The sequence below is a fragment of the Labrys okinawensis genome (assembly GCF_047345005.1).
Lineage (GTDB): Bacteria > Pseudomonadota > Alphaproteobacteria > Rhizobiales > Labraceae > Labrys > Labrys okinawensis.
Genome location: NZ_CP178864.1, coordinates 3,738,516 through 3,967,624 on the forward strand (window position 1 = coordinate 3,738,516; position 229,109 = coordinate 3,967,624).

At 62.4% G+C, this 229,109-nt stretch carries 204 protein-coding genes, 5 tRNA genes and 2 pseudogenes; 103 read left to right on the forward strand and 108 right to left on the reverse strand.

Annotated features, from left to right (window positions below):
• Positions 1-254: 254 nt before the first annotated feature.
• The 6 genes from ACMDCR_RS17560 to ACMDCR_RS17585 form a co-directional block, all read right to left on the reverse strand.
• Complete coding sequence (locus ACMDCR_RS17560) at positions 255-1,112, reverse strand: 2-aminoethylphosphonate ABC transporter permease subunit (protein ID WP_413987843.1); 858 nt, start codon at positions 1,110-1,112, stop codon at positions 255-257.
• The gene (locus ACMDCR_RS17565; RefSeq protein ID WP_413987844.1) at positions 1,105-2,247 is read right to left on the reverse strand and encodes an ABC transporter ATP-binding protein; all 1,143 of its coding nucleotides are present in this window, start codon (positions 2,245-2,247) and stop codon (positions 1,105-1,107) included. Before ACMDCR_RS17565 ends, ACMDCR_RS17560 begins: the two co-directional genes overlap by 8 nt.
• Before the next feature lie 2 nt (positions 2,248-2,249).
• On the reverse strand, positions 2,250-3,266 hold the full coding sequence (locus tag ACMDCR_RS17570; protein WP_413987845.1) for a 2-aminoethylphosphonate ABC transporter substrate-binding protein: 1,017 nt from the start codon (positions 3,264-3,266) through the stop codon (positions 2,250-2,252).
• A gap of 102 nt (positions 3,267-3,368) precedes the next feature.
• Entirely contained in the window at positions 3,369-4,709 is a 1,341-nt protein-coding gene (locus ACMDCR_RS17575) for an aspartate aminotransferase family protein (protein WP_413993655.1), read from the reverse strand.
• Positions 4,709-5,512: a phosphonoacetaldehyde hydrolase gene (gene phnX / locus ACMDCR_RS17580; protein WP_413987846.1), complete on the reverse strand. Its 804-nt coding sequence runs from the start codon at positions 5,510-5,512 to the stop codon at positions 4,709-4,711. The genes ACMDCR_RS17575 and phnX overlap by 1 nt, the downstream gene beginning before the upstream one ends.
• Before the next feature lie 15 nt (positions 5,513-5,527).
• Positions 5,528-6,661 (reverse strand): TIGR03364 family FAD-dependent oxidoreductase, encoded by a 1,134-nt coding sequence (locus tag ACMDCR_RS17585; RefSeq protein ID WP_413987847.1) that lies wholly within the window; start codon positions 6,659-6,661, stop codon positions 5,528-5,530.
• Positions 6,662-6,837: 176 nt separating this feature from the next.
• Here ACMDCR_RS17585 and ACMDCR_RS17590 point away from each other — a divergent pair, with 176 nt between their 5' ends.
• The 14 genes and pseudogenes from ACMDCR_RS17590 to ACMDCR_RS17655 form a co-directional block, all read left to right on the forward strand.
• Positions 6,838-8,049 carry a deoxyguanosinetriphosphate triphosphohydrolase gene (locus ACMDCR_RS17590; RefSeq protein ID WP_413993656.1) on the forward strand — a complete coding sequence of 404 codons (1,212 nt, stop codon included), beginning with the start codon at positions 6,838-6,840 and terminating at the stop codon, positions 8,047-8,049.
• 124 nt (positions 8,050-8,173) lie between these two features.
• A complete protein-coding gene (locus ACMDCR_RS17595) occupies positions 8,174-9,277 on the forward strand; it encodes a DALR anticodon-binding domain-containing protein (RefSeq protein ID WP_413987848.1) in 1,104 nt (367 codons plus the stop codon).
• Positions 9,278-9,341: 64 nt separating this feature from the next.
• The gene (locus ACMDCR_RS17600; protein WP_413987849.1) at positions 9,342-11,153 is read left to right on the forward strand and encodes an SPOR domain-containing protein; all 1,812 of its coding nucleotides are present in this window, start codon (positions 9,342-9,344) and stop codon (positions 11,151-11,153) included.
• A 73-nt stretch (positions 11,154-11,226) separates the two neighbouring features.
• Positions 11,227-12,249, forward strand: coding sequence for a beta-N-acetylhexosaminidase (gene nagZ / locus ACMDCR_RS17605; protein ID WP_413987850.1), 1,023 nt, complete (start codon positions 11,227-11,229; stop codon positions 12,247-12,249).
• Entirely contained in the window at positions 12,250-13,038 is a 789-nt protein-coding gene (locus ACMDCR_RS17610; RefSeq protein WP_413987851.1) for a segregation and condensation protein A, read from the forward strand.
• Positions 13,022-13,744 (forward strand): SMC-Scp complex subunit ScpB, encoded by a 723-nt coding sequence (scpB, locus tag ACMDCR_RS17615; RefSeq protein ID WP_413987852.1) that lies wholly within the window; start codon positions 13,022-13,024, stop codon positions 13,742-13,744. Before ACMDCR_RS17610 ends, scpB begins: the two co-directional genes overlap by 17 nt.
• Positions 13,745-13,867: 123 nt before the next feature.
• On the forward strand, positions 13,868-14,095 hold the full coding sequence (locus tag ACMDCR_RS17620; RefSeq protein ID WP_413987853.1) for a twin-arginine translocase TatA/TatE family subunit: 228 nt from the start codon (positions 13,868-13,870) through the stop codon (positions 14,093-14,095).
• Positions 14,096-14,177: 82 nt separating this feature from the next.
• Positions 14,178-14,660, forward strand: a complete 483-nt coding sequence (tatB, locus tag ACMDCR_RS17625; RefSeq protein ID WP_413987854.1) for a Sec-independent protein translocase protein TatB — start codon at positions 14,178-14,180, stop codon at positions 14,658-14,660.
• Between the two features lie 12 nt (positions 14,661-14,672).
• Positions 14,673-15,467 (forward strand): twin-arginine translocase subunit TatC, encoded by a 795-nt coding sequence (gene tatC / locus ACMDCR_RS17630; RefSeq protein WP_413987855.1) that lies wholly within the window; start codon positions 14,673-14,675, stop codon positions 15,465-15,467.
• A gap of 36 nt (positions 15,468-15,503) precedes the next feature.
• Positions 15,504-16,787 carry a serine--tRNA ligase gene (gene serS / locus ACMDCR_RS17635; protein WP_413987856.1) on the forward strand — a complete coding sequence of 428 codons (1,284 nt, stop codon included), beginning with the start codon at positions 15,504-15,506 and terminating at the stop codon, positions 16,785-16,787.
• 197 nt (positions 16,788-16,984) lie between these two features.
• Positions 16,985-17,755, forward strand: a complete 771-nt coding sequence (gene surE, locus ACMDCR_RS17640; RefSeq protein WP_413987857.1) for a 5'/3'-nucleotidase SurE — start codon at positions 16,985-16,987, stop codon at positions 17,753-17,755.
• Entirely contained in the window at positions 17,752-18,426 is a 675-nt protein-coding gene (locus ACMDCR_RS17645; RefSeq protein ID WP_413987858.1) for a protein-L-isoaspartate(D-aspartate) O-methyltransferase, read from the forward strand. Before surE ends, ACMDCR_RS17645 begins: the two co-directional genes overlap by 4 nt.
• A 389-nt stretch (positions 18,427-18,815) precedes the next feature.
• On the forward strand, positions 18,816-20,654 hold the full coding sequence (locus ACMDCR_RS17650; protein ID WP_413987859.1) for a peptidoglycan DD-metalloendopeptidase family protein: 1,839 nt from the start codon (positions 18,816-18,818) through the stop codon (positions 20,652-20,654).
• Between the two features lie 184 nt (positions 20,655-20,838).
• Positions 20,839-21,110: pseudogene (locus ACMDCR_RS17655) on the forward strand (DDE-type integrase/transposase/recombinase); the annotation flags it as partial.
• A 10-nt stretch (positions 21,111-21,120) separates the two neighbouring features.
• Here the strand turns inward: ACMDCR_RS17655 and ACMDCR_RS17660 are convergent.
• Entirely contained in the window at positions 21,121-22,185 is a 1,065-nt protein-coding gene (locus ACMDCR_RS17660; RefSeq protein WP_413987860.1) for a tetratricopeptide repeat protein, read from the reverse strand.
• 488 nt (positions 22,186-22,673) lie between these two features.
• Here ACMDCR_RS17660 and ACMDCR_RS17665 point away from each other — a divergent pair, with 488 nt between their 5' ends.
• On the forward strand, positions 22,674-22,868 hold the full coding sequence (locus ACMDCR_RS17665; RefSeq protein ID WP_413987861.1) for a hypothetical protein: 195 nt from the start codon (positions 22,674-22,676) through the stop codon (positions 22,866-22,868).
• Between the two features lie 307 nt (positions 22,869-23,175).
• Here the strand turns inward: ACMDCR_RS17665 and ACMDCR_RS17670 are convergent, their stop codons facing one another.
• The 3 genes from ACMDCR_RS17670 to ACMDCR_RS17680 form a co-directional block, all read right to left on the reverse strand.
• Positions 23,176-23,958: an ATP-binding cassette domain-containing protein gene (locus tag ACMDCR_RS17670; protein ID WP_413987862.1), complete on the reverse strand. Its 783-nt coding sequence runs from the start codon at positions 23,956-23,958 to the stop codon at positions 23,176-23,178.
• Entirely contained in the window at positions 23,958-25,040 is a 1,083-nt protein-coding gene (locus ACMDCR_RS17675) for an ABC transporter permease (protein WP_413987863.1), read from the reverse strand. The genes ACMDCR_RS17670 and ACMDCR_RS17675 overlap by 1 nt, the downstream gene beginning before the upstream one ends.
• 99 nt (positions 25,041-25,139) lie before the next feature.
• Complete coding sequence (locus ACMDCR_RS17680; RefSeq protein WP_413987864.1) at positions 25,140-26,174, reverse strand: sugar ABC transporter substrate-binding protein; 1,035 nt, start codon at positions 26,172-26,174, stop codon at positions 25,140-25,142.
• Between the two features lie 208 nt (positions 26,175-26,382).
• On the opposite strand from ACMDCR_RS17680, the gene ACMDCR_RS17685 reads away from it, so the two are divergent.
• The gene (locus tag ACMDCR_RS17685) at positions 26,383-27,594 is read left to right on the forward strand and encodes an ROK family transcriptional regulator (protein ID WP_413987865.1); all 1,212 of its coding nucleotides are present in this window, start codon (positions 26,383-26,385) and stop codon (positions 27,592-27,594) included.
• A 57-nt stretch (positions 27,595-27,651) separates the two neighbouring features.
• Here the strand turns inward: ACMDCR_RS17685 and ACMDCR_RS17690 are convergent, their stop codons facing one another.
• Positions 27,652-28,518: an ATP-binding protein gene (locus tag ACMDCR_RS17690; RefSeq protein WP_413987866.1), complete on the reverse strand. Its 867-nt coding sequence runs from the start codon at positions 28,516-28,518 to the stop codon at positions 27,652-27,654.
• A 145-nt stretch (positions 28,519-28,663) separates the two neighbouring features.
• Between ACMDCR_RS17690 and ACMDCR_RS17695 the strand changes: the two genes are divergently transcribed.
• The 6 genes from ACMDCR_RS17695 (at position 28,664) to ACMDCR_RS17720 (ending at position 33,303) form a co-directional block, all read left to right on the forward strand.
• Positions 28,664-28,933, forward strand: coding sequence for a hypothetical protein (locus ACMDCR_RS17695; RefSeq protein WP_413987867.1), 270 nt, complete (start codon positions 28,664-28,666; stop codon positions 28,931-28,933).
• Positions 28,934-28,945: 12 nt separating this feature from the next.
• Positions 28,946-29,296, forward strand: coding sequence for a preprotein translocase subunit YajC (gene yajC / locus ACMDCR_RS17700; RefSeq protein WP_413987868.1), 351 nt, complete (start codon positions 28,946-28,948; stop codon positions 29,294-29,296).
• A gap of 137 nt (positions 29,297-29,433) precedes the next feature.
• On the forward strand, positions 29,434-31,032 hold the full coding sequence (gene secD, locus ACMDCR_RS17705; protein ID WP_413987869.1) for a protein translocase subunit SecD: 1,599 nt from the start codon (positions 29,434-29,436) through the stop codon (positions 31,030-31,032).
• Between the two features lie 21 nt (positions 31,033-31,053).
• Positions 31,054-32,025 (forward strand): protein translocase subunit SecF, encoded by a 972-nt coding sequence (secF, locus tag ACMDCR_RS17710; protein ID WP_413987870.1) that lies wholly within the window; start codon positions 31,054-31,056, stop codon positions 32,023-32,025.
• A 5-nt stretch (positions 32,026-32,030) separates the two neighbouring features.
• Positions 32,031-32,411 carry an Mth938-like domain-containing protein gene (locus ACMDCR_RS17715; RefSeq protein ID WP_413987871.1) on the forward strand — a complete coding sequence of 127 codons (381 nt, stop codon included), beginning with the start codon at positions 32,031-32,033 and terminating at the stop codon, positions 32,409-32,411.
• Positions 32,412-32,436: 25 nt separating this feature from the next.
• On the forward strand, positions 32,437-33,303 hold the full coding sequence (locus ACMDCR_RS17720; protein ID WP_413987872.1) for a phytoene/squalene synthase family protein: 867 nt from the start codon (positions 32,437-32,439) through the stop codon (positions 33,301-33,303).
• A 16-nt stretch (positions 33,304-33,319) separates the two neighbouring features.
• Here ACMDCR_RS17720 and ACMDCR_RS17725 read toward each other — a convergent pair whose 3' ends face one another.
• Positions 33,320-33,769: a tetratricopeptide repeat protein gene (locus tag ACMDCR_RS17725; protein ID WP_413987873.1), complete on the reverse strand. Its 450-nt coding sequence runs from the start codon at positions 33,767-33,769 to the stop codon at positions 33,320-33,322.
• Positions 33,770-34,023: 254 nt separating this feature from the next.
• Between ACMDCR_RS17725 and ACMDCR_RS17730 the strand changes: the two genes are divergently transcribed.
• Positions 34,024-34,479: a GNAT family N-acetyltransferase gene (locus ACMDCR_RS17730; RefSeq protein WP_413987874.1), complete on the forward strand. Its 456-nt coding sequence runs from the start codon at positions 34,024-34,026 to the stop codon at positions 34,477-34,479.
• Between the two features lie 11 nt (positions 34,480-34,490).
• On the opposite strand, the gene trmFO is transcribed toward ACMDCR_RS17730, so the two are convergent.
• Both trmFO and ACMDCR_RS17740 read right to left on the reverse strand, forming a co-directional pair.
• Positions 34,491-35,909, reverse strand: a complete 1,419-nt coding sequence (gene trmFO / locus ACMDCR_RS17735; RefSeq protein WP_413987875.1) for a methylenetetrahydrofolate--tRNA-(uracil(54)-C(5))-methyltransferase (FADH(2)-oxidizing) TrmFO — start codon at positions 35,907-35,909, stop codon at positions 34,491-34,493.
• A 294-nt stretch (positions 35,910-36,203) separates the two neighbouring features.
• Positions 36,204-36,359, reverse strand: a complete 156-nt coding sequence (locus ACMDCR_RS17740) for a DUF1127 domain-containing protein (RefSeq protein WP_284312003.1) — start codon at positions 36,357-36,359, stop codon at positions 36,204-36,206.
• Positions 36,360-37,725: 1,366 nt separating this feature from the next.
• Here ACMDCR_RS17740 and ACMDCR_RS17745 point away from each other — a divergent pair.
• The gene (locus ACMDCR_RS17745) at positions 37,726-38,859 is read left to right on the forward strand and encodes a sterol desaturase family protein (RefSeq protein ID WP_413987876.1); all 1,134 of its coding nucleotides are present in this window, start codon (positions 37,726-37,728) and stop codon (positions 38,857-38,859) included.
• A 186-nt stretch (positions 38,860-39,045) separates the two neighbouring features.
• On the forward strand, positions 39,046-39,972 hold the full coding sequence (locus ACMDCR_RS17750; RefSeq protein WP_413987877.1) for a hypothetical protein: 927 nt from the start codon (positions 39,046-39,048) through the stop codon (positions 39,970-39,972).
• 181 nt (positions 39,973-40,153) lie between these two features.
• Here the strand turns inward: ACMDCR_RS17750 and ACMDCR_RS17755 are convergent, their stop codons facing one another.
• Entirely contained in the window at positions 40,154-40,309 is a 156-nt protein-coding gene (locus ACMDCR_RS17755) for a DUF1127 domain-containing protein (RefSeq protein ID WP_413987878.1), read from the reverse strand.
• 305 nt (positions 40,310-40,614) lie between these two features.
• Positions 40,615-43,539 (reverse strand): excinuclease ABC subunit UvrA, encoded by a 2,925-nt coding sequence (uvrA, locus tag ACMDCR_RS17760; protein WP_413987879.1) that lies wholly within the window; start codon positions 43,537-43,539, stop codon positions 40,615-40,617.
• 126 nt (positions 43,540-43,665) lie between these two features.
• Between uvrA and arfB the strand changes: the two genes are divergently transcribed.
• Complete coding sequence (arfB, locus tag ACMDCR_RS17765; protein WP_413987880.1) at positions 43,666-44,109, forward strand: alternative ribosome rescue aminoacyl-tRNA hydrolase ArfB; 444 nt, start codon at positions 43,666-43,668, stop codon at positions 44,107-44,109.
• 172 nt (positions 44,110-44,281) lie between these two features.
• Here the strand turns inward: arfB and ACMDCR_RS17770 are convergent, their stop codons facing one another.
• Positions 44,282-44,938, reverse strand: coding sequence for an HAD family hydrolase (locus ACMDCR_RS17770; RefSeq protein ID WP_413987881.1), 657 nt, complete (start codon positions 44,936-44,938; stop codon positions 44,282-44,284).
• 152 nt (positions 44,939-45,090) lie between these two features.
• Positions 45,091-45,558 carry a cupin domain-containing protein gene (locus tag ACMDCR_RS17775; RefSeq protein ID WP_413987882.1) on the reverse strand — a complete coding sequence of 156 codons (468 nt, stop codon included), beginning with the start codon at positions 45,556-45,558 and terminating at the stop codon, positions 45,091-45,093.
• A gap of 85 nt (positions 45,559-45,643) precedes the next feature.
• Here ACMDCR_RS17775 and ACMDCR_RS17780 point away from each other — a divergent pair, with 85 nt between their 5' ends.
• The gene (locus tag ACMDCR_RS17780; RefSeq protein WP_413987883.1) at positions 45,644-46,174 is read left to right on the forward strand and encodes a regulatory protein RecX; all 531 of its coding nucleotides are present in this window, start codon (positions 45,644-45,646) and stop codon (positions 46,172-46,174) included.
• Positions 46,175-46,253: 79 nt separating this feature from the next.
• The gene (locus tag ACMDCR_RS17785; RefSeq protein ID WP_413987884.1) at positions 46,254-46,733 is read left to right on the forward strand and encodes a DUF2938 domain-containing protein; all 480 of its coding nucleotides are present in this window, start codon (positions 46,254-46,256) and stop codon (positions 46,731-46,733) included.
• On the opposite strand, the gene ACMDCR_RS17790 is transcribed toward ACMDCR_RS17785, so the two are convergent.
• Entirely contained in the window at positions 46,723-47,193 is a 471-nt protein-coding gene (locus ACMDCR_RS17790) for an MEKHLA domain-containing protein (protein WP_413987885.1), read from the reverse strand. The two genes, ACMDCR_RS17785 and ACMDCR_RS17790, sit on opposite strands and share 11 nt — an antisense overlap.
• A 74-nt stretch (positions 47,194-47,267) precedes the next feature.
• Positions 47,268-47,561: an ArsR/SmtB family transcription factor gene (locus ACMDCR_RS17795; protein WP_413987886.1), complete on the reverse strand. Its 294-nt coding sequence runs from the start codon at positions 47,559-47,561 to the stop codon at positions 47,268-47,270.
• 166 nt (positions 47,562-47,727) lie between these two features.
• On the opposite strand from ACMDCR_RS17795, the gene ACMDCR_RS17800 reads away from it, so the two are divergent.
• The 5 genes from ACMDCR_RS17800 to ACMDCR_RS17820 all read left to right on the forward strand — a co-directional run bounded on the left by ACMDCR_RS17800 (position 47,728) and on the right by ACMDCR_RS17820 (position 52,413).
• Positions 47,728-48,615: a dihydrodipicolinate synthase family protein gene (locus tag ACMDCR_RS17800; protein WP_413987887.1), complete on the forward strand. Its 888-nt coding sequence runs from the start codon at positions 47,728-47,730 to the stop codon at positions 48,613-48,615.
• 14 nt (positions 48,616-48,629) lie between these two features.
• Positions 48,630-49,289 (forward strand): GntR family transcriptional regulator, encoded by a 660-nt coding sequence (locus ACMDCR_RS17805; protein WP_413987888.1) that lies wholly within the window; start codon positions 48,630-48,632, stop codon positions 49,287-49,289.
• 101 nt (positions 49,290-49,390) lie between these two features.
• Complete coding sequence (locus tag ACMDCR_RS17810) at positions 49,391-50,668, forward strand: ABC transporter substrate-binding protein (RefSeq protein WP_413993657.1); 1,278 nt, start codon at positions 49,391-49,393, stop codon at positions 50,666-50,668.
• 26 nt (positions 50,669-50,694) lie between these two features.
• Entirely contained in the window at positions 50,695-51,582 is an 888-nt protein-coding gene (locus ACMDCR_RS17815) for a carbohydrate ABC transporter permease (protein ID WP_413993658.1), read from the forward strand.
• Between the two features lie 12 nt (positions 51,583-51,594).
• Positions 51,595-52,413, forward strand: a complete 819-nt coding sequence (locus tag ACMDCR_RS17820) for a carbohydrate ABC transporter permease (RefSeq protein ID WP_413987889.1) — start codon at positions 51,595-51,597, stop codon at positions 52,411-52,413.
• A 454-nt stretch (positions 52,414-52,867) separates the two neighbouring features.
• On the opposite strand, the gene ACMDCR_RS17825 is transcribed toward ACMDCR_RS17820, so the two are convergent.
• On the reverse strand, positions 52,868-53,779 hold the full coding sequence (locus ACMDCR_RS17825; RefSeq protein WP_413987890.1) for a LysR substrate-binding domain-containing protein: 912 nt from the start codon (positions 53,777-53,779) through the stop codon (positions 52,868-52,870).
• A 140-nt stretch (positions 53,780-53,919) separates the two neighbouring features.
• Between ACMDCR_RS17825 and ACMDCR_RS17830 the strand changes: the two genes are divergently transcribed.
• The 4 genes from ACMDCR_RS17830 (at position 53,920) to ACMDCR_RS17845 (ending at position 58,059) form a co-directional block, all read left to right on the forward strand.
• A complete protein-coding gene (locus ACMDCR_RS17830) occupies positions 53,920-54,522 on the forward strand; it encodes an NADPH-dependent FMN reductase (protein ID WP_413987891.1) in 603 nt (200 codons plus the stop codon).
• A 226-nt stretch (positions 54,523-54,748) separates the two neighbouring features.
• Positions 54,749-55,621 carry an NmrA/HSCARG family protein gene (locus ACMDCR_RS17835; RefSeq protein WP_413987892.1) on the forward strand — a complete coding sequence of 291 codons (873 nt, stop codon included), beginning with the start codon at positions 54,749-54,751 and terminating at the stop codon, positions 55,619-55,621.
• A gap of 32 nt (positions 55,622-55,653) precedes the next feature.
• A complete protein-coding gene (locus ACMDCR_RS17840) occupies positions 55,654-56,202 on the forward strand; it encodes a hypothetical protein (protein ID WP_413987893.1) in 549 nt (182 codons plus the stop codon).
• A gap of 273 nt (positions 56,203-56,475) precedes the next feature.
• Complete coding sequence (locus ACMDCR_RS17845; RefSeq protein WP_413987894.1) at positions 56,476-58,059, forward strand: Na+/H+ antiporter; 1,584 nt, start codon at positions 56,476-56,478, stop codon at positions 58,057-58,059.
• A gap of 235 nt (positions 58,060-58,294) precedes the next feature.
• Here the strand turns inward: ACMDCR_RS17845 and pstS are convergent, their stop codons facing one another.
• The 13 genes from pstS to ACMDCR_RS17910 all read right to left on the reverse strand — a co-directional run bounded on the left by pstS (position 58,295) and on the right by ACMDCR_RS17910 (position 73,003).
• The gene (pstS, locus tag ACMDCR_RS17850; RefSeq protein ID WP_413987895.1) at positions 58,295-59,359 is read right to left on the reverse strand and encodes a phosphate ABC transporter substrate-binding protein PstS; all 1,065 of its coding nucleotides are present in this window, start codon (positions 59,357-59,359) and stop codon (positions 58,295-58,297) included.
• Positions 59,360-59,480: 121 nt separating this feature from the next.
• Positions 59,481-60,938 carry an MFS transporter gene (locus tag ACMDCR_RS17855; RefSeq protein ID WP_413987896.1) on the reverse strand — a complete coding sequence of 486 codons (1,458 nt, stop codon included), beginning with the start codon at positions 60,936-60,938 and terminating at the stop codon, positions 59,481-59,483.
• 296 nt (positions 60,939-61,234) lie between these two features.
• A complete protein-coding gene (locus ACMDCR_RS17860) occupies positions 61,235-62,311 on the reverse strand; it encodes a VWA domain-containing protein (protein ID WP_413987897.1) in 1,077 nt (358 codons plus the stop codon).
• Positions 62,308-63,279, reverse strand: coding sequence for a DUF58 domain-containing protein (locus ACMDCR_RS17865; protein ID WP_413987898.1), 972 nt, complete (start codon positions 63,277-63,279; stop codon positions 62,308-62,310). Before ACMDCR_RS17865 ends, ACMDCR_RS17860 begins: the two co-directional genes overlap by 4 nt.
• The gene (locus ACMDCR_RS17870; RefSeq protein ID WP_413987899.1) at positions 63,254-64,270 is read right to left on the reverse strand and encodes an AAA family ATPase; all 1,017 of its coding nucleotides are present in this window, start codon (positions 64,268-64,270) and stop codon (positions 63,254-63,256) included. The genes ACMDCR_RS17865 and ACMDCR_RS17870 overlap by 26 nt, the downstream gene beginning before the upstream one ends.
• A 23-nt stretch (positions 64,271-64,293) precedes the next feature.
• Positions 64,294-65,316: a S1C family serine protease gene (locus ACMDCR_RS17875; RefSeq protein ID WP_413987900.1), complete on the reverse strand. Its 1,023-nt coding sequence runs from the start codon at positions 65,314-65,316 to the stop codon at positions 64,294-64,296.
• A gap of 438 nt (positions 65,317-65,754) precedes the next feature.
• Entirely contained in the window at positions 65,755-66,612 is an 858-nt protein-coding gene (locus tag ACMDCR_RS17880; protein WP_413987901.1) for a tellurite resistance TerB family protein, read from the reverse strand.
• 142 nt (positions 66,613-66,754) lie between these two features.
• Complete coding sequence (locus ACMDCR_RS17885) at positions 66,755-67,567, reverse strand: MBL fold metallo-hydrolase (RefSeq protein WP_413987902.1); 813 nt, start codon at positions 67,565-67,567, stop codon at positions 66,755-66,757.
• 3 nt (positions 67,568-67,570) lie between these two features.
• Complete coding sequence (locus ACMDCR_RS17890) at positions 67,571-68,371, reverse strand: TatD family hydrolase (protein WP_413993659.1); 801 nt, start codon at positions 68,369-68,371, stop codon at positions 67,571-67,573.
• Positions 68,372-68,373: 2 nt separating this feature from the next.
• A complete protein-coding gene (gene metG, locus ACMDCR_RS17895; RefSeq protein WP_413987903.1) occupies positions 68,374-69,939 on the reverse strand; it encodes a methionine--tRNA ligase in 1,566 nt (521 codons plus the stop codon).
• 219 nt (positions 69,940-70,158) lie between these two features.
• Positions 70,159-71,199 carry a DNA polymerase III subunit delta' gene (locus ACMDCR_RS17900; protein WP_413987904.1) on the reverse strand — a complete coding sequence of 347 codons (1,041 nt, stop codon included), beginning with the start codon at positions 71,197-71,199 and terminating at the stop codon, positions 70,159-70,161.
• Positions 71,196-71,837 carry a dTMP kinase gene (tmk, locus tag ACMDCR_RS17905; RefSeq protein WP_413987905.1) on the reverse strand — a complete coding sequence of 214 codons (642 nt, stop codon included), beginning with the start codon at positions 71,835-71,837 and terminating at the stop codon, positions 71,196-71,198. Before tmk ends, ACMDCR_RS17900 begins: the two co-directional genes overlap by 4 nt.
• Entirely contained in the window at positions 71,834-73,003 is a 1,170-nt protein-coding gene (locus tag ACMDCR_RS17910) for a D-alanyl-D-alanine carboxypeptidase family protein (RefSeq protein WP_413987906.1), read from the reverse strand. The genes tmk and ACMDCR_RS17910 overlap by 4 nt, the downstream gene beginning before the upstream one ends.
• A gap of 56 nt (positions 73,004-73,059) precedes the next feature.
• Between ACMDCR_RS17910 and ACMDCR_RS17915 the strand changes: the two genes are divergently transcribed.
• From ACMDCR_RS17915 to hspQ, 3 genes are all read left to right on the forward strand, one after another.
• The gene (locus ACMDCR_RS17915; RefSeq protein WP_413987907.1) at positions 73,060-74,235 is read left to right on the forward strand and encodes a UbiH/UbiF family hydroxylase; all 1,176 of its coding nucleotides are present in this window, start codon (positions 73,060-73,062) and stop codon (positions 74,233-74,235) included.
• A gap of 65 nt (positions 74,236-74,300) precedes the next feature.
• On the forward strand, positions 74,301-75,197 hold the full coding sequence (locus tag ACMDCR_RS17920) for a lysophospholipid acyltransferase family protein (protein ID WP_413987908.1): 897 nt from the start codon (positions 74,301-74,303) through the stop codon (positions 75,195-75,197).
• 232 nt (positions 75,198-75,429) lie between these two features.
• Entirely contained in the window at positions 75,430-75,762 is a 333-nt protein-coding gene (gene hspQ / locus ACMDCR_RS17925) for a heat shock protein HspQ (protein ID WP_413987909.1), read from the forward strand.
• A gap of 63 nt (positions 75,763-75,825) precedes the next feature.
• On the opposite strand, the gene ACMDCR_RS17930 is transcribed toward hspQ, so the two are convergent.
• The 3 genes from ACMDCR_RS17930 to ACMDCR_RS17940 all read right to left on the reverse strand — a co-directional run bounded on the left by ACMDCR_RS17930 (position 75,826) and on the right by ACMDCR_RS17940 (position 79,042).
• Positions 75,826-76,524: an invasion associated locus B family protein gene (locus ACMDCR_RS17930; protein ID WP_413987910.1), complete on the reverse strand. Its 699-nt coding sequence runs from the start codon at positions 76,522-76,524 to the stop codon at positions 75,826-75,828.
• 28 nt (positions 76,525-76,552) lie between these two features.
• Entirely contained in the window at positions 76,553-77,350 is a 798-nt protein-coding gene (locus ACMDCR_RS17935) for an invasion associated locus B family protein (RefSeq protein WP_413987911.1), read from the reverse strand.
• 345 nt (positions 77,351-77,695) lie between these two features.
• Entirely contained in the window at positions 77,696-79,042 is a 1,347-nt protein-coding gene (locus ACMDCR_RS17940) for an AmpG family muropeptide MFS transporter (RefSeq protein WP_413987912.1), read from the reverse strand.
• A 131-nt stretch (positions 79,043-79,173) separates the two neighbouring features.
• Between ACMDCR_RS17940 and ACMDCR_RS17945 the strand changes: the two genes are divergently transcribed.
• Complete coding sequence (locus tag ACMDCR_RS17945) at positions 79,174-80,994, forward strand: extracellular solute-binding protein (RefSeq protein WP_413987913.1); 1,821 nt, start codon at positions 79,174-79,176, stop codon at positions 80,992-80,994.
• 6 nt (positions 80,995-81,000) lie between these two features.
• Positions 81,001-82,386: an AMP-binding protein gene (locus ACMDCR_RS17950; RefSeq protein ID WP_413987914.1), complete on the forward strand. Its 1,386-nt coding sequence runs from the start codon at positions 81,001-81,003 to the stop codon at positions 82,384-82,386.
• Between the two features lie 264 nt (positions 82,387-82,650).
• On the opposite strand, the gene ACMDCR_RS17955 is transcribed toward ACMDCR_RS17950, so the two are convergent.
• Genes ACMDCR_RS17955 through ACMDCR_RS17965 form a run of 3 tightly spaced genes read right to left on the reverse strand, consistent with a single transcriptional unit; the run spans position 82,651 to position 87,533 of the window.
• Positions 82,651-83,718, reverse strand: coding sequence for a D-TA family PLP-dependent enzyme (locus ACMDCR_RS17955; protein WP_413987915.1), 1,068 nt, complete (start codon positions 83,716-83,718; stop codon positions 82,651-82,653).
• A gap of 12 nt (positions 83,719-83,730) precedes the next feature.
• Positions 83,731-87,240 (reverse strand): transcription-repair coupling factor, encoded by a 3,510-nt coding sequence (gene mfd, locus ACMDCR_RS17960; RefSeq protein ID WP_413987916.1) that lies wholly within the window; start codon positions 87,238-87,240, stop codon positions 83,731-83,733.
• Positions 87,237-87,533 (reverse strand): succinate dehydrogenase assembly factor 2, encoded by a 297-nt coding sequence (locus tag ACMDCR_RS17965; RefSeq protein ID WP_413987917.1) that lies wholly within the window; start codon positions 87,531-87,533, stop codon positions 87,237-87,239. Before ACMDCR_RS17965 ends, mfd begins: the two co-directional genes overlap by 4 nt.
• Before the next feature lie 126 nt (positions 87,534-87,659).
• Between ACMDCR_RS17965 and ACMDCR_RS17970 the strand changes: the two genes are divergently transcribed.
• From ACMDCR_RS17970 to recG, 3 genes are read left to right on the forward strand one after another with little or no spacing between them, the layout of a single operon-like run.
• Positions 87,660-87,956, forward strand: coding sequence for a type II toxin-antitoxin system RelE/ParE family toxin (locus tag ACMDCR_RS17970; RefSeq protein ID WP_413987918.1), 297 nt, complete (start codon positions 87,660-87,662; stop codon positions 87,954-87,956).
• Between the two features lie 8 nt (positions 87,957-87,964).
• Positions 87,965-88,273 (forward strand): HigA family addiction module antitoxin, encoded by a 309-nt coding sequence (locus tag ACMDCR_RS17975; RefSeq protein WP_413987919.1) that lies wholly within the window; start codon positions 87,965-87,967, stop codon positions 88,271-88,273.
• Between the two features lie 55 nt (positions 88,274-88,328).
• Complete coding sequence (gene recG, locus ACMDCR_RS17980; protein ID WP_413987920.1) at positions 88,329-90,425, forward strand: ATP-dependent DNA helicase RecG; 2,097 nt, start codon at positions 88,329-88,331, stop codon at positions 90,423-90,425.
• Positions 90,426-90,537: 112 nt separating this feature from the next.
• On the opposite strand, the gene ACMDCR_RS17985 is transcribed toward recG, so the two are convergent.
• From ACMDCR_RS17985 to ACMDCR_RS18000, 4 genes are all read right to left on the reverse strand, one after another.
• Positions 90,538-91,233, reverse strand: a complete 696-nt coding sequence (locus ACMDCR_RS17985; RefSeq protein WP_413987921.1) for a DUF502 domain-containing protein — start codon at positions 91,231-91,233, stop codon at positions 90,538-90,540.
• A 205-nt stretch (positions 91,234-91,438) separates the two neighbouring features.
• Complete coding sequence (locus ACMDCR_RS17990; protein WP_413987922.1) at positions 91,439-92,506, reverse strand: alpha/beta fold hydrolase; 1,068 nt, start codon at positions 92,504-92,506, stop codon at positions 91,439-91,441.
• A gap of 74 nt (positions 92,507-92,580) precedes the next feature.
• Positions 92,581-93,231, reverse strand: coding sequence for a VOC family protein (locus tag ACMDCR_RS17995; protein ID WP_413987923.1), 651 nt, complete (start codon positions 93,229-93,231; stop codon positions 92,581-92,583).
• 163 nt (positions 93,232-93,394) lie between these two features.
• Entirely contained in the window at positions 93,395-94,696 is a 1,302-nt protein-coding gene (locus tag ACMDCR_RS18000; RefSeq protein WP_413987924.1) for an epoxide hydrolase family protein, read from the reverse strand.
• 282 nt (positions 94,697-94,978) lie between these two features.
• Here ACMDCR_RS18000 and ACMDCR_RS18005 point away from each other — a divergent pair, with 282 nt between their 5' ends.
• From ACMDCR_RS18005 to ACMDCR_RS18025, 5 genes are all read left to right on the forward strand, one after another.
• Complete coding sequence (locus tag ACMDCR_RS18005; protein ID WP_413987925.1) at positions 94,979-97,825, forward strand: ATP-binding protein; 2,847 nt, start codon at positions 94,979-94,981, stop codon at positions 97,823-97,825.
• Between the two features lie 177 nt (positions 97,826-98,002).
• Entirely contained in the window at positions 98,003-98,908 is a 906-nt protein-coding gene (locus ACMDCR_RS18010; protein ID WP_413987926.1) for a LysR family transcriptional regulator, read from the forward strand.
• A 160-nt stretch (positions 98,909-99,068) separates the two neighbouring features.
• Positions 99,069-99,248 (forward strand): hypothetical protein, encoded by a 180-nt coding sequence (locus tag ACMDCR_RS18015; protein WP_413987927.1) that lies wholly within the window; start codon positions 99,069-99,071, stop codon positions 99,246-99,248.
• A 26-nt stretch (positions 99,249-99,274) separates the two neighbouring features.
• On the forward strand, positions 99,275-99,676 hold the full coding sequence (locus ACMDCR_RS18020) for an ester cyclase (protein ID WP_413987928.1): 402 nt from the start codon (positions 99,275-99,277) through the stop codon (positions 99,674-99,676).
• A gap of 35 nt (positions 99,677-99,711) precedes the next feature.
• A complete protein-coding gene (locus tag ACMDCR_RS18025; RefSeq protein ID WP_413987929.1) occupies positions 99,712-100,470 on the forward strand; it encodes an SDR family oxidoreductase in 759 nt (252 codons plus the stop codon).
• 123 nt (positions 100,471-100,593) lie between these two features.
• Here the strand turns inward: ACMDCR_RS18025 and ACMDCR_RS18030 are convergent, their stop codons facing one another.
• From ACMDCR_RS18030 to ACMDCR_RS18055, 6 genes are all read right to left on the reverse strand, one after another.
• Positions 100,594-101,373, reverse strand: a complete 780-nt coding sequence (locus ACMDCR_RS18030; RefSeq protein WP_413987930.1) for a DUF4239 domain-containing protein — start codon at positions 101,371-101,373, stop codon at positions 100,594-100,596.
• Positions 101,374-102,023: 650 nt separating this feature from the next.
• Positions 102,024-103,898 carry a Hint domain-containing protein gene (locus ACMDCR_RS18035; RefSeq protein WP_413987931.1) on the reverse strand — a complete coding sequence of 625 codons (1,875 nt, stop codon included), beginning with the start codon at positions 103,896-103,898 and terminating at the stop codon, positions 102,024-102,026.
• An 839-nt stretch (positions 103,899-104,737) separates the two neighbouring features.
• Positions 104,738-106,564 carry a glutamine--fructose-6-phosphate transaminase (isomerizing) gene (glmS, locus tag ACMDCR_RS18040; protein ID WP_413987932.1) on the reverse strand — a complete coding sequence of 609 codons (1,827 nt, stop codon included), beginning with the start codon at positions 106,562-106,564 and terminating at the stop codon, positions 104,738-104,740.
• Between the two features lie 145 nt (positions 106,565-106,709).
• Positions 106,710-107,099 carry a PopZ family protein gene (locus ACMDCR_RS18045; protein WP_413987933.1) on the reverse strand — a complete coding sequence of 130 codons (390 nt, stop codon included), beginning with the start codon at positions 107,097-107,099 and terminating at the stop codon, positions 106,710-106,712.
• Between the two features lie 236 nt (positions 107,100-107,335).
• Complete coding sequence (locus ACMDCR_RS18050) at positions 107,336-108,733, reverse strand: TolC family outer membrane protein (protein ID WP_413987934.1); 1,398 nt, start codon at positions 108,731-108,733, stop codon at positions 107,336-107,338.
• Positions 108,734-109,185: 452 nt separating this feature from the next.
• Positions 109,186-109,842 carry a protein-L-isoaspartate O-methyltransferase family protein gene (locus tag ACMDCR_RS18055; RefSeq protein ID WP_413987935.1) on the reverse strand — a complete coding sequence of 219 codons (657 nt, stop codon included), beginning with the start codon at positions 109,840-109,842 and terminating at the stop codon, positions 109,186-109,188.
• A gap of 214 nt (positions 109,843-110,056) precedes the next feature.
• Here ACMDCR_RS18055 and ACMDCR_RS18060 point away from each other — a divergent pair.
• Both ACMDCR_RS18060 and ACMDCR_RS18065 read left to right on the forward strand, forming a co-directional pair.
• Positions 110,057-110,130 (forward strand) — tRNA-Cys (locus tag ACMDCR_RS18060).
• 323 nt (positions 110,131-110,453) lie between these two features.
• Entirely contained in the window at positions 110,454-110,681 is a 228-nt protein-coding gene (locus ACMDCR_RS18065) for a hypothetical protein (RefSeq protein ID WP_413987936.1), read from the forward strand.
• 2,033 nt (positions 110,682-112,714) lie between these two features.
• On the opposite strand, the gene ACMDCR_RS18070 is transcribed toward ACMDCR_RS18065, so the two are convergent.
• Positions 112,715-112,996, reverse strand: a complete 282-nt coding sequence (locus ACMDCR_RS18070) for a hypothetical protein (protein ID WP_413987937.1) — start codon at positions 112,994-112,996, stop codon at positions 112,715-112,717.
• A 156-nt stretch (positions 112,997-113,152) separates the two neighbouring features.
• Between ACMDCR_RS18070 and ACMDCR_RS18075 the strand changes: the two genes are divergently transcribed.
• A tRNA-Asn gene (locus tag ACMDCR_RS18075) sits at positions 113,153-113,228 on the forward strand.
• Between the two features lie 82 nt (positions 113,229-113,310).
• Here the strand turns inward: ACMDCR_RS18075 and ybaK are convergent.
• Positions 113,311-113,784, reverse strand: a complete 474-nt coding sequence (ybaK, locus tag ACMDCR_RS18080) for a Cys-tRNA(Pro) deacylase (RefSeq protein ID WP_413987938.1) — start codon at positions 113,782-113,784, stop codon at positions 113,311-113,313.
• A 268-nt stretch (positions 113,785-114,052) separates the two neighbouring features.
• On the opposite strand from ybaK, the gene ACMDCR_RS18085 reads away from it, so the two are divergent.
• Both ACMDCR_RS18085 and ACMDCR_RS18090 read left to right on the forward strand, forming a co-directional pair.
• The gene (locus tag ACMDCR_RS18085; protein WP_413987939.1) at positions 114,053-115,084 is read left to right on the forward strand and encodes a cysteine synthase A; all 1,032 of its coding nucleotides are present in this window, start codon (positions 114,053-114,055) and stop codon (positions 115,082-115,084) included.
• 7 nt (positions 115,085-115,091) lie between these two features.
• Positions 115,092-115,805, forward strand: coding sequence for an alanyl-tRNA editing protein (locus ACMDCR_RS18090; protein WP_413987940.1), 714 nt, complete (start codon positions 115,092-115,094; stop codon positions 115,803-115,805).
• A gap of 56 nt (positions 115,806-115,861) precedes the next feature.
• Here the strand turns inward: ACMDCR_RS18090 and ACMDCR_RS18095 are convergent, their stop codons facing one another.
• From ACMDCR_RS18095 to coaD, 11 genes are all read right to left on the reverse strand, one after another.
• Positions 115,862-116,215 carry a hypothetical protein gene (locus tag ACMDCR_RS18095; protein ID WP_413987941.1) on the reverse strand — a complete coding sequence of 118 codons (354 nt, stop codon included), beginning with the start codon at positions 116,213-116,215 and terminating at the stop codon, positions 115,862-115,864.
• Positions 116,216-116,504: 289 nt separating this feature from the next.
• A complete protein-coding gene (locus ACMDCR_RS18100; RefSeq protein WP_413987942.1) occupies positions 116,505-118,298 on the reverse strand; it encodes an ABC transporter ATP-binding protein in 1,794 nt (597 codons plus the stop codon).
• 380 nt (positions 118,299-118,678) lie between these two features.
• Positions 118,679-119,323 (reverse strand): protein-methionine-sulfoxide reductase heme-binding subunit MsrQ, encoded by a 645-nt coding sequence (gene msrQ / locus ACMDCR_RS18105; protein WP_413987943.1) that lies wholly within the window; start codon positions 119,321-119,323, stop codon positions 118,679-118,681.
• The gene (msrP, locus tag ACMDCR_RS18110) at positions 119,323-120,267 is read right to left on the reverse strand and encodes a protein-methionine-sulfoxide reductase catalytic subunit MsrP (protein ID WP_413993660.1); all 945 of its coding nucleotides are present in this window, start codon (positions 120,265-120,267) and stop codon (positions 119,323-119,325) included. Before msrP ends, msrQ begins: the two co-directional genes overlap by 1 nt.
• A gap of 115 nt (positions 120,268-120,382) precedes the next feature.
• Complete coding sequence (dmeF, locus tag ACMDCR_RS18115; protein ID WP_413987944.1) at positions 120,383-121,612, reverse strand: CDF family Co(II)/Ni(II) efflux transporter DmeF; 1,230 nt, start codon at positions 121,610-121,612, stop codon at positions 120,383-120,385.
• The gene (locus ACMDCR_RS18120) at positions 121,609-121,884 is read right to left on the reverse strand and encodes a metal/formaldehyde-sensitive transcriptional repressor (protein ID WP_413987945.1); all 276 of its coding nucleotides are present in this window, start codon (positions 121,882-121,884) and stop codon (positions 121,609-121,611) included. Before ACMDCR_RS18120 ends, dmeF begins: the two co-directional genes overlap by 4 nt.
• A 172-nt stretch (positions 121,885-122,056) precedes the next feature.
• Positions 122,057-123,205, reverse strand: a complete 1,149-nt coding sequence (gene tgt, locus ACMDCR_RS18125; protein WP_413987946.1) for a tRNA guanosine(34) transglycosylase Tgt — start codon at positions 123,203-123,205, stop codon at positions 122,057-122,059.
• Positions 123,199-124,260: a tRNA preQ1(34) S-adenosylmethionine ribosyltransferase-isomerase QueA gene (queA, locus tag ACMDCR_RS18130; RefSeq protein WP_413993661.1), complete on the reverse strand. Its 1,062-nt coding sequence runs from the start codon at positions 124,258-124,260 to the stop codon at positions 123,199-123,201. The genes tgt and queA overlap by 7 nt, the downstream gene beginning before the upstream one ends.
• A gap of 138 nt (positions 124,261-124,398) precedes the next feature.
• Positions 124,399-124,869, reverse strand: coding sequence for a peptidylprolyl isomerase (locus ACMDCR_RS18135; protein ID WP_413987947.1), 471 nt, complete (start codon positions 124,867-124,869; stop codon positions 124,399-124,401).
• A gap of 51 nt (positions 124,870-124,920) precedes the next feature.
• Positions 124,921-125,487 (reverse strand): peptidylprolyl isomerase, encoded by a 567-nt coding sequence (locus ACMDCR_RS18140; protein ID WP_413987948.1) that lies wholly within the window; start codon positions 125,485-125,487, stop codon positions 124,921-124,923.
• A gap of 49 nt (positions 125,488-125,536) precedes the next feature.
• Positions 125,537-126,055, reverse strand: coding sequence for a pantetheine-phosphate adenylyltransferase (gene coaD / locus ACMDCR_RS18145; RefSeq protein WP_413993662.1), 519 nt, complete (start codon positions 126,053-126,055; stop codon positions 125,537-125,539).
• A 373-nt stretch (positions 126,056-126,428) separates the two neighbouring features.
• On the opposite strand from coaD, the gene ACMDCR_RS18150 reads away from it, so the two are divergent.
• Entirely contained in the window at positions 126,429-126,716 is a 288-nt protein-coding gene (locus ACMDCR_RS18150; protein WP_413987949.1) for a hypothetical protein, read from the forward strand.
• A 338-nt stretch (positions 126,717-127,054) separates the two neighbouring features.
• Here ACMDCR_RS18150 and gyrA read toward each other — a convergent pair whose 3' ends face one another.
• The 4 genes from gyrA to ACMDCR_RS18170 form a co-directional block, all read right to left on the reverse strand.
• Entirely contained in the window at positions 127,055-129,784 is a 2,730-nt protein-coding gene (gyrA, locus tag ACMDCR_RS18155) for a DNA gyrase subunit A (protein WP_413987950.1), read from the reverse strand.
• Between the two features lie 189 nt (positions 129,785-129,973).
• The gene (locus ACMDCR_RS18160) at positions 129,974-130,948 is read right to left on the reverse strand and encodes a quinone oxidoreductase family protein (protein WP_413987951.1); all 975 of its coding nucleotides are present in this window, start codon (positions 130,946-130,948) and stop codon (positions 129,974-129,976) included.
• A 23-nt stretch (positions 130,949-130,971) separates the two neighbouring features.
• Positions 130,972-131,724, reverse strand: coding sequence for a TerC family protein (locus ACMDCR_RS18165; protein ID WP_413987952.1), 753 nt, complete (start codon positions 131,722-131,724; stop codon positions 130,972-130,974).
• Positions 131,705-132,406 carry a CDP-alcohol phosphatidyltransferase family protein gene (locus tag ACMDCR_RS18170; RefSeq protein ID WP_413987953.1) on the reverse strand — a complete coding sequence of 234 codons (702 nt, stop codon included), beginning with the start codon at positions 132,404-132,406 and terminating at the stop codon, positions 131,705-131,707. Before ACMDCR_RS18170 ends, ACMDCR_RS18165 begins: the two co-directional genes overlap by 20 nt.
• Positions 132,407-132,857: 451 nt before the next feature.
• Here ACMDCR_RS18170 and ACMDCR_RS18175 point away from each other — a divergent pair, with 451 nt between their 5' ends.
• The 9 genes from ACMDCR_RS18175 to ACMDCR_RS18215 all read left to right on the forward strand — a co-directional run bounded on the left by ACMDCR_RS18175 (position 132,858) and on the right by ACMDCR_RS18215 (position 140,508).
• The gene (locus ACMDCR_RS18175) at positions 132,858-133,415 is read left to right on the forward strand and encodes a DUF4347 domain-containing protein (RefSeq protein WP_413987954.1); all 558 of its coding nucleotides are present in this window, start codon (positions 132,858-132,860) and stop codon (positions 133,413-133,415) included.
• 135 nt (positions 133,416-133,550) lie between these two features.
• On the forward strand, positions 133,551-134,510 hold the full coding sequence (locus ACMDCR_RS18180; protein ID WP_413987955.1) for a TerC/Alx family metal homeostasis membrane protein: 960 nt from the start codon (positions 133,551-133,553) through the stop codon (positions 134,508-134,510).
• Positions 134,511-134,805: 295 nt separating this feature from the next.
• Entirely contained in the window at positions 134,806-135,276 is a 471-nt protein-coding gene (gene rpsF, locus ACMDCR_RS18185; protein WP_413987956.1) for a 30S ribosomal protein S6, read from the forward strand.
• Between the two features lie 2 nt (positions 135,277-135,278).
• Positions 135,279-135,518 (forward strand): 30S ribosomal protein S18, encoded by a 240-nt coding sequence (gene rpsR, locus ACMDCR_RS18190; protein ID WP_068295067.1) that lies wholly within the window; start codon positions 135,279-135,281, stop codon positions 135,516-135,518.
• 135 nt (positions 135,519-135,653) lie between these two features.
• A complete protein-coding gene (locus ACMDCR_RS18195) occupies positions 135,654-136,619 on the forward strand; it encodes a DUF2232 domain-containing protein (protein ID WP_413987957.1) in 966 nt (321 codons plus the stop codon).
• A 23-nt stretch (positions 136,620-136,642) separates the two neighbouring features.
• The gene (gene rplI / locus ACMDCR_RS18200) at positions 136,643-137,221 is read left to right on the forward strand and encodes a 50S ribosomal protein L9 (RefSeq protein WP_413987958.1); all 579 of its coding nucleotides are present in this window, start codon (positions 136,643-136,645) and stop codon (positions 137,219-137,221) included.
• A gap of 173 nt (positions 137,222-137,394) precedes the next feature.
• Positions 137,395-138,903 (forward strand): replicative DNA helicase, encoded by a 1,509-nt coding sequence (locus ACMDCR_RS18205; protein WP_413987959.1) that lies wholly within the window; start codon positions 137,395-137,397, stop codon positions 138,901-138,903.
• A gap of 100 nt (positions 138,904-139,003) precedes the next feature.
• Positions 139,004-140,122 carry an alanine racemase gene (gene alr, locus ACMDCR_RS18210; protein WP_413987960.1) on the forward strand — a complete coding sequence of 373 codons (1,119 nt, stop codon included), beginning with the start codon at positions 139,004-139,006 and terminating at the stop codon, positions 140,120-140,122.
• The gene (locus tag ACMDCR_RS18215) at positions 140,122-140,508 is read left to right on the forward strand and encodes a VOC family protein (RefSeq protein ID WP_413987961.1); all 387 of its coding nucleotides are present in this window, start codon (positions 140,122-140,124) and stop codon (positions 140,506-140,508) included. Before alr ends, ACMDCR_RS18215 begins: the two co-directional genes overlap by 1 nt.
• A 4-nt stretch (positions 140,509-140,512) precedes the next feature.
• Here the strand turns inward: ACMDCR_RS18215 and ACMDCR_RS18220 are convergent, their stop codons facing one another.
• The 4 genes from ACMDCR_RS18220 to ACMDCR_RS18235 all read right to left on the reverse strand — a co-directional run bounded on the left by ACMDCR_RS18220 (position 140,513) and on the right by ACMDCR_RS18235 (position 144,700).
• Positions 140,513-141,517 (reverse strand): ABC transporter permease, encoded by a 1,005-nt coding sequence (locus tag ACMDCR_RS18220; RefSeq protein WP_413987962.1) that lies wholly within the window; start codon positions 141,515-141,517, stop codon positions 140,513-140,515.
• 11 nt (positions 141,518-141,528) lie between these two features.
• Positions 141,529-143,034, reverse strand: coding sequence for a sugar ABC transporter ATP-binding protein (locus ACMDCR_RS18225; protein WP_413987963.1), 1,506 nt, complete (start codon positions 143,032-143,034; stop codon positions 141,529-141,531).
• A gap of 126 nt (positions 143,035-143,160) precedes the next feature.
• A complete protein-coding gene (locus tag ACMDCR_RS18230) occupies positions 143,161-144,111 on the reverse strand; it encodes a sugar-binding protein (protein WP_413987964.1) in 951 nt (316 codons plus the stop codon).
• Positions 144,112-144,388: 277 nt separating this feature from the next.
• Positions 144,389-144,700: a polyhydroxyalkanoic acid system family protein gene (locus ACMDCR_RS18235; RefSeq protein WP_413987965.1), complete on the reverse strand. Its 312-nt coding sequence runs from the start codon at positions 144,698-144,700 to the stop codon at positions 144,389-144,391.
• Between the two features lie 196 nt (positions 144,701-144,896).
• Here ACMDCR_RS18235 and radA point away from each other — a divergent pair, with 196 nt between their 5' ends.
• The 5 genes from radA (at position 144,897) to ACMDCR_RS18260 (ending at position 150,945) form a co-directional block, all read left to right on the forward strand.
• Positions 144,897-146,306 carry a DNA repair protein RadA gene (gene radA / locus ACMDCR_RS18240; protein ID WP_413987966.1) on the forward strand — a complete coding sequence of 470 codons (1,410 nt, stop codon included), beginning with the start codon at positions 144,897-144,899 and terminating at the stop codon, positions 146,304-146,306.
• A gap of 139 nt (positions 146,307-146,445) precedes the next feature.
• Positions 146,446-147,078, forward strand: a complete 633-nt coding sequence (locus ACMDCR_RS18245; RefSeq protein WP_413987967.1) for a CvpA family protein — start codon at positions 146,446-146,448, stop codon at positions 147,076-147,078.
• Between the two features lie 132 nt (positions 147,079-147,210).
• The gene (gene purF / locus ACMDCR_RS18250) at positions 147,211-148,701 is read left to right on the forward strand and encodes an amidophosphoribosyltransferase (RefSeq protein ID WP_413987968.1); all 1,491 of its coding nucleotides are present in this window, start codon (positions 147,211-147,213) and stop codon (positions 148,699-148,701) included.
• 39 nt (positions 148,702-148,740) lie between these two features.
• Positions 148,741-149,481, forward strand: a complete 741-nt coding sequence (locus tag ACMDCR_RS18255) for an SDR family NAD(P)-dependent oxidoreductase (protein WP_413987969.1) — start codon at positions 148,741-148,743, stop codon at positions 149,479-149,481.
• Positions 149,482-149,580: 99 nt separating this feature from the next.
• Positions 149,581-150,945 (forward strand): CoA transferase, encoded by a 1,365-nt coding sequence (locus ACMDCR_RS18260; RefSeq protein WP_413987970.1) that lies wholly within the window; start codon positions 149,581-149,583, stop codon positions 150,943-150,945.
• Between the two features lie 67 nt (positions 150,946-151,012).
• Here the strand turns inward: ACMDCR_RS18260 and der are convergent, their stop codons facing one another.
• From der to ACMDCR_RS18275, 3 genes are all read right to left on the reverse strand, one after another.
• Positions 151,013-152,416: a ribosome biogenesis GTPase Der gene (der, locus tag ACMDCR_RS18265; RefSeq protein ID WP_413987971.1), complete on the reverse strand. Its 1,404-nt coding sequence runs from the start codon at positions 152,414-152,416 to the stop codon at positions 151,013-151,015.
• Positions 152,417-152,419: 3 nt separating this feature from the next.
• Positions 152,420-153,082: a tetratricopeptide repeat protein gene (locus tag ACMDCR_RS18270; RefSeq protein ID WP_413987972.1), complete on the reverse strand. Its 663-nt coding sequence runs from the start codon at positions 153,080-153,082 to the stop codon at positions 152,420-152,422.
• Positions 153,083-153,239: 157 nt separating this feature from the next.
• Positions 153,240-154,151 (reverse strand): DUF2167 domain-containing protein, encoded by a 912-nt coding sequence (locus ACMDCR_RS18275; RefSeq protein WP_413987973.1) that lies wholly within the window; start codon positions 154,149-154,151, stop codon positions 153,240-153,242.
• 175 nt (positions 154,152-154,326) lie between these two features.
• Here ACMDCR_RS18275 and ACMDCR_RS18280 point away from each other — a divergent pair, with 175 nt between their 5' ends.
• Positions 154,327-155,805, forward strand: a complete 1,479-nt coding sequence (locus ACMDCR_RS18280; RefSeq protein WP_413987974.1) for an AMP nucleosidase — start codon at positions 154,327-154,329, stop codon at positions 155,803-155,805.
• A gap of 141 nt (positions 155,806-155,946) precedes the next feature.
• On the opposite strand, the gene panB is transcribed toward ACMDCR_RS18280, so the two are convergent.
• Positions 155,947-156,768, reverse strand: coding sequence for a 3-methyl-2-oxobutanoate hydroxymethyltransferase (panB, locus tag ACMDCR_RS18285; protein WP_413987975.1), 822 nt, complete (start codon positions 156,766-156,768; stop codon positions 155,947-155,949).
• A gap of 394 nt (positions 156,769-157,162) precedes the next feature.
• Here panB and ACMDCR_RS18290 point away from each other — a divergent pair, with 394 nt between their 5' ends.
• Positions 157,163-158,734 (forward strand): hypothetical protein, encoded by a 1,572-nt coding sequence (locus ACMDCR_RS18290; protein WP_413987976.1) that lies wholly within the window; start codon positions 157,163-157,165, stop codon positions 158,732-158,734.
• Positions 158,735-158,822: 88 nt separating this feature from the next.
• On the opposite strand, the gene ACMDCR_RS18295 is transcribed toward ACMDCR_RS18290, so the two are convergent.
• Complete coding sequence (locus ACMDCR_RS18295; protein WP_413987977.1) at positions 158,823-159,701, reverse strand: LysR substrate-binding domain-containing protein; 879 nt, start codon at positions 159,699-159,701, stop codon at positions 158,823-158,825.
• A gap of 147 nt (positions 159,702-159,848) precedes the next feature.
• On the opposite strand from ACMDCR_RS18295, the gene ACMDCR_RS18300 reads away from it, so the two are divergent.
• Positions 159,849-160,862, forward strand: coding sequence for a zinc-binding alcohol dehydrogenase family protein (locus tag ACMDCR_RS18300; RefSeq protein WP_413987978.1), 1,014 nt, complete (start codon positions 159,849-159,851; stop codon positions 160,860-160,862).
• Positions 160,863-161,002: 140 nt separating this feature from the next.
• On the opposite strand, the gene ACMDCR_RS18305 is transcribed toward ACMDCR_RS18300, so the two are convergent.
• Positions 161,003-162,373: an Nramp family divalent metal transporter gene (locus tag ACMDCR_RS18305; RefSeq protein ID WP_413987979.1), complete on the reverse strand. Its 1,371-nt coding sequence runs from the start codon at positions 162,371-162,373 to the stop codon at positions 161,003-161,005.
• Positions 162,374-162,551: 178 nt separating this feature from the next.
• Here ACMDCR_RS18305 and mntR point away from each other — a divergent pair, with 178 nt between their 5' ends.
• Positions 162,552-163,007, forward strand: coding sequence for a manganese-binding transcriptional regulator MntR (gene mntR, locus ACMDCR_RS18310; protein ID WP_413987980.1), 456 nt, complete (start codon positions 162,552-162,554; stop codon positions 163,005-163,007).
• A gap of 129 nt (positions 163,008-163,136) precedes the next feature.
• Here the strand turns inward: mntR and ACMDCR_RS18315 are convergent, their stop codons facing one another.
• Complete coding sequence (locus ACMDCR_RS18315) at positions 163,137-164,009, reverse strand: NmrA family NAD(P)-binding protein (protein ID WP_413987981.1); 873 nt, start codon at positions 164,007-164,009, stop codon at positions 163,137-163,139.
• Positions 164,010-164,101: 92 nt separating this feature from the next.
• On the opposite strand from ACMDCR_RS18315, the gene ACMDCR_RS18320 reads away from it, so the two are divergent.
• Positions 164,102-165,013 (forward strand): LysR family transcriptional regulator, encoded by a 912-nt coding sequence (locus ACMDCR_RS18320; protein ID WP_413987982.1) that lies wholly within the window; start codon positions 164,102-164,104, stop codon positions 165,011-165,013.
• Positions 165,014-165,164: 151 nt separating this feature from the next.
• Positions 165,165-168,017 (forward strand): phosphoenolpyruvate carboxylase, encoded by a 2,853-nt coding sequence (locus tag ACMDCR_RS18325; protein ID WP_413987983.1) that lies wholly within the window; start codon positions 165,165-165,167, stop codon positions 168,015-168,017.
• Positions 168,018-168,047: 30 nt separating this feature from the next.
• On the opposite strand, the gene ACMDCR_RS18330 is transcribed toward ACMDCR_RS18325, so the two are convergent.
• Positions 168,048-168,123: transfer RNA gene (locus tag ACMDCR_RS18330), tRNA-Lys, on the reverse strand.
• A gap of 216 nt (positions 168,124-168,339) precedes the next feature.
• Between ACMDCR_RS18330 and gnd the strand changes: the two genes are divergently transcribed.
• The 5 genes from gnd (at position 168,340) to sseA (ending at position 173,176) form a co-directional block, all read left to right on the forward strand.
• On the forward strand, positions 168,340-169,332 hold the full coding sequence (gene gnd / locus ACMDCR_RS18335) for a phosphogluconate dehydrogenase (NAD(+)-dependent, decarboxylating) (protein WP_413987984.1): 993 nt from the start codon (positions 168,340-168,342) through the stop codon (positions 169,330-169,332).
• A gap of 3 nt (positions 169,333-169,335) precedes the next feature.
• Positions 169,336-170,856, forward strand: coding sequence for a glucose-6-phosphate dehydrogenase (zwf, locus tag ACMDCR_RS18340; protein ID WP_413987985.1), 1,521 nt, complete (start codon positions 169,336-169,338; stop codon positions 170,854-170,856).
• Positions 170,853-171,578 (forward strand): 6-phosphogluconolactonase, encoded by a 726-nt coding sequence (gene pgl / locus ACMDCR_RS18345; protein WP_413987986.1) that lies wholly within the window; start codon positions 170,853-170,855, stop codon positions 171,576-171,578. The genes zwf and pgl overlap by 4 nt, the downstream gene beginning before the upstream one ends.
• A 184-nt stretch (positions 171,579-171,762) precedes the next feature.
• On the forward strand, positions 171,763-172,218 hold the full coding sequence (locus ACMDCR_RS18350; RefSeq protein WP_413987987.1) for a DUF4864 domain-containing protein: 456 nt from the start codon (positions 171,763-171,765) through the stop codon (positions 172,216-172,218).
• 112 nt (positions 172,219-172,330) lie between these two features.
• Positions 172,331-173,176, forward strand: a complete 846-nt coding sequence (gene sseA, locus ACMDCR_RS18355; protein WP_413987988.1) for a 3-mercaptopyruvate sulfurtransferase — start codon at positions 172,331-172,333, stop codon at positions 173,174-173,176.
• 94 nt (positions 173,177-173,270) lie between these two features.
• On the opposite strand, the gene ACMDCR_RS18360 is transcribed toward sseA, so the two are convergent.
• The gene (locus tag ACMDCR_RS18360; RefSeq protein WP_413987989.1) at positions 173,271-174,386 is read right to left on the reverse strand and encodes a septal ring lytic transglycosylase RlpA family protein; all 1,116 of its coding nucleotides are present in this window, start codon (positions 174,384-174,386) and stop codon (positions 173,271-173,273) included.
• Positions 174,387-175,071: 685 nt separating this feature from the next.
• Between ACMDCR_RS18360 and ACMDCR_RS18365 the strand changes: the two genes are divergently transcribed.
• The 4 genes from ACMDCR_RS18365 (at position 175,072) to ACMDCR_RS18380 (ending at position 184,402) form a co-directional block, all read left to right on the forward strand.
• Entirely contained in the window at positions 175,072-176,514 is a 1,443-nt protein-coding gene (locus ACMDCR_RS18365; protein ID WP_413987990.1) for an efflux transporter outer membrane subunit, read from the forward strand.
• Positions 176,515-176,577: 63 nt separating this feature from the next.
• On the forward strand, positions 176,578-178,107 hold the full coding sequence (locus ACMDCR_RS18370; protein ID WP_413987991.1) for an efflux RND transporter periplasmic adaptor subunit: 1,530 nt from the start codon (positions 176,578-176,580) through the stop codon (positions 178,105-178,107).
• A complete protein-coding gene (locus ACMDCR_RS18375; RefSeq protein ID WP_413987992.1) occupies positions 178,104-181,292 on the forward strand; it encodes an efflux RND transporter permease subunit in 3,189 nt (1,062 codons plus the stop codon). The genes ACMDCR_RS18370 and ACMDCR_RS18375 overlap by 4 nt, the downstream gene beginning before the upstream one ends.
• Positions 181,289-184,402: an efflux RND transporter permease subunit gene (locus tag ACMDCR_RS18380; protein ID WP_413987993.1), complete on the forward strand. Its 3,114-nt coding sequence runs from the start codon at positions 181,289-181,291 to the stop codon at positions 184,400-184,402. The genes ACMDCR_RS18375 and ACMDCR_RS18380 overlap by 4 nt, the downstream gene beginning before the upstream one ends.
• 25 nt (positions 184,403-184,427) lie before the next feature.
• Here the strand turns inward: ACMDCR_RS18380 and ACMDCR_RS18385 are convergent, their stop codons facing one another.
• The 8 genes from ACMDCR_RS18385 to ACMDCR_RS18420 all read right to left on the reverse strand — a co-directional run bounded on the left by ACMDCR_RS18385 (position 184,428) and on the right by ACMDCR_RS18420 (position 193,242).
• Complete coding sequence (locus ACMDCR_RS18385) at positions 184,428-185,648, reverse strand: ROK family transcriptional regulator (RefSeq protein ID WP_413987994.1); 1,221 nt, start codon at positions 185,646-185,648, stop codon at positions 184,428-184,430.
• Between the two features lie 233 nt (positions 185,649-185,881).
• The gene (locus ACMDCR_RS18390) at positions 185,882-186,643 is read right to left on the reverse strand and encodes an SDR family NAD(P)-dependent oxidoreductase (RefSeq protein ID WP_413987995.1); all 762 of its coding nucleotides are present in this window, start codon (positions 186,641-186,643) and stop codon (positions 185,882-185,884) included.
• A gap of 36 nt (positions 186,644-186,679) precedes the next feature.
• The gene (locus tag ACMDCR_RS18395; RefSeq protein WP_413987996.1) at positions 186,680-187,624 is read right to left on the reverse strand and encodes an ABC transporter permease; all 945 of its coding nucleotides are present in this window, start codon (positions 187,622-187,624) and stop codon (positions 186,680-186,682) included.
• Positions 187,625-187,627: 3 nt separating this feature from the next.
• Entirely contained in the window at positions 187,628-189,130 is a 1,503-nt protein-coding gene (locus ACMDCR_RS18400) for a sugar ABC transporter ATP-binding protein (RefSeq protein ID WP_413987997.1), read from the reverse strand.
• Between the two features lie 7 nt (positions 189,131-189,137).
• Positions 189,138-190,097 (reverse strand): ABC transporter permease, encoded by a 960-nt coding sequence (locus tag ACMDCR_RS18405; protein ID WP_413987998.1) that lies wholly within the window; start codon positions 190,095-190,097, stop codon positions 189,138-189,140.
• 248 nt (positions 190,098-190,345) lie between these two features.
• The gene (locus ACMDCR_RS18410) at positions 190,346-191,437 is read right to left on the reverse strand and encodes a sugar ABC transporter substrate-binding protein (RefSeq protein ID WP_413987999.1); all 1,092 of its coding nucleotides are present in this window, start codon (positions 191,435-191,437) and stop codon (positions 190,346-190,348) included.
• Between the two features lie 194 nt (positions 191,438-191,631).
• Positions 191,632-192,357, reverse strand: coding sequence for an outer membrane protein (locus ACMDCR_RS18415; RefSeq protein WP_413988000.1), 726 nt, complete (start codon positions 192,355-192,357; stop codon positions 191,632-191,634).
• A 651-nt stretch (positions 192,358-193,008) separates the two neighbouring features.
• Complete coding sequence (locus ACMDCR_RS18420) at positions 193,009-193,242, reverse strand: hypothetical protein (RefSeq protein WP_413988001.1); 234 nt, start codon at positions 193,240-193,242, stop codon at positions 193,009-193,011.
• Between the two features lie 222 nt (positions 193,243-193,464).
• Here ACMDCR_RS18420 and ACMDCR_RS18425 point away from each other — a divergent pair.
• Positions 193,465-193,554, forward strand: a tRNA-Ser gene (locus tag ACMDCR_RS18425).
• A gap of 58 nt (positions 193,555-193,612) precedes the next feature.
• Complete coding sequence (locus ACMDCR_RS18430) at positions 193,613-193,792, forward strand: hypothetical protein (protein WP_413988002.1); 180 nt, start codon at positions 193,613-193,615, stop codon at positions 193,790-193,792.
• A 28-nt stretch (positions 193,793-193,820) separates the two neighbouring features.
• On the opposite strand, the gene ACMDCR_RS18435 is transcribed toward ACMDCR_RS18430, so the two are convergent.
• Positions 193,821-194,096 (reverse strand): hypothetical protein, encoded by a 276-nt coding sequence (locus ACMDCR_RS18435; protein WP_413988003.1) that lies wholly within the window; start codon positions 194,094-194,096, stop codon positions 193,821-193,823.
• A 425-nt stretch (positions 194,097-194,521) separates the two neighbouring features.
• Between ACMDCR_RS18435 and purU the strand changes: the two genes are divergently transcribed.
• Positions 194,522-195,406, forward strand: coding sequence for a formyltetrahydrofolate deformylase (gene purU / locus ACMDCR_RS18440; protein WP_413988004.1), 885 nt, complete (start codon positions 194,522-194,524; stop codon positions 195,404-195,406).
• 280 nt (positions 195,407-195,686) lie between these two features.
• Positions 195,687-196,061: a hypothetical protein gene (locus ACMDCR_RS18445; RefSeq protein ID WP_413988005.1), complete on the forward strand. Its 375-nt coding sequence runs from the start codon at positions 195,687-195,689 to the stop codon at positions 196,059-196,061.
• A 51-nt stretch (positions 196,062-196,112) separates the two neighbouring features.
• Here the strand turns inward: ACMDCR_RS18445 and ACMDCR_RS18450 are convergent, their stop codons facing one another.
• Positions 196,113-197,003 carry an AraC family transcriptional regulator N-terminal domain-containing protein gene (locus ACMDCR_RS18450; RefSeq protein ID WP_413988006.1) on the reverse strand — a complete coding sequence of 297 codons (891 nt, stop codon included), beginning with the start codon at positions 197,001-197,003 and terminating at the stop codon, positions 196,113-196,115.
• A 138-nt stretch (positions 197,004-197,141) separates the two neighbouring features.
• Between ACMDCR_RS18450 and ACMDCR_RS18455 the strand changes: the two genes are divergently transcribed.
• The gene (locus ACMDCR_RS18455; protein ID WP_413988007.1) at positions 197,142-197,921 is read left to right on the forward strand and encodes an SDR family NAD(P)-dependent oxidoreductase; all 780 of its coding nucleotides are present in this window, start codon (positions 197,142-197,144) and stop codon (positions 197,919-197,921) included.
• 223 nt (positions 197,922-198,144) lie between these two features.
• Here ACMDCR_RS18455 and ACMDCR_RS18460 read toward each other — a convergent pair whose 3' ends face one another.
• Complete coding sequence (locus ACMDCR_RS18460; protein WP_413988008.1) at positions 198,145-198,534, reverse strand: hypothetical protein; 390 nt, start codon at positions 198,532-198,534, stop codon at positions 198,145-198,147.
• Positions 198,535-199,154: 620 nt separating this feature from the next.
• Here ACMDCR_RS18460 and ACMDCR_RS18465 point away from each other — a divergent pair.
• The 5 genes from ACMDCR_RS18465 to ACMDCR_RS18485 all read left to right on the forward strand — a co-directional run bounded on the left by ACMDCR_RS18465 (position 199,155) and on the right by ACMDCR_RS18485 (position 203,836).
• Positions 199,155-200,066 (forward strand): agmatinase, encoded by a 912-nt coding sequence (locus tag ACMDCR_RS18465; protein WP_413988009.1) that lies wholly within the window; start codon positions 199,155-199,157, stop codon positions 200,064-200,066.
• Between the two features lie 70 nt (positions 200,067-200,136).
• On the forward strand, positions 200,137-200,940 hold the full coding sequence (locus ACMDCR_RS18470; protein ID WP_413988010.1) for a dienelactone hydrolase family protein: 804 nt from the start codon (positions 200,137-200,139) through the stop codon (positions 200,938-200,940).
• 209 nt (positions 200,941-201,149) lie between these two features.
• Positions 201,150-201,869, forward strand: coding sequence for a class I SAM-dependent methyltransferase (locus ACMDCR_RS18475; protein WP_413988011.1), 720 nt, complete (start codon positions 201,150-201,152; stop codon positions 201,867-201,869).
• Positions 201,870-202,047: 178 nt separating this feature from the next.
• On the forward strand, positions 202,048-202,374 hold the full coding sequence (locus ACMDCR_RS18480) for a hypothetical protein (RefSeq protein ID WP_413988012.1): 327 nt from the start codon (positions 202,048-202,050) through the stop codon (positions 202,372-202,374).
• A gap of 532 nt (positions 202,375-202,906) precedes the next feature.
• Positions 202,907-203,836 carry a carbohydrate kinase family protein gene (locus tag ACMDCR_RS18485; RefSeq protein WP_413988013.1) on the forward strand — a complete coding sequence of 310 codons (930 nt, stop codon included), beginning with the start codon at positions 202,907-202,909 and terminating at the stop codon, positions 203,834-203,836.
• Between the two features lie 85 nt (positions 203,837-203,921).
• Here ACMDCR_RS18485 and ACMDCR_RS18490 read toward each other — a convergent pair whose 3' ends face one another.
• Positions 203,922-204,317: a hypothetical protein gene (locus ACMDCR_RS18490; RefSeq protein WP_413988014.1), complete on the reverse strand. Its 396-nt coding sequence runs from the start codon at positions 204,315-204,317 to the stop codon at positions 203,922-203,924.
• A 234-nt stretch (positions 204,318-204,551) separates the two neighbouring features.
• Positions 204,552-204,625, reverse strand: a tRNA-Gln gene (locus ACMDCR_RS18495).
• Between the two features lie 341 nt (positions 204,626-204,966).
• Here ACMDCR_RS18495 and ACMDCR_RS18500 point away from each other — a divergent pair.
• Positions 204,967-205,674, forward strand: a complete 708-nt coding sequence (locus ACMDCR_RS18500; protein WP_413988015.1) for a hypothetical protein — start codon at positions 204,967-204,969, stop codon at positions 205,672-205,674.
• A gap of 171 nt (positions 205,675-205,845) precedes the next feature.
• Here ACMDCR_RS18500 and ACMDCR_RS18505 read toward each other — a convergent pair whose 3' ends face one another.
• The 6 genes from ACMDCR_RS18505 to ACMDCR_RS18530 are packed head-to-tail and all read right to left on the reverse strand — an operon-like array spanning position 205,846 to position 212,012.
• Positions 205,846-206,796 (reverse strand): RDD family protein, encoded by a 951-nt coding sequence (locus ACMDCR_RS18505; RefSeq protein ID WP_413988016.1) that lies wholly within the window; start codon positions 206,794-206,796, stop codon positions 205,846-205,848.
• Positions 206,780-207,877, reverse strand: a complete 1,098-nt coding sequence (locus ACMDCR_RS18510; RefSeq protein ID WP_413988017.1) for a stage II sporulation protein M — start codon at positions 207,875-207,877, stop codon at positions 206,780-206,782. Before ACMDCR_RS18510 ends, ACMDCR_RS18505 begins: the two co-directional genes overlap by 17 nt.
• On the reverse strand, positions 207,874-209,184 hold the full coding sequence (locus ACMDCR_RS18515; RefSeq protein ID WP_413988018.1) for a DUF58 domain-containing protein: 1,311 nt from the start codon (positions 209,182-209,184) through the stop codon (positions 207,874-207,876). The genes ACMDCR_RS18510 and ACMDCR_RS18515 overlap by 4 nt, the downstream gene beginning before the upstream one ends.
• Complete coding sequence (locus tag ACMDCR_RS18520; protein ID WP_413988019.1) at positions 209,181-210,137, reverse strand: AAA family ATPase; 957 nt, start codon at positions 210,135-210,137, stop codon at positions 209,181-209,183. Before ACMDCR_RS18520 ends, ACMDCR_RS18515 begins: the two co-directional genes overlap by 4 nt.
• Positions 210,115-211,335 (reverse strand): DUF4350 domain-containing protein, encoded by a 1,221-nt coding sequence (locus tag ACMDCR_RS18525; RefSeq protein WP_413988020.1) that lies wholly within the window; start codon positions 211,333-211,335, stop codon positions 210,115-210,117. Before ACMDCR_RS18525 ends, ACMDCR_RS18520 begins: the two co-directional genes overlap by 23 nt.
• Positions 211,332-212,012, reverse strand: a complete 681-nt coding sequence (locus ACMDCR_RS18530) for a hypothetical protein (RefSeq protein ID WP_413988021.1) — start codon at positions 212,010-212,012, stop codon at positions 211,332-211,334. Before ACMDCR_RS18530 ends, ACMDCR_RS18525 begins: the two co-directional genes overlap by 4 nt.
• 309 nt (positions 212,013-212,321) lie before the next feature.
• Between ACMDCR_RS18530 and ACMDCR_RS18535 the strand changes: the two genes are divergently transcribed.
• Positions 212,322-214,397 carry an ATP-dependent helicase gene (locus ACMDCR_RS18535; RefSeq protein WP_413988022.1) on the forward strand — a complete coding sequence of 692 codons (2,076 nt, stop codon included), beginning with the start codon at positions 212,322-212,324 and terminating at the stop codon, positions 214,395-214,397.
• Positions 214,398-214,537: 140 nt separating this feature from the next.
• Positions 214,538-215,536 (forward strand): NAD(P)H-quinone oxidoreductase, encoded by a 999-nt coding sequence (locus ACMDCR_RS18540; protein WP_413988023.1) that lies wholly within the window; start codon positions 214,538-214,540, stop codon positions 215,534-215,536.
• A 9-nt stretch (positions 215,537-215,545) separates the two neighbouring features.
• On the opposite strand, the gene ACMDCR_RS18545 is transcribed toward ACMDCR_RS18540, so the two are convergent.
• Positions 215,546-215,749, reverse strand: a complete 204-nt coding sequence (locus ACMDCR_RS18545) for a heavy-metal-associated domain-containing protein (RefSeq protein WP_413988024.1) — start codon at positions 215,747-215,749, stop codon at positions 215,546-215,548.
• Positions 215,750-215,866: 117 nt separating this feature from the next.
• Between ACMDCR_RS18545 and ACMDCR_RS18550 the strand changes: the two are divergent.
• From ACMDCR_RS18550 to ACMDCR_RS18570, 5 genes and pseudogenes are all read left to right on the forward strand, one after another.
• Positions 215,867-218,149: pseudogene (locus tag ACMDCR_RS18550) on the forward strand (heavy metal translocating P-type ATPase); the annotation flags it as partial.
• 14 nt (positions 218,150-218,163) lie between these two features.
• On the forward strand, positions 218,164-218,598 hold the full coding sequence (gene cueR / locus ACMDCR_RS18555) for a Cu(I)-responsive transcriptional regulator (protein ID WP_413988025.1): 435 nt from the start codon (positions 218,164-218,166) through the stop codon (positions 218,596-218,598).
• Between the two features lie 165 nt (positions 218,599-218,763).
• Positions 218,764-219,255: a peptide deformylase gene (locus tag ACMDCR_RS18560; protein ID WP_413988026.1), complete on the forward strand. Its 492-nt coding sequence runs from the start codon at positions 218,764-218,766 to the stop codon at positions 219,253-219,255.
• A 108-nt stretch (positions 219,256-219,363) separates the two neighbouring features.
• A complete protein-coding gene (locus ACMDCR_RS18565; protein ID WP_413988027.1) occupies positions 219,364-219,717 on the forward strand; it encodes a DUF1428 domain-containing protein in 354 nt (117 codons plus the stop codon).
• Between the two features lie 132 nt (positions 219,718-219,849).
• Positions 219,850-220,443 carry a YdeI/OmpD-associated family protein gene (locus ACMDCR_RS18570; RefSeq protein WP_413988028.1) on the forward strand — a complete coding sequence of 198 codons (594 nt, stop codon included), beginning with the start codon at positions 219,850-219,852 and terminating at the stop codon, positions 220,441-220,443.
• A 62-nt stretch (positions 220,444-220,505) separates the two neighbouring features.
• Here the strand turns inward: ACMDCR_RS18570 and ACMDCR_RS18575 are convergent, their stop codons facing one another.
• The 8 genes from ACMDCR_RS18575 to ACMDCR_RS18610 all read right to left on the reverse strand — a co-directional run bounded on the left by ACMDCR_RS18575 (position 220,506) and on the right by ACMDCR_RS18610 (position 228,818).
• Positions 220,506-220,859, reverse strand: coding sequence for an ArsC family reductase (locus ACMDCR_RS18575; protein ID WP_413988029.1), 354 nt, complete (start codon positions 220,857-220,859; stop codon positions 220,506-220,508).
• 143 nt (positions 220,860-221,002) lie between these two features.
• Positions 221,003-222,208 (reverse strand): MFS transporter, encoded by a 1,206-nt coding sequence (locus ACMDCR_RS18580; RefSeq protein ID WP_413988030.1) that lies wholly within the window; start codon positions 222,206-222,208, stop codon positions 221,003-221,005.
• Positions 222,209-222,425: 217 nt separating this feature from the next.
• Positions 222,426-223,499 (reverse strand): ABC transporter ATP-binding protein, encoded by a 1,074-nt coding sequence (locus ACMDCR_RS18585; protein WP_413988031.1) that lies wholly within the window; start codon positions 223,497-223,499, stop codon positions 222,426-222,428.
• 13 nt (positions 223,500-223,512) lie between these two features.
• Positions 223,513-224,352, reverse strand: coding sequence for a carbohydrate ABC transporter permease (locus ACMDCR_RS18590; RefSeq protein ID WP_413988032.1), 840 nt, complete (start codon positions 224,350-224,352; stop codon positions 223,513-223,515).
• 2 nt (positions 224,353-224,354) lie between these two features.
• Complete coding sequence (locus ACMDCR_RS18595) at positions 224,355-225,278, reverse strand: carbohydrate ABC transporter permease (protein ID WP_413988033.1); 924 nt, start codon at positions 225,276-225,278, stop codon at positions 224,355-224,357.
• A 201-nt stretch (positions 225,279-225,479) separates the two neighbouring features.
• Positions 225,480-226,742, reverse strand: a complete 1,263-nt coding sequence (locus ACMDCR_RS18600) for an ABC transporter substrate-binding protein (protein WP_413988034.1) — start codon at positions 226,740-226,742, stop codon at positions 225,480-225,482.
• Between the two features lie 193 nt (positions 226,743-226,935).
• Positions 226,936-228,105, reverse strand: a complete 1,170-nt coding sequence (locus ACMDCR_RS18605) for a PLP-dependent transferase (protein WP_413988035.1) — start codon at positions 228,103-228,105, stop codon at positions 226,936-226,938.
• Positions 228,102-228,818, reverse strand: coding sequence for a FadR/GntR family transcriptional regulator (locus tag ACMDCR_RS18610; RefSeq protein ID WP_413988036.1), 717 nt, complete (start codon positions 228,816-228,818; stop codon positions 228,102-228,104). Before ACMDCR_RS18610 ends, ACMDCR_RS18605 begins: the two co-directional genes overlap by 4 nt.
• Positions 228,819-229,109: the final 291 nt, after the last annotated feature.

The window sequence follows — 229,109 nt, forward strand, 5'->3', positions numbered from 1 at the left end:
TCAGGTATGGATTGGATTTGACGGGAGCGATATTGGCCGAGGAGAAGGATTGTGACGACGCAAGCCTTTCGGCTTGCTAGGATACGCGACGCACTCATCGACCAATATCGCCCCGCCGCTTCGCGGTGAGGTGCAAAATGGTCAGTTGCAGCGTCGCGCCGCGTGCCGATACGGATGTATCGGCGTGCGCGACGCTCCTCCCATCTGATCATTTTTGACCTCATCAAATTCCAATCCATACCTGATGGAGGGCCCTAAACTCCGAACCTGCCCGCGACGCAGCGGTAGAGACCGAACAACCCAAGCGAGAGCGCAACATTGACCACGGCGATGATGCAGGCGGTCTGGTAATCCGATTCCTGGATCGCCTTGTCGTAGATGAGGAGCGGCAGGGTGATCACGCCCTTCGCGCCGATGAACAGCACGACGCCGAATTCGTTCACCGTCAGCAGCAGGCAAAGGCTCCCGCCCGCGATAAGGGCGGGCACGGCGGTCGGCAGGATGATCTGGCGCACGATGCGCCAGGGTCGGGCACCGAGAATGCTGGCCGCCTCGATCTGTCCACGGTCGATCAGCGAGAAGGAAGCAAGCAAGGGGCGCAAGATGAAGGGCGTGTAGACCGTGACTTCAGCCAAAATCACACCCCAGGCCGAATAGAGAAAATCGACTGGCGGCGCTCCGAGGCCAAAAGTGTGCATCAGCGCCCCATTCAGCATTCCGGCCGACCCGTATAGGAAGGTGAAGGCCAGTGTGACCAGGAAGGTCGGCAGGGCGATGAAGGTATCGATCAGCCGCGCCACCAGCACGCTGCCGGGGAAGGGCACGAAGGCAAGGATCAAGCCCAGGACCAGGCCGAGGACAAGGCAGCCGGCCGTTGCCGACACCGCTATCTCGATCGTGTTGAGCAAGGCGCTCAGGAAAAAGCGCGAACCCAGCACGTCGAGGAATTGCTGGACATTGAGGAGACCGCTTTCATCGAGGAAGGCTTGTCGCGCGATCAAGGCGAGCGGGTAGAAGAACAGGATTGCAAGGACGATCGCTGGCGGCACGATCCATAAGCCGCCCAGGCTAGGCAAGGCCGAACGCCTGCTGGCAAAAACGGCGTTAGACATGGTCGTCTTCTGGAATCAGGCTGGCGTCCGACGGCGAGAAGTGGATCTTCATCGCGCTGCCCGCCGGCGGCAGGACGGGCGGGCGCGTCACCACCACGCGCACCGGCGTGTCGGCGACATCGAGGACGAGATGGGTAAGCTCGCCCTGCCAATGCACGTCCTTGAGGGTGCCAGTGATGGTGTTGACGTCGCTACCCTCGGGCTGGAGGGCGAGATGCTGCGGACGCACGCAGAGCAGGCACTTGCTGCCGTTCGGTCGGTCGCTCGCCGCGGCAAGCACGCTGGCCGAGCCGACCTGCACCTTGGCAAAGCCGCTGGCGCTGCCATTGTCCTCGACGAAAACAGGCAGAATATTGGCGCGGCCGAGGAATTCGGCTGCGAAGCGGTTGGGCGGTCGGCGATAGAGGTCGGCTGTGGGCCCATGGGCATTGAGCATGCCGTCCTTCATGATCGCGATCTTGTCGGCCAGCGTCAGCGCCTCGCTCTGATCATGGGTGACATAGAGCACGGTGAGATGCGGAAGCGTGCGGTGGAGCTTGGCGAGTTCCTCCACCATGGAGCGGCGGATCTGGGCGTCCAGCGCCGACAGGGGCTCGTCCAGCAGGAGCACCCGGGGGCGAACGGCAAGGGCGCGGGCAATGGCCACGCGCTGCTGCTGGCCGCCGGAAAGCTCGCGCGGATAGCGCTTGGCGTAGGTGGACATGCCGACGATGCGCAGCGAATCCTCGACCCGGTCGGCGATGAGGTTCTTCGGGGCGCCCTGGGCGTTGAGGCCGAAGGCCACGTTTTGGTCCACGCGCATATGGGGGAACAGTGCATAGTTCTGCACCACCATGGCCAGGCCACGCTCATAGGGCGGCATATCCGTCACGTCGGTCTCGCCGATGCGGATGCGCCCGCTGGCAGGCCTCACGAAGCCGGCGACGGCGCGTAGCGCGGTAGTCTTGCCCGAGCCCGAGGGCCCGATCAAGGCGAGGATTTCCCCCGCCTCGACACTGAGCGTCAGCGGCTTCATCACCACAAGCCCACGATAGGCGACGCTCACTCCATCGAAAGAAACGGAGGAGCCTGCCTGATCGGCGGCCCCGGCCGCCGCCCTTTGTGTGCCCGCGGGAGCATATGCCGCCATCGACATTCTCAGCCCTCCGTAGCCTTGTGCCAGCGGGCGACGTCGGCCGAAAGGTCCTTGAGCACGCTGGCCCAATCCGGGGTCCAGATCGTAACGCCGTTGAGCGCTTCCTTCAGCTTGGTGAAGTTGGCATCGGTCGGAGTGACGTCCTTGCGTACGGGCAGGCCGATGGCGACCGAGGAGACAGTCGACTGGGCGTCCTTTGAGAGCAGGAACTCGATGAGCTTCTTGCCGTTGTCCTCATCAGGAGCGCCGGTGACCAGGCCGATATAATAGGGCAGCGGTATCGTCGAGCGTTCGCCATTCGGGCCGGCGGGCCAGAACACGCGGATATTCGGGTTCTGATCCATCTGCGACATGTTCATCTGCAGGTCGCCATTGGCGACGAGCAGCTCGGACTTGTTGACGAGAGCGGTCAGCTTGCCGGTCGAGGCGGAGGGGCCAACATTGTTGTCCTGCAGCTTCTTCAGGAAGTCGAAGCCGGCATCGCGGCTACCGAAGGCATGGATGACCTGCAGCATCACGGCTGTGCCGTCACCAGCCTGGCCCGGAGTCGAATACTGGATCTTGCCCTTGAACTTGGGATCGAGCAGGTCCTCGAAGGACTTCGGAGCATCCTTGAGCGCGGAGGCGTTGTAGATGAAGTTCAGGTAGTTGTTGACCAAAGGCTGGTAAGTATCGCTACCGCCCTCGATTTCAGCCGCGGCGTCGGGCTTGTACTTCTGCAGGAGGCCATCGCCTTCGGCGCGCTGGATGAAGGGCGGCAGGGTGACGAGTACGTCAGCCTGCGGGTTCGACTTCTCCTTGGCAACGCGTTCGACGACGCCACCGGAACCGGCCTCGATGTACTGCACCTTGATGCCCGTCGCCTTGGTGAAGGCATCGAACTGGGTCTCGAACCAGCTTCCCTTGCCATCATGCAAGCCATCGGCAGAATAGATGGTGACGACGTCTGAAGCCGCCCAGACCGGCGTCATGAACATGGCGGCAGCCGTCAGCGCCGCGCCGAAAAGCACAGTTTTCATCCTTGAGCCCATCCTCGTTGGCAGTAACCCAAATTGCGATAGGACCGTTGGATGAACTTGTTGTGACAGTTCGCCATTTGGTTTAGTGGTAAAATATAACCTCTACAAGTGCAGGGCCGACAAGGACTTATCCAGGGTTGCAAAGGCGGAGGCAAATTCCTCCTGCGTGATGGTCAGCGGCGGGCAGAGCGTGACGATGTTGCCGCCGCCGAGCTTGAAGCTGAGGCCGCGCTCGAGGCAGGCATAAAGAAGCTTGTCGGCGCGTGCGCTTGCAGCCTCCTGGCTGTCGCCGCCGATCTCGATACCGAAATAGCAGCCGCACCCCCTGACATCGCGGATCGCGCCATGGCGCGCCTTCAGCTCGGCGAGACGGGCGAGGCCCTCTTCGCCAAGATCCCGCGCCCGCTGCACCAGGCCTTCCTCCTCGATCACGTCCAGTGTCGCCAAAGCCGCGGCGCTGCCGACGGGGCTTTTCTCATGCGTGTAATGGCCGAGAGCCGCCTGTGGCGCGACGTCGAGGCGCGTGTCGGCGATCATGGCGGCCATCGGAATGATCCCGCCTCCCAGGCCCTTGCCGATGACCAGTATGTCTGGCGTGGCACCGGCCTGCTCACATACGAACATGGTGCCGCTACGGGCAAGGCAGCTCGGGATTTCGTCGAAGATCAGCAGCGTGCCGGTGCGGTTGCAACTCTCGCGCACCCGCGGCCAGAAATCCGGGGGTGGAGGCTCGACCGTGGTCCAGCGCATCGGCTCGGCGATCAGCGCCGCCACATCACCCTGCACGGAGAGCGTATAGTCGACATAGTCGGCAAAGCGCTCGAAGGGGCGGTCCGGCCCGAAGAAGCGCTCGGCGAGGTGCAGCGGCGGCAGGTGCTCACTGCCCGGCATCATCGGGCCGAGATTGGCGCGGAACAGCGCCTCCCCGCCCACCGAGATCGTATCGAGGTTGGCGCCGTGGAAGGCATCCCACATCGAAAGGGTCTTGTGGCGGCCTGTGGCATAGCGCGCAAGCTTCAGCGCCATGCCGATCGCCGCAGCGCCGCTGGGCGCAAACAGCACCTTGCCGAGATCGCCGGGTGCCAGCTCGGCCAGCCGGCGGGCGAGCTCGATGGCCGTCCGGTTGGTGTAGCGCCGCGGGCTGAAGGGCAGGCGATCGAGTTCGGCCTTGATGGCGGCGACCACCCTTGGATGCCCATGTCCGAGCTGGTGCACGCTGTTGCCGTGGAAATCGAGGATGCGCCGTCCCTCGATATCGATCAGCGTGGCTCCCTCCGCCCGTTCGATTACATCGAGACAGGGGGTGGAGAGCGACTGGTGCAGGAAGTAGCGCTCGTCCTCGTCGAGCAGCGCGATCGTTTCGTCGCTCAATCCTGCCCGCCAGGCCGCGCGCAAGGGCGACCGATTGACATCGCCTTCACTCAGCGCCGGATCGTCCTTCATCACGGACGTTCACCGCGCTCAAGCCGGCCCTCGATCTCGAACAGCACCGGCAGGAGATCGGCGACGCTGTCGATGACGTAGTGGGCGCCGGCAGCCCTCAGGCGATCGGCCGCCGCCTGTCGCCTGCGCGCGAAATCCGCAGGCCCAAGCGCTTTGGTGTCGGCTTCGGACAGGCCGAAGACATTGCCGCTGACCGCCACGCCCACGGCCCAGCCTCCGGCGTGAATGCCTTCGGAAATGCCTACTTCGGTATCGTCGACCTTCACTGCATTCCATGCCGGCCAGACGCCGAGATCGAGGAAGGTCTTGTAGAGCATGAAGGGCGTCGGACGCCCATCCGGCGTATCGCCGGTGCACACGAGGCTGTCCGGCGCAAAGCCCTGCCGGGCGGCTGCGGGCGTGATCTCGGCCATGATCTCGCGGGTGTAACCGGTGGTCGAGCCGATCTTGAGACCCTCCGCCTTGACGGCTTTCGCCATTTCGGCTGCGCCCGGGATGAGCGTCGCATAGCTCGCCGCCACGGCCTTGTTTTTGGGCACGAACACCTCATAGACGGCATCGATATCGGCCTCCGTGGGTGCATGCCCATGCTTGTGAGCCCAGGCCTGGGCAACTCGCGGCAGCGCCATCAGGGCGGCAATGTGTGGGCGCTTGGCCATGCCCATCGGCCCCCTGGCCTCGTCGATCGAGATCTCGACGCCGAATTCGGCGAAGGTTTCCACAAAGGCCCCCATCGGCGCCAGTGAACCGAAGTCCACGACCGTGCCGGCCCAGTCGAAGATAACCGCTTTAAGGTGCTTCATGCTCTGTCTCCGGAATCAGCCATAGAGTTCGTCGATCACCTCCTCGGCGATGGCAAAGGAAGTGCTGGCGCCCGTGCCGCTGGTGATGAGAACGATACGCAGCGCATCGGTGGGGCGATCGATCAACATCAGCCGGTCGGGCGCCGAGGCATAGGTACCGATCCAGCGCTCGGTCACCTCGGGCGCCGGCCCTTCGAGAACCTGGGCGTATTCGTCGAGGATCAGCGTATCGACGCCCTCCGGTGCGAAGGGATCAGGCGTCGGCGCGTAGTGATGGGAATCGCCGACCACGAGCGAGCCATCGGCGCTGCGTACGACGATGAGATGGACACCGTTGTCGAGATGCTCGCCCTGTTCGGCCTGAAGCTGCTGCTTCAGCGCCTTGGCGGCAGGCCGCTCGGCATAACCAAGATAGCGCACCAGCCCAAGATCGGACATCAGCGCCGGCAGTCTTTCGTCGAAGCGCCTGGGCCTCACCCGCATCATGTGCAGCTTGCAGCGGGTCAGGCCATAGGCGGCGATCCGCTCTGGATGGAGGGTATGGAAATCATCGCCCGGGCAGACCACCACGGTTTCGGCCTCGACCGGGCCCCGGCTGGTTTCCAGCCGGGGCGCCGCCGCCGCATGCACCACCGTCTCTCGCAGGAAGGTAACGTCGAGCTGTTCGGCAAGATAGGTCGCCAGTTTCGGGATCGCCTCGCGCGATTCCACGCGCACCTCGTGCGGGCTGTAGAGTGCGCCGGCGAAGCTCTGGCTCCGGAGCCCGTCGCCATAGGCGCCGAGATTGCCTGGCTGGACGAGCCGGCATTCGCGCCCCATCTCGGTTTCGAGGAACTCCTCCAATACTCTGTGCGCTGCCGGACGGCGAGCAATCGTCAGGAGGCCGCGCTGCAGGATGGGGATGCCGGCCCTGTCAGCGACCTCGACCCAGATGTCGCGCGAGCGCATGGCCCGCTGCCAGCATTCGCCCTCCTGCTGTCCGGTTACCGTAATGAAGCCGAAATTACGGATCGAGGCGCCATTGGCCTGCGCATCGCGATCGACAACCACCACGCGCTTGCCCTTGCGAGCCGCGGCGAGGGCGTGGGCAAGGCCGCAAATGCCGGCGCCCACCACGGCAAGGTCGAAGGGGCGAGAGGACATTGGCATGGGGTCACTCACCGGCAGGGGAGGGAGAGGCGCATACTACCGTCGTTTGAACGGAATGTGACACCCTGTTGAGTGATTGCCCTGGCACATCCCTCTTTCACACGCACACGCAACGGGTTAAGGCCAATGCAATCGAATGGAAGCGTGGAATGTGAAGGCGAGGGCGGATGACGGGGGTGCAGATACCCGATTGCGTAGTGAGGCCGCGCGGCCCCTGGGCGGTAGCACCGCAATCGCGCGGCCGATTGTTCGCCGAACCGCAGTCGCCGACACGCACCGACTTCCAGCGCGACCGCGACCGCATCATCCATTCCACCGCCTTTCGCCGGCTCAAGCACAAGACCCAGGTCTTCGTAGCACATGAAGGGGATCATTACCGCACGCGTCTCACCCATACGATCGAGGTCTCGCAGATCGCCCGCTCGCTTGCCCGCTCGCTGGCGCTGGACGAGGATCTCGCCGAAGCGCTCGCGCTGGCCCATGATCTCGGCCACACGCCCTTCGGTCACACCGGCGAAGATGCCCTCGATGAGGTGATGCGGCCCTATGGCGGATTCGACCACAATGCCCAGTCGCTGCGCATCGTCACGCGGCTCGAACGGCGGTACGCCGATTTCGACGGCCTCAATCTCGCCTGGGAGACGCTGGAGGGCCTGGTCAAACATAACGGGCCGTTACTTGGCGCCCATGACCAGCCGACGGAGCGATACCGCGCTCGCGGCATTCCCATGGCGATCCTCGAATACCAGGCGCAACAGGATCTGGAACTCAAGACCTTTGCCAGCGCGGAGGCCCAGGCGGCGGCGATCGCCGACGATATCGCCTACAATGCCCACGATATCGACGATGGTCTGCGCGCCGGCCTGTTCGAGCTCAGGGATCTGGAACAGGTCCCGCTGGCGGGCGAACTGCTGGCCGATATCGCCACGCGCCATCCGGGGCTCGACCGCAGCCGCACCACGCATGAATTGATGCGGCGCGTCATCACACGGCTGGTGGAGGACGTCATCGTCGAGGGCACCGCAGCCTTCACCTCGGGGCATTACCTCTCCAGCGACGATGTCCGCCATGCGGGCAGGGCGCTGATAGCATTCTCCGAGCGCATCGGTGCGGCCGACAAGGGCATCAAGGGCTTCCTTTATCCGAACATGTATCGCCATGAACGCGTCATGCGCGTGCGGGCGCACGCGGCCGAGGTCGTCAAGCGCCTGTTCCACGGCCTTTTTACCGACATCACGCTGATGCCGGCGGAATGGTGCGAAGGCCTGGAGCAGGCCGGCGAGGACAAGCGCGCCCGCCGTGTGGCCGACTACATCGCCGGCATGACCGACACCTTCGCGCTCAACGAACATCGCCGCCTGTTCGGCTCCGCGCCGGAACTGCGGTGATGCCAGTCGCGGCAGGGATAGTCCTGGGAGCGAGGACGTCCTCGTTCGCCTCTTGGAAACGGGTCGCGTGGAGACCAGGGCAGAGCGGACGAGGACGTCCGCGCTCCCAGCATGCCCGCCTGCCATGGACTTTCTAGCCGATCTGGAAGGCCATCTGCGTGAGGCCGCTGCCGCGCTCCTCGCCGAGGGTGCGATCAGCGCCAAGCCCAAGGAGATCCGGGTTGAACAGTCCCGCGAGGATGGCCGTGGTGACTTCACCTCGGCGATCGCCCTAGCATCAGGCAACGAGACCGGATTGGAGAGGCGCCTGTTTGCCGAAGCGATGGCCGCGAAGCTGCGCGGCAATCTCGATTTCGCCGAGATCGACGTGGCCGGCCCGGGCTTCCTCAACCTTACCATTGCACCGCAGGCCTGGGGAACGATGCTGGCAACCATGCTCGCGGAGGATAGAAATTACGGCCGCGGCCAGTGGGGCGAGGGAAGGGAGGCCGACATCGGCTTCCTGTCTGTCGATGAAGCTGTGCCGCTCCGATCCGGTCATGCGCGTGGCGCGGTGATTGGTGACGCGCTTGCCAACATGCTGGATTTCAGGGGTTTCCGCGCCAGCCGATCCTATCGGTTGAACGGCGGAGGTGTCGTAACGGTCAGGCTGGAGCAGTCGGTGCGGCTCGATCGAGGGGGAAATACGTCCGAGGCCAATCCGTCTCTGGCAGAGCTGAAGTCTGCGATCGGAGAGGATGCCACGCGCCTTGGCATTCTCATGGAACAAAGTTCTGTCCCGGTCACGCTCGATGCAGCCCTCTTGACCGATCTCAGCCACGCCAACCCGATCTTCCATATGCAGTACGCCCATGCCCGCTGCTGCGCGATACGCCAGAAGGGCGATACGGCCCTTCCCGGTCTCACCGAGCCGGCGTCCTGGGACCCTCGCGCCTTCGCCGACGAGGGCGCCCGGTTGATTCTTCGCCTTCTCACCCTATATCCGAGGAAGATCGATCATGCAGCGCGCAGGGGCGAAGCTCATTGGCTCGCCCGATACCTGTACGATCTCGCTAGCGTATTGCATGCACAATATTATCGAAGCCTCACGGCGCCGCATTTACGCTTCATTAGGGTTGATGATCGATTGTTAATGGGCGCCCGCTTGGCATTGGTGCGCGGAGTCGAGGCGGTGCTTAAGTCTGGGCTCGCCTTGCTCGGCGCCTGTGCGCCGGACGAAATCCGCTGAACGAGATCGGTCATCCTGACCGCTGATCGCCTCAGCGATCGGCCAGCCTGGTCAGGAACGAGTCATGATTGAAACCGAGAACCGCCGCGTGTCCAGCAGCACCCGAGAAAATCAGGATGAGTGGCTCGCCGACCTTGCAAGAACGGCCAGCAATCGCATTTATGCTGAAAAGCGCGACGTAAACGCCTATGGTGCGGCCGGCGTTGAGCGGTCGCGGGAGGCGGACATGGCAGATCGCTACGACAAAAACAGCTATGGATCCCGCGACAATCACTACGGGACCACGGCAAAACCTGTCCCACCGTCGCAGGACGCCGATTATTACGACGACTATCACGACAACACTGCGACAAAGCAGGCCGCCCATTCCCATGAGGCCTATTCATACGAAGACGAGCAGGACGATCAAGGGCCGGAATGGACCTATGACGAGAAGCTCGACCTGTGGGTCGATCGCTACGGGAACCCCTATGTCGAGGCCTATGCCGAGGGCGAGGAAGATCGCTACGCGCCTGCCGAAGACGAATATCTCGCACCTCAGGCTGACGCCCTTCGGGCGCGGAGCCAGCGCAAATCCCGCGGCAGTGCCGTGAGCCTGGCCGCCCTGGTGCTCGTGGCGAGCATCGGTGGTGGTCTCGCCTATGCCTGGAAGAAGGGCGGCTTCATAGGCAGCGATCTCCCGGGGATCGGCAGTGCTCCCCCGGTGATCAAGGCCAGCACCGATCCGGTCAAGATCAAGCCGACGGAGACCGCGTCAGCCAATGACCAGCCGACGCGCGAAATTTTTGACCGCTCGACCCCAACGCCCCCGGCCAACGAACGCCTGGTGCGCCATGAAGAACAGCCCATGGCCGTCGTCCCGGTGCGCACGGAGGGCGGTGCACCGGCTGGCGGCAACGCCACGCCGGACGCCACTCGTCCGGTGACGACCAGCAATATCACTCTGCCGCCGAGCGATGCTACGGCGACTTCCGACCAGACGGCCGCGGCCGGCAATCTGGGGAGTATCGGGCCGAGCGATCAGTCCGGCGAGCCGCGCCAGGTCCGAACCGTCAAGGTCATGCCTGACAATTCGGTCGTGACGGGCGAGGCGCCGATCACGAGTGCGCCTCCCGCGCCGTCCATCGATGTCGCCAACGCCACGCCCGACACCGCGACGATCGGTAATGCGTCAACCCAGGTCCCCCCTTCCCAGAACGGCCCGACCGCGACGAGCGGGGATGTTCCAGCTCAGGTCTCTCCCTCCCAGAACAGTTCGGTCACGACGCCACAACCGGCTGCAACACCGCCTGTGACGCCGCCGCCTGTGACGACGAGCCAGCCGGCCCTGGACGCCGATCCCTCGGTTCCCCCGGCTCAATCCACGGCCATCACCCCGGTGACGACCACGCCGGTGAACACCCTTCCGGCCGTCCCGAGCGCTGCCTTGCCACCAGTTTCTCCGACCACCAATGACGATGCGAGCGCCACCACGGTGGCGGAGCCGGCGCCGCAGGCCAGCAGACCGCCGGCAATACCGCCGGTGCGCCCGCGCAATATTCCCGCGGCGACCCCGCGCAATATTCCCACGCCGACGCAGCAGGTCGCGTCGGCCGAGCCTGTGACTGCTCCTGTCGCCGCCGGTGGTGCCGGGTATGTCGTGCAGGTCTCGTCGCAGAAGTCCCCGGCCGAGGCCCAGGCTGCCTTCCAGGCGCTGCAGCGCAAATATGCTGCGGTTCTCGGCAGCATGAAGCCCTCTATTCGCAAGGTCGATCTGCCCGACCGTGGCACCTACTATCGCGTCCGCGTCGGCTCATGGGACTCCAGCAACGAGGCGGGTGCTTTCTGCGCCAAGCTCAAGGCCGCGGGTGGCGACTGCGTGATCTCCCGCAACTGAGAATTTCAGCGGCAAGGGCCCGGCTTCGGCCGGGCCTTTTCTGCTTCTGAGTTTCCGACAAGAAGAGAGTTCGATGCCCCAATCAGCGCTGATCCTGGGATGCTCCGGCCTGTCGCTTACCCCGGATGAGAAGGCGTTCTATCGCGACGTCGATCCGTGGGGTTTCATCCTCTTCCGTCGCAATGTCGGCAATCCTGCCCAGGTGAAGGCCTTGACGGCGGAACTCCGCGAGGCCGTAGGTCGCGATGCACCGGTATCTGTGGACCAGGAGGGTGGGCGCGTGCAGCGCTTGACGGCTCCGAACTGGCCGAAATATCCGGCCGCGCGCCGCTATGGCCAAATCCATGCCAATGACCCGACCACGCGCCGCGAGATCACGCGCCTTGCTGCCCGGCTGATCGCCCACGACCTCCTGCAGGTCGGCATCAATGTCGACTGCCTGCCCGTACTCGATATTCCCGTGCCCGGTGCGCATGACGTAATTGGCGACCGTGCCTATGGCCTCGACGCCACCACGGTGGGCACGCTTGGCCGGGCCGCCGCCGAGGGCCTGATCGCTGGCGGCGTCATGCCGGTGATGAAGCACATCCCCGGGCACGGCAAGGCCGGCGTCGACAGCCATCTCTCGCTGCCAGTGGTCGAATCAACGCGTGCCGAACTCGAATCACACGACTTCCTGCCCTTCAGAATGCTGACCGACATGCCCGCCGCGATGACTGCGCATGTCGTTTATACAGATTTAGACCCGTCATCCCCAGCTACGACGTCCAGAAAGGTGATCAGAAATGTGATCCGGGGGACGATCGGGTATGATGGGCTCCTGATGAGTGACGATCTTTCCATGCAGGCGCTGGCCGGGACTTTGGGCCAACGCGCCGCCAATGCCTTCGCCGGCGGATGCGACATCGGCCTGCATTGCAACGGCGTTATGGAGGAAATGATCGGCGTCGCCGGGGCCGCGCCACGGCTCGCCGGGAAGGCACGGCGCCGTGCGGACAACGCCCTGGCGCGCATTCGCCACCTGCCGGAGCCTGTGGATGTCACGGAAGCGCGCGAGCGGCTGGCTGCAGCCCTGGCCACGGAGACGGTAGCCTGAATGCGTGACCCCTTCGACGATATAGTGCGGGAGGACAGGGCTCTGAGCGACCCGACCCTGGTCGTCGACGTCGACGGCTTCGAAGGTCCGCTCGATCTCCTGCTCGAACTTGCCCGTCGGCAGAAGGTCGATCTCGCCCGCATCTCGATCCTGGCGCTCGCCGAACAATATCTCGCCTTCGTCGAGGAGGCGCGCAAGTTGCGGCTGGAGCTTGCCGCCGACTATCTGGTGATGGCCGCGTGGCTTGCCTATCTCAAGTCGCGCCTTCTGCTGCCGGAGCCGCCGAAGGGCGAGGAGCCGCCGGCGGCAGACCTCGCGGCGGCGCTGGCTTTCCGCCTGCAACGGCTCGACGCCATGCGCGCCGCCGCGGCGCAACTGCAGGAGCGGGCGCTGCTCGGGCGCGACGTGTTCGCGCGCGGCATGCCCGAGGGCGTGCGATCGCAGAACCATGGGCGTTTCGAGGCGACGTTGCACGATCTCCTCTCTGCCTATGCCCAGCAGCGCCAGCGCGCCATGGTCGGCCAGGTGCGCCTGCCGCAGCGCAATGTCTGGACCCTGGCGGAGGCACGCGAGCTGCTCGAGAAGCTGATCGGCCCCGGCACGACCTGGCTGAGCCTCGATGAATATCTGTTTGACTACCTGGCCGAGCCCGCGACGCGGGCCACCGTGCGGGCCTCCAGCTTCTCGGCGAGCCTTGAGCTCGTGAAGGAAGGCAAGCTGGACCTGCGTCAGGCAACGCCTTTCGCGCCGATCTATCTGCGCCCGCGCGAAGATGCCGCTACAGGCTGAGGAGGATGTGACTTTGGCCGAAATCGCGACATTCCCGCAGGAAACCGAAGCCCAGGATGACCTGCGCCACCATGTGAGACTGCTCGAAGCCCTGCTGTTCGCAGCACATGAGCCGCTCGACGAGGCCACTCTCTCCGCGCGCTTGCCGGTGGGAGCCGATGTTCCCGCGGCGATCGAAGCGCTGCAGGCCGACTATGCCACGCGCGGGGTCAACCTCATCCGCCTCGGCGGGCGCTGGGCTTTCCGCACCGCCGATGATCTCGCCTGGCTCCTGTCGCGCGACGCCTATGAGACGCGCAAATTGTCGCGCGCAGCGATGGAGACGCTGGCGATCATCGCTTATCACCAGCCGGTCACTCGCGCCGAGATCGAGGATATCCGCAGCGTCTCCATCTCGAAGGGCACGCTCGACGTGCTGATTGAGACGGGCTGGGTGCGCCTTCGCGGCCGTCGCCGGTCACCGGGCCGTCCCGTCACCTATGGCACGACTCCGGCCTTCCTCGACCATTTCGGCCTCGATGGCGTTGGCGATCTGCCCGGTCTCGATGAGTTGAAGGGCGCGGGACTGCTCGATGGCCGTCTGCCTCCTGGCTTCAGCGTTCCCACTCCCAATGACGACAGCGCCCTCACGCAGGATGAGGATCCGCTCGACCCGGCGGATCTTTCTTTCGCCTTCCCGGAACCCGAGCCGGAACATGAAGGTTGAGCAAGAAAAGGCGTTACGCCTTGTTTTTGGGATGAAGGACGCCTAGATTCACCAGAGTCATCGGGTCGCGAGCGGCGCCGTTGTAATTCAGTTTCAACCGGCTTTGCCGCGTAGGAGGTTGTGATGGGTAGCATGAGCTTGATCCATTGGCTGATCTTGGCTGCTGTTGTCCTGCTTGTGTTCGGTGGTCGCGGCAAGATCTCCGACATCATGGGCGACGTGGCCAAGGGCATCAAATCCTTCAAGAAGGGTATGTCCGACGATGACGCGGCTCCCGCGCAGACTGTGAAGACGATCGATAGCCAGCCCGGCGTGACTGTAAGTTCCACCGAGCAGAGCAAGGTCGGCTGAGCCGGGAGCTTGCTGCAGGCGGGACAGATGTCAGCTCCGCGCCCCGGTGCGGGGCGTTTCCTTTTGCCGGACCGAACGCTGCATGTTTGATATCAGCTGGAGCCATATCCTGATCGTCGCCACCATTGCCGTGGTGGTCATTGGCCCCAAGGAACTGCCTGCCACCATGCGTTCGATCGGCCGGGGCGTGAACAAGCTGCGCCGCATGGCGGGCGAGTTCCAGGGGCAGTTCAACCAGGCGCTCAAGGAAGCCAATCTGGAAGATGTGAAGAAGGAGTTCGACACGTTGCGCCAGTCCGCAGCGGCGATCTCCAGTGTCTCGAGCCCGGCGGGCCTTGCGCGCAACGCTCTTTCAGGTTCGATCTTCAAGGAGGACCCATTGCTTGATGCGCCGGTGAGTAGCTCGGCCCTGGCCACACCCGCCACCAGCATTGCGCCGATCGCCGAGTCTAAGACCGCGCCGGAGCATTCGATCGCAGCGCCCAGGCCGGCGTCGCTGGTCGCGGGCCTTGCCGGTGTCGAGATTCCGTCGGCCTTTGCCCCTCTCGCCGTGTTCAAGTCCTAAGATGTGCAGCCGATGACGACCGAAGACGATATCGACGCCTCAAAGGCGCCGCTTCTCGACCACCTGCTGGAGTTGCGCTCCCGGCTGATGAGTTCGGGCATCGCCTTCATCGTGCTGTTCGTCCTGGCCTTTACCGTTTCCCGCTATATCTACAATTTCCTGCTGTGGCCCTATGAGTGGGCGGCTTCGACCTTTCCGGCCGGGCAGGTGAAGCTGATCTACACCGAGCCGCTTGGCTTCCTGTTCACCCAGATCCGGGTGGCCTTCTTCACGGCCGCCTTTGTCGGCTTCCCTTTCTTCGCCATTCAGATCTATCGCTTCGTGGCGCCGGGCCTTTATCGGCACGAGCGCAATGCCTTCCTGCCTTATCTGATCGCCACGCCGTGCTTCTTCTTTCTGGGCGGCGTGCTGGTCTTCTTCGTTGCCATGCCGGCAGTGATGCATTTCGCCCTGGGCATGCAGCAGCTTGGCGGCAGCGGCATTGCCACCATCGAATTGCTGGCCACGGTCGACGGCTACCTGTCGCTGGTAATGAATCTGATCTTCGCCTTCGGAATCGTCTTCCAGCTCCCGGTCGTTCTGACCTTGCTCGGCCGCATGGGTGTGGTCGATTCGCAATTCCTGAAGAGCAAGCGGCGCTATGCCATCGTGATCGTCTTCGCCGTTGCCGCGGTCCTGGCACCACCCGATCCCTGGAGCATGATCGCGCTTGCCGTGCCCGGCGTGCTCCTTTACGAACTCTCGATCTTTGCTGTCCGGTGGGTCGAGAAGAAGCGCGCGGAAGATGAGGCGCAATCTTCGGAATAGCCGGGCCGTCCCGCTGGCTGTTCTGGAGTTGGTTTCATGTTTGACGTGAGGTGGATCCGCGAGAATCCGGGTCTCTTCGATGAGGGCCGCGCTCGCCGGGGGCTCGAGCCGCTTTCGGACACCATACTCGAACTGGACGACAATCGCCGTGCCCTGGTCGCCAGGCTCCAGGCCTCGCAGGAGCGCCGCAACGCGGCGTCCAAGGAAATCGGCCACGCCATGCAGCAGAAGAATGCCGCCTTGGCCGACACCCTGAAGGCCGAGGTCAATGCGCTCAAGGCCTCGATGCCGGCTGACGAGGAGGCGCTTCGCGCAGCGGACAAGGCGCTGTTCGACCAGCTTTCTTCGATCCCCAACCAGCCCCTGGACGATGTCCCCACTGGCCTGGACGAACATGGCAACGTCGAGCGCCATCGCCATGGCGTCGCTCCTGCCTACACGTTCGCGCCCAAGGAGCATTACGAGCTCGGTGAGGCCCTCGGCCAGATGGATTTCGAGACTGCGGCCAAGCTCTCCGGCGCGCGTTTCGTGGTGCTGAAGAAGGGACTGGCAAAGCTAGAGCGGGCGTTGGGTCAGTATTTCCTCAACACCCACACCAGCGAACATGGCTATACCGAGGTCAACCCGCCGCTGCTGGTACGCGATGAGGTCCTTTTCGGTACCAACCAGCTGCCGAAATTCGCCGACGACCAGTTCCGCGTCCAGCCCGGCGATCTGTGGCTGATCGCCACGGCGGAGATCTCGCTCACCAATCTGGTGCGCGAGGCGATAACACCGGAGGAGGAGCTGCCGCTGCGCCTGACCGCGCTCACGCACTGCTTCCGTGCCGAGGCCGGTTCAGCCGGGCGCGATACCCGCGGCATGATCCGCCAGCACCAGTTCCAGAAGGTCGAGCTCGTCTCCATCACCACGCCCGAGCAGAGCCGCGAAGAGCACGAGCGCATGCTTGCTTGTGCCGAGGCGGTGCTGAAGGGACTGGACCTGCACTACCGCGTGATGACCTTGTGCACGGGCGACATGGGCTTCGGCGCCCAGAAGACCTATGACCTCGAGGTCTGGCTGCCGGGGCAGGGCCAGTATCGCGAGATCTCATCCTGCTCGATCTGCGGCGATTTCCAGGCGCGGCGTATGAATGCTCGTACGCGGCCGAAATCCGGCGGCACGCCACGCTTTGTCCATACCCTCAACGGTTCGGGCGTGGCCGTGGGCCGGGCCCTCGTCGCTGTGCTCGAGAACTACCAGAACGAGGATGGCTCGATTGCCGTTCCCGATGTGCTGGTGCCTTATATGGGCGGCCAGCGGCGCATCGAGAGGGACTGAGCCGGAGTCCGGCTGGCAACGGATAGGGCTCGCTGCCAGACTTGAAGTCTTCTTGCCGAAAAGCGGAGAAGGGCCTCGACGCGGGGCAGGCCGCAGCGCCCCGCGGTAATTCACCACAAAATCGGGAAAGGCCTCGTCTGTGCCACTTTCCTTGTGGCACACTCTCGCTCGACTCAGGGAGCGGGACGGGCAGGCGGATGCGAATTCTCATCACGAATGACGATGGCATCCATGCCCCCGGCCTGGTGACGCTGGAGAAGATTGCCCGGGCCCTTTCGGACGACGTCATCGTGATCGCGCCGGAGACGGACCAGTCCGGCGTCTCTCATTCGCTGTCACTCTCGACACCCCTGCGCCTGCGCCGCATCAACGAAGGGCGCTATGCCGTTAGCGGAACCCCGACCGACTGCGTGCTTATGGGCGTGCAGCATGTGCTGAAGGGGAGGGGGCCGGACCTGATCCTTTCGGGCGTCAATCGTGGCCAGAACGTCGCCGACGATGTCAGCTATTCCGGCACCATTGCCGGCGCCATGGAAGGCACGGTGCTCGGTATTCCCTCCATCGCCCTTAGCCAGGCCTATGGAATCGGTGGCCCCGAGGGCCTGCGCTGGCACTGTGCCGAACATCACGGCCCCGCCATCGTCCGTCGCCTGTTGGCGCACGGCTTCACCAAGGGCACGCTGTTCAACGTCAACTTTCCCGACTGCGAGCCACAGGAGGTCGCCGGCATTTCCGTGACCACGCAGGGCCAGCGCAATGCCGCCCTCGTCGATGTCGTGGAGAGGCAAGATTTCCGCGGTGGCCCGTATTATTGGCTTGCTCCGCGCCGCGAGACGCCGCCCAGGATCGAGGGTACGGATCTGTGGGCGATGTTCCAGAAGCGCATCTCGGTGACGCCGCTTCACCTCAACCTGACGGATGTCGCCGCCTTGCAACGCCTTTCGGATGTTTTCGACCCGGTCTCATGAGCGATTATCACTCCTTCCTGGACCCTAATGACGAGCATGCCCAGGAGATGATGGCCTTCATCTTGCGCCTGCGCTCGCATGGGCTGACGGACCAGAAGGTGCTGAACGCGGTCTCCACACTGCCGCGCCCCGTTTTCGTGCTGCCCGAATATGCCGACTACGCCTGGCGTGATCTCGCGCTGCCGATCCAGTGCGGGCAGACCATCACCCCGCCGGTGCTGGCGGCAACGATCGCCGAGCGGCTGGACGTCGAGCCACTGCACCGTGTGCTCGAGATCGGCACGGGCTCCGGCTACCTTACGGCCGTGCTCGGGCGCCTTGCCAAGCGCGTCCTCACCTTGGATCGCTGGCGCACCCTGGTCACCGAAGCTGAGGAAAGATTGCGTGCGGTGACCATCCTCAACGTCACCATGATGGTCGCCGACGGGAGCCTCGGCTGGCGCCAGCAGGCTCCCTTCGACCGCATCGTGACCACGGCCTCGATGCCGGAAGTTTCGGACGAACTGCTCGACCAATTGGCGCTGGGCGGACGCATGATCGCGCCTATCGGCCCTCATAAGGGCGAGCAGCGCCTCACCTTGATCACGCGCGACGCTGATGGTTTCCACCATATGCCCCTAATGGAGATTCGCGCGACCGGCATGCTGCCTGGCGTCGCGGACAGGCTCTGACGGGTGGATCGACACGGCGCCCGCCTGAGTCGCGCCGCCGGCGATCTTCTTTCCCGTTGGGCGAGTCGGGCAGGCCATTTCGCAGGATGATCGGCTCCCGCCACGGAATCGGCGGCGAAATCTTGACGGAGCGCTGTCGCAACTTCCGGCCTTAAGCATGTCAGCGACCGTTGCCGGTTTCGCTCCAGCGGCTATCGAAGCTTGATATAATTGCGCCGGATCAATGTGTTATATGTGACTGTGGCATGAGGGCCGCGAGGGCGGACGGAGCAATTGCAGCGCCTGAAATGTAAAACTTTGGCGTAATTGCGTCCGGCCCTTAAGGCGTTGTTTACCCCAATAGAGGCTTAATCACCCTGTCCTTTTTCAAGCGTGGGTGTGAGCGTCCTATGCGTTTCCCGATCGAATTGATCCGTTCGCGCCACTTGTCGCGCGTTGCCGTCATCGCCCTGGTGGCCGGCCTCGCAGCAAGCTGCAGCGACAACTCGCGGTTCTCCTCGAACCCGTTCTCCAATCCCTTCACTGACGGGACCGTCGGCGGCAGCCAAGTCGCCTACGCGCAGCCGCAACGTCAGCCGGCCTATCGGCAAGCGCCAGTCAACGATGGCTCCGACTACAGCGTCAACACGGTGCCGGCGTCGCGTCCGATCGCGGCGCAGCCGCTGCCGCCTGTCGGGTCGGTCGCCCAGGGCAGCGCGCCTCCGGCGCGGTATGGCGGAAACCGCGGCGAGCGGCCGATCGTCACCGGCGCCATCTCTACGCCGGCGCCGCAGATCGGCGGCTTCAAGGCTGGTGGCTGGACCGCGACGGGTGGAACACCGGTGACCGCTGCTGCCGGTGAGAATGTCAACACGCTCTCCAACCGCTACGGCGTGCCTTCGGATGCGATCATGAAGGTGAACAGCCTGACCAGCCGCAATCTGTCGCCAGGACAGCAGGTGATCATTCCGGTCTATAACGCCGCCGAGCGCACCCAGGATGCAGGCGACACGCATTTCGTCAGCACGGATCAGCCTTATCCCGGCGATACGGGCGGGGCGCGCGGCAGCGTCGGCGAGGCCAAGATCCGCCCGGTGGCGACCAGGCCCGCGGCAACCGTCGCGGTCGCCCAGAGCAGCGTCCATATCGTCAAGCCCGGCGAGACCTTGACTTCGATCGCACAGGCCTACGGAACGACCCGCCCGAAGCTTGCCAAGGAAAATGGTCTGGACGAGTGGGCCACGGTCAAGATTGGCCAGAAGCTGAACGTGCACGGCACCATGCGCTCCGCGCCGCCGGCTCAGTCCGCGGCATCTTCGGATCCTGTCACCGCGGAGCTTGCGGATAACCGTCCGCCGCGTGACGTCCCGGTTCCGACCCGCATCACCACCGCACGGCCAATCGCGGTTGCTCCGAAACCCGTAGCGGCGCCCAAGCCCGTGCAGGCCGCCAAGGCTCAGCTCGCCCCCGTGAAGGCAGCCAGGCCGCCTGTAAAGACGGTAGCTGCGGCCGAGGTTCACGACCGGCCGGTCAAGACCGCTGCGGTGAAGCCGGTGCAGACGGCCACCGTCAAGCCAGTGACGACCAAGCCAGTTGTGCAGGTAGCCAAGGCCCCGACCACCGAGGTCAAGACCAAGCCTGTGCAGGTGGCCGACGCAGCCAAGGCCAGCAAGCTGAAGGTGGAGAAGACAACGAAGCTGGCAGCGGCCAAGCCGAAGACTCAACTTGCCAAGGCACCGCAGGTTGCACAGGCTCCGTCCATGAAGCTGCCTGACGACCAGCAGGCACCGACCTCCACAGGCACGATAACGCCCGCCGGAGGCAATCCGTCGGCCTCCGCTCCTGTCGAGCCGGCCAAGGACGCCAATGCCAGCCAGTCCGGCAACCCCGAGTTCCGCTGGCCGGTGAAGGGCCGCATCATCCAAAGCTTCGGCCAGAACAGCGACGGCATCAACATCTCGGTGCCCGAGGGAACGGAAGTGAAGGCGGCTGAGGATGGCGTGGTGGCCTATGCCGGCAGCGAGCTGAAGGGCTATGGCAACCTGATCCTGATCCGGCATGCCAATGGCTACGTCACGGCCTACGGCCACGCCAAGGATCTGGATGTCAAGAAGGGCGATACCGTCAAGCGTGGTCAGACCATCGCTACCGCGGGCCAGACGGGCAACGTGACCTCACCCCAGGTGCTCTTCGAAGTCCGCAAGGGCGCTGCGCCGGTCGATCCGACGAAATATCTTTCCGGTTCCTGATTGCTTCAACGAATCTGCTTCTCCGCGAGACCCCGAAGCAGCTTGAGTGGCCCGACAGCGATGTTGGGCCACTTCCTATTTGTCTGAGATTGATGGCAGCCAGCCAAACCGGAAGGCGATCGTTTCCTGCGATGTGGAAAACCGTCGCCAAACTAGACCCCGCCGGGCTCTCAAGCCGGCTTGCGTTCGCAACCGCCAATACCTGAACAATCGGATTGAGCAGGATCACCGTCGGATCAAACGGCGCATCCGGCTACGCTCGGTTTCAACTCACTTCCATCGGCGAGCGCCACCTTGGCCGACATCGAGAGGGTTCACATGATGCGCATGCTGGAGGGCCGTTTCGTCCACAACCCCGCTTCGACGCTCGAGGAGCAGTTCGAGGCTATCAGTGCCAGAAGTGCGTCCAGAACAAGGTGCTTTCTATCCGAAAATAGAGTTCGCGGCACAACCTGACGCTGTCCCTTCATTTCGCATTTTTGGTGCGGAGCAGGCGAAGCGCTTCCAGATTTTCCGCCGCCGTGTCGAAATTCGGATTGATGCGCAATGCCTCCCGGTAATCCGCCATGGCGCGATCGACGTCGCCCTTGCCGCGCCAGGCGGCGCCGCGGTTGTTCCAGGCGTCGGGGTCGGTCGGATCGATCCTGATCGCCTTGCTGTAGTCGGCGATTGCGCGATCGAGATCACCCTTGGACTGCCACGCGTTGCCTCGATTGGTCAGGAATTTCGCTTGAGGCGCGATACGGATCGCCTGGGTGAAATCGATGATCGCGCGGTCGTACTCGCCGTTCTTCGCATAGGACAGACCACGATTGTCGAAATATTCGGGCACATTGGAATCGAGTTTGATCGCCTCGCTGTCGTCGGCGATCGCCTTGTCGATCTTGCCGAGTTTCTCATAAGCAGCTGCGCGATTGGAATAGGCGTGGCCGTCGCGTGGATCGATCTGGATCGCTTCGTCGTAATCCTTTATCGCGCGCTCATAGTCTTTCTTGAAATAGAAGGCGGCACCGCGATCGCGCAACGCCGTGCTGAATTGTGGATCGAGCTGCAGCGCCTGGTTGTAGTCCTCGATGGCGCGATCGTATTCGCCCCTGTCGTTGAGCACATTGCCTCTGATTTCGTAGGCCGTTGCATCCTTTGGATCGAGCCGCAAGGCTTCCGTCGCGTCGGCAAGCGCACGGTCGAGCTTTCCGCCCGAGCGAAATGCATTGGCGCGTTCGCGAAAGGCTCGGCTGTTGTTCGGGTCGAGCGCGACCGCGCGATCGAAGTCGGCGTAAGCTTGCTTCATCTTGTCGATAGTCCAGTAGGCCGAACCGCGATTGATCAACGCGGCCGCGAGGTCTTTCGGGGCGTTCCTCGCGGCCTTGATCAAAGCGTCGCACGCGCCGATGCGCTGCTCCGGCGTGACGGGACTTTCGTCTGTCGCCGCGCAGATGTCCTCATTGGCGTTGCGTTGCGCCACGGCCGCCGAGGAGACGAACGTCGCGAGCAGACAGGCGGCGACAAGAGACGGAATGGTTTGGCGCATGGAGAGCCCTCACATTGCTACGACAGTGGCGATCCGCCCGTTTACGTTCGGCAGGTCGGACGCGCGAATGAACAGAACCACAATCCACTGAAAACTCTCAATTTTCTCGTGTTAGACACTCGGAGGTCCGGTGTTACATGTCCAGCATGATATTGATGGCCGGTGTGTCCCTGGTCCCATGCGAAAACGTTAAGACTCATATCAGGCCTCGCGATCCGCTCTTTCACTGCGATTTCGTTTCAGCGACGCGAAGACCCTACCCAAGCAAGGGATAGTACGTTGTGTTAAGCCGCACACAAAGTCGATTGGGCGCCGCTCCTAGTGGATCCGGCCATATCCATCGCGTGCTCGAAGCAAGTTAAGGCGTCGATACGGTTTGCCGCACTTGAAGGATTTCGGTCGTGGAAGGAGCGAACGTAGCGAGCGGCTTGAGGCCGCTGGCCCGCATGGTCATTGGCAGGCACAAACCTTTATCGCGGCCCTGCGCCATGACAGGGTGGGCCCCCTGGGTCCCGGATGACCCGATCAATGGCACCAGTTTCCAGGCCTATGTCGAAGTCGAACCGGTACTGACACTGAAGCCGGGCGACGTCGTCGTCATGGACAATCTCGGCTCTCATAAAGGCAAGGCGGTGCATCAGGCCAACCGCAAGGTAGGAGCAAAGCTGCTCTTCCTGCTCTAATATTCCCCCGACATCAACCCGATTGAAGAATTTCTCTCGAAGATCAAACACTAGCTACATGAGGCAAAGACGCGCTCTCTCGGCGAGATCATCACTGCCATCATGCACGTCCTGCAAGCGATTACCCCTCTGGATGTGCCAATTTCTTTGAAAACTTGGCTACGACCCGACTTAATTACATAAAACTCTAACGCTTTATTCTGGCGCATCTTTGCAATTCTCGCCAATTCCGACAAATCGCAAAATACTTTGGCGGATACAAGAATGGCCGAGAATATAATAGGCTTCTCGACCATTCTTTTCGTCTTCAGGAGGCGAGCAGTTCTTCTGGAGGCGCCTTTGCGCCGGTCATGAAGGCAACCGCATCCGACATGCTGTAGTCTTTTGGGTTGATGACACAAAGCCGTCGCCCGAGCCGGTGGATATGGATACGGTCAGCCACCTCGAAGACGTGCGGCATGTTGTGAGAGATAAGCACGATTGGCAGGCCGCGCCGTTTCACATCCAAGATAAGCTCGAGCACACGACGGCTTTCCTTGACCCCGAGTGCCGCGGTCGGTTCATCCATGAAGATGACCTTCGAACCGAATGCGGCGGCTCTCGCGACTGCCACGCCCTGACGTTGTCCACCAGAGAGGGTCTCGACAGCCTGGCTGATGTTCTGAATTGTCATCAAGCCAAGCTCAGTCAGTTTCTCACGAGCTCGCTTTTCCATCGCCTGACGATCGAGCATACGAAGCCATTTTCCGAGGGGGCCGGGCTTACGAATTTCGCGACCGAGGAACATGTTGTCCGCGATGGAAAGTGCGGGCGACAAGGCGAGATTCTGATAAACGCACTCGATGCCTGCTTCCCGTGCCTCGATGGGCGACTTGAAGCTGATGACCCTTCCATCGAGCTTGATCTCCCCTTCATCCGGGGCGACTGCCCCAGACAGAGCCTTGATCAACGATGATTTGCCCGCGCCATTGTCGCCGATTACAGCCAGAATTTCGCCAGGGTAGAGATCAAAGTCGCAGTTGTTGAGGGCGGTAACTCGGCCGTACCGTTTGACGAGACCACGTCCGGATAAAATTGGTTCCTGTGCCATTAGCCTGCAACCTTTCTGATCCACTGATCGACCGTGACGGCACCGATGATCAGTGCGCCGATCAACAAATAGGTCCACTGCGGGTCCGTGCCGATGAGCCGGAGACCAAGCTGGAATACGCCGACGATCAGGGCGCCGAAGATCATGCCAAGGATCGAGCCGCGACCGCCGAACAATGAGATGCCTCCAATCACGACCGCCGTGATGGACTCAATGTTCGCAAACTGTCCGGAGGTAGGAGAAACGGATCCCAATCGCCCAATTATGACCCACCCGGCGAGGGCACAGATCACGCCCGAGATCGTATAGACTTGGAGCAGGATTCGGTTTGTGCCGACACCCGCGAGTTCAGCGGCCTCAGGATCGTCGCCGACCGCGTAGACATGTCTGCCCCAGGCCGTGTGGTTCAAGATGAACCATAACGCTGCCACGAGCAGTACCATTGCCAGCACACCAACCGTGAAGACGGCCCCACTGATGCGGAAGGTAGCGCCGAACAGCTGAAGGAGCGGCGCCTGTGCCGAGATATCCTGGCTACGGATCGTCTCATTCGCCGAGTAGAGGAAATTGGTCGCGAGAAAGATTTGCCACGTGCCTAGCGTGACGATGAAGGGCGGCAGTTTCATCTTGGAGACGAGGAGGCCGTTGATATAGCCGCAGAGCGCCCCACAGGCGAAGCCGCAGAGAATTGAAATCGGCGCGGGCAAACCGTAGTGGAACGTAAACTGACCCATCACGACAGACGACAAGACCATGATCGCGCCGACGGAGAGATCGATGCCGGCTGTAAGGATCACGAGCGTCTGAGCCGCCCCGACGATACCAGTGACGGCAACCTGCTGTAAGATCAGGGTCAGTGAAAATGCCGAGAAAAACTTCGTACCAAGGATCGCTCCGAAAACGGCGATCGACAGGACCAGTACAATCAGGGGCACCATCGCTGGGTTGCCGTGTAGAAAGTGCTGTGCTTTCTCCAGCGAAGACTTGCTGTGAATATCGAAACTGGCCACGGACGTGTCGCTGCCCGAGAGAACCTTCTCGAACTCCTGTGGCCGCCCCGCATTTGCCGATGGATCGGTCATATTCTGGGTTCCTCCCATGCGTCGGTGTCTGCTGCAAGGAGGAGGGCTTGTCGGCCCACCTCCAAGTTGCAAGAACGAGCGCCTTGTTGGCTGTGGCTGCTAGCCCCAGCAGAGTTCCTTGCCCTTTTTGGTGTCGATGGATTCGACGCCAGAAGCAGGCTTATCGGTCACCAGCGTCGCGCCGGTATCGAAGAACTTCTTACCTTCGGTCGGCTTGGGCTTTTCGCCGGTGTCAGCGAACTTCTTGATCGCTTCGATGCCCATGGCGGCCATCTTGAGCGGGTATTGTTGGGAAGTCGCGCCGATAACGCCTTCGGCAACGTTCTTCACACCCGGGCAGCCGCCATCAACGGAGACAAGCAGGACGTCCTTCTCGCGGCCGACGGCCTTAAGTGCCTCGTAAGCGCCGGCGGCCGCGGGTTCGTTGATCGTGTAGACGACATCGATCATCGGCTCTTTCTGGAGACAGTTTTCCATCGCCGAACGGCCGCCTTCCTCATTGCCGTTGGTGACGTCATGGCAGACGTTGCGCGCGTCGCCATAGTCCTGGATCTTGGTAGGATTCTCGATCTTGCTGATGCCAAAGCCACTCATGAAGCCTTGATCACGCAGGACATCCACGGTGGGCTGACTTGGGTTGAGATCGAGATAGGCAATTTTCGCAGCCTTGGCCTTGTCACCCAAGGCCATGTTCGCCCATTTTCCGATCAGTTCGCCCGCCTTGAAATTATCGGTCGCAAAGGTTGCGTCTGCAGCCTCCACTGGTTCCAACGGGGTGTCGAGCGCTATGACCAAGATACCGGCATCCCGCGCTTTCTTCACCGAGTCCACGATCGCCTTGGAGTCGGAGGGAACCAGCAGGATGCCCTTCGCTCCATCTGCGATACATGACTCGATCGCCGATACCTGGCTCTCATTGTCTCCATCGATCTTGCCGGCATAAGACTTGAGATCGATACCAAGTTCCTTGGCCTTGGCCGTCGCGCCCTCCTTCATTTTTACGAAGAATGGGTTGGTATCGGTCTTGGTAATGAGGCAGGCGCCGACACCGGCGGCCGACGCTGGCAAGGCCATGGCGCCAAGGGCCAAGGCGCTCGCGCCCACAAGCACGGACTTCAGGACAGTATGCGTCATTCAATTTTCCTCCCGATTTGAACCGCTTGATCGGCTTATGCCGACCTCCTTAGCGGCACCGCGCATCTCCGCGTCGGCTGTGTCAAAGAGTCAACACGAAAACGTGAAAAGGTCAATAACTAAATAACTCTTATTTATCTATTGACCTCTTGCACGGCATTTGGAAAGAGTGGACAAACAGCCTCACCCATCAATTGCGGGGAACAGGGTGGACGTCGACGTCTCGAAACAGGGCTCTTTTGATGTGGGCGGCAGACGGCTTCGCCGTGGCACCAATCAGAGCGATATGCGCGATCACAACGAACGGCTTGTGCTGTCTCTTGTTCGCGAGCAGGGACCACTCGCCAAGTCCGATATCGCCCGTTTGACCGGACTGACCCTCCAGACCGTTTCCGTGATCATGCGGGAGCTTGAGCAAACCTCGCTGCTGGTCCGGCAATCGCCTGTTCGTGGCAAGGTCGGCCAACCTTCAGTGCCAATGGCGCTCAATCCAGACGGGGCGTTCTTCTTCGGCTTGAAGATCGGGCGGCGCAGCTCTGAACTTGTGCTGATCGACTTCTTGGGAACAGTCAGGTCGATGCTGAGCCAGTCCTATCGGTATCCCACACCAGGAGATACCGTCCGCTTTGCCGCCAACAGTATCCAAGCTATGCGCGCTGGCCTTCCGGCAGAAGTGAGGGGTCGAGTCGCGGGGCTGGGGATCGCGATTCCGTTTGAACTCTGGAACTGGGTCGACGCAGCCGGTGCACCAGCCTCGGTGATGGATGATTGGCGTGATCGCGACATCAGGGCGGATCTGCAGGCGCGTTGTGAGTTTCCGGTCTACCTCCAGAACGATGCAACGTCCGCATGTGGAGCGGAACTCGCATTCGGCGGCGCGAGGGGCCTGCGCGACTTCGTATACTTTTACATTGGTGCATTTGCTGGTGGAGGCGTAGTCCTGAATGGCCGCCTCTTTAGCGGAATGACGGGTAATGCCGGGGCGCTGGGTTCGATGCCAGTACCGTCATCAAACGGAAAGCCCGCCCAACTCATCGATCGTGCCTCAATTGCGATGCTTGAGAAGGCGCTTATTCGACGAGGCATCGATGCTAGTCATCTATGGACCTCACCCCAGAATTGGGGCGAACTGGGCGAGGATGTTGATATCTGGATCGCCGATGCCGGTGAGGCGCTCGCCTATGCGATTGCCTCGGCCTGCGCGGTAATCGACTTTGAGGTCGCTATCGTCGATGGCTGGATGCCGACCGAAATAAGGGCCCGTCTCGTGGCGGCGATCCGCGACGCACTTACGCGGGTCGACGTCGAAGGCCTTTCACTGCCGGAGGTTCGTGAAGGTACCGTCGGGATTCATGCAAGAGCGCTTGGAGGCGCCAGTTTGCCTCTTTCTGCTCGCTATCTAGTCGCGATCTCAAGATAGCCAATAAAAGCCCGGCTCTGCCCTCGGCAGTCACGCCTTTCGGGCCGATGACCAGTATCAGTTCAGTGTCTTCCCCAGGCGACCCGCCAAGTCCTGCACATATTGCCAGGCCGTGCGGCCGGAGCGGGCGCCTCTGGTCGTCGCCCACTCCAGCGCCTCCGCTCGCATGGCGTCACGGTCGAGTTCGAGGCCGAAATAATCGGCATAACCATAGACCATGTCGAGATAGTCGTCCTGGCTGCAGCGATGGAAACCGAGCCAAAGGCCGAAGCGATCCGAGAGCGAGACCTTTTCCTCCACCGCCTCGCCGGGATTGATCGCCGTGGAGCGCTCGTTGTCGATCATGTCGCGGGGCATCAGGTGGCGGCGGTTCGAAGTGGCATAGAAGATCAGGTTCTCAGGTCTGCCCTCGACACCGCCCTCCAACGCCGCCTTCAGCGATTTGTAGGACGTGTCGTCACTGTCAAAGGAGAGGTCGTCGCAAAAGACGATGAAGCGATAGGGCGAGCGGCGGGTGAGATTCATCAATTCCGGCAGGCTCTCGATATCCTCGCGATGGATCTCGATCAGCTTGAGCGTGCCTCCGACCTTGGCGTTGGTGTCGGCATGGGCAGCCTTCACCAGTGACGACTTGCCCATACCGCGCGCACCCCACAGCAACGCATTGTTGGCGGGAAGGCCGCGGGCGAAGCGCTCTGTGTTCTCCACCAAGAGGTCGCGTACGAGATCGATGCCCTTGAGAAGCGGCATCGCCACCCGGTTTACTTTTGGTACCGGCTGCAGATATTTCTCGCTCGCCTGCCAGACGAAGGCTTCGGCGGCATCGAAATCGGCCTTGATCGCGGCGGGAGGGGCAAGGCGTTCGAGCGCGTCGGCAATCCGGGCAAGGAGGGCGGGCAATTCGGCAGCGGAAATGTCTGACATGGCAACCAACTGGTGGGAAAGCGAATGCCCTCTGTAGCGCGGGGAGGCGGGCCTGAAAAGCGTCGCCGACTCTCTCGGCAAGCCCATCCGGGGCAGACCGCGATTCGAACATCGCGTCCGAGAGAAGGCCGGAAATCAGGCCTTCATGGATGAAATTTTTGTCATTTCCCATGCGGTCGACGGTGAGACCGCCGGCTTCCGCAACAGTTTCATGGGTGGCATTTGGATGGGAAGTGGCGCAAACGCTTCACTGCTTGGTTGGAAATCCCGTTTCCGCGCTCATATGGAGATTTCGAAAAAGAACGCCCAATGGCTTGTTTCACCCCAGAAAAACACGCGTTCCGTTTGCTTTCGAACGCTGGATCACTATAGTCCGCGCGAATTTGCGGCCGGCCTGACCGGCCGTTTCCCTTGAGAGGCGACCCAGATGTTCACGACTCCAGCCTTTGCCCAGGCAGCCCAGGGCGGCGGCGATCTGTTCTCCACACTCGGCAGCACATTGCTGCTGCCGATCGCGATGTTCGTGATCTTCTATTTCTTGCTGATCCGTCCCCAGCAACGCAAGGCCAAGGAACAGGCGGCTTCCCTCAAGTCCATTCGCCGGGGCGACACCGTGGTATTGTCCGGCGGCCTTGTCGGCAAGGTTACCAAGGCGGTCGAGGGCGAGTCCGAGATCGAGGCTGAGATCGCCGACGGCGTGCGCGTGAAGGTGGTGCGCGAGATGGTCGCCAGCGTGCGCTCCAAGACCGAACCGGTAAAGAAGGCGGAGAATGCCTGAGGCGAAAAGGAGGCGTTCGCCTCATCTTTTCGTCCGGATTTTACGACACGATACCAACAGACTCAGGGTAGGCCGCTGACGCGTCGTCAAGGCCGGCCTGTCCCGGGAAAGGCCGTCAAGGCTCGGACTGTTCCAACATGCTGCATTTCTCTCCTGGCAAGACCGCCGCGGTTCTCCTAACCTTGCTTATCGGCCTTTGGCTGGCCGCGCCCAACCTCATGCCGGCAAGCTGGCGCGCCGCCATGCCGACCTGGTTGCCGCACAATGCGCTCACACTGGGCCTCGACCTGCAGGGTGGTTCCTACTTCCTGCTCGAGGTCGACAAGAACGCGGTGCTCAAGGATCAGGTCACCAGTCTGCGCGCTCAGGCCCGCCAGATCCTGAACGACAACAAGATCCGCAGCCAGGCCGCCTTGCAAGGGCGCGGCATTCTCGTGACCCTGCCGAACCCCGATGATACGTCGAAGGCTGTCGACCTCCTGCAGGTGCTCGGTAATTCGCCGGATGGCAACCTGTTCGGCGGCGGCACGCGCACGGCCACCGTAACCTCGAATACGCCTGGCCAGATCACGGTCACTCTGACGGACGAAGGCCTGCGGGATCGCATGAACCGTATCATGCAGCGCTCGGTCGAAATCGTAGGCAACCGTGTCAACGGCACCGGCGTCGTGGAGCCGATCATCCAGCGCCAGGGCGAGGATCGCATCGTGGTGCAGTTGCCTGGCCTCAAGGATCCCGATCGCTTCAAGGAGATCCTGGGAAAGACCGCCAAGCTGGAATTCCGCCTGGTGGACCTGAGCATGCCGGTCCAGCAGGCCGAGCAGACACGCCCACCTGTCGATTCCGAACTCCTGCCCTCGCAGGACGGCACGCAGAAATTCCTCGTCCAGGACCAGGTGATGGTGGCGGGTGACGAACTCACCGATGCCCAGGCGTCCTTCGACCAGAATACGCGTGAACCTGTCGTTTCCTTCCGCTTCAATACCAATGGCGCCAGGCAGTTCGGCCGAGTTACCACCGAGAACGTCAACAAGCCCTTCGCCATCGTGCTCGACAACAAGGTGCTGTCGGCCCCGGTGATCCGCGAACCGATCACCGGCGGCTCGGGCCAGATTTCCGGCAGCTTCACCTCACAGTCCGCGCAGGACTTGGCTCTGCTGCTGCGCTCCGGCGCCTTGCCTGCTCCGATGACGGTGGTTCAGGAGCAGACGGTAGGCCCCGGCCTCGGCCAGGCCGCGATCCACGCCGGTGAGATGGCGGCGCTCGTTGGTTCGCTCCTGGTCGTCGTCTTCATGGTCGCGAGCTACGGCTTGTTCGGCATCATCGCCTCGATTGCCGTGGCCCTCAACGTGGGCCTGATCTTTGGTCTGCTCTCTCTGCTCGGCGCCACGCTGACACTGCCCGGCATCGCCGGCATCGTGCTGACAGTCGGCATCGCCGTGGATTCGAATGTGCTGATCTATGAGCGCATCCGCGAAGAGGTGAGAGCAGGTCGCACGGTGCTGATGTCGCTGGATGCCGGCTTCTCGCGCGCGCTGGCGACCATCCTCGATTCCAACATCACCACCTTCATCGCCGCCGCCGTGCTCTATTTCGTCGGCACGGGCGCCGTGAAGGGTTTTGCGGTGACACTCGGCATCGGCATCATCACGACTGTATTCACCGCCTTCACGGTCACGCGCCTGTTGGTTTCCTGGTGGTATCGCGGGGTCAAGCCTCGCTCCATCCCGATTTGATAGCTTGATGGAGTGAGCGCGGTGCGCCATCTACGCATTGTTCCCGACAACACCAATTTCGGCTTCATCCGCTTCCGGCGCTTCAGCTTCCCGACGTCGGCGGTGCTGTCGATCCTTGCCCTCGTGCTGTTCTTTACCCATGGCCTGAATTACGGCATCGACTTCAAGGGCGGCATCGCGATGCAGGGCACCGCGATATCAGGCAAGGCCGACGTTACGGCGCTGAAGGAAACCCTCGCTCCGCTCAATCTGGGCGAGGTCCAGGTCCAGGAGTTCGGCGATGGCGGCCAGGTGCTGATGCGCATCGCCCTGCAACCTGGCGGCGACGCCGCCCAGCAGGCGACGGCGGACAAGATCAAGGACGCGCTGTCGAAGGACTATTCCTTCAAGGGCGACCAGAACAGCATCCAGATCATCGGGCCGAGCGTCTCGCAGGAACTGGTGACCGTCGGCACCGTTGGCATCTTCGTCGCGATCCTCTGTATCCTGGTCTATCTGTGGTTCCGCTTCGACTGGCAGTTCGCCGTCGGCGCCATGATCGCCAACGTGCACGATATCGTTCTGACCATCGGCTTCATGTCGGTGACGCAAATTGAATTCGACCTCACCAGTGTCGCGGCGCTGCTGACCATCCTCGGCTATTCGCTGAACGACACCGTCGTCATCTACGATCGTATTCGCGAACTCTTGCGCAAGTACAAGAAGAAGCCGATGAGCGACTTGCTCGATGAATCCATCAACGCCACCTTGTCGCGCTCCGTCATCACCCATGTCACCGTGGCTCTCGCATTGCTGGCACTGCTGATCTTTGGTGGCCCGGCCATCCATTCCTTCACGGCGACCATGCTCTTCGGCGTCGTGCTGGTGGGTACCTACACGTCGATCTTCATCGCTTCGCCCGTACTGATCTATCTCGGATTGCGGCCCGGCAGCCATGAGGCCCAGGGCGCGGGTGCCAAGGATGCTCCGATCGGCGCGAAGGCGGCGGAGTAGGCGCGATGGAGGAAGCCGAACGGCGCTTCCTGCCCCGTGTGGCGCCGATCGATGCCTATGGCAGCGGGGGCTTTCGCTTTGCCGAAATGTCCCACCGCGGCTCGCTGCTCTGCCTGCCCTCAGGCATGCATGCCTGGTCGGTCTCCAGTCCTGCGGAATTCTCGGTACAGGCCTTCGAGCCTGTTTACGCCGAGGCCGACAAGATCGATATCCTGCTGATCGGCACGGGCAAGGACGTCGCCTTCTTTCCCGAGGCTTTGCGCTGGCGTTTCCGTGACCTCAGGATCTCCGTCGATGCGATGCCGACGGGCGCTGCGACCCAGACCTGGAACATCCTGCTGGCCGAGGACCGGCGCGTCGCTGCCGCCCTGATCGCTGCGCCATGAGTCTCTGGATCATGAGTCCTGCAGCATGAGTGCAGAACAGGCCAACAGCAATGACAGCGTCAGCGACGAGGGCTATTGTAGCGGCCTTCTGCGCGAACATGACCGCGACCGCTGGCTCGCCTGCTTGTTCGCGCCACAGCAGCATCGCCGCGGCCTGATCGCCCTCTACGCCTTCAATAGCGAGATCGAGCGCGTGCGAGACATGGTGTCCGAGCCGCTGCCCGGAGAGGTGCGACTGCAATGGTGGCGGGACCTGCTCGAAGGGCAGGCGCGCGGCAATGCCTCGGGCCATCCCGTCGCGGCCGAATTGAGTGCGGCGATCGAACGCTACCACTTGCCGGTGCCTGCCTTGACCACGCTGATCGATGCCCACACGCATGATCTCTATGACGATCTCCTGCCCTCGGTCACTGATCTGGAAGGCTATTGCGGCGAGACGAGTTCCAGCCTGTTTCGCCTCGCCAGTCTCATGCTCGCCGATGGGGGCGATGCCGGTGCGGCCGACCTCGCCGGACATGCCGGCGTGGCCTATGGTGTTGCGAGCCTGATGAGCCATGCCGCCCGCCATGCGGCACGCGGGCAGATCTTTGTGCCGGCCGATATCGTCATCAATCATGGCAGTGCGCGCGAGGACCTGCTGAACGGGCGCAACACGCCGGAATTGCGGGCCATGCTGGCCGAATTCGCAGGCCTGGCGCGCGGCCATCTGGAGACAGCCGAGAGACTTCTGTCGGCGGTCCCCACGGCGGTGGCGCCCGCCTATGTCGGCCTTGCGCTCGTCCGCCCGCTCCTACGTCGCATGACCAGGCCGGGCTTCAACCTCTTCCGCGATCGGGCCGAGCAGGCGCAATGGCTGCGCCAGTGGTACCTCTGGCGATTCGCACGGCGCTAGCGACGCGAGGGGCGTCCTACTTGGCCTTGGCCCCGGCCAGGGCTTTCTCGAGATCCTCCCGTTCCTCGCAGCCGCTCGGGCAGAGCTTGACGAGCAAGGCCAGGTTCTGCTGCGCCTTGGGAATGTCGCCGTTCTCGACATAGAGCTCGCCCTGGTATTCCAGCGTGCCCTTGTGGTTGGGATCGAGGTCCAGGGCCTTCTGATAATAGGTTTGCGCGGTGGCGCGATCGCCGCTCTTGCGCAGGCTGTAGCCAAGGAGGTTGTAGACATCCGGATCCTTCGATCCCTGGTCGGCGAGAGCCTGCAGGCCCGTGATCGCCCCTTTGTAGTCGTCGGCCTTGATCTGGCTGCGGATGGCAGAAAGGTCGGGCGTAGCCTCGGTGCTACCCGAGGAGTCGTCTGCCCAGGCAGCGCCGGCGGTGAGAAGGCAGGCCAAAGCAAGGCCGATGGCGGGAAGTCGCGTCATGGCGGGCGTCCTGTTCGTGAGGAGTGTCGTGTGCGGTTTGATGGGTCTATGGGACATCGGCATTGCCACTGGGAATAGACCAGGTCGGCGGCACGCTAGCATCATTCGGCAGCAGATGCCTCCTGACTCTGCGATGCGCTGATACACGGGTTCCGGATCTCTTTCTTCTGTTCATCGAAGGATATGGCTGCTGACGCAGCCTGCGAAAGATGCGAACCTCGCAAATCCTTTCCGGTCGCCCCAAAGGTGCGGACATGATCGTGCTGAGATCCGCCACGCCCCAGGAAGCCATCGCCTTGAGCGACCTCTGCCTGCGATCAAAGGCCGTATGGGGCTATGACGATGCTTTCCTTCGGGCCTGTCGTGACGAGCGCACTCTTTCGGCCGATGACATCAGCACGGATGAGATCCAGGTTGCCGATGTGTCCGGGGCGCTGGCCGGCGTCATCCAGATCCGCGTCGATGGCGGGACCGCAATCCTGGACAAGCTCTTCGTCGACCCGGCCTTCCAGGGGAAGGGGGTAGGGCGCACCCTTTATGATTGGGGGAAGAGCCGCGCCGCGAAGGCGGGAGCCTCGATCCTGATGATCGAGGCCGACCCCGAGGCAGCGTCCTCCTACCGTCGCATGGGCGCTCGCGATGTCGGCGCGGTGGCCTCGAGTTCGATTCCCGGCCGACTGCTTCCGCTCCTGAGGGCCTCGCTGCGCTAAGCCGTACCGCGTCAGGCGTTGGCGAGGGTCTGTTCGCGCGCGGTCGCCGCCTTCCAGGCTTCGAGGTCCTGCAAGGCCCGGGCACTCATTGCGCGCTTCTTGGCATGAGTCTTCTCGGTGCCACGCAGGCGCTTGCCGTCCTCGCCCTTGGGCATGACCTCGAGCGGTGGAAACAGGCCGAAATTGACATTCATCGGCTGGAAGGAGCGCGGGCCGGTCTCGTCACTGACGATATGGCCGCCGGTGATATGGTTGAGCAGCGCACCGAGTGCCGTCGTCATCGGCGGTGGCACGGGCGCACGCCCGAGGCGTTCGGCGGCCGCGAAACGTCCCGCCATCAGGCCCACGCCGGCGCTTTCGATATAGCCCTCGCAGCCGGTGATCTGGCCGGCGAAGCGCAGCCGTTGCAGCGATTTCAGCCGCAGCGTCTCATCGAGCAGGACAGGCGAATTGAGATAGGTGTTGCGATGCAGGCCGCCGAGGCGCGCAAATTCGGCATTCTCCAAGCCCGGAATCATGCGGAACACCCGTACCTGCTCGGCATATTTCAGCTTTGTCTGGAAGCCGACCATGTTGTAGAGCGTGCCAAGCGCGTTGTCCTGGCGCAGTTGCACGATCGCATGGGGCTTGACCTGCGGATTGCGCGGATTGGTGAGGCCGACGGGCTTCATCGGCCCAAATCGCAAGGTCTCGCGGCCGCGCTCGGCCATCACCTCGACCGGCAGGCAGCCATCGAAATAGGGCGTGCCCTCGAATTCCTTGAAACTGGTTTTGTCGCCGGCCATCAGGGCATCGAGGAAGGCCTCGTATTGCTCCCTTGTCATCGGACAGTTGATGTAGTCGGCACCGGTGCCACCGGGACCGGGCTTGTCGTAGCGCGACTGGAACCAGGCGATGTCCATATCGATGGATTCGCGGTGCACGATCGGTGCGATGGCGTCGAAGAAGGCGAGGGAGGTCTCGCCGGTCAGGCCGGCGATGACGTCAGCCAGCGGTTGAGAGGTGAGGGGGCCCGTGGCGATGATGACGCTGTCCCACGCCTCGGGAGGCAGTGCACCGACATGTTCGCGCCGGATCTCGATCAGGGAATGACCCTCCAGCCTTGCCGTCACCTCCGCGGAGAACCCGTCGCGATCGACCGCCAGCGCACCGCCGGCCGGAACCTTGTGCCGGTCGGCGCAGGCCATGATGACAGAGCCGAGCCGGCGCATTTCCTCGTGAAGCAAGCCGACAGCGTTGGTCTCGGCGTCATCGGAGCGAAATGAATTCGAGCAGACGAGCTCGGCAAAATCTGTGGTTTTGTGAACTTCCGTGGGTTGGACCGGCCGCATCTCATGCAAGACGACGGGAACGCCCGCTTCAGCGAGCTGCCAGGAAGCCTCGGAACCGGCGAGCCCGCCGCCGACGATGTGAACAGGTGCAATTGTCATGGGAGGGCTTTTAGAACATTGGAGCCGCGAACCAAAACAAAAAGCCGCCCACTCTGGGGCGGCTCTGCATGTGCCAGCATCTAAACGCGACTCAAGTGCCAGCCTCGATGGGCAAAGCAGATGAAGACGGCGCCGATTTCCTGGTCGGATGCCTGCGGCCGGGACTTGTTCCCATCGGCCGCGAAACAACCATGAGACGCCACTGCAAAGGGGGATGCGCGGGCGGCGCCCGAAACTTGCACCAATGAGCGCCGCCCAGGGGGCGAGCGACTCATTGGTATCAACCAGCGCCTATCAGGCGCGGGCTGCCTGACGCGCGATCGCGCGAACGTCGGCAGGGTTAATACCGATGTCGGCCAGATCGCGTACGTTCAGGCGCTTGAGTTCGGCCAACGTCTCGCGCTCACGGCGCCAGATGCGGACACGTTCGATCAAAGCAACGAACAACATGATAAGGTTCCTTCTTCGCAAACTGGCGCCCAAGCGAATTCTTTAGCGCCGTTCACAAATCCAATATGAGCCATCACGTGGCATTTCGCTAGATGCTGCACCGCACAACAAGAATGCACAAAACGCATGGCTTCATTCCAATTGTGTCACAATGTGATCAAAATTGCAGAGCGATCTGGATTCGGATGCAGCTAGCGCATGTCTTAACGAATAATTTAGGTGATCTGGGAGCGTGTAACAAGGGCCGCCCGCCCCCTTCGGACAATAGAGCTCCGGCAGCAGGCTTCGAACGAACTTCGGCGGCGAAAGGGCGCAGTCAGCAAATTGACCCCGATGGCTATCCACGAGAGCTAGGGCATTACCTCCTTTGAGATGATGCCCATATCCCTTGGTATTATATGGCAAATTAGACCCCCTTCTTAAGTGCCTTAGGAAGGTGAGTGCCGAGAGAATTCATGAAATCACGCTCGATGCCTTGCTTATATTTGGACATGACGTTCTCGTCATATCGATAGGAGCAGATATAAAGTCAGTACGTCTGAGCATCTGGAAATATTCTCTCTTCCATAATCTTTATATATCCATTTCGGGTTGGAATCATCGCCTTTTTTCATTCCTGCACATTTAATTACTCAAGGTCACCTTCGAACCTTTCCATATGGAAGTATCGATGAGGCAAGTGTTCACCTGAGGCAAGCAGCGAGGCAACCATGGTGCGTTACCGGCACGTGCGATAAAGCACAGAGCTCTCGCCCGTCACCCGCTATTTAGTCTATCACCGCCATGTCACGTCTGGTGCTGTATCCTCTTTAAATGCTAATATCACGAAAACATGTATAGACGGTAGAATGCGAAAATGTAATCTTACTCTTTGAAATAAAATAGACTAAGTAAAATGAATATATCAATACAATGGAAGCATTATCCGTGAGATTGAATAAAGCCCTCTTTCTAAAAACGCGGCATGTAAAATATAAGTTTAACGATAATGTATAGATATTTTAGGCATTTTTTTGTCGAACCGGAGTGATGTAAATTTTACCACTGAGTGGATTGAGGGCAGAATTGGAGGACTTACAATCTGTTCCGTTTGCACGGACTGCACTACCAATATCCCATGCGATACATGCTCGTGGGTCCGTACCAATAAAAGCTGAGGGCACGATGTCGTGATCCGCGTTGAGGAATTGCTGCATCAAACTAGAATGTTTGGCTGTCCTGATGTGTGCAAGGAACTCGAATCAAGGCAGATGGCCCGTTCTTCTGCTGCTTTTGATCGCAGCTGTGATGATGACGGGGGGCGCTACATAAAAGTGAGCACCACTCACTTTCAAATTTTGCGCAGCTCGGATCAACCGGGGGAACTATGAACGAGATCTATACGAATTTCAGCGCAATAAACTTGCCGATGTTCATAATCACGTGGGTCACTTTTTTCGTGGCCGCGGTCGCATGCTTTTTCCTCCAATTTAGGTTCAGTACCGAACATTCGGGCTTGTTGGGCTTTGTTCGTTATTGCTTCCCATTCGACGAGTGGTCGAAGAAGACTTCGGCGATCGATGTGGTGATGTACCTTGCCTCAAAGTTCATGAAAGCCGTCTATGGCGTCAGCGAAACCTTTTGTGCGACTTTTGTTGCCTTGTCGGTGGAGGCGGGGCTGTCCTATCTGTTCCCGAACCATACCCCGGCGGCTTTTGGTTTCTTGACCATCGTCATTTGCTCGATCGTTATTTTCATCGTCAATGATTTCATGATTTTCTACACCCACTACTTGCAGCATTTCGTGCCGGTTCTGTGGGAGTTGCACAAGGTCCATCACTCCGCCACCTTCCTCAATCCGGCGACGACCGATCGCACCCATCCTGTGGGCAACATGTTCGACCTTCTTGCCGCCGCTTTCATGGTCGGCGTAACGATGGGCGTGCTGGGCTTCATCTACGGCTTCAGCATTCCGGATCTGTTGGTGTTGTTCTTCAATGCCAAGATCCTGGGCTCGATCGTTATCATGAACGTATTGAGGCATTCCCATTTCCCTGTGAGCTTCGGTCCGTTCGACCGGCTTCTGCTCAGCCCGCATATGCATCAGCTGCATCACAGTTCGCAGATCCAGTACTGGGATAAGAATTTCGGCGACAAGCTTTCGGTCTGGGACTGGCTTTTCAATACGGCGATCATTCCGGCCAAGAACGAGACTTTCATCTACGGGCTCGGGAAGCCGGAGGAGGAGGAGTACAACGACGTTTGGGGCGCCTATCTCCTGCCGATGGTCAAGGCCTGGAGGCTGATCAAGCGGAACACCAAGGCGGCCCTTTCATCGGACGCGGCGGGGCGGCGCTTGCACACTCTTTGCGAGGGGGCCCTCTGGCGTGAACCGGGCGACGACAGCCCTTATCCCGACCCTGTGGTGTCGCCGCCCAAGCCAGCGGAGACGCATGGCATGCCCAAGCCGGCGGAGGCACATGTCATCCCGATGGTGCATGCTGTTCAAAAGCAGGCTTGAACGGGCGTGATGTCAACGAAGGCGCATGGAATTTTCCGTCCGACATTTTCTTCCCATCTTGACATGCCAAGGTGAATTCAAGGATGTCGAACCACCGGGCGGCACTCCGTCTGGAGCCGGGAATTGGCGGCAGAGGATTCTCGGTGCCGGCACGCTTATGCGCCGCGTCAAACAGGGTTCGGTGATATGAACGACGTTTCGACCGGCCCTTCCGGCGCTGGAGGCAAGGAATATCTGCTGGTTGCACGCATTGGGCGCAAGAGCCTGCACGCGCGCTGGCTTGCTCCCGCCTCGGCCCGGAACTTCGATGTTTTCCTCAGTTGCTATGATCCAGGCGTACCCGCCGAAACCGGTGAGGGCATCCGGTTCGAATACAGGAAAGGCAAGAAAGTCGAAGGCTATAGCGGCTTCCTCAACGAGCATGCCTCGCTCCTGCGCAATTACAAATATATCTGCTTCTTCGATGAAGATATTGACGTCAACGCTGGAGCCATCAGCGGCACCTTCGATGTGTGCAGAAAATACAACCTCAAGATTGCACAGCCGGCTTTGACATGGGACAGCCACTTCACCTTTGCGGCTCTGCTGAAGCAGCCTGGCTTTGACCTGCGTTATGTCAATTACATCGAGATGATGTGCCCCTTTTTCCGAGAGGATATTCTGGAGCGGATCGCGCCCCTCTATTCTCTTGGCTTTGAAAGCGGCATCGACGTCATCTGGTGCAATTTAGTTAGCGAAGGTCCCGAGGATTTTGCCGTGATCGATCGTTTCCCAGTACGGCACACGGAGCCGGTTGGGGGCAACAAGGCAGCCAATGGCTTTGTCGGCAAGCGCATCTACGAAGATGACATTTACGCCATCCTCAAGATGTTCAAGCTGCCTTGGCTGAGAACCGTGCCGTTCTCCGGCATCGCGCAATCCGGGGGACCGATCGCCAGTCGGCTTCATCTGTTCCTGTCCGCCATACTGCTGCTGGGGGCTGTCTCCCTGCAGAGACCGTTCATGTACCGGCTGCGAGCAGTCCTGGTTTATCTGCGCCATCTCATGCTCGGGCCCGCCCCCAATATCAAGGTGAGCCTTCCGAACAGCCATCCGCATATCATTCAGGGGTAGTGTGCAGTCATCGTGCCGCTGACTGGCGAGGGCAGGGGGCGATTGTCCCCAACGCTGGAGCCGATCTGGAGAACGCCGCGATCACCCGAGGACTTTCGGCGTCTCGCATACCCAAATAAAAAGCCGCCCATGGGGCGGCTCGTCATCGACCCGCTGAGCGGGTCATTCGTCGAACTTGCGATCAGGCGCGGGCGGCGGCGCGAGCAACCTTGCGGATCTCACTTCCGTTGATGCCGATGTCGGCGAGGTCGCGGGCGTTCAGGCGCTTGAGCTCGGTCAACGTCACGCGCTCACGGCGCCAGGCGACAACACGTTCAATCAAAGCAGCGAACAACATAGTCCTATCCTTGAGAGACTTCCCGGCCCCTTGGCATCAGGAACATCTCTGCCTCAGTGGTGATTGCATCTTCTTCACGCTGGGCGGTAACCGCCTTGCTTGAAGATGCGCTTATGAACTTCGTTTCGGCGTATTTTCTGTCTCCGTCCATGACGTTGTGTATAAATGAATCGATTTACGCGAGGTAGAGCCGCAAGCTCGAGGCAGGCATGCAAAAACGCATGCCAAAACGTTACCGGCTTAAAATATCGCTCGAAAATCATGCAATTGCACAATAGCTATGCAACGTATTGCATAGCTGCCGGCTATTCCGCCGCTTCACCGCGACGCCCTTGGGGGCGCCGCTCCATTACCTCCCGCAGGAATCGACCTGTATGCGAGCGCGGCTCCCTGGCGATCTGCTCAGGCGTGCCCTGCGCCACGACCTCGCCGCCGCCGTCGCCGCCTTCCGGACCCATGTCGATAACCCAGTCAGCGGTCTTGATGACTTCGAGATTGTGCTCGATCACCACCACGCTGTTGCCCTGGTCGACGAGCTCATGCAGCACCTCGAGCAGCTTGGCGACGTCGTGGAAGTGGAGACCCGTGGTCGGCTCGTCGAGGATATAAAGCGTACGGCCGGTGGAGCGGCGTGCCAGCTCCTTCGACAGCTTCACGCGCTGCGCCTCGCCACCCGACAGGGTGGTGGCCTGCTGGCCGACCTTGACGTAGCCGAGGCCCACCCGGGCCAGCGTCTCCATGGTGTTGCGGATCGTCGGCACCGCCTTGAAGAAGTCGGCGGCTTCATCCACCGTCATGTCGAGCACGTCGGCGATGGACTTGTTCTTGAACCTTACGTCGAGTGTCTCGCGATCATAGCGCTTGCCCTTGCAGACATCGCAGGTGACATAGACGTCGGGAAGGAAGTGCATCTCGATCTTGATGACACCATCGCCCTGGCAGGCCTCGCAACGCCCGCCCTTGACGTTGAAGGAGAAGCGCCCGGGCTGGTAGCCGCGCGCCTTGGCCTCCGGCAGGCCGGCGAACCATTCGCGGATCGGCGTGAAAGCGCCCGTATAGGTCGCTGGGTTCGAACGCGGCGTGCGGCCGATCGGCGACTGGTCGATATCGATGACCTTGTCGATCAGCTCCAGCCCGTCGAGCTTGTCGAAGGGGGCAGGGTGCTCCAGCGCCCCGTTCAGTCGACGCGCCACCGCCTTGTAGATGGTGTCGATCAGCAGTGTCGACTTGCCGCCGCCCGACACGCCGGTGACGCAGGTGAACAGGCCGAGCGGGACCTCCACCGATACGTCCTTGAGGTTGTTGCCGCGCGCACCGGTGAGCTTGAGAGACTTGCCCTTCTGCCGGCGGCGGCGCTCGGCCGGCATCGGCACGGACAATTCGCCCGTCAGGTATTTGCCGGTGAGCGAGGCGGGGTTGGCCATGATCTCTTCGGGCGTGCCGTGCGCCACGACCTGGCCGCCATGCACGCCGGCGCCGGGACCGACATCGACGACGTAATCCGCCTGCAGGATGGCGTCTTCGTCATGCTCGACCACGATCACCGTATTGCCGAGTTCCCGCAGGCGCCGCAATGTTTCGAGCAAACGCTCGTTGTCGCGCTGATGCAGGCCGATTGACGGCTCGTCCAGCACATAGAGCACGCCGGACAGGCCTGAGCCGATCTGCGAGGCAAGGCGGATGCGCTGGCTCTCGCCGCCCGAAAGCGTGCCGGAATTGCGCGCAAGCGTCAGGTAGTCGAGGCCGACATCGACCAGGAAGCGCAGGCGCTCGCGGATTTCCTTGAGAATGCGCGTGGCGATCTCGTTGTGCTTGGCGTTGAGCTCGGCCGGAAGCGCCTCGAACCAGACCTGCGCCTGGCGCACCGACATGGTGGAGACATGGCCGATATGATTATGCGCGATCTTTACCGCCAAGGCTTCCGGCTTGAGACGGAAACCGCCGCAGGCTTTGCAGGGTGTATTGGCCATGAAGCGGCCGATATCCTCGCGCGCCTGCTCGGAATCGGTTTCCTTCCAGCGTCGCTCCAGATTGGTCACCACGCCTTCGAAGGCCTTGCGCGTCTCATAGGAACGCAAGCCGTCATCGAAGGAGAAAAGGATCTGCTCTTCGCCCGAACCGTAGAGGAAGACCTGCTGCACCTTCTCCGGCAGGTCCCTCCAGGGGGTGGTGACGCCGAACCGGTAATGCTTGGCGAGGGCGTCGACCGTCTGATTGTAATAGGGGCTGGTCGATTTCGCCCAGGGGGCGAGGGCGCCCTTGCGCAGCGATAGCGTTTCGTCCGGCACCACCAGCACCGGATCCACCGTCATCTCCGTGCCCAGCCCATCGCAGGAGGGGCAGGCGCCGAAAGGGTTGTTGAAGGAGAACAGGCGCGGCTCGATCTCAGGAATAGTGAAGCCGGATACGGGGCAGGCGAATTTCTGGCTGAACATCACGCGCCTGGGCGAGCCGTCCTCCTCCTTCTGGTCGGCCAGTTCCACCACGGCGATACCGTCGGCAAGCTCCAGCGCGGTCTCGAAGGAATCGGCCAGGCGTGCGGCGATGTCGGCCCGCACCACAATGCGGTCGACCACCACATCGAGGTCGTGCTTGAGCTTCTTGTCGAGGGCAGGGGCGTCGGCGATCTCGTAGAAAGTACCGTCGATCTTCACGCGCTGGAAGCCGCGCTTGAGAAAATCGGCCAGTTCCTTTCGATACTCGCCCTTGCGGCCACGCACCACGGGCGCGAGCAGGAAAAGGCGGGTGCCCTCGGGCATCGCCAGGACGCGGTCGACCATCTGGCTGACGGTCTGGCTTTCGATCGGCAGGCCGGTGGCTGGCGAATAGGGGATGCCGATACGCGCCCATAGCAGGCGCATATAGTCGTAGATCTCCGTGACGGTGGCGACCGTCGAGCGGGGGTTGCGCGACGTCGTCTTCTGCTCGATCGAAATGGCTGGCGAGAGTCCGTCGATCTGGTCGACGTCGGGCTTCTGCATCATCTCCAGGAACTGGCGCGCATAGGCCGACAGGCTCTCCACATAGCGCCGCTGGCCCTCGGCATAGATGGTATCGAAGGCAAGCGAGGATTTGCCCGAGCCGGACAGGCCGGTGAAAACCACGAGCTTGTCACGCGGGATTTCCAGATCGACATTCTTGAGATTGTGCTCGCGCGCGCCGCGCACGGTGATGAAACGGCGGTCGGCAGGCGAAGGGACAGCGCTGCCGGAGGAGGGGCGGCCAGACATTCAGACGATCCTGTGGGCTTTCGCCGTGAGATAAGAGCTTTGTTAAGGAAATTGAAGGAGGGCCCTCGAAAATACAAGAACAATTCGTGAACTTATCCGCAGATTTTTGCGGCGGTGCGAAAGGTGATGGGCTATGCACGCGCGATGATCGAGATTACTCCCACCCTGTCCATCGACGAGCGCGAGATCGATGAAGACTTCGTGCGCTCCTCTGGCCCTGGCGGACAGAACGTCAACAAGCTCTCGACGGCCGTGCAACTGCGCTTCAATATCCGCACCTCGCCCTCCTTGCCGAACGAGGTCGCCATCCGCGCCCAGAAGCTGGCGGGCAGGAAACTGACGCAGGACGGGGTGGTGGTGATCGTTGCCCAGCGCTTCCGTACGCAGGATCGCAACCGAGAGGACGCGCGTGACCGCCTCGTGGCTCTGCTGCGCGAGGCAGCGACGCCGCCTCCGCCGCCGCGCAAGGCGACGAAACCGTCCAAGGCTGCCAAGGCAAGACGGCTGGAATCCAAATCGCGGCGCTCCAGCGTGAAGTCAATGCGCGGAGCGAAGATCTCGATGGACTGATACTGGGAGCGCGGACGTCTCGTCCGCTCTTGAAACGATACGCTTGCTAGACAGTGCCTCGATGATCGCCTGAGATTGAGGCCGTAAAGCAGTCTCGTCCTTCAACAATGGCGCTTTCCAATTCTCCCGCCCTTCGTTTCAGGAGCGGACGAGACGTCCGCGCTCCCAGCGATCACGCCGTGATCAGCATCTTGACCTGTTCCATCGTCTCGGCGATGTGATCGGCGCCGGCCGCGACCAGTGCTTCCTCGCTTGGTGGCATGTGGTGGAGCCCGCCGACGAAGCCGATTGCAACCATCCCAGCCGCCTTGGCCGCCCTGATGCCGACAACGCTGTCCTCGACCACCACCGTTTCGGAAGGTGCGACACCCATGGTCCTAGCCGCATGCAGGAAAAGGTCCGGCGCCGGCTTGCCGCGAGCCACCAGCTTCGAGCAGAAGATGTTGGGATAGACGAGTTCGAACAGATTGGTGACGCTAAGGCCGAGGCCGAGCTTGGCCGGCGGGCTGTTCGACGCGACGCAATAGGGAATGGTGAGCGTCTCCAGCACTTCGCGAACGCCGGGGATCGGATCGAGCCGGGTGAGATAGGCCGCTCTCAGCATCTGGGCGGTGGTCTGGGCATGATCGTGCGGCAGCCTCAGCCCGAAATCCTGCTCAAAGCGCTTCTCCAGGGCGTCCTGTGTCAAGCCGAGGAAGTGCCGCATGACATCTGCGGCAGTCACCTTCGCGCCAAGATTGCTCAGGGCTTCGGCCTCGACCTGCGCGGACAGGATTTCACTATCGACGAGAACGCCGTCACAATCAAAAATCACCAGAGAGAACGACATTCAAACCGCCCGGTACGAGGAAAGCAGTGACGTGCCCGCCAGAGACGGGTCCTGTCAAGCTCCGCCTGGGAACGCGGACATCTTGTCCGCTCTTGGAAACGGTAAGTTCGTGGGAAAGAAAGAGGCGGACAAGATCTCCGCGCTCCCAGGGATCACCCCCGATGGATCGGGTCGATCCAGCGAACGGATTCGGGCTTTTCCACCGGCTCGATATCGAGATTCACTGCAACCGCCTCGCCGTCGCTGCGCACCAGCACGCATTCCAGGACCTCATCCGGACTGGCATTGACCTCCTGGTGCGGCACATAGGGCGGGACATAGATGAAATCGCCGGGTCCGGCCTCCGCCACATATTCAAGATGCTCGCCCCAGCGCATGCGAGCCCGGCCCTTCACCACATAGATCACGCTTTCGAGATGGCCATGATGATGGGCGCCGGTCTTGGCATTGGGATGGATGGTCACCGTGCCGGCCCAGATCTTCTGCGCGCCGACACGGGCGAAATTGATGGCCGCCTTGCGGTCCATGCCGGGTGTCTGCGCCGTATTGGCATCGAGTTCGCCGCCCGGGATGACGCGCACGCCGTCATGTTTCCAGCGATGGTCGTGATCCCCAGTCATGCCGGCCTCCTGCCTTTGGGGCTCGATGATGGCGCGGCGGCCCGATATCCGGCAAGCTCTTTTGCGATTCGAAACGGATGGATGAATGCCTGCAGATCCCAACCTCGACCGCGAGGAAAGCTGGATGCGTAAATCCGCGCTGCATTATCTGGGCCAGCGCACGACCAGCATCGCCAATCTTCGACAGGCCCTGCAGCGCCGTGCCCGGCGCAAGCTCGGTACCGATGTCGACGCAACGGCGATGATCGAACGGACGATCGCCTATTGCACCCGGCTTGGCTTTCTGGATGACGCAGCTTTCGTCGAGGCCCGCATCCACATCGGCCGGAGCAAGGGCCATTCTACGCGGCGGATCGGCGCCGCTCTCAAAGCCAAAGGAGTCGATGCCACCGTGGTGGCCGCGGCCTTTGCCATTGACGATCGCGAGGCGGTGGAGGAGAGGGCGGCGGCACGGTTCGCCCGGCGCAAGCGAATCGGACCCTGGCGTCGGCCGGACCGCGACCATGATATCGAGAAGGAAATCGCCGCGCTGGCTCGGGGCGGCTTCGCGATTTCCCTAGCAAGGCGCGTCGTTATAGGAGACCCCGAGGAAATCGAAGCACTTTTGGAGACTTGAAGCGGCAGTCGACCATTGCGCCCGACAGCTGGGGGTGATTTGGTACGATCAATCCCTCTTTACTCTTCCTGGATTTCACATGTTCGACGTTCTCTGGCGCTCGGTGGCCATCGGCATTGGAGCGACCATCCTCATGGATCTGTGGGCGATCATCCTCTACAAATTCTTCGGAGAGAGCCTGCCGAACTGGGCGCCGGTGGGGCGTTGGTTCTGGCATCTGAAGGACGGCAAGGTGTTTCACGACGACATCGGCCAGGCCGCGCCCTATGCGCATGAACTGGCGCTCGGCTGGATTGGCCACTATGTCGTCGGCATTGCCTACGGGATCCTGCTGGTGATCTTCGCCGGGTCTGCGTGGCTCGACAGTCCCACCTTCATCCCGGCGTGGATCTTCGGCATCCTCACGGTTGGCTTTGGCTGGTTTTTGCTGCAGCCGGGCCTCGGCATCGGCTGGGCGGCTTCGAAGACACCGAGCCCCAACAAGGTGCGCTTCTTCAACCTCGTCGCCCACACGGTCTTCGCCCTGGGTCTGTGGGGCACGGCGCTGCTCATTCGCTGATATCGCGCCAGGACGCGAACATTGCCGCCTGGCCGTGGCGGGTGCCCGCTTCATCGAACAACTCCCACACGATGGCATTCTCGATAACGAAGCGCCGTCCGGATTTGGCGATGCGGATGCCGGTGTAATCGCTGATGAAACCCTGCCGCCGCACGATATCGAGAAGGCGCTGGCGTTCCTCGCGATTAGGAAGCTCGGCCGACAGGCGTGAAGGCAGGCGCGTCAATTCCTCCCAATCGTATTCAAAACAACGCTGTACAGCCTTGTTTCCATAGATGAATATTGGATCGTTGGCCGTGTTGTGGGCGAGCACGCAGAAGGGAGCAAGCTCATAGAGCCAATGCGCTGCCCCCGGTTCCGCGCCATTGGCCGGAATCAGGGGCCGGCCAACAAGGCGGGTGAAGCTGCTGTTCAGAAGATCAGCAAAAACGGGATCAGTCGCAAGGACGGGCGCAGGCATTGACGAAGACCAGGTTGGCTCAGGCTTCGTCATAACATGCGATTGTGCGCCACGGGGGACGGAAATCCCGAGCCTCATTCCTTCGAGGCAGGCGGCGCATTGCGCGCATTGACCCAGCATTCGATCACCTGAAGAGCGATCGGCTGCAAGGTGCACAAGCGCACCCGGCCGACCTTCCGCGTCTGCACGAGCCCGCTAGCCTCGAGGACCTTGAGGTGCTGAAGCACCGAGGGCAGGGACATCGTGATGGGCCGCGCCAGATCCCGAACGGAAGCCGGACCCAGGCTCAACCGTTCCACGATCAACCGGCGGGTGGGATCGGAGAGGGCCTGGAACATCAAATCGAGCGAGGGTGGCGGCGTTGTCATCGCCGCCAGCTAATCAAGCAGATGTCCCTGCTGCAATACACACTTTGCTAAATGGATAACTATTTCTTGTGCGGCCAAATCCCGCCAGGCTCAAGGCTGAGCTTGCCACTGACATGTCAGCCTGTTACACATAAATACATATTGAATGAGTGCGTTGGATTTAGTGATGAAGCACGGACATTTCGGCCTCTCTGCGGCATTGGCGACACCCTTCGACGCGAGGGGGCAGATCGATAAGGCGCGCGCCATCACGCATGCCCGCTGGTGTCTCGCCAATGGCTGCGGGAGTGTCACCTTGTTCGGCACCACAGGCGAGGGGGCTTCGATCGGTACGACCGAGAGGGAGCACCTGCTCGCTTCTTTTCTCGACGCAGGAATCCAGCCCTCCGAGATCGTGGTGGGCGTGATGGCCAACAGCGTTCCAGATGCTGCCCTTCAGTCCACACAGGCGCTCAATGCCGGCTGCCGGGGCGTGCTGCTGGCGCCGCCATCCTATTTCAAGGGGCTCAGCGACGACGGCCTGTTTGGCTGGTTCGCCGGCGTTTTCGAGACGCTCGGCACCAAGGCCCGCAGCTTTTACCTTTACAACATTCCGTCGGTGACAGCGGTCGAGCTCTCTGTTGCCCTCGTGGGGCGTCTGAGGGCCACATTTCCGCACGCAGTGGCCGGCATAAAGGATTCGTCCGGCAACTGGCCCTTCACCCAGACCCTGCTGGCCGCCCATCGCGATATCGCGATCCTGATCGGCGACGAGCGCTACCTGGCTTCGGGCGTGCGGCTCGGCGGGCAGGGGGCCATTTCGGGCATGGCCAATATCTGCCCCGAGCGCATGGGCGCCATGGCTTATGAGGGGCGCGACGATACCGCCCTCGCCAGCCTGGTCGATGACCTCGTCAAATATCCAGTCATCCCGGCCGTGAAGGCTTTGATCGCCCATCGCTCGGGCGATGACGCCTGGCGGCGGACGCGTCCGCCGCTCCAGTCCCTTGCCGAGGCCGACGCGAAGCGGCTCGGCGGCCTGCTGGATCATCTCCAGCAAACTAAAGCGGCTTAGAGAAGGGAGAAGACATGGAGGAGGGTGGCGAACCGCTGCGGCTGCGCGAGAAGGCCTATGCCAGTTTCACGCGCCATCTCCTGGCGCGCGACGTCCGGCCCGGGCAGTTCGTCTCCCAGCGCGAATTGGTGGCGCTTACCGGACTGCCGCTTGGCGCCATCCGCGAGTTGGTGCCGCGGCTGGAAGCCGAGGGCCTGCTGACCACCATTCCGCAGCGCGGCATCCAGATTGCCCATATCGATCTCGCGCTGATCCGGGACGCCTTCCAGTTCCGCCTTTTCATGGAAAAGGAAGCCATCGCCTTGTTCACCCTCTCGGCCTCGGACGAATTGCTGGCCGGGTTGCGTCGCGAACACGAGGATACCCTTGCAAAGGGTTTGGCGGGCCAGCTCACGCCCGAGATCATCGACGAGGCCCAGGCGATCGACTGGAACCTGCATGACACCATCATCGACTCGGTCGGCAACGAGATCATCGCCAAGGCCTACCGGGTCAATTCGATCAAGATGCGCCTGATCAACCAGGAGCGCTTCCGCATCGACGGCCGCGTAGTGCCGGTGATGCGCGAGCATCTGACGATCCTCGACGCCATTGAGAGCCGGCAGCCCCAGCGCGCCGTCGAGGCCATCACGGAGCATATCAACAATGCCAGGGCCCTGGCCCTCAAGGTCTAGGCCTTTGTGAGTTTTTCTCACGAACAACAATTGGGGAGGACACGTTGAGTATCGATCTTGGGAAGCCGACACGCCGCCAGTTCCTTGCCGGTTCCGTCGCCATGGGCGCGGCGTCCCTCGCCGGCATCAGGCCCGCCTTCGCGGCAGTCGACTGGAAGAAATATGCAGGGACCACCCTCGAGGTGAACCTGATCAAGAGCCCGCGCGGTGACACACTACAGAAGTACCAGAAGGAGTTCGAGGAACTCACTGGAATCAAGGTGAATTCCGAGCAGACGCCGGAGCAGCAGCAGCGCCAGAAGGCCGTGATCGAACTCACCTCCGGCAAGCCGAGCTTCGACGTCATCCATATCAGCTATCACGTTCAGAAGCGGCAATTCGAGAAGGGCGGCTGGCTCGCCGACCTCAACCCATTCCTGAAGAATCCCGAGCTTACCGACCCGTCGCTGGTGGAGAGCGATTTTGCCACCGCAGGCCTGGCCTTCGCCAAGGATAAGGATGGCCGCTTCGGCGCGCTGCCCTTCTCGGTGGACTATTGGATCGTCTATTGGAACAAGGATCTCTTCGCCGCCAAGGGGCTTGAATATCCCAAGAACTTCGATGAGATGGTGAAGGCCTCGGAGACGCTCACCGACGCGGACAACAACGTCTTCGGCTTCGTGGCACGAGGCGCCAAGAATGCCAATGTGCCGGTCTGGACCAGCCTGCTGCTCGGGTACGGCAAGAGTTCGATCGGTCCCGACGGCTCGCTGCAGACCGACTCGCCCGAGGCGATAGAGGCCGCAGCCCTCTATCAGCGCCTGATGACGAAGTCGGCGCCACGCGGCGTCACCGGCTTCAACTGGGCCGAGTGCCAGTCCGCCTTCCTGCAGGGCAAGATCGGCATGTGGATGGACGGCGTCGGCTTTGCCCCGCCGCTGGAGAACCCGCAGAAGTCGCGCGTGGTCGGCAAGGTCGGCTATAGCGTCATCCCCAAGGGACCGGTGACGCAGGCCGCTCCCACCACGGGCGACGGCATCGGCGTCACCGCGGCTTCCGCCAACAAGGAAGCGGCCTATCTCTATTGCCAGTGGGCCATCTCCAAGCAGATGGGGGCAAGGCTACTGCAATCGGGAAGCGGCGTGCCGTTCCGCAACTCCGTGCTCGATGATGCCGAGGTGCGAAAGGGCGTGACCATGCCCGGCTCCTGGGTCGATGCGGTGGCCCAATCGGCGCCGATCAGCCAGCTTTGCCTGCCGGTGATCATCCCCGTCACCGAGTTCCGGGACATTATCGGCGTCGGTCTCACCAACCTGCTGGGCGGCGCAGATCCGGCCACCGAGATGAAGAAGGCGACCGAGGCCTTCAAGCCGGTGCTCGCCCGCAGCGAGGCGCAATGACCGCCGCGAGCCCGGCCGACACCGGCATGCCAGCCACCGCGGCGTTCAAGGAGACGCCGCGGCCGGGCTACTGGCCCTTCATCGTCCCGGCCCTGGTGGTCGTGGGGGCTGTGATCGTTTTCCCATGGGTCTTCACTATCTGGATGAGCGGCAATGAGTGGCAGGTCGGCTCAGCCCAGCGCTTCGTCGGCCTTGCCAACTATGTCCGCCTCGCTGGCGACGAGCGTTTCTGGGAGTCGATGGGGCATACGCTCTATTACACCGTGCTCTCCGTGGTGGCACCGCTTATCCTCGGCACGATCGCCGCGCTCGTCTTCGACTCGAAGATGCCGCTGCGCGGTCTCTTGCGCGGCATCTTCGTGATGCCGATGATGGCGACGCCCGTTGCCATCGCGCTGGTCTGGACCATGATGTTCCACCCCCAGCTCGGCGTGCTCAACTATCTGCTCTCGCTGGCTCACATTCCGCCGCAAGCCTGGATCTTCGACCAGAATACGGTGATTCCCTCGCTGGTGCTGGTGGAAACCTGGCAGTGGACCCCGCTGATCATGCTGATCGTGCTGGGCGGCCTTGCCTCCATGCCGCGCGAGCCCTTTGAGAGCGCCATGATCGACGGTGCCAATGGCTGGCAGAAATTCCGCTACATCACGCTGCCGATGATCCTGCCTTTCATGATGATCGCGGTGATCATCCGCTCCATCGACGCTCTGAAGAGCTTCGACATCATCTACGCGATGACGCAGGGCGGCCCCGGCACGGCGTCGGAGACGATCAACCTCTATCTCTACAACGTCGCCTTCTCCTATTACGACATTGGCTATGGCTCGGCGATCGCCGTCGTCTTCTTCGTCATCATCATCCTGATGTCCCTGGTGCTGCTGCATTTGCGCCAACGCGCCAAATGGAATGTGTGAGGAGGTGTCGTCATGACGTTTCACCGTCTCCTGCGCATGGCCGGCACGCTGTTCCTGGCCTTCGTGATCGTCTCGCCGGCGCTGTTCTTCTTTATCTGGATGCTGTCGCTGTCGCTGAAATACGAGATCGACAACGGCGCCTATCCGCCCATCCTGATTCCCGAGCAGTTCGCCTGGTCGAACTACACCGACATCTTCGCCACCAATGACTTCCTGCTCTATTTCTGGAACAGCATCATCGTTACAGGTACGGCGACGATCCTGGCCCTGGTGGTGGGCGTGCCGGCAGGCTACGGCATTGCCCGCATCAAGGCAGACAAAGCCGCGATAGTGATCATGATCGCTCGCATGACGCCGGGCCTGTCCTTCCTGATCCCGATGTTCCTGCTGTTCCAGGCGCTTGGCCTGCTCGGTACGCTCTGGCCGCAGATCATCATCCATCTGGTGGTGACCATCCCGATCGTCATCTGGATCATGATCGGCTATTTCGAGACGACGCCGCTGGAACTGGAGGAGGCGGCCATGATCGACGGCGCCAATCGCTGGCAGATCTTCATGAAGGTGGCGCTGCCGATCGCCAAGCCTGGCATCGTGGTGTCGCTGATCCTGGCGGTGATCTTCTCGTGGAACAACTTCGTGTTCGGCATCGTGCTAGCAAGCCGCGAGACGCGTACCCTGCCGGTGGCCGTCTACAACATGCTGTCCTTCGAACAGGTGAGCTGGGGCCCGCTGGCCGCGGCCGCGCTTGTCGTCACGCTGCCGGTCCTGCTGCTGACCCTGTTCGCCCAGCGCCAGATCGTGGCGGGACTGACGGCCGGCGCCGTCAAATAGCGCTTCCAGCAATCATTAGGGTATCGGCATAAGCTATTGATTTAACGTATCATAGGGGCAGGGAGATACATATCGGCGCTACATTCGTCCAGCAGGGCGATGCTGCGCTTATCCCTTTCCAGCGCCGACTGCCTCAATCTGCCTCGCCGTCTGGGATATCCGGGCGATGTCGCTGCGATGTCGCTGCGCTCCCCAGAGAGAAGCGTCAGTGTCATGCGCGAACAGATTTCCTTCATTGCAGCCGCTTGAACCAAAAAGAGTATTGTTTTTAAGAGGCTTACGATGGCCTCTTTTATTGTTTTAAGAGCAGATATATCCCTTTTGGCGTGCGGTGGAGCCGTTCGACAGCCTCCAAGGCAATGTATCGGAGCGCAGCAAAAATTCCGATCTACGGGTACGGGGTCGGAGCAGGAAATAACGTTCTTCGGAAGTTGGGATCGGCAACTGTCGCGAATTACTGCAATTCTTGTTCGTCCAACAATTCGGCGCGTATCTTGCCGACGACAGAGTCGATGAAAGCCGAAACTGCTAGGGGAAGGTGAGCCCGGTTGGGATAGACGACGCTCATGCCGAGATTGCGGCGCATGTATTGGGGCAACACCGGTACCAGCCGGCCAGCAGCGAAATCGGCTGTCCCAAGTATCGGTGTCAGCGCGATGCCGAGGCCCGCTATCGCTGCCTTTCGGATCGCTCGCGCGGTATTCGCCATCACGCGGCCGGTGACGGTAACCTCCTCTTCGACCCCCTCGTGACTTTGAAGGCGCCAGGTCACATAATCCCGGGCCTGCGGCACAAACAGGCAGTCGTGACAGGTCAGATCCTGCAATGTGGCGGGCGTCCCGCGCGCGGCGAGGTAGGAGGGGCTGGCGACAAGTCCGATTGAGCGGGTTCGGATCTTGCGCACGACATAGTTCGGGCCACGCGTTGCGTTGCCTCGGAAGGCGACATCGATACCCTCTTCGATAAGATCGACCGTGGCATCGCCTAACACAAACTCGATACGCACTTGCGGGTGCGAGGCCAGGAATTCGGCCACCCATTCCATCTTGTAGAAGTCGAAGAAGTCGGCGGGCATCGCCACACGTATCAACCCCTTGGGAATCCGCGCGCCGGCAATCATGTCCTCTCCCGCTTGTTGCAGTCCATCCACGGCCGCGGCGCTGTTGCCGTAGAGCTCATGCCCGGCATCGGTGAGGTTCAGCTTCCGGGTCGATCTCTGCATGAGCCGGGCCCCGAGCTGGTCTTCCAATTCCTGAATGCGCCGGCTGACCGTATTGGCTGGAATCCCCAGGCGACGTCCCGCCTCTGCGAAACTGCCGAAGCGAACAACCTGTACGAACAGGCCGATGTCATTCAGGTCGAGCACTGCCGACATTCCTCCGAAAAATGGGGGAGTTAAATCCGATATCTCCATCTAGTCAATTAAATATGTGGCGATGATTTTAGGCACGGCGGGAATTTCACTCAGTCCCGATTGTTCGCGCAGCCTGAAAGGAAGCAGTCCAAATGTCCAAGAACCCGCATATCGGCATCGTCATCGGCTCGACACGACAGGGGCGTTTCAGCGAGCGGGCGGCCTCATGGTTTCACAAGATTGCGGCCCGCCGCACCGATCTCAGCGTCGAAGTTATCGATTTGCGCGACTATCCGATGCCATTCTTCGACGAGCCGGCATCGCCAGCCTGGATGCCAGCAAAGGACCCTGTCGCTGAGCGCTGGGCGGCGAAACTGGCCGAGCTTGATGGGCTCGTCTTCGTCACCCCCGAATACAATCATGGATACAGCGCAGTGCTGAAGAACGCGCTGGATTACGCCTTCCAGCAATTCAACCGCAAGCCGGCCGCCTTTGTCGGATATGGTGGTGTCGGCGCCGCGCGCGCCATTGAACAGTTGCGCATGGTGGCCATCGAACTTCAGATGGCGCCGATCCCCAAGTCCGTAAACGTCGGCATGACCGAGTTCCTTGGCATCTGGCAGCAGGGCAGGGATTTCGCGGATTTTCCGCATCTTGAACAGGCGGCCGTCGCTCTGCTGGATGAGCTTTCCTGGTGGAGTCGAACACTTCAGATCGGGCGTCAGGCCGCATTAGCACAAGCCTCAGTAGATTGAACGCTTCGGGCTGCCGCTCGGTCCGTCTGCGCGGACTGTCCCACTGGCGGAAAGATCACGCCAATTTCAGCGATTAGTCCGATCATCCTGACCCAGCCGAACAACGAAATTCGCGGGGCGCAGTTGGCACTGCCGCCGCCCCACAAACGAATATTCCCCCACGATGTCACACCAAGCGGGCGGCGGCCCGGTTCGCCGCATTTGGTCGAGTGAAAGGAGATTGGTCATGAGTCAAAAGCTTGCCGTCGTCGTCACGGGAGCCACCGGCAAACAAGGTGGCGCTGTGGTAAAGTACCTGCTCGAGCGCGGTCACGAAGTTCGCGCCGTCACGCGCAGTACCGACTCTGCGAAGGCGAGGGAGCTCGCAAACGCGGGTGTCAGGCTCGTCCACGCATCCCTCGAAGACACGGCCGCGCTCGCGAAAGCACTCGAAGGAGCGACCTCCTTCTTCGCAATGACGACGCCTTTCGAAGGGGGCCCACAAGCCGAGACGAGACAGGGCATCTCCGCCGCGGACGCCGCCAAAGCTGCAGGCGTGCACCTCGTTTTCACCTCGGTGGGCTCCGCCAATCGACAAACCGGCATCCCGCACTTCGACAGCAAGTACGAAGTCGAAAAGCACATTGCCAAGATCGGCGTACGCGCCACGGTCCTGGCACCTGTCTATTTCATGGAAAACCTCTATTTCGGCACGGAGCAACTGGCGAAGGGCATCTATGCCACGCCACTGCCGCCGACGAGGCGGCTCGCGCAAGTCGCCGTCGCGGATATCGGCGCCGTTTCCGTTCGCCTCCTCGAGGACCCAGGCCGTTTCGCAGGCAAGCGTTTCGACCTCGGGGGCGACGAGCTGACGGGCAACGATGTCCTTGCCGTCCTCTCGCGTGTCACCGGTCGCCCGTTCACCTATTTCCAGGTCCCGCTCGACCTCATCCGACAACGCATGAGTGAGGACGCGGCCAAGATGTACGATTGGTTCGACCGTGTCGGCTACACGTTCGATCCTGCGGCGCTCCGCCGAGAATTTCCTGACATCCACTTTCAAGACTTCGAGTCCTGGGCGAGGGCGCAGGATTGGGACAGGCTTCTTCGAGCCGCATAGGACGTCCGCTCGTCCAGCACATTCAGCAACCCATGAACGAGGTGATACCGATGAGCCGGATCCCAACCCACACAGTCGAGGACGCCCCTTCAGCATCGCGCCCGCTCCTGCAAAAGATCGTGGAGGCAACCCCGATGGGACGCCCGGCGAATCTACATGCCCAGATGGCGCATTCTCCGGCTGTGCTGACAGCATACACGTCGCTGCGCGCCGTGCTTGCCGAGCACACCACTTTCGACCCAAGGGTGGGTGCGGCACTGACTCTCGCGGCGGCGGGCGGGGTCGGCAACGGCTACATGATCCGTATCGCCAGTCGGCTCGCCCAGATGAATGGCTGGAACGAAGAGCAGGTCACTGCCTTGACGACGGGCACCCCGACGAACGACACCAAAATCGACGTGCTGACCGGCCTGGTCAGGCAGGCGGCTGCCAGTTCGGGAAACGTTACCGACGCCACCTGGAAGGCGGCTCAGGAAGGCGGCTGGAGCGATGGGCAACTAGCCGACGCGTTTGCGTATCTGGGGGCGACGCTGTTCACGGCGTACTTCCTCAATTACGCACAAACGGACTTGGATATCTGAGCGCACCAAGGGGTCTGCCGATGGAGACGAGATGGAAAAGCTCACATTCAACGCCGCCGCGAGACTCCGATATTGCTTGTTTGATTCAGACGTAGGGACCGACGCCAACGGCGGGGGACAGCGGCATCCTTGATTCGCATAAGATATATTATGGAACATAAAACGCAGCGTTCCTGCGCCTGAGCCTGGATATCGGGCGAAGGATAGCGTTTGAACCCGTCGTCCCCCTATAGTGCTTCAGGTTCGATAACTGGAGCCGTATCGGGGGGATTCGTGGATCCGACGCATTTGTTCGAACTGGTGATCGTCATGCTGCTGGCGATCATCGCCTTGCATTATGTGGCGCACAGGCTCGGCTTGCCGCCGTCCGTGGCGCTGCTCACGGGTGGCGCACTGCTTGCCTTTGTGCCGGGGCTGCCGGTCATCGCTCTCGATCCCGGCCTGGTGCTTGTCATCTTCCTGCCGCCGCTCCTGATGGACGGTGCCTGGGTTATCGCCCTGGGACATCTCAAGCGGCATATGATCGGCATCGCTTCGCTTGCGGTCGGCGCGGTGGTCTTCACCACCGTCGTGGTCGCGGTGGTGACGCATTGGCTGTTGCCATCACTGCCTTGGGCCGCCTGCGCGACACTGGGCGCGATCGTCTCACCGCCCGATGCCGTTTCGGCCAGGGCAATACTCCAGAGCGTGAAGCTGCCTCGGCGCCTCCTCATCCTTCTCGAGGGCGAGAGCCTGCTCAACGATGCGAGTGGCCTGGTGCTGTTTCGCTTCGCCATCGCGGCGGGCGTCACCGGTGCCTTCAACACCGTCGATGCCCTTGGCAGTTTCTTCATCCTGGCGATCGGCGGTGCACTCATCGGCAGCGCCGTCGGCGCGGCCTGGGTTCTGCTGGTGCGCCGCCTCGGCGACGAATATCTGATGATCGCAGCCTCGGTTATGGCAGCCTGGCCTTCCTACCTGCTGGGCGAGATGTTCCACGTCTCCGGCGTGATTGCCACGGTTACCACCGGCCTGATCATGGGTTGGCATCAGCACACCGTGCTCTCGGCCTCGGTACGCATGCGCGGCACCTCGTTCTGGACCGTGATGATCTTTCTCATGGAAGCCTCGGTCTTCATGCTGATCGGCTCCTCGCTACGGGGCGTTGTCGAGCGCGTCGGCGGTTTTGGTGTGGTAATTCATGAGATGGGTGGGCCGATTCTAATCATCCTGCTCGCGCTGACGCTTGCGCGCTTTGCCTGGGTGTTCGGCTCCGACGTGGTGATCATGGCCTGCCGTAGCCTGGGCCTGCGCCGCTATGCGCCGCTCGGCGCGCGTTCCGGTGCCGTGCTGAGCTGGGCGGGCGTGCGCGGCGTGGTCACGCTGGCGCTGGCGCTCAGCGTTCCAGACGGCTTTCCAGGCCGCGATTTCACCCTGGTCACGGCCTTTGCCGTCATCCTCGGCACCGTGCTCCTGCAAGGCACGAGCCTTGGTGTCCTGATCCGCTGGGCCGGACTGAGCGAGCCGATATCCGAAAGGGCGCGCTTCAGCATGAGCCAGGCAGAGGCCGCGATGGCGCAGGTGCAGGCGAAGATCATCGAGAACCGGGCCTATGACAGCGAGGGCAACCTCATACATCCCCGCCTGCTGGAACGCTATCAGCGTAGGGCCACGATGATCGTCGACTATGTCGGACAAGAGGAACAATACGCCCCGCGGCTCCATGCCCATTTCGATCTGGTGCTGGAGGCGATTGCGGCCGGACGGGCGGAACTCATCCGGCTCCACCGCTCGGGCGAAATCGACGAAGAGACGCTCCAGGAACTGGAGCGCGATCTCGATCTCGAGGAGCTAAGCGCGATCTCCGCCAAGTCGTGAGAGCTTGGCCGCGAGTTGCCGCGCGATCGAAACAGGCCAATTTTTGTCATGCCCGGGCTTGTCCCGGGCATCCAGACACCTTCTTTTCCTATGTCTGCGCCTTCCCGGATCACCCGGACAAGCCGGGTGATGACAAAAAGCCGAGGTTTCCGAGGATTTCTCGGTCAGTCCGCCCAGAGCAAAAAGCCCGCTACCGCAAGTGAGGCGGCGGCGAGCCCGAGTTCATCGGCCCGCCTTACTGGATCGCTTCGATCTGGTCGTAGGTCAGCACCCAGACATGCGGCGGAAGTGCGATGAAATGCGCGTCGTCGAGATATTTCTGGTTGGTCTCGTCCGGCGCCGAAGCCCAGTGCAGGAAGCGGCGCATGGCTGTCGCGACATCCGGGTTCGCCTGCTTGGTCGAGACTATGGCATATTCGTAATTGACCATCGGATAGGCATTGGCGCCTGGGGCGTTGACCAGGGTCAGGCGCTCGTCGACAGGCGTGCGCGGGCCGAGCGAGGCAGCCGCAGCGGCGATGGTATCGGGCGTCGGCAACAGGAATTCGCCCGAATAACTCTTGAGCGCCGCGGTGCCAAGAGCCGCCTTGTCCACGTCGGCATGATAGCTGACGCCGACATAGGTGAGCGAATATGGCGTCTGCTGCACGGATTTCAGCACGCCGTCATTGCCTTCCGCCGTGAGGCTGCCCGACACCGCCGGCCAATTCACCGTGGTGCCATACCCGATATTGTCTTCCCACGAGGGCGTGGAGAAGGTCAGATATTGGGTGAAGACGAAGGTATCGCCCGAGGCATCTGAGCGCCGGACAGGGATGATCGTCTGGTGTGGCAGCTTCACGCCGGGGTTGAGGCCGGCGATCTCGCCGTCATCCCACATCTTCACCTTGCCGGTATAGATGTCGCTCAGCGTCGGTCCGTCGAGCTTCAGGCTGTTGGAGCCGAGGCCAGGGATGTTGTAGTTCACCGTCAGGGCCGAGATCGCCATCGGAATGTCGACAATCTGCGGATTGCGGCGCGCCTGCTGGTCGCTCATATAGGCGTCGGAAGCGCCGATCTGCACGCCGCCCGACAGGGCCTGGTCGAGCCCTACCCCCGAGCCGGTACCCGCGGTCGAAATCGTCACGCCCGGGTGGGTCTTGGTGTATTCGGACACCCAGACATTGAAGAGTGGATAAAGAAGGGTCGAACCCGTCTCGGTAAGCTTGATGTCGTCGGCCAGCGCCGGCACGGCAAGCAATCCCGCGATCAAGACGGCTGCCAGGGTTGGCGCCGCCGACGTCAAACGATCGGCTCGCATTGAATTCTCCTGAGGATTTGGTCATCGCAATCCGGACCGGTCCAGGCCCACCGCCCTGCCCTCAAAGCTGTTCGGGCGGTGGATGTGCTGGGACTGCCCGGGACTTGTGCCCGATAATAAGTCACTCGGCCGGTGCCATCATCGGTTGGCCAGCGGTGAGGCCCGTGGGCTTCTCCAACTGGTCGAGGCTGACGCCCGTAGTCTCGATCCGGAAGAGCCAGGTCACGATAGCGCCGAGGATCGAAACCACGATCAGCCCGTAGAGCAGCGCCGTGGTGCCGATGGCCACCAGCAGGATCGGAAACAGGAAGGCGGTAGCCACCGCGCCGATCTTGGCAAAGGCTGCGGCGAAGCCCGCGCCCTTGCCACGAATGGCGGTGGGAAATACCTCGCCCGCAAGCAGGTAGGTCTGCGCGTTCGGGCCGAGATTGGTCATGAAGTTGAAGAGGATGAAGCCGGCGAAGATCAGCAGTGTCGAGGTGCCGCCGCTGAAGCTCGAGGCGAGCGAGGCGAGGAAGAGGCCGACGGCGCAGCCGATGAAGCCGAAGACCTGCAGCGCGATACGCCCCACGGTATCGGCGAGCGCCACCGCGAAGAGAATGCCGACGATGAGGAAGCTTGTCGTCAGGGCCGCCCCCTTTGCCGCCATGATGTCATTGGCGATGAGGTCGACGACCGAGCGCGGATGGTCCGAGTTGGCGCCGAGCGCTACGGCCAGGATGGTCGGCGTGAAGATGCCGATGCCATAGGTGCCGAGATCCTGCAGGAACCAGGGTACGGAGGCGAGGATCGTAGCGCGCCTGTTGGTCTTGTTGAACAGCGACATCCAGGTGCCGCCGTTCTCACCTGCGTGGCCGACCGACTGGCCATCGCGTGAGGCGAGCTTGATCTCGGCGGGATATTGCGGCTTGCGGACGAGAAGCCGGCGTACCGCGACTTCCGCTTTCTTGGTCTCGCCGCGGGCCGCGAGCCAGTTGGCGCTTTCCACGATATAGAAGCGGCCGACCGTGACGATCACGGCGGGGATGATGGCGGTGGCGTACATCCAGCGCCAGGCGCTGATCTCCGGCAGAGTCGAGAGCACGGCATAACCGACCGCGGTACCACCGAGGGCGCCCACGGCCTGGAAGGCGAAGGCGCCGAGCACGAGTTTGCCGCGGGCCGTGCTCGGAATGCTTTCCGAGATGATCATATGGGCTGTCGGGTAGTCGCAGCCGAGCGCGAGGCCGAGGCCGAACAGGAAAATCACCAGCAGTGGATAGTTCGGGCAGAAGACGAGGCCGACCAGGAAGGCGCAGAACAGCACCATCTCAGCCACGAACATCGGCTTGCGGCCAAAGTGGTCGGAGAGGCCGCCCAGCCACACCGCGCCGACCAGGATGCCGGCAAGGCTGGCCGCGCCGATGATGCCGTGTTCGGCCGCGCCGATGTTGAATTCGTTCGACAGGAGCGGCAGCGCCACGCCCGTCATGAAGACCACGAAGCCCTCGAAGAACTTTCCTGCGGCAGCGAGCGACCAGATCAGCCACTGCATGCCCGTCATCGGCGCCGACGGCAGTCGCGTGCCGTCAGCCCACATGGGCAATTCGTCAATGTGGTCTTGAACAGACCTTTCCTGGGGCTCCTCTGCCCGTCCAGCTAAATCGACCATTATGTGGACTTTCCTATTGGACAATGCCGTAAAATGTATCGCGGCGATAATTGAGACGAAGACGCCCCTAATTTCCGGATTCATGCCTCCGGATGCCCAGTCCCCACTGTTTTTGTGACGCTACAACTTGACAGCGCAATGACAGCGCGTCGCCTGTTCTCGATGAATTGGAAAATAGTGCTGCGGGCCTGGCCCCAAGCGGCCGCGTCATCTTGCGATCGACATCAGGCGATGCGGCCGAACCACAGCATCGACAGGCCGCCGGCAAGCATGGCCAGCAGTGCGCCGGCGCCAGCGAAGATGAACGAGATCTCGGTCAGCTTGCGCTCGCCCACCACCTTGGCGGATAGCGACTTGTAGACCTTGGCGAGGTCGTCGGCCGACTGGGCGTTGAAGAACTCGGCATTGGTGGCGCTGGCGATCTTCTTGAGCGTGTCGAGGTCGGGCAGTGCCCGCATCGTGAAGCCTCCCATATCGACGACGCTGCCCTCCGGCGAGCCGAAGCCCACCGTGTAGACCCTCACGCCGTAATTGGCCGCCACCTGCCCGCTCTGAATCGGGTCCTTGCCTGTCGTGGTCGCACCGTCCGTCAGCAGCACGATGATGGCGTTGTCGTAGGAGCCCGGCGGCACCGGCACATGCGCGGCCCGAGGCGGCTGCGTCTGGTCGTCGAGCGAGCGATTGCCGGGGCCGGCATTCATCTGCGCTCCGAGTTGATCCGTTCCCGGGTCTATGGAACTGCCCGGGGAGACGTCGAATTTTTCGTCGGGAAAGATCGTCGCCAGCGAGATCAGGATGCCGTCGCCGATGGCCGTGCCACGCCGCAACTGGAAGCGGTCGATGGCATCGTTGAGCGCGCTGCGATCAATGGTAGGCGCCTGCACCAGCAGCGCCGTCGAGGCAAAGGCCACAATGCCGATTTCCACGTTGTTCGGCAGGTCGGCGATGAACTGCTTGGCCGCGGCTTGGGAGGCCGCAATGCGGCTTGGTGCGATGTCCTGGGCGCGCATCGAGCCTGATACATCCATGGCGAGGATCACCAAAGCCCGATTGGACGGAAGCGTAAGGATGGCCGCAGGCCGGGCTATCGCCAGGATCAGCACCGTCACTGCCACAAGCAGCAGGACCGGCGGCAAATGACGTCGCCAGTTCAGGCCCCTGCCCATGGCCTGCTTCACGAGCGCCAGATTGGCATAGCGCAGCGCGGCTTGTTTCCTGCGCCGCAGCAGCCACCGATAGGCGGCAACCAGCAGGGGGACGAGCAGCAGCAGCCAGAGGGCGTCGATCCAGATAAAGGTCATGGCGGCTCCCCCATGCCGTTTGCGGGCCCACTCGCCACCGCGCCCACATGTGCCGGCATGCCTCCACCGCTCGCCAACCTTGTCCGCGCCTTGCGCAATTCTGCAAAACGCAGGACAGCGTCGATCAGATCCTCCCCGGTCGATAATTCCAGCACATCCACGCCCGCCCGAGCGAAGGCTTGCATCTGCGCCTCTTCCGACTGTGCGGCGATGGCCACGAAGCGCCTGCGGAATGCCTTGTCGGTGGTGTCCACGAACAACTGCTCACCCGTCTCCGGGTCCTGGAAGGCCAGCAAGCCGAGATCCGGCAGCGCCACGTCGAGCGGATCGACCAGGCGCACCGCGATGCCTTCATGCCGGCGCGAGAGCATCGAAAGCGCCCTCTCCCACCCTGGCACCGAGATGAAATCCGAGACCAGGAAGACTAGCGAGCGGCGGCGCATGACAGCCAGGGAACGCTTGATGAAGGCCGCGAGATCGGTCTGCGGCGCCCGCAGCAGCCGCGGCCGCGAGAACACCTGCTCGATGAGATGAAGCACGTGCCGCCGCCCGGCAGCCGGCGACAGGACGAAATCGTCAAGGCCGTTATGGAGGATCGCACCCACCTTGTTGCCGCGGCGTGTCAGCAGGCGGGCAAGCACCGCGGCAAATTCGCCGAGGACCTGGCGCTTGCTCACGGCCCCGCCGCCGAAATCGACCGACGGGCTGAGGTCGAGCAGCAGCCAGGCGGTGAGGTCGCGATCCTCATTGTAGATGCGGACGTGCGGAAACTGTGTCCGGGCCGTCACGTTCCAGTCGATGTGGCGCACGTCGTCGAAAGGCTGGTATTCTCTGAGGTCCGCGAGGTCGAGCCCAAAGCCTCGGAACAGCGTGCGATAGTCGCCCTGCAGCAGCCCGTCGAGCCGCCGGATGACAGTCCATTCAAGGCGCTTGAGTAGCGCCTCAGGCTGATGCGGTGAGCTTGACATGGCCCTCCAGCGGCTTTTCGGGCGCGGGCACCACCTTGAGGATGCGAGTGATGATGTCATCCGCAGTCACCTCCTCGGCGAGCGCCTCGTAGGACAGCACAATGCGGTGGCGCAGCACGTCGGCTGTGACGTCGAGGACGTCCTCCGGCAGCACGTAGTCGCGCCCGCGCAGGAAGGCGAGCGCACGGCCTGCCTCGATCATGCCGATCGAGGCGCGGGGGCTGGCGCCGAAACTGATCAGCCGGGCCGTCTCCGCAAGGCCCACCTGCGTTGGGTTGCGCGTCGCGCCTACCACCTTCACCGCGAACTGGATCAGCGAGGGATCGACGAAGAGGCCCCTGCTGCGTGTTTGCAGCTCTGCGAGCTGCTCCGTCGTCGCCACCTTCGCCACCGTGTGCATCACTCCGGTGACGCGCGAGACGATCACGAATTCCTCCTCGGCCGAAGGATATCCGACCAGCGCCTTCATCATGAAGCGGTCGACCTGGGCCTCCGGCAGCGGATAGGTGCCTTCGGTCTCGATCGGGTTCTGAGTGGCCATCACCACGAACGGATTGGGGACCTTATGGGTCTCGCCTGCGATCGTGACCTGCCGCTCCTGCATCACCTCCAGCAGCGCGCTCTGCACTTTCGCTGGCGCGCGGTTGATCTCGTCGGCCAGCAGAAGGTTGCAGAACACCGGGCCGAGCGAGGTGGAGAAATCGCCGGTCTTCTGATTGTAGAGCCTGGTACCCACCAGATCCGAAGGCACCAGGTCGGGCGTGAACTGAATACGCTTGAAGGAGCCCTGCATCGCCTGCGCCAGCGTGTTGACGGTCAGCGTCTTGGCAAGGCCCGGCACGCCTTCGACCAGGAGGTGCCCGCGCGCCAGCAGCGCCACCAACACGCGCTCGAGGAAACGGTCCTGCCCGACCACGACCTTCTTCACCTCGTAAAGGATCCGTTCCATCAGCGAGGCGGCAGCGGCGGCATCATCCGAGCGTTCGACCATCTGGTTCTCCGTGGTTGCAGCTCCTAGAGGGGCGACTCTCCGAAAGTTCCACGCATCGCATTCTCGATCGGGACCGCGAAGCCGATGCCGGCAAAGGTGCGCGCACCCGATGGGTTGACGATGGCATCGACGATGCCGATCACCTCGCCATGGCGATCGACCAGCGGACCGCCCGAATTGCCGGGATTGGCCGCCGCATCGAACTGGATGAGATTGGAAAGCCTGGTCTTGCCGCCGCCCTCGAATTCGCGCTTCAGGCCGGAGACCACGCCCGCCGAGACCGAAGGCCCGATGCCGAAGGGAAAGCCGACCGCCTCCACCTCGTCGCCCGGACGGAGCCCCCGCGTCGAGGAAAGCGTCGCCGGCTGCAGGTCGTCCGGAATCTTGTCAGGCTTGAGCTGCGCCATATCGTCCTGCTTGTCGGCAGCCGCAATGGTGGCGTTGGCCTGCGTGCCATCGGCAAAGATCACGCGCAATCTCTTGGCCGACACGGCAACGTGCATGGCCGTCAGGACGCTGCCCTTGTCGTCGATTACTACCCCACCGCCTACCGAGACGTTCTTGTAGCCCGGCAGCGCACTGTTGCCCTCGAGGGGCGCGTTCGGATCGTTGGGGTGGGAGCGGTCGTCGGGGCTGCCCGACTCGTTGGGCATCATCGGATCATAGCCGTCGATGCGCACGACGGACGGAATGATCTGGGCATAGGCAAGCGTGGAAACCGAAGGCTGCTCGGGCCGGTGATCGAGCGCGAAATTCACGGCCTGGTTGAGCCGGCCCTGCGTAAGCGCCCGCGGGGGCGGCCATAACAGGGCATAACCACCGACGATGACAAGGCACACCAACGCACACGCGCCGACGAGCGCCTTGCCGCGATGGCGCGTGTAGGCGGTGTCGGCCCAGAGGCGCGCGCGCTCGCGTAGCGTGGGGGAGGCAGTCTCCCCTGCCCCCGCGATATACACGGGCGTAATTCCGTCCGAAGCAATCCAGGGCGATCTGGCTTCCGCCCGGGCCTTGCCGGACCTGCTGTAGAGTGGCCGCTTCTGCATGGCTGAAGTCCGCTCAAGCTACATCATATCCCAACAGGCTAGGAGTGCCGGTGCGTCTTCGCCAAGCGAATTCGTTGATCTTACGGCGCCGCTCTCTCAAACGTGACTGACTGCCCAATCCCTAAGCAGCAAGAATAGTCCCGGAAATTCGGCCTCGCCGTCAATCTTCGTAGCCAACATGTGCGATCGCTGCGATTGCATAGTGCTTGCCACCTTCAAGGGCCAGGTCAGGCTGGCCCGGCCAATTCAAAGCCGCGGCGGAAGTCGCGGATGTGCTTCACCATCCATTCGCGAGCCTTGCGTTCGTCCCTGGCCTTCACGCCCTCGCCGATGGGGTCCCTTGTCTGCGTCGCCGATAAAAAGCCTGCGAACTGCGGGTCGATTGATGGATCCCGAATGCAGAAAGGCCACCCGAGGGCGGCCAATCCGTCATGATCGCTATCGCGTCAGCTTCGAAGCGCTCTCATGCCCGCCCGCCATCAGGGCGCTGTCTAGTTCCCCGGCAACGGCCTGGGGAAGCTTCAGCCGGCCGGCGAGCACCTGGAGATAGGAATTCTCAGCCGGTGAGGCTACGCCGACCGCGATGCGCGACACGGCATAGACCTCCGCCGCCAGTTCCGGCGCGGTCGCACCGGCAATGATGGGCTCCATGTCGAACGGCTTGTTGAGCTCCTGGAACAAGAAGCTGCGCTCCCCATGAGAAAGATTGAGCTTGTCGGCTTGGCCGAGGATCAGGTTCTGCTCCTCGACATCAACGCTGCCATCGGCCTTGGCCGCATTGACCATGGCACCGAGCAGAAGCCTGGCATGGTTCTGATTTGCCGCGTTCTCGGCCGGCACGGGCGGCGCCAGGGTCTGAGGTGGCCAAGTCCGCGATGGCAGGAACGTACCGGGAGCGGATGCAGGCATGGGTGCCGCCACCGCACCGGCCGCCTCAGTCTCGCGGGTGCGCTGCCAGGCATGCAGGGCCAGCGCACCGATCGCGGCGATGCCGCCATATTTCACCGCTGCACCGGCGAGATCACGACCTGTCTCGGTCAGGAGAATGCCGGCCGCGGCGGCTCCGCCCGCTGCCATCTTCTTGCCGGGCGTATCGAGAATTTGACCCCCGGCGTTCAGCACTCGTCCCAGCAGATTGTTCAGATCCATCGTATCCTTTGCTCCATTGCGCTCATCCTCCGCTCGCCTTGCCGCGCCGTCGTGACCAGAGTAGTTCGTCCACCGGACAGGCAGAAGCTGGCGGATCGAGAGCGCCGGATGTGGAGGCAGGATGGCGGCATCTTCAAGGCTGCCCACATGAAATCTTGGTCATGAAGAGGGCTTCGCCTTCCAACACTGAAGAAAGATAAAATAATAAAAACAGATAATTATTATGATTTCTTTATTTTGAATGGGATACGGCTGGACTGCCATCGACCCACGTTCTTGACGCTTCCGGTCAGACTGTTTCAAGCACCTCGATGCCAATGCGCATGCCGTCATAGCCGGGTTCGACGCCCTCCGGCAGTTCCCGACGGAGTGTCTGGTAGTCCATCTCGGTGTGCATGTTGGTCAGAATGGCCCGCCGCGGCTTTAGCCGCTCGATCCACTCCAGGGCTTCGGGAAGCGACCAATGGCTGGGATGAGGTTGGGGCCGGAGGGCATCGACGATCCAGACATCGAGATCTTGCAGCAATCTCTCGCTTTCCCGCGACAAGCCATTGAGATCGCTTGAGTAAGCGAAGTTTCCGATTCGGAATCCGAGCGACTGGATATCGCCGTGGTCCTGATCGAAGGCCAAGGCCCTGACGACGCCTCCCGGTCCGCCAACGCTCACTGTCTCGCCGATCGAAATCATGTTGAGGCTGAGTATGGGGGGATAGCTCGATCCGGGCGGTGTCTCGAAGCAATAGGCGAAGCGCATGCGTAGGAGCGAGGCCGTGCGCTGATCGGCATAGATATCGATGAGGCTGCGCTGATGAAGCGCCAGCACGCGCAAATCGTCGATGCCATGGGTATGGTCCGCATGCTCATGCGTGTAGAGCACGCCATCGACCCTATCGACGTTGGCATCCAGCAATTGTTCACGCACGTCTGGCCCGGTGTCGACAAGCACCGTGGTGCGTCCTTCGGGCCCATCCTGTTCCAGCAGCAACGCGCAGCGCCGGCGCCGGTTGCGTGGCTCCCTGGGATCGCAGCTGCCCCAGCCGAAACCGACGCGGGGCACGCCGCCCGAGGATCCACAACCCAGCAATGTCGCTGTCAGCACCATGCGTCAGGCCGCCGCCTTCAGGTCGTCCGGACGAGGCATCTTCGAAAACAGCCGGAAGGCATTCTCGGTCGTCCTGGCGGCAATCTCGCTCTCCCCGAGACCGAGCGTCTCAGCCAGCACCCGCGCGGTGTTCACCACATAAGCGGGCTCATTGCGCTTGCCGCGGAAGGGCGTCGGCGCGAGATAGGGCGCATCCGTCTCGACGAGCAGGCGGTCATGCGGCACGAAGCGAGCAATCTCTCGGATCTCCTCGGCCGTCTTGAATGTCAGGATGCCCGAGAAGGAGACATAGAAGCCGAGGGCAAGGCCACGCCGTGCCAGATCGGCACCAGAGGAATAGCAATGGAGGACGGCGGCGAAAGCCCCCTTCCCCATTTCCTCCTCCAGGATGTCGCCGATATCCTGGTCGGCCTGCCTGGCGTGAATCACCAGCGGCAGGCCAGTTTGCCGCGCGGCGGCGATATGCCTGCGAAAGCCTCGTTCCTGGATGTCACACGGGGCGTAATCGTAATGATAGTCGAGGCCAGCCTCGCCTATCGCCACCACTTTGGGATGCTCGGCCAGTTCCAGGATGGTTTCGAGGGGGATGTCGTCCTCCTCATGGGCGTGCAGGCAATGCGTGCCGACCGAGCCATAGACATCATCGAAGCGCTCGATCAGGGCCCGGATCCGGTCGAACTGGCGGATGCGTGTGGAGATGGTGATCATGCGTCCGACGCCGGCGGCGCGTGCGCGCGACACCACGTCCTCGATCTCGCTCTGGAGATCAGGGAAGTCGAGATGGCAGTGGCTGTCGATCAGCATCGTCATGCCCCAGCCGCCGCCTCGGTCGGCTCGACATAACGTGGGAAGACGGGCTCGGGCGCCGGCAACGCCGTATCCGGTGCCAACCGGCCGTCGACCCCCAGATAGCCGAAGTCGCGGGCATCCCCGGGCACGCCGAGCAGGTCGAGCATCTTGGCGGCGCCCGTGGGGATGACCGGCTGGGCCAGGATAGCGACCTGCCGCACCACCTCGGCAGTGACATAGAGCACCGTCTCCATGCGCGCGGCATTGCTGGTCTTGAGCTTCCAGGGCTCCTCGGCGGCAAAATAGCGGTTTGCCTCGCCCACCACCGCCCAGAGATCACCGAGAATGGTGTGAAGGGCGAAGGAATAGATGGAGTCGCGCGCTTTCCATACGAGTTCGTCCGCCAGCTTCAGCAACTGCTCGTCCGAGGGCAGCAGATCGCCGGGACTGGGAACCCTGCCACGGCAATTGGCCGCGATCATCTTCAGACAACGATTGGCGAGATTGCCGAAATCGTTGGCGAGGTCGGCGTTGATGCGGTTGACGATACCCTCATGCGAATAATTGCCGTCCTGGCCGAAGGGGACTTCTCGCAGGAAGAAATAGCGCAGCTGGTCGACACCGTAATGCCCTGCCAGGGTGAAGGGATCGATCACATTGCCGACCGACTTCGACATCTTCTCCCCGCGATTGAACAGGAAGCCATGGCCGAAGACGCGATGCGGCAGCGCCAGACCAGCCGACATGAGGAAGGCCGGCCAGTAGACCGCGTGGAAGCGTACGATGTCCTTGCCGATGACATGAACGCTGGCGGGCCAGAATTTCGAGCGCTCGGTATTGGTGTCAGGGAAGCCCGTTGCCGTCAGATAGTTGGTGAGGGCATCGACCCAGACATACATGACGTGCTTGGGGTTGCCGGGCACCGGAATGCCCCAATCGAAGGTGGTGCGGCTCACCGACAGGTCTCGCAGGCCCGAGCGCACGAAGCTCAGGATCTCGTTCCGACGCTCTTCCGGGCCAATGAAATCCGGATGGCTCTCGTAGAACGTGAGAAGACGATCCTGGAAGGCTGAAAGCTTGAAGAAATAGCTCTCTTCTTCCACCCACTCTACCTTGGTACCGGTCACGATCGCTGTGCGCGAGCCATCGGAATTGAGCGCGAGATCCTTCTCGTCATAGTAGGCTTCGTCGCGCACGGAGTACCAGCCGGAATATTTCGACAGATAGATGTCGCCGGCAGCCTCCATGCGCTTCCAGATCCCTTGGCTGGCGCGATAATGGCGTTCCTCGGTTGTGCGGATGAAATCATCATTCGATGCGTTAAGCGCGACGGCCATGTCACGGAAATATTGGGAATTCCGGTCGGCGAGCGCGGTGGCCGTCATGCCCTCTTTGGCCGCAGTTTGGAGCATTTTCTGGCCATGCTCGTCCGTACCGGTGAGGAAGAACACCTCATGGCCGTCGAGCCGCTTGAAGCGGGCGATGGCATCCGTCGCAATCAGCTCATAGGCGTGCCCGATATGCGGCCTGCCATTGGGATAGGAGATTGCGGTAGTAATATAGTAGGTGTCCTTGTCGGCCATCGATACGCTCTTCCTTACAGTGGAGCGCAACACCTGGCGGTTTTATCCGCCCGGCCGCACGCCAGGGATTCCAGGTTGGGCTCACCTCTAGAACAAAGCGCGTTTAGGCGCAAACGTCACTTTGCTCTAACTCCTTGTTTCCACGCGTCTTTGCGATTCTTGGCGTCCCCGCCCGAGAGCAAAACGTTCCGCCGGCGAAGGACCCTTGCCCACCCGATATCAGGCGTCAGACGCCTGAGCGAGCATGGAGAGGGTTGAGAGCACAAACGGCTTGCGGTCCAGGTTGTAGGCCTCGACGTCACGCGCCGCACTGCGGGCTTTTTCCCATACCTCTGCCCAACGCGCAAGGCGATGAGCGGGCTCGGAACGTTCTGAAAGCAGGCGTTGATGCAGCCATTCGTCGATGAAATCGAGCAGCAGGGCGAAATTCTCGTCGCCGGCCTTGTTGGCACAGCGATCCGCCAAGGCATGGGCGGCGGCCACATCGATTCGCGGCAACTTGGCAAGTAGCTCGGTCAGCGACCGGTGAAGCGCCACGCCTTCGCCATCCGCCAGCGTGAGCGCACGCCGGACACTACCCTGCGCCAGAGCCGCGCTGGCGGCGATCGCGTCGGATGACAGATCGGGCCGGGCCTGGGCGGAGGCTGCGACCACATCGGCATCGCTCAAGGCCCCCAGCGCCAACAGGCGGCAGCGGGAGCGGATTGTCGGCAACAGCCGGGCCGGCTGGTGCGAGACCATGAGGAAAAGCGCGCGGGGCGGCGGCTCCTCGAGCACCTTGAGCAGGGCATTGGCTCCCTCGCGCGCCAGATCCTCGGCGCTGTCGATGATGGCGATGCGCCAGCCCCCAGCCCCGGCGGTCGAACCAAAGAAGCGTACGACATTTCGGACGTCATCGACGCGGATATTGCTGTAGAAGCCCTTGGTCTTCTCGTTGGGCAGGCGGCGGAGCACGGTGAGGTCGACATGGGACTGCGACATCACCTGACGGGCCGCATGCCCCTCCGGCGGCACCGACAGGTCCAAAGCGCCGCCGACACGAGAGGGATCGGGATTGGTGAGCACGAACTTCGCCATGCGGTAGGCAAGCGTGGCCTTGCCGATGCCCTCCGGACCACCGAGAATCCAGGCATGATGAATGCGGCCGGACTGGTAGGCGGCGAGCAGGGCTTGCTCGGCCGCATCCTGTCCGATCAGCCGGGCGGTTTCGCGTGGATGCGGGCTATCGGCCAGCAGGTCGCTCTCGAGACGGTCACTCATACCGATGCGCGTTCCTTGGCGAGCCGTCGTCTGACGACTGAGAGAATGGAGGCTGCCACGACATCCGGCGTGCCCGAAGCATTGATGACCGCACAGCGCTTCGGCTCGTATTCGGCGATGGCCAGGAACGCCTCGCGAAGCTTTTCGTGAAAGGTCAGGCTCTCCGCCTCGAAGCGATCGGCCTGTGCATTGCGGGCGCGGGCGCGGGCCAGGCCTTCGCGGGCGGGCAGGTCGAGAATAAGGGTGAGATCCGGCATGGTATCGCCAACCACCACACGTTCCATGGATCGGATCAGATCCGGTTCGATCTCGCCGAGCACACCCTGATAGGCACGAGTGGAATCGATGAAGCGATCGCATAGCACCCAGATGCCCTGGGTGATCGCCGGCCTGATCGTTACTTCGAGGTGGTCGTCCCGCGCGGCGTTGAACAGGATGGTTTCGGCGAAGGGGCCGAAGGGCTTTGCGCCGCCCGATAGCAGCACCTCGCGCAGCTTTTCGGCATGAGGCGAGCCCCCGGGTTCACGCGTCATCAGGGTCTGGACACCAAGATTGTTCAAGGATGCCGCCAGCCGGCGGATCTGAGTGGATTTGCCAACCCCCTCGCCACCTTCGAACGTAATAAAGCGGCCTCTCATCGCTTGCCGTGCCCACCCTGTACCAAACCGATGCCTAGCTCGTAGATAGCACCGAATGCGCGTTGGGGAAGACTGCCGATGGGGATATCGGCGGAAGCATATAGAGGAATCTCCAGCGAAACATGGCCCTCGCGCAGGATCTGTAAGCGACCGGCCGCTGCACCCTTGCGGATGGGCGCCTCCAGGGGGCCGTCATAGACAAGCTTGGCGCTCAGCTTTTCCTCATTGGCGCTGTTCACCAGGAGTTCGACGTCGCGATCCGCCGCCAGGGGGACGCCTGGAGCCAAGCCGCCGAACACCGAGGCCTCTCCCACCGTTTCGCCCTTGGTAAAGATCGTCTTCTGCTCGAAGGAGGTTTCCGCCCACTGCAGCAAACGCTTGGCCTCCGCCGCGCGCTCGGCGATCGTCTTCATGCCTTGCAGCACAAGGACGAAATGCTGGTCGCCATGGGCGGCCGAGACGATGAGGCCATAGCCCGCTGTATCGGACGCGCCGGTGACGCCGCCATCCACCCCGAGATCGGCGGTCAGGAGCGGATTGCGGTTGGTCTGGCGAATCTTGTTCCAGGTAAAATCCTTCTCCTGGTAGATCGCATAGACCTCGGGCTCGTTCGTGCGCAGCCAGGTGAGCAACAGGGCCAGATCGCGCGCGGTCGTAAGTTGTTGGGGATCGGCAAAGCCGGTGACATTGCGAAACTGGGAATGCCGCATGCCGATTTGCGCCGCGAGGGCGTTCATGCGAAGCGCCAGGCCCTCCTGCTGGCCCGTGATGCCTTCCGAGAGAGCCAGGCAAGCATCGTTGGCGGCCTGGACGATGACGCCGCGGAGGAGGTCGTCGACCCGGATGCGGCTCCTAACTGCCGCGAACATGGTTGCGCTTCCCGATGGCGCACCGCCCTTGCGCCAAGTCTGTTCCGAGATGGGATATTCGGTCTCGCGCGTGGTCTCGCCCGCGCGCAGAGCCTGTGCCACCACGGCGATCGTCATCAGCTTCGCCATGGCGGCGGGCTCGATCGGCCTGTCGGCGCCCTTGTCGAGGAGGACGCTGCCGGTGGCGGTATCGATCAGAAAGGCCACGGGCGCACTTGTCGCGAAAGGCTCGGCTTGCAGCGGTGCGACCAGCGCCACCGCAGCCATCAGGAGGCCGAGAAGGATCGCCCGCATCATCGATCATCCGCTCTCTTTGACGCGCCCGGAAATGCGCGATAAGTCCATCGCGCATCATGCCAGCCAATCATGAATTAGATCACCGTTCTATCGCAATCGTCGGCGCAGGGCTCGCGGGCCTCGCCTGCGCAGTGGTGCTGCGCGCGCAGGGCCACGCGGTCACGCTTATCGGCCCGGCCGGCAATGCCGCCGACACGCGTACCACTGCCCTGCTCGAGGGCAGCATCCAGGCCTTGGCGAAAGCCGGCGTCATGATCGCCGGCAATCCGGCGGCGGCGCCCCTGCGGGTAATGTCGATTGTGGACGCGACACAACGCCTGATCCGCGCCCGACCGATTGCCTTCGAAGCAAAGGAGATCGGGCTCGACGCCTTTGGCTGGAACATCACCAACGGCGCATTGACCCAGGCTTTGCTGGACCGCCTTGCCGAACTCGGGATCGAGCATGTTTCCGGACGGCTCCTGTCGGTCGATATCGCCGACGGCGATATAGGCCTGACTATCGAGGACGCCGAGCCGCTAAGGGCCCGTCTCGTCATCGCCGCCGACGGGCGCAAGTCGATGGTGCGCCAGGCTGCCGGTATCGAGACCACGCGGCATGATTATCCACAGACCGCCCTCGCCCTCAATCTCGAGGTTGGGCGCGACCATCGCGAGATCTCAACGGAATTCCATACCGAATCCGGCCCCTTCACGCTGGTGCCCCTGCCCGGTCGGCGGGCGAGCCTGGTGTGGGTCGTCTCGCCTCAAAGAGCCGAGGCGCTCAGGGAACTCGACGATGCGGCGCTGGCGCGCGAGATCGAAAAGCAAAGCCATGCCCTGCTCGGCCACGTCAACATCGATTCGCAGCGTTCCTTCTGGCCGATGAGCACGGTTATGGCGACATCGCAGGCCGGCAAGCGAATTGCCCTGATCGGTGAGGCAGCCCATGTCCTGCCGCCGATCGGGGCCCAGGGCTTCAACCTGACGCTTCGCGATATCGCGGCCCTGGCCAAGGCGTTGCGGGATACGGAAGATCCGGGCGCCTCGGCGGTGCTCGACGCCTACGTCAAAGCCCGGCAGGCGGATATCGGCACGAGGCATACCGCCGTCGACCTCCTGAACCGTTCCTTGCTGTCGAACCAGTTCGCCCTGCAAGGGCTGCGGGGTCTCGGTCTGTATGCTCTTGAACGGATTGGCCCGCTGCGCCGCTCGGTGATGCGTCAGGGTCTGGCCCGTGCGGTCGAGGATTGAAATCCCTGCGCGCTTGGTGCAAAGGCCGAAGGCAATGAGGATCCCTGGACGAAACAGGCGGCAACGTGGCAGGCGGTATCCGTAAGCATGACAGCCGTCGGCTAAGGCGGCTCAAATATGCCCTCGAATATATGGCCCTGCGAGGCCTGGTCGGCGTTTTGCACCTCCTGCCCCTCGATTTCGCCTCCTGGCTGATGGGTATCGCCTGGCGTGTAGTCGCCCCTCGTCTCAAGCGACATGAGCGTGCCTTACGCCACCTGGCGGCCGCTTATCCGGAAAAGAGCGGCGCCGAGATCGGCAGGATCGCCCGCCAGATGTGGATGCAACTCGGCCGGACCTTCGCCGAGAGCCTCATGATCGAACGGCTCTTGCGGGCCAACCGCATCGACGACAGGACAGGACCGCAACTCGATGCCGTCAAAGAGTCCGGCAAGGGCAGCGTATTTGTTTCCATGCACACCGGCAATTGGGAACTGGCGATCACACCCACTGTCGCCCGGGGTCTCAAAGCGGCAGGCGTTTATCAGCGCATGAAGAACCCCATGGTCGACGACTACGTCGTGCTGGCCCGCTACAACCGCTATCCGCGCGGACTTCTACCGAAGGGCTCAGATATCGCCCGCAAGCTCATGCGCATCGTGCGCGAGGGGGGCGCAGTCGCCCTGCTGGCGGATCTGCGTGACCGGCGCGGCGTCGTGGTGCCCTTCTTCGGCCGTCCGGCGCCGTCTACGCCCTTCCCCGCCTTGCTGGCCCGCAGCAGTGATGCCTTTCTTGTGGCTGCGCGCGTGGTCCGCACCAATGGCGTCCATTTCTTCATCGAAACCCAGATCGTCGACGTGCCGCGAACCATCGACCGTGAGGAGGATATCGAAGAGGCGACGCGTCGTACCCACGCGCTCTTTGAGAGATGGATCCGTGAGCATCCCGAGCAGTGGATGTGGGCGCATCGCCGCTGGGGCTAGTCTTGGTCAAGCCCCTGTTGCGGTAGGTAATCATCGCAAAAATTTGCGTAATTAATGAAAATTGAAGCGACTTTGGCTGAAATTCGGCTATCCTTGGTGTGATGGAGCGAGTGCGCGACAGTCGCGTAAGCCTAGAAGTTACCTCGGCTCTAGCGGCGCGGATAGCTCTCGGATAGTAGTGTATGAACTTGGCCGATAGTCAGCCCGGTTCGAATGACAACTGAAATTGCGTATGAATAAAGCCCGCGAAGCAAAATTCTTTATTGGCCAAGTCGTCCGCCATCGCGTTTATCCATTCCGTGGCGTCATTTTTGATGTCGATCCGGAATTCGCCAATACGGAAGAGTGGTGGCAGTCGATACCCGAGGACGTGCGCCCATCCAAAGACCAGCCCTTCTACCATCTGCTGGCGGAGAATGACGAAACGGAATATGTCGCCTATGTTTCCGAGCAGAATCTCGTCGTGGATGACAGCGGCAAACCCGTGCGCAACGCCCAGGTCGAGCAGATGTTCGACCGCGACAAGAATGGCGGCTACCGGCCCAAGCCTAGCGTAAGACACTGAGTGCGCGAAAGCCCGTGCACTCATGAAAGGACCGGCTGGAAGGCCGGTCCTTTGCATTTGATGTTATTGGCCGGGAGCGGCCGGCGCCCCACCTTGCTGTTGCTGCTGCTGGATCTGGGCCCGCTGGGCATCAATGAAAGGCTGGAAAAGCTTCTGCAAGTTCTCGTTGAAGGACTTCACCTGCGCCTGATAGGTAGGCGTATCGATACCGGCACCGTCGAACACCTTGTCGAAGCCGTCGAGACTCATGTCGAGCGCCACAGGCTGCCCCTGGAAGGTGACAGCCTGCACCGTGAGCTTCTTGCCCTTCTTGAGAACGGCCAGATTGGCTTCGCTCAGCGGCATGTCGGCGACACAGCTCGGCCCGTAGCAGATGCGATACTTGGCCGTGTCGAGCGTCTGGCCGTCGACCAGGACGCGGGCGCCGAGCGGCAGCACCACGCCGCCGGGGACGATCACCGTCAGGGTAGTCTTGCCACCCTTTTCCTGACTGACCTGGGCCGTCATCGTCCACTGTGTGGTGGGCAACAGCAAATCGCGCACGATACGGCACAATTCCTTGGTGTCCTGCTTCACGCAGATCTTGGTCCACGGCGGCTGATCGAAGGCCGGGAGCGCAGGAGGCTGCTGGGCTGCAGGAGCGGCGGCGGGCGCCGGGGCCGCCGGAGCCGGGGCGGGCTGCGGCTGGTTCTGGGCAAGCGCGGCACCAGCCGTCATGGTCATCAAGGCCGCCGCAGCGCCTGCGATCAGAGAGTTTCGCATAGTCAGAATTCCTGTTCCGAAGCGCTTCTTATTGAGCGGGCGCGGGATTGGCGTTGAGCTGCTCGCGGGCCTTCTCGGCAGCCTGCTGCAACTGGTCCTGCAACTTCTTCTGCTCGTTCGCGATCTCTTTGGGGTCGAGCGGCTTGCCGTCGATCGTGGTTGCCAGGCCTTCGGTGCTGAGCGGCAACTGCACGTCCTGCGACAGCTTGCCGGCCTGTGCGGCGGCCTCTGCAGCGGCCTGGTCCTGCGGCGGAGCCTTGAACACGATCGCCAGCTGCTTGGCCTTCCGCAAGGCGGCGAGCTGGTTGTCGTCGATCTGGATTTCGACGAGGCAACCCTCTGGCGAGCAAACGATATATTTGCCGGTGGCGAAGGCGGCGTTGTCGAGATAGAGGGCAATGCCATTGGGGATCAGGCCGCCCACCGGCATCACAAGACGCAGGATCTGCTTCTTGTCGGTGGTGTTCTGCATCACGATCGCGGTCATGATGGTCTGACCGGTCTCGGAGCGCAGATCACGGCGGATCAGGCAGATTTCCGTCTTCGACTGCTGGTCCGTCTGGCAGAGTTTCACCCATTCAGGCTGCGAATTGGACAGCGGCGGAACAACCGACCCCTTGAGGGAGGGCACGTCCGCTGCAGCAGCCTCGGTCGGAGCGGCGGCTGCCGGCGCGGCCTGAGCCGGCTTTGGAGCGGGCTTGGCTGCAGGTGCCTTCGGCTTTGTGGTTGCGGCCGGCTTGGCAGGCTTGTCCTGGGCCAATGCGGGCGTGGCCGCAAGGCAGAGCGCCGCAACAGCTGCAGTCGCAAAGTGGCGAAACGACATCATGCAAAATCCTTGAGTCCTGGGCCCGTCACCGCCGACGCTGGCAGACGCAACGCGGCAACGCACCAATGGGGCTGAATGTCTCTCACCGCCAATCAGGGCGCCAAGATGACCATTTCGGGGATGGTCCATAAACGAAGCGGCCTTGCGTTTCCAGCCTCGAAAGCGACCTATGCCAACTGTATATCCCCTATAAGGGAGTAATTTGCAGAAAAAGTGATCGGGCCGGTCTTTGGCGAGAATTTAATACCGAAGGCCGCATCAAATCGGCTCGAATCAGAATGGTGAATGGCCTGCCCTCAAGGGCAGAAGCGCAGCCTGCAACACCACAGTCTTCTGAGGTTCGCTCTATCGGGCACTGCTTGCATCAGGCAGTGCAGCGGGCTGTTGCTTCGCCGCTGAACGCCACACCACCAGGCAGAGAATCGCGACCGGTATCCCGATCGCCGATGTCGAGATGAAGAACGCCGGGTAGCCGAACGTGTCGGCCATCTTGCCGGACAGTCCGCCGACGATCTTGCCGGGAAAGGCGTACAGCGAACTCAAAAGCGCATATTGCGTGGCGGCAAAGCCGGGCGATGTCAGCGAGGACATGTAGGCCGCCAGGGCGGTGCCGGCAAAGGCACCGGCAAAATTCTCAACGCTCACAGCGAGCGTCAGCAGCTCGGGCTTGGCACCGCTGGCGGCCAGCAGAGCCATGGTCAGGTGAGAGGCCGCCGCGGCAATGCCCCCGCATAACAACGTTGGCATCAGCCCGAGGCGTGACACGGCAATCCCGCCAGCGAATGCGCCCGTCAGGCCGACCCAGATGCCGTAAACCTTGGTGACCCAGGCGATTTCGGATTTCGTGAAACCGAGATCGATATAGAGCGGGTTTGCCATGACGCCCGAGATGAAATCGGGCAGGCGATAGATGGCGACAAGCAACAGGATCGGCACCAGCACCCATCCCAGGCGCAAAAAGAGATCGCGCAAAGGCTCGACAAAGGATGTCGTCAAGGTCGGCAACTTGACGGCTGGCAAGGCAATGGTCTCGTCGCCGGGCACCGATCGTCTTGAATCTGGTGCAAAGATTGCCGCTATCATTCCGACGAGCATCATCAGCAGCATGGCGAGATAGGCGCTTCGCCAGTCCAGGAAATCGGCGATATAGAGCGCCCCGGCCCCCGCACACAGGAGGCCCAGCCGATAACCGAACTGATAGCAAGCCAGCATCATCCCCTGGTTTTCACGGGGAGCGACATCGATGCGCCAGCCATCGATCACCACGTCCTGGCTTGCGGCGCAGAAGCCCGTGAAAGCGGACCAGGCAATGGTCAGCCAAAGGGTTTTTGCTGGATCGCTGAAGGCAAGCCCGGCAAGCCCGACCGCCACCCCTAATTGCGCCAGCAGCATCCAGCCTCGCCGCCGCCCGAGAAATCGTACCGGCAGCGGCGGATCATACTGATCAATCAGCGGAGCCCAGAGGAATTTGACGCTATAGGCTAGCGCCACCCAGCTGATCAGGCCGATAACCGTCAGCGAAATTCCAGCTTCGCGCAGCCGGGCCGATTGGGTCGAGAAGATCAGCAGAAATGGCAGGCCGGAACTGAACCCCAGAGCCAGCATGAAGGCCAGGCGCCTGTCGCCTGCGATATCTTGCAGCACGGAAAGGCATTTTGACAGCAATGACCGTAATTTTGCGCCGAGAATCATAGCTCGCTTTTATCGTTGCGCCGCGATGAGACCAAATCCTTTCCATGATGAAAGGACGGCGGCAGAGAGTAAAATCGAGTCTTGCCTGATTCGAACCGAAGGGCTTTTGGTTGCGACAGCGGCGGGTATCAGTGTCGACGATCGGACAAGGCATTCTCCTTGGGATCGCCATCCTGGCATCCCTCTGTGCCACGCCTTCCGCCTTGGCCCAGCCCAAGCCGGCCATCGCCATGCGCGGCGAGCCGGCTCTCCCCGCTGATTTCGCCGCCTTTCCTTATGTCGATGCTGACGCACCCAAGGGTGGCAGCGTCAGCTATCCGATGCTCGGCACCTTCGACAGCGTCAATCCCTTCATCGTCAACGGTTCGCCGTCGCCGGGCACGAACATACTCGTCTACGAGACGGTGATGGCCCGCTCCTTCGACGAGCCCTTCACCTTTTACCCGCTGATCGCGCAGACGGTGGAGACTCCGGCAGACCGGTCCTGGGTGGAATTCACGCTCGACCTCCGCGCGAAATTCTCCGATGGGATTCCCATCACGGCCGAAGATCTGAAATTCTCGGCCGAGCTGCTGAGAGAGAAGGGGCGGCCTGGCGCACGCAGCTCCTACAGCCAGATCGCCGACATCGTCATCAAGGATCCGCATCGCATCCGTTTCGTCTTCAAGGATGCCAGCAACCGCGAACTGCCTCTGCTGATGGCTGCCATGCCCGTGCTGCCTAAGCACGCCATCGATCCCGTGAGCTTCGACAAATCGACCCTGAAACCGATGATCGGCTCCGGTCCCTACATGTTCGACAGCATCGATCCTGGCAACAGCGTCACTTTTCGCAAGAACCCCGATTGGTGGGGCAAGGACCGGCCGTCCAATCGCGGCCTCTATAATTTCGACCGCATCCGCTATGTCTATTATCGCGACCCTGTCACGATGTTCGAGGCCTTCAAGACGGACCAGTATGACGTCCGCGACGAGAACGAAGCCGCCAATTGGGCCACGGGCTACGATTTTCCCGCCGCCCGTGACGGCCGGGTGATCCGACAGGAGATCGCCAACGGCCTGCCCAAGCCGGCCGTCGGCTGGGTCTTCAACACAAGGCGGCCTGTTTTCACCGACGTGCGGGTGCGACAGGCTCTCAGCATGATGTTCGATTTCGAATGGGCGAATTCGCGCCTCTTCGACAACCTCTACAAGCGCACCTGCGGTTATTTCGATGGCTCCATCCTCTCCGCCTGCGGTCATCCCGCCGACGAGCGCGAAAAGGCCCTGCTCGCCCCATTTCCCGGGGCGGTGAGCCCCAATGTGATGGCTGGAACCTGGCGCCCGACGGTCAGCGACGGCTCTGGACGCGACCGCACCGTGGCACGCCAGGCGCTCGGCCTCCTGAAGGAGGCCGGCTGGAGCGTTCGTGATGGCAAGCTTCAGAAGGAAGGCAAACCCCTGGCCTTTGAAATTACGGTGCCGGACAAGGGTACCGAGCGCATTGCCCTCGTCTATGCCGACGGCCTCAAGCTTCTGGGCGTCGAAGTCAATATTCGGATGACCGACGATGCGCAGTTCCAGCGCCGCAAGCAGAATTACGACTTCGACATGCTGCCATTCGCCTGGCAATCCTCGCTCTCGCCAGGCACGGAACAGAATTTTCGCTGGAGCTCCGCGGTCGCCGATCAGCCCGGCAGCTTCAACTTTGCCGGCGTGAAAAGTCCAGCCGTGGATGCAATGATCCGCGCCATGCTGGCGGCGGATACCCAGGAGGAGTTCGTGGCCGCCGTGCGGGCGCTGGATCGGCTGTTGATATCGGGCAACTATGCGATCCCCCTTTTCCACGCGCCCAGGATGTGGATTGCGCGGTGGAACAAGACGACCCGGCCCGATAAACCCGCTATGGCTTTGGGGGCATACGGCGATACACTTGCATCCGATCCGATTCTTGCTCATGCGAAAGTGCCCTGAGGCCCCATGACGTCGAACAGCTCATCCAGGATCGGCGCTGCTCCTCCAACCCTCGACCTTCTGTTGCGGCAGAATGCCCAGCGCTATGGCGATATGCTGGCCCTGATCGATGCGCCCGACCGCCCCCTTTGGGCCGATGGTGCGCCGCGGCGGTTGAGTTGGGGTCAGGTCGACACCGCGGTGTCGGCGGTGGCAGGCCGCTTCTTCGAGATGGGGCTGCCAAGCGAATCCGTCGTCTGCATCCAGGGCCTCAACGTTACGGACACGCTGATCGCCCTGATGGGCTGCATCCGCGCCGGACTGGTGGCAGCGATCGTGCCGGTGGACTATTCGCCGGGCGAGATCGTCGCACTGGCCGAACGGCTGAACGCCAAGGCCATCGTGAGCGCCCGGAAGATGGGACATGAACAGCCGCTGCGGCCGCTGCGCCATCTGGTCGACGAATCGATCGCCGATATCCGCTTCATTGGCGCCTTCGGCGCCGATCTGCCTGGAGGCACCGTTTCCTTCGAGGACTGCATCGGTTTTCCCAAATCGGGGGCCATTACGCGGCTGTCGCGTCGCGAGCGGCCGGAGGACAGTCTCGCCATCATGACCGTCGATCGCGACCCGGACGGCGCTTTCGTCGTTGCGCGCAATCACCGGGAATGGCATGCCGCCGCTGCCATCCTGGTGGAAGGCCTGGGCCTTTCCCGCCAGTCTCGCCTGCTCTCCCCCATGGCGCCATCGAGCCTGGCGGGCCTTGCGAGCGGCATGGTCGCGTGGCTGGTCGCCGGCTGCCAGCTCGTCCTGCACCAGGCCTTCGATGCGACCGTCTTCGCCGTGCAGATGAACATGCATGCCGTAACCCATGTGATCCTGCCTGATCTGGCGCTGCAGGCCGGGCTCGCCGAGGGGCTCTTCGCTGGTCGCAAGCTTGAAAGGATTGCCGGCCTGGCCCGCGAACCGCATCGCAGCATGGCGCTACCACAGGCCCCCTGCCCCGTGCAGCGTCTTGCCGTGCTGGGCGAAATCGGCATTGTGCCGATGCTGCCGGCTGCCGAGGGCGACTTCCTGTTGGCGAGCGAGGTGCGGACGGGAGGCAGCGAGCAATCGTGCATCCTGGAAACCACGATCGAGGACGGCGGCCATATTGCTCTGCGGGGCGAACAGATATCGCTGGTGGGCTTCGATATCTCCGACCGAGATCTTTCCTACCCGGTCTCGCTCGATGATTGGGTGACGACGTTCTATCCGGCAGAGCCAGCGGAGGACGGCATCAGGATCACCGGCCCGCGCTTTGGGGATGGGGCGGATGCGGCCGCCGGGCAATCGCCGGCTTCTGCGGGCAGCGAGCAGGCGTCAGGTAGCGGTGAGGACGACAGGATTCACAGGCTGGCGGGCGCAGCCTGACTCCCTGGGATCGCAGGCATCCCTGCCTGCTCTTGGAACCACCGCCTTCGGCCGATAGAAAGAGCAGGCAGGATGCCCATGGGCGCTAACTTTACAACGAAAGGCGCGCCAAACGCGGAGTGGCGATCTCTGATCACCATCTTCCCTTCCTGCAAAACACGTCGTTTCAAAGAATGGCGATCGGTGATCGCCACTTCAATCCTGCATCTAATCTCGCAAAGTTAGCGTACATGGGCAGGGATGCCCGCGATCCCGGGAACGCTCTCACCACACCTTGCCGCGCGCGACCACTGGCTCGGGTCCCAGCACATCCTCGCCACGGGTCAACACCACGGCATCGAGCATGTTGGCAACCACGCAGGCATGGTTCGGCACGATCCGCACCCGATCCCCGACCTTGAAGCCGATGGGCTCGCGGCTGACCAGGCGTCCATGTTCCTCCGAGAGACTATCGACAGCAATATCGGGGCGGCCGACGACATGGCCATAACCGGTCAGGCCGAGCAGATCGGAGGTGAGCACCTTCGACCCGGCGTCGATGATGGCGCGATGCGGATCAGGCACCGAAACCACGGTCGCCAGCACATGCAGTGCGCAATCGTCGAAACCGCATATGCCGCGCTCCACCAGGGAACGATCATTATAGACATAGGTGCCGGGCCGATATTCGGTGACAACAGGCGCCTCATGCGCGCGCCACATGTCGGGCGAGCCGCCGCTGGTGACGGTTTCGACAGGCATACCAAAGGCTTCGATCAATGACTTCGCCTTCGTCATGAACTCCTGCACTGCCTGGGTTCCGCCCACCGGCGGATAGGTCATCAGTCCGCCGAAATGCAGATTGGCGGAGGACGCGATCCGCCCTGCCAGCTCGGCCGCCCCCTCCGGCGTGGCGACACCGCAGCGCCGTGCGCCCGTATCGCACTCGATCAGCACCGTGAGCTTTTGCCCGGAACCGTTCATCGCCGCCGAGAGCCCGTCCACGACGGCTGCACTGTCCGCGACGACACGCAACTTCACCTTCCCGGCAAGCGCTTTCAGCCGCTCCTGCTTGGCCTCTCCCACGAGATTGTAGGTGATGAGAACGTCGTCGATGCCAGTACCGTCAGTCATGGCATCGGCTTCCGACAATTTCTGGCACGTGATGCCGACGGCACCCTTCTCCATCTGGAAACGTGCCAGGCGCGGCAGCTTGTGCGTCTTGATGTGGGGGCGCAGCTTCAGGCCGTGTTCGTCGCAATAGGCCTGAAAACGGATGATGTTGCGTTCGGCGATATCCAGATCGACGAGAACAGCGGGTGTCTCGACGGAAGAATAAGTTGCGTTATCCATGATTGATCCTGATCAGGCGGCCTGCTTGGTCTCGGCGATGCGGGCGAGGTTCTTGAGGATGACAGCGGTGCCCTTGAGGCGATCGTCGGGCTGTTCGAAATCGCGCTGGAAAAGGATGCGCATGTCGGGCCGCACCTTGGCGAAGGAGCCCTGGTCTGCAATGTAGCGCACCAGTCCGTTGGGATTGGCGAAGGAGTTCTCGCGGAACGAGATGACTACGCCCTTTGGGCCGGCATCGACCTTCTCGACATTGGCCCGGCGGCACAATGCCTTGATCGACATCAGCCGCAACAGCTGGTCGACTTCGGCCGGACGCTCGCCGAAGCGATCGGTAAGTTCGGCGCCGAAGGCATCGATCTCCGCGTCGGTGTCGAGCGAGGACAGGCGTCGATAGAGGCTGAGGCGCAGCGTGAGGTCCGGGACATAATCCTCCGGGATCATCACGGGCGTGCCGATGGTGATCTGAGGCGACCACTGCTCCTCGACCTCGGTCTCGACCCCGCCATCCTTGAGCGCCGCCACAGCCTCTTCCAGCATCTGCTGATAGAGTTCATAGCCCACTTCCTTGATATGGCCCGATTGCTCGTCGCCGAGCAGGTTGCCGGCTCCACGGATGTCGAGATCGTGCGAGGCGAGCTGGAACCCGGCGCCGAGCGTATCGAGCGACTGCAGCACCTTGAGCCGCCGTTCGGCACCAGGCGTAATGGTGCGGTTGGCAGGCAGCGTGAACAGGGCATAGGCGCGCGTCTTCGAGCGGCCGACACGTCCGCGCAACTGGTAGAGCTGGGCAAGGCCGAACATGTCGGCACGCCAGACGACCAGCGTATTGGCGGTGGGAATATCGAGGCCGGATTCGACGATCGTGGTGGAGAGGAGGATATCGTACTTGCCTTCGTAGAAGGCTGTCATCACGTCCTCGAGCTGGCCCGCCGCCATCTGGCCATGGCCGATTGCGACCTTCGCCTCCGGTGCGTACTCGTTGAGGAAGGCCTTTGCGTCGGCGATATCCTCGATGCGCGGCACCACGAAGAAGCTCTGGCCGCCGCGATAGCGCTCACGCATCAGCGCCTCGCGGATCACCACGGGATCGAACGGTGTCACGAAGGTGCGCACGGCCAGGCGGTCGACCGGCGGGGTGGCGATGATCGAGAGTTCGCGCACGCCGGTGAGCGCCAGCTGCAGCGTACGCGGGATGGGCGTCGCCGAGAGCGTGAGCACATGCACCTCGGCTCGCAGCTGCTTCAGGCGCTCCTTGTGGCCGACGCCGAAGTGCTGCTCCTCATCGATGATCAGGAGGCCGAGGTCGCGGAAGGAAATCGCCTTGGCGAGCAGCGCATGCGTACCGACAACGATGTCGATATCGCCGGAAGTCAGACCGGCCTTGGTCTTGCGCGCGTCCTCCGCCGAGACGAAACGGGAGAGCTGCGCGACCTTGACGGGCAGCCCCTTGAAACGGTCGGCGAAAGTCTTGGCGTGCTGACGCGCCAGCAGCGTGGTGGGGACGACAACAGCGACCTGCCGGCCCGCCAGGGCGCAGGCGAAGGCGGCACGCAACGCCACTTCCGTCTTGCCGAAGCCGACATCGCCGCAGACGAGGCGGTCCATGGGGCGGCCGGAGGCTAGATCCTCCAACACGGAATCGATGGCGAATTGCTGGTCCTCGGTCTCGCTATAGGGGAAGCGCGCCGCAAACTCGTCATAGATGCCCTGGGCCGGGACCAGCTTGGGCGCCTCGCGCATGGCACGGGCAGCAGCGATCTTGATCAGTTCACCCGCCATCTCGCGGATGCGCTTCTTCATGCGCGCCTTGCGTTCCTGCCAACCCCGGCCGCCAAGCTTGTCGAGCTGGGCCTCGGCGTCCTCCGAGCCGTAGCGCGAAAGGAGTTCGAGATTCTCCACCGGCAGGAACAGCTTGTCGCCGCCCGCATAGTGGATCTCAAGGCAGTCATGCGGTGCACCGACCGCCGTCACCGTCTGCAAGCCCACGAAGCGGCCAATACCGTGTTCGACATGGACGACGATGTCGCCGGGCGAGAGCGTGCCGATCTCGGTGAGAAAATCCTGCGCACGCTTGCGCTTGGTGACGCGGCGCACCAGCCGATCGCCGAGGATATCCTGCTCGGAGATGACGGCGAGATCGCGGGTTTCGAAACCAGTCTCCAGCGGCAGGATTCCGAGCGCGATCTCGGATTTGGGCAAGGCCAGGGCGCGGGCAAAATCCGGCACCAGCTTGGCCTGGGTGAGACCGTGGTCGGAAAGCACGGTACCGAGACGTTCGCGGGAGCCATCCGTCCAGCCGGCGACGATCACGCGCTTGTTTTCGCCTTGCAGATCGCGGATGTGACGTATGACGGCGTCGAAGACGTTGGCATCCTCCGCTGCGCGTTCGGCGGCGAAGGTGTGGCCCTGCTTGCCGCCACAATCGACGACTTCCCGTCCGGGCGCTCCCGGAGCGGAGAACGGCGTGATGCGGACGAGCGACGATCCATCGAGGCGACGGCGCCATTCCTCCGGCCCGAAATAGAGCTTGTCCGGCCCCAGCGGCTTGTAGGGCACGCTCTCTCCGGGCTTGCCCAGGGCGTCGCGGCGAGCGTCGTAGTAATCCTTGATTTGTGCCAGGCGCTCGCCGGCCGCATCCTCCGCCAGCGCATCGAGGGCGATCGGCACGCCGGGGAGATAGTCGAACAGCGTATCGAGCCTGGTGTGGAAGAGCGGCAACCAATGTTCGAGGCCGACATAGCGGCGCCCTTCGGAGATGGCTTCATAAAGCGGATCGCCCCGGGTCTGTGCGCCGAACTCCGCGAGATAGGCCTGGCGAAAGCGCTTGATCGTCTCGGTGGTGAGCTGGACTTCGCTCATCGGCACGAGGTCGAGCATACGCAACTGGGCCGAGGAACGCTGCGTCTCCACATCGAAGCTGCGGATCGACTCCAGCGTGTCGCCGAAGAAGTCGAGGCGCACCGGCAGCGCCAGCCCCGGCGGATAGAGATCGAGAATGCCGCCGCGCACGGCATATTCGCCGGTCTCGCGCACGGTGGAAGAGCGCAGATAACCGTTATGCTCGAGCCAGGCCGCCAACCTGTCCATGTTCACGGCATTGCCAGGCGCCGCCGAGAGGGATTGAGCCGCAATGAGATCGCGCGCCGGAACACGCTGAAGCGCGGCGTTGACGGTGGTGAGCACGATCCGCGGCCTGTCCCCGCCTCGTGTCGTCGCCAGACGCGACAGGGCCGTCATGCGTCGGGCAATCACCGCGGCATTGGGCGAGACGCGGTCGTAGGGCTGGCAATCCCACGCCGGAAAGGTCAGGACATCGATCTCGGGGGCATAGAACTGCAGAGCGGCTTCGAGGCTCGCCGAACGGCCGCCGTCCCGTGCGATATGCAACATGGCCGCCGGCCGATCACGCGTCTGGGCCGTCAGGGCGCGCGCAAGGTCGGCGAGGACGAGACCGTCCTGGCCGTCGGCGCAATTGGAAAAAACGAGATGGCCGCCCTGGGCGAGGTGGTCAGCGGCTTTCATGCAAACATCGGCTTCATGGATGAATGGTATTCGCGCAGGCGGCGAAAGAGTTGGGTATCATATTGGGCGGGAACGGGTTCCGCGCCAGTGATCCAGCTGTAGAGATCATGGTCCTGGGCGTCGATCAACCGCTCGAACTCGCCGACCTCGTCCTCGGTCAGATCGATGATCACAGCGTCGCAGAAGCGGCCCATGATCAGATCCATCTCGCGAAAGCCGCGATGCCAGGCGCGATAGACGATGCGCCGGCGGCGCGGATCCAGTTCATCAGATGTGCGTATCGTTCCGGACATGTTCTCAATCCCTTGCGACGCTGTATAGAGAGTTGGAGCGGCGGAGGGAACATCCAAAGTGAAGTGCGATGTCGTGCAGACCTTGAAGTTGTACCGTAGAGTGGTACAATAGCTCACGGAGGAGGGATGATTGCGAGTTTTCGTGATGCTTGGCTGCGACTGTTCTATGTGAATGATGTGCATTCGCGGAACATTCCGGCAGACATCGAAAGTCGCTTATTTCGTAAGATTCAGATGATCGATGACGCCGTTACCGACCTCGACTTGCGCGTTCCCCCAAGCAACCACTTCGAAAAGTTACGCGGCAATTTGGCTGACTTTCATTCGATCCGCATCAATAAACAATGGCGGTTGGTTTTTCGATGGGATGGGGCTCGCGGCGAAGCACGAGATATCTATCTCGACGACCATAGCTCTCGGTAGGAAAGACAATGTTGACGACAAAACGCAAGCCTGCCACGGTCGGTGAGATCCTCGTGGAGGAATTCATGCAGCCGCTTGGCCTCACACAGGCCGCCTTGGCGGAGGTGATGGGTGTGCAGCGTAAGCATGTCAACGAGTTGTGCAACAATCGCAGAGCAGTAACGGCTGCGACTGCGTTGATCCTGGCTCGGGTCTTCGGCAACAGCCCTGATTTCTGGCTGAACGTCCAGCGTCGCACAGATCTGTGGATCGCCATGCACGACCCTCATGAAATTAAGCGCATCGAGCGAGCTCGGCCACTTAGCACGGCTGCTTGACGATCAGGTTACGCCAACCGGAGAGACGAAGCTAAAGTGCGCCTCTGAGGTTTGCATGCGTCCCACGATTCTCAATCCCCTCTTTGCCTCCGTCTCCTCGCTGCCAGGAATCGGTCCTAAGCTCGTCAAGGTCCTCACACGCCTGCTGGGAGGCGCGGAGCCTGTGGGCGCGCGGGTGATCGATGCGCTGTTTCATCTACCCTCCGCCGTGCTCGACCGGCGGCTTCGGCCCAGGCTGATCGATGCGCCTTTCGAAGTGCTGGTCATGGTGGCCGTCACTGCGGAGCGCTACATCCCCAGCACCGGGCGGGGGCCATTCCGGGTCTATTGCTCGGATGGCACGGCGGACGTGATGCTTGCCTTCTTCTCACCGCAGACCACCTGGATCGAGAATGCCCTGCCGATTGGCCAAAGGCGCTGGGTCAGCGGCAAGATCGAACTGTTCGACGGTATACGCCAGATGGTGCATCCGGACCGTATCGTCGACGAGGCGGGCCTGAAGGCGCTGCCACTGATCGAACCGGTCTATCCGCTCACGGACGGACTTTATCCACGCCAGATCCAGAAGGCGGCGCAAGAAGCCCTTGCCAAGACTCCGGAACTTGCAGAATGGCAGGATCCGGCCTGGCTGAAGAGCCAGAGCTGGCCAGGTTTCCGAGAAGCCCTCGCCGGCATCCATTCGCCGCAGACGCCCGAAGCCGTGGCGCTCGATGCTCCTGCCCGCTTGCGCCTCGCTTATGACGAATTGCTGGCGTCCCAGCTGGCACTCGCGATGGTGCGCGCCAGCAACAAGGCCTTGCCCGGTTATGCCGTCGAGGGCACGGGCGCAATCACGGCCAGGATCGAAGCCGCCCTGCCCTTCAGCCTCACGCCGAGCCAGGTGACTGCCCTCGCCGATATCCGGGCCGACATGGCGGGGCCTACCCGCATGTTGCGCCTGCTCCAGGGCGACGTCGGTTCAGGCAAGACGGTCGTGGCGCTACTTGCGATGGCGACCATGGTCGAGGGTGGCCGCCAGGCCGCCCTGATGGCGCCGACCGAGATCCTGGCGCGCCAGCACCTTGCCACCATCCAGCCGCTGGCGGATGCGGCTGGGCTGCGCCTCGGCATCATCACCGGTCGCGACAAGCCAAAGGAACGCTCCCGCCTGCAGGAGGCGCTCAGGCGCGGCGAGATCGACATCGTCGTCGGCACCCACGCTCTCTTCCAGGAAGAGGTCGAGTTCCGTGATCTCGGCCTGGCCATCGTCGACGAGCAGCACCGTTTCGGCGTGCATCAGCGCCTCGCCCTCAGCCGCAAGAATGCCGCGATCGACGTGCTGGTGATGACGGCGACACCCATCCCGCGCAGCCTCGTGCTGACCTATTTCGGCGACATGGATGCTTCGGCCCTGCGCGAGAAGCCGGCGGGACGCAAGCCGGTCGACACTCGCCTGATCTCGCTTGAGCGTCTCGGCGAGGTCGTCAGTGGCCTCGGCCGCCTGCTCCATACCGGCGCCCGCGCCTATTGGGTCTGCCCGCTGATCGCCGAATCCGAAACGCTCGATGTCGCCGCTGCCGAGGATCGCTACAACCATCTCACTTCGATCTTCGGCGACAAGGTCGGCCTGCTGCACGGCCAGATGAAGGGCACCGACAAGGACGCTGTGATGGCACGCTTCATTGCCGGCGATCTGCGCATCCTCGTCTCCACCACGGTGATCGAAGTCGGCGTCAACGTGCCGGAGGCCACGGTGATGGTGGTGGAGCACGCCGAGCGTTTCGGCCTCGCCCAGCTCCACCAGCTGCGCGGGCGCATTGGCCGCGGTTCGGACAAGTCCACCTGTCTCCTGCTCTACAGGAGCCCGCTCGGCGAGGTGGCGAAGAAGCGCCTCGAAATCATGCGCGAGACCGAGGACGGCTTCCGCATTGCCGAGGAGGATCTGAAACTGCGCGGCGAAGGCGATGTGCTCGGTACACGCCAATCCGGCATGCCCGGCTTCAAGGTCGTCGACCTCGACGTGCACCGGCATCTCCTGCCGACCGCCAACGACGATGCCCGCTTGGTGCTGGCGCGCGACCCGCAGCTCACCTCGCCTCGCGGACAGGCCTTGCGCGCCCTGCTTTATCTGTTCGAGCGCGACGAGGCCGTGCGCCTGCTCCGGTCGGGGTGATGGCCAGAACTGCGAGTTTGGTCGCGCTAACCTAAGCTTCCTGTACCTGGCATAGGAAGAGGTGCCGGAAATTCCGTCATTGCCGATTGAGCGATGCAACTCCAAAGGCAGCTCATTCCACTTCGGCGGCGACGACAGACTCCGGCTGGATCAACCCGGCCGAGATCACCAGCTTGGTCGCCTGTTCGATGGTAATGGAAAGCTCGATCACCTTGGATTTCGGCAGAAGGAAGAAGAAGCCGGTGGTCGGGTTCGGCGCGCAGGGCATGAAGACGGAAACCCAGGCCTCGCTGTTGCCGCCAGGCAGTCTCTCCTCGATCACCGGACTTGGCTCGGAGGAGATGAAGACGATCGACCAGGCGCCTGCGGGAAATTCCACCAGGCCCACCTTGCGGAAAGAGGTGCCGGACTGGGAGAAGACGGTCGAGAAGACCTGCTTCAGCGCCTTGTAGATGCTGCGCACCACCGGGGTGCGGCCGAGGAGCTTCTCTCCAAAGCGCACGAGTGTGCGGCCGACCAGATTGGCGGTGAAGAAACCCACCAGAGTGAGGCCGATCACCGCTACGATCAGTCCGAAGCCCGGGATCTGGAACGGCAGATAGGTCTCGGGCAGATAACGCTGCGGGATGAAAGGCTTAACCCAGCCGTCCACCCATTGAATGAAGGTCCAGATGAGATAGAGCGTGATGGCAACCGGCCCGGTGACCACCAAGCCGGTCAGGAAGTAATTATGCAGTCCGCCAAACCGGCTCGCCCTCTGCGGCGGGCCCGCCGGCGTCGCGGTCGGGGATATTGTCTCGCGCACCATGCGTCAGTTCTAGCATGGCAAGTGAGCGGTCTGTCGATCCAAATTTGAGCAACCCGTGGTTGATCGGAAGGCAGGATGGGTCCGGCCATTCAGCCATGACATCGACAATGCGATTACCCCCAACCAGGGTGCGCGGCCATGGGTTCCACCACCTGGCCACGCCACCCCATTCGGCTAAGAAATACCCCAACGGCTCTCCCGCGATTTAACTGTTCGAGTCGATGTCGATAACCGCATCAATGAAGGCCTTAGGCGCCTCCTGGGGCAGGTTGTGCCCGATCCCTCCCGCGATCAGTCGGTGCGAATATTTACCGGAGAACATTTTTGCGTAGGCACTGGGGTCGGGATGAGGGGCGCCATTGGCGTCCCCCTCAAGCGTAATCGTGGGCACGGCGATGACGGGTGCCTTGGCAAGCTGCTGCTCCACCTTGTCATATTGCGGCTCCCCTTCAGCGAGATCGAGCCGCCAGCGGTAATTGTGAATGCTGATCGCAACATGATCGGGATTTTCGAGGGACTTGGCGCTGCGATCGAAAGTGGCGTCGTCGAAGGTCCATTGCGGCGAAGCGATCTGCCAGATGAGCTTGGCAAAGTCATGCGTGTATTTCTGGTAGCCGGCGCGGCCGCGCTCGGTGGCGAAGTAGTACTGGTACCACCATTGCAATTCGGCTTTCGGAGGGAGCGGCAGCTTGCCAGACTCCTGGTTGCCGATCAGGTAGCCGCTTACCGAGACCATCGCCTTGCAGCGTTCCGGCCACAAGGCGGCGATGATATTCGCAGTGCGTGCACCCCAATCGTATCCGGCAAGTGTGGCCTTTCCGATACCCAACGCATCCATGAGAGCGATGATGTCACCAGCGAGCGCCGATGGCTGGCCATTACGCACCGCGGTGTCCGACAGGAAACGCGTGGTGCCGTAGCCGCGCAGATGAGGCACGATCACCCGATATCCCCTGGCCGCCAGGCTGGGTGCCACCTCGACGTAGCTGTGGATGTCATAAGGCCAGCCATGCAGCAGGATGACGGGGTGGCCATCAGCCGGTCCCAGCTCGACGTAGCCGACGTTCAAGACGCCTGCGTCGATCTGCTTGAGCGGGCCAAATGTCGTCGGGGACGCCTTCATGGCAGCCGATGTTGCCTCATTCGTCCCGGCCGAAGCGGCCTCTGCACGTGAAGTGATGGCAAATCGGGTAAACACAAGGCCCACGGCCGCTGCGCCGAGGATATGGCGGCGGCGTGCGTCGATGTTATCGGAAATATCGCTTTTGTTCACGGCGAGCTCTCTTCGTGATGATGTAAAATGGATAGTTGGGGCGGCAGCGCACCGCCGTCCTGGGAAGCTCGTACCTAGAGCGGCAACGGCTTGCCGGCCTGCTCCGCCACCATGTAAGCGGCGTACCAGTCCGGCCAGTTTTCATCATGTCGGCCGCCGTCCCGCTTCTCATGTTCACCATGTGCATCGGCGGCGCGCCGGAGCGCAGCCGCGAGCTCGGTCGAGGAGCTGAATGCCGTTTTGTCCAAGTCCACGCGACCTGGCAGCCTTTCGTTGACCTCTTGCAGGAGCCAGCCATTGCCATCCGGATCGCTGAACGTGGCATAGGAGACGTAGCTGCGCCGCTGAGGGTCCCGGCCGCCGATTGCCGGTTGCCCTGGACCGGCGCGGTGGAACACGTCGCTTACCCCGACGCCGCGGCCGACAAGGTCGGCGCGGACCGCCTCAATGTCTGATACCACGAGGAAAAGTCCCTGTGCGGACCCTGGCGCGGCTGTCGTGAGGCCGGTGCCGAAGTGGATCGAGCTTGGCGAGCCCGGAGGCGTGAACTGGACCACCCGGAACGTGTCGCCGACCACGAAGTCGGCATCGAGCCTCCAGTCCAGGCCGCCATAGAAGGTCTTGGCCCGGTCGACACTCGAAACCGGGATGACAACCACTTCGAGCTTCATGTCGAGAGTTTTGGATCTTGTCTTGCCCTGCGGGGCCGTTGCCGTGTCTGACATTGTCCTGTCCTTTCTGCTTGGCGTTGGTTCAGCGTACTAGGCGACAGCGGGTATGGTAGCGCACCAGCGGAGCGCTGAGGGAGAGGTTGGGTATCAACCTCCCCCGATCCGTATCCCGAGCATCCCCTGCAGGAAAGTTGGCGGGGCCTGCCGGTCGCCCGTCCTACATGTCTTGGCGCAGCGGCCTGAACGCGGTCCTGAGTTCAGCCGTCATGGCAGCCGGCTGTTCCCACGCAGCGAAGTGACCACCCTTCGGAAGCCTGTTGTAGTGGATCAGCTTCGGGTAGGCCTTCTCCGCCCAGCTCTTCGGCGCCTGGTAGATCTCGTCAGGAAAGGCGCTCACGGCGACCGGAATCTTGATGCCCCTGGGGTCGAAGAAGCCTCCCGTCGGGAAGTGCGCATTGTCCCAATAGAGACGCGCTGAGGAAATTGCGGTGTTCGTCAGCCAGTACAGCGTAACATTGTCGAGGATGTCGTCGCGCGTCAGGCCTTCGCTCTTTCCGTCGAAGACACGGGCAATCATCTCGTAACTGCGAATGTCGTGGTCGAGCATCCATGCCGCCAGGCCCACCGGCGAGTCGACGATCCCATAGAGGGTCTGCGGACGGTTGTTCATCTCGATAGCGTAGCCCAACCCGTTCTTGTAGAAGTCGTCGAGCTGATCCCAGGCACGCCTTTCGTCTGGTGTGAGGCTGGCGGGCGGTGGACTGCCGGCCGCGAGCGCTTTGGCGATATCCGCAGGAACCGTGGCCGCCATGTTGGTATGGATGCCGAGCAATCCAGGCGGCTGCTGCACGGCCATCAACTCGGTGACGGCGTTCCCCCAGTCGCCGCCCTGCGCCACGAAGCTCGTGTAGCCGAGGCGTTGCATCAGCACCGTCCATGCCTTGGCGATGCGGGTCGGCGTCCATCCGGGTGCCGTCGGTTTCCCGGAGAAGCCATAGCCCGGCAAAGACGGTATCACCACATGAAAGGCATCCGTCGCGCTTCCGCCATGCGCGGTCGGATCGGTGAGAGGTTCGATTATCTTAAGCTGCTCGATGATCGAGCCGGGCCATCCATGCGTGACAATCAGCGGCAACGCTTTTTCGTGCTTGGAGCGGACATGGATGAAGTGAATGTCCAGCCCGTCGATCTCGGTGACGAACTGCGGCAGACCATTGAGCCGCGCCTCCATCTTGCGCCAGTCGTAATCCGTTGCCCAATACTTCGCCAGCTTCTGGATGGTGGCGAGTTGCACGCCTTGCGAGTCGTCTGTGACCGTCTCCTTGTCCGGCCAACGTGTCGCGGCCACGCGCCGGCGTAGATCGTCCAGCTGATCCTGCGGAAAGCTGATATTAAAGGGGCGGATCGGGGCGTCTGCGGCCATGGCACCGAATGCGCTGGGTAGCAGGCTAAGGGTGACGGTTGCAGCTGTCGTGGCGAGCATTTCGCGCCGCGTTGGCGATAGCGATATGTCTGACATGTCGTTTCTCCTGTTTCGAACCGAACAATCGCAGTCGATCCGGGGTGGATTCTGATCCTCGGGCCAATCACGCCCACCCAGGAGAATGTAGACCCGGCCCCTTCCAGGGTCGAATTAAGCTGTGTGAGAATATCTGAAATAACCTGAAACGACCGAGGGCCCGCACAGGTTCGATGAATACCGACCGGTGCGTTCAATGGATAGGATCGCCCATTGCCCTTGCCCGCCTGTTCGTCCTTGACTAGAAAACGGTAATACTCGAGAGACGGGATCGTTATTGCCTTGGGGCTGATCGAGCTACGCGTGTTAGAGTCCGGCGGATGGGAGGTCGATCTCGCGAAACGAGAGCTGCGTGCGCGTGGCTCAGCCGTTCCGATCGGCAGCCGGGCCTTTGAGATCATTGAGACGCTCGTCGAGGCAGCGGGAGAACTGGTGACCAAGGACGACCTGATGAGACGGGTCTGGCCCGGTCTCGCTGTCGAAGACAATACCGTCCAGGTCCATATCTCCGCGATCCGCAAGGCACTTGGCGCGGATCGCAGCATGCTGAAGACGGTCTCCGGTCGTGGCTACCGCCTGTTGGGCGATTGGGCGACGCGCCGGGAAACCTTGCCGGTGCAGCCGGCTTTGCCGGAGCGGGCGCGATCTGCGACGCATCCCTTCCTGACAAATGTGCCCGTGGCTGCTTCTGCTCTCGTCGGTCGCGAGACGGCGGTGCAGCAACTGCGTGACCTCATCTCCGCCTATCGGGTGGTGACCCTGACAGGTCCGGGTGGTATCGGAAAGACGGTGCTGGCCTCCGAAGTCGCCCGCAGATTGTTCCCGACCCTCGGCGGCGATGTCCTGTTCGTCGAGCTGGTTTCCCTGTCGGATTCCAGTCTGGTGCCGTCGACGGTCGCCCATGTCCTCGATCTGCAGCTGCATGGCGATGAGATATCGCCGGAACTGGTGGCGCGGGCGATCGGCGACAAGCGCGTCCTGCTGGTTCTGGACAATTGCGAGCATGTCATCGACGCCGCCGCGACGATGGCGGAAACCCTCTTGCAGCTCTGCCCCCATGTATCAGTGCTCGCGACGAGCCGGGAGTTGCTCCGCATCGAGGGAGAATTTGCCTATCGCGTTTCGGCGCTGGAGGTACCGGCATCAGATCTGGAGGGCTCCGACGATGCGCTGCACCACAGCGCTGTACAGCTTTTCATCGCGAGAACCCGCTCATTGCGGGCGGATTTCCTGCCGCAAAGCGAGGAACTTCAGGCGATCACCGCGATTTGCCGGCAGCTCGACGGCATCCCGCTCGCCATAGAATTCGCCGCGGCTCGGGCGGCAACGCTCGGGATCCAGCAAGTCGCGGGGCGCCTGGACGATCGTTTCTCGCTGCTCACCAGCGGACGTCGCACGGCGCTACCGCGACACCAGACACTGCGCGCCACCTTGGATTGGAGTTACGAACTGTTGCTTGAGGAGGAGCGAAAGCTGCTTCGGCATCTCGCCATCTTCCCGGCCGGGTTCACACTCGAGGCGGCCACGACCGTGACGAGCGACACTGAATCCCGAGTTGCGCTCGGCATCTCAGGCCTTGTCTCGAAGTCTCTAGTTGTATTGGACGCGTCGGAGGCCGCTCCACGCTGGCGGCTTCTCGAGACGGTTAGGATGTATTCCCTCGATAAGCTGGCCGGTGGTGGCGAGCGAGGGCCGGCCCTGTGCCGCCTCGCGGAATATTGCCTTGTCCAATTCGCTCCCTTCGCAATCGAGCGCGAACTTCAATCAGCCATCGACAATCTCGGGCGCTATCGCCGGGACGTCGACAATCTCCGCGCTGCGCTGAACTGGGCGTTTTCTTCCGCCGGCAATTTGCAGATCGGGGTCAAACTTGCCGCCACAACAAGTGATTTCTGGGTCGCGCTATCGCTGGTTTCGGAGGCCTGCGAATGGGCCGGCAAGGCCTTGGAAGCCATAGGTGACGCCGCCGGCACACGCAGCGAAATGGTGTTGCAATGCAGTGTGGGCTTCGCTCTCATCTATACCCAGGGGATGAGCCCTCAAGCTTGCGAGGCCCTGAGGCGGGCGCTGGCCCTGGCGCGTGAATTCGAGGATTTCGACTATCGGCAGCGTGCAACATGTGGTCTCTGGCTGTTCTCCGCGCGATCGGGAGCCTTGAACGACGCACTCGGCTATGCCCGAGGTTATGAAGAGATCGCCAAGGCGCGTGATGTGCAGTCCCGCGCCACGGCCGCATGGCTGGTCGGGGTGCCGCAGTCCTATCTCGCCGACCATGTCGAGGCGAGTGAACAACTTCGATGGGCGATCGACCACTATCCCGTCATCTGGCGCCGGCGCGACATGATCCGACTTGGCGGCGATGTGCGCTGCTCGGCCTTGAGTCACAACGTCGTCAATTTGCTGTCCCTCGGGCAGTTGGACACGGCGTCACGGACCGTGGGGATTGCCATCGAAGAAGCGCGTGGCACGAACCAACCCTTCGTGCTGTGTGTCGCCCTCTGGTCGGCGGGCTTCCTGGCTTTGAGTGTCGGTGAACTGGAGAGGGCAAATGGCTTCGGCGAGGAACTCGTAGATCTGGCCTCCAAGCGCGCGCTCCGCCCCTTCTATGCCGCCGGCCTCTGTTTGCGAGGACTCGTCGCGGCAGGGCGCGGCCAGCCTCTAGCCGGGATCGATCCGCTTCGCTCCGGCATCGCCGAGATGCTGACTGCGCGATATTTGCTGTTCTATCCCTGTTTTCGGACAAGGCTCGCCGCGATATTGGGCGAGATCGGCTGCTTCGACGATGGCCTCGCCGAGATCGAGGAGGCATGGCGTTTTTCGGTGGAGACGGACTACCGCTGGTACATGCCGGAAATCCTGAGGACCAGGGCCGAACTGCTGGCGCTCCGCGGATCGAGCGAGCCTGCGTTGATCGAGGATTTGCTGCGGCAGTCCATGAAGCAAGCTAGCGCGCAACATGCGGCCTATTGGGAACTATCCGCAGCGACGAGCCTTGCCGGACTCTTGCAAGGCCAGGGCAGAGACACGGAGGCTGTTGCCGTCCTATCGCCGATATATGATCGCCTTACCGAGGGCTTCTCGGCCTCGCGAGTGAAACAGGCCAAGGCCTTGTTGGATCGATTGGCATGATGGGGACCGGGGCGCTTGCAGACGCTACCAAACGCTCTGCGTCTCCGAGTTCAACTTTGCCACAATAGCTTCCGTCGCGAGCCTGCTGGCAGGAGATCTAGGCTAACTTCTATGTATTGAATACATTAATGGCGCTGCGTGGCGTGGTCGGCACGCTCCGGCAGGAGCCTTCCGGATTTGATCAAGGATAATTTCGCCCTCCGCCTTTACACGCGGGTTGCGCGCCTCGGCAGCTTCTCTGCCGCCGCACGTGAAACTGGTCTGTCGCAGTCGCAGGCCTCGCGTATTGTTGCCGACCTTGAGACCGAACTTGGCGTCAGGCTGTTGTCGCGCACGACACGAGCCGTCGTGCCCACTGAAGCCGGCGGCGAATTCCTTGCCAGGATCGAGCCTATCATGGCGGCATTGGATGAAGCGGAGCACAGCATTCGCGAGAGCGGCGAGTTGCGGGGGCTGCTGAGAATGAGCATGCCAACCAGCTTTGGCATTCGTGACGTCATACCCCGCCTCGCCTCATTCGCCGAGCGGCACCCCCACCTGCACATCCAGCTTCAACTGGCCGACAGGCGACAGGATCTCGTCCGAGATGCCGTGGATGTCGCCATACGGCTCGGCCGACTGCCCGACTCGACCGCGACAGCAAAGCTCATTGCCATGATCCCGCGCGTGATCGTGGCGTCTCCTGACTACCTCGCTCGTCACGGCGCCCCGGAAACGCCCGATGAGCTTGTCCGGCACCGTATTGTCGGCGGCAGCGCTGCGGCGGTGCCGACAGCTTGGCGGTTTGAACGAAACGGCGAGGAGACCGCGATCAGGCTGGAGCCGCATTTTTCGACCGACGAGAACGAAGGGGCCATTGCGGCTGCGGTGGCGGGTTTCGGCATCACCTCCACCAGCGGCTGGGCATGCCGCCGAGAGCTGGAGGCTGGCGCTCTGGTGCGCCTTCTGCCCGAATGGACTTTGGCAGGCATTCCCGTGCACGCCTATTTCCCGATGGGCAGGACGACACGCGCCGCGGCGCGCGCGGCCATCGACCACCTGGTGGCGACCTTCCGGCAAGATTCGTCCAACGAACCGATGTGATCCTTGCCGACCAGGGGCGAATGACGGATCCAACGAAGCGAACGTTTCTTCCATTGATGCATGCCGTGCATAGAAATTAGCTGAAACCGGCAACTACCGGCCCAGGCGGGTGCTGACGATCTAGCCATTCACAAGACATCAATGTGAAGGGTTCTCGATCGTGTTCCGATCCAACCGCATCAAAGAATTCAGCGAGGCCGGCGTTCGCCACGCCGAGGGCGTCCAGGCCCAGGTGCCCGCTTCCGGCGAGATTGGCCTGCTTATCGATGCCATCGGCCTGCACCACCCGGAAAGCACGGCTTCTGCCGATTGCCCGACGATCCCGCACGCCACGGCCTGACCTGCTCGAACATGAAGGAAACCGACATGACCAAGACCACACCTGAGCAGAACAAGACGCTCGTTCTCCAAGCCTTCGACGCTTTGTTCAACAAGCGCGACTATGCCGCTGCCGAGCACTATTGGTCGGACCGCTACATCCAGCACAGCGCCCATATCGCGCCCGGCCGCGAAGGTCTCTTCAACCTCGTCCGCACGCTGCCGGACACATTGAAATACGAGAACCAGCTCATCGTCGCCGAAGGAGACCACGTGATCGCGCATGGTCGGTTCTCCGGCAGCGGCAGGCCCGCGGCGTGGGTCGCCGCCGACATCGTCCGCATCGAGGATGGCAAGCTCGCCGAGCACTGGGACGTGCTCCAGTACGAGGCGACCAAAGCGCAATCCGCGAGCGGCCTGCCAATGTTCGGCGACCGCTTTCCCGACTGACTTTTCATATCTGACTTCACTCAAGGAGACGATCCGTGAAACTGACAGGCAACACGATCTTCATTACCGGTGGCGGCTCAGGCATCGGCCGCGCGCTGGCCGAGGCTTTCCACAAGCTCGGCAACAAGGTGATCATTTCCGGCCGCCGCCGGGCCAACCTCGATGAAGTCGTCGCCGCCAATCCCGGCATGGTCGCAATCGAGCTCGACATCACCGACCCCGTCAGCATCGATGCCGCCGCGGCCCGGCTGATCGCCGACCATTCCGATCTCAATGTGCTGATCAACAATGCAGGCATCATGTTGCCGGATCAGGCGGCCGAGCGGATAGACGACCAGCTGCTGGTCGACACCATCACCACCAACCTGGTCGGGCCGATCCGCATGACCGCAGCGCTGATCGAGCACCTGAAAGGTAAGAACGACGCCGTTGTCGCCTATACGAGTTCCATTCTGGGCTTTGTTCCGATGGCGGTTACAGCGGTCTATTCGGCGACGAAAGCCGCTCTTCATTCCTATGCGCTGTCGCAGCGCTTCCTGCTCAAAGACGCAGGCATCCGCGTGCTCGAGATCGCGCCGCCGTGGGTGCGCACCGACCTCATGAACAGCCGCGAGGCCGAGGAAGCGATGCCGCTGGACCAGTTCATTACGGAGACAATGTCGGTCCTCGCCACGGACGCCGACGAGATCCTGGTGGAAGGCGCGAAGGCTTTTCGTGGCAACGCCGGCCCCAACGAGCACGCCCTTGTAAACGGCTTCAATCAACACGCTCTCGCGCTGTTCGGGCGACTTTGACCGTGCCCTCGACCGCAGTACCTCGCAGGCGTTCGGGTTGGCCACGATCGCCCACATCGCCAGCGATTAGCGAGGCCGGGAATAGGGCTACGCGTTCGTCCCCGTATATCCCTGATCCTGTACCTACCGCTCGCCGAGATCCTCGAGGACAGCGACCAGCGCCTCCGGCCGCACGGAGACCGAACCGGCGAAGGGGCGATCAATCATCACGATAATCAACAGCCCCGAAAAAATCAGAACGGCCAGGACGCCGGTCATTGTCGCTTGTGCGTAAACATTTTCAGTGCCGAAGAAAAAGGTAAAGCAAACCGTGAGAACCGCGCCCCCAAAAAGCACGAGCCAGAGCACGTCAGGCACGATGCCGGATGCGGCCACCAGTCGGGCGCGCCTCGCCTGAGTGAGCAGATCGAGCTGATGCAATACCTCTGAGAGAAGGTCACTATCGCGGGCGCCCGAGGGCGAGAACTGCAGGGTCGTCTTGTAAAGGGCGTTGAGAGCTTCGGTTGCGGCCATGCTGCCATGCCCCTCAGCCATTGCCGGCCAGTCATCCGAAATCGCGACCTTGACATAATCCGTAAGGCGATCGTGAAGAGCCGTTCCGGCATCTCCCTGAATGCCATCTGCCAGGCGATAGATGGTTGCCGCAGCGCCCGCCTCCTGAGCGACCTGACTCTCAGAGTCGCTGAATTTCTCCCAGACCACGATTACTGCGAAAGCGAGAAGGACCGCGTAGAGTACCCCCACCGTCGCAAACTTGAAGCCGGCCACCTCGTTGTTGTTGCTGAGCTGCTCCAGTCCGATGCGCTGGCGGATAAAAATCGGCCCCGCCATGGCGATCAGTGTTGGCGCGACGACCAGGACAAATCCCGTCAGCCACAGGGGAAGGGTGGTGAGGTACAGCATCGGATCGCCCTTTCTCGATGAACGATTTGTTACCGAGTTTTATGGTTGCCGCAACCACTCCTTCTTGATAGTGGCAATAGGTACTAAGTATTGCATTATGGAATACAACTATCTCTCGGAGTTACCCCTCTCCTTTTCGCGTGTCGCCAAGAAGAGGCCGTTGCAGGCGCTTCTTAAATAGCCTTTCACAAGCCGCGACCACTTTCCCGTCTCAGCCGGTTGCGCCTTGACCCGAAAAGCAGCCGATGATGTGTCCGAAGGGTGCTGTTGGCGCGGCGAGCCGCAGCTCTCGCGGCCCGGCTAAGGATCCCGAATCGGTCGATGCTCGCCGTGCAGCCATGCGTTTGGGAACGCTTGCGGATCAGCTCAAGCGCGCACGCGAGCGTTTCGGCAAACCGCATCCAGCCCATCTCGCAAGTCCAAGACGTGGCAATGAATTCGAAATGTGGCTACCGGAACCCGGGGATCGACACGGGTCAGATGCCCAGTTTGCGGCGTCGGCGGCACTATGCCTACCCGCCTGCGGACGACTGCTAAGACCCCCTGTTGATTTCTATTCGAGCTCCCAAGCCGGCGCGTTGACAGCCCTCACGATGTTTCTCCGGCGTCCGTTCCGATTCAAGGGCGGAACGGACGCGCGTCTCCCCGGATCAGGCCTTGCGTTGCAACTTGGCAACGTCCTCAACGAGGATGTAGGGGCCGCCACCGAGAACCCGCACTGCGAGTACACCAATCGTATCCGGCAGGCGCTCGCCGAGGTCTACGAAAGCATTGCCGTTGGTCCAACGCGCTGGGGCAGGTTCGAGCCGATGCCAGCCACCTACATTGGGCTTGGCCAGATGAGCATCGAGCACGCGTGACTCCGCGCCGTCCTGGAGCCGGATCTCGCCGATGAGAAGACCGAGGTTGCGACGATCATCGTGGAAGGGACCAATCACGTCGGATGGGCGGAAAGTACGGGACACGATGCGCACCGAAGCGATCTCGGAGGGCAGCATGAAGGTGGCGACATCATCGGATCGGCGAACGGGACAAATGACGCGGCCCTTGTCGGTCACAAGGTGCAGGCCCGCATCATCGGTAGTATCCGCGGCGGAGCGCTTGTCGACAACGCCCATCTCGATCGCACGAGCTTCAATGGCACGGAAGACTGGTTCAAGGTTCCCTGGAGTGACTTCCAGGGGCGCCGCCGCGTCGGCGATCCAATCCCTACTCCGCCTTGGGAAGCCGACAACCTTCGCATTCTGGCTGAAATGCTTTCGATTGCCGGTATCGAGATAGGATTCGGTCAGCATGCCGTCACTATAGAGAATGGAGTGTTGCTCCGTTTCTACATGATGGTAAGTGTACGATACGATTGTGCGATCATAGTATATGGTACGTCCATTCACCATCGTGCGAACAGGCACCAGCTTGCCACCAAGGAATAGGCAATGCTCGGAGGTAAGTAGAAAATCCTTGTAGGGCACATTCTCGGCAATAGCGCCGCGTTGAATACATACGGGATAGCCAGAGAGATCGTCCGATCGATTTGGATCAACGATCATATGCCGGCTGCCAGTCCAGATTACTTCACGCAGAAGATTTTCGCCGTTGGCATAGACAAGCACCCTGTCGCCTACGGATAGGTCTTCGACAGCGACTTCGCCTTTGTCTGTCCGGATCATGGTACCGGAAAGGAAACAAGTCGGAGCAAGATCAGTAATCGTCAACGAGGAGCCATCGTCCGTGACAGTCAACGGTCCCGTGCCAGCCGTAAACGTGCCTGGAGTAATCGCCTGGCCATTAACCGTGAAAGAAGCCATTGGCTTACCCGAGGAATCAAAGACTTCAATAGTCTGCGTGCCAAGCAGATTATTTGTAACTTGGTAAGAGCCAGGAGTTCCAGGCATGTTCTGGAATTGTATGTGGTTGAGGCCGTTGTTGAGATTTTCGAAATTGGTGATCGTCGTTCCGGACAGATCGATGAAATTGCCACCAGCATTCGCAATGAACGTGCCGCCGCCTGTCGTAAAATTGATCGTGCTTCCGCTCAGGACGCTGATAATACCCGACCCAGCAGAGAAGGTACCACCCCCCCCGAGGTTGATCGTTGAGCCATTCAAGAAGCTTCCAAGATTGGATCCAGAGAATGAGGCCGTTCCACCATAGACGTCGACGGTGTTGCCACCGGGCCCACTAGCAAGAACGTTAATATCTGTATTTCCACCAATTACATATGTATTAACGGCCGCAAAACTGACACCTATATTGATGTTTCCGGTCGATCCTGGTGTAGATACGTATGTATTCCCGAGGAATGTTCCCAGAATGTTTAGATTAGATGATCCCGTAACGAAATTGTTCACGCCGGACAAATTGTCGAAAATATTGACAGTGCCATTCGGAACACCAGTAATGGTATTAATGATCGTTCCATCCGGCTCCTTAATAGTAACCGTACTCAATCCAGAAGGATTCCCCAGAATGTCCTTCTGCCGAGTTACCGTGTACGTAACTCCATTTGGTTCGGTATATGTCGTCATGCGGGTTATCTCCGTGAATTCTTTTATTCACCGACAAGCAAATATTCTCGCATATATTTGCGCATCGCAGCGCCCTCTCCATAGAGCGTATCTACAATAATACTAATTTTTGGTATTGCAATACCTGATATAACCTACGTAAATTTTCCTAGAGTCAACTCACATTGGCGGTAATTAATTACCACTCCATTGCGGAATATGACGGCCCTCGTATCGGGGCGCGACTACGCGAGGGCCAGAGTCATGACGCGTTTTTCAGGCCCCGATCGCGCGGGCAAAGGTCCTGGTCTCCTAGGGCAAGATGCGTTCAAATCGAACGTTCTTCTGGCTACCACGCATTGAAAACGGAAGTATCTTGCGATTTCCTCCGTTTCAGTTTGAAGCTGAAACACGCCGACAGGCTGTTGAAATTTTCGCCTTTACGGACGACGAAGCCCGAATGTTTGCCATTGTGAATGCAAACGTGCCCAACGGGGCGTCTGGCAGTCTCGAAGAAGACCCATCCTCGGCCGCAGGGAAGGCGAAGGCCCATCCGACTCCGGTCTCACCGGCCATGCGCTGGCCGCTACGGCATCCATACAATTGAAGACTTCCTCGATGCGCTCGCGGGTCTTCTGGCTCATGGCACAGCCGACATGATGGGTGGTGCGCGCATCGATGGCCAGACGCCACCATTGCTACTCTGGGCCACCTACGGGCACACGCTCATCGACCTCAGCTCATTGACGAGGTCCTCGGCGTCTTAGGCCTTGTCCGCGCCCACGCTGGGGCCGGAACAGGAGTAGCTCACGTGCTGACTTTAATTTCGTCATGCAAAGGCGAATGCGAAACCTTCGCCCTCACTCGACCGTGACGCTCTTGGCGAGGTTGCGCGGCTGGTCGACGTCAGTGCCGATGATCACGGCCGTGTGGTAGGCTAGGAGTTGGATCGGGATGGAATAGACGATGGGCGTGACCACAGCCGGCATCTCGGGCAGGACGATGGTCTTTAGTGTCGCCATGGCGGCGGCTTCGGCCCCCTTCGAATCGGTGATCAGGATGATGCGGCCACCGCGCGCGGCGACTTCCTGCATGTTCGAAACCGTCTTCTCGAAGATGGCGTCGAAGGGAGCAATCACCACCACCGGCATGGTCTCGTCGATCAGGGCGATCGGGCCATGCTTGAGTTCGCCTGCGGCATAACCCTCTGCATGTATATAGCTGATTTCTTTTAGTTTTAATGCGCCTTCAAGCGACAGAGGATAGCTCGTGCCGCGGCCGAGATAGAGCACGTCGGAGGCCTTGGCGAGATCACGCGAGAAGGTCTCGATCTCATGCTCCAGACGAAGCGCTTCGGCCATCAGGCGCGGTGCTTCGATGAGTGCATGTACGAGTTCACTCTCCTCCGCAGCCGATAGCGTGCCACGCGCCTTGCCGGCACCGATGGCAAGCCCAGCCAACGCAGCGAGCTGGCAGGTGAAGGCCTTGGTGGAGGCCACGCCGATCTCCGGGCCCGCCAGCGTTCGCACCATCACCTCGGCCTCGCGCGCTATGGTCGAGGTCGGCACATTGACCACAGCGAGCGTGTGCTGTCCCTGCTCCTTGCAATAGCGTAGGGCCGCCAGCGTGTCGGCCGTCTCGCCCGACTGCGACACGAAAATCGACAGGCCGCCCTTGTCGAGCGGCGCCTCGCGGTAGCGGAACTCGGAGGCGATATCGACTTCGACCGGCAGGCGTGCATACCGCTCGAACCAGTATTTGGCGATCATGCTGGCGAAGGAGGCGGTACCGCAGGCAGAAATGGTAAGGCGGCTGAGATTCGTCCAATCAAAGGGAAGGTTCTCCGGCAGGCGGATGGTTTCGCCCACCATGTCGATGAAGGAAGTCAGCGTGTGCGAAACGACCTCCGGCTGCTCATGGATCTCCTTCGCCATGAAGTGCCGATGATTGCCCTTGTCGACGATGGTGGCGGAAGCCTGCGATTTCTGAATCGTGCGATGCACGCGCTTGAAGGCCGCATCGTAGATGGAGGCTGAACTGCGCGTCAGCACAACGCTGTCGCCATCATCGAGATAGGCGATGGTGTTGGTGAAGGGGGCGAGCGCGATGGCGTCTGAACCCAGAAACATCTCCCCTTCGCCGTAACCCACCGCGAGCGGCGAGCCGAGGCGGGCGCCGATGAGCAGATTATCCTCGCCCGAGAAAAGGAAACCCAGTGAGAAAGCACCGCGCAGCCGCCGCAAGCTCGCATGCACGCCTTCGATCGGCGTCCTGCCGCGATCGAGTTCGCGCGTGACGAGATGGGCGACGACCTCGGTATCGGTCTCGCTCTGAAACCGTGCGCCGTCAGCGATGAGCTCTTCGCGCAGCTCCCTGAAATTCTCGATGATGCCGTTATGGACCACCGCTACCCTGTTGGTGGCATGGGGATGGGCATTGCCCTCCGTCGGCTTGCCGTGAGTGGCCCAACGGGTGTGCCCTATGCCGATAAGGCCGTCGAGCGGATCGTGATCGAGCTTGCTTTCAAGGTTGCGAAGCTTGCCCTCGGCACGCCGGCGGGTGATGGCGCCGCCTTCTAGGGTGGCGATGCCTGCCGAATCGTAACCGCGATATTCAAGACGCCGCAGCGCGTCGATCAGGGGCAACGCAACCGCTTCTTTTCCGAGAATACCGACAATGCCGCACATACGCTCTACCCTTTACCGATTCGCATCAGACTAGCTGCGAGGGATTTAGGGCTTCGTGAACGCGGGGCGAAATCAAAATGCCTGACAGTTTGTGACAGGCGCTGGCGGCGCAAACGGTCCGAAACGCGAACTCGTGTCAGGGCGCCTACGGCTTGCCGGAAATTCGCTCGATCTCCTGGCGTACCAGCCGCTCTACCAGAGTGGGCAGATGGGCGTCGAGCCAGGCCTGCAGCAACGGCCGCAGCATATCCTGGACGACATCCTCGATACTGCGTGCATTTTTCGAGAAGACGGTATGGTTGAGCGTGGCGAACGAAGCCGCCGCCTCCGCCCCGCGTGCTGTTGACAACAGAGGCTCTGCCACTCCCGCATCGTCATTGGCCGGCGCCGGTAGATCGATTGACTCGACCCCCGGCTCGCCGGCGCTGGCCGGGCGTTCGGCCACCAGCGCTTCGACCGGGCTGCGCCGCGGCCGCCGCACCGAAGGCGGGTCATCGGCGATGATCCTGCGGATGGAAGCCAGGATCTCGTCCATGGATGGTTCCTTCGGCACCCGAGGCGGGTCCAAGCGGCTCGATGAGGACATTGGACGGCTCCTTGAGGGGCCGGCCTTGCGCCCTGCCCGCTTCACATGCCGGCTCGGGCCGAGACGGTCATGCGATGCATCCTTCAAAACAAGAACGCCCTCCAATCGCAAGGATGTGGAGGGCGTTGTCTTCAGAATTCTGTCGATATCAGCCGGCTATCGGACCCGCCGCTGCGGGGCGCTGCTCAGCGGCCGTCCGGAATGTCCGTGCCGATCCACTTGTCGCGCACCTGGTCGTAATGGACGGCTGGATCGTATCTGGCGACCTTGAGGCCGAGAGCCGTAGCGTTCAGCTTACCGACCGCCTGGAGCAGCGTATAGGAAGCCACCACCTGATCGCGCTGGCTGGTAATCAGCGTCGCGCGGGCATTGAGAAGCACCTGCTGTTGCTGCAGCACGTCGAAGGTCGTACGCTGGCCGACCTTGGCCTCCTCGCGCACGCCGGCAAGCGCCACGCCGGCGGCGGCGACCGCGGCCTGGTTAGCCACGATCTCGGAACGCGCCGCATCCAGATTGCCCCAAGCAGACACGACGGCGGCCCGGACCTCTTCGCGCTGGATATCCGCATTGATACGCGCTTGGCCGAGGTTTTCCTTGGCTTGGCGAATCTTGGAATAATCCACGCCGGCTTCATAGATCGGTACCGTCAGGAAGGCGCCGATCGACGCCGAGCTGTCGATGCGAGTAGTACCGTTGACGTCATAATTCTGAGAAAGCGCGCCCTGCGCACTCAGGCTCGGATAGAGCGCGCCTTCGGCGACCTTTACCTGCATGGCCGCAGCATCAACGGCATGGAGCGCGGATGTGATGGCGGGGTGGTTGGCAAGGCCCGCCGCAATGGCGGCGTTCTGGTTCTTGGGCAGGATCTTGAGCGGTTTGGCAGGCTCGAGACGCTTGGGCTGGGAACCGATGATCTGGCGATAGACCGCCGTGGAGGACTTGAGCTGCGCCTCAGCCTGGATCTCCTGCGACTGGGCGCCCGCGAGGCTGGCGTTGGCCTGCTCGACGTCGGTGCGCGTCACTTCGCCGACATTGAAGCGATCCTTGGTCTGCTTGAGCTGTTCCTGCAGCACTTCGACGTTATTCTTCTGCAGGTTGAGCAGTGCGGCGTCACGCAACACGTTCATATAGGCCGTGGCGGCGGCGAGCAATGTCTGCTGTTCGATGTCGCGCAGCGTCTCGCGCTGGCCCAGAACCCCGGCTTCCGCCGAGCGCACGGAGTTCGCCGTGCGGAAACCGTCGAACAGCGGCTGGGTGATGGTAATGCCGACGCCGCGGGGAAAACTAGTGTCGTTCACACGGCCCAGCTTGTTGACTCGGACCGTATCCGCCAGACCGCTCGCATTGGCGGTACCATTGATCGTAGGGCGGTAACCACCCAAAGCCTGGGGCACATTTTCGTCAAAAGCACGTGCACCAGCGCGCTGAGCATTCAAAGTGGGGTTGGAGGTGTAAGCTTGCGACAGTGCCGACTGCAGCGACTGCGCCTGCGCGCCATTGATGAAGATAACAAGCGAAGCGCTTGTCGCCAAAAGAGAAATGACGCTTACAGTTTTCATGACTCTAACCCGACCCAAAATCAAAACAGGCGGTTAACCCGCCCAATCTTTGGCAAAAAATAACCCGACAGGCTTCATTCACCAACACCTCATTTGATTTGCCAAACGATAATTCCGGAGCTGAAGCAAAAATGAGACAGTGAACCTTAGGTTCGGTTAGCCAGCGATTAACGTTGCAGTTGCAATGAATGGAAAATTAAGTACGCGGAGAGACATCGGCGGCGCCCTTCGATGGGAGTTGATCGCTGGTCTGGAGGCAGGGGGCGCTCCTCGCGGTTCAGCCGGCAAGCAAGCCTGACTCTGCCTTCCAAAAGCCCTCGCTTTCGACCCTCGACATGCATCTGCCACGTTCAATGTTGACCAGCGGCTTGCCCAGATGCGGATGTTCGCCATCACCCCCGCCAAGTAGAGGTTTACACTGGCCAGGCCACAAAACCTCCAAGGTTTCCGGGCGAATCGGCCCTTACTCTTCTTGATCAGAACGTGAAGGCGGGTGCCTTGGCAAAACCCGGCAGGGCCGACAGCGAGGCATCGAAGGCGATACGTCCGGTGAAATCGCCGCCAACACGAACAAAGATTGTGGCGCGCCCGGCGCGGCCACGACCGACCACCGCAATGAGGCGGCCGCCCTCGCGAAGCGATTCGAACAGCGCCAGCGGCACCTCCTCGACCGAGCCCTGCAGAAGAATGACGTCATACGGGCCGGACGCGGCGGCGCCGTTGGCGAGCGGCCCCGCGGTCACGCTGACATTGTCGTAGGAAGCCAATGCCGTCTTCGCCTCGCCGGCGAGACTTTCGTCGCTTTCGAGGGCCACGACCTTGGCGGCGAGCTGGGACAGGATCGCGGCGGAGTAGCCTGTCGCTGCGCCGACATCGAGCACAACGTCCGTAGGCTTGACGCCGGCCAACTGAACCAGCTTGGCCAGGAACATCGGCTGGATAAGGTAGCGCTGGCTGCCAGCTGGGCCGACAGCCAGATCCGCGTCGAGATAGGCAAGCGCCTGCTTGGGGGCCGGCACGAAGGCCTCTCGCGGCACCGCGAGGAAAGCATCGACCACCCGGCCCTCAGTCACGTCATTGGTGCGAACCTGGCAATCCACCATGGTGCGGCGCGCTTGGGCGAAATCGGTCATCGATCGGCTCTCTTGGTTGTCCGATCGTTGTTTGCGTCAAGCCCTCGCAAAAGGCAAGCCGGCAGGCTGCTGCAGGACGGCGAAGGCGCGGATTTTCCGCACGCGTCGACTTTCCTACCAAATATCGCCGGCGTCGCGAAAACCGGTTGAACCCGCCCCATTGGCTTGTTATAGGGCGCGCCTCCGCTTTGTCTTGCATCGCTCGACAATGGATGGCCACGTGGCGGAGTGGTTACGCAGAGGACTGCAAATCCTTGCACCCCGGTTCGATTCCGGGCGTGGCCTCCAAAAAATCAATGACTTAGCGGGTACTGACGAGAAGCAAAGTTCCTTCGTCAGATAAGGGCCCTCGCCGTCTGCGCTTTGATTGTCGGCCCGATTCCCATTACGCTTCGGCCGTCGAGGCGCGTCGGCGCGTTCACATGGGAGCGGGCGACCATGACCAGGCGGCGAAACACGATGGGCTTGCTGTTTTATCTCGCGGCCTGGGGCGTAAGCTCTGTCCAGGCAGGCGCGCTCATCGGGCGCCGCATGACGCACGTGTCCGCCGACTATCCTTTGGCTAAGGCAAGTGCGGCACGGGCCATCGAAAGTTGCCCGGTTAAGATGTCATGACCACCTTGGATGTGTGCGTAGCGGCGACTGGCATGCTGTGCTCAGCTGGCGCCGCGGCCTTCTGGCTTTGGGCATCCCTTATTAACGTGCCCAACAACATTGATACGTTCATCGGAGTTCTGCAGCGGATCGGCAGGCTCAATGCCGTAGCGGCGGCGTTCGGTTTCGTTGCAGCATTGTGTGCGGTATACGCGTTCGCCCGGTCCATCGGGGCGGTGGGATAGGAATAGGCACTGCCTGATGAACTCCGCCATCGCTAGAGGGTATTGGTATGGCCCAATTCATCCGGGTTCCGAATGTCGCCGGAACGCTGATCGCGCTTGTTTCCCATCGACGAATCTGCCCTGGCCGAACGATGGGATGCCATATGGCAGAATGAAAACAAAATATGAACATATTGCGGGAGGTTCACGCCCTCGCAGGAGGCCCATCCGGCTCCCGGCCGGGTATTTACCTTGAGCGGGATACTCCTCTGTTTGCGGGATAATGTGTCAGCGCAACAAGGTGTAAGTTTGCGTGATCGATGGCCTCGCCAACCAAGGCCATCGTTCTGGAGCGAGATGGACTTGCCCGACCCGGTTCGCTGCAAGCGAGCCGGGTCTTTTTGATGATGCCGCTTCTCAGCTTCCTTCTTCGTTCACGGGAGAGCACTGCGTTCTTTGCATAGCGCTCTCAGTGGAATATATCGCCCAAGCAAACCCAATCAGGCCGGTCGCAGCCAGGGTTTTGCGCACGAACACCGGGAAGATCTAGGGTCGGATCTGGCTATTTTTGTCTAATTCCAGGCTAGATTCGTCAATTTTTAACTTTACCACGGAGTAAAGTGTGGTGGGGTCATGCAAATTGCCCCTCATGACCTGCCAGAGATCATGTGCCCGAGATGGGCGTCCCCCGGCCTTCGCCTGATAGGCCGGGGGCTTTTGTCTCTGGCGCCAAATTTGGAGTTGGATGGGTAATGCCATCCCTAAGTGGGCAGCAAACTCGGCTCTCAACCACTCCTTGCCAGCCGCCGCGCCTTGTCCGTCGGCCCGATCCTGAAGCCGCCGAACCGGTCCAGGAAGGTCTGCGCCCCTTGAATCGTCAAATCAGGCTAATAGTCAAGATTAGATACAATATAAATTGAAGTTAAAACGCAAACCCAAACTGCGGCGAGAACTACGAGCCAATGCAGTGCACTGTCTCTCCGAAATACCATCGATGCAATTCCACTAGCTGTGATTAAACACGCCAGGAGTAAAAATATAAGCCTAACTAAATCGACGGTGTCCACTACTTTGCCCGCGCTCTTCGTGTCCCTCTATATTATCTTGTAGACGTTATTGTTAAGCGTCAATTGTGCAAATAGCGGTAATAGTAGAAGAATAAGGGGGATACCAGCAAAGTCAGGGAGGTACCCTGCAATAATCCTTCTGCAGATTTCCACTCGATCCGCCTCCTGCCACGCAAAAGTGCATACTTGAGCACGCTGAAGGCGTAATCCGATGGCAAGTCGTGCTTACTCCTAATGCACCGTCCCGCTCTCGATCGGTCGCTACATCGCGAGCGCCGCCTCCCGCAGCCTGGCGAAGTCCGCTGGCTCCCACGGCTCACCCTTGTCCTGGCCCCAGCATGTCTCCCATAACGCGATGCAGCCGTTGAAGACGCCCGCGAATGTCTTGCGTCCATCTCCGCAGGCTCGCGGAAGAACTCGCCCAGCGCCTCTGAAAGGGCCGCGGCGCGGTTCGCAAGCTCGATATGACCGTGGATCTCCGCATAGGCGAACTTGCGGCCGATGTGCTCGAACACGTCGTGGCTGATGAAGGGGGCGGCGGTTGGATGTCGCCCATCACGTCAGCCCGTAGTTTGCGGTGGATACCTTGGTGACCCGCTTGAGCGCGTCAGTGAGTGTGGACGCCACATCCCTGCCGTCAGTGGCTTGCGTGTTCACGGTGACCGGCACAACGCTTGTGACAGCCGACAACCCTTGGTCATTGTTGTTGATGGTGCGGTGATAAGCCGCCGCAAAAGTAGCGCCGGCCGTGAAGCCCACATTCGGATAAGCGTAGGGCGCGTAAGGCCCGCCGGGACCTTGGGATTGTAGGCTAACCGATTGCCGCCAATGACCGACGAGGTGACATGCAGGCGGCCCCAGGGTCCATTGTACCAGCCGGCACGATACTCGTTAGAACCGTTCGTCGGGTCCGGAATGGCGCCGGATGCGATTGCCCGGATCCTGTCGCGGATATACGCGGCCCGAGCCGTTGGAGCGCCGCAGTCGTCACGATGTCGGCTCCGAGGGCGCCTGTTTGCCGGCCTGGCGCCGCCGGCCCCACCAGACCGAGAGCTTGCGCCGGCCACGCCGGACGGCCGGAATATCCACGGACAGGATCAGCAGGCCAACCGGGATCATCCAGAAGCCGAGAATCGGCAGGAAGCCCAGAAGGCCCCCGACAATCATCGCAACACCGAGAATCATGCGAAGCCAACGCGACCCCGGCAAATGAAAATGACGTCCCAGGATTTTCACCTTGGGACGGCTAATCGGCTGAGTTGGCTCCAAAATGCCCCTCCAAATGGTACGAAACGCCCGGTCGATCCGGATATGCTCCCTCGCGCATAGATGTTAATCCAAAAAAGAGATGCAATCTGGGCACGATTGGCCTTGGCAACCCCCGACGATGTTGCTATACGCCCGGCCCACCGGGGAACACCCTGTTCCGCGATAGCTCAGCCGGTAGAGCAAGCGACTGTTAATCGCTGGGTCGCAGGTTCGAGTCCTGCTCGCGGAGCCAAATCTTTCCCCTTGCGTCGCCGACGCAGCAGCTTCCCCAAATCGCGCAATCTTCCGTTCGTTTTGTTGCCGATTGAACAGCCCTACGCCATCAGCGAAGCTGCCAGGGCTTCGAGCACCCTCATCGCATCCCGTGGGTTGAGGCGGACTTGCAGACCCCGTTGGCCCCCATTGATAAAGACATACTCGTTGTCGAGTGCAGCCTGCTCGATGGCAGTCCGCACCTTGCGCATCTGGCCGAAGGGGCTGATACCACCCACCTTATAGCCAGCGCTGCGCTCGGCATCGGCAGGTTTCATCATCTGGGCGGATTTGCCGCCGAAGGCCGCCGCGAGCTTCTTCATGGCGACCTCGCGATCGGACGGCACGATGACGCAGACGGGCTTGCCGTCCACGAGCGCCATCAGGGTCTTGAGCACGCGGTCCGGCGCCTCGCCAAGTGCGTCCGCTGCCTGCAGGCCGATATGGTCGGCATCCGGATCATAGTCATATGTATAGACGGAAAAGGCGACGCCGGCTTTTTCCAGCATCTGTGTCGCCCGCGTCACCTTGGACATGGCAGCTTTCCAATCGTTCACCCCAGATAGCCGTTCATAACGGACGATCCCTAGCTATGAAAGAATGGGCGTCCCCTCAAGCTAGGGCTGCGAAGGCGTTACAGAAAAGCCTGGTGGCCGGGATCTGCTGAAATGGTGGACAACGAGCACCGTTCATTCGGCACGAGCGGTCATCCGCCGAGAAAAGGCAACTGCGACTTGCCCCCTCTATCCCGAACCCGCAAGACGGGTTACGGTCACCGCCCCTCAAACCATCAGACATTCACACATGGCTTTCCGTACCGGTCTCGTCGACGCCATCGGCAATACCCCCCTTATCCGCCTCAATCGCGCCTCGGAGCTGACGGGCTGCACGATTCTGGGCAAGGCAGAATTCATGAACCCCGGCCAATCGGTGAAGGACCGGGCGGCGCTTTTCATCATCAAGGACGCCGTGGCACGGGGCGAGCTGAGGCCGGGCGGCACGATCGTCGAAGGCACGGCCGGCAATACGGGCATCGGCCTTGCCCTGGTCGCCGACGCCATGGGTTTCAAGACTGTCATCGTGATTCCGGAGACCCAGAGCCAGGAAAAGAAGGACATGCTGCGTCTCGCCGGTGCCGAGCTCGTGGAAGTGCCGGCGGTGCCCTATGCCAATCCCAACAATTACGTGAAGGTCTCCGGGCGTCTTGCAGAGGAACTTGCGAAGACGGAGCCGGGCGGCGCGGTCTGGGCCAATCAGTTCGACAATGTCGCCAACCGCCAGGCCCATATCGAGACCACCGCCCCGGAGATCCTGGAGCAGACCGACGGCAAGCTCGACGGCTTCGTCTGCTCGGTCGGCTCCGGCGGCACGCTGGCCGGCGTCGGCATGGGCCTGAAAGCCGTAAACAAGGACTTCAAGATCGGCGTGGCCGACCCGATGGGCGCGGCGATGTATTCCTGGTTCAGCAATCGTGAGCTGAAATTCTCAGGCTCGTCTATGTCGGAAGGCATTGGCCAGAACCGCGTGACCAAGAACCTTGAAGATGCCCCTGTCGATCTGGCCTATCAGATCCCGGATGAAGAAGCCGTGCCCTTGGTCTATGATCTCCTGCAGGTGGAAGGGCTGTGCGTAGGGCTTTCGACCGGCATCAACATCGCTGGCGCGATCCGCATGGCCAAGGACCTAGGGCCGGGTAAGACCATCGTGACGATCCTGTGCGACCACGGCTCGCGCTATCAGTCGAAGCTGTTCAATCCCACTTTCATGCGTTCCAAGAATCTGCCTGTCCCGGAATGGCTCGAGAAACGTTCCACCATCAAGGCTCCATTGGAATAGGTGAACCATGGCCACAGTCTTGCTTTTCAGAGACGACGCCTACGCCCCGACCGCCACCGCGACAGTGGTCGGCCTGTCGCAGCACGGGATCATTCTGGACCGGACGATCTTCTACGCCATGGGCGGCGGCCAGCCCGGCGATGTCGGCACCCTGACCCTGTCGGACGGCCGCACCGTTGCCATCGTCAATGCCGTGTGGAACGACGAAGCCAAGACCGAAATCGCCCATGTCGCGCCTCCCGAAGGGCTCCTGCCCGCCATCGGGGACACCGTGGAACTGGCGCTCGACTGGCCGCGTCGCTATGCGCGCATGAAGGTGCACACGGCGCTGCATCTGCTCTCGGTCGCCCTGCCCTATCCGGTCACTGGCGGCTCGATCGGCGATGGCGAGGGCCGGCTGGACTTCGATATCCAGGATGCCGGGCTGGACAGGGAAGAGATCGCGGCCAAAGTCAACGGCATGATCGATCAGGGCGCCGAGGTTTCCGAACGCTGGATTACCGATGCCGAGCTCGACGCCAATCCCGGCCTTGTCAAGACCATGTCGGTTAAGCCTCCACGCGGCTCGGGCCGCGTGCGCCTGGTGGAGATCGAAGACCTCGACCTGCAGCCCTGCGGCGGCACGCATGTGAGGAACACGCAGGAAATTGGCCGGATCGTGGTGACGCAGATCGAAAAGAAGGGCAAGCAGAACCGCCGCGTGCGGATCGCGCTGGCTTAATCGAATAGGGCGCGGAACGAGGCGACCCGTCGGCCGCGCTCGCCGAAATCAGGCCGTTACTCGCTGATGATATGCCATACACCGCCAATGCCGTCGCCGGTCTTGTCACCCTTCTTCTTGTCCGAAGCATAGAAATAGACCGGCTTGCCGTCATAGGTCCATTGCAGGGCGCCATCCGTGCGCTTCACGGTCGCCCAGCCTTCTCCCATTTTCTCGTCGGCCTTCGCGGTATAAGGCGGCCATTTCGCCGCGCACCCACCATAGCAGGAGGGCTTGCCGCCGGCGTCTTTGTCAAAGACATACAACGTCATGCCGTTCTGAGCTGTGACCACAGTCGCGGCACTTGCCGAGAGGGGTAATGCAGCACCGACGAGAAGTAGAGACAGACGTATCGTCAAGGCCTTGATCATAGCAGGTCCCTCCCTTGAGCAGCCGGCGCCGGGTGCGAATGCCCGTTCAATTTCCGGACAAGGGATAAACAAGGCAGCTCCCATTTTATTCGCGATGGCGAACAGACCTCAGCCTCCCATTCATTGACATTGCAGTCTGGCTGGAGCGCTTTTCCTGCAGATCAAATCAGCAAGAAGCACAAAATGCTTTTGCTACCAGGAAGTTACTCTCGAAATCCGTTCCTGCCTGAACGCATTTTGCTCTGGGTTGATGAAGAGGAAGTGTGCCGGTCCGAAGACCGGCACACCATTACGCCGCCCAGCCCTTGGCCAGTTCCAGCGCCTGGCGCTCGAACAAGCCGCGATAGATGCCATCGGGGTGGCGGATCAGGCTGGCGTGATCCCCCTCCTCCACGATCCGCCCCTTGTCGAAGACGAGAATGCGGTCCATCGCCTGAACCGTCGAGAGGCGGTGGGCGATGACGATGGTGGTACGATCCGCCATCAGGCGCTCCATCGCCTCCTGGATCAGGTGCTCGGATTCCGAATCCAGGCTCGAAGTGGCCTCGTCCAGGATCAGGATCGGCGCGTCGGCCAGGAAGGCCCGTGCAAGCGCCACGCGCTGGCGCTCGCCGCCCGACAGCTTGACGCCCCGCTCGCCCACCATCGTCGCATAGCCCTTCGGCAGAGCCGAAATGAAGTCATGCGCGTTGGCGAGCCGTGCCGCGCGCTCGATCTCCGCCAGGGTGGCGTTTGGCCGGCCATAGGCGATGTTCTCGGCCAGCGAACGGTGAAACAGGATCGGCTCCTGCTGCACGATGGCGATGCTCGCGCGCAGGCTCGCCTGGGAGACCCCGGCGATATCCTGCCCGTCGATGACGATCCGCCCACCATTCACATCGTAGAGCCGCTGGATGAGCTTGACGAAGGTCGTCTTGCCCGAACCGGAGCGCCCGACAAGGCCGATCTTCTCCCCTGCCCTGATCTCGACCGAGAAGTCGCGATAAAGCGGCTCGGCATGCCCGCCATAGTGGAACGTCACATGCTCGAAGGCGATATGGCCTGCCCCGATCTCCGCGGCCGGCGCCCCCACCTGATCCCTCACACCCATAGGCTGGTCGTAGAAGGCCACCAGTTCCTCCATATCGTTGACCGAGCGCTGGAGGTTGTGGATGTGCATGCCGATGTCGCGCAGATAGCCGTGCACGATGGCATAGCTCGTCAGCACCAGGGCGACATCGCCGGCATCGGCCTGGCCTTGCATCCAGAGCAGCAGAACGAAGCCGAGCACGGCCGCGCGCAGCAGCAGCAGGAAGGCGTTCTGCGCAGTACCGGCGTTCGTGCCGCGTATCCAAGTGCGCGTGGTGCGCGAACGCCACTTGCCGAGCACCTTGGCAAGCCTGTCGTCCTCTCGCGTCTCGGCGCCGAAGGCCTTCACCACCGCATTGCAGGTGATGGCATCGGCCAAGGCTCCGCCCACGCGCGTGTCCCAGCTGTTGGCTAGCCGGGCCGCCGGCGCGACATAGTTCACCGAGAGCAGCACCGTCATCGCCACGAAGCCTATCGCGCCGACGAGCACCACCAGCCCCAGCGCCGGCCAGACCGTGCCGAGCACCCAGGTCGAGCCCAGCAGCACGAGGATGGAGGGCAGGATGGCGACGAGCAGCGTGTCATGCAGCATATCGAGCGCCCACATGCCGCGCGTGATACGGCGCACGGTGGAGCCGGCAAAATTGTTGGCGTGCCAGTCCGTCGAGAAGCGCTGCAGGCGCGCGAAGGCATCGCGGGCAACGAATGCCATCACCCGCGTGGTCAACACGGTTATGCCGTAGAAGAAGGCTTGCCGGCAGCCGACCGCCAAGGCGGCGAGCGCCAGCATCGCGCCCAACGCCCACCAGGCTTCACTGGCGCGATCGGCGCCGGCAGTGACGGCATCGACCATCCGGCCGGCAAAGATCGGAATCACCACCTCGCTGATGGTGGCGACCGCAACGGTGGAAACGATAGCGGCGACGATGGCCACATGCCCTCGCCAGTTCCTGAAAGTGAAGGCAAGCACGGCGGCCATCGGGTGTCGGCCCGTTCGTCGGCTCGTTTGAGTCATGATCACATCCGGCGCCACACAGCACCGTCTCCGGATGGCAAAGCGCGCGCAAAAGCGCGGTGCCTATTTGGTTCGGGGAAAAAAGCCCAGGGGGCCGTTCGGGGAGAAGGAGACGCCTAGCAGCGTGCCATGTTCTCGTAGGGTCGAACGCGCGGCGCGCGACGGAGAATAATCGATGATGTCATACAATCCTCCCTCGCTGAGTGTGGCCGGGATGGGCAAGATAGAGACGGTTTTACGCTAAGGCAACCGGAAATTTTGAAAAAATGAACGGGCGCGGGAAAGGCGAGCCGAAAATGGAGTGGCGGTCTCCGACCGCCAAGCCTTGAACCGCTGTGCCCTCCAGACAGGGTTTTGGCGGTCGGAGACCGCCACTCCAATTACGCCGCCCGCCGAGCTTGCGGCTTCCTGGCGCCGATCATCGGCCATACCAGCCGGAAGGCCAGCAGCACCAGCACGATCGCCGCATAAACCAGCGGCTCCATGAGCCACACCTTCTTGATCATGATGAAGTGCAGCGCGCCGAGGGCGATGGCGAGATAGACGGCTTTGTGCAGCTTGGCCCAGGTCTTGCCGCCCATCCGGCGGATCGACCAGTTGTTCGAGGTGAGCGCCAGCGGCAGGAGGATCACAAAGGCTGCCATGCCAATCGTGATGTAGGGTCGGCGCAGGATGTCGGTCAGCGCAGCATGCAGGTCGAGGCCGCGGTCAAGCCAGATCCAGACGCTGAGATGCAGCAGCACATAGTAGAACGCGACCAGGCCGAACGCCCGCCGATAGCGCAGCAGGTTGATCCTGAACAGCTGGCGCAGCGGCGTGATACAGAGCGTGATGATCAGGAAGCGCAGGGCCCACAGACCCAGCCCCCATTCCAGCTGGGCCACCGGATCGGCGCCGATCCGGTCTGCAAAGGCGAGGTAGAACAGCCACGCCGCCGGCAGCAAGCCGACGATATAGACGAGCAACCGGATCAGCGGTTGCCAGGCGAAGCCGGCGCTGGACCTTACTTGGACGGGCGTGCTCATCAGAAATTCGCCCTCAAGTCCATACCCGCATACATCGAGGCGACCTGGTCGGCGTAACCGTTGAACATCAGGGTAGGCTGACGACCGGCCAGCAGGCCCGCGCCGATGCGCCGTTCGCTCGCCTGGCTCCAGCGCGGATGGTCGACCTCCGGATTGACGTTGGAGTAGAAGCCATATTCGCTGGAATTTTCCTTGTTCCACGAGGTTGGCGGCTGCTTGTCGACCAAGCTGATGCGCACGATCGACTTGATGCCCTTGAAGCCATATTTCCACGGCACCACGAGGCGGATGGGTGCGCCGTTCTGGTTCGGCATGCTCTGGCCGTAGAGACCGATGGCGAGGATGGTGAGCGGGTTCATCGCCTCGTCAAGACGTAAACCTTCAACATAAGGCCAGTCGAGCGCCGGGAAATAGGCCGCCTGCCCCGGCATTTCGGAAGGACGCACCAGCGTTTCGAAAGCGACATATTTGGCGCTACCCTGCGGTTCGGCCTTCTTCAGCACTTCGCTGAGCTGGAAGCCGAGCCAGGGGATCACCATCGACCAGGCTTCTACGCAGCGGTGCCGGTAGATGCGCTCCTCGATGGCATAAGGCTTGACGAAATCTTCCAGCGCATAGGTCGCGGGCTTGTTGACGAGGCCATCAACCTTGATGCTCCAGGGGCTGGTCGTCAGCTTGCCGGCATAGGCGGCCGGATCGCCCTTGTCGGTACCGAATTCGTAGAAGTTGTTGTAGCTGGTGATGTCGTCGAGGCTCGTCGGCTTATCCGTCGTGGAATAGGGGCTCTTGGCGCCGGATAGGGCAGCGGCACCGGCTGCGCCTGACATGAGACCGGCGCCGATCGCGGCGCCCGCGCTGCCGAGCAGGAAACTGCGGCGATTGAGATAGGCCTCCTTCGGCGTGACATGCGCTTCTGTGAGGTCGGGGGCATGGCGGATAAGCATCATCTTCCTCTCGCGGCTAGGCCGTGAACTTGTACAATCTTATACGCGCGGCAGAGGCCCTCTGTTTCTCACGATCGTATTACGGAAAGCACATTTTGCGTGAGGCAATACGTGATCAGGCGGCCTTCAGCGGTTGCACCTCGACTGTGACGTGGGAGAGAGAAGGAAATCCCGTCAGCTTGTCGCGGTAGTAGCGTGGTTCGTGCGGCTGCGGGCTGGCGACCGAAACGATGGCGCCGAGATGCCCCGGGCCGAGGCGCCAGACATGCAGGTCGGCCACCTTGTCACCATCCTTCTCGATGCTGGCGCGGATAGCGTCGACCAGCCGCCGGTCTGGCATCATGTCCATCAGGATGCCGCCGGTGTCGCGGATCAGCGTATAGGACCAGCTGAGAATGACCCCCGCCCCAACAATGCCCGCCACCGGATCCATCCAGTTCCAGCCAAGAAAGCGTCCGAACAGGAGGCCGACGATCACCAGCACCGAGACAGCCGCATCGGCCAGAACATGCGCAAAGGCCGACCGCATGTTATTGTCGCCATGTCCGCCGGTGGGGGCGTGCTCGGTGAAGACTGTACTGCGTTCCTCCGCGCCGATGCGCACATGCGCCGTGAAATCATGGGGCTCGGGAATCTCGTCCAGAGATTCCAGAAAGCCGTCGCGCGCGGCCATGACAAAGCGTTGCGACCGGCCGTCGGCGCGGACAGTCTCGATCATCGTCCCTCCCGCCTCGAGCGCATGGCCGTCTCCCGCCTTGAGGCGGAAACGGGGCGGCACGCCCTCTTCGAAGATGGAAAGCTCGACCGGCCCCTCCCCCATCGCCAGCTGGCGGGTCTCATCGTGATGGTGATGGCTGCTGTCGTGGTGATGATCATGATGGTGATGTCCACCGCCCAGCAGCCAGACGCTGGCGACATTAACGGCAAGGCCGATCACTGCGATGGCGATGGCTTGTTCGTAATCGATCGCCACGGGATGGATAAACCGCATCACCGCTTCGTAACCGATGAGGGCGGCGATCATCGCCAGGATGATGGCGCTGGTATAGCCCGCGAGATCACCAAGCTTGCCGGTACCGAAGGTGAACCGCTGGTCTGCGGCGTGCCGGCGCGCATAGCCATAGGCCAAGGCGGTCAGCAACAGCGCCCCGGCATGGGTCGACATGTGCAGGCCGTCGGCCATAAGGGCGATCGAGCCATAGATCGCGCCGCCGACGATTTCGACGACCATCATGACCAGGCAGAGCCAGATCACGGCCCAGGTGCGCCGCTCGTTCCTCTCGTGATTCTCACCCAGGAAGACATGGCTGTGCCCGATGGCGGGCGAAGCGGTTGGCGAAGTCATTTCAGATAGCTCCTGATGACGTCGATGAGATGTTCCGCGGCGTCCCGGCCGGCCTCCTCCCCCTGCCCGGGCGCCATGATGTGGTCGCGGATGTGATCCTCGATCACCTCGGCCATCATGCCCGCCACCGAGCCGCGCACCCCGGCGAGCATGTGCATGACAGGATCGCAGCCGAGCTCGCTCTCCAGCGCCCGCTCGATCGCTTCGACCTGCCCTCGTATACGCCGTATCCGCGCCAGGAGTTTGGCCTTCTCCTTGATCGTGTGACTCATGCTCGTCTCGATAGCGTAGGGGGGTAGGGTATAATCATCAAACAATCAAAGCAACCCGTGTGGCCTGCGCGCGGTGGACCGCGCGTCGCAGTGCGTTACTTCGAAGAATGCGGCTATTGATTGCGTCCGGAGCCGCCGAGTGGTGCAGAACAGAGGAATGCGGGTGACCCGCTCAGAGCACGGGGATGTCGCCCCGTACCCAGCCCTCCTTGGTCTGCGCCTTGAAGTCGGCGAAACGGCCTTCGGCAATGGCGGCACGCATGCCGGCCATCAGGTCCTGGTAATAGGCCAGGTTGATCCAAGTCAGCAGCATCATGCCCAGGATTTCGTTGGCGCGGGTGAGATGGTGCAGGTAGGCGCGGCTGTAGTCGCGCGCCGCCGGGCAGGACGACGTTTCGTCGAGCGGGCGATGGTCCTGGGCGTGGCGCGCGTTCTTGAGATTGATCTTTCCGAAACGCGAATAAGCGAGGCCATGCCGCCCGGCTCGCGTCGGCATCACGCAATCGAACATGTCGATACCGCGCGAGACGCTCTCGATAAGATCGTCCGGGGTACCGACCCCCATCAGATAGCGCGGCTTGCCGGCGGGCAGATGCGGCTCGACCGTCTCGATCATGGTGAGCATAACCGCCTGCGGCTCACCGACTGCCAGGCCGCCGATGGCGTAGCCCGGGAAATCCATCTCGGCGAGCGCGCCAGCCGAGGCAATACGCAGGTCAGGAATATCGCCACCCTGCACGATGCCGAAGATCGCCTTGCCGGGCTGAGAGCCGAAGGCGCGCTTGGAGCGGTCGGCCCAGTCGAGAGACAGGCGCATGGCACGCTCGATGTCGGCGCGGGTCGACGGCAGGCGTACACATTCGTCGAGCTGCATGATGATGTCGGAATCGAGCAGCGTCTGTATCTCCACCGAACGCTCCGGCGTCAGGCGGTGCAAGGAGCCATCGATATGGCTCTTGAAGGTCACGCCGTCCTTGTCGAGCTTGCGCAGGCCGGACAGCGACATGACCTGGAAGCCACCGGAATCGGTGAGGATCGGCCCCTGCCAGCGCGAGAACTCATGCAAGCCGCCGAGGGCCGCCACCCTTTCCGCGCCGGGCCGCAGCATCAGATGGTAGGTGTTGCCGAGAATGATGTCGGCACCAAGGTCCTTAACCTGGTCGACATACATGGCTTTCACAGTGCCTGCGGTGCCTACAGGCATGAAGGCGGGCGTGCGCACGGACCCACGCCCCAGGTGCAGGGCGCCCGTGCGGGCAGCGCCTTCGGTAGCGTGGATCGAGAAAGAAACGGTAACGGTGTCGGTTGGAGTTTTCAGCATGCCGCCCGCCATAGCAGACTGGAATCGCCATAGGAATAGAAACGGTAGCCCTGCGCGATGGCATAGGCATAGGCCGCCTGCATGACATCATAGCCGGCGAAGGCAGAAACCAGCATCATGAGCGTCGAACGCGGCAGGTGGAAATTGGTCATCAGCGCATCGGCGGTCCGGAAACGGTAACCAGGCGTGATGAAAATCGCGGTCTCGTCAGCGAAAGGCTGGATGGTGCCGTCCTCGGCCGCCGCGCTTTCGAGCAGGCGTAGCGAGGTGGTGCCGACGGCGATCAGTCGCCCTCCCCGCAGGCGCGTCTCGTTGAGGACGGCAGCCGTCTCGCTCGTGATGACGCCGAACTCGGCATGCATCTTGTGCTCGGCGATCTCCTCACCCTTCACCGGCAAGAAGGTGCCGGCACCGACATGCAGTGTGACGAAGTGGCGGGAGATCCCGGCTGCATCGAGCCTTTGCAGCAGCTCGGGCGTGAAGTGCAGCCCCGCCGTTGGCGCGGCTACGGCGCCATCGGCCCGCGCATAGACGGTTTGGTAGTCCTGCCGATCTCGCTGGTCCTCGGCACGCTTGGAGGCGATATACGGCGGCAGGGGGACATGACCAACCGTCGCAATGGCGATGTCGAGCTGCGGTCCCGCCAGGCTGAAGCGCAACGTGACCTCACCGCTCTCGCCCTTGGCCTCGACCTCGGCCGACAGTGCATCGCCGAAGGCGATGGTGTCGCCGACGGCAATGCGCTTGCCGGGGCGGGCAAAGGCTTTCCAGCGCTCCGGACCGATACGCTGATGCAGCATCGCCTCGATCGAGGCCCCTGCCCCGCCAGGCCTCCGGCGCAAGCCGTCGAGGCGCGCCGGGATCACTTTGGTGTCGTTGAAGACAAGGGCATCGCCCTCGCGCAACAGCGAGGGCAGGTCACGCACGATGTGGTTCGAGAAGCGCCCGGCCCGGCTCGGATCGACCAGGAGCAGCTTCGCGCCGTCACGCGGCTCGGCGGGACGCAGCGCAATATTCTCCGGCGGCAAATGAAAATCGAAATCCGAAACGCGCATTTGGGGTCTGGTCATCCCGGACGCGATGCAACATGAAATGTTGCTTCGCAGATCCGGGATCGTCATCAGGATAGATCAATTTACGATCCCGGATCTGCGAAGCGGCACGATGTGCCGCCTCTTGTCCGGGATGACGACTTACGCTGCGTCGGCCTGAACGCGCATCGAAATGATCTTGTCGGGGTTCTGCACAGGCTCGCCGCGCTTGATCTTGTCGACGTTCTCCATGCCTTCGACGACCTTGCCCCAGACCGTGTACTGGCGGTCGAGGAACTTGGCGTTGTCGAAGACGATGAAGAATTGCGAATTGGCCGAATTCGGCATCGAAGAGCGGGCCATCGAGCAGATGCCGCGCACATGCGACTCGCCATTGAACTCGGCTGGCAAATTCGGATGCGAAGAGCCGCCGGTGCCGGTGCCATGGGGGCAACCGACCTGCGCCATGAAGCCATCGATCACGCGATGGAAGACGATGCCGTCATAGAACTTCTCGCGGGCGAGCAGTTTGATGCGCTCGACATGCTTGGGCGCGAGGTCCGGACGCAGCTCGATGACGACGCGGCCCTTCGTGGTTTCCATGACGATCGTGTTTTCGGGATCGGCGGCCATAGGCACGCTCCTTTCTCGGTAAAAGCAAAGTGGAATGCGGCGTAGATAGTGTTACTTGGCGCCCGGCGCCAGCTGCATCTTGATGATCTTGTCGGGATTGGTGACCATGCCGTTGTCGGCCTCGTCGCCCTTCTTCAGCTTGTCGATGGCTTCCATGCCCGAGGTGACTTCACCCACGATGGTGTACTGGCCGTCCAGGCTCGACTGCGGCGCATACATGATGAAGAACTGGGAATTTGCCGAATCCGGATCGGATGAGCGGGCCATGCCCACGACGCCGCGCACGAACTTGGCCTTGTTGGTGAACTCAGCCTTGAGGTCGGGCAGGTCCGAACCACCGGTGCCGGTGCCGGTCGGGTCGCCAGTCTGCGCCATGAATCCGTCGATCACGCGGTGAAAGACGATGCCGTTATAGAAGCCGCGCTTCACCAGGGTCTTGATCTGCTCGACATGACGCGGAGCGAGATCCGGCCGCAGCTTGATCACGGCACGTCCATAGGCGGTGTCGAGATAGATGGTGTTGGAATCCGCCTGCGCGGCCAAGGCCGGCGAAACTTGGGCGGGCACAACGGCGAAGAGGCCGAACAACACGGCCAGAACGGAAAGAAGGCGTATCAAGGAGTTTCTCCCTCGAGGAACTGCGGCTGCCTGCAAGCAGGAAACGCCGCTATGGGGCCGGTTTGGCAAACCGGGCTTTGAGACGTCGCAGGGCGCCGGCCGGTACGAACCCGGAAACATCGCCGCCCATTGCCGCGATCTGGCGCACAAGCGTGGCGGTGATAGGGCGCACGATCGGCGAGGAAGGCAAAAACACGGTTTGCACGGTCGGCGCAAGGGCTGCGTTCATGCCGGCCATCTGCATTTCGTAATCGAGGTCGGTGCCGTCCCTGAGACCGCGGATCAGCAAGGTCGCGCCCACCCGGCGCGCAGCGTCCACGGCGAGGTCAGCGAAGGTGATGACCTCGAGCCGGTCAAGCCCGATCACGGGGCCACAATCCTCGCGGATCATCTCCGCACGCTCCTCGGCGGAGAAGAGCGGCGCCTTGCCCGGATGCACACCGATCGCCACCACGAGGCGGTCGGCGACCGCAGCCGCATGACGGATGACATCCACGTGCCCATTGGTCAATGGGTCAAAGGAGCCGGCATAAAAGGCGGTACGGGGCCCCTGATTGGCTGAGGTCATCATACTCTCGTCTAAAGGCTTAAACCCAACGTATAGGATTTCAGAAAATCCCACTCTGATACACTTCAATCAACGGTCGAGACTTCTATCTTCCCACTTTGTTCGCATTCACATGGAACCTTTCCGCGGTTCGTGCATTTCCTAGCGGAACAAGCCGGAAAGCGCATCCATGAAATTGGAGACGCCACCGGGCCAAAATACCAGGATTGGGTTCGCAGACATGACCATCGGCCCCGCCTCAAGACGATCTCGACCTACCTTCTTTGAACTGGCGTGTGCGAAAACGCACGGCGTGTCACGCTCGAGTTTGGTTAATTAGATCATAAGCAATGCAACAGACATTGGCCTCCTGAATTTGGAAGGATGCACGGCAATGACATCCGTTCGTATTCGCCCCGTTGTGGCAATTGGCGCCAGCCTCTTCGCTCTCGCTGCAGCCTCGCTGCTCGATGTCGCCCGCATGCAGCCGCAGCAGATGGCGGCCGTCCGGGGCGACCGGCAGACCGTGGCCTCGCTCGTCGGCGACTGCGCCAAGAACAGCTTGATGGCAGCCTGCGCAAGCGGCTCCAGCGACTCTTCGGACGCAATGCCACCTGTCACCACACTGCAGGTCTTCCAGAATTCCGGCAAGACCACGCTGGTCAAGATCACCGCTCACTGAGATTTCCAGAGCAAGGCGCGTTCAAGCGCAAACGCTGCCTTGCTCTAACTCTTTGTTTCGACGCGTCTTTGTAGTTATTGCCTAGTCCGTCAAATCGTAAAAGCGACTCAGAACTTACCGTCGACGTCATCCGGCCCAGGGGCTGACACTGCGATGGTATTCCATCTCCAAGACCCCGGTCTTCGTGCGCATCGGAAGCATGACCGGAACTTCGCAACGCGGCATCCTGCTATGGATGCCGCGTTTTTTCTTCGCGAAATCGACGGCCGAAATTGCCTGGTCACAATCGAATATGCGCCCCGTTGGGGGCGCATCCGTTCATGGAAGCAAGGGACGGCCTACTCCTCGCCGCCATCTTCCTCTTCACCGCCTTCATCACTCACGCGTTCCACCGAGACGACCTTCTCGCCGTCGGCCGTATTGAAGACGATGACGCCCTGCGAGCCACGACCGACGATGCGGATGCCGTCGACCGGGCAGCGGATAAGCTGGCCGCCATCCGTGACGAGCATGATCTGGTCGGAATGTTCGACCGCATAGGAGGAGACCAGCTTGCCGTTCCGCTGGTTAACCGCCATCGCCACGATGCCCTTACCGCCGCGCCCGGTGATGCGGTACTCATAGGACGAGCTGCGCTTGCCGTAACCATTCTCGGAGATGGTGAGAATGAACTCCTCCCCGGCCGACAATTCGGCATAGCGTTCGGTCGAGATCTCCACCGATCCCTCTGCCGCCTCTTCGGCGTCGTCGACGACGGCCTCACCGTTCTCGACTTCGCCAGCCACGGCGCGGCGCATCTTGAAATAGGCGGCGCGCTCTTCCGGGGAGATCTCGCGATGGGCGATGATGTCCATGGCGATGACCACATCCTCGCCATCGAGGCGGATGCCGCGCACACCCATGGAGTCGCGCCCCTTGAACACGCGCACATCCGAGACGGGGAAGCGGATGCACTGGCCAAGCGCCGTGGTGAGCAGCACATCGTCGGCCTCGGTGCAGATCGAGACGTCGCGGATCTGCTCGCCCTCCTCCAGCTTCATGGCGATCTTGCCAGCGCGATTGACCTGGACGAAGTCGGAGAGGTCGTTGCGGCGCACGGTACCCGACGTGGTGGCGAACATGATGTGGAGCGTCGCCCACTGGTTCACGTCCTCAGGCAGCGGCATGATCGACGTGATGCGCTCGTCGGACTCGATCGGCAGCAGGTTGATGAAGGCCTTGCCACGAGCCTGAGGGGCGGCCAGCGGCAGGCGCCAGACCTTCTCCTTGTAGACCCGGCCCTTGGAGGAGAAGAACAGCACCGGCGTATGTGTGTTGGCGACGAACAGCGAGGTGACGAAATCCTCGTCCTTCGTCTGCATGCCCGAACGTCCCTTGCCGCCACGGCGCTGCGCCCGGTAGGTCGAGAGCGGCACGCGCTTGACATAGCCTGCGTGAGACACGGTCACCACCATGTCCTCCCGCTGGATCAGGTCCTCGTCCTCGAAATCGGCGTCGGAATCGAGAATCTCGGTCATGCGCGGCGTGGCATGGGCGGACTTGACCTGTTCGAGCTCCGTTCGGGCGATGGCCATGATGCGGGCGCGCGAACGCAGGATGTCGAGATAGTCGCGGATCTGGTCGGCCAGGGTCTGCAATTCATCCCCGATCTCGTCGCGACCCAGGGCCGTAAGGCGGGCAAGGCGCAGTTCGAGAATGGCGCGCGCCTGGGCATCCGAGAGGCGATAGGTGCCGTCCTCGTTCATCGGATGCTTGGGATCGTCGACCAGCAGAATCAGCGGCGCGATGTCGCCCACCGGCCAGTCGCGCCCCATCAGGGCCTCGCGGGCCGAGTTCGGATCCGGGCTGGTGCGGATGATGCGGATGACCTCGTCGATATTCGCGACGGCGGTGGCAAGACCGCACAGGATATGGGCGCGGTCACGCGCCTTGCCGAGCAGATATTTGGTGCGGCGACTGATGACTTCCTCGCGGAAATCGACGAAGGCCGAGATCATGTCTCGAAGATTGAGCAGTTCGGGCTTGCCGCCGTTGAGTGCGACCATGTTGGCGCCGAAGCTCGTCTGCAGCGCGGTGAAACGGTAGAGTTGGTTCAGCACGACCTCTCCCACCGCATCGCGCTTCAGCTCTATGACGAGGCGCATGCCCTGCCTGTCCGATTCGTCGCGAACTTCGGCGATGCCCTCGATCTTCTTCTCACGCACCAGCTCGGCAATGCGCTCCTGCAGCGTCGCCTTGTTCACCTGGTAGGGAATCGCCGTGACGACGATGGCTTCGCGATCCTTGCGGATCTCCTCGATCGTGGCGCTGGCGCGCATGATGATCGAGCCGCGACCGGTATTATAGGCGGAGCGAATGCCCGAGCGCCCGACGATGGTGGCTCCCGTCGGGAAGTCCGGGCCGGGAATGAACTCCATCAGGTCGTCGACCGAGACGGCGGGATTGTCGATATAGGCCAGGCACCCGTCGATCACTTCGCCGAGATTGTGCGGCGGGATGTTGGTGGCCATGCCGACGGCGATGCCGCCGGCGCCGTTGACGAGCAGGTTGGGGAAACGCGCCGGCAGGACGGTCGGCTCCTCCCTTGTGCCGTCATAGTTCTCCTGGAAGTCGACAGTGTCCTTGTCGATATCGTCGATCATCGCCACGGCGGCCTTGGACATGCGCGATTCCGTGTAGCGCATCGCCGCCGGCGGATCGCCGTCCACCGAGCCGAAATTGCCCTGCCCGTCCACCAGCAGCAGCCGCATTGAGAATGTTTGCGCCATGCGCACCAGCGCGTCATAGATCGACTGGTCGCCATGGGGGTGATACTGACCCATGACGGCGCCCACGATATTGGCCGACTTGACGTATTTGCGGTCCGGCGTGTGGTTGTTCTCATACATCGAGTGAACGATGCGCCGATGCACCGGCTTCAGGCCGTCTCGCACGTCAGGCAAAGCCCGGCTCACGATCACGCTCATGGCGTAATCGAGGTAGCTGCGCTTCATTTCGTCGGTGATGGAAGTCGACCGGATGTCGGACGGTTCACCGTCACCCGGCTTCTTGTCGTTTTCGTCAGTCAATGCACGGCCTCAAACCGATTCTGGTGCGTTCTTCTAGCCCATTCTGCCCGGCAACACCACCTTTGCCGACAGGGTGCCAACAGCATTCTTCGATTTATTTTTCAAAGGCTTATTCGAATTTGGCGAGAGAATGTCTCGGGCCGAAAACCGCCTGATGCATCAGCCGGTCTATCGCCGCGAGCGTCATTCTCAGGGCAGCAGGATTGACGACCCGGTAGTGCCCCGCCCTTCGAGGTCCTCATGCGCCTTGCGGGCATCCTTGAGGGCATAACGCTGGTTGACCGGGATCGCAACCTTGCCCGAGGCGACCACGTCGAAGAGGTCGTTGGCGGTGGCGAGCAGATCGCTGCGCTCGGCGACATAGCCGGCGAGCGTCGGGCGCGTTGCGAAGAGCGAGCCCTTCTGGGCCAGTGTCAGGATCGAGAAGGGCTCGACGGGGCCGGAGGCGTTGCCGAACGAGACCCACATGCCCCGGGGCTTGATGCAGTCGAGCGAGCCGGGGAAGGTATCCTTGCCAACGCCGTCATAGACCACCGCACATTTCTTGCCGTCCGTGATCTCGGCCACCCGCTTCACCCAATCCTCCTTGCGGTAGAGGATGGTGTGATCGGCGCCGTTGGCTCGCGCGAGTTCGGCCTTTTCTTCCGAACCCACCGTACCGATCACCATGGCGCCGAGCGACTTGATCCATTGGCACAGGATGAGGCCGACGCCGCCGGCGGCGGCATGCACGAGCACCGTCTGGCCGCTTTCGACCTTGAAGGTGCGCCGTACCAGATATTGGGCCGTCATGCCCTTCAGCATCATGCCGGCCGCCTGCTCGTAGGAAATCGTCTCGGGAAGTGGAATCAGGCGGTCAGCCGGATAGGTGCGCTCGGCGGCATAACTGCCGATGGCGCCGGAATAGGCCACCCTGTCGCCCACCTTGACCTGCGTGACGCCCTCGCCGAGAGCGATCACCTCGCCAGCGCCCTCGGCACCGAGGGTGAAGGGTAACGAAGGCGCCTTGTAGAGGCCGCCGCGATAATAGGTGTCGATGTAGTTGACGCCGCAGGCATGTTGGCGGATCAGTACCTCGCCCGGCCCTGGAGAGGCGGTGGGAATATCTTCGAAGGTCAGGACTTCGGGACCGCCGGTTTGATGAACGCGGATCGCTGCGGGCATGGCACTACCTATCGATAATGAAATCAGGATGACTGCGATTGAGACGACGCCTGGGCCTTCGCCCTGGCGCGCCGCTGCTTGACCAGAACGTTGACGGTCTCCACACCGGCCGCGAACGCCATGGCAAAGTAGATGTAGGCGCGCGGAATATGCATGCCGACACCGTCGGCGACAAGCGAAACGCCGATCAGCAGCAAGAAGGCGAGAGCCAGCACCTTGGTCGTGGGGTGGCGGTGGATAAAGCCGCCGATCGGCCCGGAAGCCACATACATGAAGCCCATGGCGATGATCACCGCGGCGATCATCACCGGCAAATGCTGCGCCATGCCGATGGCGGTGACGATGGAGTCGATCGAGAAGACGATGTCGATCAGAGTCACCTGCAGGATAATGCCGGTAAAGGCGCCGCCAGCTGCCACTTGGGGCGGGCCACCGCCGTCATGCTCGAACTCGTTGTGGATCTCGTGTGTGGCCTTGAACAGCAGGAACAGGCCGCCAGCGATAAGGATGAGATCGCGCCAGGACAGACCCTTGCCGAAGATCTCCAGCACTGGTTCCGTCAACCCGATCAGCCAACTCAGGCAGAACAGCAGCAGGAGGCGAAAGACCAGCGCCATCATCAGACCGAGCGAGCGGGCTCGACGCGCTTCTGCCGGAGGCAGCTTGGAAACGAGGACCGAAATGAAGACGATATTGTCGACGCCCAGAATGATTTCCATGACCGTCAGCGTGACGAGCGCGGCCCAGGTCTGCGGATCACTGAGGAGGTCGATCATGCGTCGGTGCCGTCCGGAAATAGCCGAGTATGAGGAAATACAGCCCGACGATGCACAGGCCCCAGACCACCAAGGGCGCCGGGGACATATTCTCCCAAATTGCCGTCATCGCCAGAAGCGACCATATCACGAGCAGAGTGAGAGTTGGTACCCTCAGCTTGGACACACGCAGAGGATGTACGAAGACAAATGACGCGAAGGTCAACAGGCCAAGCCCGAGCGTGACGACGAAGATAGTCACCATGGATGCGGTTGTCGGCTGTGCCGGGCTCAACAGGAAATAATAGAAGATGATCAGGTTCCAAACCGCTGGAAAGCCCTTGAACCAGGCATCCTCGGTCTTCATCTCGTTGTCAGCGAAATACATGGCGCTGCTGAGCAGGATCACAGCCATCGAGATGAGGTTCAGCGGATTGCTGGCATCACCCAATATGCCAGAGGAGTAGAGCGCGTACGCCGGCACGATCACATAGGTCAGGTAGTCGATGATCAGATCCAGCGCCGTGCCGGACCAGCGCGGAGCAGCTTCAACCACATTGATCTTGCGGGCGATCGTGCCGTCGATGCCGTCGACGAAAAGCGCCAGCGCCAGCCATGCGAACATGGTGCGCCAGTCCTGGTGCGCCGCCGCGATCAGCGCCAGGAACCCCCAGAACACGCCGCTTGCGGTGAAGACATGCACGCCGAATGCTAGCCATCTGCGTTCGGGGCTTATCGGTTCGCCGGATGGTTGGGGGAGAGAAGCAGGCAACGCGGGTCAGATTCTTTACTGCGGGGCCGTCATCATATCGCCACATACCGTCGGCGCTAGAACATTTTCGTCCCGTTCCGACTTACACCCATGAAAGGGCGCAGGATTCCCTAACCGACATGGCATGTCTGCCCAAGCGGCCAGCAGCGCGTCGGTCGATGTCTGGGCCGGTCCGGGACGATGGAACCTTCACTTCATCCGGGCACGGCAGCACGAAGGCAGGCTCCCATATTTGGAGGATATTATTTCCCGCCTGGAAGCGGCCATACTGCCGCATCTGAAAGACGCAGGCTCCCGTATCAGGCAGGTTGAGCGTCATTCGCGGCCTGTCGCATTCATGTGCCGGCGGCTTCAGCTTCATCCAACGGAGCGAGGTAGCTCGATGATCATGATGCAGCAACCGTCTCTGGCAATAAACTCCGACGACGTTCCCGGGCCCAAATACATCATGTGGCGGACCAGGGATGCGCCGCGAGGCTCGACGGCAATCTGGACTGCCAACCAGATCGTCGTCGACAATGAGGCCGCCTTGTCGTTCAAGAAGTCCCAGTTGCTGAACGTCATCATCAATTGCCATGGTGAACCGGGCGCATTGTTGGTCGGCGGCGACGGCCCTGACGGCGGTCGTATCACCAAGGACAATGTCGGCCATTTCTCGATACTGAAGGGCCTCAATATCGGCACGATCTGGCTCGTTGCCTGCAATGCCGCCAAGGGCACGAGTGGAAAGCAACTCTGTCAGCAACTTGCGACAGTGTCCGGCTGCCAGGTTGTCGCGGCCGACGACTACCAGGACGTCGGCGTCTGGGGGACGATCCGCCTCCTGACGAGCATACATGGGCAAATCGACGAATTCGAAGGCAATGTCTACTCCTTCACTCCGGTTGGCGGGGCCAGGATCATCGATCCCGAAGAAGACATCTACACGATCAAGGTGTGATAGAGACGCTGCCGCCTCGGTATTTTTTGCGGCCGACCTGGCGAACAGGTACCAGGCGCTCAAACGTTGACACGGTGCCGCCACGGGAGCACCAGATTCCGTGGCCCCGCCCTTCGGTCAACCAAATGGTCGAGAATGTTTCCTGTCGCCCGCGATGTTCTGGGTGCCCCCCTGTGGTTCTGGGCGATCTTCGCCATCGCCATTGGGGCGGTGCTGATCTTCGACCTTGGTTATCTCAATCGCCGCGTCCGGGTACTCTCTCTCGGCCAGTCGCTCGCCCTGACGGGCGGTTATACCCTGCTCGCGGCACTGTTCGGCCTTGGCGCCTGGCTCTATTTCGGCGCGGAAAAGGGTTCGCTGTTCTTTACCGCCTATGTGCTTGAACAGTCGCTGTCGATCGACAACGTCTTCGTGATGTCGGTGATCTTCGGCTTTTTTGCCGTGCCAAGAGAATATCAGCACCGTGTGCTGTTCTGGGGCATCGTCGCCGCCATCCTGCTGCGCGCCGTCTTCGTCGGCCTCGGCGCGGCGATGATCGGAAAATTCGCCTGGCTGCTTTATATCTTCGGCATCTTCCTGGTCGTCACGGGCGTGCGCATGCTGTTCCATGGCGACGACCAGGTCGATATCGGCCACAACAGGGCGGTGCAATGGCTGATGCACCATCTGCGCATGACAAGGGAGTTCGAAGGGGAACGCTTCTTCATCCATCGCCCCGACCGCCGAACCAGCGCCCTCGTCCGCTATGCCACGCCTCTGTTTGCCGCCTTCATGGTGATCAATGTCGCCGACATCGTCTTCGCCGTCGACAGCGTACCGGCCGTGCTCTCGCAGACCCAGGACCCCTTCATCGTCTACACCTCCAACATCTTCGCCATCCTCGGACTGCGCGCCCTCTATTTCGTCATCGACGCCCTCATCGCCAAATTCCGCTATCTCAAGCCTGCCCTCGCCTGCCTGCTGATCTTCATCGGCTTCGTGATCTTCTATGAGCGCCTGATCGGCGAGTTCGACAATGTGCTCACCATGATGATCACCTTCGCGGTGTTGATCATCGCCATTCTCGCCTCGGCTATCGTGCCCAAGCGCGCCTAGGCCGACTTGCGTTGCCAAACCTACGCTACACCTGAGCGCCCTTGCGATTTCAGACGATTCCGTCAAATCGCAGGACAGCCTGGACAACTTATTCCTTGCGCCGAGACTGCATCCTGTGTATGCACCCGGCTTCGCTTTGGCCGGAGGCTGAACGGATGGCTGCGCTTGCGCAGTGGGGACTCCCGGGTTCCGTCATCCCGTGTCTTCGCCCTCTGGGACATTCCTCGACGGCCTGCAGGGTCACGAGGGGCTTCGCGCCGGGCGATATGTTGCAACCTCTAAGGACAGGCCGAATATGCCGAATTACGAGCATGTCTTCCTGACCCGCCAGGACGTCACCTCCCAGCAGGTCGACGCGCTGACCGCTCAGTTCAAGAGCGTCATCGAAGCCCATGGCGGCACCGTCAGCAAGACCGAATATTGGGGCGTCAAGTCGCTTCAGTACCGCATCAAGAAGAACCGCAAGGCTCACTTCACGCTGCTCAACATCACCGCTCCCAGCGCTGCGCTGGCCGAGGTGGAGCGTCAGCAGTCGATCTCCGAAGACGTGATCCGATTCCTCACCCTCTCGGTCGATGAGCTCGAGGAAGGCCAGTCGGCCATGCTCCGCAAGTCCGATCGCGATGACCGTCGTGATGATGATCGCGGCTTCGGCTTCGGTGGTGGTGGTCGTGGCGGCCCGGGCCGCTTTGGTGGCGATCGTGATCGCCCGCCTCGCCGGGACCGTTTCGAAGGCGCCGCTGCTGACGAGCAGGGAGAAGAATAATCATGGCTACCGCACCTGGACGCCGTCCCTTTTTCCGCCGCCGCAAGACCTGCCCCTTCTCGGGCCCGAATGCGCCGAAGATCGACTACAAGGACGTCAAGCTCCTGCAGCGCTACATTTCCGAGCGCGGCAAGATCGTCCCCTCCCGTATCACGGCCGTCTCGGCCAAGAAGCAGCGCGAACTGGCCCAGGCCATCAAGCGCGCCCGCTTCCTGGGCCTGCTGCCTTACGTGATCGGCTAAGATCAAGATCGGGGCGAGACGCTTCTAAGCGTCTCGCCTTTTCCTGAAACGACAGTCAGCCGGTAAGCCGGCCATGGCTGGGGCCCAAGGACATACACTTGTGGCCTCTAACCGCGACAGCGGGACAGCTCGACGATGCAACGCGAGATTCCCATAGGGCTTTGTGCCGGCCTCGCCGCCGCCCTCTTGATGGTGGTGCAGACAACGGGTTCGTTGTTTGGCCTCCTGCTCGGCATTTTTGCGGCTCTTCCGATTACTTTGGTATCGCTGGGTTGGAGCTATCGCGCGGGTCTCACCGCTGCGGCGAGCGCTGTCGCCGTGATCTGCGTGGTCTGTTCTCTTCGGCTGGGCCTGACTTTTGGCGTCGCCACCGCGCTTCCCGCCTGGGCCCTCGCCTATCTGGCGACCGAGAGAAACGCGGACGCACCGGCCAAATGGCTGCCGCTCGGCGCGATTGTCCTGGTGGCCTGCGTCCTGGCCGCCTTCGGCTTCCTGTTCACGATGCATGCGACCGCGGGTTCCTATGAAGCGGCCCTGGACCAGTTCGTAAGCAGCCTTACCACGCTGCTTCATGTCTATCTGAACCAGCCACAGGACCAGCCGCTCGTCCTGCCCGATGTCCCCGATACCGCAAGCTTCGTGCGCTCCGTGGCCAGGTTTGCCGTGCCCTTCCAGACCATGCTCTTCGCAATTGTCAGCCTCTGCGGGCTGTGGCTGTCGGCGCGCATCATGCTGGTATCGGGCCGACTGTCGCGCCCCTGGCCGGATATCGCAGCGTTACGCCTGCCCAGCATGGGCCTAGCCATCGTGACGATCGCCGGCGTGGCCCTGCTCCTCTTGCCCGACCTTGCCGGCGTCGTCGGCCAATTCCTGCTAGCGGCCTTGTTCACTGCGCTTTTCGTGCAAGGGCTCGCCGTTCTGCATTTCATGACTCGCGGAATGGCCGGTCGGACCTTCATTCTCGGGATGACTTACCCGCTCTGCATCATTCTCGGCTCGATCACCATGCCGCTGATCGCCCTGCTGGGCCTTGCCGAGCAGATTTTCGTCTTTCGCGATCGGTCGCAAAACACCGCTCGCCCCCTCCCCCCTCATTCGTAAATCGCAAACAAAGGAGAACCACCATGGAAGTGATTTTGCTGGAACGCGTTTCCAAGCTCGGCCAGATGGGCGAGACGGTAAAGGTCAAGGACGGCTATGCCCGTAACTTCCTTCTGCCCAACAACAAGGCCCTGCGCGCCACCAAGGCGAACAAGGAGCGCTTCGAGAAGGAGCGCGTGCAGCTCGAAGCCCGTAACCTGGAGCTCAAGAAGGAAGCCGAAACCGTCGCTACCAAGCTCAACGGCCAGACCTTCACCCTGATCCGCCAGGCTGGCGAGACCGGCCAGCTCTACGGTTCGGTCAGCGCCCGCGACCTCGCCGACGCAGCCACCACCGGCGGCTTCACGGTTGGGCGCTCGCAATTCGTGCTGAACACGCCAATCAAGGCCATCGGCCTGCACAAGGTGCTCATCCACCTCCATCCGGAAGTGGAAGTCGCCATCACCGCAAACATTGCCCGTTCGCCTGAAGAGGCCGAGCGCCAGGTTCGCGGCGAGAACGTGCTCGCCCACGTCGAGGACGACGAGGACGTTGCCTACGAGAACCCGGAAGAGGTGGCGATCCCCGGTGTTCCCGGCACCGGCGAACAGCCGGAAGTCTGATCGCGTTCAGCTTTTCAAAAGTCAAAGCCGGGTGGTGCGCCACCCGGCTTTTATTTTGAGTGCTGTGGATGGCGGGGGAAAGCTCCCATCGGGCAAAGCCGCGCCAAGAACCGAGGCTCTACCCGTGTCGCGCGTGATAGACTCGTTCCCCGATTCGAGGACCGAACCTGCCCATGCCCGCACCCGTCGAAGCCACCGTCCACAAGCTCGAAACCAGCCAGGCCGCCGCCTACCGGCAGGCCCCGCACAATGTCGAGGCGGAGCAGGCGCTGCTGGGCGCGATCCTGGTCAACAACGAGGCATTCTATCGCGTCTCGGACTTCCTGCTGGCGGAACACTTCTTCGACCCCTTCCACCGCAAGATCTTCGAGATCGCCGCCAGCCTGGTGCGGGCCGGCAAGATGGCGACGCCCGTCACGCTGAAGACCTTTGTCGGTTCCGACCAGGACATCGGCAGCGGCCTCACCGTCTCCCAATATCTCGTCCGCCTCGCAACGGAGGCCACCACCGTCATCAACGCTGCCGACTATGGCCAGATCATCTACGATCTTGCGCTCCGGCGCTCGCTCATCCTGGTCGGCGAGGAGATGGTCAATCTCGCCTATGACGCGCCGGTCGACATGGCGCCGGGCGAGCAGATCGAGGAGGCCGAGCGGCGGCTCTTCGCCCTTGCTGAAACAGGGCGCTCCGACGGCGGCTTCGCCAGCTTCGCCGATGCGCTGAGGGATGCCATCGACATGGCCTCCGCCGCCTATCAGCGTGACGGGCACCTGTCGGGTCTCGCCACCGGGCTCGACGATCTCGACAGGGTGATGGGCGGCCTGCAGCCGTCCGACTTGATCATACTTGCGGGCCGCCCCGGCATGGGCAAGACGTCGCTCGCTACCAACATCGCCTATAACATCGCCAAGAATTATAAGGTCGAGATCCAGGCGGACGGCACGCGCAAGACGCTCGACGGCGGTTCAGTCGGCTTTTTCTCGCTCGAAATGTCGTCCGAACAGCTCGCCACTCGCGTGGTTGCCGAGCAGGCCAATGTGCCCTCCTACAAGATCCGCCGCGGCGATCTTTCGGAAGAGGAGTTCAGCCGCCTCGTCACCGCCAGCCAGGACATGCAGGCGACGCCCCTCTATATCGATGACACCGGCGGCATCTCCATCGCTCAGCTCGTGGCGCGCGCGCGCCGGCTGAAGCGCCAGCGCGGCCTCGATCTCCTGATCGTCGACTACATCCAGCTCCTCACCGGCTCAGGCAAGAAGGGTAGCGAGAACCGCGTGCAGGAAATCACCGAAATCACTACTGGCCTCAAGGCTTTGGCAAAGGAACTTAATGTTCCGATCATCGGTTTGTCTCAGCTCTCGCGCCAGGTCGAATCGCGCGACGACAAGCGTCCGCAGCTCTCCGATCTCCGTGAATCCGGCTCGATCGAACAGGACGCCGACGTGGTGATGTTCGTCTTCCGCGAGGAATATTACGTGAAGAACAAGATGCCCAAGGAAGGCACGGAGGAGTTCTTCAAATGGCAGGCCGAGATGGAAAGCCTCGCCGGCGTCGCCGAGGTGATCATCGGCAAGCAGCGCCACGGCCCCACCGGCACCGTCAAGGTGCAGTTCGACGCCGACGTGACCCGCTTCGGCAACCTGGCGCGGACGGATCACCTGCCAATCCAGACGGGTGAATGACCTGGGAGCGCGGACCTCCCGTCCGCTCTACCTCAATCGCATTGCGCATCGTTCCTAGAGCGGACGAGACGTCCGCGCTCCCAGGGATTATGGTCCCGGCATGACCGATTCCACGCCTCCCACCTATGCCCGCCTGACCATCGACACCGACGCGCTCGTCACCAATTGGCGCCTGTGCGGCCAGCAACGCCCTGATGCCGAATGCGCCGCCGTCGTGAAGGCCGACGGTTATGGGCTCGGCCTCGACAATGTGGTCCCTGCCCTCGGCCAGGCCGGTTGCCGCACCTTCTTCGTCGCCCATATCGGCGAAGGCGAGTATGTCCGGCGCCTCGGCCGGACAGCGATGATCTACGTACTCTGCGGCCTGGTGCCGGGCCGAGGCGACGACTATGCGCGGCATGACCTGCGCCCCGTCCTTGGCTCGCTCGAGGAGATACGGGAATGGTCGTCCTTCTGCGCCACCACGGGCTGGCAGGGCGGCGCGGCGCTGCATGTCGATACCGGCATGTCCCGCCTTGGCCTGCGGGTAGAACAGGCGCAGGCGCTCGTGGCAGAGGGGGACCTCTTCAAGCCTACGTTGTTGATGAGCCATCTGGCTTGCGCCGACGTGCACCACCACCCGCTCAACGCCCGGCAATTCCAAGCCTTCGCGGGTGTGCGCAGGCTCTATCCCGAGGTGCCTGCCTCGCTGTGCAACTCCTACGGCGTCTTCCATCCGGCAGAGATCGGCTATGATCTGTTGCGCCCGGGTGTCGCCCTCTATGGCTCCAATCCCGCGCTGGACAAGCCCAACCCGATGAAGCCGGTCGTCACCCTTGAAGCGCAGGTGCTGCAGGTGCGCACCGTCATGCCTGGCGAGCATGTGGGTTATGGCGCGACGTGGACCACGCGTACGCCGGCCCGCATCGCCGTGGTCGGCATCGGCTATGCCGACGGCTATCTGCGCTCGGGTTCGTTCTCCGAGGATTTTGACAGCGCCATTGCCTATGTCGGCGGACACTATTGCCTGATCGCCGGGCGTATCTCGATGGACATGACGGCAATCGATGTCACCGCGCTGCCTGAAGGCGGCGTGAAACGTGGCGACTGGGTGGAACTGATCGGCGTCCATCTTCCCGTTGACGAGGTCGCCCGCAGAGCCGGTACCATCAGCTACGAAATTCTCACCAGCCTGGGTGCCCGCTATGAGCGCCGCATCATCGGAGAAGGAACGTCCTGATGTTTGACCATATCGGTTTTCCCGTGCGCGACTTTGCCCGCTCGCGCGCCTTCTACGACCAGGCGCTCGCCCCGCTCGGCTATTCCGTGCAAATGGAGGTCACGGCAGAGCAGACGGGTGGAGATGCCCATGTGGGCTACGGCGCCAACGGCCGGCCGCAATTCTGGATCGGCGATGGCGAGGTCAAGGGCGACCGCGTGCATGTCGCCTTCGTAGCCAGGGATCGCGCCGCGGTCGACGCCTTCTACAAGGCCGCCATGGAGTCGGGCGGCACCGACAACGGCCCGCCCGGCATCCGCGAGCATTACCATCCGAACTATTACGGCGCCTATGTGCTCGATCCCGATGGCAACAATATCGAGGCCGTCTGCCACCTGGCGGAATAAATCCTCAGGAGCCGCTCTCCTTGGCCGCGCTGCGGGCGAGTTCCGCATCGCGTCGCCTGCCGCCCAGCCAGTTGCGATAAACGCTGAACTGCTGGTCGGCCAAGACACCGATCAGGATGACGGCGCCCATCACCGCGAAATTCAGCGAGCTCGGGATACCCAGGAGGTTGACGAGATTCTGCAGGATCTGCAGTAGAATGGCCCCGAGCACGATACCGAAGATCGAGCCCTCGCCGCCACGCAGGGAGCAGCCGCCTAGCACCGCAGCGGCAATGCCGTAAAGCTCGTAGAAATTGCCGTGCGAGGCCGGCGAGACCGAGCGCGTATACATCACGAAATAGACGGCTGAAAGCCCGGCAAGGCCGCTGGCGATGATATAGGCCGCGGCAACGACACGGCCCGTGGGAATGCCGGAATAGCGCGCCGCCTCCTCGTTCTTGCCAACGGCGCACAGATAGCGGCCGAACACCGAGCGATGCAGCACGACGCCCATGATGACGGCAACCAGGATGAACATCACGAAGCTATGCGGTACACCATAGGTGCGGCCGGTGGTGAGCCATTCCAGCGAGGGGAAGCTCTGGCCGAACTCGAAGCCGGCCGTGCTGTCGCCTGTATACCAGCGAGCGATGCCGCGATAGAGCAGCAGACCGCAAAGCGTCACGATGAAGGGCTGGACCCGCATACGCAGGATCAGGAAGGCATGGATCGCACCGATCGCCATGCCGGCCAGTACCATCAACAACAGCGCAACGCCCCAATTGAGCTGGTGGTTGGTGAGCAGGTCGATGAATACAACGCCCAGCAGGGCAAAGAGCGAGCCCACCGAAAGATCGATGCCGCCGGTGATGATGACGAAGCCGGCGCCGATCGAATAAAGGCCGAACAGGCCGATCAGGTTGGCCGTGTTCGACACGTTGATCGGCGAGACGAAGCGCGGATTGAGATAGGCCGTCACGACCCCGATGACGAGGATCAGCACAAACAGACTGATATCTTTCTTGAGCATGACAGACTTTCTCAGTGAACGCTGTGGCCGACGGCAAGTTGCATGATGGTCTCTTCGCTGAACTCCTTGCGGGCCAGAATGCCAGCAATAGAGCCTTCATGCATCACCGCCATGCGATCGCTGACCCCGATGACCTCCTCAAGATCGCTGGAGATCATCAGAATGGCAACGCCGCTATCCGCCAGCCCCCGCATGAGGTCGTAGATTTCGGTCTTGGCACCGACATCCACGCCTCTCGTCGGCTCATCGAAGATAAGCACGCTGGGTCGCATCGATAGCCATTTCGCCAGTACGACCTTCTGCTGGTTACCGCCCGACAGGGTGTTCACCTGCCGGGCAACGCTTTCGGCCTTGATGCTGAGGGCCCGGCGCTGCTGCTCGGCGTTCTTGATCTCCTTGCGCCGGCTGATCAGGGAGAAGCTTGCATAGGACATCAGGTCGGGCAGCGAAATATTGTTGGCAATGCTGTTATCGAGGATCAGGCCGGACTGCTTGCGGTCTTCGGGCACCAGATAGATGCCGTGATTGATGGCATCGCGCGGATTGGCGATCCGGATCGCCCTGCCCTCGAGCCGCATGCCGCCGCTTACCGGTTGGTCGATGCCAAACACCGTGCGAGCCAGCTCCGTCCGCCCTGCGCCGATGAGGCCGGCAAGGCCCAGGATTTCGCCCCGGCGCAACGACAGGTTGACCGGCTGACTGGGGTAGGTCGAGGTACGCAGTTCGACAAGGTCGAGCACGGCATCCCGGGCCCTCGACAGCGGTGGGGTGTAGAGTTCCTTCAGATCGCGACCGATCATCAGGCGGATCATCGCCTCATGCGAGATCTGCTCCTTGTCGAGCGCACCGACGAGGCGGCCGTCGCGCAGCACCACCACACGGTCGACGCATTGCTTTACCTCGTTGAGGCGATGGGAGATGAAGATCACCGCCACACCGGCCGCCTTGAGATCCCTGATGATATCGAGCAGCCGGTTGGTCTCGGCGATGGTGAGGCTCGATGTCGGCTCGTCCATGATGACGACGCGCGCGCCAAGCGAAAGCGCCTTGGCGATCTCGAGCTGCTGGCGTTGTGCGATCGAAAGCTCCGCCACCAGCGTATCCGGCTCGAAATCGCAGCCGATGCGCTCCAACAATGGGCCGGTATCCTCATGGAGCCTACGCTTGTCGATCAGGTTGAGCAGGCCGCCGTAACGCGGCTCGCGTCCGATGAATACATTGGCGGCGACGTCGAGATTCTCGAAGAGATTGAGTTCCTGGTGCACGAAGGCGATACCAGCTGCCAAGGCATCCTTCACGGTCACCGCCGTATGATCCTTGCCATCCAGCCGGATCGTGCCTGTACTCGGGGCCACCACCCCGCCCAGCACCTTCATCAGCGTGGATTTGCCGGCGCCGTTTTCGCCAATCAGCCCGATAACTTCACCTGGAGAAACTGAAAGGCTGACCCCGGCAAGCGCCTGGACACCGGGATAGGCTTTCCCGATGCCTACCAGCTCAAGAAAGGGTTGCGCCATTCTCGACCTCCATTCGGAACGGGTCCACTCCCGCTCATGGGTAGCATCATGATGTAGGAAGACAACGGCGGCAGGGTAACCTGCCGCCGGTTTCATTTGAAGCTCACCAATCGAAGCAGGCGATAATTATTTGCCCTGCAGCTTCTTCAACTGGGCAGCGTAATCATCGACATTATCCTTCGTAATCGTCTTCGTCGGGACGATCATCAGGCCATCCCCGGGAATGAAGGACTTGTCGCCTTCCAGGATCTTGGCCATCGCCTTCATGCCCTGGTAGCCCCATTCATAGGGCTGCTGCACCACGGTGCCGGCGACCGTGCCCTCCTTGACACCGCCTAGGGTGATCGGATCATCGTCGAAACCGGTGACGGTGATTTTGCCGAGAGCCCCCGCTTCCTTCAGGGCCTGGTAGATCTGCGGGATGTTGTAGGAATAGATGCCGAGCATGCAATCGACGTCGGGATTGGCTGTGAGCGTGTCTTCGACATTGCGCTTGGCACGCGATTGGTCGATGTCGTCGGCGCGGACGTCGACAATGGTGATCTTGGTGCCTGCGATCGCATCCTTGATGCCTTCCATACGCTCGCGGGCATTGTCGGCGCCCGGCAGGCCTACATAGGCCATGCACTTAGCGCCATCCGGGCGAGCCTTCTTCAGGATCTCGCCGACCTGCTTGCCCGCCAGCACGTTGCTCGAGCCGATATAGGCCACGCGCCCACTCTTGGCGGCGTCGCTGTCCGTGGTTAGCAGCAGCGTGTGGGAGGCGACCCGGCTGAGCGCGTCCGTCTCGGTCTTGGGATCGACGGCGGAAACCATGATGCCGGCGGCACCGGCGGAGACGAGATCGTCCATCAGCCGCTCCTGCACGGCGGCGGCGGACTGCTCCGGATATTTGAACTGCAAGTCGTAATTGGGCAGTTCTTCCTGCGCCTTCTTCACGCCGGCTTCGGCGGCCTTCCAGAATTCCGAAGTGCCATTGGGGACGAAGACCAGAGTCTTCTTGTCGGCGGCCTGAGCACCGATGGCGGTCGAGGCGAGAAGGGCTGCAACGGCGCCCGCAACGATGATGTTCTTCATGAGTACCTCCCTGGGATCTTATTTTAGGCAACGTCTTCACGGCCAAATGCCGGCCTGTTATCGGCAATCCGAGCTCGCCCTCCTCCTCTCCTGGTGCCGCCCTGATCGCATTCGGCAACCCATTGCGGGACTGCCGCCATTTGTCTTACTATTATCCAGACATTACCGATTTGCAATCATTGATGAGCGAATGAATCCGAAAAATGCGGAACGTACCTCAAACACGCAGGGAACGCGCTTGTCCCAGGTAAAATCGCGAGGCGCATCGTGATGGCGACTACTTCTTTTCGAGCATGAGCTGGCCGCGATGCTGGATAGCGGCCTTGGCCTTCTCGGCGAGCATGGCGAGAAAGAGCGGGAGCATGACGCTCACAGTAACAGTGGTGTCCGCCACCTCGATACTGCCGCTGACGGTCTGCTTCAGGGCGGAGATGCGGAAATCGAGCTTGTCGCCGGTCCAAGTCTCGTCCAGCACGGTGAACTGCCCTGCATAGGTGGAGCGCAGCTGGACGATGCCAACCCTTATGCGCGCGAGCGCAACCTCTCGGCCGAGATTATGAGGGATGGTGACGGTGAGCGGTCGGGACATGGCGCGCTTGATTCGAGGGACTGTCGAAGACCTGATATAGGGAAAACGCATGCCCGGCGACAAGACATGCATCTGCTTCCCCCCGATACATCGAACAGGTTTTTTCGTAAACTCTTTAGGTTTCAAGGGACAACACGATCTGTCTCGTCTCACTTGTGAGGTTTGATCAGACTCGGCGCAATCGCTAAGAAGTGGCATGGCCAAACGCTCCTCCTCCTATATCTGCCAGAACTGCGGCGCCGTCTATCAACGCTGGCAGGGCAAATGCGACGCCTGCGGAGAATGGAATACCATCGCCGAGGAAACCAGCGCGGTGGCCGCCGTGCCGGCCTCGCAGCGCCCGCGCGGGCGTGGACGCGTCTTCGCCCTCGAGAGTCTGACAGGCACGACCGATGAAGCGCCCCGCCTGGTTTCCGGCATCAACGAGCTCGACCGGGTCACCGGCGGTGGTTTCGTAAAGGGGTCGGTGCTGCTGCTGGGCGGCGATCCCGGTATCGGCAAATCCACCCTGCTGATCCAGGCCTGTGCCGCCCTTGCCCGCCAGAAGGCGCGCGTCATCTACATCTCTGGCGAAGAGGCGGCGGCGCAGGTGCGCCTGCGCGCCGAACGCCTGGGCCTCGCCGAGGCGCCGGTCGAATTGGCCTCCGAGACCTCGGTCGAGGATATCCTCGCCACGCTGCAGCATGGTGCTCCTCCCCGCCTCGTCGTCATCGATTCCATCCAGACCATGTGGACTGACACGGTGGAATCGGCGCCCGGCACGGTCACGCAGGTTCGCGGTTCCGCGCAAGCCCTGATTCGCCATGCCAAGCGCTCGGGCAGCACGGTGATTCTCGTCGGCCATGTCACCAAGGATGGCCAGATCGCCGGACCGCGCGTGGTGGAGCACATGGTCGACGCGGTGCTGTCCTTCGAAGGCGATGGCGGGCGCGATTTCCGTATCCTGCGCGGCGTCAAGAACCGTTTCGGCGCCACGGATGAGATCGGCGTGTTCGAGATGACGGGTCTCGGCCTTCAGGAAGTGGCCAATCCTTCCGCGCTTTTCCTATCGGAGCGCGATCTCGGTTCTCCCGGCACCGCTGTTTTCGGCGGCATGGAGGGCACGCGCCCCTTGCTGGTAGAGATCCAGGCCCTGGTCGCTCCCACCAGCCTGGGCACGCCGCGCCGCGCGGTGGTGGGGTGGGACTCCAGCCGTCTTTCCATGGTGCTGGCCGTGCTGGAAGCCCATTGCGGCGTACGGCTCGGCGGGCACGATGTCTATCTCAATGTCGCCGGAGGCCTGCGCATTCAGGAGCCGGCCGCCGATCTCGCCGTGGCCGCCGCCCTGATCTCCTCGCTCACCGGCGCTCCCCTGCCCGCGGATGCCGTCTATTTCGGCGAAGTCTCCCTCTCCGGCTCGGTGCGACCGGTGCCCCATATGGGTGCCCGCCTCAAGGAGGCCGCCAAGCTCGGCTTCAGGCGAGCAGTCTGCCCGGTGCCTGGCAATGAGTCGGGCAGCGATAGCGGCATGCGCATCAATGGGGTTGCCTCACTTGCGACACTAGTTGCGGATATTGCCGCGTCCGGCGAGGACCAGAAGCGGAAACCCGCAAAGGTCTCGCAATAAGCGGTGATTACTCCCCATTGCGCCGCAGCAAAAGGGTGACGCCGCAAGCAAGCGCCGTTATAGAGGGGCGCGCGGACCTGGGTGTGTCGACACGCCCTGAAGGTTCGTGCCGCCTCGTTCACATCAGGATCGATTGCCAATGCCCGTAACCCTGCTTGATCTGATCGTCATTGGCGTCATGCTGATCTCGGCCCTTCTTGCAATGGTTCGTGGTTTTACGCGCGAGATCCTGGCGATCGCTGCGTGGGCTGCGGCGGCCGTTGCGACGCTTCTGTTGTTCTCCCGCGTGCTGCCCTTCGTCACGCCCTATATCAAGAACGATACCATCGCCCGCATCGCCACTGGCGCCGGCATCTTCGTCATCATCCTTCTGATCGCCTCCTTCATCACGATCCGCATCTCGGACATGATCCTCGACAGCCGCATCGGCGCGGTCGATCGCACCTTCGGATTCCTGTTCGGCGCGGGGCGCGGCCTGCTGTTGGCCATCGTCGCCTTTATCTTCTTCAGCTATCTCGTGCCGCCAAAGTCAGAGCCGGTCTGGGTACAGGACGCCAAGTCCCGCCAGATACTGGTTTCCGGCCGCGACTGGATCCTCTCACTGCTGCCGAACGATCCGGAGAACGTCATCCTCAAGCAATTGCGCGCCAATGAGGTGATCGGCCCCGACACAACGACGCAGGAGCCGGATCCGGATGCCGCAGGTGCGACACCGCCGCAAACCCAGCCTGCCGCTCCGGCGCCTGCTGCCCCCGCCCAGCCCGCACAATAATGTCTTGCATTAATGCCCGCAGAACGGTCGCCTGCATGGTAGAAATGCCGATCGATGATACTATCTAAACCTTACACGGAGCGGCCGGAGATCACTTTCCGGGCCGCTCACCCTATTTGGAGAGCAGCCCAAGTGAATGCTAAGGCCCCAGGGATCGCACCCGACCCAGAAACCGACGAACTCGATCTCGATGCCGACCGGTTGCGCGAAGAGTGTGGGGTGTTTGGTATCTTCGGACATAGCGATGCGGCGGCGATCACGGCGCTCGGCCTGCACGCCCTGCAGCATCGCGGTCAGGAAGCCTGCGGCATCGTCACCTTCGACGGCGCCCGCTACAATTCGGAGCGCCGCCTCGGCCTCGTCGGCGACACCTTCTCCAAGCGGGACGTGATCGAGCGCCTGCCCGGCTCGCAAGCCATCGGCCATACGCGTTACTCCACCACGGGTGGTACCATCCTGCGCAATGTGCAGCCGCTCTTTGCGGAACTTGAAGGCGGTGGGTTCGCCGTTGCCCATAACGGCAACCTCACCAATGGCCTGACGCTGCGCCGCGAGCTGATCTCCAAGGGCTCGATCTTCCAGGCAACCTCCGACAGCGAGGTGATCCTCCATCTCGTCGCCCGCTCGACCCGCGAGAGGTTCATCGACCGCTTCATCGACGCCCTCTTCCAGATCGAGGGTGCTTACGCCTTTGTCGGCCTCACCAACCACGCGCTGGTGGGCGCGCGCGATCCACTCGGCATCCGCCCGCTGGTGCTCGGCGAACTCGACGGCTGCTACATCCTTGCATCCGAGACCTGCGCCCTCGACATCATCGGCGCTCATTTCGTGCGCGACATCGAGAATGGTGAAGTCGTCGTCATCACCAGGAAGGGCGTGGAATCGATCAAGCCGTTCCCGCGCGTTCCCCCGCGCCCCTGCATCTTCGAATATATCTATTTCGCCCGGCCGGACTCCATCGTCCATGGCCGCAGCGTCTATGACGTGCGCAAGGCGTTCGGCGCACAGCTCGCCGCCGAGGCGGGCATCGAGGCCGATGTCGTGGTACCCGTGCCGGACTCCGGCGTCCCCGCCGCCATCGGCTATGCCCAGGCAGCCGGCCTGCCTTACGAACTCGGCATCATCCGCAACCACTATGTCGGCCGTACCTTCATTCAACCGACGCAATCAATCCGGGAGCTCGGTGTGCGCATGAAGCACAGCGCCAACCGCGCAGTGATCGAGGGCAAGCGGGTGGTGTTGATCGATGATTCCATCGTGCGCGGTACCACCTCGGTGAAGATCGTGCACATGATGCGCGAGGCCGGCGCCAAGGAAGTGCATTTCCGCATCTCCAGCCCACCAATCACCCATCCCGACTATTACGGCATCGATACGCCGGACAAGGAGAACCTGCTCGCGGCCCGCATGGATCTCGAAGCCATGCGCGAATTTATGGGCGCCGATACGCTATCCTTCCTCTCCGTGAAGGGCGTCTACAAGGCGTGCGGCTATGAGCAGCGCGATCCGATCCGGCCGCAATTCACCGACCATTGCTTCACCGGCGACTATCCGACCTTCCTCACCGACGTGGTGGGCGAGGGCGCCAAGCAGCAGCTCTCGCTACTTGCTGAAGCAAGCTGACACCAACCCGGGTCCTGACGGCCTTCCAAAGAGTTCTCGATGTCTGATCTTCTCAAAGGCCGCCTGGCGCTCGTCACCGGAGCCTCGCGCGGCATTGGTCGTGCCACTGCTGTCGCGCTGGCCGAGGCCGGCGCCCATGTCATTGCTCTGGCCCGCACAGTCGGCGCACTCGAAGACCTTGACGATGAGATCCGCGCCAAGGGAGGCACGGCCAGTCTCGTGCCGCTTGATATCAAGGATGGCGAGGGTATCGACAGGCTTGGCTACACGCTGTTCGAGCGCTATGGCAAGCTCGACATCCTGATCGGCAATGCTGGCGCACTCGGCTCGATCTCGCCCCTTGGCCATCTCGAGCCCAAAGATTGGGATAATGTCTTCGCGGTGAACGTCACCGCGAACTGGCGCCTGATCCGCTCCTTCGATCCATTGCTGCGCAAATCGGATGCAGGACGCGCCATCTTCATCACCTCGGGCGCGGCCTGGAAATCGACCGCCTATTGGGGCCTCTACGCCACCACCAAGGCCGCTCTCAACAGCCTCGTCGCGACCTACGCCGCCGAGACGGTAAACTCGGCCGTCCGCGCCAATCTCTTCTCGCCAGGCCCGGTGCGCACCCATATGCGCGCGGCCGCCATGCCGGGCGAAGACGCCAACACCCTGCCCCACCCGACCACGATTGCCCCCTCGATCCTGCTGCTCGCCAGCCCGGAATTGACCGAGACCGGCCAGATCTACGACATGCGCGAGGCCAAATTCATCAGCTTCCGCTCGCCGGAGTAAAGCGGCCTGACTTGCCAGGGCGCCAAGCCGTGCCTCTGACGCAAGTCTGCCATGACGGCTTTGCGCTGCCCTTCATTTGGTTTGGCGCTAGTTTGGGGAATGGCACAGTCGTTCCTCAATGAGATGTGGCGGGCCGTCGGCGGCAGCGAAGCGCTGCTTGATGGTGTAACCGTGACTGGCCGTGGCGAGTTGCCATCGGCTTTCAAAGTCAGCGACTTTGCCACCGCGGCCATTGCCGCCAGCGGCTTGGCCCTGGCCGAACTCAGCGCGAGTGCAACAGGTGCTCGTCCCGCGGTAACGGTAGATCGCCGCCTCGCCTCCTTCTGGATCCTGTGGTCGCTGCGCCCGATCGGCTGGACGATGCCGGCCCCCTGGGATCCGATCGCCGGCGATTACGAGGCGAAGGATGGCTGGATTCGCCTTCATACCAATGCCCCGCACCATCGAGAGGCCGCCCAGCGCGTTCTTGGGGAACATGGCGACAAGGACACCATGGCGGCGGCTGTCCGGGGCTGGGAAAAGGGTACGCTCGAACAGGCCATCGTCACGGCCGGCGGATGCGCCGCCGAGATGCGCTCGCTCCTGCAATGGCAGGAACACGAACAAGGCAGCGCTGTCGCAGGCGAGCCGCTGGTGCTGCGTGACACCTGCCTGCGAGGGAGTGAGTTCGACTGGCAGCCCGAACCCGGCCGCCCTCTGAAGGGGCTGCGCGTGCTTGATCTCACCCGTGTGCTGGCGGGTCCGGTTGCGACGCGTTTCCTCGCTGGCTTCGGTGCCGAGGTCTTGCGTATCGATCCACCGGATTGGGATGAGCCGGCGGTCGTGCCGGAAGTCACGCTCGGCAAACGTTGCGCTCGTCTCGACCTGATGCGGCCGCAGGACCGTGCCACCTTCGAGGAATTGCTGTCCGGCGCCGATATCCTGGTCCACGGCTACCGGGCCGACGCGCTGGCGGCACTCGGCTATGACGAGGCCCGGCGCCAGTCGCTCTCGCCGGGCCTGATCGACGTCAGCCTCGATGCCTATGGCTGGTCCGGCCCCTGGCGTGAGCGCCGAGGCTTCGACAGCCTGGTCCAGATGAGCAGCGGCATTGCCGATGCCGGGATGGCGTGGAAGCAGGCGGACAGGCCCGTTCCCCTGCCCGCTCAGGCCCTCGACCATGCAACGGGCTATCTGATGGCCGCCGCCGCCATTCGCGGCATCACCCAGCGCCTCACGAACAGGGAGGTCGTGCGTAGCCGCCTTTCTCTTGCGCGAACGGCGAAGTTGCTAGCCGATGCGGGTCCATCCGAGGATCGGTCGCTGCTTGCCCCTGAGACAGAGGACGATCAGGCGCCCGCCATCGAGAGGACATTCTGGGGCGAGGCCAGGCGCCTCAGGCCGCCATTCGCCGTTGACGGCATCGACATGGCTTGGGACAGGCCGGCCACACCCCTCGGCAGCGCGCCGGCTCGGTGGAGTTGAAGGGCCTGGGAGCACGGACGTCCTACGACAGTCAAGTGAGTGTCGTGGGGGCGTCCGTGCTCCCAGGTCATTTCCTGTCGAAGGGGTTCTTCGGCGAGCGCAGGCTGAGGCGGATCGGTACGCCCGGCATATCGAAGGTCTCGCGAAGGCCATTAATCAGATAGCGCTGGAAACTGTCGGGCAAGGCGTCGAGCTGGTTGCCGAACACGGCGAAATGCGGCGGGCGCGTCTTGACCTGCGTCATGTAGCGGATCTTGATGCGGCGGCCAGAGACGGCCGGCGGCGGATGGTGTTCGAGCACGCCGCCGAGCCAGCGATTGAGCTTGGCGGTGGGCACGCGGCGATTCCACGTGGTGTAGGCGCGAAAGCAGCCCTCCATCAGGCGGTCGAGCCCCTGTTCCGACAGGCCCGAAAGCGTCACGATCGGCGCGCCGCGCAATTGCGGCAGCAGACGCTCGAACATCTCGCGGGCATCGGTCAGCGCCTTGTTGCGATTCTCGACCAAATCCCATTTGTTCAGGCCGACGACGAGAGCCCGCCCCTCGCGCTCGACGAGATCGGCGATCTGCAGATCCTGCTTCTCGAAGGGCGTCGCGCTGTCAAGCAACAGCACCACGACTTCGGCAAAGCGCACGGCCCTCAAACCATCGGAAACCGAAAGCTTTTCGAGCTTGTCCTCGATGCGGGCCTTCTTGCGCATGCCGGCGGTGTCGAACAGCTTGATGGTCTTGTCGCGCCAGGTCCAGTCCACCGAGATCGTATCGCGGGTGATGCCCGCCTCCGGCCCGGTGAGCATGCGGTCATGCCCGACCAGGGCATTGACGAGCGTGGATTTGCCGGCGTTCGGACGGCCGATGATGGCGACACGTAGCGGCCTGGCGATGCCGGCATCGAGCGTCACCGCCTCTTCCTCGCCTTCCTCGCCGCTGACCACGGCATCGGTCTCGGCCTCTTCGGGCTCCGGCTCGTAGCCCGTGGCGGGCAGTATCTCGACGATCGCCTCGGCAAGATCGGCCATGCCCTCGCCATGTTCGGCGGAGATCGGCACGGGATCGCCGAGGCCAAGTGCATAGGCCTCGTAGGCGCCCTGGAAACCGGTGCGGCTCTCGGTCTTGTTGGCGACGAGAATAACCGGCTTGCCCGACCGACGGGCGACTTCGGCGAAGTGTTCGTCCGCCGGCGTCACGCCGATGCGTGCATCGAACATGAAGAGGATGAGATCGCATTCGGCGATCGCCGCCTCGGTCTGCGCCCGCATGCGACCGGCGAGCGATGCGTCGTCTGCGACTTCGAGGCCGGCGGTATCGATCACCTTGAAATTGAGATTGCCAAGCTGGGCATCGCCCTCACGCCGGTCACGCGTCACCCCCGGCCGATCGTCGACGATCGCAAGCTTGCGACCGACCAGGCGGTTGAAAAGCGTCGACTTGCCGACATTGGGTCGGCCGACAATGGCGATGGAAACCGGCATGACTCAGGAGGCTTTGAAAGGCTGGTCGGCCGCGATGAGCTGCAGCATCATGTCGGCACGCTGGCGCAGGCCACCCGGCACATCCTTGTCGGTAATCGCAGCCTGATACCATTTCGTAGCATTGGTCAGGTCCTTCGCCTTCCAGGCGGCGAGACCGAGTATCTCACGGGCCGAATGGCGCCAGGGCTGGCCGGCCGCGGCGAGCGGCTCGATCTTGGCGGCGATGTCGGCATAAGAGGCGGTGTCAACCATCAGATAGCCGGCGCGGATCTTGGCGAGTCCCTGCAGCAAGGGCTCGACGGAAGGGTCCGCCGCGATGGCGTCATACGCCTTGATGCCATCGGGGACCTTGTCGGTGGCGGTTTCAGCGGCAAGGCGGAAGCGCGCCAGAGTCTGGTAGCCGGCGTTGCCCTCACGGGCCAGGGCGCTCAGGGCCGAGGCGGCATCAGCCGTCTTGCCGGCCTGTGAAAGCGCGATCGCCGACTGGAAGCGAGCGCCCTGGGCATCGGCCTGCTGCTGCTCATAGCGCTGATAGGCCACGAAGGCAGCCACGCCGAGCACGATCGCGGTCGCGGCACCGACGACGTAATTGCCATATTTCGCCCAGAGTTTCTGCGCCCGCTCGCGGCGCATATCCTCGCTGACTTCCTGGAAAATATCGGTCATAGACCCGGCTCGTACCCTTACTCGCATATGTCGCGATTTGTCGCCAAGGGCCTAGAGGACGGGGGGTGTTCCGTCAAGCAAACAGAGCCCTGGCGGCGACTTGCGGGCATTAAATCGCGGTATGACGGCATTTTTTAGAGAAAGATTGTCGATTTGGTCACACGGCGTCCCCGCGGCGCAGCATACGCGGCAGGCCGACGAGGACAATGATCAGAACGAGCAAGATGATCGCCAGCCACAGCCAATAGGCGGCGGCGAACGCGGCTGCCTTGTCCATGAAACTCGATGGCAACGTGGCAATCAGGCTGGCAATGCTGCGCTCCTTGATCTCTCCGCCAGCCACGGCATCGCCATATTGCTGGCCATCGCCAAATCGCAGGCCTGAAAGCAGGGCCTCCGCCATGGTCAAATGCGACACAACCTCAGTGTTGGGAGACACCATGGTGAGCTCGAAGTAGCCGTCCTTGCCCAATGCATAGGCGTGGACAGTGGCTGTCCCCTCGTCGGCATCGCCGCTCTTTCCGGCACTGCTCGTTGCCCAGATCAGCTTATGTGCGGCGTTATCATATTTCGGTGCTTCCAGCCAGCTCCGGACCTCTGTCTGCGGTTCCCCCCGCTGCTGCCTTGCAGCGTTGCCCGCCTCGTTGCTGGCCTTGAGGGCATTCAGCAGGGCGTCGGGATCCCAGTCCTTCGCACCATCGTCCACCACGCGGGTGCCGGCGTGATAGTTGACAAATACAACCCAGTTTTCCTCGGACATCGGAATCGCGATGCCCACCAGATCGGGGTTCAGCAGGTTCACGTCCTTGTCATAACCCACCACCTTCGCCCATGCCCCAGCCTCTGGCTGGCGCACGAAGCCTGCGCCCGTTGGCACCTGCAGGCTCGCCCGGCCTGCAAGCTTCACCTCGACCGGCCCGGGCTGCAGCACCTTCTGCATGGCATCGACTGTGGCCTGGAGCGCTTCGGCCTGCTTCTGGCTGTCCGTTTCCTGAGCCTGGAGCGTTGTGATTCCGACGAAGAAAACGGCCGCTGCCAGCAAGGCGGCAAGGATTCGTCTGGCATTCATGGCCGTTCTCCGGGGCGATGGCGCTGTCCCCAGCCCAATATCGCGAAATTCCTAGCAATCCGTGTCGAAGGCATGACCGTGCCCTCATAATTTACTGCCCTATGTCGTTGCGATGTCACGAAGGCTGCTCTAGAAGGTCGAAAAGGGAGAGCCGCCTCGCGGCTTAGAAACTGAAATGACAACTGAGCCCCGCCGCTTTGACAACGCAAAGGCGGCTGTTGCGGCAATCACGCAGCTTTACGAATCCAGCACCACCCGACTGCGAGAAGCCTTCGACGCCTTCACCAAAGGCAAGGATTTCCAGCACCGCGTGCGCGCCTACTATCCTTTCCTCCGCGTCGCCACGGACACCTTGCCGGAGCTCGATGCCCGCACGCCCTTCGGCTTCGTCGCGGATACCGGCACTTACATGACCACGCTGACGCGGCCTGACATCTTCAGCCGCTATCTTGAGGAGCAGATCGCACTGCTCATCAAGAACACCGGAGCCGAGGTCGAGGTCGGCGAGAGTGCGACCCCCATCCCCATCCATTTCGCGTTGGGCGAGGACTATCACGCCGAAGGCGGCCTCGATTACGGGCGACTTGCCGTGATGCCGCAAATCTTCGACGTGCCCGATCTCACCATTATGGATGATCGCATCGCCAATGGCAGCGACGTACGTTCGGCCGAGGGCGCCAGGCCGCTGGCGCTGTTCACGGCTCCTCGTATCGACCTCTCGCTGATGCGGCTCAAGCACTATACCGGCACCTCGGCCCGGCATTTCCAGAACTTCGTGATCTTCACGAACTACCAGTTCTATATCGACGAGTTCGTCCGACTGGCCCAGACCATCCTTGCCAAGGGTGATGGCGGCTCGCTCGGGTCGGGCTACACGGCCTTTGTCGAGCCCGGCAATGTCGTCACCGAGGTCGAGGGACAGGCCTCACAGACCGAAGCCCCCGGCCGTCACCCGCCTCGCCTGCCTCAGATGCCGGCCTACCATCTCAAGCGGGCCGATGACTCCGGCATCACCATGATCAATATCGGCGTCGGCCCATCCAACGCCAAGAACATCTCGGACCATGTCGCGGTGCTGCGCCCGCATGCGTGGCTGATGCTTGGCCATTGCGCGGGCCTGCGCAACTCGCAGATGCTGGGCGATTATGTGCTGGCCCACGCCTATCTGCGCCAGGATCAGGTGCTCGACGCCGACCTGCCGCGCGAGGTGCCCGTGCCGGCACTGGCCGAGATCCAGATCGCCATCGAGCGGGCTGTCGGCCGCGTGACCGGCCTCACCGGCTACGACCTCAAGCGCGTCATGCGGACCGGCACCGTGGCAACAGTGGACGATCGGAATTGGGAGCTGCGTCCTTCCACGGTGCAGAATCTGCCCTTCATCCAGAGCCGCGCCATCGCACTGGATATGGAATCCTCGACCATTGCTGCCAATGGTTTCCGCTTCCGCGTGCCCTATGGCACCCTGCTCTGCGTTTCCGACAAGCCGCTGCACGGCCAGCTGAAACTGCCGGGCATGGCGGATTCCTTTTATCGGGAGCGGGTGTTCCAGCACCTTGCCATCGGGCTGGAGACCATGGCGCTGCTACGCGACACGGACAAGCGCCAGCTCCACTCGCGCAAGCTACGCAGCTTCAACGAGGTGGCGTTCCAGTAGTGTCATCCCAGACACCCCGCAGCGCAAAGCGGTGTGGGGCAGATCCGGGACCGCTGTCCGGATAAGGCGCCAATTGTCCGGACGGTCCCGTGTCTGCGCCGCAGCATTTCATGCCGCGACGCGCACGGGATGACCGTACCCCTACTTCTTCCTCATGCCGTAGGTGTTTTCGGGCGCGGGGAAGCTGCGGTCCCGGACGGCATCGACATAGCCCTGCACCGCGCTGCGGATGTGATCGCCGAGTGAACCGAAGCGCTTGACGAATTTCGGTACGCGCTCGGAAAGGCCCAACATGTCTTCCAGCACCAGCACCTGGCCGTCGCAAACCGGCGAAGCCCCGATGCCGATGGTGGGAATGGGAACGTCCATGGTGATCTTGGCCGCCAGCGGCTCGGCCACCGCCTCGATGACGACGGCAAAGGCGCCTGCTTCCGAAACCAGTTGGGCGTCCTTCTCGATCGGCGCCCAATCGGCCTCGTCGCGCCCCTGCGCCTTGAAGGAACCGAGCGCCATGATCGATTGCGGCGTGAGACCGATATGAGCCATCACCGGTACGCCGCGCCCTGTCAGGAAGCGGATAGTCTCGGCCATGCGCTCTCCGCCCTCGAGCTTGATGGCGCCGCAGCCGGTCTCCTTGAGGATGCGCACGGCATTGCGAAACGCCTGCTGCGGGGATTCCTCATAGGAACCGAATGGCATGTCGACGATGACGAGCGCATGCTCGGACCCGCGCATGACCGCCAGGCCCTGCAGGATCATCATGTCGAGCGTTACCGGCACGGTCGTTTCCATGCCGTGCATCACCATGCCCAGGCTGTCGCCCACCAGAATGCAGTCGACGTAGGGGTCGATGATACGCGTGGTATGGGTGTGATAGGAGGTAAGGGTGACGATGGGCTCTCCACCCTTGCGGGCCCGGATCTGGGGAGCTGTGATACGCTGCAACTGGTTTTGAAGAGACACGGACTTTCCTCCTGAACACCCCTGAGATCAGGGCTTCCGGTCGGACGTCATGTTTCGCTCCGGCCGAAAGGCGGCATAGCAATCGTTCAAAAGCGTCATAGGGTAAAGCGGCAACATGAAAAATCCCGCGCCTGCGAGCGCACATCTCGTCTTCGCGCCAAGCATAGCTGGCGGGAAGCGGGGCGTTGAAAAGAAGTCCCGGGCATGCTTCTTAACCATATTTGTGAACTCCTGGGGCAAGGAAGTAGCGCCCGCCTCCACAATCGTTAACAAATGATTAAAGAAATTGTTTGCGCAGGCACTCCCCGGGACGTTATTCTCCCGGCCCTGGGGCTGGGATACCAGTTTTTTTGGCTCGTGAGTGGGTGCCCGGGTAGCGTTTGGTGGAAACGATATGGCTGAACCCCTGAAGAAAGACGAGGCGCTTGCGGCGGCAGTTCGTGAGGCTTTCCAACGTCATATGGAGGCGGCCCGCTTGGCCGCCCAGGCTTCGAAGGAGAAGTCGGCCGCTGCTCCTTCGGCGTCGCTGCCACCTCGTTCTGCCTCCCCCGCCCCTGCGCGCGATACACGTCTTGCCGTTCCCACTCCGGCAAATGATGCGCCAGCGGTCTCGGAAACGGCCCCTGTTGCCGTGATACCTGTCGCGCCCCAGCCGAAGCCAGCCCAGGAATCCGCGGCGCTCAGCCGGCTGGTTGCCATAGCCTCCCCACAGAAGGTCTCGGAGACAAGCGCGCCCAAGCCCACTGCCATCGAGACGCCCGAACCTGCTGTTGAAACGATCGAGGAGCCTGTCGCCAAGGCGGCTGAGGACACCCATGTAGCCGCTGCCGAGAGCCTCGAGGCCGAGCTGCCAGTGATCTCCCCGCCCGCCGCAGATCCCGTGGCCGAACCCAGGCCGCAATCGGCTTCAGGGGACAGCGGCCTCGATTTCGGCGAAGCGCTTTTCATCGAGATTGCGCCCGAACTGGACAAGGCGGCTCCAGCCGAGCTGCCCAAGATGCCGAAGGCCGCATCATTGGACACGCCCTTGCGTGAACCGCTCAGCCAGAGCGGCGCCGATGACCTCGAATTCCGCCAGCCCCCGCTGCGTGAGCGTCCGCGCATGTCGACGACAAGCGCCGCTGCTGCGCCGCCCCAGGATCTCGACCTGCTCGCCAGGGCGTCGGATGCCGGCAAGGCCGCGCCTGTCGAGCCTAAGCTGCCGGTGGTAAAAGAAGACAAGGCCGTGGATCTGCCAGCTCCGGCAGCCGTCGGCAAGCCGACTACGCGTTTTGGTGTTGCCACGCCGGCGAGGCCTGCCGCCGTGAACGCCAACAAGCGCGGCCGTTTCGGCAGTCGCGGCACGTTCAAAATCCCGGCGGCCCTTGTCGCTTCGGTTGCACTCGCGCTCGGCATCGCCGGGGTCGGCAGTTACGTCTGGTCGAACCCGCAGGAACTGCAAGCCCTGAGTGCTCTTGTCGCTCCGCCCGCGCCTGCGGAGAGCAAGGTCGCCGTGGCAACGGCGGCAGCCAAGCCACCCGGGGCGGATAGCAAGATTGATGCGTCGCTCCCGATGACACAGCCTGCCTCGGCTCCCTCAAAGCAGGTTGCTTCCGTCCCAACGCCGCCGCCGAGCGCAATCGCCCCGATGTCGCTGCCGGATCCCACCCCGCCTGCGGCGACGCGGAGCGTGAGCACGGTCGCCATCACCCTCGATGAGGTGGACGAGGCCGTGCAGTCGGCCCGTGAGATGACGATGATGGGCGATATCGATGGCGCGCGTCAGGCGCTCGATTCCTACAGGAACGGCAGCGATCCGCGCGCCCTGTTCGCACTGGCGGAGACCTATGATCCATCGATCGTGAAGGATCCCTCCAAGGCTGATCCGGCCCAGGCCAAGACCCTCTACGAAGCAGCCGCCAAGGCCGGATCACAGGACAACACGGCCGACCGCATCGCAAGGCTCGCGCTGGCGCATACGAACTGAGTCCCGGAGCGCGGACATCCCGTCCGCTCGTCCCTCATCACGGATCGTGTCGTTTCCAGGAGCGGACAGGCTGTCCGCGCTACCGGCTTCACGCCGCTATCTGCAGCGTTGAGCGCGTCAAGCTCTCAGTCAGGAACGACACCAGCGCTTTGGCGAGATGATCCTGTGCGCGTTCCTCGCCAAGTAGGACGATCTCGGTCATCGGCAACGGCGGCCACCCAGCGCTAGGCGCGAACACTCTGACTCCCGGCTGCAGGAAGGAACGACCCAGCAGCGTGATGCCAAGGCCGCCCGCCACCGCTGCCTGTACGCCCGTGAGGCTGCTCGCCGTACAGGAAATCGTGCTGGAAAGGCCGGCGGCCTTCAGCGTATCGAGAGCAAGGCCGCGATAACTGCAAGGATGAGGCAGCAACACCAGCGGCACCGGCTTGTCGGCAGGGACTTCGAAGCTTTCGGCGGCGATCCATTCCAGCGACTCACGCCAGATGGTCCGACCTCGCTGCATGGCACCGTCTTTCTTGGCAAAGGCAAGGTCGAGCTCGCCCTTGTCGAGCAGCGCCGGGAAGTCGCAGTTCATCCCCGTCGTCAGTTCCAGCGTGACATCGGGATAGCTCCGCGCGAAGCGCGCCAGGAGACGTGGCAATTGCTGGGGAATGAAATCCTCGCTCACGCCGAGACGAAGCTGCCCGCTGACCATGGGCGAAATGAATTGCCGCATCGTCTCGTCATTGAACTCGATCATGCGCCGGGCTGCGGCGAGCAGACGTTCGCCAGCATCAGTCAGCGAGAGCGAACGACTTGAACGTTCGAATACGCGTCTGCCTATAAGGTCTTCCAATCGAATGATTTTCTGGCTGACCGCCGATTGCGTCCGCCCGACGATCTCGGCTCCGCCGGTCATGCTGCCGGTCTCGGCGACGGCCACGAAGGCGCGCAGCAGATCGATTTCGATATCCGGCAAGGCCATGGCGCATCCAATCACAAATCTTCTGACTGGAATAAGAACTATTCGCCTTCCTTCTGGCATTCAAGGCGGCAGGGTTTCGGCATTGCAACCCGAATGCATTCCGAGAGGAGCATTTTGGAGCAGCATTGTGAGATCTGGAGAAGCCTTATGAAAGCCATCGGATATTACAGCTCACTGCCGATTACGGCGGTCGACTCTCTGGTCGATCTCGACATTCCCGCCCCCTTGCCCCGTCCGCGGGATCTCCTGGTGCGCATCAAGGCAATCTCGGTCAACCCGGTCGACGTAAAAGTGCGCGCCGGCGCGAAGCCCGCCGATGGGCAGGCGCGCGTTATCGGCTGGGATGCCGCGGGCGTGGTGGAAGCGGTCGGGCCGGACGTCAATTTGTTCAAGGTCGGCGACGAGGTCTTCTATGCCGGCACGCTGAACCGCCCCGGCAGCAATGCCGAATTGCAGGCCGTGGACGAGCGCCTTGTCGGCCGCAAGCCGGCTTCCCTTTCCTTCGAACAGGCGGCTGCCTTGCCGCTAACGACCGTGACTGCCTGGGAATTGCTGTTCGACCGCCTCGGCGTTCCGCCAGGGGACACGACTTACAAGGGTACGCTGCTGATCATCAACGGCGCCGGTGGCGTCGGCTCGATCCTCACCCAGATCGCCCGCCAGCTGACGGGCCTGACCGTGATCGCCACTGCCTCGCGGCCGGAGACGACCGCATGGGTCAAGGAAATGGGCGCCCATCACGTCATCGACCACCATAAGCCGCTGCCTGAGAGCTTGAAGGCTCTCGGTATCCCCGAGGTGGACTATGTCGCCAGCCTTACCTCCACGCAGCAGAACCTGCCTGCCATCGTCGAGATCCTCAGGCCACAGGGCAGACTCGGCGTGATCGACGATCCCGAGACGCTCGACATCGCGCCCTTCAAACGCAAGAGCCTGAGTGTGCATTGGGAGATGATGTTCACACGCTCGATCTACGAAACGCCCGACATGATCGCCCAGCACGAGCTTTTGAATCGGGTGTCCGGGCTGGTCGACCAGGGCGTACTGCGTACCACGCTGAAAGAGAATTTCGGCACGATCAACGCCGCCAATCTCAAGGCCGCGCATGCGAGCGTGGAGAGCGGCAAGGCGGTCGGCAAGTCGGTGTTGGCGGGGTTTTGATTCCTGGGACTGCAGGCCTCCAGCCTGCCCTTGAATTGTCCACATGAAAGAAAAAGGCGGGCCCTCGACTTTGGTCGCGCCTTCCTTATCAACCTTTTCGTTCCAGGAGCAGCCTGGAAGCTGGCGATCCGAAGGCCGACTTATCCCCCTGCCCCGGTAAACGTATCGAGCACCAGCTTGATGTCGAGCACCAGGATTACGCTGGCGATCACCCAGGAGAGCGCCGTCAGCCAGGTCGGTGTCACGAAGACCCCCATCTTGCGACGGTCGGAGACGAAGCGTACCAGCGGGATGATGGCGAAGGGCAGTTGCATCGACAGCACCACCTGGCTGAGCACCAGGAGGTCGTTGGTCCCCCGGTCGCCATAAACAGCCGTCACCGCCACCACCGGCAGGATGGCAAGGCCGCGTGTGATCAGCCGGCGCGCCCAGTCCGGGATGCGCAGATGGAGGAAGCCTTCCATAACGATCTGGCCGGCCAGCGTCGCCGTCACCGTCGAATTCACGCCGGAGGCAAGCAGTGCGATGGCGAAGACCGTCGAGGCGATGCCGACGCCTAGCATCGGTGACAGTAGCTGGTAGGCCTGTCCGATCTCCTCCACATCGGTGCGGCCATTGTTATAGAACACCGCGGCCGCCATGATGAGAATGGCGGCGTTGACGAACAGCGCCAGCATCAGGGCAATCGTGCTGTCGGTGACAGCCCAGCGGATGGCGGCGCGTTTGCCCTCATCGGTACGCTCATAGGCCCGCGTCTGCACGATGGACGAGTGCAGATAGAGATTATGGGGCATCACCGTCGCGCCAATGATGCCGATGGCGAGATAGAGCGCCTCCGGATTGCTGACCACGGACGCCTGCGGCAGGAAGCCACCGACGATATCCTTCACTGCCGGCGCCGCCAGCACGATCTGGATGACGAAGCAGGAGAAGATCACCACCAGCAGCGCAATGACGAAAGCCTCCAACGCACGAAAGCCGCGCTGCATCAGCATGAGCACCAGGAAGACGTCCACGGCCGTGATGATGGCGCCCCAGATCAGGGGAATGCCGAACAGCAGATTGAGGGCAATGGCGGTGCCTATCACCTCGGCGAGGTCGCAGGCGATGATCGCCAGCTCACAGGCGAGCCAGAGCATGATGTTGACCGGCCGGGAATAATGGTCGCGGCAGGCCTGCGCGAGATCGCGGCCCGTGACGATGCCCAGCCGGGCCGCGAGCGCCTGCAGGACGATCGCCATCAGATTGGACAGCAGGATCACGGAGAGCAGCGTGTAGCCGAATTTGGAACCGCCGGCGATATCGGTCGCCCAGTTGCCCGGATCCATATAGCCGACCGAGACCATATAGCCTGGCCCTACGAAGGCGAGGAAACGACGCAACCACAGCCCGGTCTTCGGCACTGGCACGCTGGCATTCATCGAGCCGAGGCTAGGCCGCGTCTCTCTGTCGGGGAGCACCCGCCAGGCCGCGCCATTTGCCTGCACCGCGCCGGCTACATCGCCGCTCATGCCATCCTCCAACGCACGTCACCCACTCTCGAATTCATCCAATGAGTATAGCTTATGCTATAATACAAAGTGCAGTCAATAGAGAACCGCACGGGCTGCATTTTATCGCCGGGATTGATAAAGCGGCCCGTTTCAGGCATACCCATGGGGCAACACCGGAGAGACGAGGAGAGCCGGCATGAAACGTTCCGCTGCGCTTTCAATCGGAGAGGCCGGGCTGATCGATGCCGTCGTGCACGTCGAAAGCTTCCGGCAGGCCCGCGAGGCTCGCAGGCTCGAACTTGTTGAGGACTACGTTGAGTTGATCGCCGACCTGATCAAGGATGGCGGCGAAGCGCGCCAGGTCGATATCGCAGCCCGCCTCGGCGTTGCCCAACCCACTGTCGCCAAGATGCTGAAGCGGCTCGCCGACGAAGGTTTCGTGGCGCAGCGGCCCTATCGCGGCGTCTTCCTTACTGAGGCCGGCCAGGCCCTGGCCGAGGCGAGCCGCGAGCGCCATCATCTCGTCGAGGCCTTCCTGCTGGCGCTGGGCGTCGACGCCGACACGGCACGGCGCGATGCGGAGGGCATCGAGCATCATGTCAGCAAGGCAACGCTCGACGCCTTCGCGCGCTTCGTGAAGTCGAAGCGGTGAAGTATCGCGAGCCTTGCGAGAAGTGCGCCCCAGCGCGGAGTGGCGGTCTCCGACCGCCATCATCCGTTCCTATAAGATGTCTCGTTTCTAAGAGTGGCGGTCTGGGACCGCCACTCCAATTGCGCATCCTCAAGCGGCCTGCTTCACCAGCCCGGCCAGCACGGTCTCGAAGCTGGTCGGCCCGATAACGTGCTCCGCGGCGCCCGGCAGGAAATCGATCCAGCCCGAATTGAAGCCGTCGAGCATCTCGATGCGGGGCTGGGGCCGCTGCATACCCTGGCTCCGGAACAGCTCTTCCCATTGCTCGCGCGGCACGGGCCGGGCCTCGACCCCGCGCCCGAGAGCCTGACCCAGCAGCATGGCGATTTCGTCCTGGCTGTAGCGCTTCGGCCCTTCGATCTCGATCACCCGACCGCCGCTCCAGCTCTCCAGCAGGGTCTTTGCGACAACGCCGCCAATGTCGGCGGTGGCGATCATCGGCACCTGTCTGTCGAGTGGTGACAGGAAGCTCGGCATCCAGCCGCTCTCGCGCGCGGGACCTACGTCCCAGAGCGAGTTCTCCATGAACCAGGCTGGTCGCAAAATCGCCAGCGGCACGGGGCTGTCGGCCAGTGCCTGCTCCAGGATATGGGTCTGGCCGATCAGGCCGGTGTCGCGCGGGTGCTGGCCGCCGATGGAAGACAGCGCCACGACCTTGCCGGGCCGGGCGCGCCTTACGGCTTCGGCGATGGCGGAAGCTGTTGCCGTGGCGCCGGAGAAATTCTCATCCGGATCGAAATCAGGCGGCACCATGACATAGACACCTTCGGCGCCAGTGAAGGCCGCGGTCAAGGCGTCCGCATCATCGAAGGTGGCGAGCGCGATTTCGGCTCCGCTCTCTTGCCATGCCGGCGCCTTGGCATGGTCGCGCAAGACGGCGCGGACCGGATGGCCGGCGTCGAGCAAAGCCTGCGCAGCCGTGCCGCCGACATGGCCTGAAATACCTGTGATCGCAAACATCATCTGTCTCCTCGATTGGATGAGGAGGATATGCATCTCGACTTATCATAACTCGAATGCATAGATGTCAGGACATCAATGATCTGGATTTATCAATGAGCTTCGATACGCGTCTAGTGAATGGCGTCGGCGTGCTGGCGGCCGTGGTCGAGACGGGAAATTTCGTTCGCGCTGCAGAGGCTCTCGGCCTGACCCAGCCGGCAGTCAGCCGCGCCATCGCCCGGCTGGAGACGAGACTCGGCGTGCGTCTCCTCGATCGCACCACACGTTCGGTTTCCCTCACCGACGAGGGGCGGCAATTCTACGAGCGAGTCATCCCTTTGCTGGCGGATATGGAGGAAGCGGCGAGCCTTGTGGCCGGGGCCGCCCACGCTGTCCGCGGTCGGCTGCGCGTCAATATCGACCCCTATTTCTCCAGGCTTCTATTGGCGCAGCACTACCACGCGTTCCTCGATACCTATCCAGAGATCGAGCTCGACGTGGTCACGCGGGGCCAGGCCGATGATCTCGTGGCCGACGGCGTCGATGTCGCCGTGCGCTTCGGCGAACTCTCGGTATCTTCGGTCGTTGCGCGCAAATTGCTGGAAACACGGATCGTAACGGTCGCCTCACCCGCCTATCTGGCGAAGGCCGGCAGGCCGAAACATCCGCTCGAAACCGAGGACCACGAGTGTATACTCTATCGGGATCCCGTCACCGGCCGTCCTTTCGAATGGGAATTTCGCCGAGGGAAGGAAGTGCTGCCGGTCAACGCCAGGGGCCGCCTGTTGCTGTCCGATGCCGGCACGTTGCTCACCGCCTGCGTTTCCGGCGCCGGCATCGCGCAGATCCTGGGCCTGGGCACGCAATCCTTCGTCAATGACGGTCGCCTGGTGGATCTCTTTCCCGATTGGCCGGATGAGGTCTATCCGCTCTATGCCCTCTACCCGTCCCGTCATCATGCACCGGCCAAGGTACGAGCCTTTCTCGATTTCGTTCTGGTGGCTCTCGGTCGGGGGCCGGCCTGAACGCGCAAGGGTTGAAATACAAAGTGCTGCGTCGCCGCTGAGACAGATTACCCACCTGCAGCGACAACAAGCGGCACGAAAATTGCTCGATACAGAGCCATCGCTGGTCTAAGCACGACCTGAAGAAGAACCCTACAAACGAGTAAAACGGATGGATTCCACTTTGCCGGACCATGGCGTCGACCGGGCTGCCGAACTCGAAGCGCTCTGCCGTGCCAAGCTCGACAGTTCACGTGGCCGCCTCGTCGACGAGCCCCGCTACAATCCGGTGGCTCAGCTCGCCTTCGAACTGTCTCGCGATCTGGAAGCCGGCCGCATCACCAGGGCAGATCTCGATGCCCTCGCGCTGCGGCTGGGTCAGGAGACCTTCGCGGCCCGTGCCAAGGCTTTGCACGACTATGTCGGCCCCGTGGACATGGCCGGGAACCGCGCCTCGCTGCGCCGCGTGGTCGAGCGCCTGCTTGCCGATGGTCGCCGCGGCTTTTCCGGCGCAACGCCCCTCGCCCGCACCCAGCTCGGCATCGTCTTCACAGGCCATCCCACCTTTCTGCTGTCGAGCGTGAACCGCAACAAGCTCGCGCGCATGGCCGGCGGCGAAGAAGTGTCGCTTCCCAACGCCTTGATGGCGCCGGACAGCCCGATCACCCTCGCCGTCGAGCACGCCGCCGCCCTGTCGGCTCTCGATGCGGCCAAGACCGCAATCGCCGAATTCGCCCGCGCCGCCGCCGACGTGCTGCGCGAGCGCCGCTCGTCCGATTGGCGCTCGGTCGCGGTGGGTTACGCCGGCCTCGGCACCTGGATCGGCTATGACCTCGACGGGCGCACGGATATCCGCTGGATCGACACGTTTCGCTTCCGCCTCGTCGAGAAGGATCACCAGATCAACCGCTATCTCGGCGAGATCGCCAGGATCGCCGCCAAGGTCGAAGCCGAGACGCCCACCGCCCAGCGTCTCGGCGAGCTGACCGCCCGCATCGAGCGCACCCGCGCCTGGAACGCCGCCATCCTGGATGCTTTCCGCAAGGATCCGCTCGACCGGCCGGCGCTCAAGGAGGCCGCCGACATGCTGACGGCCCCGCATCCGGACGCCGCCACCAGCGTGCGGCCCTATATCGCCCTGATCGACATCGCCATCGCCGATGCCCCACAGGAAGTGGCGCTCGACCTCGTCGCCCTGCGCAGCGAGATGCTGACGCTCGGCTTCAGCGTCGGCGAAGTCCACATGCGTATAAATTCGACGCAGCTCCATAACGCTATTCGCCAGCATCTCGACATCGAGGCCGAGGAAAGCATTTCCAGCCGTTCAATGCTCGAGCGCCTGGCGACGTTCATCCGCGAGGCGCAGCCGGTTTCGGTGAATTTCGGCTCCGTCGACATCGAGCAGAAGACGGCGCTGCGCCAGTTCGTGCTGGCGGCGCAAATCCTCAAGCATGTCGACCGCGATTCCACCATCCGCCTGCTGATCGCCGAATGCGAGGCGCCGGCCACAGTGATGGCGGCCGTATACTTCTCCCGCCTGTTCGGCGTGGACGACAAGCTCGACGTTTCGCCCTTGTTCGAGACGCCGACCGCGCTCGAAAGCGCCGCTCGCTTCTTCGACGTGCTCTTCGGAATAGAGGAATACCGCAAGGCGGTGCGCCGGCGCGGAAGGCTGGCGATCCAGACGGGCTTTTCGGATTCCGGCCGCTTCATGGGCCAGATCACGGCGGCGCTGGCCATCGAGCGCCTGCATGGCCAGCTTGCCCGCGCCTGCGAGCGCAACAAGCTCACCGATGTCGAGGTACTGATCTTCGACACCCATGGCGAGTCCGCCGGCCGAGGCGCCCACCAGGGCCATTTCGAGGATCGCGCCTTCTATGTGATGAGCCCGTGGGCACGGCGCGAATTCGAAAGCCGCGGCATCGCGCTCAAGCATGAGATCAGCTTCCAGGGCGGCGACGGCTTCACCTATTTCGAGACGCCGGAACTGGCGCTCGCCTGCATCACCCGGCTGCTGGAAGCGGAGGTCGCCTGGCGCGACCAATCGGCCAACGACCCTTTCTATTCGAACACCACCTTCTCCTTCGACTTCTTCCGCCGACTTGCCGCTTTTCATAGCAAGCTGCTCGACGATCACTCATATCACATGGCGCTCGGTTCCTTCGCCCAGGGCCTGCTGAACGAGACGGGATCGCGCAAGTCGCGACGCCAGTTCGATGTCTCGGGCGGCGAGGTGCATCAGGTACGCCGCATTCGCGCCATCCCGCACAACGCCATCCTGCAGCAGCTCGGCCATCCGTCCACGGTGATCGCCGGCTTCGGCACGGCGTTGCGTGGCGACGAGGATCGCTTCATCGAAACCTTCGCCAAGTCGGACCGCCTGCGCCGGCTTACCTCGCATGTCGTGCATATGAAGCGTCGCTCCTCGATCAAGGCGCTGGCTGCCTTCTCCACTTTGTTCGACCGCGCCTTCTGGTCGACGCGGCCTTATGCCGGGGCCGAGCCGCATCTGGCCGAGCCCTGCCTGTTCATCACGCAATTGCTGGAGGAGGACGACCGCGCCGCCTCGCTCAACGAGCTGGCGGTGAAGCTGCGCCTCGATGCCATCACCCTGCACCGCGTGCTCGACCTCGCCGGCCTCGAACTCGGCAAGTCGATCTCGGACAACCGCGAACGCCTCGACATGCTCCAGGCGGTGCGCCTGGCTCTCTTGCAGCACATCATCCTGATGGCCGCCCGCGTGCCGAAATTCTCGACCCGCAACGACATCTCGCGCGAAGACATCATGGAGCTGATCTTCAGCCTGCGCATCTCGGAAGCCGTGGCGCTGCTGCGCGACGCCTACCCGGTGAATGCCCTGAACATGGAAGGCTACGCGCTTACCGAACCCTTCACCTATCCAGGCGACGCGCCGTCGAACTACGCCGCGCTGACGCGCACGCTGATCGACCCGATTGAGAAGACGTACAAGACGATCCTGGCCATCGGCACCGCGATTGCGCTCGAATGCGGGGCGCATGGGTAGAATATCACGGGACTGATCTTGATATTTGTGTGGTGAGCTCGATGGGATTCGAACCCATGACCCCATGATTAAAAGTCACGTGCTCTACCGACTGAGCTACGAGCTCTCACCAACCGGGTGGATGCACCCGCGAGTGCGGTGTCTCTAGGCGCCTCGCGCGGGTGGGTCAAGCCACCAATCACAATCAGCCATGCAAAAACGAAACGTCATAGCCGTGTCATCCTCACGCGGTGTTGAATACATGAGCTTGCGAGTGTCGAAAAGGGTGCTAAGCACGTAGCTGCCAACCAGCTGCTGTGGAGCGGCGAGAGGAGATCAGGCGATGCAATTGGGAATTATCGGCCTTGGGCGTATGGGCGGCAACATTGCACGCCGCCTAATGAAGAATGGCCACGGCACGGTCGTCTATGACCGGGCGCCGCAGGCCGTCCAAGCCCTCGCCGCCGATGGTTCCGTGGGCGCCGCCGACCTTGCCGACCTCGTCAGCAAACTCACCGCGCCGCGCGCCATCTGGGTGATGCTGCCGGCCGGCGCCATCACCGAGGGCACGATCAACACCCTTGCGGGGCTGATGTCGCCTGGCGACGTCATCATCGATGGCGGCAACACGAACTGGAAGGACGATGTACGCCGCGCCAAGAGCCTGGCCACCAAGGGCCTCGACTATGTTGATGTCGGCACGTCCGGCGGCGTGTGGGGCCTGGAGCGCGGCTACTGCATGATGATTGGCGGCAAGGCTGAGACCGTCACCCGCCTTGACCCGATCTTCGCCACCCTCGCCCCCGGCATGGGCGACGTGCCGCGCACGCCCAATCGCGAAGGCCATGATCCCCGCGCCGAGCAGGGCTACATCCATGCCGGCCCACCCGGCGCCGGCCACTTCGTCAAGATGATCCACAATGGCATTGAGTATGGCCTGATGCAGGCCTATGCCGAGGGCTTCGACATCCTTCGCTCCGCTAACGCCGAGGGAAAAGCCGAGGGCGAAAGCTTCGACTTCAAGATGGCCGATATCGCCGAAGTGTGGCGCCGCGGCTCGGTGGTCACCTCCTGGCTGCTCGACCTTACCGCTTCGGCCATGGCCGCTGACGCCGAGCTCACCGAATATTCCGGCTTCGTGGAGGATTCCGGCGAGGGACGCTGGACGATCGAGGCTGCGATCGACCAGGCCGTGCCAGCCGAGGTGCTCACGGCCGCGCTCTACACCCGCTTCCGCTCCCGCCAGGAGCACACCTACGCGGAGAAGATCCTCTCCGCCATGCGCAAGGGCTTCGGCGGCCATGTCGAGCCTAAAGCAGTGGAACCCAAGGCCTGAGAAATGAACGCCTATCAAATCAACAAGGGCGGCGCGGCTGGCCCGTGCTGCTTCGTTGTGTTTGGCGCCAATGGTGACCTGACAAAGCGCCTGCTCGTGCCAGCACTCTACAATCTGGCTGCAACCGGCTTGCTGCCGGAAAACTTCTGTATTGTCGGTGTCGTCCGCCGCCAGATGGAAGGCGATAGCTTCAGGCAGATGCTGGTGGATGGGCTCAAGCAATTTGCAACGCGCCCCGTAGACCAGGCCGTCGCCGACAAGCTGTTTGGCTGCGTCACGTCGGTGGTGGCGCAGGTCGACGAACCCGACAGCTTCAAGGGCCTCGCCAAGCACCTCGAAAAGGTCGAGGCTGGCCGTAATACCGGCGGCAACCGCCTGTTCTACCTGGCGACCCCACCCAACGGCTTTGCGCCGATCACCCGTCTTCTGCATGAGGTCGGTCTCAGCCAGGAAGAGGAAGGCGGGCCCTGGCGGCGCGTCATCGTCGAAAAGCCCTTCGGCACCGACCTTGCCTCGGCGCAGGCTCTCAATCGCCAGCTTCTCAGCGTGCTGACGGAAGACCAGATCTACCGGATGGATCATTACCTGGGCAAGGAAACCGTCCAGAACATCATGATCCTGCGCTTTGCCAACGGCCTGTTCGAGCCGATCTGGAACCGCGACCACATCGACCATGTGCAGATCAGCGTGGCCGAGACAGTGACGGTGGAGCGGCGCGGCGCCTTCTACGACCAGACCGGCGCGCTCCGCGACATGGTGCCGAACCATTTGTGCCAGCTTCTGTCGCTGATCGCCATGGAACCACCGGCGCGCTACGCCGCCCATTCCGTGCGTTCCGAGAAGGCCGAGGCGCTTGCCGCCATCACGCAATACACGCCCGAGCAGGCGATCCTGAACTCGGTACGCGCCCAATACGGGCCGGGCATCGTCAAGGACCAGGCCGTAACCGCCTACCGCGCCTCCCAGGATGTCAATCCCAAGAGCGTTACGCCGACCTATACGGCGATCAAATTCGCCATCGACAATTGGCGGTGGGCCGGCGTGCCCTTCTATCTGCGCACCGGCAAGGCGCTCGCCAAGCGTAAGACGGAGATCGCCATCCAGTTCAAGGATGCGCCGATCGCCATGTTCCGCGATACCTCCCTCTCAGGCATGGGGCCGAACACGTTGGTGCTCGACATCCAGCCGGACGAGGGCATCACGCTGCATTTCAACGCCAAGGTGCCAGGCCCAAAGATGGACCTCGCAGGCGTCGGCATGGAGTTCAAGTACAAGGACTATTTCGAGGCGGCGGCCAGCACCGGCTATGAGACGCTGATCTATGACTGCATGATCGGCGATGCCATGCTGTTCCAGCGCGCCGACGGCGTGGAAGCCGGCTGGAGCGCCGTGCAGCCCTTCCTCGATGCCTGGGGCATCGCCGGCGAGCGAGGCCTTTCCACCTATGCGGCCGGCTCCGAGGGCCCTGCCACTTCCGACATCATGCTCGCACGTGACGGACGCAGTTGGAGGCCCATCGCATGAGCACAGAACGTATCCTCGATGTTTCCGCCGATGCCGATGCGCTCGCCGACCGTGCGGCAGACTGGTTCGTGGCCGAGCTTGCCAGCCGCTCCGGACCGCTGGCAGTCGCTCTGTCCGGTGGCTCCACCCCCAAGCGCCTCTATGAGCGCCTGACGCGCGATCCCTGGCGGTCCGGCCTCGATTTCAGCCGCATCCATTGGTTCTGGGGTGATGAGCGTATCGTTCCCGCCGACGATGCCAGGCGCAACACGCTGATGGTCGAGACGGCCTTGCTCAATCATGTGCCCGCGCCACCGGAGAACATCCACGTCATCGCCGCCTCCCCAACCACGCCGGACGACGCGGCGGTGGCTTATGAGGCCGAGTTGAAGCGCTTCTATGGCGCCGACACGCTAGGTCCTGAGCGACCGCTCTTCGACATCATGCTGCTGGGAGTCGGCTCCGATGGCCATACGGCCTCGCTTTTCCCGGGCAAGCCTTCGCTCGCCGTGCGCGACCGTTGGGTCGTGTCCTCCGAGCCCGGCCTCGATCCCTTCGTGCCACGCGTAACGCTGACCTTCCCGGCCATCGCCTCCAGCAGGGCGGTTGCCTTCCTTGCCGCGGGTGCGGACAAGAAGCCGATCTTGGATAAAGTATTCTCGGGAGCCGACCTGCCCTCCGCCCATGTGACTGCGGCCGGGCCGATCCACTGGTTCCTCGACAAGGCCGCCGCCGGCGAGTGAAAGACCAAAGCGTTTTGCGAGTTGACGGCATCGTCAAGAATCGCAAAGACGCGTCGAACCAAAGAGTTAGAGTAAAGCAGCGTTTATGCTTAATGGCGCTTTGCCCTGGCGATCACGTATCCGTGATCACCGGGGATGATCCGGCGGGGCCGGAAGCGCGTAGCATGGCGAAGGAGATCTCGCCATGCGTGTACGTCCCGCTGCCGCTGTCCTTTTCTTTCTCGCCTTGACGCCTGCGATGGCCGCTCCGCTCGCCCCCACGAGATCCGGCTGGCCAACGGCACTGATCCTCGTCGATGATGACGAGGGCACGATCCACACCATCATCAGCGATCAGATCCAGGCTTTCCTGCGCGATGACGGGGAGACCGCCTATTCCTTTGCCGCGCCTAGCCTTAAGCTCTATTTCCCCTCGTCCGATGCCTTCATGGCCATGGTGCGCAATGGCTACCAGCCTATCTACCGCGCCCGGCGTTTCAGTTTCGGCGAGTTGAAGCAGATGGACGGCAAGTTCGTGCAGTCGGTCGCGATCGTCGGGCCTGACGGCGACAGTTGGCGCGCCATCTACACGCTTGTGCGCCAGGAGGACGGCAGCCTGAAGATCATCAGCTGCTACCTGGTCAAGGATGTCACAGCCTGAGGCTGTGTACCGATATATGCCAACTTGAACTTGGCACCCTCTGCCCCTCCCCTGTGCAGGTGGCGCCAAAAGCCCTAGATGGTAGGAACCACGCAAGAAGGTTTCCTGCCCCATGACATCCTCGCCCCACCTTGTCTCCACAGAATGGCTCGCTGCCCGCCTGGGCGACCCCACCCTCGCCATCGTCGATGCGTCCTGGTACCTGCCCGCGGCCAACCGGAATGCCTATGAGGAGTACAAGACGGCCCATGTTCCCGGCGCCGTGTTCTTCGACATCGACAAGATCGCGGATGTCTCGAGCGGCCTTCCCCACATGCTGCCCACCGAGCTCGCGTTTGCCGAAGCCGTAGGCGCGCTGGGCATCGGCGAGACGCAGCATATTGTCGTCTATGACGGTGCCGGCCTGTTCTCCGCGCCGCGCGTTTGGTGGACATTCCGGGTTTTCGGCGCTCGCAATGTCTACGTCCTCGATGGTGGCTTCCCGGCCTGGCTGGCCGAAAAACGCCCAACGGAGAGCAGTATTCCGCATAAGACCCCTGCCCGCTTCAGGGCCGCGCTTGATCACCGGCAGGTGAAGAGTGCCGTGGACGTGCAGGCCGCCCTCGCCGGGCAGACGGCCGAGATTGTGGATGCCCGCTCGGCCGATCGCTTCCGGGGCGATGCGCCCGAGCCGCGCCCAGGCGTTCGCGCCGGCCACATGCCGGGTGCCCGGAACCTGCCTTTCACCGAGGTGGTGGAGAATGGGCGTCTGGCGCCACCAGAAAAGATCCTGGCAGCCCTGAGGGCCGCGCGGGTTGATCTTTCGAAGCCAGTAATCACAAGCTGCGGCTCCGGCGTTACGGCAGCCGTCCTTGCATTGGCCTTCGAGACGGCCGGCAAGCCAGTGGAAGCCATCTATGACGGCTCCTGGGCCGAATGGGGATCGCGCCACGAACTCCCGCTTGCAAAAGGGGACTGACGGACTGGCGGTCTTCGGCCGCCATTTGCAAAAAGCAAAACGCCCACAAATTATTGCGGGCGTTTCCTCGTTCAAAATCTCAGTGAACCGAAGCTCATTGCCCCATCGAGGCCGCAACCGGCGGTGTGGGTATCACGGTCGGCAGTGCGGCCGGGGCCGGCGATGCGAAAGCCGTGGCCGACGGCTCGACGGCCATCGAAGGCTGGATCGGCGGCAGCGGAACCTTAGCCCTGGCCAGATTGACCTGGCCGACCGAACCCATGGAAGGTGGCGTCACCGTCTTGCCCAGGATCCCGTCGGAACTGCGCGGACGCGTTGGCGGCAGCGGCGTGAAGGCCATGTTCAGGCTGGCAACAGCTTCCGGAACCGGCGCTGGTGCCGGCGTCACCACGGCGGGCTCGGCCTGGGCCACCATCGGGGGCACCTCCACCGGCCTTACGATCGGCGATGGATTCTCGCTTACCGTCGGGACGGCCTGCGGCGTCGCGTCGGCGATCATCGTGTTCGCTGCAGCGCCAGGCATCGGGGCCGGCGTGCCGTCCGTCCGTAGGGTAGCCAGCAGCATCTTCGTGTCACCGCCCGTTTCAGGCGCGCGGCCGACATATTCGATCTTCACCTTGCCGACGCCAGAGCCCTTGAACTGCAGAAGATCGGCAGCGCGGCTCGACAGATCGATGAGGCGGCCGTGAACATAGGGGCCGCGGTCGTTGACGCGCACCACGATCGAGGTGCCGTTGCTCATATTGGTGACGCGTGCATAGCTCGGCAGCGGCATGGTCTTGTGGGCGGCGGTGAGCCCCATCATGTCGAAACGCTCGCCGTCGGCCGTCTTGCGGCCATGGAAGCCGGCGCCATACCAGGAAGCCAGGCCCACAGCGGTATACTTGGAATCGCCAATCGCCGGGACATAGCGCTTGCCGCCGACAATATAAGGCTTGTCGGTGCCGTTCTTGCCGCGAACCGGCGGAGTTGCGACCGCTGGCGCGCCAACGGGCGGAGCCATGACAGGGGCGGCCTCGGCAACCTGCGGCGCAGCCTTCACGTTGTGGGAGTAATTGTTGGAGGCGCAGCTCGCCAGGGCGGCACAGCCAAGAACGGCAAGGGCAAGCTTGGTGGCGGGAGCAACCGCCCGGATATTCCGGAAGTCGGAAGAGGTGTCGGAAATACGCAACTCGACGAGATCTTGAACAGCCGAGAGGTCTTCCGCCATCTCAGATTCCTTTTCATCGGCAGCGACCCGACTGGGGTCTGCGCGCGGCGATGCCGTGGAATTCACGACATGGCGGGGCGCAGGCAATCGCATCCTGCTGTTTCATTTCGGAGCACGAGGCCGTCCTTCACCACGTGCCCAGATTCGGAAATCCTTTCGGATCTCTGCCACAAGAACGCCCGGACAATATGTCCAAAATGCGGCAGAGTTTCCAAACCGTAAACAGGCGATAGCCCAATGCGTGGCAAAATGAAAGCCCCGTCGCCCAAATTCGCAGTACCACTTTGTGCGACCACCCTCCCCCGCTGGCCGCCGTATTAAACGATTTTCCCTGTGAAATCAGATAGAAAGATCGCATTAACCAGTGAGAAGATAACCAATTGCCTTGCCGGCAAAAAATATTCCCTTAACAAAACTTTACCAACCGGCGCGTGTGCCGGAAACACAATTCGATCATAAATGTTAGTGAGAGATTACGGCGTCTTCCGGCCTGGCTTGAGGCTTCAATTGTGGTCGAGCCATCATATCCTTGCCACAACCTTAATGGATATGGCAGGCGGGGGTTCCGGAATTGTCGCAAAGGCAACTCGCATCCGCGCCTGCAGGTCCGCTCTTGCATTCGCGAGCGAGCACCGATTTCTTTTCGTAGGGTCGTTGCGACGTCACCCGTACAGAAGGCCCTATCGTGAAGTCAGTTTGGCGGCAAACGTGCGTATCCCGGTCCTTCATCAGGCCCCTGGCGGTCCTGGCGCCTGTCTTCGCTCTCTTGGCCGGATGCGCCCAGGTCAAACCGCTGGACATCACGGTCGCGGTGCCACCGGCCTACCAGCAGGCTCCGAAGGACAAACCGGCTCCGCTCTTGCGTGCCGATTGGTGGCGCAGCTTCCGCTCCCCTGAGCTGACGGCCTTGGTCGAGGAAGCGCGCATCGACAATCTCGACATCGCCACTGCCATCGCCAATGTCGAACAGGCCCAGGCGGGCATCACGGCAGCCGGCGCGCCCCTCTATCCACAGATCAACGGCGATGCCTCAGCCCAGCGTGCCCGCTCGGCCTCGCTCACCGGGCATGTCGGCCAGGGACGGGCGACCTATTCCCTTTCGGCGAGCGCGAGCTACGAGATCGACTTCTGGGGCAAGAACAGCCAGGCGCTGGCGAGCGCCAAATCGACTTTGGCGGCAACGCAATATGACCGCGACACCGTCGAACTCACCACCATCGCCAGCGTCGCCAATGCCTATTTCGGCATTCTCGCGGCGCAGGATCGCCTCGGCATCGCCCACGACAACGCCACCAGCGCCGGCCGCATCCTCACCATTCTCAACAACCAGTTGAAGGCAGGCACCACCACTTCGCTGGCCGTAGCCCAGCAGCAGAGCCTGCTCGACCAGCAGCGCGCCAGCATCCCACCGCTGGAACTGAGCATCGCGGAGAACAGGGCCGCCATCGCCCTGCTGGTCGGCAAGCCGCCTGCACTGGTCAGCGTCAAGGGCGGCGGCACGGGCAGCGTCCACGCGCCTGTGGTGGCAGCAGGCATTCCTTCGCAATTGCTGACCCGCCGGCCCGATGTTGCCGCGGCACAGGCGACCCTGATCTCCTCACACCAGAGCGCGCGCTCGGCCTATGCCGCGCAATTCCCCTCCATTTCGCTCACGGGCCAGGGCGGTGTGGAGAGTGCCGCCCTCAAGAGCCTGTTCGATCCCGCGGCGGGCTTCTATCAGGTCGCTGCCGACGCGGCGCAGCCGATCTTCGACGGCGGCACGCTGCGCAGCGCCGTGGAGCGCGCCAATGGTGTGCAGGACGCCGATCTCGCCGCCTATCGCAAATCGGTGGTGCAGGCTTTCGTCGACGTCGAGAATGCGCTTGCGGAGGTCCGCCAGCTCAGCCGGCAGCTGACCCTGCAGCAGGCCGTCGTCACCAGCTCCCGCCAGGCCTACGACATTTCGGAGCGGCAGTTGCGGGAAGGCACGGTGGACCTCGTCACCGTGCTGCAGACCGAGCAGACCCTGTTCAGCGCCCAGGACACGCTGGCGCAGGTCAAATTGCAGCGATTGCAGGCGCTTGTAAGCCTGCATCAGGCTCTCGGTGGCGGCTGGACCGCGCCCACCCCACTGACGCCACAAAATTAAGTGTCATGACTCTCAACGCCGTCGCGACGGCAGATTTCTTTCGATGATTCGACTGGGTTCATAATGGCGAAACTCTCGCGGAGCCTCTTCACGGTGGCGGTGCTGCTGATCGCCGGCGGCACGGCGGCCTATGTGACGCGGGACAAATGGCGCACCTCGGCCCCGCAATGGCTTCAAGCCTACATACCGCCGTCAGCGGCGGGCGATCCTCCTCAGGGAGGCGGCGCAGGCGCTCGCTCTGGCGGCGATCAAGCCGGTGGAGCCGGTGGCGGACGCCGGGGTGGGCGGCGCGGTGGTTCCGACAGCGGTCCGATTCCGGTATTGACGGCCGATGCGACCGCTGCTGACGTGCCAGTGACGCTCGATGGTGTCGGCACGGTGAAGGCCTTCAACACAGTCACTATCACGCCCCAGGTCAGCGGCCAGATCGTCGACCTGCCCTTCAAGGAGGGACAGGATGTCAAGAAGGGTGACGTGATCGCCCGCATCGATGATTCCACCTACAAGGCGGCGCTCGACCAGGCCATCGCCAAGCGGGCGCAGGACCAGGCCTCGCTCGACAATGCCAAGATCGATCTGCAGCGCTATGAGGGGCTCGTCGCAACCAATTCGGTGACAAAGCAGACCGCCGACACCCAGCGCGCCACCGTCGCGCAGGACGAGGCCCAGCTTAAATCGGACGCCGCGGCCATTGCCAGCGCCCAGGCGACGCTGGCCTATACGGTGATCACCTCGCCGATCGACGGGCGAACCGGCATCCGCAGCGTCGACATCGGCAATGTCGTGCAGGCCAGCAGTGCCACCGGGATCGTCACCATTTCGCAGATGAAGCCGATCTCAGTGATCTTCAACCTGCCCCAGCAGTCGCTGGGCAGCATCATAGCGGCCAGCGCGGGCGGACAGCTGCAGGTCCAGGCCCTGCGCGGCGACAACAAGACAGTGATCGAGACCGGCGCGCTCGACGTGATCGACAACCAGGTCGACACGACGACCGGAACGATCAAGCTCAAGGCCAATTTTCCGAATGATTCCGAGGCCTTGTGGCCGGGAGCTTTCGTGAATGCGAGGCTGCTGGTAAAGACGCTGAAGGGCGCCATCGTGGTGCCCACCGCCGCTGTCCAGCGCGGGCCAAACGGGGCCTTCCTCTATGTGCTGAACGAGAACAAGTCCCAGCTGCGGCCCGTTACCCTGGGCCAGCAGGGCGATCAGCAGACCGTCGTCGAGGCCGGGCTCAAGCTCGGCGAGAAGGTGATCACTACAGGTTTTGCCCGCCTCAGCGACGGCTCGGCCGTCGAGGTGACAACCGCGTCCGGCAATGCGGCTCCAGTGGCGGGCGCCGGCATCGGCGCGGATGCCGGCGATGACACGACGCCCGTACCCGCCGCGCCCGCACGTACGGGCAGCGCGGAAGCGCCACAGGCGGGCGACGCCGCACAGGGCGATGGCAATGGAAAGCGCTTGCACAAGGGCGGTGGCAATGCCGGGGGCCACCGGCATCAGCAGGGGGGCGCCAATGCGGCTGAAGGCAGTCAGTCCGGCAGTGACAATGGCACCGCCAGTACTGGCAACACCACGAGCCAGCCGGCCCAATGAACGGCGTATCCGCCCCTTTCATACTCAGGCCGATCGCGACTTCGCTGCTCGGGGTTGCGGTGCTGCTCGGCGGTCTGCTCGGCTATTTCGCCCTCCCTGTGGCTCCACTTCCACAGGTTGACTTCCCGACCATCCAGATCACTACCCAATTGCCGGGCGCCGAGCCCGAGACCATGGCCTCGCTGGTCACGGCGCCGCTGGAGCGCAATCTCGGGCAGATTCCCGCCATCTCGACGATGGTGTCGTCCTCGGCGTTCGGCATCAGCCAGATCACCCTGCAGTTCAATCTCGGCCGTGACATCGATGGTGCGGCGCAGGACGTGCAGGCCGCCATCAACGCCTCCGCCGCGACACTGCCCACCGGCCTGCCCTACCCGCCGACCTATGCCAAGGTGAACCCGGCCGACACGCCGATCGTGACGCTGGCCCTGCGCTCGAAATCGCAGACCATCCGCAACCTTTCCGACATGGCCGACACGCTTCTCGCCCAGCGCTTTGCCGAGGTGAGCGGCGTTGGCCATGTCAATGTCCAGGGCGGCGTGCGCCCCGCTCTGCGGGTGCAGGTGGACCTTACCCGCGCCGCCGCCTACGGCCTTGGCCTCGAGGACATCCGTACCGCCATCACCTCGTCAACCGTCGCCGGCGCCAAGGGGTCGCTCGACGGCGCCGCGCAGTCCTACACGATCGCCGCCAATGACCAGATCAGTGCTGCGGATGCCTTCGCCGACGTGGTGGTCGCCTACAAGAATGGCGCGCCGGTACGCCTGAAGGATATCGCCGACGTCATCGAGGGTCTCGAGAATGCCCGCGTCGGCGCCTATTATGACGGCCAGCCGGCAGTGGTGATCGATATCATGCGCCAGCCCGGTGCCAATGTTATCTCCACAGTAAAGAGCGTGCTCGCAGCCCTGCCGACACTGCGCCGCAGCCTCCCGGCCGATGTCTCGCTGGACATCGTCAATGACCGTACGCAGACCATCCAGGCCTCGATCGACGATGTCGAGATGACGCTCGCGCTCAGCGTCGGCCTCGTCATCCTCGTCGTCTTCATCTTCCTGCGTACCCTGCGCGCCACCATCATCGCAGGCGTGGCGCTGCCGCTTTCCCTGATCGCCGCCTTCGGCGTGATGTACTTCTGCAATTTCAGCCTCGACAACCTCTCGCTGATGGCGCTCACCATCGGCGCCGGCTTCGTTGTCGACGACGCGATCGTGATGATCGAGAACATCGTACGCCATATCGAGGAGGGCCAAAGCCCGTTCGATGCCGCGTTGAAGGGCGCCCAGGAGATCGGCTTCACCATCATCTCGCTGACGGTGTCGCTGATAGCAGTGTTCATCCCGCTTTTGTTCATGACTGGTATCGTCGGGCGCATGTTCCGGGAGTTCGCGCTGACGCTGACCATAGCGGTCGTCGTCTCCGCCGTGGTATCGCTGACACTGACGCCCATGATGTGCGCCCGCCTGCTCACTGCCAGCCATGGCAAACGCAGCGGCCCGCTGGAATGGATTGAAAGAGGCTTCGACAAAGTCATCCAGGGCTACCGTACCAGCCTGGTGTGGACGTTGCGTCACGGATTCCTGATGCTCCTGCTGACGCTGGGCACGCTGGCGACGACGATCTGGCTCTATATCGCAATCCCCAAGGGCTTCCTGCCCCAGCAGGACACCGGCCTCATCACCGCAGTGATCCAGGCGGAGCCGACCGCCTCCTTCGAGGCCATGAAGCGTATGCAAGCGTCGGTCGCTGACATCGCCCGCAAGGACCCCGATGTGGTGTCGGTGGTCTCCTCCATCGGCGTCTCCGGCACCAATCTTACCTCCAACACAGGCTCGCTTTCGCTGGTTCTGAAGCCTCGCAACGAGCGCCAGGCCGACGCAACCGCGATCATCGAGCGACTACAGGCTCAGACCGGCAAGATCCCCGGCATCACGGTCACCTATCAGAGTGTCCAGGATATCCGCATTACCGCCCGCGCAGGGCGCGCTCCCTACCAGTACACGCTCACCGGCACGGATGCGGCTGAGGTCGACAACTGGGCCGACGAGCTCGCGGCCGAGCTCAGGCGCTCGCCTTTGATGCGGGACGTCGCTTCGGAAGTGCAGAATGGCGGCTCCAAGCTGTTCGTGCAGGTGGACCGCGACACCGCCTCTCGCCTCGGCGTCTCCATGCAGGACGTTTCCAATGCGTTGAACAATGCTTTCGGGCAACGCCAGATCGCCACGATCTATGCGCAGGCCAACCAGTATCGCGTCATCCTGGAGGCACGGCCTGAGGATCAGGTCGGGCCAAGCGTGCTGAGCCGGATCTATGTGTCGAGCTCTGCGAGCGCCTCTGGCCTTGCCACCACCACCAACCCCAGTGCCGGCACGGTGGGCGCAAGCGGCACGGCCACCAACATCCAGAGCGCCTCGGGGGCCGTCGACAATCAGGTGCCTCTCAGTGCCTTCACCACGGTCGAGCATCGCACTGCTCCGCTGGTGGTGGAGCATGATGACCAGTTCCCGTCTGCTACTGTTAGCTTCGATGTCGCCCACAACGCCTCGCTCAGCGACGCAGTGACGGCAATCGACCGCGCCCAGCGCGACATCGGCATGCCGGCCTCCATCACCACGCGCTTCACGGGCGACGCGGCTGAGTTCGCCTCCTCGCTCGCCAACCAGCCCTGGCTCATCCTGGCGGCGGTGATCACCATCTACATCGTGCTCGGCGTGCTCTATGAGAGCGCCATCCACCCGGTGACCATCCTCTCCACTCTGCCCTCGGCCGGCGTCGGCGCCCTGCTGGCGCTCGAATATACCGGGAAGGAACTCTCGCTGATCGCCCTGATCGGCATCGTGCTGCTGATGGGCATCGTGAAGAAGAACGCCATCATGATGATCGACTTTGCGATCGAGGCCCAGCGCGAGCATGGCATGGACCCGCACGAGGCAATCGTCACCGCATCAGCCCTGCGCTTCCGCCCGATCATGATGACAACGCTCGCCGCGCTGTTCGGTGCCTTGCCACTGGCGCTCGGCCACGGCATGGGCTCCGAGCTGCGCATCCCGCTCGGCATCACCATCATCGGCGGCCTGCTGCTTAGCCAACTCCTGACGCTCTACACAACGCCTGTGATCTATCTCGGCTTCGAGCGCCTGCGCGAATATTTCAGCCGCAAACCCGAACCGGCGCCGCAGGGATGAGCATATCCGAGCCCTTCATCCGCAGGCCGATCGGCACGATCCTGCTGGCGATCGGCCTGCTGCTGGCCGGGCTCGCCGGCTATCGCCTGCTGCCGGTGGCGAGCCTGCCGGCCATCGACCTGCCCACCATCATGGTCACCGCCAACCGGCCCGGCGCCGATCCCTCGACTATGGCGAGCACGGTCGCCGCGCCGCTGGAGCGGCAACTCGGCTCGATTGCCGGCGTAACGCAGATCACCTCGCGCTCCCAGCTCGGCTCGACCAACATCATCATCCAGTTCGACCTGTCGCGAAACGTCGACAGCGCTGCGCAGGACGTGCAGGCGGCCATCAATGCCTCGGTTTCCGACCTGCCCTCCGATCTTTCCTCGACACCCTCGCTGCGCAAGTTCAATCCCAACGCCATCCCCATCCTCATCCTGGCGATGACCTCGGACACGGTGAGCGCCAGCGACATGTTCGACGCGGCCGATACCGTGATCGTGCAGCGCATCTCGCAGGTCGATGGTGTTGGCGACGTCAGCGTCAGCGGCGCGGACCAGCCCGCCATCCGCGTGACGCTGCAGCCCGACCGCATCTCGGCCATGGGCCTGTCGATGGAGACGATCCGCGAGGCCATCGTCGATGCCAATGCCATCAGCCCGCTCGGCTCCTTCAACGGGCCCGATACGTTCACGATGATCGACACGGGCGGCCAGATCACCAAGCCGGAGGACTACGCCAGCATCATCATCCATGCCGGCAATGGCACGGCCGTGCGGCTTGGCGACATCGCCAGGGTCGAGGAGGGCGTGCGCAACGTCAATTCCAGCGCCACCTATAACGGCAAGCCGGCGATCCTCCTGACCATCACCAAGGAAGCCAACGGCAACGTCATCGACACGGTCGACGCCATCAAGGCGCTGCTGCCGACCTTCAAGGGCCGCATTCCCATGGGCATCGACATCGCCGTGCTCACGGACCGCACCACCACCATCCGGGCCAGCGTCGACGACATGCAGTGGACACTGATGGCTTCCGTGGTGCTCGTCATCATTGTGGTGTTCGTCTTCCTGCGCCGCTCCACCCCCGTGCTCGCGGCCGGCGTGACCGTGCCCCTGTCGCTCGCCGCCACCTTCGGCGCCATGTGGATCGCGAATTTTTCGATCGACAACCTCTCCTTGATGGCCCTCGTCGTCTCGGTGGGCTTCGTGGTCGATGATGCCATCGTCATGGTCGAGAACGTCTATGCCAAGCGCGAGGCCGGGATGCCGCCCATCCAGGCCGCCATCGAGGGCGCGCGGCAGATCGGCTTCACCGTGATCTCGATCAGCCTGTCGCTCCTGGCAGTGTTCCTGCCGCTGTTCTTCGCGGGAGGCGTCACCGGCGAGTTCCTGTTCGAATTCGCGATGACCCTGGCGTTCGCTATTGTTGCCTCCACCGTGATCTCGCTCACTCTGACGCCGATGATCCTGGCCCATCGAGGGCATGGCGAGAACCATGAGCGCAACCATCTCGGCGACCGTATCGTCGAGGGCACCCTCAACGCCATGGTCAGCTTCTATGGCTATACGCTGCGCCGCGTGCTCGATTATTGGCTTGCGACAGTCGTGATCATCTTCGTCATAATTTTCTATACCTTCTATCTCTATGCCTCGCTGCCCAAGAGCCTTGTGCCCCAGGACGACAGCGGTTTCATCCAGGGCTTCAGCCAGGCCTCGAGCGACGCCTCTTACCAGGCCGTCGTCACCTGGCAGCAGCAAGCGGCAGCCGTCATCCAGAAGAACCCCTATGTGACAGGCGTCGGTTCCTCGATCGGTGCCAGCCCCTTCGGCGGCACCAATTCCGGTCAGTTCAGCATTTCGCTGCTCCCGCCGGACCAGCGTCCCTCCACCGACGCGGTGATCGCGCAGTTGCGTCAGGCCCTGCGTCCGATCGCAGGCCTCGACATCTTTATGTTCTCGCCCCAGGACGTGAGGGCGGGCGGGCGCCAGTCGCAGTCGCAATATCAGTACACGCTCTGGGGGCCCGACCTCGACGAACTGGTCGAGTGGGCGCCCAAGGTGATGGACAAGTTCAAGACGCTGCCGGGGATCACGGACGTCAATTCCGACCGCCAGCGCAACGGCCTCCAGGCCAATGTGGTGATCGACCGTACCGCTGCGGCAAGGCTCGGCGTGGCGATCAACGAGATCGACGCGGTGCTCAACAACGCTTTCGCCCAGCGGCAGATCTCGACGATCTATACCCAGCGCAATCAGTATCGCGTCGTAATGACGATTCCGCCCTCGCGCAGCACCGATCCCGACGACATATCGAGGCTCTATGTGCCCGGCAGCTCTGGCATCGTCCCGCTGTCGGCCGTTGCCCATATCGAGCGTGGCCTGGCGCCTTTGCAAGTCAACCACCAGGGCCAGTATCCCGCGATCACCATCTCCTACAACCTGCAGCCGGGCGGGAAGATTCAGGATGCTGCCGATGCCATCGCGCAGGCGGTGTCGGAGATGCATTTGCCGACCGACATCCATGCGGAAGCGGCAGGTGACGCCCAGCAGGCGGCGCAATCGAGCGGCGGCTTCGGCATCCTGGTGATCGCGGCGCTGCTCACTGTCTATATCGTTCTGGGTGTACTCTATGAGAGCCTTGCCCATCCGCTCACCATTCTCTCCACACTGCCTTCCGCCGGTCTCGGCGGGCTGATCGCGCTGAGCTACGCCGATATGGAACTCACCATCGTAGCCTTTATCGGCATCATCCTCCTGATCGGCATCGTGAAGAAGAACGGCATCATGATGGTGGATTTCGCGCTGGAGGCCGAGCGCGACCATGGTGCCACCTCGCGCGAGGCCATCTTCGAAGCCTGCATAAAGCGTTTCCGGCCGATTCTGATGACGACGCTCGCCGCCATCTTCGGTGCCCTGCCCCTGATCCTCGCCACCGGCCCCGGCACCGAACTGCGCCGCCCCCTCGGCGTCACCATCGTTGGCGGATTGCTGGTGAGCCAGGTCCTTACGCTCTACACCACGCCAGTGATCTACCTGATGCTCTCGCGCCTTCACCGCTATTGGAGCGTCAAGCCGCGCGAACCCAGGCAGCAGGCCGAGCCGATGCCGGAAGGCCACGGGGCATGAATCAAACCCGGCGGCAAGACCTCCCTCAGAAAAGGTTGCCGTAGAGTGGCATCGCTGCGGCCCCCAGGGCAGCAACGAGTTCGCTGGGGGCCTGCGCCTTCTCCAGCGTGATCTGTTTGGGGCGTGCCGTGATCTGGCAAACGGCGACCGTGCGGCGCGTGCGCTCGATCAGGCGGTCGAGCAACGGTTCGGGAAGGAGGCCGGTGACGAGGATGTTGGAGATGTCGACGATATTGGAGACGCTGGTCAGCGAGCGCCCCAGATCGGTGCCGGCTTGGTCGATCCAGCGGCCGAGTTCGGGATCGTCGCAAAAGCCGGGCGCATTGAAATCGAGATCCTCGACACGCGGCTTGCCAAGGAAGCGAGCAAGGCCGCGCAGCGAGACCACCGTCTCCAGGCAGCCCCTTGCCCCGCAATAGCAGACCTCACCGTCGGGATAGGCATGGATGTGGCCGATCTCGCCGGCGTTGCCGTAGGAACCGCGCACGGCCCGCCGGTTGAAGATCAGCGCGCCGCCGAGGCCATAGCCGACAAAGGCGTAGATGTAGCTGCCGAGATGGCGCCCACCACCGAACCAGTACTCCCCAAGCCCTGCTGCCGAGCCATTGATAGCGATGAAGACGCGGTGGCCGATGGTTTGCGACAACACCTGCTCGAAGGCATAGCTGCGCCATGCCGGGTATTGGCTCGACAGACCCACGGCGCCGCGTTCGTGATCGACCGGCCCCATCACTGAGACACCGACACCCAGCAGTCGGCCTGGACGCTGTGGATGCTCGTCAAGACGCGAGAAGAGGGCCGCGAGCAGGCGCGTCGACTGATCGGGCTCCTCGACCTGCAATTGTTCCTTCTCGCGGGCGATGATGTTGCCGGCGACATCGACGAGCACGGCGCGGGCGAATTCGTGATCGAAATGCAGACCGATGGTGGCGGCATAGCCGGGAATGATGCGCAGGCCCCGGATCGGCTGCCCCAGGCGCTGCTGGCCTTCGGCTTTCATCGCATCGGCAGCGGCGACTTCCTCAACCAGACCTTCGTCCATCAGGGCGGCGACGATCTGCGTGATCGCCGAGGGCGTTAGGCCGGTCTCCGCCGAAATATGGGTACGGCCGATGCCAGGCCTCTGACGGATCGCCTCGATCGCCAAACCGCGGTTGAGATCGCCGACCCGCGAGGCATTGAAGCCGCGTTGCCTGCGGAAACCAGTGACGGAAAGAGCCGGCACATGCCGCTTCGTTTCATTCATGACGCAACCAGGACCGGCAGGGCATCAAGACGCCCACGATATGAGGAACTTGACCCAAGAATCGCCAAAGAGCCGCAAGAGGCGCTGGTTTTGTCATGCCTGGGCTTGTCCCGGGCATCCATTCGCAACGCTTGGCGAGATTTGCGCCATCCTGGATCACCGGGACAAGCCCGGTGAGGACAAAAAGTCGAGTTTGTACCGACTTTTTGGTATGGACCAACGTCATTAACACCCTACCGGGTGAGATAGCCGCCATCCACCACCAGCACTTCACCGGTGACATAGCTCGAGGCTGGCGCGGCCAGGAAGAGCACGCAGGCGGCCACCTCTTCCGGCTGGCCAACGCGGCGCATCGGCGTCATGTCGCGCCAGATCGGGAACCATTCGGGGTTTTCGATACCACCACGAGACATATCGGTGTCGATGTAGCCGGGCGCCACCGCATTGATGCGGATATTTTCGGCGGCGAACTCGCTGGCGAGGCTCCTGGTCATGTGATGCACGGCCGCCTTGGAGGCATTGTAGGCGACCTGGTTCTGCGGCACGTTGGAGACGAAGCCGGAGATCGAGCCGATATTGACGATGGCTCCGCCACCTTGCGCGCGCATCGGGCCTATCGCCGCGCGACAGCCACGGAAGACGGCGTCGAGATTGGTGCCCATGATTTCCCGCCAGCGTCCTTCGTCGAAGTCGGGCGTATCGCCATGGCGGGCGATGCCGGCATTGTTGACAAGGATGTCGAGCCGGCCCTTTCGCTTCACCGTCTCTTCCACGAGCATTCCGGGCGCGGCAGGATCGGTAATGTCGGCGGCGATGAACTCAAAATCATAACCGGCATCGGCGAGGCTCTTCTCGGATTCGGGTACCTTCGAGCGTCCGGAGATCACCAGCTTCGCTCCTGCCTCGCCGAGGGCATGGGCGATGGCGAGACCGATCCCACGGTTGCCGCCGGTGATGAGGGCCACTTTTCCGTCAAGGCGAAATTTCTCAAGCATGTCTTGTCCATCTATCCGTTATTTCATCACGCCGGATTATTTCATAACACCCTTGGGCGCCCTGCCGGTGTTGAGGCAGACGGCCAGGATGAGGATGACTCCGAAAACGATCTGTTGTGCCAGCGCATTGACGCCGACGAAAGTCATGCCGGTGCGGAACACCGCGATCAGCATGGTGCCGGCGAGCGTGCGGATGACACCGCCGCTTCCGCCGGTGAGCGAAGTGCCCCCGAGCACCACGGCTGCGATGGCCGGCAGCAGGAACTCGTTGGCGATGGTGGGCGTGCCGCTGGAGAGTCGCGCCGCCAGCATCACGCCCGACATCGCCGCGAAGGCGCCGGCCAGAGCGAAGACGGCGAGCTTGACCTGTGTCACCTTGATGCCGGAGATGGTAGCCGCAGGCTCGCTGCAGCCGACCGCCTTCATCATCTTGCCGAAAGGCGTCGCCTGCTCGAGCACGGTGGCTACGGCGAGCGCCACCAGCGAAACCCAGATTTCATTGGGCAGTCCGAGTGAGGTCCCGATGATCCAGCTCAGCTTGTCGGCGCGGATGTCGCCCGCAATGCCGATGCCGCGCTGATTGGAGATCCAAAGGGCTGCTGTGGCCACGATACCACCCACCGCCAACGTCGCCACGAAGCTTGGAATGCGCAGCCTGCCATGTACGAATCCTGAGACGAGGCCGAAGGCGCCGCCAGCCAGCACCGCAGCGGGAACGGCGAGCAGGCCATAGCCCGGGACCAGCAGCGCCAGGATGATCGAGGCGACGGCGGCGACCGACTGCATCGACAGATCGACCGAGCCGATATAGATGACGAAGGTCATGCCGAGGGCCATCACGAACAGCGTCGCGTTATCCGCGAACAGGCCGATCAAGGTCAACGGATCGAGGAAGCGGCGGTCGAACGTGCCCACGACGAGAATGGCGATCACCAGGGCGATCCAGGGCAGATATGGCGTGAGGAAGCGCAAGCGAGCCATCGGTCACACCATATGCTTGATCAGGTCGAGGGGCTCGGGCCGGTCAGCGCCGGTATTGTCGAAACGGGCCGTCTCCTTGCCGTCCTTCATCACCACGATGGTGTGGGCGAGGCCAAGCGCCTCCTCCAGCGTATCGCCAATAAGGAGAACCGAGCAGCCATGGGCGCACAGGTCCCGAATCAGGCTGTAGACATCCTCCTTGGCACCCACATCCAGGCCGCGGGTAGGATGGTCGAGGAGGAACACCCTGGCGCCGGCATTGTACCATCTGGCCAGCACCACCTTCTGCTGGTTGCCGCCCGAAAGATTGGCGCAGAGCGTGGCGCCATCAGGCGTCTTGATGCGCATCTTGCTGATCAGTTCACGGGTGGCGCGGCCGATCTCCCCAAATTTCAGGATGCCGAAGCGGCTCATGCTCCCCAGATGCGCGAGGCAGATGTTCTCCTCGACCGTCATCTCCTCGACGATGCCCTCGACCTTGCGCTCGCGCGGGACATAGCCGAGCCCCAGCGCCACCGCCTTGCTGGGCGAGGCGAACCGGAGGTTCTCGCCCTTGTATGTCATGGTGCCCAAATGAACCTTTTCGAGGCCGAAGAAGCTGCGGATCAGCGCCTCGCTGCCCGCCCCTTCCGTGCCGACCAGCGCTAGCACCTCTCCGACATGGAGATCGAGGTCGATGCCTGAAAAGGCACGCGCCCGTGCCAGGCCCTTGGCCGAAAGCGCCACCTCCGGCAGGAAGGGCTTGCGCTCGTCTTCCTTGTAGTAGGAGCCGGAGACGGCCCGCCCAACCATCAGATGATGGATGCGCTCGGGCGTCGCCTCGCTCTTGGTCATCTCACTGACAACTGCGCCATCCTTCAGCACATAGATGCGGTCTGAGATATCGATCACTTCGTCCAGCCGGTGCGAGACGAAGATGATGCCGGCGCGCTGCTTGAGCTTGCGGATCACCCCGAAGAGGGTGTCGATCTCGGCCTGTTCGAGCACCGAGGTGGGCTCGTCGAGCAGGATGCACAGGCTCCCTTCGACCGCCTCCTCCAGCGTCAGCACCTTGGCGAGCTCCACCATCTGGCGGTGCATGAAGCTCAGTTCCGAGGTCACCGTGAGCGGGTCGATATCGAGGCCGACCTTGGCGAGCTGCCGCGCCGCCGCCGCGCTCATGGCCCGCCAGTCAATGCGCCCGAAACGGATGAAGGACGCCTCATTGCCAAGGAAGATGTTCTCGGCCACCGAGAGATTGGTGATCAGCGATTGTTCCTGGAAAACCATACCGATGCCGCGAGCCGAGGCTTCACGCGGGCCGCTGATTGTGGTCGTCCTGCCATGGATACGGATCTCGCCGCCATCTGGCTGGTTGATGCCGTTGAGCACCTTCATCAGGGTCGACTTGCCGGCGCCGTTCTCGCCAACCAAGCCGACGACTTCGCCGGCATCGACGGTGATCGAGACCGACTTCAGCGCCTCGACCCGGCCGAACCTTTTGACGATCTGGTTGAGCTGGAGCATCGCCGCCTCACTTCACCACGGCGAAGGAGCGGACAGGCGAATTCAACAGCACGGCGACGATGATGACGAGCCCGAGCACGCCCTGCTGCACGAACGTCGGCAGGCCGATGATAATCATGCCGTTGTTCAGCACCATGACGATAAGCACACCGATAAGCGTGTTGAACACGCCGCCCTTGCCGCCCGTGAGTGCGGTGCCACCGACCACCACGGAGCTCACCGCGGTAAAGAGCTGGCCGCTGCCGATCAACGCACTGCCGGCGCCGAGGCGGGCGCAGGCGAGCACGGCGCCGACGCCGAAGAAAGCGCCGGCAATGGTGAAGGCCATCAGGCGCACGCGGCGGGTACTGACGCCAGAAGCCCTCGCGAGATCTTCGCCGCCGCCAAGCGCCATGATGTGGCGGCCGATACGGGTATGGTCCTGGATGAACCAGGCAACGGCGAGCATGAGCAGCGCGATATAGACGGCGATGGGAACATCGAACCATCGACCTAGCGCAAGGGCTCGTACATTCTGGTCGAGGATCGTGACGCGCTCGCCGCCGAGGAGCACGGTAGCAAGGCCCGTCCCGACGAAGCCCATGCCGAGGCTGACCATGAAGGACGGCACGCTCATGTAGACGTGAATGGCACCGACGATGCAGCCGAACAGAGCGGCTGCCACCAGCGCCACAGGCACGCAGAACAGGCCGAGCGGAATGCCGCTGCCCGTGGAGTTGGCAACGAAGGCGCAAAGCACCGCGGACGTGAAGGCCATCGAGCCCTCGATGGAGAGATCGATCGAGCCCATAAGGATGATGAAGGTCACACCAAGCGCGAGCACCAGTGGCGCCGACGCAGCGGAGGCCACCCGGATGAGATTGCTCAGCGACAGGAACTGCGAGTCGATGAGGGAAATGCCGATGCACAGCCCGATCAGCACGAGAACCGGCGCGGCCTTGACGATGGTCTGCTTGGAAATCGCCATTCGCTGACTTCTCGGCTTGAGGCGGAAAATTCGGTGTGCCGATCTCAAGGTCGGCATCTCTTTTAACGGGTGCCCCGTTTCAATGCCGACCTGGAGGTCGGCACACCTGGTGCTGCGGCCTCATCACTGCCGGCTGCTCCGGCGATCCTGCCTCCCGTTGGGAGGGACGGTTGGTTGGATGCCCGGAATCCGGGCGTGACAAGGCCGCAAGCGGCCTCGGCCTGGGCTCATCAGGCCGAGGCATCAGGTCACGCAGGAATCCCTCCCGTCACCTTGCCCCACAGATCATTCCAGTCGATCGTGGGCGTGGAGTCGATATTGCTTTTCCAGTAGGCATCGACATCGGCCTGGGTGATAAGCACGCCCGTACCGTAGAACTCGCGATGTTCCTTCGGCTCCTTGGAGGGCGTGAAGGCGCCCGTCGCGGCATGGTAGCCGAGCGAGAGCGCATAGCCGCCGATCCAGTAGGGATTCCAGTCGACCGTAGCCGCCATCTCCTTGTTCTTGATGGCGGTCACTGCGTCCTTGGTGCCGTCGACGCCGCTGACCTGCACCTTGCCGGCCAGTCCTTCGGCGCGAAGGGCTTCGAGAGCGCCCATGGCCATGCCGTCATTGGCCGCCCAGACACCCTTGATCTTGTCGCCGAAGCGGGTGATCCAGGCAGAGACGACATTGTTGGCCTTGGTGGAATCCCAGTCGGCATCCTGGAAGTCGAGCAGCTCGACCTTGCCATTGGCCTTGATGGCATTCATCAGGCCCTGCTTGCGCTGGATGGCCGGCGCGTTGGAGGCGATGCCGCCCAGCGCCACTATGCCTCCTTCGCCGCCGAAAGTGTCGAACAGAGCCTTGGCGGTCTGCTCTCCGGCCGGCACGCCGTTGAAGGAGAAGTGCGCAACGTAGTTATCGCCGAAATCCCAGGGATGCAGGTCATCCGGCTTGTTCCAGACGGTCACGACATGGCCACCGGACTTGGCCACGGCCTCGACGATGGGGCGAGCGTCCGGAACGTCATTGGGATCCACGCCGAGCACGAGCTTGTTGCCGACCTTGGCGAGCAATGCCTTGACGTCGGCGATGCCCTTCTCGCTGTTACCCTCGGTGACCAGTGCCCCGTAGGTAGCGCCCACAGTGGCAGCATAGGCCTGGGAGCCCTTGTCCCAGGAGACGTGGAAGGCGTTGGAAAGGGAGCGGATCGAGCTGGCGAATTGCAGGTCCGTGGCCGCGAAGGCCTTGCGCGCGCCGGCCGGCAGGATCAGCGATCCCGCGGCCAGAGCCGAACCGATCAGAAATTTGCGGCGCTCGATCATCGCCGCCCGCATGAAATCGAGGCTGGAAGCCATCGGTCGTTTCCTCCTGGTTTATTTTTTGGCCTGAGGGGCACCCTGGCGAGAATGCCCGGTTCCATATCAGCGCCTTTAATTAAATTGATGAATTTAATTATGTCAAGCAAGCTATGGCGTCCTGAAACATGAAAAAGCCCACCACCCTGAAGGGCGGCGGGCTCTCGGACTATTATCGGCCTGAAAAGGAGTGATCAGAACTTGTAGCTGATACCCAAGGTGGCCGTGGTTTCGTTGAAGTCGACGCGCACCTTGCCGAAGGAGGTGCTGTAGCGCTCCTTGTTGAAGTCGCTGTAGCGCACCTCGACGCGGCCGATCCAGTTTGGCGTGAAGGCATATTCGACGCCGCCGCCCACGGTCCAGCCGACATGGTTATTATCATCGCTTGGACCATTGACTTTCACCTGGGCGCCCGCGAAGGCAGCGCCGCCTGTGACGTAAAGCAGCAGATTGTCGATAGCGTAGCCGGCGCGCAGGCGGGCTGAGGCCTGCCAGTCGGTGTTGAACTTCATCTTGCCGCCGGGCGCTGGCGTGGTGAAGCGTTGCGAGCCATTGAGGTCTGAATAGTCGATGTCACCCTCGACACCGATCACAAACTGGCTGGGGAACTCGTAGTTGTAGCCAGCGTGCGCGCCGCCGATGAAGCCGTTGGCGTCGAAATGGTCGGCCAACGGAGGAATAATAACAACTGGAGGTGGCGCCCCGGCCAGGGTGCTGAGATCGTCATGCTCGCGGCCCCAGCCGTAACCGGCATGCAGGCCGACATAGGGCCCAGTCCAGTCAAACGGAGTGACGACGGCAGCCGGCTCCGAAGGCTTCAGCGCGAGATCGGCGGCTACGGCCGACGTGCCGGTGCCAGCCGCCAGAATCCCCGCGAACGCGACAACCAAAACCGTCGTTGCATGCAAATTCTTGAGCATTATTATCCCTCACTTCCAAGGCCGCTGGAATTGCCCTTTTGCTGCGGTCGCTGGAACTATAAATTATCGAGTTATTATAATGTGAGGCGCCGTGGCGAAGTCAAAGCGTCTGCCACGTAAATGTGCTCTTTTCACAGCGTAGCGTCATTTTAGCTACAGAAGAACCTATATTCCGTGCCGAGTTGACGATGGCACGCCACTACAGTTTACCAATCGCCAATCTTTTCGGCGACAGGGTTTCTCCGAATTGGAAAACCGCATGGCAAAGACTCTTCGCAGTGATTCTCCGCTCTGTCATGGGGAGCCCGGTGCATGACCGGTATCCAACCGAATCTTAAATCAGTCGAGCGGACATAGCAGCTGTCGCCGCGTCGTTTGCCGAAGCCAGATCTTCCCCTCCGGCGCTGCACCAGCATTCGCGCGAGAGCCACCCGAGTCGAGCTTTGCTGAAACGAACGCCGTCCACTGGGGCGATCGCGGCGCGTAGCCGCTGCCCGAAGTTCCCTAGGCGATGATGGAGCCGATCCGCAACCTCATCCACATCCAGGGCTGGCAGGATGTCATGGAGTTCGATGCCCTCGAAACCCGCGCGAGACTGCTGGCCGAGAGGACGAGAGCCGAGGCGGCGAAATTCCCCGGGGAGCGCGGATATCAGAACCCGAAAAATTTCTTCCGCAGCGCGTCTTCGTAGTCCTTCTTGGCGGCCAGAACCTTGTTGCGGACTTCGTCTTCCTGATTGTGCGCCTCCTCCCAGAGGTCGATCTCGGCAACCGAGTGATTGACTGAGGCCAGTTCCTCTTCGTGCCGGATGGCGGTTATCCATTCCTCGACCGCAGCCTTGTAGGCCCCCTGCAACTGATCGAGTTCCAGATCTTCGTCCTGCATGACCATTCCTCCCACGTCGGACTATGGAGCGACCAAGTGAAACTAAGACGACATAGAGTGCCTCCTGTGGGGAAAGTCGGCGCCCTCACCTGAGCCCTGGCGCACATCCTCCTTCAGGCAATGGAAACGTAATCGACAAGGACTGTGCCTCCGGAACTCCACCGCCCCCTCTTGACGCCACGCCCGGCTCTGCTAGACCCCGTTGCCTGCCCATTGCGGGAAGGAAGGGTGGCCGAGTGGTTTAAGGCAACGGTCTTGAAAACCGTCGTAGGGGCAACTCTACCGTGGGTTCGAATCCCACCCCTTCCGCCAACAATACGATACAATTGCACGTTCGGCGCTTCGGGCGGGAGACTGGAAGTGCGTAGCCATGAATCATAGCGAGATCGGAGCCTTGTGCCTGCTGGGACTTTGCTTCGTCATGGGCGTGGCGGGTATCATCGAAGCTGTTGTGGCCGAAGACTCGTCGGGTGCCATGTGGTTCTATTTCGTGACCTCGGCATCAGCCTGCAGCGCGGCCCTTCTCCTGTTTTCACGCGCGAGAAAATAAGCCCGCGTGAAGCAGTGACGACGAGACATCATTCGCATTGTTCCCTGGTCGGGAAATCATCCCGATCATAGATCGCCCGAATCGCTGCCAGATTCATCAATGAGGTCCCGCGTTCCCGGATGATTTGGGCGGCGTGCTGCCGGCGGGAGTCGGCCCAGTCGATAATCACGGTTCGAACGGCTTGCCAAAGGGGCATTTCATGCGCCGTGCCGCCCCATTGCATGGCGCCCCAACGCTCCGGTCCGCCCCCGTCTTCCCCCGGCGCTACGAGCTTAACGGCCTCATCATAGTCAATGCCGTTCATAATGACCGCCAGCGCCAAATAGACACCCGCGACAACGTATTATCAGCGTGACGTGAGCGTGATTTTGAAGAATGGCCAACATGGAGGCGAATGGCGATGTAACCATTCGAGCCGGAGCGATCGATCCGGCCAGGGATTAGAGATGGGTTGTCGCCACTGCATATGGCCTCCCGCCGGCGTCCATCCCCCACCGAACGACGGTGTCAGCGGTCTCATGTCTCCGTCATCATCCCTTGACGGAAATCGGCGAAAGCCCGTTGCAAACGAGCTTCAACCTCGAAGGGGCACTGGTACGCTTCTTGCCAGAAGAGGCCGCCCTTCGGCACAGGACAGCCATGCGCTCTAGGCCGTTGCCGGCGCCTGCGCGGTCATGCGTCTTTAATTATCAGTGAACAGGCATTCTGCCTGAAAGTGGAGCATTGGACGTGAACAGTTACATCCTGACGGTATCGTGCCAGTCGACACGGGGCATCGTTGCGGCGCTTTCCGGCTATCTGGCCGAAAAGGGTTGCAATCTCGTGGACGCCTCGCAATTCGATGCACTCGATTCCGACAGGTTCTTCATGCGCATCTCGATCCAGTCCCAGGAAGGCCTGGGCCGCGAGGCTTTGCTGGAAGGGCTGCAGCCGATCATCGAGCGTTTCGGCCTGGAGGTAGCGCTCTACGACGCGGCCAAGCGCATGAAGGTGATGCTGATGGTCTCGCGCTTCGGTCACTGCCTCAACGACCTGCTCTATCGCTGGCGTATCGGCGGCCTGCCGATCGACATTGTGGGGGTGGTATCAAACCATCTCGACTACCAGAAGCTGGTGGTGAACCAGGACATCCCCTTTCACTACATCAAGGTAACGAAGGAAAATAAGCCGCAGGCCGAAGCCCAGCTGATGGACCTGGTGAAGCAAAGCGGTACCGAACTCATCGTGCTGGCGCGCTACATGCAGGTGTTGTCGGAGGATCTGTGTAAGGCGATGTCGGGGCGGATCATCAACATCCACCACTCTTTCCTGCCCTCCTTCAAGGGCGCCAACCCCTATAAGCAGGCTTACGAGCGCGGCGTGAAACTGATCGGCGCCACCGCCCACTACGTCACCGACGACCTCGACGAAGGCCCGATCATCGAGCAGGACACCGTTCGCGTCACCCACGCCCAGAGCCCGGAGGACTATGTCTCCCTCGGCCGTGACGTCGAAGCACAGGTCCTGGCGCGGGCGATCCACGCCCATATCCATCACCGCACCTTCATCGACGGCAACCGCACGGTGGTGTTCCCGGCGAGCCCCGGCAGCTACGCCTCCGAGCGCATGGGATAGGGGCGGGCTCGGCCGCGAAGGACTCGGGCGTCCATCCTTAAGTCCCCTTGCCTTTTTCATAGCGCGCCTTCCCACCAGGAGCGCGCGACGATGGCGACCGATATGCCAACTTCGTGAAGGCGAACGCCAAAGGGGAAAAACAACAGAAACACCCAATTGCGACAACGGGCGCCATATGGCGTCGGAGGGAAGTCGGCGCCCGGAATTCTGCTGGAGAGGGCCCGCCCATGCTTGTCGGAATCGCCCGTCGCTGCTCCCGGCCGCCCGGGAGGCTGGACGCATGAGCGTGAAGCACGATCTGCTCGTCCTGGCTGATATCGTTGAACAGGGGGACGGATTCGACTGGGGCATCGAAAAGATGGTGGCCAAGCTCACGGGCGAGCGAGGTCGCTCGATCCCCTCCTTCACGATTTCGCTCGACGCGGTTGAGGCGCTGCACATGCGGCTGTTGCCGCACTGGCCGACAATGAGTCTCTCTTCGATCGTGACGGGCTCGCGGCCCTCCACGTACGAGGTCCTACTCGGCCGGGGCCAGGGTGTGGACGCCGAAGTTCACGGCAAAGCGAGCACAGCACCGCGCGCCCTGCTCGCCGCCGTGCTGCGCGCCTATTCCTCGGATGTCAGCGATGAGCAAGCCCCGCCCGAACCAGCCTGAACGGACAGCGACGGCTAGCCTCGGCGTTGGACACTCCGCTTGCCGATCGGGTCAGGCTGCCGCCAGTCTCAGGGCGGCCACGTCCCGCCGGGGCGGCGTGCCGAACATGCGGGCATATTCGCGGCTGAACTGCGAGGGGCTCTCATAGCCGACCTCGAAGGCGGCCGTCTCGACGTTCGCGGCCTTTGTCACCATCAGTCGGCGGGCCTCGACCAGCCGCAACTGCTTCTGATATTGCAGCGGCGTCATCGCGGTCAGCGCCTTGAACTGGCGGTGAAAGGCCGAGGGGCTTAGCTGGGCGATGGCTGCCAGTTCCTCGATGCGCACGGCCTGCGCGAAACGCTCGCGCAGCGCATGAATGGCATTGATCACCCGATAGGCGTGGTTGCTCGCCAGCGTCATGCGCGCCACATCCGCGCCGTGGGGCCCCGTGAGCAGCCAGTAGCAGATTTCCCGCATGATGGCTGGATAGAGCATTGCGATCGCCTTGGGCGTTTGGAGCAGGCGCACGGCACGCAATACGCAATCGGCCAGCGCCTCGTCGAAATCGGTGACGTACACGCCATGCCGGATCTTGCTCCCACCAATGGGTGGCGTATCCAGGCTCTCGAGGACCTCACGCATGGTACCGGGGTCGAGTTCGATAACCAGGCCGAGGAAGGGCTCCTCGGGGCTCGCCTCGGTGACACGGCCGAAGGCCGGCATTTCCACGCTCACCACCAGTGCCTGTCCAGCCCGGTATTCGAAGCGCCGCTCTCCGAAGCTCGTCCATTTGGCACCTTGAACGACGACACAGAGGGCCGGCTTGAGGATGATATGAGACGGCCGCCTCTCATGGTTCGAACGCAGGATCACCAGGCCGTCGATGTCAGTGACGAAGGGGCTCTCTCCCGCCTGGCGGGCCGTGTAGCGGCTGACAGCTTCCAGAAGCTCATCCGGCATGGCGCTTCCTCGTTGCGATATCAGCTGACTGATAGATCCGAGAGCAGGAATAGGCAAGAAGCAGGAGAGTTCCGGCATTCACGCCAACCCGGCGACGACTATCCTGCGGGCCAACGAATGCCACATCAGGAGCTTGCCATGGCAGCAGAAAACACAGTCTCTTCAAGCTTCAAGGTCGCCATCGTCACCGGCGGCAGCCGCGGGCTCGGCCGCAACACCGTGCTGAATCTCGCCCGGCGCGGCGTTCATTCGATCTTCACCTATCACGCCAATCGGGCAGAAGCCGACAAGGTGGTGGCCGCCGCCCAGCAAGCGGGCGCAAGGGCCACTGCCCTGCAACTCGATACCGGCAAAATCGCCTCCTTCGATGCCTTTGTCGAAGCCGTGCGCATGGCGCTGACGGACCTTGGCACCGAGCGCTTCGCCTTTCTCGTCAACAATGCCGGCACGTCTCATCACAACGCCTTCGACAAGACCAGCGAGGCTGAGCTCGACGCGCTCTACAATGTCCATTTCAAGGGCGTGTACTTCCTGACCCAGAAGCTGCTGCCGCTGCTCAAGGATGGCGGACGCATCGTGAATGTCTCAAGCGGACTCACACGCGTCGCTTTTCCGGGCAGCAGCGCCTACGCCTCGATGAAGGGGGCGGTGGAAGTGCTCACCCGCTATCTCGCCAAGGAGCTTGGGCCGCGCGGTATCGCCGTCAACACCGTCGCCCCCGGCGCCATCGCGACCGACTTCAGTGGCGGCATGGTGCGCGACAACCCCGAAGTCAACAAGCGCGTTGCCGAGGCGACCGCTCTTGGCCGCGTTGGCCAGCCCGACGACATCGGCCCGATGGTCGCCTCCCTGCTTTCGGACGACAATCGTTGGGTCAATGCCCAGCGCATCGAAGTCGCCGGCGGCATGATAATTTAGGAGGCCACGCCAATCGCTGTGCCGGTCTGCGGAACGCGATCGAAAAAGTCCAGGAACCCCCGCTCCTCTTATCGTCGCCGGGCGGTCCCGGTGATCCACGGTACGCGACAGCCGGAATGGAGGCGCGGCTGGATGCCCGAGACAAGCCCGGTCACTACAAAAACGGAGCCTCACCCAGTTCTGCTGCGATTTTTGACCCAGGCTTCGAAGACGGCATAGGCGCCTATGGCGTCTCCGGCACCTCGCAGGTGAAGATCACCTGAGTCGGCGAGACCTGTTCCAGCCCGGTGGCAAAGGCGCCCGTGCCCAGGCGGCTGTGGCAGATGTCGCCGGCATCCTTGCGCGTCGTCGTGCGCATCGCGGCACTGTGGTCGAGATCGAAGGTCCTGGGATAGCCGTTCACGAGAAGAAGCGATTTCGGTGCCTTGTTGGCGGCCGCCAGGGCGTTCACCGATTGCTGCAGAGCTGCGATCTCTGCGCTTTGTGCCTGGATCGTCTTCTGCAGATCCTCAAGCGTCATGCCGGACGGTTTCTGGGCGTCCTGGGCCATCGCCACCGTGGCGAAGGCCAGCCCCAGCACTCCGACTGCTACTCCCAACATGATCCTGCGCATCGCGTTTCCTCCAGCTCAAGGTTCGAAATTGCGCGAAGAACAGCGCTGGCACAAGACGCAGCACATGCCAACCGGGCAGGCAATTTCGTCCGGCCCGTGAACCATGCGGAGGCGCGCGCAGTTCCAGCGGCCCCGCTTTCCAAGCCAAGGCCCGAAGCCTTGTTCCCCCGGAAACACGCGGTTAGCCAATTGCCAGCTAGCAATGTCGGCGTCGGTGTACCTCACCCAACCGGGGGCATCGTTATCAAGGGAACGTGTCTGTCCCAGCCCAGCTCTCAGGAGAGAGCTGGTTTTTTTTGGCTGTTGCACAGTGATCAGTCTGCCCCGCCGGCAACATCCGAGCAAGGCGGCAGCGAGACACGAAGTCGTCGGTCCCGTTGTGTTAAGTGCACGGTTTCCAAGAGTAGACTGGAAGTCCGCCCTCCCAGTTATCGAGAAGATCAAGGCTTCCGGCTTTCCCCCTGGGATGATCGACAGGGCGATCTGTGAGAGGTGCCGACCTCCAAAGCCACGGGCAGGGCCAATGTGGTGCTGTCGACATTGCCCTTTCGCGAGAACTCGGCGTTTCTAGAATGTCAACCAAGAGTTCGACACGCTTCCCCACGACCAGGATCCCTGCCATGTCCCCACATCCCGGCTTTCTCGACTTTCCCGATCACCTGCCCAACGGCGCCAGGCCAGGTATCGTATTGTTCGGCGCGCCGCACGGCAGCACGTATCCCGGTGCGGACTCTTCGGGCTTTGCCGGCACTCCAGCCGCTATCCGTGCCGCCAGCCAGGACGATGCGCAATTCCTCGACAGCTGGGACTTCGACCTTGGCGGCCCGCTGTTCGAGGGCAAGGAGCCCTCGTGCATCGATGCCGGCGACCTCCCGACCTTGCCTCATGACAATGCCGGCAACCGCAGGCTGATCGAGGAGAAGACCCGCGCCATCCTCACCGCCGGCGCTGTGCCGATGATGATCGGGGGCGATGATTCAGTGCCGATCCCGTTTTTCACCGGCTTTGCCGGCCACGGGCCGATCTGGATTCTGCAGATCGATGCCCATATCGACTGGCGTGATGAACGCTATGGAGAACCACTGGGCTATTCCAGCACCATGCGCCGGGCGAGCGAGATGCCGCACGTCGCCGGTATCGTGCAGGCCGGGATCCGCGGCGTCGGCAGCGCCCGGCCGCAGGAGGTCGAAACCGCCAGGCGCTGGGGGGCGCATCTCGTCACGGCGCAGGAGATTCATGCCGAGGGCATCGAGACTGCCCTCAGGCACATACCCGCGGGCGCGCGAGTGGTTGTAACCCTGGACTGCGACGGGCTCGACCCCAGCGTGATGCCGGGGGTGGCCGGCCGCACGCCGGGCGGACTGACCTATCTACAGGCGATCGGGCTGATCGAGGGGGCGAGCCGGCGCGGCCGCATCGCCGGCTTCGACCTCATCGAGTTCCACACGCCCGCGGATATCGGCGGCATCACGGCACTCACGGCGGCGCGCCTTCTCGTCAATGTGATCGGACGTATCGTCCGCCAGGTTTGAACCGGCGATGGGCCCGTGCATGATGCCGATGCCGCGCGAACCTTTTCAGATCCGCTCAGAGGATTTCATCATGCGCTTGATTCATCGGTTTCTATTCGCCCTCATGGCGCTCGCGGCTGCGGCTATGGCACAGCCCGCTCTCGCCAAGATGGTCGCCAAGCCCGTCGACTGGACGCTCGATGGCACCGCCTTTCACAGCTATCTCGTCTATGACGACGCCGGCTCGGCCAGGCGTCCGGGCCTGGTGATGGTGCCCAACTGGTATGGCGTCACCGATATCGCCATCAAGAAGGCGGAGATGATCGCCGGCGGGGACTACGTGATCCTGCTCACCGACATGTATGGTGCCTCTGTCAGGCCCAAGAACGACGACGAGGCTCAGGCCGCTATCGCCCCGCTCACCAAGGATCGTGCTCTGATGCGCAAGCGCATCAATTATGCGCTCGACCAGCTCAAGGCCCAGGCCTCCGGCGCACCGATCGATACTGCGCGCCTCGCTGCGATCGGCTTCTGCTTCGGTGGCGCCTCGGTGCTCGACCTTGCCCGCAGCGGAGCGGACGTCAAGGCAGTGGTGGCCTTTCATGGCGTTCTCGCCACCGACGATACCGCGCTCGCCAAGAACATCAAGGCGCGCGTGCTTGCAATGAACGGCGCCGATGATGTCGGCACCATGCCGCAGGCGCCGGCCTTCCTCGACGAGATGAAGTCCAGCCCTGCGGACTGGCGCTTCGCCGTGATAGGCCATGCCGTCCACTGCTTCACGGAAACCGAAGCGACCGCCGCAACCGGTAATTGCCGCTACGATGCCAAGGCCGCCAAGGAGTCCTACGCGATGATGCACGCCTGGCTTGCGGAAACGTTCGCCAAATCGTGAACGCCGGGAGCGCCGACGTCCTCGTCCGCTCTCAAAAACGAATTGCATGAACGAGGGGGCGCAGGCCGCACGGGTTGCGTCCCGTCTGTTTCAGGAGCGGTTCACGAGCGGACGAGGATGTCAGCGCTCCCAGGTATCCGTCATACCAGCATAAGTTCACACCTTCCTGGCGCTCTCCCTTATCGGAAAAATACCGACAAGGAGCCGACATGACTGGACCAGCCGCTTCCCCTTCCGCCGCCAAGTTTGACACGGCTCGCGCCGGCGAATATGCCGTGCAGAGCCGCATTGCCCTCGCCGGCTACGACGCCTGCCATGAACTCGCGGCCTGCCTTCTCGCCGCCGACCTCGGACCTGGGCGGCGGGCCCACGTCCTGGCCGTGGGCGCGGGTGGTACGGCACAGGAGATCCTCTGTGCCGCCAGACTGGAGCCACTCTGGCATTTCACTGCAGTCGATCCTTCCGCGCCGATGCTCGAACTTGCCATGGCGGCGGTGGGAGAAGCTGGCTTCGAAGCGCGCACCACGCCTGTGCTGGGCGAGGTCGATACCCTCCCCAATGAAGCGATCTACGACGCCGCCACGCTGATCGGCGTGCTGCATCATCTGCCCGGTGACGAACTCAAGCGTGCCATCCTGAAGGCCATCGCCCCGCGCCTTAAGCCGGGTGCGCCGCTGATCCTGGCCGGCAACCGTCATGCCTATGTGAGCAAGCCGCTCTTCCTCGCCGCATGGGGCGAGCGCTGGCGCATGCACGGCGCCGGGCCGGCGGAGATCGAGGCCAAGCTCGGCAGGATCCGCGAGGGCGCCGATCCGCCCGCGTCGGACGAGGCGGTCGCCACATTGCTCGCCGAGGCCGGCTTCGGGGTGCCGCAACTCTTCTTTTCCAGTCTGTTCTGGGGCGGCTGGATCACTCACCTCTTGGGATGACACAGGCGCCACATGGCCTTGCTCGACACATCACCGCCGATTGCCACGGGGGGGTTTCCTGGCGCTGGCCGGCGAAAAGGGGGACGTGAGTACTATCTTTATTCGGTCGCATTTTCCTGGTGGTCTTGAGTCTGCGCTTCGCATCACCTTGCGGAGCCTGTGTTGCCGGAGTGATGCGATGACTGCGACTGTCGGGAAAGCCATGATCTTGGCCGGTGCCTGCCTGCTGATGGCCTGTCCCGCTTTCGCCGAGGACAAGTTTGCCCCGCCTCCGAACGCCTTCGCTCCGCTGCCACCGAAGCAAACGGGCTTGCCCAAGTCCAAGCAGCACGATTGGACGGGCTTTTATGCCGGCGTGCAGAGCGGCGCTTCCTCCGGCTCCGCCAATTCGAAATGGAGCCAGGACAACACCGCCTCCCCTGCCTTCGGCGCCCATGCGGGCTATAACTACCAGTTTGGCCGGGGCCTGGTGCTGGGTGGCGAGAGCGACGTTTCGCCGAAATAGGCGTCGTTTGGAGCCGATCGAGCACTCGCGATCCGGTCTCGGGTCCTATGAGCGGACACTTTTAGGATAGAACTGTGTCTGGAACCGTCATTGCGGGCCCAGCGAAGCAGCGACCTTCGTGGCGCATTATTTCCAAGAGCCGGACGTCCTTGTCCGTCTCCTTCCTTCCCGGCAGCGCTCCGATTCAAGCAGCAGGCATGATGCCTGCGGTCCCGGGAAAGTGTCCGCGCTCCCAGCGATGGTTGCGTTTCCTCTCGCTTCTGTTACGTCAAACTGATGACAGCCTCGGTCCGCCAGGGCGTCTGAGTCTGTTTGCAATTCGGCGAAATCCGGAGTTTGCCAATGGCGGTGACGATTGATGGAACGGATGTAGCCGGGGCCAAAGCGGCGCAATCCGTGCCGAAATCAAGCCAGCTCTTGACGGCGACCGCTGGTACCATCACGAAATGAAAGCAATTATCGAACTCGCCCGCGGCGGCCGCATCCTGGCGGCGGTTGAAACGGCAGTCGGACCTTTAGAGTGAGGAAACCCATGATCCTTGTCTGCGGTGAAGCCCTGATCGACTTCTTGCCGGTGAAAACGGTAGACGGGCACAATGCCTATCGCCCTGTCGTCGGCGGCAGCCCGTTCAACACGGCCGTTGGTATCGGCCGGCTGGACGGCGATGTCGGCTTCTGCGCGGCATTGTCGACGGATTTCTTTGGTGAGGATCTCGCCGCGGCCCTGAAGCGCTCCAAAGTGAGCCAGCATTATGTGGCCCGCTCCAGCCATTCCTCCATGCTGGCCTTCGTGTCGGTAGGCGATGGCGAGCCGGAATATGCCTTCATCGACGAGGCCTCCTCCAATCGCCTGTTCTCGCCCGAACGCGATGCACCGGCCATCGGTCCGGAAGTCTCCATGATCTGGACGGGCTCCGTCGCTCTCATCAACGACCCGATCGCTTCCGCCTATGAGAAACTTTATTTCGACAACAAGGGCAAGCGCGTGCTGGGCATGGATCCCAATGTGCGTCCGACCGTCGTCGGCGATGCAGATGAATATCGCGCCCGCATGAAACGCATGACCGAGGCCGCCGACATCATCAAGATCTCGAAGGCCGACCTCCTCTGGCTCTATCCCGGGATCGATCCCGGCGCCTGGGCCAAGGATCTGGTGACCAAGGGCACCCATCTGGTGGTGCTCACCGACGGAGGCAACGGCGCCGAGGGCTATGGCAAGGGCTTCGCTGCCAAGAGCCCGGTGGTCAAGGTGGCGAAGGTCGCCGATACGGTCGGCGCCGGCGACAGTTATTCGAGCGGTCTCCTCACCATCCTGCAGCGCCGCAATGTCGTCTCGGTCGACACCGTAAAGAATATCGACGAGAAGATTGCCCAGGAAGCAATGGACTATGCCGCCCGTACCGCCGCCATCACGGTCTCGCGCGAAGGCGCCGACCCGCCGTGGAACCAAGAGATGGCGTGATATCGAGACCCTTGGCGCTACTCCCGCCGTTAGGGTTCAGCCTGCGCGATCTCGTTGATGGCGTCCCTTGGCAATTCCCGGGGCCTTATTTGTCCAGTTCCGCCAGCCTTCTGTCGAAGCGCCCGCTCTGCACGCTGATAAGGGCGAGCAGCGGCAAGGCGAAGAGCACGAGGTGGATGAAGCCGCCATGCACGACGAAAAGCTCGGAAAGCAGGATCGTCACGTCAAGCAGCAATAGCACGATGGCCGCGGCTAGACTCGTGACCGGCCAGAGGACGAAGAGAGCTGCCATAATCTGCACCAGGGCAACGGTGAAGCGGAACCAGGGGCCGAAGCCAAAAGCATCGAACTGCCGAACCATTGCGGCCTGTCCGCCCAATGTCAGCAAAGCCGGTGCCGTAAAAATCAGCGCGACAAGGATGCGCAAACCCCACAAAACCAAGGCCTTCGTGCGCGCATCTGAAGAAGAGGCCGGAGCCATTCAGTTTACTCGTGGAACACTACGCATTCGGGCATGAAACCAACGCCAGCCAGCGGCCACTGACACCGACCATACCGAATATAATCATCCGCCCGCTTCCGTGCCATGGCAACAGCGAAATTCGTGTTCGGTTGCGCGGTGTAACCAGGGAACCGCAGCGTCCATTGCGACGAACGCCGGTCACAAGAAACATCGCTGCACGTGATGGTGTGAATATGATCGCCAAGGAGTGTTTGGCTCGGGGACCTGGATTCGAACCAAGATTAACGGAGTCAGAGTCCGCTGTTCTACCGTTGAACTATCCCCGAACAACCGTCCAGCAGAGGCGCGGGGCGCCGCCGGGAGGCGATGAGGCGGGTTGCATAGCGAATGGCAGTTCGCTTGACAAGCCTTGTTCGCAGATTTGTGCCGTTTTCCACCCGGCCCTTGTCAAGTGGAGATACCGCCCCTTCAAAAAGCCTAGCTGGGACAAGGATCTATGGCTCGACGCCCGAGACCTGAATTGCATGCGATACAGTAGAAAATGACCAATCGAACAGCTACAATACCAGTGGTTGTCTCGGTTCAGCCCTCAGTGGAAGCATTGCTCTTATTGGCGTTGCTCTCTCACACGAAGGTTTGAGTCGAATCGTCGCCCCGAGGAGCGCGGATGGTCGATACACCGGTGCTGGTCCCAGGTTTCCGCATCGGCTCGGTTGCCGCAAGCGCCGGCCAGATCTGCCTGCGCAGCTTGCCGTGGTTGCTGGTGCTCAACGCCCTGCCGAGCTTGCCGGCGCTGTTGATCCTGATCCTGACGGGCGACTCCGCGCAAAGCGCTTCCACGGCCTATCTCATATCGCTGCCTATCTCGATCATCCTGGTGATCTTCGCTCAAGGCGCCACCATCCTCGGAACCTTCCGCCTGTTGCAGGGCGAACCTTTCAACGTCGCCATATCGACACGCGCGGCCTGGTGGACGCTGCCAGTGCTCACCGGCACGGGCCTGTTGGTGGGGGTGATCGTGACGCTCGGCTTTGCGGCCCTCTTCGTGCCTGGCCTGATGGCGATCTGCGTTCTCTATGTCGCCCTGCCCGCCTGCATCGTCGAGCGGACCGGATTGGTCGAGAGCCTGGAGCGCAGCGCAGAACTGACGGACGGCTATCGCTGGCCGCTCTTCGGCCTGTTTCTGCTGACGACCCTGCCGGTTATGGCCTTGTCCGCGCTGACGGATGGACTCGACGATGGCTCCTCGCCCCTCCTCGGCATGCTCGGCCAGGAAGCTGCCACGCTGCTCTACAGCGCCGTCACGGCGGTGCTGACGACGATCTGCTTCGACCATCTGCGCCGGATCAAGGGCAGCTTCGTGATGCTGCACTGATCGTTGCGCCCCAACAGCAGCCGCCTCGAGGGGAATGACGCCGCCATACAATGGGAGGAATTGCACAGGCCATAGCGCTCACGCGCGGACAGACCCCGGTTTCGCGGTGCTCGCCCGAATGCAGTGTCTTGCCGGAAAACTGCGGTAAGGCTTTGCGGGAATCTGCTTCACTCAGGGCTTCGCCGGCTCGCCCGCCCGGCGCAAGCCCGAATTCTTGTCGTCGCGATAGCGCCCGAAAAGCTGGCCGCGCTCGAGTTCGGCCCGTTCGGCGGCGTAGAACGCCTGCAGGAAATCCCTGGCGGCATTGGACTCGAACGTGCCCTGCCAGCCGATACGGCGGATGATCTTCTCGGCGATCTCGCGGTGGATGCGCCAGGTCTCGGCACTCTCGGGCCGGCGCAGAATCTCCTCCAGCACCTGCAGCTCATAGGCGCCATAGGCCTGGAGCTGGCTGCTGGTAAAGGTGAAGCGCTGCGAGGCCCTGGCGGAGGCCTGGGTGAGGTCGAGCGCCAGGGAGCGCTTGGGCAATGCGATCACCAGCGTGCCGCCGATGAGATCGCCCGCACGCAAATGGTCACGGTTGAAGAAAGGCAGGGCAGTCAGCAGGATCACCCAGCCAAGCACGGACAGGATCTGCCAGCTCTCGTTGCCGCTGTCCGCCGCCATCAGCCCGAACACCAATTGCAGCGGCACGAAGAACTCGATCTCACGGGTGAGGTTGCGCGCCACGATCGCCGCCGGCGTCAGCACGCCGCCCTTACGGTCGATCACCTTGAGGCCTGTGGCGCGCTTGCCCGGCGTCTGGCCCTGCCAGGCGAGTTCGAAATGGATGAAATAGAGGTTGCGCAAGAGGAAGGAAGTGAAGGCGATGACGGTGACGGCGACATCCGCACCGGCGCCTCCGCTCAGCAAGGTGGATATCAGCGCGATCCAGATCAGGATCGTGGCACCGAACCAGATCACGACGTCGATCAAGAAGGCGCCAAGCCGCTCGCCGCGGTCGGCCACGTCCACGTGGATCGCGACACCCTCGGGCGTGATGATCTGGTGCGTGCGGCGCTGGCGGCCTTCCAGCAGCTCGGAGACGCGGTCGCCGGCAGGCGGCTTAGGTGGGGGGGCCATGTTGCTCCTCCTTGCGGCCGGACATGAAGTAGAGAAACCAGAGCACGGCCGTCACGCCGGCAAAGGCGAAACGCCAGGAGGTCACGCCGACGAGCTGCCGGAAGCCGCCCTCGATGATCCCGGCGATGAAAAGCATGGCGACCGACCCGCCCACGATGATGGCGGCCTGCTTGCCATGGATGGCCAGGCTTTCCAGCCGCGTATAGCGCCCCGGAAACAGGATCTTCTCGGCGACCAGCAGGCCGGCCGCGCCGCAGAGCACGAAGGCACCGAGCTCGGTGACCCCGTGGATCGAGAGCCAGCCGATGAAATCGACGAACACGCCGCGCCGGGCGTGAATGGCGATGAAGGCGCCAAGGATCAGCCCCTGATAGACCATCAGCAGCAGTGTCGGCACGCCAGCCATGAAGCCGAGGCCGAAGGAAAGGATGGCCACCATCGAATTGTGGCGGAAGAGATAATTGGCGAAGACGATGAAGGCATTCTTGAAGCCGGGCCAGGGCGCGAAGAGCTCGGTTGTACGCAGTTCCTCCGCCGTCACCGTCGGGCCGCGGCCATCGGAAAGGTCGTCGGGCATGATGGCGTTGAACCATTCCTCGTCGCTGGCGACGATCAGATAGCCGGCGATGATGCCGATCACCAGGGCGGAGAAGGAAATCAGGATATGCCAGCCGACCTTGCGCACCGCGGCCGGAAAACCGCGCCGGAAGAACTGGCCGAGGCCGGCAAACAGGCTGGTGCGTGGGCCATAAACGATCAGATAGGCCCTCAGCGTCAAACTCTCGAGATAGCGCAGGAGATTGCGGTCGAGTGCGATGGAGCGCGCCACCGAGAGTGAGGACAGCGCCGAGCGGTACAGCAGCGGCATCTTCTCCAGTTCGTCAGCCGAAACCGAACGGATGCCGCGCTTTTCGACGCGTTGCACCAGATCGTCCAGCTCGCGCCAGCTTTCCTCGCGCCCGCGGCGGAACTCGGCCGAGCGCAGCACGACATTGGCGCGCGGCTCCGGTGAGGTGCCGATGATGGTAGGCGCCGGGCCGCCAGCATCGCGGCCTGGAAATCCGGCATCGAGCATCGTCATAGCAGGCCTTTCTGCTTGATTTCGAGATAGCGGTTCAGAAGCGCGACCGAAAGCCCGCCTACGGGTACATCGACGCAATGCACGCCAAGCCTGGCGATGCGCTGCATCACGATCGCCCGTTCACGCGCGAAGTCATGCGCCACGACAGCCTCCGCCATAGTACCGAAATCCTGCGGCTCGGCCTCGACGAGGCGCGCCGTCAGCGGATCCTGCAGGGTGACGAAGATCACCGCATGACGGTTGGCCATGCGCTTCAGGCTCTCGATCAGCAATTCGGCCATCACGCTGTCGACGAATTCGGTGAACAGCACCACCAGTGCCCGGCGCTTCAGGCGCGAATTCAGTTCGGCGAGGCCGAGGGTGAAGTTGGTTTCCTCGGTGTGGTAGGCAAGCTGCGCCGCCGCCCGCTGCAGGCGTGAATAATAGGATCCGCCGCGGCCGGGATCGAGATATTGGCGGACGGTGGCGTCGAAGCCGAAGCTGCCGACGAGGTCGCCGGCGCGCAGACCCGTCCAGCCCAGCATCAGTCCGGCCTCGATGCCATGGTCGAGCCGCGCCAGCCCGTCGATCGGCTCCAGCATGAGATGGCCGGTGTCGAAGGCCAGGATAATCTGGTGGTTGCGCTCGATACGGAACTCCTTCGACAGGAGCTTGCGGTGGCGGGCCGATTGCTTCCAGTCGATGAAGCGAGAATCGAGCCCGGCCACATGTTCGCGCAGCGTATCGAACTCGGTACCTTCGCCCTTCTGGTTCTGCGTCTTGGTGCCGTAGATCGCGCTCTTGCTCAGCGCCTGGATCGCCGGCCCCCAGGACATGCGCGTGGAGGGCAGGATCTCGATCCTGTCGGCGAGCGCCTGGCGGACGCGGCATTCCACCAGACCCAACGGCCCCTGCCATCGCAGCCAGAGCGCCTGGAGCTCCACGATACCGCGTCGAAGCGCCGAGAACGGGATTGCAATGACTTCGGCCGGCCCGGCGAAGCGGATGGAACGGGCAGGCGGCGTTTCCAGCGGGCCATCGGTATCGATGGCCGCCTCGATCCAGACGGGGCGCACGGACTTGGCCGTGTTCAACGCCACCTCGATGCTGCTTTCATTGCCGACCGGCAGCCGCGGCGGTGCGCCGACACCGACGCCGAGCGCACGCTTCGGCATGATCAGCAGCGCGTCCACGCCCGTCACCAGCAGCGCCAGCAGGCTGAGATCGAAGGAGAACGGCCATAGGGCCGGATTCCAGACGAGCATCAGCAGGGCCACCGGAATCCCCAGGCTGAACAGCAGCACGGCGCGTGGCGTCGGTCGGATCATCGGGGGGCAGCCGTCTGGTCCAGGATCTCGCGCACGATACGGTCCGGCGTCAGGCCGTCGATCTCGGCATTGGGCGCGAGCACGATGCGGTGGCGCAGGATCGGCAGCGCCAGCCGTTTTACATCGTCGGGAATGACGAAATTGCGCCCGTTCAGCGCCGCGAGCGCCCGCACGGACGAGGCCAGCGCATTGGCAGAGCGGGTCGAGCCGCCCGTCTCGATCGCCTGGTGCTGGCGCGTGGCGCGCACGACATCGACGATATAGTCGATGATCTGCGGGTTCAGCACGATCTGCTCGCTGGTGACGCGCAGGTCCGCCAGCGTTGTCGGATCGGCCAGCGCCTGGATGCCGAAATCGGAGAGCCTGGGCATGGCCGAGCGGTGGCCATGCTGCGTGACGATCGCCCGTTCCTCGTCCCGCGTGGGATAGGCGACATCGATCTTGAACAGGAAGCGGTCGAGCTGGGCTTCCGGCAGGGGATAGGTGCCCTGCTGCTCGATCGGGTTTTGAGTCGCCACCACCATGAAGTCGGCGCCAAGGCTGTAGGTCTTCCCGTCGATAGTCACCGCACGCTCGTTCATGGCCTGCAGCAGGGCAGCCTGCGTCTTGGGCGGTGTACGGTTGATCTCGTCGGCCAGCAGGAGGTCGGTGAAGATCGGGCCCTGGGTCAGCACGAAGCTGTTGGTCTGGAAATTGAAGAGATTGGTGCCGAGCACGTCGCCCGGCATCATGTCCGGCGTGAACTGCACGCGGCCGAAATTCAGCGACAGGGTCGAGGCGAAAGCCTGTGCCAGCAAGGTCTTGCCGGTGCCCGGCACGCCTTCGAGCAGGATATGGCCGCCGCAGAGCAAGCCGGTGAGCATCAGCTCGATGACCTCGTCCTGGCCCACGATGGCCTTGCCGACCTCCTTGCGTATGCCGTCGGCGATCTCAGCTACGTGCTGAAGTTCCATCGGAGATATCTTCCTTCCATTGATGAATGTCGCGCGCAGCCTGGAACAGCACGAGGAGGCTGGTGCTGTGGCTGTCCGAGGTGCGAGCAAGGATATCGGCGGATTTGGTATCGATGCCGCGCGACGCGCCAATCTTGTCGAGCCAGGCGGCCAGCTGCTCGTCGTCGAGTTGGCGCGGCGCGTGGAACAGTCGGCCGGCATCGCGGAGGGTCGCGCGGACATAGCGGCGCATCACAAAAGCATGGTGCCCGGCCCGGTCGAGCAGTGAGGCGGTGTTGGCGATCAGGCGCCCTTTGCCGAAATCAAAGGCGGGCGGCGCCTGGCGCGGCTTGCCGAAGCGGGACGTCGTCGCCCATATCAGCAGGCCGGCGGCGCTCAATACGAGCACCAGCACGATGACATAGGGGAACTGGAACAGCTTCTTGAAAGGGCTGTCGACGACATTGACCATGCCGTGGATGGTTTCGTCGAACACCACCTTGCCACTGTCCCCGTCGCGCATGGCGTTGAGGAGAGCCATGGCGAAAGCCGCATTCCTGCCCTTGGCCAGCCCATGGTTTTCGATGATGTCGGGATCGGATAGGACCCAGGTGCGGCGGTCACCGTCGAGCTTCTCGCCGATCAGCATGCCCTGCGCATTGCCGACGATCGGGGTCAGCGCATCGCTCTTGATCAGCTGGGCACCGTCGTCGAAGGAGGGATCGATACCAATCTCGTTGCGGTCCCAGGCTCTCGGCGGATCGCCGCGCGTGATGCTGGCCTTGGCATCGACCAGACCGACAATGCCGGCCACCCAGCTCTCCGGTATCGGGGAGGTCGAGCGGATCCAGCCCGAACGCGACCGATCGGCGCTCGCCCAGCGCTTGGGCAGGACGAGCAGTACATTGGATTCCCGCCCGAGGCGAATAATGTCGTCGCTGGAGAAGGAGGAGGTCGGCTCCGCCATCACCAGGATGCCCCCCTCGCCCGGCGCCACCACGCCGTTGATGCGACTGCGCTCCACCGGAATGTCGAAGCGCTGCGCCAGTTCATAAAGGCCGGCATGGCCGATGGCCGAGATCGACTTGGTCGTCGTGGCGTAGCTGGTATCCTCGGACGAGCCGTTGATCATCAGCAGCATGGAGAGCGCAAACACCGCTGTCGCGCCAGCGATCAGCACGGCGACGACCGGTCCGGAGAAGGTCGATTGCTCGCTCATGAAGCCAGCCTCGCCTGCATGGCTTGTGTCAGCCTCTCATAGCTGTCGCGGCAGGCGGCATAGTCCCGCTCACTGGCCGGATGCTCGCCGAAATAGACCACCTCGACACGGCGAATGATGTCCGCGAGCGAGAGCTTGCCGACCTCGGGCAGGCTTAGCACCTTTAGGATCTCGCGGCTGGTGAGCGAATCCGCGAAGCTGACATTGAGACGCCGCCGCACCTCGATCAGGCTCCTTAGTAGGAGCGCGTGCATGGCCTCGGCGATGCGTCCCTGCCGTGCCAGTTCGTCGGCCTCCATCTGGGCCACCACCATTCGCTCGACCGCGGCATCATGGACGGCCTGGACCGCCTGATCCCTGGCTACCAGCCTGCGGCGGCCAAGCGCCGGCAGGCGGTCGCGCATGGTCCAGATCGCGAAGACGATGCCGGCAAGGAGAGCGCCGTAAAGCAGGAAGCGGACGAAGTCGCCGGCCATGAATTTGCCGATATCGGAACGGGGCCTCTCGGCCTGCTTCGCCCTGGTCTCGGGGGTGATGATTTCGTTCTTGTTGCCGGGCAAGTCCGGTTGCAGGCCGAGGTCACGCGTTACGTCCTGCGCTGTCACTGCCGGATCGGGCGCAGCAAGCGCAGGAATGGCCGCCGCCGAAGCGAGCATGGTCAAGATAATGATGGCCACACGCAGGCATGCTACGACACGCCCGCCAGTCCCTTCAAATATCTTGTTAAAATCTCGCAACAAACGCCGGCAAGCCCACCTTCATTCGGACAGCATGTCGTGCTCGCCCATGCGGAGCAAGCACCCAGGGAACACAATCGACCTCACCACCCACATTTGCCAACGGAAGGTGATCGTCGCCGGTATCCTGCGGTCGGGATGCGACAGCTGCATCACTGCGTTCTATCTTTGTTCAGATATCGTGGCTAGGCTCTGGCGGCCTGTCGAATCGCGCCGGGCTGCCTTCACCGTCCGCCACGAGGTCAGGCCATGAATGCCCACGCAGCAGCCGTCAAAACCGCCGAACCGCTGGACTACCTGGCGAGACTCAACGAGGGCCAGCGCCGTGCCGTTGAGCATGGCGGAGGCAAGGCAGCCGCGCCACTGCTGATCATCGCCGGCGCCGGGTCCGGCAAGACCAACACGCTCGCCCACCGCGTGGCTCATCTGATCGCCGAAGGCGCCGATCCCCGCCGCATGCTGCTGCTCACCTTCTCGCGCCGGGCAGCCGACGACATGAGGCGCCGGGTCGAGCGCATCGCCACCAGCGTGCTCGGGGCCAAGGGCTCGAGCCTCAGCGAGGGTCTTGCCTGGGCCGGCACCTTCCATGCCATCGGCGCCCGGCTCCTGCGCGAACATGCCTTCCAGATCGGGCTCGATCCCTCCTTCACCATCCATGACCGGGAGGATTCGGCCGATCTGATGAACCTGGTGCGCCACGAACTCGGCTTCTCGAAGAAGGAGAACCGCTTTCCCACCAAGAATACCTGCCTCACCATCTATTCGCGCGTGGTGAATGCGCAGGAGGAGCTGGAGGGCGTATTGAAGGAGGCCTTCCCCTGGTGCCTCGATTGCGCGGCGGACCTGCACGCCCTCTTCTCCGGCTATGTCGAGGCCAAGCTCCAGAACAATGTGCTCGACTATGACGACCTGCTGCTCTGGTGGTCGCAGATGGTGGCCGAGCCGATGATCGCCGCCGATATCGCAGCGCGCTTCGATCATGTCCTTGTCGACGAGTATCAGGATACCAACCGCCTGCAATCCTCCATCCTCCTGGCTCTCAAGCCCGACGGCCATGGCCTGACGGTGGTGGGGGACGATGCGCAGTCGATCTATTCCTTTCGCGCCGCCACGGTGCGCAACATCCTGGATTTCCCGGAGCAGTTCTCACCGCCCGCGGAGATCGTCACGCTCGACCGCAATTACCGCTCGACCCAGCCGATCCTCTCTGCCGCCAATGCGGTGATCAGCCTCGCCAGCGAGCGCTTCACCAAGAATCTCTGGACAGACCGCCAATCCACCGAAAAGCCACAACTCGTCACGGTCAGGGACGAGGCGTCGCAAGCCGATTTCGTCGCCGCCCGCATCCTGGAAAACCGCGAGGAGGGCATGACTTTGAAGCAGCAGGCCGTGCTGTTCCGCACCTCGCACCATTCCGGCCCGCTGGAGGTGGAACTCGTGCGGCGCAATATTCCCTTCGTGAAGTTCGGCGGCCTGAAGTTTCTCGACGCTGCCCATGTCAAGGACATGCTGGCCGTGCTGCGCTGGGCCCAGAACCCGCGCGACCGCGTGGCCGGTTTCCGCGTCCTGCAATTGCTGCCGGGCGTCGGGCCCGGCAGCGCCGCCAAGGTGCTGGACGCCGTCGATGTCGACGACATCGCCACCCTGCCCGTCCCGCCCCGCGCCGGCGAGGATTGGCCACCCTTCGTGGCCATGGTCCAGGCCCTGCGCAGGAACCAGAGCGAATGGCCCGGCGAGATGGAAGCTGTACGGCGCTGGTATGAGCCCCATCTCGACCGTATGCATGAGGACGCCACCGTGCGGCGCGCCGACCTCCTGCAGCTCGAACAAATCGCGGCGAGTTACGCTTCGCGCGAGCGCTTCCTCACCGAGCTGACCCTTGACCCGCCCAGCGCCACCAGCGACGAGGCGGGACCGCCCTCCCGCGACGAGGATTATCTCATCCTTTCCACCATCCACTCCGCCAAGGGGCAGGAGTGGAAGTCCGTCTTCGTGCTCAACACCGTCGATGGCTGCCTGCCGGCCGATGTTGCCGCCGGCTCGAAGAACGAGCTGGAGGAAGAGCGCCGCCTCCTCTATGTCGCCATGACCCGGGCGCGCGACAGCCTGCACCTCGTCATGCCGCAGCGCTTCTTCACCCACGGCCAGCATGCCCAGGGCGATCGGCACATCTATGCCAACCGCACGCGCTTCATCCCGGCGGCCATTCTCTCGCATTTCGAGCAGGTAATGTGGCCGATGGCCTCCGCTTCGAGCACATCCGGGGCGAGAACTGTTCACAAGCCGGTAGACTTGCGCGACAAGATGCGTGGCATGTGGCGCTGACTGGGAGCGCCGACGTCTTGTCTGCGTTTGAACCACCGCATCAATCGGAAGAGGCGCATGCCGGTGTGCCGGTCAGGCCCTTCTGCGAGCGGCCATCTTGCCCATCTGAAATGCCGATCCTGTCAGACGAGGAAATCCCAATGACCACCCTGCCCTCCGCCATGACTGCGGTCGCCATCAGCACACCCGGTGGCCCTGAGGTGCTGGTACCCGAACAGCGGCCGCTGCCGGCGTTCGGCGATACCGAAATCCTGATCAAGGTGGCGGCCGCCGGCGTGAACCGGCCGGATGTGTTCCAGCGCGCGGGCGCCTATCCCCCGCCCAAGGGGGCCTCGGACCTGCCGGGGCTCGAGGTGGCCGGCGAGGTCGCAGCTGTCGGCCCCGCCGTCAAGCGCTGGAAGCTGGGCGACAAGGTCTGTGCCCTCACCCCGGGCGGAGGCTATGCCGACTATGTGCGCACCGACGAAAGCCACGCGCTGCCGATCCCCGACGGGCTGGATATGATCCACGCCGCCGCGCTGCCGGAGACCTTCTTCACCGTCTGGTACAATGCCTTCCAGCGCGGGCAGCTGAAGGCCGGGGAGACCTTCCTGGTGCATGGAGGCTCCTCGGGCATCGGCACCACGGCGATCATGCTGGGCAGGGCCTTCGGTGCCAGCGTGATCGTCACCGCCGGCTCGGCCGAAAAATGCGAGGCGTGCCTTAAATTGGGAGCGGATATCGCCATCAACTACAGGCTGGGCGACTGGGCTGTCGCCGTGAAGGAGGCGACGGAGGGGCATGGCCCCAACCTGATCCTCGACATGGTGGGCGGGGCCTACATCAGCAAGAACTACGATGTGGTGGCGATGGATGGCCGCATCGTCAGCATCGCCTTCCTGGAAGGCTCGAAGGTCGAGCTCGATTTCACCCGCTTGATGACCAAGCGCCTTGTCCATACCGGCTCGACGCTGCGGCCTCAATCGGTGGCGGCGAAGGCGGCGATTGCCCGCGATTTGGAGACGAAGGTGTGGCCCCTGCTCGCGGAGGGGCACTGCCGGCCTCTCATCTATAAGACCTTCCCGCTCGCCAAGGCGGCCGAAGCGCATGCCTTGATGGAAGCCGGTAGCCATATCGGGAAGATCGTGCTGACCGTGTAGGCGGCAGATTCAGGCCGCCACCTTCTCATTGACGTAGCCGGCTTCAGCGATAGCTTCGCGCAGACGGGCCTCGTTGGCCGCGCTTTTCACCGAGACGGTGTGCGCGCCAAGATTGGCGTCGACAGTGGCCTTGGGATCAATGGATTTTACGGCACCATCAATCGTCTTGATGCAATGGCCGCAGCTCATTTCGGGGACTTTCAGGGTGATCATGGGATTCTCCACGGTTTAGCAGTATTGTAAAGCTTCCCATCGTTGGAAGGTTAAGCGCAATCGGTGCCCCTTGACCTTCCAATCATGGGAAGGATTACTTACATGAGCAATACCCGGAAAGGGATTGCCATGTCTTCGTTCCACGACGCCTCGACCACCTATGAACTCGCCATCGACGGCATGACCTGCGCCTCCTGCGTGCGGCGGGTCGAGAAGGCCATCGCCGGCTCGCCCGGCGTTTCCAGGGCCTCCGTCAATCTGGCGACCGAACGTGCCCAGGTCGATTTCGCCGCCAAGCCGGATCTTCCGCCCGTGCTGGCCGCTATCGCCAAAGCGGGCTATGAGGCGCATGTCATCGAGGAAGAACGTGCCGATGATCCCGAGCGCAGCGCACGCACCGCCGAACTCGCCTCCCTGCGTCGCGACCTCACCCTCGCCGCCGCGCTGACCTTGCCCGTCTTCCTGGTGGAGATGGCCTCGCATCTCGTGCCGGCCTTTCATCACCAGGTAATGATGACGCTCGGCGCGGGGAACTGGTACGCCCAGTTCGTGCTCACCAGCCTCGTCCTGTTCGGACCCGGCCTGCGCTTCTTCCGCAAGGGCGTTCCCACCTTTCTGCGCGGCACACCGGACATGAACGCGCTGGTGGCACTCGGAGCGGGAGCTGCCTGGCTGTATTCCGTGGTCGCCACATTCCTCCCCGCCTTGCTGCCGGAGGGCACTGCCAATGTCTATTACGAGGCCGCTGGTGTGATCGTGACGCTGATCCTACTCGGCCGCTATCTCGAAGCCCGCGCCAAGGGCGAAACGAGCGAGGCCATCCGCAAGCTGGCCGCGCTTCAGGCCAAGACGGCGCTGCGCCTGCGTGACGGTGTCGAGCTCGAGGTGCCGATTACCGAACTCAAGGCAGGCGACCTCATCCGCGTACGTCCCGGAGAGAAGATCGCTGTCGACGGCGAGGTGATCGAAGGCTCCTCCTTTGTCGACGAAGCGATGATATCCGGTGAGCCAGTGCCGGTTGCCAAGACCGCGGGCACAGAAGTCATCGGGGGCACCATCAACAAGACAGGCAGCTTCACCTTCCGTGCCACCAAGGTCGGCTCGAAGACGCTGCTGGCGCAGATCATTCGCATGGTCGAGGCCGCCCAGGGCGCGAAGCTGCCGATCCAGACACTGGTCGACCGCATCACCGCCTGGTTCGTGCCCGGCGTGATCGCTGCCGCCGTGGTCACCTTCGTGGCCTGGCTGATCCTCGGCCCGAGCCCGGCGCTGAGCTTTGCGCTCGTCAATGCCGTGGCTGTGCTGATCATCGCCTGCCCCTGTGCCATGGGCCTGGCGACGCCAACCTCGATCATGGTTGGCAGCGGCCGCGCCGCCGAGCTTGGCGTGCTCTTCCGGCGCGGTGATGCACTGCAGAGTCTGCGCGACATCGGCGTTATCGCGTTCGACAAGACAGGCACGCTGACGTCAGGCAGCCCGGCGGTCACGGATTTCGAGCTGGTCCCCGGTTTCGACGGTAATGAGGTGCTCGCACTCATCGCCGCCGTCGAGGCTCGCTCCGAACACCCTATCGCGACAGCCATCGTTGAGGCGGCCCGGGAGCGCAATCTCCTGCTGCAGCCGGTGGATGGCTTCCAGGCTGAGCCGGGCCGGGGTGTTGTCGGCAGCATCGGAGGCCGCACCGTCCTCATCGGTTCGTGGCGGTGGCTGGCCGAGCGTGGCATCGATACATCTGGCCTCGCCGCCAGAGCCGGCGCCCTCGGCGAAGCGGCCCGCACGCCCCTGATCGCTGTTATCGACGGCCGGGTCGCCGCTCTCATTGGCGTCGCCGATCCCGTCAAGCCCTCAGCGGCAGCGACCGTCGCTGCCCTCAAAGCCTCAGGCTTGGACGTGGCGATGATCACGGGCGACAACCGCAAGACGGCCGAAGCCATTGCGAGAAAGCTGGGGATCGATCTTGTCGAGGCCGAGATCCTGCCGGATGGCAAGGCGGAGGCAGTGAAACGCCTCGCTGCCGGTGGCCGCAAGGTGGCCTTCGTGGGCGACGGCATCAACGACGCCCCGGCTCTCGCCAGCGCCGATGCGGGCATCGCCTTAGGCACGGGTACGGATATCGCCATCGAGAGTGCCGATGTGGTGCTGATGTCAGGAGATCCTCTCGGCGTCCTGAGGGCGATCGGCCTCTCGAAGGCGACCATGCGCAATATCGGGCAGAACCTGTTCTGGGCTTTTGCCTATAATGTCGCACTGATCCCGATCGCCGCCGGTCTGCTCTACCCCTTCAACAGCACCCTGCTCTCGCCCATGCTGGCGGCGGGCGCCATGGCGCTGTCCAGCGTCTTCGTCGTCACCAATGCGTTAAGGCTGAGGCGGTTCCAGCCCACCACAACCTCCACCTGATGGGAGTTCCTGCCATGAATATCGGTGAAGCTGCCGCCACCTCCGGCGTCTCGGCCAAGATGATCCGCTATTATGAATCGATCGGCCTGGTGGCTAATGTCGCCCGCACCGAGGCGGGCTACCGCGTCTATGGCGCCAGCGACATCCACGCCCTGCGCTTCATCCGCCGCGCCCGCGACCTCGGCTTTTCGGTCGAGCAAATGGAGACGCTGCTGGCCCTGTGGAGCGATCGCACGCGCGCGAGCGCCGACGTGAAACGCGTGGCGGAAGCCCACATCGCCGAGTTGGAGCGCAAGATGAAGGAAATCGAGGGCATGGCAAAGACACTGCGCCACCTCGTGCACAACTGTCACGGCGACGGCCGGCCGGATTGCCCGATCCTCGAGGATCTCTCGCACGGATTGGAGGCCGCGCCGAAGCCTGCGAAAGCAAGGCGAAGGGCGGCGTGAAGGGCGCGACAGGCGGTGCAGTCACCCCAGTTAGATCTCCACTTCGGTAGAATGGATGCGATGGCTGGGATCGCGGACGTCCTCGTCCGCCTCTTCCCTCCGTGACCCCAGCGCCTCCTTCACTAATGTCTCGCCGGTCAAACCGAGTAAACCCAGTCCTCCCCCATGCCTATCCTTCCCATTCTCCGTTTCCCCGATCCCCGTCTTCGCCTTGCCGCCACGCCCGTCAGCGCTTTCGGCGCGCCGCTGGAGGCCCTTGCGGCCGATCTCCTCGACACCATGCGCGCTGCGCCAGGCATCGGCATCACCGCACCGCATCTCGGCATTCTCCAGCGGCTGACCGTGCTGGAACTGCCGGGCGAGAATCGCATGCGGCTCTATGCCAATCCGCGCATACTATGGTCGTCCGAGGAAATGCAGGACCATGTCGAGGGTAGTGTCTCCATGCCAGGGGTGACGGAGAGCCTCACACGCCCGGCTCGTGTGCGCGTGGCCTATCAGGACAAGCATGGTGTCGAGCAGACCGAGGAAGCCGACGGCCTGCTTGCGGTCTGCCTGCAACATGAAATCGACCAGCTCGACGGCATCTTCTGGATCCAACGCCTCTCCCGCCTTAAGCGCGAGCGGGTTATCAAGCGTTTCGAGAAGCAGCGCTGATGCACGTTAAAGTTGCGTAATGTCATTCCCCTCCAAAGATTTTACGCCGAATGTCGGCTAGCCTGCCGCCCGTTCGTCCTTCGGACGGTCGAAGCAGGAGGAAGCGATATGGCCTATGTCGATGGTTTCGTGGTGGCGGTTCCCAGACAGAATCTGAAAGCTTATGAGGATATGGCGCGTCTGGCCGGCACCGTCTGGAAGGAGCACGGCGCCCTTACCTATGTCGAATGTGTCGGCGACGACGTTCCCTATGGCGAGCTGACCTCGTTCCCGCGCTCGGTCCAGGCCAAGGACGACGAGGTGGTGGTGTTCTCCTGGATCACTTATCCCTCGCGCCAGGAACGCGACGCCATCAACGCCAAGGTCATGGCCGATCCCCGCTTGAAGGACAGCATGACCAGCGCGCCTTTTGATGCCAAGCGCATGATCTATGGCGGCTTCACGACGCTGATGGAGATGTGAGCGGGAGCACGCATCATTCTTCTCAGACTTAGTGAACGACGTGCCTTGGCTCGCCTGACCGAGGGTGGATGACGTCCGCCCGGATTCGGGGCCATACTCGGGACCGGCAGGAAACCGGTTGAAAGGCGCAGGATGACGGCGAATAAAACCAATCCCAAGGTCGACGCATTTTTGAATGGAGCCAAGACCTGGCGCGAGGAATTCGAAAGATTGCGGACCATCGTACTCGAATGCCAGCTGACGGAAGAGTTCAAGTGGGGTCATCCCTGCTACACGTTCCAGGACGCCAACATCGTTCTCATCCATGGCTTCAAGGACTATTGCGCGCTGCTGTTCTTCAAGGGCGCGCTGTTGAAGGATGACGCTGGCATCCTCATCCAGCAGACGGAGCATGTGCAGGCTGGACGCCAGATGCGCTTCACCCATCTCCAGGATATAGTGAAACAGGCAAATGCCCTGAAATCCTATATCCACGAGGCCATCGAGGTGGAGAAAGCCGGCCTGAAGGTAGAACTCAAGAAGACCCGGGAATTCGCCATGCCCGAGGAGCTTCAGACGCGATTGGATGAGGACCCGAACTTGAAGAAGGCTTTCGAGGCCTTAACGCCAGGGCGGCAGAGGGGCTACATTCTTTATTTCTCCTCCGCCAAGCAAGCCAAGACCCGGGAGGCGAGGATCGAGAAATGCAGGCAGCCGATTCTCAATGGAAAGGGATTGGACGATTAAGGTGGCGGACGTTCATTTGGGATTGGAGAACAAGGGACGCTGCGGTTGATCCCCAAAGACCCCTACCCCTTCACCGCCGCCGCATAGATATCCGGCTTGAAGCCAACCAACAGCTTGCCATTGCCGAGGTCGAGCACCGGGCGCTTGATCATCGAGGGCTGGGCCAGCATCAGTGCGATGGCCTTGCTCTCGTCTAGCCCCTGCCTGTCGGCTTCAGGCAGCGCCTTGAAGGTGGTGCCAGCCTTGTTGAGCAGGACTTCCCAGCCGACATTCCTGCTCCAGGCCTGCAGGTGCCGGCGGTCGATGCCCTCGGCCTTGTAGTCGTGGAAGGCATAGGCGACGCCATGGCCATCGAGCCACGTGCGCGCCTTCTTCATGGTGTCGCAGTTCTTGATGCCGTAGATGGTGATCGTCATAGAATGGCCCTGGGAAGCGAAACATTGGACTGTCGATCACCGATCGACATCTTGGATGCGGAACGTTTTCAGGAGAGGAAGATGGCGATCGGTGATCGCCACACTGGGTGTGGCGTGCCCAATCCTGCGAATCTTCCCCCTCCCTACGCCCGCTTTTCCGTCACGAAGAACAGCAGGGCAAGCACCGGCAGGCAGAAGCCAATCCAGGAAGCCATCGTCCAGCCTCCATGGGCGAAGGCCCAGCCGCCTAGCGCCGAGCCGATGGCGCCGCCGCAGAAGAAGGTGGCCATATAGAGCCCGTTGAGGCGGCTGCGATATTCGTCGCCCAGCGCATAGATCAGGCGCTGTCCCAGCACGAGATTGGAGGTGACGCCGAAATCGAGCACGATGGCCGCCGCGATCAGCAAGGCGAGCGAAAGGGTTGAACCGGGCTCGGCGATATGGGTCAGCAGGAAGGCGACGGCGCCCAGCGACATGGCGATAGCCGAAGCCGGCCGGCTCCAGCCACGGTCGGCGATGCGTCCGGCGATGGGCGCAGCCACGGCACCCGCCGCACCGGCCAGCGCCACCAACGCAATGCCGGACTGGCTCATGCCGAAGGCGGGACTCGCCAGCCACAGCGGCGATGTCGTCCAGAACAGGCTGAAGGCGCTGAACATGCCGGCCTGGTAGAGAGCGCGGCGGCGCAGGATCGGCGTCGTGCGCACGAGCATCGCCATCGAGGCGAGCAGACCGCGATAACTCGGACCGGGCGGAGGCTGGCGCCAGGGCAAGGCGCGCAGAAGCACGAGGCCGAGCACTACCATCATGGCAATGGAGAGCACGAATACGACATGCCAGGACGTGTAGTCAGTGATCAGGCTCGATACCGGCCGGGCCAGCATGATGCCGATCATCAGGCCACTCATGACATTGCCGACCACGCGGCCGCGCTGCTCCGCCGGTGCGAGAAAGGCAGCGAAGGGCACGATGATCTGAATGGCAACGGAGCCGATGCCGATAAACAGCGCCGCGACCAGAAACTGCACGTCATTGCGCGCCATCAGTGCGCCGGCGAGCCCGAGCACGGAGATCGAGAGCACGCTGACGATCAGCTTGCGGTTCTCGATGAGATCGCCGAGCGGCACGAGGAAGAGCAGGCCAGTGCCGTAGCCGACCTGCGTCATGGTGACGATGAGACCGGCCGCCGCGGGCGACATGCCAAGATCGGCGCTGATCAGGCCGATGAGCGGCTGGGCGTAATAGAGGTTCGCGGCAATCATGCCGCAGGCGGCGGCCATCAACAGCGTCACCCAAGCGGGCGTATCGGGGGCAGACGCCGCCTCGCTCGACGAAGCAATATCGGACATGAAAGCCTGCGCATGAAAAGGCAAAGACGCCTGATGGTTGAGGCGCCTCGTTAATTTGAAAGACAATTGTGGTGTTGTGTCACAGGACGTGGCGGTTTGGCCAGTCACTTCGTGGGGGAGAACGGTCGAAAGGCGTGCGCGTCTCGCCTCCCCCACGAAGCTTGGGAGGGCCCGCGCCTTTCTCAGCCTGGTCAGCGAGAATGGATAGGGATGCCCCCTATCCCATCCTGATTCTCGCACCCGAGCCCGGGTCGAACAGGCGCAGATCCCCCGACGTGATCGCCAGCTTCACCATCTCGCCCACAGTGATCTGCGGGCGCTCCGTGGTGAAGAGCTTGAGGTCCTGTCCGCCGATCTGGAGATGGGCGACGGTGCCCAAACCCGTCGGCTCGATGAGGTCGACGCGGGCGGGGACGTCGCCTGCCGAAGATAGCACCACACGCTCGGGGCGGATGCCGACGATCACGCTGGAAGGCAGGCCCTTGCCCGGCAGCGTGGCGAGTGGCGTATCGCCCACCTTCAGCATCTGCCCGTCCGCGCCCGAGGCAGGTGCCACCTCGGCATTGAGGAAATTCATCGCCGGCGAGCCGATGAAACCGGCCACGAACATGTTGGCGGGATCGTCATAGAGATCCAAGGGAGCGCCGACCTGCTGGATCACGCCACCCTGCATGGCAACGATGCGGTCGGCCATGGTCATGGCCTCGATCTGGTCGTGGGTGACATAGACCGATGTGGCGTTGAGGTCGCGGTGGAGCTTCTTGATCTCGAAGCGCATCTGTTCGCGCAGGCGCGCATCGAGATTCGACAGAGGTTCGTCGAACAGGAAGGCTTTGGGGTCGCGCACGATGGCACGGCCCATGGCGACGCGCTGGCGCTGTCCGCCGGAAAGCTGGCGTGGCTTGCGCCCTTGTAGCGCGTCGAGCCCCAGCTTGGTGCCCGCATGGTTGACCGCCTTGGTGATGAAATCCGAGGTTTTCTTCCTCAGCTTCAGGGCGTAGCTCATGTTGTCGCGCACGCTCATATGTGGATAGAGCGCATAGGACTGGAAGACCATGGCGATGTCCCTGTCCTTGGGTGGCAGGTCGTTGACCGTCTTGCCGTCGATCAGGATCTCGCCCTGCGAAGTGTCCTCCAACCCCGCAATCAGGCGCAGCAGCGTGGACTTGCCGCAGCCCGAAGGCCCCACAAGTACTACGAACTCGCCCGAACGGATCGAGAGGTCGATGCCCTTGAGGATGGGTACGGCGCCGTAGTTCTTGCGTACGGCTTTCACATCGATGTTTGCCATCGCGAGTTTCCTTTCAACCCTTCACGGCGCCGGCCGTGAGTCCCTGCACCAGATAGCGCTGGATCAGGAAGAAGAAGATGCAGACGGGGATGAGCGCCAGCACACCAGCCGCCATCATCTGCCCGAAGTCGACCGCAAACTTCGAAACGAAGTTGAGCAGGCCCACCGGGAAGGTGATGACATTGTCTTTGGTGTTGAGCATCAACGCGAAGAGGAGTTCGCTCCATGCCGCCGTGAAGACGAAGCCGAGCGTCGCCGCGATGCCCGGCATGGTCAGCGGCAGGATGATCTGGCGTAGCGCTCCGAAGCGCGTAGCACCATCGATCATCGCAGCTTCCTCCAGGTCCTTCGGAATGCCGTCGAAGAAGGACTGCATCAGGAAGGCGGCGAAGGGCACGTTGTAGGTAGTGTAGATGATGATCAAGCCGGTGAGCGAGTTGTTGAGGCCGAGCGGCTGGAAGAGCTTAAAGATTGGCGCGATGATCATCACCAGCGGGAACATCTGGGTCACCAGCATCAGCCCGACGAGCCAGAACTTGCCGCGATAGACGAAGCGCGAGAAGGAATAGCCCGCTCCCGCCGCGACGATGGTGGTGAAGAAGGCCGTGCAGGCGGAGATGATCACGCTGTTGCGGAAATAAAGCGGAAAGTCGGTCGCCTTGATCACCGAGACATAGTGGTCGAAGCTGAAGCGGGAGGGCCAGAACTTTACGCCCTCTGTATAGAGCAGGTCGTTCGGCGTGATCGAGACCTTGAACACCCAATAGAGTGGGAAGAGCGCGAAAACGAGGAAGACCGCGATCAGCAGATAGTGAAAGACCCAGTAGATCGACCGTTTTGTGGAGCGGCGCATGGTCAAGCCCTCCTGATCAGCATCTGGCGCAGCCCGATTAGCGTGACCGCGTAGAGAAGGAGCAGGACGAGCAGCACCAGCGAGATGGCCGAGGCATAGCCGAAATCAAGCCGCATATAGGCCTGCGTGTAGATGTAGCTCGCGATGATCTGGGTGGAGTCGGCCGGCCCGCCACGCGTCATCACCACGATGAGGTCGGCCGAATTGGCGATCCACACAGCGCGCAAAAGCACGGTGATGGCGATAGTGGGCGCCAGGAATGGCACGGTGATCGACCAGAAGCGTTTGATCGGACCGGCGCCATCGATCTCGGCCGCCTCATAGATATCCTGCGGGATCGCCTGCAGGGCGGCGAGCAGCGTGATGGCAAAGAAAGGAAAGCCCCACCAGACATTGGCGACGATCGGGCCCCAGATGGCATGATCCGGGCTGGACAGGATGTTGTCGGGCGTCGCCATCAGGCCAAGACCGAAGAGCCAGTGTGGCACGGGCCCGACGATGGGGTTGAACATCCAGGCCCAGTTCAGGCCCGAGAGAAAGCTCGGCACCGCCCAGGGCAGGAAGACCAGCGCCTGCACTACGCCGCGTCCGGGGAACGGGCGGTTGAGCAGCAGGGCCAGGATCAGGCCGAGAATGAATTGCAGGACCACCGAAACGGCCGTCCACAAGACGGTGTTCTTCAGGGCGTTCCAGAAATTGCCGTCGGCCCAGATGTCGCGGAAATGCTCGAGCCCGACATAGCCGCCGCCGAAGGGCTTCAGGAGTTCGATATCCCTGAAGGCGTAGGACATGCCGATGGCGAGCGGCACCAGCATGATCGCCGCGATCAGGATAACCGAGGGTGCCGCATAGAGCCAGGGTTCGAGCGCCAGCCAGTAGCTTCGGCTCCGGCGCACGGACTGGATGGAGATATCTGCCGATGCCATTCCGTTTCCGATCGTCAATGGGTGGGATGAGGTGGCGAGAGCACAGATGAGCGAAATGAAACATCTAGGAAGGAAGCAAGGGGACCTCGCTGGTGCATCTCGTTCACAGGCGCCCATATCTCGCCCAGCCGGTGACCTCGCCGCCTGCTCCCGAACCCTTGAGGTTCGAGAGCAGACAGGAAGCCTGTGGTGCCGGGAGGGTTACTTCTTGGCCAGGAACTTCTGCTGGGCCTTGGTGAGGTAATCCGCCCACTGGCTGGCGAGCTGTTCGGGCGTGAGCTGGCCAAGCAGAGCCTGCTGCGTCGTCTTCACGGCGATGGAGTCGGCGAAATAGGCGAACTCTTCCAGATAGGTCGGCATCACCAGCGGCACGACGTTCGAATCGCCGAGTTCAGCGAACCAGCCCTTGAACTTCGGATCGGCATAGAAGGGATCCTTCTCGGCCGACTTGTACACCGGCAGGGCGCCGGTTCGCTTGTTCCAGATGATGTTGCCTTCGGGCCCATCGAGGGTGGCGATCAGCTTCCAGGCGAGGTCCTTGTTCTCGGAATTGGCGAACATCGACCATGAGCCATAGCCCAGCGTCGGGAAGGTCTTGCCGGCCGGGCCCTTGGGCATGGGCGCGACGTCGTAATCGTCCTTGCCCATCTTGTCAGCCACGGCGATCAGCGCATCCGGATCCTGGTCCAGCATGGCGCAGGTGCCGGAATAAAAGCCGGTGACGATCTCATTGAAGCCCCAGTTCACGCTGTCCTTGGGCGCATAGCCGTTCTTGTAAAGGTCCGTCAGCACCTGGACGCCCTTCACCCAGCCGGGATCGGCCATGGTGGAGGTGCCGTCCTGTTTGAAGAAGGTGCCGTCGCCGGCCATGTCGGCGCCGAACATCATCCAGCCATTGAGGCCGCCCGGCCCCCCGCGCAGGCAGTAGCCGTACTTGCCGGGAATGGCGGAGATCTTCTTGGCATCCTCCACGAACTCGTCGACCGTCTTGGGCGGTCCGTCGATTCCGGCCTGCGCAAACAGCTTCTTGTTGTAGAACAAGGCGCGCAGATAGAAGCCATAGGGCAGCGCATAGGCCGTGTTGTTGACATAGCGGCCCATCTGCAGGGCGCGGTCATTCAGTTCCTTGGTGTGCTCCCACTTGGCCAGATAGGGTTCGAGATTTTCGAGCATGCCGTTGTTGGCATAGAGTGACTGCCAGCGGTCCGGCATCTCCACCACGTCGGGCGTGTCGCCTGCCGAGACCATCGTGGCGAATTTCTCGAAGGCCTGGCCCCAGGGCAGCGAGGTGATCTCGACCTTCACGCCCGGATTGGCGTCTTCGAAGGTCTTGACGATCTGCTTGAGCGTCTCGGTCCTCTCCGGGCTGGTGATCACCTCGGTCAGTTTCAGCGTGGTGTCGGCCCAGGCCGGCATGGTGATGGCAAATGAGGCCGTGGCGGCCAGTAGCAGCTTTCTGAACATTGGGACTCCCCTCTCCTGCTTTTTGCAGTTCGATTTCAAGACATGCCCTAGGCACTTCCCAGAAAAGTCGGCAGACCTTTCGGCTAAGAAAGTGCGTCGAAACAAAGAGTTAGAGAAAAATTGAGATTCAACGAAATCGCAATTTGCTCTAGCAAACAGAGTCTGAGCGCGCGAGGCGCCAGTGGTGCCGCTCCTATTTTTTTGACGCGGCAAGAGCCTGGGTGATGTCGGCCCACAGGGCCTCCGCCCCTTCCAGGCCGATGTGAAGGCGCACGATGCGGGCGGAAACGCCGAAATCGAGCGCCGAATTGGGTCCGGCATTCTGGGCTTGGGCCACCAAGGCTGGCACGACGAGGCTTTCATGGCCGCCCCAGCTGACGCCGAGCTTGAACAGCCGCAGCGCATTGACGAAGGCGGGAATGTCGACGCTGTCGTCGAGCGCGAAGGAGAATAAGCCGGAAGTGCCGCTGAGGCTCGCCGGAAGGGCGTTGCCGAGGCCGGGATGGTGCACCGCCGTCACCTCTGGCAGCTGGCCGAGGCGCCGGGCAATGATGAGCGCAGCCGCCTCATGCGCCTTCATGCGCGTCGGCAGCGTGCGCAACCCCCGCAGCAGCAGCCAGGCCTCGAAGGGCGCGAGCTTTGCGCCGAGATAGGGCGTGATCGTCTTGCGGATGACGTCCATCAGGTCCCCGCGTCCAGCGGCCACGCCGGCCACCACGTCGGAATGCCCGCTGATATATTTAGAGGCCGAATGAATTACGATGTCGACGCCGTGGCGGATCGGCTGCTGGAAGACGGGCGTCGCCCAGGAGTTGTCGATCACGGTGATGACGCCGTTCGCCCTGGCAAGATCGGCCATGGCCCGGATGTCCTGCGCCTCCATCATCCAGCTATTCGGGCTCTCCATATAGAGGAGCTTCGCCCCTGGCAGCGCCTTGGCGACGGCTTCGAGGTCGCGGCCGTCGACATAGACGGTCTCCACCCGCCAGCGCTTCAGCAGCGTTTCGAACAGGCGGTAGGCATCGGGATAGACGTGGCGCACGCACACGATGCGATCGCCTGGCTCGACAAAGGCGAGCACGGTGGAGGAAATCGCCCCCATGCCACTGGCAAAGCCGATGGCGTCCTGCGTGCATTCGAGCTCGGCCATCTTCTGCTCGAACAGGCGCGTGGTGGGATTGGTGGTGCGGGAATAGACGGGCCTCGCACGCTCGCCGCGATAGGTGGCCGCCATCTCTTCGAAGGTTGCAAAGGTGAAGAGCGAACTCTGCACGATGGGCGGCACCACGGCTTCGAAGGCGTGCTCGTCGTCATGGGTGACGACAAGGCTGGCGCGGTCAAAATCGGCAAGAGGTTCCGTCATCTGGACATGTCCTTAATGTCTTCTTCGACAATCTCGAGAATAGAGAGCGTCTTTTGCCGCGCCGTGTCCGGATCATGACAGGCGATGGCGTTGAAAAGTTCTCGATGAAAAGGAAAGGACCGGCGCGCGAAGTCGGGCCGGTCGAAAGGCTCTTCAAAAAAACTCTCGAAGGCTTCGCGCATCTGTTCAAGCAGCTGGCCGAACAGGGGGTTGTGAGTGGCGTCATAGATGGCGAGGTGGAAGGCAAGATCCTCCCGCCCGGACGTGCCCTTGACGAGATGCACCGCCTCCATGGCGTTGAGCTTGGCCTCGATGATGGCGATATCCTCAGGGGTGGCGCGCAATGCCGCGAGCGCACTGGCCTCCCCTTCCAGGCCGCGTCGCACGTCGAGTGTCTGCAACAGGCGGTCGCGCAAGAGGGCGGCGTCGATTACCAGCGGCACATGGATGGTGTCGGCCGACATGCCGCGCAACAGGTAGGTGCCGCTGCCCTTGCGCGATTCAACCACACCGAGGGCCTGCAGCTTGCGGATCACCTCGCGAACCGTCGAGCGCCCCACCGCCAGCGCCTGCATGAGCTGGCGCTCGGTCGGCAGCTGGTCGCCGGGCTGCAGGCCGGAGCTGGCAATGAACCCGCCAATGGCGCGCATCACGTCGTCCGCCCGGTCGGCGGACGGCAGCGGAGCAAGGCCCTGGAGGGTTGCATTCGGCAAGGATGAATTCCAGAAAAGCAAGCGAGCTAAAATTGGTCTGACATCTGACTATTTTTTGTCAGAGCGGAGATGTCAAGAGCGTTGCGGGCAAGAATACGATTTTACCGGTGGCTCGATCGCGCTCGTATGAGCTACAGGGCGCGCCCCGGGCCTCCCCCAACTTCGCGGGGGAGGCTTGCGTAGCGCCTTTCAGCTGCCCGAAATCACGAGGCCTGTGCCCGCCCGCAAAGGGGCGTGGCTCATCCCGCCAACTTCGGCTTCACGTCGCCGCCATTGCTTTCTCGCCCCGTT

Coding starts and splice junctions, on each gene's coding strand:
- ACMDCR_RS18500 (WP_413988015.1), top strand. CDS start 204,967: ATGGTCGATACACCGGTGCTGGTCCCAGGTTTCCGCATCGGCTCGGTT.
- metG (WP_413987903.1), bottom strand. CDS start 69,939: ATGGCCGACAAGGACACCTACTATATTACTACCGCAATCTCCTATCCC.
- ACMDCR_RS18565 (WP_413988027.1), top strand. CDS start 219,364: ATGGCCTATGTCGATGGTTTCGTGGTGGCGGTTCCCAGACAGAATCTG.
- ACMDCR_RS18000 (WP_413987924.1), bottom strand. CDS start 94,696: ATGTCAGACATATCGCTATCGCCAACGCGGCGCGAAATGCTCGCCACG.
- ACMDCR_RS18510 (WP_413988017.1), bottom strand. CDS start 207,877: ATGACGATGCTCGATGCCGGATTTCCAGGCCGCGATGCTGGCGGCCCG.
- ACMDCR_RS18120 (WP_413987945.1), bottom strand. CDS start 121,884: ATGAGTCACACGATCAAGGAGAAGGCCAAACTCCTGGCGCGGATACGG.
- ACMDCR_RS17695 (WP_413987867.1), top strand. CDS start 28,664: ATGGATGAAATTTTTGTCATTTCCCATGCGGTCGACGGTGAGACCGCC.
- ACMDCR_RS18325 (WP_413987983.1), top strand. CDS start 165,165: ATGGATTCCACTTTGCCGGACCATGGCGTCGACCGGGCTGCCGAACTC.
- ACMDCR_RS17585 (WP_413987847.1), bottom strand. CDS start 6,661: ATGCCAATGTCCTCTCGCCCCTTCGACCTTGCCGTGGTGGGCGCCGGC.
- ACMDCR_RS18225 (WP_413987963.1), bottom strand. CDS start 143,034: ATGGCGCAACCCTTTCTTGAGCTGGTAGGCATCGGGAAAGCCTATCCC.
- ACMDCR_RS17745 (WP_413987876.1), top strand. CDS start 37,726: ATGAACGAGATCTATACGAATTTCAGCGCAATAAACTTGCCGATGTTC.
- ACMDCR_RS18195 (WP_413987957.1), top strand. CDS start 135,654: ATGCAACGCGAGATTCCCATAGGGCTTTGTGCCGGCCTCGCCGCCGCC.
- ACMDCR_RS18545 (WP_413988024.1), bottom strand. CDS start 215,749: ATGATCACCCTGAAAGTCCCCGAAATGAGCTGCGGCCATTGCATCAAG.
- ACMDCR_RS18245 (WP_413987967.1), top strand. CDS start 146,446: ATGCCCGTAACCCTGCTTGATCTGATCGTCATTGGCGTCATGCTGATC.
- ACMDCR_RS18305 (WP_413987979.1), bottom strand. CDS start 162,373: ATGAGCGGCGATGTAGCCGGCGCGGTGCAGGCAAATGGCGCGGCCTGG.
- ACMDCR_RS17900 (WP_413987904.1), bottom strand. CDS start 71,199: ATGAGTGACCGTCTCGAGAGCGACCTGCTGGCCGATAGCCCGCATCCA.
- ACMDCR_RS17890 (WP_413993659.1), bottom strand. CDS start 68,371: ATGCTGATCGACAGCCACTGCCATCTCGACTTCCCTGATCTCCAGAGC.
- ACMDCR_RS18175 (WP_413987954.1), top strand. CDS start 132,858: ATGATCATGATGCAGCAACCGTCTCTGGCAATAAACTCCGACGACGTT.
- ACMDCR_RS17610 (WP_413987851.1), top strand. CDS start 12,250: ATGCGTGACCCCTTCGACGATATAGTGCGGGAGGACAGGGCTCTGAGC.
- ACMDCR_RS18600 (WP_413988034.1), bottom strand. CDS start 226,742: ATGTTCAGAAAGCTGCTACTGGCCGCCACGGCCTCATTTGCCATCACC.
- ACMDCR_RS18490 (WP_413988014.1), bottom strand. CDS start 204,317: ATGGCTCCGGCCTCTTCTTCAGATGCGCGCACGAAGGCCTTGGTTTTG.
- cueR (WP_413988025.1), top strand. CDS start 218,164: ATGAATATCGGTGAAGCTGCCGCCACCTCCGGCGTCTCGGCCAAGATG.
- ACMDCR_RS18320 (WP_413987982.1), top strand. CDS start 164,102: ATGAGCTTCGATACGCGTCTAGTGAATGGCGTCGGCGTGCTGGCGGCC.
- ACMDCR_RS17865 (WP_413987898.1), bottom strand. CDS start 63,279: ATGTCAAGCTCACCGCATCAGCCTGAGGCGCTACTCAAGCGCCTTGAA.
- ACMDCR_RS17560 (WP_413987843.1), bottom strand. CDS start 1,112: ATGTCTAACGCCGTTTTTGCCAGCAGGCGTTCGGCCTTGCCTAGCCTG.
- ACMDCR_RS18255 (WP_413987969.1), top strand. CDS start 148,741: ATGTCTGATCTTCTCAAAGGCCGCCTGGCGCTCGTCACCGGAGCCTCG.
- ACMDCR_RS18445 (WP_413988005.1), top strand. CDS start 195,687: ATGAGCGTGAAGCACGATCTGCTCGTCCTGGCTGATATCGTTGAACAG.
- mntR (WP_413987980.1), top strand. CDS start 162,552: ATGAAACGTTCCGCTGCGCTTTCAATCGGAGAGGCCGGGCTGATCGAT.
- ACMDCR_RS18595 (WP_413988033.1), bottom strand. CDS start 225,278: ATGGCATCGGCAGATATCTCCATCCAGTCCGTGCGCCGGAGCCGAAGC.
- ACMDCR_RS17950 (WP_413987914.1), top strand. CDS start 81,001: ATGACGTCGAACAGCTCATCCAGGATCGGCGCTGCTCCTCCAACCCTC.
- ACMDCR_RS18430 (WP_413988002.1), top strand. CDS start 193,613: ATGAATCATAGCGAGATCGGAGCCTTGTGCCTGCTGGGACTTTGCTTC.
- ACMDCR_RS17600 (WP_413987849.1), top strand. CDS start 9,342: ATGATTGAAACCGAGAACCGCCGCGTGTCCAGCAGCACCCGAGAAAAT.
- ACMDCR_RS18035 (WP_413987931.1), bottom strand. CDS start 103,898: ATGACGACATATACCGAACCAAATGGAGTTACGTACACGGTAACTCGG.
- ACMDCR_RS17985 (WP_413987921.1), bottom strand. CDS start 91,233: ATGGTGCGCGAGACAATATCCCCGACCGCGACGCCGGCGGGCCCGCCG.
- ACMDCR_RS18085 (WP_413987939.1), top strand. CDS start 114,053: ATGGCTTTCCGTACCGGTCTCGTCGACGCCATCGGCAATACCCCCCTT.
- ACMDCR_RS18540 (WP_413988023.1), top strand. CDS start 214,538: ATGACCACCCTGCCCTCCGCCATGACTGCGGTCGCCATCAGCACACCC.
- ACMDCR_RS18460 (WP_413988008.1), bottom strand. CDS start 198,534: ATGCGCAGGATCATGTTGGGAGTAGCAGTCGGAGTGCTGGGGCTGGCC.
- ACMDCR_RS18420 (WP_413988001.1), bottom strand. CDS start 193,242: ATGCAGGACGAAGATCTGGAACTCGATCAGTTGCAGGGGGCCTACAAG.
- yajC (WP_413987868.1), top strand. CDS start 28,946: ATGTTCACGACTCCAGCCTTTGCCCAGGCAGCCCAGGGCGGCGGCGAT.
- ACMDCR_RS17670 (WP_413987862.1), bottom strand. CDS start 23,958: ATGGCACAGGAACCAATTTTATCCGGACGTGGTCTCGTCAAACGGTAC.
- radA (WP_413987966.1), top strand. CDS start 144,897: ATGGCCAAACGCTCCTCCTCCTATATCTGCCAGAACTGCGGCGCCGTC.
- ACMDCR_RS18385 (WP_413987994.1), bottom strand. CDS start 185,648: ATGAATGAAACGAAGCGGCATGTGCCGGCTCTTTCCGTCACTGGTTTC.
- pgl (WP_413987986.1), top strand. CDS start 170,853: ATGAGCACAGAACGTATCCTCGATGTTTCCGCCGATGCCGATGCGCTC.
- ACMDCR_RS18520 (WP_413988019.1), bottom strand. CDS start 210,137: ATGGAACTTCAGCACGTAGCTGAGATCGCCGACGGCATACGCAAGGAG.
- rpsF (WP_413987956.1), top strand. CDS start 134,806: ATGCCGAATTACGAGCATGTCTTCCTGACCCGCCAGGACGTCACCTCC.
- ACMDCR_RS17730 (WP_413987874.1), top strand. CDS start 34,024: ATGATCGTGCTGAGATCCGCCACGCCCCAGGAAGCCATCGCCTTGAGC.
- ACMDCR_RS18095 (WP_413987941.1), bottom strand. CDS start 116,215: ATGATCAAGGCCTTGACGATACGTCTGTCTCTACTTCTCGTCGGTGCT.
- coaD (WP_413993662.1), bottom strand. CDS start 126,055: ATGACCTCAGCCAATCAGGGGCCCCGTACCGCCTTTTATGCCGGCTCC.
- ACMDCR_RS18215 (WP_413987961.1), top strand. CDS start 140,122: ATGTTTGACCATATCGGTTTTCCCGTGCGCGACTTTGCCCGCTCGCGC.
- ACMDCR_RS18525 (WP_413988020.1), bottom strand. CDS start 211,335: ATGAGCGAGCAATCGACCTTCTCCGGACCGGTCGTCGCCGTGCTGATC.
- scpB (WP_413987852.1), top strand. CDS start 13,022: ATGCCGCTACAGGCTGAGGAGGATGTGACTTTGGCCGAAATCGCGACA.
- uvrA (WP_413987879.1), bottom strand. CDS start 43,539: ATGTCTGGCCGCCCCTCCTCCGGCAGCGCTGTCCCTTCGCCTGCCGAC.
- zwf (WP_413987985.1), top strand. CDS start 169,336: ATGAACGCCTATCAAATCAACAAGGGCGGCGCGGCTGGCCCGTGCTGC.
- ACMDCR_RS17595 (WP_413987848.1), top strand. CDS start 8,174: ATGGACTTTCTAGCCGATCTGGAAGGCCATCTGCGTGAGGCCGCTGCC.
- tgt (WP_413987946.1), bottom strand. CDS start 123,205: ATGCTGAAAACTCCAACCGACACCGTTACCGTTTCTTTCTCGATCCAC.
- ACMDCR_RS18455 (WP_413988007.1), top strand. CDS start 197,142: ATGGCAGCAGAAAACACAGTCTCTTCAAGCTTCAAGGTCGCCATCGTC.
- ACMDCR_RS18585 (WP_413988031.1), bottom strand. CDS start 223,499: ATGGCAAACATCGATGTGAAAGCCGTACGCAAGAACTACGGCGCCGTA.
- ACMDCR_RS18590 (WP_413988032.1), bottom strand. CDS start 224,352: ATGCGCCGCTCCACAAAACGGTCGATCTACTGGGTCTTTCACTATCTG.
- ACMDCR_RS17870 (WP_413987899.1), bottom strand. CDS start 64,270: ATGGTCGAACGCTCGGATGATGCCGCCGCTGCCGCCTCGCTGATGGAA.
- ACMDCR_RS18395 (WP_413987996.1), bottom strand. CDS start 187,624: ATGGCTCGCTTGCGCTTCCTCACGCCATATCTGCCCTGGATCGCCCTG.
- ACMDCR_RS17715 (WP_413987871.1), top strand. CDS start 32,031: ATGGAGGAAGCCGAACGGCGCTTCCTGCCCCGTGTGGCGCCGATCGAT.
- ACMDCR_RS17830 (WP_413987891.1), top strand. CDS start 53,920: ATGTCCAAGAACCCGCATATCGGCATCGTCATCGGCTCGACACGACAG.
- hspQ (WP_413987909.1), top strand. CDS start 75,430: ATGAATAAAGCCCGCGAAGCAAAATTCTTTATTGGCCAAGTCGTCCGC.
- ACMDCR_RS17740 (WP_284312003.1), bottom strand. CDS start 36,359: ATGTTGTTCGTTGCTTTGATCGAACGTGTCCGCATCTGGCGCCGTGAG.
- tmk (WP_413987905.1), bottom strand. CDS start 71,837: ATGAGAGGCCGCTTTATTACGTTCGAAGGTGGCGAGGGGGTTGGCAAA.
- ACMDCR_RS18535 (WP_413988022.1), top strand. CDS start 212,322: ATGAATGCCCACGCAGCAGCCGTCAAAACCGCCGAACCGCTGGACTAC.
- ACMDCR_RS18235 (WP_413987965.1), bottom strand. CDS start 144,700: ATGTCCCGACCGCTCACCGTCACCATCCCTCATAATCTCGGCCGAGAG.
- ACMDCR_RS18220 (WP_413987962.1), bottom strand. CDS start 141,517: ATGCTCAAGAAAGATATCAGTCTGTTTGTGCTGATCCTCGTCATCGGG.
- ACMDCR_RS18560 (WP_413988026.1), top strand. CDS start 218,764: ATGCCTATCCTTCCCATTCTCCGTTTCCCCGATCCCCGTCTTCGCCTT.
- ACMDCR_RS17650 (WP_413987859.1), top strand. CDS start 18,816: ATGCGTTTCCCGATCGAATTGATCCGTTCGCGCCACTTGTCGCGCGTT.
- ACMDCR_RS17750 (WP_413987877.1), top strand. CDS start 39,046: ATGAACGACGTTTCGACCGGCCCTTCCGGCGCTGGAGGCAAGGAATAT.
- ACMDCR_RS18160 (WP_413987951.1), bottom strand. CDS start 130,948: ATGCCCGCAGCGATCCGCGTTCATCAAACCGGCGGTCCCGAAGTCCTG.
- ACMDCR_RS17780 (WP_413987883.1), top strand. CDS start 45,644: ATGCCTGCAGATCCCAACCTCGACCGCGAGGAAAGCTGGATGCGTAAA.
- ACMDCR_RS17775 (WP_413987882.1), bottom strand. CDS start 45,558: ATGACTGGGGATCACGACCATCGCTGGAAACATGACGGCGTGCGCGTC.
- ACMDCR_RS17805 (WP_413987888.1), top strand. CDS start 48,630: ATGGAGGAGGGTGGCGAACCGCTGCGGCTGCGCGAGAAGGCCTATGCC.
- arfB (WP_413987880.1), top strand. CDS start 43,666: ATGGGCTATGCACGCGCGATGATCGAGATTACTCCCACCCTGTCCATC.
- ACMDCR_RS18450 (WP_413988006.1), bottom strand. CDS start 197,003: ATGCCGGATGAGCTTCTGGAAGCTGTCAGCCGCTACACGGCCCGCCAG.
- ACMDCR_RS17565 (WP_413987844.1), bottom strand. CDS start 2,247: ATGTCGATGGCGGCATATGCTCCCGCGGGCACACAAAGGGCGGCGGCC.
- tatC (WP_413987855.1), top strand. CDS start 14,673: ATGACGACCGAAGACGATATCGACGCCTCAAAGGCGCCGCTTCTCGAC.
- dmeF (WP_413987944.1), bottom strand. CDS start 121,612: ATGACTTCGCCAACCGCTTCGCCCGCCATCGGGCACAGCCATGTCTTC.
- ACMDCR_RS18390 (WP_413987995.1), bottom strand. CDS start 186,643: ATGCTTGAGAAATTTCGCCTTGACGGAAAAGTGGCCCTCATCACCGGC.
- ACMDCR_RS18100 (WP_413987942.1), bottom strand. CDS start 118,298: ATGACTCAAACGAGCCGACGAACGGGCCGACACCCGATGGCCGCCGTG.
- ACMDCR_RS17935 (WP_413987911.1), bottom strand. CDS start 77,350: ATGATGTCGTTTCGCCACTTTGCGACTGCAGCTGTTGCGGCGCTCTGC.
- mfd (WP_413987916.1), bottom strand. CDS start 87,240: ATGAAAGCCGCTGACCACCTCGCCCAGGGCGGCCATCTCGTTTTTTCC.
- ACMDCR_RS17875 (WP_413987900.1), bottom strand. CDS start 65,316: ATGCAGAAGCGGCCACTCTACAGCAGGTCCGGCAAGGCCCGGGCGGAA.
- ACMDCR_RS17860 (WP_413987897.1), bottom strand. CDS start 62,311: ATGACCTTTATCTGGATCGACGCCCTCTGGCTGCTGCTGCTCGTCCCC.
- ACMDCR_RS17795 (WP_413987886.1), bottom strand. CDS start 47,561: ATGACAACGCCGCCACCCTCGCTCGATTTGATGTTCCAGGCCCTCTCC.
- ACMDCR_RS17800 (WP_413987887.1), top strand. CDS start 47,728: ATGAAGCACGGACATTTCGGCCTCTCTGCGGCATTGGCGACACCCTTC.
- ACMDCR_RS18150 (WP_413987949.1), top strand. CDS start 126,429: ATGACATCCGTTCGTATTCGCCCCGTTGTGGCAATTGGCGCCAGCCTC.
- ACMDCR_RS18295 (WP_413987977.1), bottom strand. CDS start 159,701: ATGGCCTTGCCGGATATCGAAATCGATCTGCTGCGCGCCTTCGTGGCC.
- ACMDCR_RS18275 (WP_413987973.1), bottom strand. CDS start 154,151: ATGAATGCCAGACGAATCCTTGCCGCCTTGCTGGCAGCGGCCGTTTTC.
- rpsR (WP_068295067.1), top strand. CDS start 135,279: ATGGCTACCGCACCTGGACGCCGTCCCTTTTTCCGCCGCCGCAAGACC.
- ACMDCR_RS17770 (WP_413987881.1), bottom strand. CDS start 44,938: ATGTCGTTCTCTCTGGTGATTTTTGATTGTGACGGCGTTCTCGTCGAT.
- ACMDCR_RS17755 (WP_413987878.1), bottom strand. CDS start 40,309: ATGTTGTTCGCTGCTTTGATTGAACGTGTTGTCGCCTGGCGCCGTGAG.
- ACMDCR_RS17955 (WP_413987915.1), bottom strand. CDS start 83,718: ATGGATAACGCAACTTATTCTTCCGTCGAGACACCCGCTGTTCTCGTC.
- queA (WP_413993661.1), bottom strand. CDS start 124,260: ATGCGCGTTTCGGATTTCGATTTTCATTTGCCGCCGGAGAATATTGCG.
- ACMDCR_RS17620 (WP_413987853.1), top strand. CDS start 13,868: ATGGGTAGCATGAGCTTGATCCATTGGCTGATCTTGGCTGCTGTTGTC.
- msrP (WP_413993660.1), bottom strand. CDS start 120,267: ATGCTTATCCGCCATGCCCCCGACCTCACAGAAGCGCATGTCACGCCG.
- ACMDCR_RS18315 (WP_413987981.1), bottom strand. CDS start 164,009: ATGATGTTTGCGATCACAGGTATTTCAGGCCATGTCGGCGGCACGGCT.
- ACMDCR_RS18055 (WP_413987935.1), bottom strand. CDS start 109,842: ATGACCGATTTCGCCCAAGCGCGCCGCACCATGGTGGATTGCCAGGTT.
- ACMDCR_RS18580 (WP_413988030.1), bottom strand. CDS start 222,208: ATGTCCGATATTGCTTCGTCGAGCGAGGCGGCGTCTGCCCCCGATACG.
- ACMDCR_RS17725 (WP_413987873.1), bottom strand. CDS start 33,769: ATGACGCGACTTCCCGCCATCGGCCTTGCTTTGGCCTGCCTTCTCACC.
- ACMDCR_RS17790 (WP_413987885.1), bottom strand. CDS start 47,193: ATGCCTGCGCCCGTCCTTGCGACTGATCCCGTTTTTGCTGATCTTCTG.
- ACMDCR_RS18475 (WP_413988011.1), top strand. CDS start 201,150: ATGACTGGACCAGCCGCTTCCCCTTCCGCCGCCAAGTTTGACACGGCT.
- ACMDCR_RS17815 (WP_413993658.1), top strand. CDS start 50,695: ATGCCAGCCACCGCGGCGTTCAAGGAGACGCCGCGGCCGGGCTACTGG.
- ACMDCR_RS18030 (WP_413987930.1), bottom strand. CDS start 101,373: ATGCTGTACCTCACCACCCTTCCCCTGTGGCTGACGGGATTTGTCCTG.
- der (WP_413987971.1), bottom strand. CDS start 152,416: ATGCCGGTTTCCATCGCCATTGTCGGCCGACCCAATGTCGGCAAGTCG.
- ACMDCR_RS17570 (WP_413987845.1), bottom strand. CDS start 3,266: ATGAAAACTGTGCTTTTCGGCGCGGCGCTGACGGCTGCCGCCATGTTC.
- ACMDCR_RS18605 (WP_413988035.1), bottom strand. CDS start 228,105: ATGACGGAACCTCTTGCCGATTTTGACCGCGCCAGCCTTGTCGTCACC.
- ACMDCR_RS18090 (WP_413987940.1), top strand. CDS start 115,092: ATGGCCACAGTCTTGCTTTTCAGAGACGACGCCTACGCCCCGACCGCC.
- ACMDCR_RS18375 (WP_413987992.1), top strand. CDS start 178,104: ATGAACGGCGTATCCGCCCCTTTCATACTCAGGCCGATCGCGACTTCG.
- ACMDCR_RS18575 (WP_413988029.1), bottom strand. CDS start 220,859: ATGACGATCACCATCTACGGCATCAAGAACTGCGACACCATGAAGAAG.
- ACMDCR_RS18405 (WP_413987998.1), bottom strand. CDS start 190,097: ATGGCGATTTCCAAGCAGACCATCGTCAAGGCCGCGCCGGTTCTCGTG.
- ACMDCR_RS18380 (WP_413987993.1), top strand. CDS start 181,289: ATGAGCATATCCGAGCCCTTCATCCGCAGGCCGATCGGCACGATCCTG.
- ACMDCR_RS18360 (WP_413987989.1), bottom strand. CDS start 174,386: ATGGCGGAAGACCTCTCGGCTGTTCAAGATCTCGTCGAGTTGCGTATT.
- ACMDCR_RS17645 (WP_413987858.1), top strand. CDS start 17,752: ATGAGCGATTATCACTCCTTCCTGGACCCTAATGACGAGCATGCCCAG.
- ACMDCR_RS17975 (WP_413987919.1), top strand. CDS start 87,965: ATGTTGACGACAAAACGCAAGCCTGCCACGGTCGGTGAGATCCTCGTG.
- ACMDCR_RS17660 (WP_413987860.1), bottom strand. CDS start 22,185: ATGCGCCAAACCATTCCGTCTCTTGTCGCCGCCTGTCTGCTCGCGACG.
- serS (WP_413987856.1), top strand. CDS start 15,504: ATGTTTGACGTGAGGTGGATCCGCGAGAATCCGGGTCTCTTCGATGAG.
- ACMDCR_RS17995 (WP_413987923.1), bottom strand. CDS start 93,231: ATGTCAGACACGGCAACGGCCCCGCAGGGCAAGACAAGATCCAAAACT.
- ACMDCR_RS17785 (WP_413987884.1), top strand. CDS start 46,254: ATGTTCGACGTTCTCTGGCGCTCGGTGGCCATCGGCATTGGAGCGACC.
- rplI (WP_413987958.1), top strand. CDS start 136,643: ATGGAAGTGATTTTGCTGGAACGCGTTTCCAAGCTCGGCCAGATGGGC.
- ACMDCR_RS17970 (WP_413987918.1), top strand. CDS start 87,660: ATGATTGCGAGTTTTCGTGATGCTTGGCTGCGACTGTTCTATGTGAAT.
- trmFO (WP_413987875.1), bottom strand. CDS start 35,909: ATGACAATTGCACCTGTTCACATCGTCGGCGGCGGGCTCGCCGGTTCC.
- surE (WP_413987857.1), top strand. CDS start 16,985: ATGCGAATTCTCATCACGAATGACGATGGCATCCATGCCCCCGGCCTG.
- ACMDCR_RS18020 (WP_413987928.1), top strand. CDS start 99,275: ATGACCAAGACCACACCTGAGCAGAACAAGACGCTCGTTCTCCAAGCC.
- ACMDCR_RS18270 (WP_413987972.1), bottom strand. CDS start 153,082: ATGACCGATATTTTCCAGGAAGTCAGCGAGGATATGCGCCGCGAGCGG.
- ACMDCR_RS18135 (WP_413987947.1), bottom strand. CDS start 124,869: ATGGCCGCCGATCCCGAAAACACGATCGTCATGGAAACCACGAAGGGC.
- alr (WP_413987960.1), top strand. CDS start 139,004: ATGACCGATTCCACGCCTCCCACCTATGCCCGCCTGACCATCGACACC.
- ACMDCR_RS17835 (WP_413987892.1), top strand. CDS start 54,749: ATGAGTCAAAAGCTTGCCGTCGTCGTCACGGGAGCCACCGGCAAACAA.
- phnX (WP_413987846.1), bottom strand. CDS start 5,512: ATGAAGCACCTTAAAGCGGTTATCTTCGACTGGGCCGGCACGGTCGTG.
- ACMDCR_RS18470 (WP_413988010.1), top strand. CDS start 200,137: ATGCGCTTGATTCATCGGTTTCTATTCGCCCTCATGGCGCTCGCGGCT.
- ACMDCR_RS18280 (WP_413987974.1), top strand. CDS start 154,327: ATGACAACTGAGCCCCGCCGCTTTGACAACGCAAAGGCGGCTGTTGCG.
- ACMDCR_RS17680 (WP_413987864.1), bottom strand. CDS start 26,174: ATGACGCATACTGTCCTGAAGTCCGTGCTTGTGGGCGCGAGCGCCTTG.
- ACMDCR_RS17675 (WP_413987863.1), bottom strand. CDS start 25,040: ATGACCGATCCATCGGCAAATGCGGGGCGGCCACAGGAGTTCGAGAAG.
- ACMDCR_RS18045 (WP_413987933.1), bottom strand. CDS start 107,099: ATGGACGAGATCCTGGCTTCCATCCGCAGGATCATCGCCGATGACCCG.
- ACMDCR_RS17885 (WP_413987902.1), bottom strand. CDS start 67,567: ATGGTGCTGACAGCGACATTGCTGGGTTGTGGATCCTCGGGCGGCGTG.
- ACMDCR_RS17930 (WP_413987910.1), bottom strand. CDS start 76,524: ATGCGAAACTCTCTGATCGCAGGCGCTGCGGCGGCCTTGATGACCATG.
- ACMDCR_RS18515 (WP_413988018.1), bottom strand. CDS start 209,184: ATGATCCGACCGACGCCACGCGCCGTGCTGCTGTTCAGCCTGGGGATT.
- ACMDCR_RS17940 (WP_413987912.1), bottom strand. CDS start 79,042: ATGATTCTCGGCGCAAAATTACGGTCATTGCTGTCAAAATGCCTTTCC.
- ACMDCR_RS18180 (WP_413987955.1), top strand. CDS start 133,551: ATGTTTCCTGTCGCCCGCGATGTTCTGGGTGCCCCCCTGTGGTTCTGG.
- secD (WP_413987869.1), top strand. CDS start 29,434: ATGCTGCATTTCTCTCCTGGCAAGACCGCCGCGGTTCTCCTAACCTTG.
- recG (WP_413987920.1), top strand. CDS start 88,329: ATGCGTCCCACGATTCTCAATCCCCTCTTTGCCTCCGTCTCCTCGCTG.
- ACMDCR_RS17810 (WP_413993657.1), top strand. CDS start 49,391: ATGGGCGCGGCGTCCCTCGCCGGCATCAGGCCCGCCTTCGCGGCAGTC.
- ACMDCR_RS17965 (WP_413987917.1), bottom strand. CDS start 87,533: ATGTCCGGAACGATACGCACATCTGATGAACTGGATCCGCGCCGCCGG.
- ACMDCR_RS18485 (WP_413988013.1), top strand. CDS start 202,907: ATGATCCTTGTCTGCGGTGAAGCCCTGATCGACTTCTTGCCGGTGAAA.
- ACMDCR_RS18410 (WP_413987999.1), bottom strand. CDS start 191,437: ATGGCTTCCAGCCTCGATTTCATGCGGGCGGCGATGATCGAGCGCCGC.
- ACMDCR_RS18065 (WP_413987936.1), top strand. CDS start 110,454: ATGACCACCTTGGATGTGTGCGTAGCGGCGACTGGCATGCTGTGCTCA.
- ACMDCR_RS17690 (WP_413987866.1), bottom strand. CDS start 28,518: ATGTCAGACATTTCCGCTGCCGAATTGCCCGCCCTCCTTGCCCGGATT.
- ACMDCR_RS18350 (WP_413987987.1), top strand. CDS start 171,763: ATGCGTGTACGTCCCGCTGCCGCTGTCCTTTTCTTTCTCGCCTTGACG.
- pstS (WP_413987895.1), bottom strand. CDS start 59,359: ATGCGAGCCGATCGTTTGACGTCGGCGGCGCCAACCCTGGCAGCCGTC.
- ACMDCR_RS18570 (WP_413988028.1), top strand. CDS start 219,850: ATGACGGCGAATAAAACCAATCCCAAGGTCGACGCATTTTTGAATGGA.
- msrQ (WP_413987943.1), bottom strand. CDS start 119,323: ATGAGCACGCCCGTCCAAGTAAGGTCCAGCGCCGGCTTCGCCTGGCAA.
- ybaK (WP_413987938.1), bottom strand. CDS start 113,784: ATGTCCAAGGTGACGCGGGCGACACAGATGCTGGAAAAAGCCGGCGTC.
- ACMDCR_RS17910 (WP_413987906.1), bottom strand. CDS start 73,003: ATGATGCGGGCGATCCTTCTCGGCCTCCTGATGGCTGCGGTGGCGCTG.
- ACMDCR_RS18505 (WP_413988016.1), bottom strand. CDS start 206,796: ATGGCCCCCCCACCTAAGCCGCCTGCCGGCGACCGCGTCTCCGAGCTG.
- ACMDCR_RS17820 (WP_413987889.1), top strand. CDS start 51,595: ATGACGTTTCACCGTCTCCTGCGCATGGCCGGCACGCTGTTCCTGGCC.
- ACMDCR_RS18415 (WP_413988000.1), bottom strand. CDS start 192,357: ATGCTCAAGAATTTGCATGCAACGACGGTTTTGGTTGTCGCGTTCGCG.
- gnd (WP_413987984.1), top strand. CDS start 168,340: ATGCAATTGGGAATTATCGGCCTTGGGCGTATGGGCGGCAACATTGCA.
- ACMDCR_RS17915 (WP_413987907.1), top strand. CDS start 73,060: ATGCCAGCCAATCATGAATTAGATCACCGTTCTATCGCAATCGTCGGC.
- ACMDCR_RS18165 (WP_413987952.1), bottom strand. CDS start 131,724: ATGATCGACCTCCTCAGTGATCCGCAGACCTGGGCCGCGCTCGTCACG.
- ACMDCR_RS18205 (WP_413987959.1), top strand. CDS start 137,395: ATGCCCGCACCCGTCGAAGCCACCGTCCACAAGCTCGAAACCAGCCAG.
- ACMDCR_RS17855 (WP_413987896.1), bottom strand. CDS start 60,938: ATGTGGGCTGACGGCACGCGACTGCCGTCGGCGCCGATGACGGGCATG.
- ACMDCR_RS18400 (WP_413987997.1), bottom strand. CDS start 189,130: ATGCTCCAGCTCAACCAGATCGTCAAAAGGTTCGGCCGGGTCGAGGCG.
- glmS (WP_413987932.1), bottom strand. CDS start 106,564: ATGTGCGGCATTGTCGGTATTCTCGGAAAAGAAGCGGTTGCGTTGCCC.
- nagZ (WP_413987850.1), top strand. CDS start 11,227: ATGCCCCAATCAGCGCTGATCCTGGGATGCTCCGGCCTGTCGCTTACC.
- ACMDCR_RS17840 (WP_413987893.1), top strand. CDS start 55,654: ATGAACGAGGTGATACCGATGAGCCGGATCCCAACCCACACAGTCGAG.
- ACMDCR_RS18480 (WP_413988012.1), top strand. CDS start 202,048: ATGACTGCGACTGTCGGGAAAGCCATGATCTTGGCCGGTGCCTGCCTG.
- ACMDCR_RS18370 (WP_413987991.1), top strand. CDS start 176,578: ATGGCGAAACTCTCGCGGAGCCTCTTCACGGTGGCGGTGCTGCTGATC.
- ACMDCR_RS18435 (WP_413988003.1), bottom strand. CDS start 194,096: ATGAACGGCATTGACTATGATGAGGCCGTTAAGCTCGTAGCGCCGGGG.
- ACMDCR_RS18465 (WP_413988009.1), top strand. CDS start 199,155: ATGTCCCCACATCCCGGCTTTCTCGACTTTCCCGATCACCTGCCCAAC.
- ACMDCR_RS18260 (WP_413987970.1), top strand. CDS start 149,581: ATGGCACAGTCGTTCCTCAATGAGATGTGGCGGGCCGTCGGCGGCAGC.
- ACMDCR_RS17665 (WP_413987861.1), top strand. CDS start 22,674: ATGACAGGGTGGGCCCCCTGGGTCCCGGATGACCCGATCAATGGCACC.
- ACMDCR_RS18300 (WP_413987978.1), top strand. CDS start 159,849: ATGAAAGCCATCGGATATTACAGCTCACTGCCGATTACGGCGGTCGAC.
- ACMDCR_RS18230 (WP_413987964.1), bottom strand. CDS start 144,111: ATGAAGAACATCATCGTTGCGGGCGCCGTTGCAGCCCTTCTCGCCTCG.
- tatB (WP_413987854.1), top strand. CDS start 14,178: ATGTTTGATATCAGCTGGAGCCATATCCTGATCGTCGCCACCATTGCC.
- ACMDCR_RS17720 (WP_413987872.1), top strand. CDS start 32,437: ATGAGTGCAGAACAGGCCAACAGCAATGACAGCGTCAGCGACGAGGGC.
- ACMDCR_RS17575 (WP_413993655.1), bottom strand. CDS start 4,709: ATGAAGGACGATCCGGCGCTGAGTGAAGGCGATGTCAATCGGTCGCCC.
- ACMDCR_RS18290 (WP_413987976.1), top strand. CDS start 157,163: ATGGCTGAACCCCTGAAGAAAGACGAGGCGCTTGCGGCGGCAGTTCGT.
- sseA (WP_413987988.1), top strand. CDS start 172,331: ATGACATCCTCGCCCCACCTTGTCTCCACAGAATGGCTCGCTGCCCGC.